The organism is Xanthomonas euroxanthea (genome assembly GCF_903989455.1).
Taxonomy (GTDB): domain Bacteria; phylum Pseudomonadota; class Gammaproteobacteria; order Xanthomonadales; family Xanthomonadaceae; genus Xanthomonas; species Xanthomonas euroxanthea.
Map to the genome: position 1 here is coordinate 2,472,906 of NZ_LR861803.1, position 230,686 is coordinate 2,703,591.

Here is a 230,686-nt window from a genome sequence, read left to right on the forward strand (position 1 = left end):
GACGGAGCGAGAGTACGCATGGCGATCGACGATCTGCTGGACGAACACGAACAAGGCGAACGCGTTCGTTCCTGGTTGAGAAAGAATGGCGCAGGGCTGATTGGCGGCGTCGTACTGGGCCTGGCCCTGATCCTGGGCTGGCAGTGGTGGCAGAAGCACACCGCCACTCAATCGGTGGAAGCCAACACCCGTTACGAGGCGGTGGTGAAGTCCATCCAGGGCAAGGACCTGGACAAGGCGGCCAAGGACATCGTGGCGCTCGATGACGGCAAGGGTGGAATCTACGCCGAGCTGGCTGCATTGCGTCTGGCCAAGGCCCAGGTGGATGCCGGCAAGCATGCCGAGGCGATCAAGACCTTGCGCGACGTGCCCGCCGAAGGCGAGCTCAAGCAGATCGTGCAGCAGCGCCTGGCGCGCGTGCTGACCGAAAGCGGCAAGCCGGACGAAGCGATCAAGCTGCTGGCCGATGCGCAGGATCACACCAGCCTGGAGATCCGCGCCGATGCGCTGGTGGTGCAGGGCAAGCCGGATCAAGCGCGTGCGCTCTACGCCAAGGCCCTGACCACGGTGGACGTGGCCTCGCCGCAGCGCCGTTTGCTGGAAACCAAGCTGATGGATGTGGGCGGCAAGGTGCCCGATCCGGCGGAGCCGATTTGATGAAGCAGGTTGATATGTACAAGCGCATTGCATTGATCGCCCTGATGGGCGTGTCGCTGGCCGGTTGCAGCACCGTCAAGGGCTGGTTTGCCGGGAAGGACGCTGCCGCCAAGAAGGCGCAGGAACCTGCCGAGCTGGTCAAGTTCGAGCCGTCGGTCAAGGTCGACAAGATCTGGTCCACCGGCGTGGGCAAGGGCGAAGGCCATATCGGCGTGCGTCAGCGTCCGGCGGTGGCCGATGGCAAGGTGTACGCCTCGGCGATCACCGGCGGCGTGCAGGCACTGGACCTGCAGACCGGCAAGCGCGTGTGGGAATACAAGCCCAAGAAGGAAGAGCGCAACGATCGCAAGTTCAAGCAGCGCCTGTCCGGTGGCCCCGGCGTCGGCGACGGCCTGGTGGTGATCGGCACGCTGTCTGGCGACGTGATTGCGTTGAACCAGGCCGATGGCACCGAAAAGTGGCGGGCCAAGGTGCCGAACGAAGTCATCGCTGCACCGGCCATTGCACAGAACCTGGTGTTGGTACGCAGCAACGATGGTCGCGTCACTGCCTTCGACGCAGCCAACGGCGAGCGTCGCTGGTTCCATGCCGAAGAAGGTCCGACCCTGTCGGTGCGCGGCAATGCACCGATCGTGACCGGCCCGGGTGTGCTGTTCGTCGGCAACGATAGCGGCACCTTGAGCGCGCTGGCGTTGCAGGACGGCCGCCCGTTGTGGGAACAGGCAATTGGTGTGCCGGAAGGCCGCACCGAGCTGGAGCGCATGTCCGATGTGGACGGCGCGCCGGTGCTCGACGGCACCACGCTGTATGCGACCAGCTTCAAGAACGAGACTCTCGCACTGGAAGGCCCGAGCGGTCGTCCGCTGTGGACGCGCGATCACGGCGGCGCCGGTGGCGTCGGTGTGTCGTCCGCGATGGTGGTCGTGTCCGACAACGCCGGCTCGGTGTGGGGCCTGGACAAGAGCAGCGGTGCGGCGATGTGGTCGCAGGCCGCGCTGGCACGTCGCTCCCTGACCGGTGTGGCCATCCAGGGCGATTACGCCGTGGTCGGCGATTACAAAGGCTATCTGCACTGGCTGAAGCTCAGCGATGGTGCACTGGCCGCGCGCGCTCGCGCTGGACGCGACACGCTGCTGGCGCAGCCGATCGTCGTGGATGGCATTCTGTTGGTACAAAACACCGATGGCGATATCACCGCCTTCCGGTTGGCACAATAAGGACTTCGCGATGCTGCCCCTGGTCGCCCTGGTCGGACGGCCCAATGTCGGCAAGTCCACCATCTTCAATGCGCTGACGCGCACCCGTGACGCGCTGGTCCACGACCAGCCCGGCGTCACCCGCGACCGTAACTACGGGGTCTGTCGTCTCGACGAGGAGCGCCCGTTCATCGTCGTCGATACTGGCGGTATCGCCGGCGACGAGGAAGGCCTGGCCGGCGCCACCGCACGCCAGGCACGTGCCGCGGCCGGTGAAGCCGACCTGGTGCTGTTCGTGGTCGACGGCCGCGAAGGTGCGTCCTCGCTGGATGACGAGATCCTGGCCTGGCTGCGCAAGCTGGCGCGGCCGACCGTGCTGGTCATCAACAAGATCGACGGCACCGACGAGGAGACCGTGCGCTCGGAATTCGCGCGCTACGGCTTCTCCGACGTGGTGGCGCTGTCTGCCGCGCATCGGCAGGGCATCGACGAGCTGCTCGAGGAAGTCGGCGCACGCCTGCCCGAGGAAGGTGCCGGCGAGTTGCTGGATACCGACCCGGCACGTGTACGCATCGCCTTTGTCGGCCGCCCGAACGTGGGCAAGTCGACGCTGGTCAATCGCCTGCTCGGCGAAGAACGCATGATTGCCTCGGAAGTGCCAGGCACCACACGCGATTCGATCGCCGTGGACATGGACCGCGACGGGCGCCAGTACCGCTTGATCGACACGGCCGGCCTGCGTCGCCGTGGCAAGGTCGAGGAGGCAGTGGAGAAATTCAGCGCGTTCAAGACGCTGCAGGCGATCGAGCAATGCCAGGTCGCGGTGCTGATGCTCGATGCCGGCGAAGGCGTCACCGACCAGGACGCGACCATCCTGGGGGCGATCCTTGATGCCGGTCGTGCCCTGGTGGTGGCGATCAACAAGTGGGACGGGCAGAGCGACTACCAGCGTGCGCAGGCCGAAGACCTGCTGTCGCGCAAGCTGGGCTTCGTCAGCTGGGCCGAGGCGGTGCGGATTTCCGCGCTGCACGGCTCGGGCATGCGCGAGTTGTTCCAGGCGATCCATCGCGCACACGCGTCGGCCACGCACGAGTTCAGCACCAGCGAAGTCAACCAGGCGCTGGAAATCGCCTACGAGACCAATCCGCCGCCGAGCATCCGTGGCCACGTCTCCAAGCTGCGTTACGTGCATCCGGGGGGCGCAAATCCGCCGACCTTCATCGTGCATGGCACGCGCCTGAAGGTGCTGCCGGAGTCCTACAAGCGCTATCTGGAAAACTTCTTCCGCAAGCGCTTCAAGCTGGTCGGCACGCCGGTGCGTTTCATCTTCCGCGAAGGTGCCAATCCGTACGAGGGCAAGAAGAACACGCTCACCGAACGGCAGGTGGCACGCAAGCGGCGCTTGATGAAGCACGTCAAGGGCAAGTAGGCAGTGCTGCCGCGCCGGGCGCGGCGCGCCATCGTCGAAGGCCTGGCATGTGTCGCATGCCAGCTGCAGCGCGGGTTGGGTAACGCGCCAGGACGCTGCGGTGTTCGCGCGATGTCTGCTGACCTGAGTGCCGGCCATGGCCGCTGAGAAGCAGGCGATCGTGCTGGTCGCCGTTCTGTGTCGGCGCTACCCGCTGGTATCCTGCGCGCCATGACCGACTATCCCTCCCGCATTCCCTACGCGCAGGCGTTGCAGATCCTGCAGGCCGTTGCGGCCAATAGCCGTCCGCCTGACGAAAACATCGCCACCTCGCGTGCCGATGGGCGCATCTGCGCTGCCGATCTGATCGCGCCGCTTGCATTGCCGCCCTTCGCCAACAGCGCGATGGATGGCTTTGCGTTGCGGCATGCCGATGCTGCTGCTGGCGATGCGTCATTGCAACTGGTCGGTGAACAATTCGCCGGCGAGCGCTGGACCGGCACGCTGAGCGCGGGCCAGTGCCTGCGCATCACCACCGGTGCGCCGCTGCCCGATGGCGCCGATACCGTGATCCCGAAGGAAGATGCGCAGGAGCGCGATGGCGTGGTGCGCTTCCGCACGGCGCCTGCGTTGGGTGCGGCGGTACGCCAGGCCGGTAGCGACGTGCGCGCGGGCGACCTGGTGATACAGAGCGGGCAGGTGTTGACGCCTGCCCGGATCGGACTGGCGGCTGCGCTGGGCCTGTCGCGGCTTGCAGTGGCGCCGCGGCCGACCATTGCGGTGCTGGCCACCGGCGATGAGCTGGTGGAGCCGGGCATGCCGTTGGGGCAGGGACAGATCTACAATAGCAACCGCGACATGCTGATGGCGCAGCTGCGGGCACTGGGCTATGCGCCGACCGCCTGGCCGACCCTGCCCGACGATCCACAGCGTATCCGCACGATGCTGGAAGATGCGGCTGCGGCCTTCGACGTGGTGATCACCTGCGGCGGCGTCTCGGCGGGAGAGAAGGATTATCTGCCGCAACTGATCGGCGAACTGGGCCGCATCCACTTCTGGCGCGTGCGCATGCGCCCGGGCATGCCGGCGGTGCTGGGCCAGATCGGCCGCTGCCTGGTGCTGGGCCTGCCGGGCAACCCCGTCTCGGTGCTGGCGACGTTGATCGCCTACGGCGTGCCGTTGCTGGATGGCCTGCAGGGACGTAGCGAGCCGCGTCCGTCCTGGCATGCGGCGCTGGCAAGCCCGTGGGAAAAACGCCACGAGCGCCTGGAGTTCCTGCGCGGGCGCCTGGAGTGCGGCGAAGACGGACGTCTGAGCGCGTTGCCGCACCGCGGCGATGCATCGCATCTGTTGCGTGGCGCGGCCGACAGCAATGCCCTGATCGTGCTGCCAGAACAGGCGCGGCGCTTCGAGGCGGGCGAGATCGTGCGGGTGATTCCCTACGCGCTGTGATCCCTTGGTGAACCAGGCGCCGCCAGCAGGAAATACCGTGCCTGACGCCAGCGGGCGCGGCCGCTGCACGATGCGGCAGGTGCCCCGGTTTCTGGTCCATGCCGTTGCTTCCGTGCCGTTCGCACGCATCCGCCAACGGTGCGTTACATGGTGTCGGCGACACTGAGGGAGCGACGACACGCAGCGGAAGACATCGCCTGTCCATGCAGCAAGCCGGCGCGCGGGGGATCGGCGGCAACCACGCCGCCGATGTCCGTTCGGTCGCCGCCCTCAGCCGATTGCGCTGCCGCAGAACGCGGCGTAATCGGCATAACCGGCGAATGCGACGCCAGGTGCGCAGACCGGGCACTGCGGATCGGGCGGCAGGCGGATCTCGCGGAACCGCATCGCCAGCGCATCGAAGCTGAGCAAGCGTCCGGTGAGTGTGTCGCCGATACCGAGCAGCAGCTTGATCGCCTCGGTGGCCTGCAGCAGGCCGATCACGCCGGGCAGCACGCCCAGCACGCCGGCTTCGGCGCAGCTGGGCGCGAATTCGGCTGGCGGTGGCTCGGGAAACAGGCAGCGATAGCACGGTGCCTGGCCGCGCTTGCGGCCGGCATCGAACACGCTCAGTTGCCCTTCGAACTGCTGTACCGCACCGTAGACCAGCGGCTTGCCGAGTTTGACGCAGGCGTCGTTGAGCAAATAACGCGCAGGAAAATTATCGGCTCCGTCGACCACGACATCCACGTCCTCGAGCAAGGCGTCGACATTGTCGGCAGTCACGCGCGCCTGCCGCGCTTGGACCTGCACGCGTGGATTGAGCGCGGCAATGCGCTGCGCGGCCGAGCTGACCTTGGCAATGCCGACGCTGTCCTCGACATGCAGGATCTGGCGCTGCAGATTGCTGCGGTCCACGACATCGTCATCGACTATCCGCAGCTGGCCGACGCCGGCGGCGGCGAGATAGAACGCCGCAGGCGAGCCGAGCCCGCCTGCACCGACGAGCAACACGCGCGAACGCGCCAGGCGCTGCTGTCCTTCAAGACCGACCTGCGGCAGGCGCAGATGGCGCGAATACCGCTCGAGAAAATCCTGCTCGTCGGGCGGCAGGTTCGGGCGCACCAGGGGGAGGCCGGCGCTCGTCCATGCAGCGGTGCCACCGAGCACCGAAGACACCTGCGTATAGCCCTGCGCGCGCAGGATCTCCGCCGTGTGTGCCGAGCGCTTGCCACTCTGGCAGATCAGCACGATCTCGCGCGCCTGCTCCGACAGGTGCTGTGCGGGTGCAGTTTCCAGATCGCGTTGCGCAATGGCCAACGCGCCTTCGGCCTGGCCGCCGGCACGCTCGTGCAGCTGCCGGATATCGACCAGCAAGGCGCCTTGCAGGGCGCGCAGGCGGGCGTTTGCAGGGGAGATGTCGTGGCTGCTCATGGCGCCATTGTCGCGCAAACGCAGGGCATGCGATGCGCGGGATTGCCATGTTGGCATCAGGCTCACCAGCACGGCGGTAGCGTGGTCGTACAAGGAGACCCTCAATGACACCTGATATCGACGCGCAACTGAAACAACTTGCCGATGCATTGCCTGATATGCGTCGCCAGCATCCGGACGACTTCTGGGATGTCTTCCACGCACGTGCAGAGAAGATCACCGCTGCCGCGGGCTCGCAGGAGCAGGCGGCGCAAATCGTCAAGCGGATCGACGAGATCCTGGCGGCCAATCAGCTTGGACCTGCGGATCCCGGCGCCTGAGCCCGCGGTCCTCGATGCGTGGGCGCTGCGGTGAGCTAGGTTGGCCTACGCCCGATCCGCGCATCTCCAGCATCGACCGGCAGCAAGCCGGCGCGGCATAGTTGTAGCGCCGGCTTGCCCGCAGCGGTGCCTGCACCGGTTCAGCCTGGCGCCGCAGTGTCGACATGCAATTGCTGCCAGCACAGCGTCAGGCCGCCACGCGGAACCGATGGAGGCTCGAGCCTGCGGCGCGTGTGCGTCCTGCGCTCGATCGCAACGCGGGTGTCGGGCCGCCGAGGATTGCACGCAGTCCGATGATCCGAGCCATACGCGATCGCCACGGAATTCATTGGCGCACCGCACTGCAGCCGACGACGCCGTAGAAGAACTTCGTGACCTTCACTTGACGTGAAGTGCGGTGCGGTGCAGCAAGGTTTTTTCTCCGATCGTCGACACCGGTTCGACGATCGGGTCACGCGAGAAGGTCCAGCATGGAGGCACATCCTCTAGCGTGGAGATTCTCATGAAAGCACGTCACCCGATGTTTGCAGCGCTGGCCCTGTATTTGGGCGTCACCGTCGCTGCGCACGCGCAGACTGCAACGCAGGCCGACATGCCGGCCGCCCCCCGGCAACAGGCGGCCAACAGCATGCCGAGCGCGAAGGAGCGCGAGGCGCTGGGCACCTTGAGCGCCATCAATACCAGCGAAATCAACGCGGCCAATCTCGCGTTGCAGAAGCAGGTGCAAGGCGGCGTGCGCGACTATGCGATGCAGATGGTCAAGGAGCACACCGAGAACAATCAGAAGCTGGCCAAATGGTCGCCGGATGTTTCTGCTGCCAGTGCCAAGGCGCAGATGAGCAAGGGCAAGACCGAACTGGCGACGCTGCAGAAGCTCGACGCCAAGGCATTCGAGGCCGCCTACGTCACGGCGATGGTCAAGGACCACACCGATGCATTGTCAGCGCTGGACAAGCAGCTGATTCCCGCTGCCAAGACGCCGCAGGTGCTGACGCATCTGCAGACCACGCGTAGCCATGTCGCCGACCATCTGGCTGCAGCCAAGGCCCTGCAGGCCGGCACGAAGGGTACTGGACGCTGAGGCCTGTGCGCATGACCGGCAAGTGACTGACCGCCCGGTTGCCGTTGCAACGGGCGGTCGAGATTTCGAGGGTGTCGGTCAAGACCGGCGGCACAGGCTGATCGTCTGCAAGGCGTGGGCACCGATGCCAGCACGCGACGGAGTTCACTTCGCTTGAGCATCCGCTTAATGCCAGGCCGGCGATGCTGTTCCATTACGCTCATCTGGCCGTTCGCCCATGCCCGCCACCACCCGCAAGATTGCGACCTTCAATGTCAATGGCATCACTAGTCGGCTGCCGCACTTGCTGGAATGGTTGCAGCGCGAGCAACCGGACATCGTCGGCTTGCAGGAACTGAAAGCCACGCAGGACGCATTTCCGGAACAGGCGATCCGCGACGCCGGCTATGGCGTGATCTGGCAGGGCGAGAAGTCGTGGAACGGCGTGGCATTGCTGGCGCGCGGCACTGATCCGGTGGAAATCCGCCGGGGGTTGCCATGGGACCCTGGCGATACGCAGAGCCGTTATCTCGAAGCGGCAATTCACGGGGTCGTGGTGGCCTGCCTGTATCTACCCAACGGCAATCCGCAGCCCGGGCCGAAGTTCGACTACAAGCTGGCATGGTTTCAACGCCTGATCCGGCATGCCAGGACGCTGGTGGACCTGCCACACCCGGTCGCACTGATCGGCGACTTCAACGTGGTGCCGACCGATGCCGACATCTATGATCCCAAAGGCTGGCGCAAGGATGCATTGCTGCAGCCGGAGAGCCGCCAGGCGTACCGGGCCCTGCTCGACCAGGGCTGGACCGACAGCCTGCTTGCCGTCCACGGCCAGACGCCGATCTATACCTTCTGGGACTATTTTCGCCAGCATTTTGCGCGTGATCGCGGCTTGCGCATCGATCACTTGCTGCTCAATCGCACCCTGGCGCCCGGACTGCAGGACGCCGGCGTGGACAAGTGGGTCCGTGCACTGGAAAAAGCCAGCGATCACGCGCCGACATGGATCAGCGTGCGTGTGCCGGACGTGGTAGCCGGGCCGGCACCGCAGGCCAAGGCTGTGTCCAAGCCGCGTAGACGGCCCGTCGCAAAGGCAGCTGCGGTGCGCAAGCCGACGGCGAAGACGGCGCCCAAGACCGGGACGAAGAAGACGCCAACGCCGCCCGCCACCAGCACGTCAACCGCACCCGCCAAGCCGCGCAAGCGGGCGAAGAAACGCGCTGAATAATGCGGCAGGCTTAGCCGGTCCCGCTTGCATGGCGACGCTCCATCCGACGCTGCTTGATCCGGTGCAGCACATGCCCGGTGAGGGCGGTCAGCAGGATCAGTACGTTGCTGACGATAAACACTGCATTGCCGACCAGGTAGCTGTAGAGGATGAACAGCACCGAGGCGCTGATCTGGCCGATGAACAGCCAGCGCGACACGCCGTGCGCTGCGTCCGAGCGCCATTGCTTGTAGATCTGGCGGATCAAGGTGGCAATCAGGATGGTACTGGCGAGCCAGCCCACAAGGTCGACGGGTTGCATGCGGAACGGCTACCGTGGGGAACGGCGTGCAATAGTGCGAGGTGCCATGTGGGCATGGCGTTCTAGCGGCTTCAAGCGACGCGCGCCATCGGCCAGACAGGCATGTGCGTGCAGCAGGACGCAGCGATGCCGCAACCGCCATACCTGTACCGGCCGCGCTGGGGGCCGGTATCCTAGCCAGGTCATCCATCGCTCGACCGTGCCTTGCTCATGATCAGCTACGCCGACGCACTTGCGATTGTCCACCAGCAGATCGCCGTGCTTGCCGGCGAGTGGGTGGACAGTGCCGATGCCGAGGGACGGGTGCTTGCGCAGGCCTTGTCGAGTCCGGCCGAGCTGCCGGTGTTCGACAACAGTGCGATGGATGGATTTGCGTTGCCCACTGCCGGCCGCGGTGCAACCGCCGGCAGCGAACACGTCATCGGCGGCAGCGTTGCCGCAGGTGAAGATGCCGGTGGCATCGCGGCTGGCCACGCTTGGGAAATCATGACCGGTGCCGGCTTGCCTGCGGGTGCCGATGCAGTGGTGCCGATCGAGCAGGTGGACGTGCTGGCGCATGATGGCCCACGGCCCAGCCGCATCCGTCTGCGCACCGATCTTCGCGCCGGCCAGCACATTCGGCGACGCGGAGAAGATGTGGCCTTGCACGATCGCGTGATCGCAGCCGGCACCGTGCTGCGCGCCGCCCACCTGATGCTGTTGGCCGCGCTCGGGTGTGCGCGTGTGCAGGTGGTGCGGCGTCCGCGTGTGGCCCTGATTGCGACCGGCCGCGAGCTGGTCGGCGATCCGGCGCAGCTGCTGCAGCCTGGTCAGATCCGCGATGGCACCAGCAGCTATCTGCTCAGCCAGCTGCGTGCAGCCGGTGCCGAAGTCGTGTGGCATGGACAGGTGGGCGATGACGCTGCCGGCTTCGATCCGGCGCTTGCGCAGGCGCGCAATGCGGGTGCCGATGTGATTCTGAGCACGGGCGCGGTGTCGCGCGGTCGCTACGATTTCGTGCCGGATGCCTTGGCACGGCATGGCGCGGCGGTGCTGTTCCACAAGGTTGCAGTGCGGCCGGGCAAGCCGGTGTTGCTGGCGCGCTTCGAGGACGGCGTGCTGTATGTCGGCCTGCCGGGCAATCCAATGGCCAGCGCCGCCGGGCTGCGTTTTTTTGTCGAGCCGGCGTTGCGCGGCTTGCTTGGCATGCCGGTCGAGCGCGGCTTGCAGGTTGCGCTGGAGACGCCGATGCAGGCACGGCCACTCTGGCGGCAGCACCTGCGCGCACGCTTGAGCTGCAGCGCCGCCGGCGTGCTCTGCGTGCAGATCCTGCCACAGCAGGAGTCGTTCCGCGTGGCGCCGTTGCTGCAGGCCAATGTGTGGGCAGTGCTGGAACCGCAGGACGCTGGCGCCGCGCCCGCGACGACGGGGCAGGTGTTCGGGCTGGGCCATCTGCAGCCGGCCGCACCGGCGCTTGTGCCATGAGCGTGCGCCGGCACGTGGCGCGATGTGGTGCCGGCGGGCGGGCGGCATGAGTGCCACGTCTGCCTGGACGGGTGTGGTGCTGGCCGGTGGCCGGTCCTCGCGGATGGGGCAGGACAAGGCGCTGCTGCAGTGGCACGGCCGTCCATTGCTGGAGCACATGCAGGCCTTGCTGCGTGATGCCGGCGCGCGCGATGTGGTGATCAGCGGCGATCGCCCGGGCTATGCCGGGATTGCCGACGTGCAGCCGGACCTGGGGCCGCTTGGCGGCCTGGCCAGCGTCATCGATCGGCTGGCCGATGCAGTGACGCTGGTGGTGGTCCCGGTCGACATGCCACTGCTGTCCGGGGCATTGCTGGAGCGGCTGCTGGCCCCGCCACATCGGCGCTGCGTTGCCTTCGAAGACCAGATGTTGCCGATGCGGCTGTACGTGGATGGTGCTGTGCGTGAGGCGCTCGCTGCGCTGATGGCCGGCGCCGGGCCGTCACGCTCATTGCGCGCCCTGCAGGCCGCATTGCACTGCCATCGCGTGGCTGTCACCGCCAGCCAACGCGCCGCGTTCGTCAATTGCAATACGCCCGAGCAGTGGAGTCAGCTCACGCATGAAAATCCAGATTGAAGGTCAGCAGCTGCGCTTTCGCATCGACGAAGCCGAACTGGCCGCGTTGCTTGCCGGGCGCACGGTCGAGAACCTGAGCCGCTTGCCGAGCGGGCAGGGCGCGCGCCTGGTGCGCCACAGCGTGAGCCTGACCGGCGGTCATGCAGCCTGCAACTGCGCCACCGACCATTGGCAGTTGTCGGTGCCGCGCGATGCGCTGGAAGACCATGCACGGCAATTGCCCAGCCGCGAGGGACTGCGCTTCAGCTTCGACGCCGGTGCTGGCCACGCCGAACAGACGGCGTTGCAAGTGACCTTCGATATCGATGTGCGCGACAGTGCGCGCAAGCGCTTCCCGAAAACCTGAGGTGGGCGCACACCGCTCATGCGTCGGCTTCAAGCCGCGCAGCAATGCCGGGCACACGCTCGCATGCCAGGCCACGCGCCTGCAGCGCGGCATCGATTGCGGCAGCATCGGCATCGCTGTAGCCGGCGCCGCTACGCAACGCGACCACGTGCAGGCCTTCGGTGGCCAGTTCCAGCAATAGATCGTGTTGTGTAGCGGCATCGTGCGGCAAGCCGCGGCGTGAGGCATCGCGCCTTGCCAGTTCCAGCACTGCCTCGGGGATGTCGTCGCCGATCAGCAGGACGTCGGCCAGATTCATCGCACGCAGCGCCTTGAGGGTGAGCAGGCCGGGATCGCCCGGGCCGGTGCCGACCAGTTGCACGCTGCCACGTGCCGGCACCGCGCCGGCATCGTCCAGCGCAGCGATGAAGGCGCTTTCGGCCGCGTCGTCGTTGCCGGCCTGCAGCAGCAGCGGCACGTTGCCGTCGATGACGCGGTCGAACCAGCGCCGGCGCCGATTCATGTCGGGAAACTGGCTGCGGATACGCTCGCGGTGACGCGCAAACAGGCCGGCGAAGCGGCCAACCGAGACATCCAGTTCACGTTCCAGCCGTTCGCGCAGGCGGCGTGCCAGCATCGGTGCGGCGCCGGCGGAGGAAATGGCGATGACCAGCGGATCGCGGTCCACGATGGCCGGCACCTGATAGGTCGACAGCTCCGCATCGTCCACCACGTTGACCAGGCGCTGACGCGCACCGGCGGCAGCGGCGACATGTTGATTCAACGCGCCGTCGTCGGTGGCGGCGACCACCAGCCACACGTCATCGATCCAGGCCGGATCGAACTGGCCGCCCAATTGTTCGAAACGGCCGGCCTGCATCAGCTCTGCCAGTTCGGGCGAGAGCGCATGCGCGTACAGGCGGATGTGCGCACCGGCCTTGAGCAGCGCCAGCACCTTGCGCGTGGCGACTTCGCCACCGCCGATGACCAGCACGGCGCGCGCCTGCAGGTTTGCGAACAACGGGAACAACGGCATCAGACGTACTCCGAAAGGATGGCTCGCATCGACGGCATGTTGCATGGCACCATCAGGCCACGTCCACGCCTCGCTGCCGCCAATGCGTGTCCTGCTGGTCAACGATACCGAAAAGCCGATCGGCGAACTGCGTCAGGCATTGACGCGCGCCGGCTACACGGTGCTCGACGATGTGGCATCGGTCGGTGCCTTGCTGCATGCGGTACAGAGTCAGCAGCCGGACGTGGTGGTGATCGATGTCGACTCGCCCTCGCGCGACACCCTGGAGCAACTGTCGATGCTGCATGCCCACGCGCCGCGCCCGGTGGTGATGTTTTCCGGCGATGGCGACGATGCCTTGATCCATGCGGCCGTCGGCGCTGGTGTCACTGCCTATGTGGTCGATGGCCTGGCGCCGGCGCGGTTGGCGCCGATCGTGCAGGTGGCGCTTGCGCGGTTTGCGCAGGAAAGCAGCATGCGCAAGCGCCTGGACGATGTGCAGCAGGCGCTGCAGGACCGCAAGCTGATCGATCGCGCCAAGGGCCTGTTGATGGAAAAACGCGGCCTGAGCGAGGCCGACGCCTACGCGGCGCTGCGCCAGCAGGCGATGAAGCAGGGCGTCAAACTGGCCGAAGTGGCGCGACGCATCGTGGCCATGGCCGAGTTGCTGGGATGACCACATGAGCCAAGCCGACCTCCCCGTACTGCGCGTGGCCTACATGCCGCTGATCGATTGCGCGCCCCTGGTCGCGGCGCAACGACTGGGCCTGGATCACGTGCATGGGCTGCAGTTGCACTTGCAACGGCAGGCGTCCTGGGCCGGCGTACGCGACCGTCTGCTGGCGGGCGAGGTCGATGCAGCGCACACCCTGGCCAGCCTGGTCTATGCGATCGACCTGGGCATTGCCGGGCCGCAGTGCCCGATGGCGCTGTTGCTGACGCTCAACCACAACGGCCAGGCGATCACGTTGGCACCTGCGCTCGCACAGGCCTTGGCCGATGGGCAGACCTTGCCACAGGCGCTGGCCAGCCTGGGTCGCCGCGCCGTGTTCGCGCAGACCTTCCCCACCGGCACGCATGCGTTATGGCTGTACTACTGGCTGGCCGCACGCGGCGTGGAACCGATGCGCGAAGTGGAGGTGCTCAGCATCCCGCCGCCGCAGATGCCGGACGCCTTGGCCAGTGGCCTGGTCGATGGCTATTGCTCCGGTGAGCCATGGGCGGCGGTTGCGCAGGCGCAGGGCAGCGGTCGACGCGTGATCCGCAGTGGCGAGCTGTGGGCCGGCCATCCGGAAAAAGTGCTGGCCTGCCGGCGCGAATTCGCCGCGCTGCAACCCGAGTTGACCGAACGCTTGACCGCCTGCGTGCTGGAGGCCTGCCGTTGGCTGGATGCGGACCCGGCCAATCGCGCGCAATGTGCGCAGTGGCTGGCCGAGCCGCAGCATATCGGTGTGTCGGCTGCGCATCTGGCGGCCTGCCTCGATGCCGATGCCGATGCTGATGCGAAGGCATCTGCGAACGATGGGACGGCGCTGGCCTTTCACCGCGATGGCGCGGTCAACATGCCTTGGCTATCGGACGGCGAGTGGTTCCTGACCCAGTTTCAACGCTGGGGTTGGCATGACATCCAGGAAGACGACATCGCGCGGCTGCGCGACATCCATCGACTGGACAATTATCGGCGCGCGGCCGCACGCATCGGCGTGGCCGTGCCGGAGGGCGATCACCGCAGCAATCGGTTGTTCGATTCGCGCTGAGCGTGGCCGACAAGAGGGTCGTGCGGCCAGCCAGCCGGAGTGCATTGGCTGGATGCATTGGATCGGGCAGGAGCGGAAGCAGCGGCAAAAATTACAACGGCAACGGCAACGGCAACCGCAACCGCAACAGCAACGGCGCGAGGCATGTGGTCTGCCGCTTGGTTGCAGGGCCCTTGCCCGCCCACCATCGCAGGACACGCCGCAAGTACGTCCCTGTAGGCTCTGGCGCGGCATCCATGCCGCTCAAGGTCCCGCGACGGTGAGCGGGCAAGGACCTGTGGAGATGGTCGGTGTGTGGTTGCAAGCAGGGCATGAGGTGCGTTGTTCGGATCCCGGTGCGTTAGATCGACTTCCCAGCGCAGGCCGGGCGGCAGACAGATCTTCGATACGCTCCCCACAAACTTCTCATCTGCCCGGCGCAAGTTGAATAAAGACTCTAAGAAAGGGCAGCCGATCAACTTCCTGGTGCGGTGCCCTCGCCGGTTGCGGGACCGTGTGGCGGCATGGAGGCCGCCACCGAGCGTCCACGGATGGATTCACGGCATGTCCCGCAAGCGGTGAGGGCATCGCGCCCTCGACTAGCCAAGCTTTGACCTAACCATTTGACTGCATCCAATAAGGACACCGCGCCCTTGTAGTGCACCAGATGTATTCGGCGCTCTTAGCCGTGCGATGGGGCAGGGCGCGCACCAACCGACGCACGCTATTGGTGCATCGGCGCACGAAAGCCGGGAACGGCACGCTGCATCCGTTCTTCGACAGATCGTTGGCGAACTTCAGGCATTGCAAGAAAGCCACCATTTTCCAGTGACTTGCAGCGGCATGATGCCCGGGTGCGCAAGTTGGCACGTTGATTGCTTGGCACTCACGTGCAGGTGCAACGGCGTACCTGCAACAACACACACACGATGCAGCGGATCAACGGCGATCCGCACGCATCCAGGACAACGGCGTCCTTCCGGTTTTACCGGAGGGGCGCCGTTTTTTTTTGGCCATCGCATTCGAAGAGGTCTCTATGCAGCGCTCGTTCTGGCGATCCGGGCACACGCCCACCTTGTTCGCATCCTTCCTGTATTTCGACCTGAGCTTCATGGTGTGGTATCTGCTCGGTCCGCTACAGGTGCCGATTGCGCAATCGCTGGGACTGGATACGCAGCAGCGCGCCCTGATGGTGGCGGTGCCGATCCTGTGCGGCGCCGTGCTGCGGCTGGCGCTGGGCATGCTGGCCGATCGTATCGGTGCCAAGCGTGCCGGCGTTGCCGCACAGCTTGCGGTGATCGCGTCGTTGTTTGGTGCCTGGCAGTTCGGCGTGCACAGCATGGGGCAGGTGTTGCTGCTGGGCGTGTTGCTCGGCATTGCCGGTGCCTCGTTCGCGGTTGCGCTGCCGCTGGCCTCGCGCTGGTATCCGCCCGAGCATCAGGGCACGGCGATGGGCATTGCCGGTGCGGGCAATTCCGGCACGGTGCTGGCGGCGTTGTTCGCACCGATGCTGGCGTTGGCGTTCGGTTACCAGAATGTATTCGGACTGGCATGCATCCCGTTGCTGCTGACGCTGATCGTCTTTGTCTTGATTGCGAAGGAGGCGCCTGCACCGGTCGCACGCAAGCGCTGGTCCGACTACGGCCGCGTGCTGGTGGGCAACCGCGATGCCTGGCGTTTCATGTTTTTCTATTCGGTGACCTTTGGCGGTTTCTCCGGGTTTGCCAGCGCGTTGCCGGGCTACTTCCACGACCAGTTCGGCTTCGATGCGCGCACTGCGGGCTGGGCGACCGCTGCCTGCGTGCTGGCGGGGTCGGTGATGCGCCCGTTGGGCGGCGTGATTGCAGACCGCGTTGGCGGCACGCGTGCCTTGCTCACCGTCTATCTCCTGGTGGCTGCGCTGGTGGGCATCGCAGGTGTCGGTGCGGGCGGTGCGATGGTGACGCTGGCCTTGTTCGTGCTGACCTTGTTGTGCCTGGGCGCCGGCAATGGCGCGGTGTTTCAGCTGGTGCCGCAGCGGTTTGCGCAGGACATCGGCGTGATGACCGGCTTGATCGGCATGGCCGGCGGCATCGGCGGGTTTGCGCTGGCTGCGGGCCTGGGCGTGCTCAAGCAGCACACCGGCAGCTACGCGATCGGCATGTGGGTGTTCGCTGCGTTCGCACTCGGTGGTTGGGCGCTGCTGGCCGGGGTCAAGACACAGTGGCGTAGCGAATGGTCCAGCGCCGGCGCGGCGCGGGTCTGACATGTCGACAGGAATCCAGGCAATGAAGCAACCCAGACTCGTCGTCATCGGCAATGGCATGGCCGGCATCCGCACCGTGGAGGAACTGCTCAAGCTGATGCCGGGCATGTACCAGATCACCGTGTTCGGGGCCGAGCCGCATCCCAACTACAACCGCATCCTGCTGTCGCCGGTGCTGGCCGGCGAGCAGGAGTTCGACGACATCGTGCTCAATCCATTGCAGTGGTATCGGGACAATGGCATCCAGTTGCATTTGAACAAGGAAGTCACGCGCATCGATCGGGTGCGTCGCCGCGTGATCGCCGCCGATGGCACCGAGGCCGACTACGATCGCTTGTTGATCGCCACCGGTTCGGTGCCGTTCGTGTTGCCGATCCCCGGCAACGATTTGAACGGTGTGATCGGCTACCGCGATATCCAGGACACGCGCACGATGATCGAGACCGCGCGCAGCAAGCAGCATGCGGTGGTGATCGGTGGCGGCCTGCTCGGCCTGGAAGCGGCCAATGGCCTGAAGCTGCGCGGGATGGACGTGACCGTGGTGCATCTGGCCGGGTGGTTGCTGGAGCGCCAGCTCGACCCGGTGGCCGGCAGTCTGCTGCAGCAGGCACTGCGCGCGCGCGGGCTGGAGTTCAAGCTGAGTACCGCGACCAGTGCATTGCTGGGCAATGCGCAGGGCGACGTGGTTGGCGTGAAGTTCGCCGATGGCAGCGAGATCCCGGCCGATCTGGTGGTGATGGCAGCGGGCATCCGCCCGAATACCCGCCTGGCCGAAGACGCCGGCATCCATTGCTCGCGCGGCATCGTGGTCAATGACAGTCTGCAGAGCTTCGATCCGCGCGTGTACGCAGTGGGCGAGTGCGCAAACCACCGCGGCATCGCGTATGGCCTGGTGGCACCGTTGTTCGAGCAGGCCAAGGTGTGCGCGAATCACCTGGCGCAGTTCGGCATCGGCATCTACCGCGGTTCGGTGGCCTCGACCAAGCTCAAGGTCACCGGGATCGACCTGTTTTCGGCCGGCGATTTCATGGGCGGCGATGGCTGCGAGGAGATCGTGCTGTCCGATCCGGCCGGCGGGGTCTACAAGAAGCTGGTGATCCGCGACGATGTGCTGGTCGGCGCCTGCCTGTACGGCGACACCAGCGATGGCGGCTGGTACTTCAAGCTGCTCAAGGACGGCACGCCGATCCAGGCGCAGCGCGACCAGTTGATCTTCGGCGAGAGCGCACTCGGCGATGCCGGCACCGGCGGACAGGACCGCGCCAGTGCGATGGCCGACAGCGACGAGGTCTGCGGCTGCAACGGCGTGTGCAAGGGCACGATTGTCAAAGCCATCAGCGAGCAGGGGCTGTTCACCGTCGATGAGGTGAAGAAGCACACCAAGGCGGCCAGTTCCTGCGGCTCGTGCACGGGGCTGGTCGAGCAGATCCTGATGAACTGCCTGGGCTCCAACTTCCAGGAAACGCCGAAAACCAAGGCCGTCTGCGCCTGCACCGATCTGAGCCATGGCGAGGTGCGTCGCGCCATTCGCGAGCACAGGTTGCTGACCCATGCACAAGCCTACGCCTTCATGGAATGGCGCACGCCCAATGGTTGCGCGACCTGCCGGCCGGCGATCAACTACTACATGTTGTCGAGCTGGCCGCACGAGGCCATCGACGATCCGCAGTCGCGCTTCATCAACGAGCGTGCGCACGCCAACATCCAGAAGGACGGCACCTTCTCGGTGATTCCGCAGATGAAGGGCGGGGTGACCAATGCCGGCGAGCTGCGCCGCATTGCCGATGTCGCCGACAAGTACGCCGTGCCGATGGTCAAGGTGACCGGTGGCCAGCGCATCGATCTGCTCGGGGTCCGGAAGGAAGACCTGGTGGATGTGTGGCGCGATCTGGGCATGCCTTCCGGCCACGCCTACGGCAAGTCGATCCGCACCGTGAAGACCTGCGTGGGCAGCGAATTCTGCCGTTTCGGCACCCAGAACAGCACGCAGATGGGCATCGACCTGGAAACCATGCTGGCCAATATGTGGAGCCCGCACAAGGTGAAGCTGGCGGTATCCGGCTGCCCGCGCAACTGCGCCGAATCCGGCATCAAGGATGTCGGCATCATCGCGGTGGACTCGGGGTGGGAGCTGCATGTCGGTGGCAATGGCGGCATCAAGACCGAGGTGGCCCGCTTCCTGGTCAAGGTGAGCACCGCCGAGGACGTGCGCGAATACACCGGTGCGTTCTTGCAGTTGTATCGCGAGCAGGCGTATTACCTGGATCGCACCGTGCACTACATCGCACGGGTGGGGCTGGATTACATCCGCGCACAGGTGGTGGACGACGCGGCCAACCGGCGTGCCTTGTACGAGCGCCTGCTGTATTCGCTGGAAGGCCTGGTCGACCCGTGGAAGGCGCGTATCGCCGGCGAACGTCGGCAGGAGTACCAACCGCTGCGCATCGCCGCGCCGGTCGCGACGGTGGAGGAATGAACATGCAGCAGACCCCGTGGATCCGCGTGTGCGCGCTGCAGGACCTGCCTGCATCGGGCGCGCGCGTGCTTGAAGTCGACGGCATTGCACCGATCGCCCTGTTCCGCACCGCCAGCGACCAGGTGTTTGCGTTGCGCGACCGCTGCCCGCACAAGGGCGGGCCGTTGTCGCAGGGCATCGTGGCCGGCGAAACGGTGACCTGCCCGTTGCACGGCTGGGCGATCGCCTTGCAGAGCGGCCAGGCCTGTGCACCGGATGTGGGCTGCGCGCCGCGCTACCCGGTCAAGGTGGAGGCCGATGCGGTGTGGATCGTGTTGCAGCCGGTATCGCTGCCGGATGCCGTCGCCGAGCCGGCCGCATGAGCGACGGCCTGCAGCTCCCGTCGATCGGCGCGGCGGCGGCGCCGCAGCCATCCTCGCCGATGCATCGCATCACGCGTTCGACCTGCTGCTACTGCGGCGTGGGCTGCGGGGTGCTGATCCACAGCGAGCACGATGCCACTGGCGAACGCATCGTCGGGATCGAAGGCGACCCGCTGCATCCGGCCAATCATGGCCGCTTGTGCAGCAAGGGCCTGGCCTTGCCGCAGACCGTCGCCAGCACCCAGGGGCGGGTACTCGCGCCCGAACTGCGTCGTCATCGGCAGGCGCCGCGGGCGGCGGTGAGCTGGGATCAGGCGCTCGACCACGTCACCGGCAAGCTGGCGGCGATCATCGAGCAGCATGGCCCGGATGCGGTGGCGTTCTATCTCTCGGGCCAGTTGTTGACCGAGGACTACTACGTCTTCAACAAGCTCGCCAAGGGCCTGCTCGGCACCAACAACATCGACACCAATTCGCGGCTGTGCATGTCCAGTGCGGTCACCGCCTACAAGCTCGCGCTGGGGGCCGACGGCCCGCCGACCTGCTACGAGGATCTGGAGCTGGCGCAGACCGTGCTGTTTGCCGGCAGCAACATGGCGTATGCGCATCCGGTGCTGTTTCGCCGCCTGGAAGATGCGCGCGCGCGCAATCCCGGGATTCGCTGGATCGTGATCGACCCGCGTCGCACCGACACCGCGGCCATGGCCGACCTGCACCTGGCAATCGAGCCCGGAACCGACGTTGCGCTGTTCAACGGCATGCTGCATCACCTGATCTGGGAGGGTCTGGTGGATGCGCGTTTCGTTGCGGCCCATACCGAGGACTTCGACGCACTCAAGCACCTGCTGCGCGAATACACCCCGCGCATGAGCGCCGAGATCTGCGGTATCTCGCATGAGGACCTGGTGCAGGCGGCCGAGTGGTTCGGGCGCAGCCCGGCGGCCTTGTCGCTGTACTGCATGGGCCTGAATCAGTCCGCGCAGGGCACCGACAAGAACCTGGCGCTGATCAACCTGCATCTGGCGACCGGGCAGATCGGCAAGCCGGGTGCAGGCCCGTTTTCGCTGACCGGCCAGCCCAATGCGATGGGCGGGCGCGAGGTCGGCGGCATGGCGACGATGCTGGCGGCGCATCGCGAGATCGGCAATGCCGAGGACCGTGCGGAACTGGAACGCCTGTGGCATCTGCCGGCCGGCCGGCTGAGTGCCACGGCCGGCACACCGGCCGTGCAGTTGTTCGAGCGCCTGCGTGCCGGCAGCCTGAAGGCGGTGTGGATCGTGTGTACCAACCCCGTGCACTCGATGCCTGAGGTGGATGGCATTCGCGCCGCACTGGAACAGGCCGAGCTGGTGATCGTGCAGGACGCGTTCTCCGGCACCGACACCGTGCCATATGCGGACGTGCTGTTGCCGGCCACCAGCTGGGGCGAGAAGGACGGCAGCGTGACCAACTCCGAGCGTCGCATCACCCGCGTGCGCAAGGCGGTGGACGCGCCGGGGCAGGCGCGCGCGGACTGGTGGATCGCCAGTGAAGTGGCGCGCCGGCTCGAGGCGCGTCTTGCACCAGCGAGCGGCACAGGCCTGTTCGGGTTCGACAGCGCCGCGCAGATCTTCGACGAGCATCGCGCGTTGACGGTGGGCCGTGACCTGGATATCGGCGGGCTGGACTACCCGATGCTGGATGGCGGGCCGCAGCAGTGGCCATTCCCTGCCGGCGCCGCACACGGGCAGGCACGGCGCTATACCGACGGCGTGTTCGCCACCGGCAACGGGCGCGCGCGCTTCCACGCCACGCCGTATCGCAAGGTGGCCGAGCCGACCTCGGCACGATTCCCGATGCGGCTGCTGACCGGGCGGCTACGCGATCAATGGCATGGCATGTCGCGCAGCGGACGCGTGCCGGCAGCGTTTGCGCATAGCCCCGAACCGGCCTTGCGCATGCATCCGGACGATGCGACGCGACGCGGCCTGGTCGCTGGCGAGCTGGTGCAGATCGCCAGCAAGCGCGGTGCGCTGGTGCTGCCGCTGGAACTGTCCGACGAGCTGCGCTCGGGCACCGTGTTCGCCGCGATGCATTGGAGCGGGCAGCACCTGTCCAGCGGCGGCATCAACGAAGTCAGCAGCCCAGCGGTGGACGCGCGCTCGCAGCAGCCCGAGCTCAAGCATGCGGCGGTGCGGGTGGAGAAGGCGGTGTTCGGCTGGCATCTGCTGGCGGCGCGGCGCGGCGATGCGCTGGCTCTGCAACAGGCGCTGCAGCCGCTGTTGCGCGATTGCGGCTATGCATCGCTGCGGCTGCATGCCGAGCCGCTGGCCGGGGCCGGCGGGCACTGGGCGGTTTTGCATGCGGCCTGCGAGCGCGCCCCGGATGCCGGCTGGCTCGATCGTCTGGTTGCGGCACTGCAGCTGCCGGCCGGCGCCGACGTGCTGGAGTACCGCGACCTGCGCCGCGGGCTGATGCGTCGCGTGGGCTGGCGCATGCAGGATGGCCACAGCCATATCGACGGCCTGCTGCTCACCGCAGCGCAGCCCAGCGAGGCCAACCAGGCATTACTGCGCACCGCATTGGCAGGCTTGCCGTGGCGTGGTCCGCGGCTGGCGGTGTTTGCGCAGACGCAGGGCGCGCCCAGCGACCCGATCGTCTGCAGCTGCATGCAGGTCTCGACTGCTGCGATCCATGCCGCCATCGACGACGGTGCCGATCTGCCCCAGCTCAAGCAACGCCTTGGCTGCGGCACGGTCTGCGGCTCCTGTGTCCCGCAACTCACCCGGCTGTGCCGGCAACCACGGCACGCCTGAGCGGCCTTCCTGACCTCCACATCCTGCGAGACCTTCTCATGTCAGTCCTTCCTTCCTGCGTACGTGATGTGGTGTTGTTGTCCGCCGGCCCCGGCGATCTGGACCTGCTCACCGTCAAGGCGGTCAAGGCGCTGGCGGCCGCGCAAGTGGTGCTGCTGGACGATCTGGCCAACCCGCAGATCGTCGACCTCGCGCCACAGGCGCGGGTGATCCGGGTCGGCAAGCGTGGCGGTTGCCGCTCGACGCCGCAGGATTTCATCTGCCGGCTGATGCGACGCTACGCCTTGCAGGGCTTGCGCGTGGTGCGCGTCAAAGGCGGCGATGCGCTGCTGTTCGGGCGCGCCGGCGAGGAGATCAGCTTCCTGCGCCGCGCCGGTGTGGGCGTGCAGATCATCAACGGCGTCAGTGCCGCATTCGCCGCGGCATCCGCGCTGGAGGTGTCCTTGACCCATCGCAGCCATTGCCATGGCATCACCTTCGTCACCGCGCATACGCACGATCACGGCGAACCGAACTGGGGCGCACTGGCCGCCAGCGGCACGACGCTGGGCATCTACATGGGCCTGCGGCGTGCCGAGGCCTTGGCCAGCGCCTTGCTGGCGCATCTGCCGGCCAGCACGCCGGCGGCCATCGTGCAGGCCGCCACCCGGCCCGAGCAGCAACGCCGGCTCACCACGCTGGGCGAGCTGGGGATTACCGCTGCGGCAATGCTGCCCGGTTTGCCGACCCTGCTGCTGGTGGGCGCTGCCTTATCCGAGGCGGCAGCGCAGTGCGACGATCGCGTCGGCAAGGTGCTGGAGCAGGCAGTGGGCTGAGCGCGACCTGCAGACCGCCGCGCGCGCCAATCCACGCGCGGCGGCATCGTGACGTTTCAACGCAGAACGCGGCGCGCATGCCGCAACGCGATGCGCTCGTAGCACAGGTGATAGAGCACGCCGAGCAGCAGTGCGGCGCCCACGCTGAGCAGCAGGTTCACCGGCCAGGTGGCCAGCGGCCCCATCCGCCGCGTGGTGCGTGCCACCAGCGACATCAGCGGCATGTGCACCAGGTAGATCGCATACGACGCATTGCCGAGCAACAGCAGCACCGGGCCGATACGTAGCCAGCCACGCCACTCCGCGCGCACCAGGCCGACCACTGCGCCGGCGAGCGCCAGGCCGAACAGCGGCGAATGCACGCGTTGCATGCCATCGAGCACGAAGCACGCGGACGCGACCACCGCAACTGCATGGCTGACCCACACCATCCACGGTGCAGCGCTCAAGACCGCGCGTGCCGCCAGCATGCCGAACACGAATTCCAGCGTGATGGGATGCAGCAGCAACGCCCGCCAGGACAGCTCCACCGGCTGCGCGAACGGCGCGCCAACGGCGGCATGCAGCAGCGTCAGGCCCGCCCAGAGCAGCGCGCAGCGCAGCGGATGCCCGCTGCGGAAGAACAGCCACGCCAGTGCGTAGAACACCAGCTCGTAGCCCAGCGTCCACGCCACGCCCAATGCAGACTGCCCGCCGACCGGCAGCAGGGTCAGCGTGGCAAGCCATGACCAGCCGGTGTCGCCATCATCCAGGCTGGGCCGCAGCGTATAGGCCAGCGCCAGCGCGATCCCCACCGGCCAGTACGGCAGATAGATGCGGCTGAGACGGCTGCCGGCGTAATCGCGGCTCCAGCCCGGCGTGTCCGCACCGGCATGGTTGACGTAGTAGATGATGAAACCCGACAGCACGAAGAAGAAATCCACGCCCAGGTAGCCGTGCGCCAGCGCCGCGGCCAGCCATGCCGGTAACGGCTGCACCAGGTGCGTGGTGGGCAGCACGCTGTGGCTGAGCACCACCATCGTGGCGGCCAGCGCACGCCCGGCCTGCAGCACGCCGATGGTGGGACGGGCAGGCAGCACGGCCATCGGCTGCGGCATCGGCACGCGGCCGCAGGCCGCTGTCTGCGCGCTCAGGCAGCCAGTTCCGCAGCGTCGGCGAAGACGCTGGCCTGCTCGGCACGCAGGCGATCGATCAGGCGATTGGCCGGCAACTGCACGTCGTCGTAGGTCAGCACCTGGTCCTTGGGCACCGCATGGCGGAGCACACAGCCTTCGGCCACGCCCATCGGCAGCAGCCTTGCGTTTGCGGTGACGTCGGCGCGCTCGCACTGGCCGTAGCTCATGTAGCCGCCGAGCCCGTCGATGGTTTCGCCGATGGCCAGGTCGCGCTTGGCGGTGGCAATCACTTCCACCAGCGGCGCGCCCAGGGGTTGCAGCACTGCATCGCCCAGCAGCACCACCCGCGCCACCGACAGCGGCACCTCGAAGTGGCACAGGTGGTACGGCGTGTAGAAGCTGTACAGCGGGCCTTCGCCGAGCTTGTAGAGATTGAGGTAATGCTGCTGCCTGGCATCGTCGTGGCTGGCCAGCACGAACACGCCGGGCGAGGGCAGGGCGCCGACCACGTAATCCACCGCCCCGCCGACCGCACGCAGGGCCTCGATGTCGTAGCGCCGGGTCAGTTCGTCGACATGTGCGCGATGCTCATGGCCGGTCATGCCGCGCTGCAGGATCGACATGCCGGTGCCATTGGCCACGATCGCCTGCTCGAAGCTGATCTTGGTGCCGTCGGCAAAACTGGTGACCATATGCGGGTCCTGGCCCCACTTCGCGGCGAAACCGGCCTGTGTCGCCGGTGTGCGATACGGGTCCTGCAGGCCCTTGATGTTGCCGCACAGCAGCGGCGTCAGACCGATCGAGCGTACGAACCGGTACAGGTTCATCTGCACGCCGGGCTGGTCGCCATCGCAGGCACTGAAGATCACCCCGGCCGCGTCGGCCTTGCGTTTGAGCAGCGGGCCGACGGTGCCGTCGAGTTCGGCATTCATCGTGACCATGTGGCGACCATGGGCGATGGCGCCCAGGCTGATGCGCGCGCCGTAGTCGATGGCCCCGGTGGCGTCGATCAGGCAATCCAGCCCATCGCATTCGTACAACAGTGCGGGGTCGTCGGTCACCGCAGGAATGCCGGCAGCGATCTGGCGCTTCAACTCGCCGGCGCCATCCACCACGCGCGCGTGCTGGCCGGCCTGGCGGTAGGCCTCCAGTGCCTTGTCCACGCTGCGGTTGCAGATCGCCGACACCTGCATGCCCGGCACCGAGTGCGCGATCTGGTTGACGATGCCGCGTGCCATGAAGCCGGCGCCGTACAGGCCGACACGCAATGGGCGGCCTTCGACAGCACGGGCCTGCAATAGACGATCGATGTTCATGCGCGCTCCCGCTGGGTGAGTCCGGCAAGGGTGGGGATGCCGTGTTGGTGTTCGTTGAAGTCCGGCCAGGCGGCATCCTTTTCGGACACCAGCTGTGGTTCGAGCGGCCACTGCACGCCCAGGCGCGGATCGTTCCAGCGCAAGCCGCGCTCGGCCTGCGGCGTGTACATCGCACTGGCGAAGTAGAACGCCTCGGTCTGCGGCTGCAGGGTGATGAAGCCATGCGCAAAGCCGCGCGGCACGTAGAGGGCCAGGCGATTGTCGGCAGTCAATTCAATGCCGTACCACTGCAGATACGTGCGTGAATCCGGGCGCAGGTCCACGATCGCATCCCATAGTGCACCACGGATGCAGCGCACGATCTTGACCTCGGCGGCGGGCGGCAGTTGGTAATGCATGCCGCGCAGGGTGCCGGCCTGCGCATTGAACGAGTTGTTGACCTGCACGAACTGATCGACCAGGCCGGCCTGCGCCATCTCCTGGGTGCAGAACACGCGTGCGAACCAGCCGCGTTCATCGCCACGCTGCTGCGGCTCGATCACGAACGCACCTGCCAGCGGGGTGGAGTGGAAGATCATGCCGCCACCCTCAGATCCGGTGCCAGGGCGCCTGTGTCGACCAGCTGCTGCAGGATGCGCAGACGAATGAAGTCCGAACGCTGGCGGAAGTCGCCATCGTTGAACCCGGCACGCTGCAGGTCGTCGCGCAGCTCGGTGATGGTCGAACGCAGGGTTTCCTGCGGCTGATGTTCCGGCGCCAGGCGTTCGAACAGGGAGAAGTCCACGCGATAGGAGCGGTTGTCGGTCGGCGCGCTGGTAGAGATTGCAACGTGCGCACTGGGAATCGCCACGCCGACTGCATGGGCCAGATCGCGGATCTGCACGTTCCATCGCTCCGACCCGGCATTGACGAACAGGAACTGCCCGCCGGCCGCGGGCGTACGGCTCACTGCCCAGTCGATGGCGCGCGCCATGTCGCGCACATGGATCAACGGCCGCCAGGGCGAGCCGTCGGACAACACCTCCACGGTGCCGTTGGCCACCGCGCTGGCGACGAAATCGTTGAGCACCAGATCCAGCCGCAGACGCGGCGAGGCACCGCAGGCGGTGGCAAAGCGCAGGCAGGTGATCACCATGTCGGTGTCCAGCTGTGCGAGCGCGCGCTCGGTATCGATCTTGGAATGCGCATACGCCGTCAGCGGTGCGATGGCGCTGGTTTCCGACCGTGGCGTGCCATCGGCGGCGGCGCCATACACGCTGCAGCTGGAGGCAAACACGAAGTGCCCCACGCCGGCCTGCGCGGCCGCCTGCGCCACCGCCACGCTGGCGCGGCAGTTGATCGCATCGGTGACCAGCTCGAAACGCTTGCCCATCGCATCGTTGGAGATCGCCGCCAGGTGCACCACCGCGTCGAAGCCCTGCAGCTGCTGCGCAGTGAGATCGCGCACGTCGCCGAACCATTGCTGGTCCAGCACCACTTCCGGCAGGCGGCGTGGGTCGGACAGGCAGTGCGCGAACCAGCCGCGATCCAGCCCGACCAACCAGGCCTGCGGATAGCGCTGACGCAAATGCGCGGCCACGACCGGGCCGATGTAGCCCATGTTGCCGGTGATCAGAATACGCATGTTGTTACTCCCACACGCGCCAGGGCGCGCGATTGGACGACCAGAGGGTTTCGAGATGATTGCGGTCGCGTAGCGTGTCCATCGGTTGCCAGAAGCCGTCGTGGCGATACACGCTCAGCTCGTCGCGATCGACCAGCGTTTCCAGCGGGCTGTTCTCCCACACGGTGGCATCGCCCTCGATCACATCGATCACGCGCGGATCGAGCACGAAGAAGCCGCCGTTGATCAGGCCATCGCCATCCAGCGGCTTCTCGCGGAATCCGGTGACCTGCTCGCCTTCCACCCGCAGGGCGCCAAAGCGGCCGGGCGGTTGCACGGCGGTGACCGTGGCCATGCGGCCTTCGCGCTGGTGCAGCGCGATGGCGGCAGTGATGTCCACATCGGCCACGCCATCGCCATAGGTCATGCAGAACGCGGCCTCCTCGCGCAGATGTTCGCGCACGCGGCGCAACCGGCCGCCGGTCATGGTCTGTGCGCCGGTATCGACCAGCGTCACGCGCCAGGGCTCGGCGCGGGTGTTGTGCAAGGTGGTGGTGTTGCTGCCGAGGTCGCAGGTGACGTCGGATTCGCGCATGTGGTAATTCATGAAGAAATCCTTGATCACCTCACCGCGGTAGCCCAGGCAGACGATGAAATCCTGGATGCCGTGGTGCGCGTAGATCTTCATGATGTGCCAGAGGATCGGCTTGCCGCCGATCTCCACCATCGGCTTGGGGCGGATGGCGGTTTCCTCGGAAATGCGCGTTCCCAGGCCGCCTGCCAGAATGACTGCTTTCATTGCTGATCCTTGAACTGAGGCGCCGCTGGTCGCGGCGCAGTGCGATAAGGCGCTAGGCGGTCATGCTCAGCGCGATCGCCGGGGGGCAGGCGGCCTGTTCGGCCATCGTGGCCAGGTTGTCGAGCATGGCAAGGCGCTCGGCCATCAGCGGCGGGGGCGGCAACTGCAGCGTCTGCAGGATCTGCGCCCACCGGTGTGCCCAGTCGTGCCGTCGCAGGCACTGCATGGCGTTGTGCAGACGGGCACGCTCCAGGCGCTCGGTCTGCTGCTCCAGATCGCGCAGGAACGGGCCGATCTCCGCGCCATCGGCCGGCAGCTCGATCACGGCGTCTTCCCAATCGAAGTACTGGGCAAATTCCGGACATGCCTGCGCGGAGCCGAGGATCACCGCGCCGCCGGCGGCACCTTCGAAATAGCGTGTTGCCAGCGCCTGTTTTTTCACACCCTTGAAGACTCCCTGGGTGTCGACCACGAAGTCGTGCGCCATGAAGAACTTGGCGCGCTTGATCATGGCGGCCGACTGCAGCCGATGTGCCGCCCAGTCCTGCACCGCGCCACCGCGCAGCACATCGTGCAGATAGAAGAAATCGGGGTTGGCCTGTGCATGTGCCAGCAAGTGCGCATGCACCTGCGGCATGCGCCGGCCGATGCTGACCACATCGATGCAGCGCTGTGGCGGCCGCGGCAGTGGCGTCGCCAGCAGTGTGTCGCAGGCGCTGGCCAGAAACGACACCGGGGTGCTGGTGTAGCGGCGCAGCGCATCGACGCAACTGGCGTTGAGCACGAAGACATGGTCGAACTGGTCCAGCAGTTTCAGCTCGGCCTTCTGCGAGTCCAGCAATTCCGGCCAGGTTTCCAGCAGATACACCACGCGGGTACGGCAGCGCTCGCGCCATCCCTTGATGCGGGCCAGCGTGCCCAATTCCCTGGGGAACTGGCACACATAGAAGAACAGGTCATGGTCCTGTTCGACCACCCGGGGCTGTGCGTTGGACAGCGCAGGCCGCCCGCTCAGCCGTTGCAGCGCAGACACGCCACGGTGTGTGAGTTCGTTGAGCAGATACGACACGCCGGGATTGACGCCGCGTCCGCGGGTGTACTCGGCCGCGGGTGGACACAGCAACTGCGCGTGTTCCAGGCTGCGGACCACGTTGAGCAACGCATACGCCTGCCCATTGAAGGCCTCTGGCCATGCCTCGTAATTGGAGGCAAGCAGGACCGAACGCGTTGCGTCCATTCAAACTCCTTCGGTGATTGCAACTTCGAACCGGACGCGACAGCGCGCGCTCGGGTGGGGGAAGAATGCACACCGCAAATGCGGGAAAAGTCTGTAGCGTCGAGTAACGTGATTTACGTCATGTGTCGGGCCGAATATAGGGTTGGTTTGTGAGAAAAAAGTGATGGCGATCACAACAACTCTGTGCGTTCCAGTAGGCGGATAGACTGATCGACCCTCGTGTGAGAACGGCCATGCAAGACGTCGAGTGCATCGTGATAGGTGCCTTAGTGGTGGGGCTGGCAATTGCGCGCGAGCTGGCGATGCGGGGGCACGAGGTGTTGGTGCTGGAATCCGAAGCCGCCATCGGCACCGGGACCAGCGCACGCAATAGCGAGGTGATCCATGCCGGGCTCTACTATCCGGCCGGTTCGTTGAAGGCGCAGTTATGCATCAGCGGCAATGCACTGTTGTACGCGTACTGCCAGCAGCGCCACGTGCCGCATCGGCGCTGCGGCAAATTGATCATCGCCTGCGACCACGGCCAGCGCGAGCAGCTTGATCGGCTGCACCGTAGCGCCATTGCCGGCGGCGCGCACGGGTTGCTGCCGCTCGACGCGGCACACATGCAGGCGCGCGAGCCGGCCCTGCGCTGCGTCGCGGCGCTGGAGTCCACCACCACCGGCATCATCGACAGCCATGCGCTGATGCTGGCGTTGCAGGGCGATGCCGAAGCGCATGGCGCCACCGTGGCGCTGCGTGCGCACGTCGACCAGGTCGAGCCGCTTGCGCAAGGGCTGCGCGTGACCGTCGCAGGTCAGCCATCGGCACGGCTGACCTGTGCCTGGCTGGTGAACGCGGCAGGTCATGGTGCACCGCCGCTGGCCGCGCGGATCGATGGCCTGCCAGCGCATGCACAGGTGCGCGGCTATTTCGCCAAGGGCAGTTACTTCACGCTGGCAGGGCGCTCGCCATTCCAGCAGTTGATCTACCCCATGCCCGAACCCGGTGGCCTGGGTGTGCATCTCACGCTGGATCTGCACGGGCGTGCGCGCTTCGGCCCCGACGTGGAGTGGGTCGCGCAGCCCGACTATCACTGCGCGCCAGGCCATGCCGCGCGGTTTGCCGCAGCGATCCGGCGTTACTGGCCTGGCCTGCCGGACGGCGCGTTGCAGCCCGGCTATTGCGGCGTCCGCCCGAAGATCAGCGCACCAGGCGAGGCGGCGGTCGACTTCCGTATCGATGGTCCGTCCATGCACGGCATCGCCGGTCTGGTGAACCTGTTCGGCATCGAGTCGCCAGGCCTGACCTGTTGCCTGAGCATCGCGCGGCATGTGGCCGCATTGCTGGCTGCCGGGCGCACCGTTCCCGCGCTGCCGGCCTGACGTCGCCGCGCCCTGGCGTTGATTCCGGCTCGCTGGTTCCTTGGGCGAGCGAGGACATCGATGCTCCGACGATGCTGCATGCCCAGATGGTGCCGGGCAGCATCGGCGCGATCAGGCGCACGCGCCGGCGCACTGGTAGCGCTATCCACATCTGGCCTGCGACGCGTCGGCCAGCCATCACCGGGAGTGCAAGATTTGCACAGCGAGCGCAGCTGTTTTTTCCTGCAACGTGCGGCCGTGCACCGTCTCGCCTGGCTTTGCGTGTTGGCACGATAGTTGCGTTACCCCCCCCTACCAGTGGCGTGATCGACGCATCGAGAGGAGGCACAGTGGAAGACGGACAAAGCAGTACGCGTAGCCGGCGCGGTTTTGCCGCATTGGATCCTGAAAAGCGCCGCGTATTGGCGAGCAGTGGCGGCAAGGCAGCGCATGCCAGTGGCAATGCGCACGAATTCACCAGCGACGAAGCACGCGAAGCGGGCCGCAAGGGCGGCCAGGCCGTGAGCCGCGATCGCGATCACATGTCGCGGATCGGCAGCAAGGGGGGGCGTTCCAAGCAGGCCAAACCTCAGGAAGAGGCCGTCTAGGCAAGAGTGCGGCGCGCATCCGGCGCGCCGTTCTTGCTGCAGCGGGACCGCAGGCCCTGCACGCGACGTGCGGGGCCTGCGTCGTTTTGCGGACGTGGCCGCCAGGCCACCAGAAAGGCGTGAACAATCGATTGCAGCTGCGCGGGATCTTCGACGACTTTCGCCTTGCTTGAGTTGTTCCAGACGTGACGCAGATGTTGATGTGCAATGCATCACCGGGGTGTCGGAAGTTTTTTCACTGATTGCCGTGCGCACGCTATCGATTGCAGGGAAATATTTCGCAATTGCCTGCTGTGTTTTCCCAAGCGAATGCAGGATTTGCATCGGCTGCAGAATTTTCAGCAGCGCCGGCCTGCAACCGGACTCGGCCTTGCGGGCCATGGGCGTCGCGCCAGCCGCCGAATGGACCACCCAGCGTGAAGCGCTTACCCTGGCCGTCTTTTCATTGGATGGCACCTGGAATGACAGAGCGCATGGCGTATCCGATCGGCACTGCAGGGCAACCCTGGGGCGATGCAGAGCGCGCCGCATGGCGGGCACGCCAGCGGCGTCAGCGCAGTCATGCGACGGATGTGGTGCAGGTGATCGATGCGCTGGATGCCAGCCTCGAGCGCGTGCCTTACGGAACGATCCAGGCGGCGTCCGAGCACTATCCGCTGATTGCGCTGCGCAGCGCCGGCTGGGACGCCGCGTTGCCGTGGGCGCTGGTGACCGGTGGCGTGCATGGCTACGAAACCAGCGGCGTGCAAGGTGCGCTGCAATTCCTGCAGCACCGTGCCGCAGCCTACGCAGGCAAGCTCAATCTGCTGGTGGCGCCCTGTGTCAATCCGTGGGGCTACGAGCGGGTCCAGCGCTGGAATGCCGATGCCATCGACCCCAATCGTGCGTTTCGCCCGGACAGCCCGGCCGCCGAGTCGGCGGCATTGATGCAGCTGGTCGCCGCAGTGGCCGGGCAGGCGCTGGTGCATATCGACCTGCACGAAACCACCGACAGCGACGAAAGCGAATTTCGCCCGGCCCTGGCCGCACGTGACGGCGTCGACTTCGTGCCTGGCAGCATTCCCGATGGCTTCTACCTGGTGGGCGACAGCGAAGATCCGCAACCGCAGTTTCAGCAGGCAATCATTGCCGCCGTCGCCGAGGTCACCCATATCGCACCTGCCGATGCAAACGGCCAGATCATCGGCGCAGCGGTGGTCGCGCATGGCGTCATCAATTACCCGGTGCGGCGTCTGGGTTTGTGCGCAGGCGTCACCGGCGCACGGTATCGCACCACCACCGAGGTGTATCCGGACAGCCCACGCGCGACACCTGCGCAGTGCAATGCCGCGCAGGTGGCGGCCATCTGCGCGGCGTTGGACTACGCGCTCGCACATCACTGACACACGGGCCGGCAACGCGCATCGGAGCTGCCGCCACGGCAACGTCAGCATCTGCACTGCTGCGCAAGCGCATGCGCGTTGACCCACTGCGCGGCTAGACTATGCAGTTCGTCAAATGCATGGAAGACACTGGATGACCCACGATGCAATAGACAGTGCACGCAGACGCCTGCTGGGCGGCGCGATGGGAATGGCCATCAGCGGTGGCGTGCTTGCCAGGCAACCCAACACGGAGAACACGATGGCACAGCACACGCAGTGGCAGGATGGCAGCTGGCTCAATCGGCCACGTACCGTCGCGATCGACGGCGGCACACTGGATGTGGTCACCGACAAGGCCACCGATTTCTGGCGCAAGACGCATTACGGGTTTACCCGCGATAGCGGGCATTTTCTCGGCCTCACCGCCGCGGCGCGCTTCACTGCACAGCTGCGGGTGCGCGCGCAATACGAGTCGCTCTACGATCAGGCCGGCATCATGGTGCGCGTGGACGAGCAGCATTGGGTCAAGGCGGGCATCGAACTCAGCGATGGCCGTGCGATGCTCAGCAGCGTGTTGACCAACCCGGTCTCCGATTGGGCGACCGGCCCCTACGAAGGCGACCCCAAGGATTTCTGGATCCGCGCCACCGTTGCCGACGGCGTCCTGCGTCTGCAGGTATCGGCCGACGGAAAGACCTGGCCGCTGGTGAGGCTTTGCCCGTTTCCCGTTGCCGAGGCATATCAGGTCGGGCCGATGTGCTGCACGCCGGAGCGTGCCGGGCTGAGGGTGCGTTTTTCCGACTGGACGCTTGGTCCGCCGCTGGGCAAGGACCTGCACGATCTGAGTTGATCGCCGCGTGGCAACGCAGCATGCGCCGCTGCGTTGCCACGTGTCTCACTGCAGGAGGCGAGGGCGGTACTGCGCGCATCGATCACTGCAGATGCGCGCGCATGGCGCGCCCCGGACACATCGCATCACGGCAAGCGCTGCTCGGCCACCGCGTTTGCCACATACGCGGCGACCAGCTCCGCCTCCATCGGCCGGGCCAGCAGATACCCCTGTGCTTCGTCGCATCCCCAACTGCGCAGCAGTGCAATTTCGTCGGCGTGTTCGATGCCTTCTGCCACGGTGCGATATCCCAGCGCACTGGCCAGGCGTACCACCGCCTCGGCGCGCATCTGCATGCCGGTCTTGGTGGCGATGCCGGTCACCAACGAGCGATCGAGCTTGAGGACGTTGACCGGCAGCTCGGTGAGGTAACCGAAGTTGCTGTAGCCGGTGCCGAAATCGTCGATGGCCACACTGACGCCGGCGTCGCGCAGGGTGCGCAGTCGCGGCACCGCCTCCACATTGCTGCGCAGCCAGCGGCCCTCGGTGATTTCCAGCTCGATCCGCTGGGTGGGAATGGCCAGTTCCCGGCAGCGGTGGATGAGGTCTGCGGCAAGATTGAGGTTGCCGAAATCGCGCGAGGACAGATTGATCGACATGGAAAAATCCAGCCCCTGCGCGCGCCAGCTGGCCAATTGCACCAACGCGTGCTCGATCACCCAGTTGGTGACGGTGCACATCAGGGCGGTCTTTTCGAACAACGGGATGAATTCGTCCGGGCCGATCGGGCCCAGGCTGGCATGCCGCCACCGCAGCAGTGCTTCGAAGCCGGTCACCGACAGGTCCTCGAGATTGATCCGGGGCTGGAAGACCAGGCGGAAATCACCCGCTTCCAGGGCCTTCTCGGCGTCCAGCGCCAGCCGGTACGAGCGTTGGATCGCATCGTCGTGGGAGGCGCTGTACCAGCACACGATGGCGTGGTTGCTGATTGCATCGCCCAGCGCCACCAGCCCCTTGCGCATGACATCGTTGGTGTCCGGCTGCTGCGGTGCAAAGCGCACCACGCCGGCATGAAAGGTCAACGACATCGGGATGCCGGCCGCATCCATCGGTGCATGCAACATGTCGCGCAGATCGAGCAACAGGTCCTCCATCTCGTCGGGCGCGGAATTCAACAGGAAGAACGCAAAACGCATCGGCGCCACGTGATAGACGGTGGCCTTGCCGCGCAATGCGCGCGTCAGCACATAGCTGGCGTGGCGCACCAGTTCCTCCAGTGGCTGCATGCCGAGCGCCTGACGCGCTTCATTGGCCGCCTGGGTGTCATAGACCTCGATGAAGGCGGCAATGGTGGGCACGCAGTGGCTGCCGAAGGCGAGGGCATCCAGATCCGACTGCAGCTGGCGTGCATTGAGCAAGCCGCTATGCGGTTCGCGCCGCCCGGCACCGAACTGCAGCTCCAGCTGCGCCGCTGCCACGTTGGCGAACATCAACAGCTGCTGGTGTTCCTGGCTGGCCAGGAGACGCTCGCGCGTGTCGATCACGCACAAGGTGCCGGACACGCCGGTCTGCGGCGCACCCACCGGGACGCACGCGATAAACCGTGCCGGCAGGCCCGGAAAGGCAGCGTCGCCCAACTGGATCGGCGCAAGTGCGGCAGGTTCGATCAGTTCCCTCACCCCGTTGGCCGCGGCAGACGCATGCCGGCACAGTTCGATGGCTTGCTCGACATGCTCGATACTGATGCCGCGCGCCGCCAGCACGCGCACGCGACCGCCTTCGACGATGGTCAATGCAGCCGCGGGCGCAACCAGTGCATGGCAGAGCAGGCGCGCGATCTGATCGAGCGGCTCCATGCCGCCCAGGTCGATCGGCACGCCTGACCAGTCGAAGTGCTGTTCCTGCCGTTTGGGGTCCAAAGCAAGCGTCATGTCGTCAGATTCCGTGTTGAACATCACACACCGCATGGCTACTAGAAACAAACCGAGGTCATCGACAGGTGACGATCATCCGGTGTCACGCCGTTGAAGTAATCCGGCCCGCTTCAATAAACTCCGTCCGCACTATCGAACACGACCATAAACCGGACCGGCGGAACGCCTGCACACAAATACCGTAATCGCTGATCGGCGTCGACGGTTGGCGGTGGTATTAATGATGAAAGCGGACTCATTCATCGGCAGAGTGTGATAGCCGATGCCGGAAAGTGTTCCTGCAGCGCAGCATCAAGTGCGCGATCTTCAATCAAATGGTCCGGTTCGCCAGCAGTTGGGTGGCCGCATCAAATCACCGTCAGGTATTCGGACTCTTCCAGGCATGGTTTGCTCCTTATGCGAGAAAATGCCTGTTTTTTAGCGAGATGCAACCAGCTAGACGTGCGGTGACCGTCGCATGAGGCGGCTGGAGAGCGTTGGCGGGCACGAGCAAACCAATCGACAATTTCGACGTGCGTCGTGGGCAGTGTTGTGGTTAGTGATATTCAGCACAGTTTCAAGCATGGCGATTTTCTTATTAATCTCCCACTATTGCTCGCAGGGAGTGGTATTAAACGCACTCATCCGCAAGACGATAAAAGCGGGCGCAGCTTTAATTGCTTTAAACCGACTCGACAGTAAATCAACTTTCTGCTGTTGGAGAGCGCGTGTGTGTGCGTGAGTCTCTGCACGGCGATACAGGGGGAATAAAATGAATCGTGCATTTGCGCTGGTCTGGAACGCAGCAATTGGCAATTGGGTCGTGACGCACGAACTAGTGCGGCGGCGGCGCAAGTCCGGGGCAACCCGCCGCAGTGTGTCGAGCCTTGTCGTCCTGGCGGTGGGAGTGGCCGCACCGATGCTGGCCTGGGGAGCATGCACGCCTGCGGTTCCTGCAGCGGGCGCAACCGTCACCTGCACCGGGCTGCCAATCACCAGCAATAGCTTCACAAGCGGCACCAACAACCTGACTGTCAACGTGGCGGCAGGCACGCAAATGACCGCCGGCTTGCTTGGCGGCACCGCCGTTGCGCTCAGCGGCGCCAATTCCACCCTCAACAACAGCGGGACGATCGATCCATCCGTGCTTGGCCTGTTGTCGGTGCTGAGCACCGGCGTCACCATGGGCAATGCCAGTTCCACCGCGGTGACCGCCAACAATCTCGCCGGCGGCGCGATCTACGGCACCGGCGGCGTGCTTGGGGCCAACCTGCTCAATCTCGACGGTATGGCGCTCGGCATTACCTCGGCCAGCAATGGCGTCGTGCAGATCAACAACGCCGGCCTGATCGATAGCCGTGCGTTGTTGAACCTGTCGGTCCTGAGTGCGGATACGCCGGTGATTGCGGTCAGCGGCGGCGGTACCGTCAATGCGGTCAACACCGGCACCATCAACGGGCGCGTGGGCTTCCAGAGCTCGGCCACCGGTAACAGCTTCGTCAATTCCGGCACCATCAACGGCAGCGTGTCGTTGGGGGCAGGCAGCACCAATACCTTCACTGCGGTGACCGGCGGCAGCGTCAACAGCGGCGGCGGGCTGGCGCTCGAATTGCTTGGACCAGGCGGCTTGCTGAGCTTTGCGCAGACCGGTGTGGTGGATGGCGGTGCAGGCGGTACCAATACGCTGATCCTGCAGAATTCGGCCAGCGGAACCGGCAGCGGCAGCACCGGCGTAGGAACGCTCAGCACGGCGCAGTACATCAATTTCGGCAGCCTGCGCGTCAACAGCGGCACCTGGTCGGTGGGAGGCGCAAGCAACTTCGGCAGCAGCGCGCTCAATGGCGGCGTATTGCAGTTCGCCAATCCCGCGCAGCTGGGGACTGCCATCAGCGCCAACGGCGGTGCGCTGGAGGCAACAGCCGCCGGCCTGAGCCTGTCGCCGGCCGCCGGCATCACGTTGGGCACCGGTGGCCTGACCTTGCAGGGCACCAATGCGTTGACCGTGGCCAGCCCCATCAACGGCACCGGTGCGCTGACCAAGACCGGTACCGGTGCGCTGGGCCTGACCGGCACCAATACCTTCAGCGGCGGCGTCAACCTGCTCGGCGGGTCACTGACCGTGGGCACCAACAGCGCGTTGGGAACAGGCACCGTCAACGCATCTGCCGGCAGCGTACTTGCGAGTGCGGCCGTCAACCTGCCGAACGCATTCGTGCTCAACAACGTCATCGGCATCGGCGGTGCCAGCAACCTGCGGCTCGGCGGCGGCATCAGTGGCGCCGGAGCGCTGAACAAGATCGGCACCGGCACGCTCACCCTTGGCGGCAACAACACCTACGCCGGGGGCACGACGCTGGGTGCCGGGACGCTGCTGATCGAAACCAATACCGCGCTCGGAGCGGGCACGGTGACCGCCGCCGGCGGACAGCTGGAGACCAGCACTCCGCTGATCCTGGCCAACAATTTTGCACTGACCAACACACTGGGCGTGGGCGCCAGCGGCAACGCACTCACGCTGACCGGCACGCTTGCCGGTGCCGGTGGCATCAACAAGACCGGCACCGGCACACTCGCGCTCGGCGGTACCAACACCTTCACTGGTGGCACCACGCTGGCATCGGGCACCTTGCAACTGGGTACTGCTTCGGCACTGGGCACCGGTGCCTTGAATGTCACCGGCGCGTCCAACCTCAGCAGCAGTGCGCCATTGACGGTGGCCAACGGCATCAGCCTGGGCGGGCCGTTGAACTGGACCGGCGCGCAGGCGCTGACCTTGAGCGGTGCCGTCAACGGTGGCGGCAGCCTGATCAAGAGCGGCGCGGGCGACCTCACGCTGAGCGGCAACAACGCCTACACCGGCGGCACCACCCTGGGTACCGGGCGCCTGGTGGTGGGCGCGAACGCGGCACTGGGCACCGGTACATTGACCGCAAGCGGCGGCGAGCTGGATGCCACCGCAGCGGCAACCCTGGGCAACACGATCGCACTCACCGGCACCTTGGGCGTGGGCAGCAGCGGCAATGCCGTGAACCTGACCGGCGCCATCGGCGGCACCGGTGCGTTGACCAAGCTTGGCACCGGCACCCTGACCCTGGGCGGCCTGAACACCTATACCGGCGGCACCAACCTCAATGCCGGCACCTTGCAGGTGGCCAGCGGCACCGCACTGGGCACGGGTGCCTTGAACGTCACCGGCAATGCGGCCCTGCAAAACACGGCGGCCACCTCGCTGAGCAACGCGATCGCGTTGACCCCGGGTGCGTTGACACTCAGCGGGGCGCAGGCACTGACGCTGAGCGGCGCGGTCAGCGGGACCGGAAGCCTGGTCAAATCCGGCAGCGGCGATCTCACGCTGAGCGGCAACAATCTGTACAGCGGCGGCACCACGCTCAGCGCGGGCAAACTGACGGTGGGCAGCGACACCGCGCTCGGTGTCGGCGCGCTCAACGCAGCGGCTGGCACCACCCTGGACACTGCAACCGTCAGCACGCTGGCCAATGCCATTGCATTGGCGGGCCTGGTCGATGTGGGGGGCAGCAACGCGCTCACACTCAGTGGCGCCATCACCGGTGTGGGCAGCCTGGACAAGCTGGGTCCCGCCGGCCTGACCCTGGCCGGCAACAACAGCTATACCGGGGGGACGCGGCTGAGTGCAGGCAGCCTGGTCCTGGGCAGTGACACGGCCCTGGGGTTTGGCACCCTGACCGTCGGCGGCGGGCTGCTCGACAGCACCGCCGCACGCGTGCTCGCCAATAACGTCGCGCTGGAAGCGGATCTGCAACTCGGCGGCAGCCAGGATCTCGCCCTCACCGGCGCGGTCAGCGGCGTGGGTGGCGTCATCAAGGACGGCGCCGCTGCACTGACGCTGGCTGGACCCAACAGCTTTGCCGGTGGCGTGGATCTCAATGCAGGTGCCTTGTTGCTCGGCAACGGCGCAGCACTGGGCACCGGTGTGCTGACCGCTGCCGATGGCACGCAGCTGCAGGCTACCGTCGCGACCACGATCGGCAACGACGTCGCCCTGAACGGTGCGCTCTCGCTCACCGGCAATACCGATCTTGGCGTCACCGGCATCGTCAGTGGCGCGGGCAGCCTGATCAAGCAGGGTTCCGGTGCGCTGACGCTCACCGGCAACAATCTCTACACCGGCGGTACCCTGGTCGACACCGGCACCCTGGTGGTCGGCAGCGATACTGCACTGGGCACCGGCGCGCTCACGGCTGCCGATGGCACGCAGCTCACTGCCAGCACTGCAGTGACCTTGCAGAACGCGGTCAACCTCACCGGTCAAGTCGGTATCGATGGCCAGGACCTCACGCTCGATGGCGTGGTCGACGGCGCCGGCAGCCTGATCAAGAACGGCGCGCAAACGCTCACCCTCAATGGCAGCAATACCTGGGCCGGCGGCCTGCAGCTGCAGGGCGGCGCAGTGGTGGTCGGCAGCGACACCGCGCTGGGGGTGGGCACGCTCAGCGCCGCAGACGGCGCCACGCTGGATGCCGGCACGGCGGTGACACTGGGCAATGCGCTTGCCTTGAATGGCGCCCTCACGCTGCCAGGCACGCAGGACATCACGCTCAACGGCGTCGTCAGCGGGATCGGCAGCCTCGACAAGCAAGGCGCTGCCACGCTGACCCTGGCCAATGCCAATACCTTCAGCGGCGGTGTTGCGCTCGATGCCGGGCGTCTGGTGCTCGGCAACGACACTGCCTTGGGCGTGGGTGCGCTGCTGGTCGGCGGTGCTGCCGAACTGGATGCCACTGCCGCATTGACGCTGGGCAATACGCTGCAGTTGAACGATCAGCTCACGCTGGTCGGCAGCAACGACCTGGGCTTGAACGGTGCCATCACCGGCACCGGCAGCCTGATCAAGAATGGCGCCACCACGGTGTCGCTCAACGCCGGCAACAGCTATAGCGGTGGCACCACGTTGACGGCCGGCACCATCGCGGTCGGCGCCAACGACGCACTCGGCACCGGCAGCCTGTCGGTCGTCGGCAATGCGGCGCTGAGCAATGCGATTGCAGTGGCATTGGGCAACGACATCGCGCTTGGCGCAGCACTCACCGTGGACAACGGTGCGGACATGCTGGTCAGCGGCGCCCTCAGCGGGACCGGCGAGTTGATCAAGACCGGCGCCGGCACCCTGACCTTGAACGGCAGCAACAGCTACACCGGCCCGCTGGCGATCCAGGCCGGCACGCTGGTGGCCAGCACGGCCGCGTCGCTCGGCAACGCCAGCAATGTCGATGTCGCTGCAGGGGCGGTGCTGAATCTCGGCACCGGTGGCCTGATCAGCGCGCTCAGCGGTGCCGGCAGCGTCACTACCGATGCCGGCGGCACGCTGCAGTTGGGGAGCGGCGATTTTGCCGGCAGCCTGGGCGGTGGCGGCAGTCTGGACAAGGTTGGCGCGGGCACGGTGCGCCTGCTCGGCAGCAGCGCGATTGGTGGTGCCACCCAGGTCAGCGGCGGCACCCTGGATGTGATCGGCAGCCTGGATACCAGCGCGTTGAACGTGGCGCTGGGCGGCACGCTGACCGGCACCGGCACCACCGGCAGCGTGGCCAGCAACGTGACCATCGCCGACGGCGGCCGGCTGGCAGTGAGCAGTGGCTCCTCGCTCAGCGTGGGTGGCCTGACCCTGGCACCGGGGGCGTTTTTGGACGTCGCACTGGCAGCGCCGAGCACTACGCGGCTGCTCGCGGTCAACGGCGACCTCACCCTGGACGGCACGCTCAACATCACCGACCTCGGTGGCTTCGGCACGGGCGTGTACCGCCTGATCGACTACACCGGCCTGCTCACCAACAACGGCCTGGCGATCGGCCTGTTTCCGGGCAGCGTGGATCTCAGCCAGCTCGCGCTGCAGACCGCCATCGGCCAGCAACTGAACCTGGTGGTGACGGCGCCGGGCAGCATCGTGCAGTTCTGGGATGGGGTGCAGACCACGGCCAACGGCACTGTCGATGGCGGTGCAGCCACGTGGGGGGCGGCGACCAACTGGACCACCCAGGACGGTACTGCCAACAGCACCTGGCAAGGCGATTTCGCGGTCTTTGCCGGCAGCGCCGGCACGGTGGGCGTGGCGGGCACGCAGGACATCGGCGGCCTGCAGTTCGTCACCGACGGCTATCAGTTGACCGACGCCGGCGCGGGTGGGCTGGCGGTGACGGCCCCGTTGACCGCGATTCGGGTGGATCCAGGTGCAACCGCCACCATCGATGTGGCGATCTCCGGCAGCGGTGGCGTGGAAAAACTCGACACCGGCACGCTGGTGCTCGATGCGGCCAACAGCTACACCGGCGGCACCGCACTCAGCGGAGGCACCCTGGTGCTGGGCGACGCGCAGGCACTTGGCAGCGGCACGTTGACCGCCGCAACCGGCACCAGCCTCGATAGCGACCAGGCATTGGCGCTCGGCAATGCGGTGGCGCTCACGGGTGCGCTCACCCTGGTCGGCAGCAACGACCTGAGCCTGTCCGGCCCGATCAGCGGTGCGGGCAGCCTGATCAAGAACGGCACTTCCACGCTCACGCTCGATGGTGCCAACAGCTACGTCGGCGGCAGCGTGTTGAACGCAGGCACCCTGGCGGTGGGCAGCAACACCGCGCTGGGCGTCGGCAGCCTGTCGGTGCTGGGCAATGCCACCTTGAGCAATGCGATTGCGCTGGCATTGGGCAATAACGTCAACCTGGGCGCGGATCTGACCATTGCCAGCGCGGACGATCTGGCCTTGACCGGGGTGCTGAGTGGCGCGGGTGCCGTGACCAAGACGGGCCTGGGCACCTTGACCTTGTCCGGCGGCAACACGTTCACCGGCCCGGTGTCGGTGCAGGCCGGCGTGCTCGCCACCGCCGCCCCCGGCGCGTTGGGCAACACCAGCGCCGTGGACGTTGCCGCAGGTGCCGGGCTCTCGCTCGGCAGCAATGCGGCCCTGGGTGCAGTGACCGGGCAGGGCAATGTCGCCGTGCTGGGCGGCAACACGCTGCAGCTTGGCGCCAACAACGTCGGCAGTACTTTTGCCGGCAGCCTGAGCGATGCAGGCAATCTGGACAAGGTCGGCACCGGCACCTTGCAGCTCACCGGCACCAGCGCGCTCGGCGGCACCACCCAGGTCACCGCCGGCACGCTGGACGTGGATGGCACGCTGGCCAGTGCAGGCGGCCTGACCGTGGGCAGCGGTGCCAGCTTGAGCGGCAGCGGCGGGGTCGATGCGGCGGTCACGGTGAACGACGGTGGCCGCCTGGTGGTGACCAGTGGCGCAGTGTTGACCACCGGCAGCCTGAGCCTGGCTCCCACTGCCACGCTGGACGCGTTCCTGGGCATCCCCAGCCAGACCGGCGTGTTGGCGGTCAATGGCGATCTCACCCTGGACGGCACGCTCAACATCACCGACATCGGCGGCTTCGGCACCGGTGTGTATCGCCTGATCGACTACACCGGTGGCTTGACCGACAACGGCCTGGGCATCGGCACGTTGCCCGGTGCGATCGATCCCACCCAGTTGACGCTGCAGACCGCGCTGGCCCAGCAGGTCAACGTGGTGCTGCTGGCGCCCGGCAGCAACGTGCAGTTCTGGGATGGTGCGCAGACGGTTGCCAATGGCAGCATCGATGGCGGCGCAGGCGTGTGGGCCGCAGGCCCCACCAACTGGACCTCGATCGATGGGCTGAGCAACAGCGACTGGCAGAACAGTTTTGCCGTGTTCGCCGGCACCGCCGGCAATGTAGGCGTGCAGGGCACGCAAGGCATCACCGGCATGCAGTTCGCCAGCGACGGGTATGTGCTGAGCGATGCCGGCGCCGGTGCAGTGAGCGCCAATGCGGCCACCACCATCATCCGGGTCGACCCTGGCGTCACCGGCACCATCGATGTGGGCATCGGCGGCACCGGCACGCTGCAGAAACTCGATACCGGCACGCTGGTGCTGAGCGCTGCCAACACCTACACCGGCGGCACCGCGCTCGGCGGCGGCACGCTGGTGCTGGGCGATGCGCAGGCACTGGGAACCGGCACCTTGACCGCGGCAGCCGGCACCAGCCTCGAGACCGACCAGGCATTGGCCGTGGGCAATGCGGTGGTGCTCGACGGTGCGGTGACGCTGCTAGGCAGCAACGATCTCGCCCTGACTGGCGCCATCAGCGGTGCCGGCAGCGTGATCAAGACCGGTGCATCCACGCTCACGCTCAGTGGCAACAACAGCTATGCCGGCGGGACCGCGCTGAGCGATGGCACCTTGTCGATCGGCAGCAACGCCGCGTTGGGCACCGGCACCTTGGCGGTGGTCGGCGATGCGGTGCTGACCAACCCTGTTGCCGCAGCGGTGGGCAATGCGCTCACCCTGGGCGCTGCGCTGCGCGTCGACAACCCGGCAGACCTCACGCTTGCCGGCGATATCAGTGGCAGCGGCGCGCTGATCAAGACCAATACCGGCACGCTGACACTGGACGGCCGCAATGGCTACAGCGGTGGCACCACGGTCAATGCCGGCACCCTGGTCGGCGACAGCGCCAGCCTGCAGGGGGCCATCGTCGATAACGCGACGCTGGCATTCAACCAACTGGCTGACGGCGTGTTCACCGGGTCGATCACCGGCACCGGCAGCGTGATCAAGGATGGCGTCGGCGCGTTGTTGCTCAACGGTGCAAACGGGTACACCGGCGGCACCACGATCACGGCCGGCACATTGATCGGCGACACCACCAGCCTGCAGGGCGATATCGCCAACAACGCGGCACTGGTGTTCAACCAGGACACCGGCGGCGTCTATGCCGGCACGCTCAGCGGCACCGGCTCATTGCAGAAGGCCGGCACCGGCGCGCTGCAACTGCTCGGGCCCAACACCTACACCGGCGGCACCGTGATCAGCGCCGGCAGCCTGATCGGCACCACCACCAGCCTGCAGGGCAACATCGTCGACAACGCCACGCTGGTGTTCGACCAGGCCAGCGATGGTGTCTTCGCCGGTGCAGTCAGTGGCACGGGAAGCGTGGTCAAGCAGGGGGCAGGGGCGTTGACGTTGGTGGCACCCAATACCTATAGCGGTGGCACCACCATCGCCAGCGGCAGCCTGATCGGCACCACCACCAGCCTGCAGGGCAACATCGTCGACAACGCGACACTGGTGTTCGACCAGGCCGGCGATGGCACGTTCGCCGGCAACATCACCGGTAGCGGTACGGTGATCAAGAACGGTGCGGGTGCGTTGACGCTGGATGGTGTCAACGCCTATCTCGGTGGCACCACGATCAACGCCGGTACAGTGATCGGCGATACCGACAGCCTGCAGGGCAACATTGCCAACAACAGCGCGCTGGTGTTCCAGCAAGCCAGCAATGGCACCTACGCGGGAATCTTGTCGGGCAGCGGCAGCCTGCTCAAGGATGGCGTGGGCACCTTGCTGGTCACTGCAAACAGCGGCGGCTTCACCGGGCCGATCACAGTTGCTGCGGGCACCCTGAGCGTGGGCAACCCGGCCAATCCGGGTGCCGCGTTGGGCGGGCCGGTCACGGTGGGCCCGGGCGGCACACTCACCGGCAGCGGCAGCGTCGGCGGCCTGAGCTCGGGCGGTACCGTGGCGATCGGTGGCGGCGGGGGCACCATCAGCGTCGGCGGCAATGCCACGCTCGGCAGCGGGTCCACCTTGCAGGTCACGCCGGGCGCAGGCGGTGCGGTCACACCCATCAGTGTGGGCGGTGCGGCCACGCTGGCGCCGGGCAGCACCCTGCAACTGGTGCGTGCGACGGATCTGCCGTTGTTTACCGAGATTCCGGTCATCAACGCCGCTGGCGGGCTCACCGGGCAGTTCGGCAGTGTCGTCTCCGACTATGCCTTCGTTTCACCGAATGTCAGCGCCAGCGCCACCGCGCTGTCGGTGTCGTTCGGCCGCAACACCGAGGCCATGGTCGATGCGGTCACCGCGCCGAACCAGCAGGCTGCCGCAGCGGCCGTGGATGGCTTGCCAACTACCAGCCCGGTCTACCAGGCGGTGGTGCGTCTGCCCGACGACCCGCAGGCGATCAGCACGGCGTTTGCCTCGTTGTCGGGCGAAAGCCATGCCAGCACGGCGACCGCCTTGCTGGATAGCCGCTTCCTGCAGAGCGGGGTCGGCAATCACCTGCGTGGCGACACTCAGGATGCGCGCGTGGGTGACACCACGGTCTGGATCACCGGCCGTAGCCTGCCCAACCGTGTCGATGGCGATGCCAACGCCGCCTCGGTGCGACGTGAGGACAACGGCATCATGGCTGGTGCGGAGCGGCGCATCGGCGAGCGCAGTGTGGTCGGTATCGCGGTCGGTAACCAGGACATCGAAACCCGCTCGCGCGAGTCCCTCGATCGTTCCGATATCGATGGCACCCATGCCGGCATCTACGGCCAGGCCGATTGGTCCGCGTTCGCTCTGCAGGCGTCGGTCGACTACGCGGACTACAGCGTGGACAGCAGCCGCCGGGTGATGCTGCCCGATGTGCTCGAAGAGCGGCTGACCAGCGATTACGACGCGAAGGCCATCACCGTGTCGATGGAAGCGGCATGGAACCTGCGCACCGGCAATGCGGTGTACAGCCCCTTCGTCGCGGCGGACTACACGCATCTGAAGACCGATGGTTTCAACGAGCGTGGCGGGGTTGCCGGGCTGTTGGTCGACAGTGCCAAGGACGAGTACACCACCAGCACGGTGGGTCTGCGCGGGCGCTGGCAGTTGGGTCCGGCCGCCGGGGTGTATGCCTCGGTCGGGTGGCGCCATGCGTTCGGCGACCGCGCCGTGCAGCGGTCGGCCGGTTTCATCGGCACCGGTTCGCAGTTCTCGGTGCAGAGCGTCACGCTGGCGAAGAACGCGGTGGTCGGCGAACTGGGCGTGAGCCTGATCACCTCGCCCAACAGCCGCATGGCGCTGTCGTTGCAAGGACTCAACGGCGATGGCCAGACCGCATACGGCGGCCAGGTCACCTGGGGCTGGAACTTCTGATGCACCGCAAACCAGAAAGCCCCGGCACTGCCGGGGCTTTTTTTCGACACCAGCGCAGGCACGTCCATTGCAACGACTGCGCCGCCAGGTGCGGGCCGGCTGCGCCGGCAACCGCGACCCGGCGTAGCGCGTACCGATTTTTGCACGCCAGCCACGCGGCCTTGCCGCCGCACCGCCGGTTGCGGCCGGCGCTTAGAACTGCCAGCGCAGACCGACATTGGCATTGATGCTGTTGGCATCCGAACGACCGCGCTCGGCGCCCACGTTGCCGTAGATGGAGAAGGCATCGTTGAGCTGGTAACGCACGCCGACCGAGGCACGCGCCGACTGCTTGGACACCGGCTCGCCGGCCACGTTGAAGCGCGCTTCCGGCAGACCGGTGAACCAGGCGGTGAAGTCCGAGTTCGGATTGCCGAGCAGCGAACGGTAGGCGATCAAGCCATCGAAGCCCCACTTACCGCGCACCAGATGACCGCGCACACCCACCTCGCCGTAGCCAGCACGCAACGTGTCGCTGTTGGCGCTCAACCCCAGCCCGGTGGCCGAGGCTTCGCTGAAGGCATCCTGGGTCTGGCTGACCACGCCTGCGGCAATGAACGGCGACAGCCCTGCCTGCGGCATCAGGCCGACTTCGGCACGCAGCGACCAGTTGGTGTCGTGGCGGCGATCCTGCAGGCGCTCGCCGATGCTGCCGGCCTGCACCGTGCGTTCGGTGTCCACATTGCTCATGCCGTAGGAACCGATCCCGGACACATACGCCTGGCCGATCGGCTGATACAGATACGCGGTCATCGCGTAACGGTCCGAGCGCAGGCGGCTGGCCGACGCATCGATGTGCGCACGGTCCTGCCCCGAACTCAGCGCCGCACCCACGACGGTGCCGGCGCTGCCCATCGGCAGATCCACACCGACGGTGGTGGCCTGCTGGGTGTAATCGGCCGAGTCGAACCCCTTGCCGCCCAGTTCGCCGTCCAGATAGCTGCCCTGCATCCAGGTGGTCAGCGTGGTGGTGTCGGCCAGGTAGGGCAGGCGATCGGCCGCCACGCGTGCATCGTTGAGTGCCGACTGGAAGCCCAGCGTGCGCTCGATGCCGTGTACCTGGCCGGCCAGGGTCGGCAGCGATGCGGCTACCTGCGCATCATTGGCCGCCAGCAGCGCGCCGGTGGCGCTGATCAGGCCACCCAGGTTATCGGTATCGCCGGCGGCCACACGCGTGTCCAGCACCTTGACCAGCGTATCGGCCTGGGTGGCACCGTTGACCACCGACTGCGGCGCACCGGCCGCCTGCGCGCTGGCAGCGGAGGCATTGCGGGTCAGCGTGGCGGTGACGGTGGTGGGGTCGTAGGCGAGCGAGGCGGTCCAGAAGAAGTTGTTGGCGTACTGCACGCGGTCGAAGCTGCCTTGCAGCGCGCCGGCCTTGACGATCCTTTCGCTGCTGCCGACGCTGTAGCCAGCCGCTTCCGGCAGCAACAGCAGGTTGCCCTTCAGGCTGGCCTGGCCGGTGACGGTCAGCCCCTTGCCCAATTCGATGGCGGTGGTGCCGGTGGTGTTGGCCAGGCTGTAGCCACCGTTGATGACCCCGCCGCGCGATTCGAACGTGGCCGAGTTGAGCACGATGACGTCCGAGCGCAGGCTGCCGGACAGGGCGAGCACGCCGTCGCTGACGCTGGTGCCGCCGGTGTAGCTGTTGTTGCCGCTGAGCGTGAGCTTGCCGGCGCCGTTCTTGGTCAGGTTGCCGGCGCCGGAGATGTCGTTGCTGAAGGTGCTGTCGTAGCCGGACGTCACGTTGGCCGACCAGTTGTTGATGAACTGCGCCGGGCCCTTGATCGCCTTGGCCGCATTGACCAGGCCGAAGCCGTACAAGGCGTCCACGCCGGGGTCGCCCAGGTCGGTGGCGGTGGTCAGCAAGGTCTGCTGCAGGTTGGAGGCGCTCATCCACGGATACACACCGAGCACCTGGGCCGCGATGCCACTCACTGCGGCAGTGGAGAACGAGGTGCCGGCGATCTGGCCCTGCAGTTCGGTACCGGCCAGCGCCGGTGCGAAGTAGCTGCCCGGCGCCACCAGGCACCACTGCGCCGCGGCGCCGCAATGGTTGGAATAGCTGGTCAGGCCGGCGGCATTGCCGGCGCTGTCGATGTTGACCGCGCCCACGGCCAGCCAGTTGTTGCGCAGGCTGGCTTCCTGCACCGGCGTCGCGGCCGGGTAGGAGGCTTCTGCCGCGCCGTCGTTGCCGGTGGCGGCCACGATCAACGCATCGGCCTGCACCAGCGGGGTCAGCGCGTACTTCCAGGCCAGGGCCGCATTCGCGCTGCTGGCCGCATCCGCATAGGAGGCACCGATCGACAGGTTGGCGATGCGCACGCCGGCAGCGGCCAGGTCCACCGCGGCGCTGCGGGTCTGCTGGGTGCCGCAGGAATTTTCGGCGCAGATACGCGCATAGAGCAGGTCCGCATCCGGGGCGATGCCGCCGGCGAAGCCGTCCTGCGCATTGCCCAGCACCAATGCCGAGATGACGGTGCCGTGGCCGCGCAGCGCGTTCGACGCCGATTCCGGTGTGCCGGGGCTGGCGGTGTAATCGGTGAACGCATCGACCTTGCCGCTGACCGGCGCGTAGCTGCCGTAGAGATTGTCGTCCAGCACGGCCAGCTTGACGCCCTGACCCTTGGCACCGGCCTGCTGCGCCAGATCTGCGTTGGTCGGCACCAGCAGGTTGCTGCCCAGGCCCTGGTAGCGGGCGGGCGCAGGTGCAGGCGCAGGTGCAGGCGCCGGGGCGGCCTTGGGCAGCGGATCGGCTGTAGGCGTTTCCGACGGCGTCGGGGTCGTGGGGGGCGTTGGCGCGGTCGGCGTCGTCGGCGTGGTGGGTGCAGGCGTCGACGGGGTCGGAGCGACCACCGTGGTCTGCGGCGGATCACTGCGGACATTGCCGCCACCGCCACCGCCGCCACAGGCGGTCAGGACAAGGCAGGAGGCGATGGTGGTTGCGAGTAGCGAGCGATTCATGGGTTGGTCGATTCCGGTAGTGGCGCGCCGCAACTGCAAAAAACCTAAAATTTGGCGCAGACGATTCCAGCACCGGCGATGGCCGGCGTGGCATATTGGTTTCACGCGTTATTCACTTTATCCGCCGCGAATCTGTCCCCTCAGATAAGCGCTCCGGATAACACGGTAATGCGCCAATGCATTCGACCGTGTGCTTGCGAGATTGTTTAACGGCGCTAGCGATAAACTCTAAAACCTGAACGGACAGTTGCTATTCAGAGAAAAACGCGACGCATAGGATTCAACGATCTAATCCATAGCTAAATTGGATTAAAATCCCGCTATCAAGCCCAACCGCAACGGAATGTCGGAGCGAACACAACAATAAGTGGTCACGAATCTCCGGGGGCGGCAATCCTAGATGCGATGCATATCGCAGGTAATCAGGAAATCCGTCGAAGATGTCGGTGAATGACCCACACGTTGTAGCGGATTCGACTGTAAGTTAGCAATTCTGGCAGACTCTTCCGTAATGCGTTCGCAGGATTTTGGCCTATCGAAAATCGCCTCGGCGTTATATTCACTTCTTGCCGAAGAATCATTATATCCGCTCGATTTATACTGACCGAAAGCGAGCGGCCCCGGCCATTGTGCTTGATTCCGCGCATATTCCGCGAAAAAACGCGGGGGCCGCAATCGATGAAGCAATGGATATGCGGCGTTCCTCCGGCGCTGGTACGTGTCGTCTGAAACCGTCAAGCTGAATGCAGGGGGAATATTCAAGCCGGTATTTCGGGGTTCGTACGCGAAATTCTGCATTCCCCTACACCAGGTTTTCAGCGGTCTTCAGCTCGTCGAGAGGGGGCGCATCCACGAGTGGGGCGTGGCTACAGTGCCATCCCGGCACGGGCTGGCCGGTCTGGGCGCATGCCCACGTTGGCAGTAAGCCGCTGTCGCAGCGCTAGCGTCTGCATAAATGGTTCAAGTTCCGCCGCCACCGAATTTGGGCATGGCAGCTATGCTCGAGTCCGATGAGCACCCACAGCACCGAAAGCATGTCAGCCGAAGGCACCGACCAGGGCCTGCCGTACCGCGTGGTCGCTCGGCAGCTCGGGCACCGGCGCATCGTCCTGGAGACCTTGCAGGTCTGTGGACATCCGGTGCCGCTGCCGACCGCGCCCACATTCGGCTCGCTGCAGACCGCGCTGGAGATTGGCACCAGGCTGGCCGAGCAGTACATCGGCCAGTTGATCGTCAAGCAGGCCGGCGCAAGGTCTGCGCTGGCGGCGGGCCCGGCGCCGCGTTAGCAGCGTGCGACCGGGTCGACCCGGCGCCGCCATCGGCAGCTGCGTGCGCAGCGGCAGCAGGCGCTGCGGTCATCGCAGCGTGCCGCAGGCTCACTGCGCCCTGGCTTTGGCCAGTGCCGCCTTGGCGCGCGTGCCCGCGGCCGCACCTACGCGCTTGTCCAGCACCTGGGCCAGCGCGTGCAGCTGCGCCTCGGTCACACCGATGTTCAAGCCGATCTTCAGGTGCGACTGCAGTTGCGCCTCCACGCCTTCCAGGGCGGCGAGCACGCTGATCGTGGCCAGTTCACGGCTCACCCAGTCCAGGTTGTCGCGGGCAAAGATGTCGCCGAACAGATGCGTCTTGAGGTATTGGTCGATTGCCGGCGCAAACACGAACAATGGCCCGGTCACCGGCGCGCCGGTCAGACGGGTCTGGTTGGCGGTGCCCAGTGCGAGCAGCGCATCGCCGCTCGGTACCGGGCCAGGGTCGTGTCCCGGCGCATCGGCGATGCCGCGCAGCTTGCGTGCATCGGTGACCTGCATCAAAGCGGCCAGTGCATTGAGGCTGCGTGGAAAGCCGGCGTAGGCATACAGCTGGACCAAGAGTTCCTTGCAGTCGCCGATGCTCATGCCTGCATCAAGGCCCGCCTCCAATGCAGTGTTCAAGCGCTCGATGTCGCCAGTGGCCGCAAACGCGGCAATCGGTGCAATGGCCTGCTGCCTTGGCGACAAGGTGGCGTGGGTCGTCATGGACGTGATCTCCGAAGGATGTGCTGCCGTGGGGGAGGGGCAACAGAGAACTAAGGCAGCTGCGCTCCACACCAGCGCAGCCGTGGACAGGAGAGAGCGAGGCAGCGCGCTCGCACATGGCATCGCATCCCTCCACCGATCTAGGGGCAAGGCAGCGCGAATCCAAGCATCCGACGCCAAGCCGTCCCGCGTAGAGAGCGCCTTGGCGATGCACACATCACGCCGAATCGAACGCATCACGGTTGCGCGTTTCATCGCTGTTGCCTTGCCATGGATGCCGGCAGCCAGCATGAGGCAGATGCAACGCCGCGCCATCCATCCAGCTTGCATGGTCCTATGAGCGGTGCTCATCACTGCAGACCCGCATCGGACTTCAAGCCATCCTGAAAGCCTGCTGCCGATACTGCATGTAGGCGGCATAGGGCTGGCCGGATGCGCGCTCGATCGGGTGGGTCAGCACGCTTTAGTTGGAATCGTTGTAGCGAAACTGCGTGCCCGGATCGACTCCCGGTGGCAGATCCTTGAAGTCGTTTGTCAGGCTCAGCGCGTCGGTGTCTTCCCCTCGTGCCGCGCGAGGCCGCGCGGCATCCGGCTGCATCGCCTCCCGATTCCCGACATCGGTCATTGCGTAGGTCTGGCGCACTACGACCTTGTTCCCGCGGGTGACCAGCACGACATCGCCGGGCCGATTGCCGTCGAAGAAGGTGACGGCCTCACGCGCCAGTGCGGCGACCGTACGCGTCGTGGCCGCGGTGTCGGTCGCGCTGGCCGTGCCGGCCATGGTCAACGCGGTTGCCAGCAACATCATTGCGACTGCTTTCCTCTGCCTGCTCCTCCAGTGGATGGAGCCCAGCGTAGGGAGCGGCCTGGAGCACACATAGGGTTCCATGACCTACGTTCTATGACCTACGGTCGCGCCGGCGATCCAGCAGTTGCTCGGCGGGATGAGTGGTTTGGGCTTCCGACTTTTGTCTAAGTAGTCCATCGCACAGAAAAGACCCAGCATCACCGCGCTCATCACGTGGCAGCTGGCAGCATCGGGGCACGTTTCACCAACGCTCCCAATGAGTCCGCCATGAATTCCACTGCCATGCCCGCCCGATCCTGGGCCATCCATCCGTTCCACGCAGCCGTGCTCGGCGGTGTGTGGCCGCTGTTTCTCGGTACCTTGCTGAGCGACTACGCGTACTGGAGCAGCCATCAGATCCAGTGGGCCAATTTCGCCGCATGGCTGCTGATCGGTGCGATGGTGTTGACGACCATCGCGCTCCTGTGTGCGATCGTCGGCTTCGTTCGCGGAAGCCGCAACGTGATCTATGTGATCGCGCTCGGCGCCGCATGGATCGTCGGCTTCTTCGACGCCTTGCATCATGCGCGCGACGCCTGGGCGATCATGCCGGCGGCGTTGGCGTTTTCGTTGATCGCGACCGCGTTCGCGCTGGTTGCAACCTGGTCAGGGCTGTCCAGCCTGCGCGTGGGAGGTGCTCGATGAAGCGTCATACCCTGACCATCCTGTCGGTTTCCGTTCTCGCTGCCGCGCTTGCATCCTGCGGCAAGGCCCCAGAGCTCGCGCAACATGGCGCCAGCCCCGAACTGCCAGCACCGGATCGTGGCCTGTTGCCCGACATGACCATCGCCGAGCCGACCGCCTGGGGCGATCGCAAGCCCACCGTGCCTGCGGGTTACCGCATCGCTGCGATCGCCACCGGGCTGGGCATTCCACGCCAGACGCTGGTGTTGCCCAACGGCGACATCCTGGTTGCCGAAGGCCGCGGCGGCAGCGCACCCAACCTCAAGCCCAAGGACGTGATTGCCGGAGCGATCAAGGCCAAGGGCAACACCTCGGTCAAGAGCGGCAACCGCCTGACCTTGCTGCGCGATGCCGATGGTGACGGCACGTATGAACTGAAGACCGTCTTTGCCGACAAGCTCAATGCACCCTATGGGCTGGCACTGATCGGCAACGCACTTTATGTGGCAAATCAGGACGCACTGGTACGTTTCGACTATCAGCAGGGGCAGACCAAGGCCAGCGCTGCGCCCAGCAAGGTCACCGACTTGCCGTCGGCCATCAACCACCACTGGACCAAGGCCCTGACCGCCAGTGCGGATGGACGCTATCTGTATGTTGCGATCGGCTCCAACAGCAACATCACCGAGCGCGGCATGATTGCCGAGGTCGACCGCGCCCAGGTCTGGCAGGTGGATCCGGCAACCGGCGCCCACAAGAGTTATGCGACCGGCTTGCGCAATCCCACTGCATTGGCGATACAGCCCAGCAGCGGCGCACTGTGGGCCGTGGTCAACGAGCGTGACGAGATCGGTCCGAATCTGGTGCCCGACTACCTCACCTCGGTGCGCGAAGGCGGTTTCTACGGCTGGCCCTACAGCTACTGGGGCAAGAATGTGGACACGCGGGTCATGCCGCAGGATCCGCAGAAGGTTGCGTCGGCCATCGTGCCCGATTACGCGCTGGGCTCGCATGTCGCCGCACTCGGTGTGGCGTTCTCGTCGACCGCGATGGGGACGCAGTTTGCCGACGGCGTGTTCGTCGGCGAACACGGCAGCTGGAATCGCGACCCGCCAGTGGGCTACAAGGTGGTGTTCGTACCATTCCGCGATGGCCGCCCCGCGGGCAACCCGATCGACTTCGTCTCCGGCTTCCATGGCGACGATGGTCTGACCCGCGGCCGTCCGGTCGGCGTGACGCTCGACCCGCGGGGTGCATTGATCGTTGCGGACGACCTGGCCAATACGATCTGGCGCGTGACGCCGGATGCGGCTCCTGTGTCGCCACAACCGGCAGCGCAATAAGTCTGCCTGCATGCCCGGTTCCGCAAGGGACCGGGCGGCGCGTGGTGCTTGCGCGCGCCAACGGCGCACTGGGGCAGGGATGACCTGTCTCTCGGCAATGGCGAAACAACCGTCCAGAGATACACATCTACAAGGAATGACACCTTGTCCGTTACCTCGGGCACACCGCGTGTGCCCGGCCTTGAATGCGGCGGTCTGAACGTGATTCGATGAACGCCCCATGCCATGGCCTTCTCGCAGGCCGCGGCAAGGGATAGGCAGCGCCTTCCCGTTGGCATACAGTGCCGCCCCGCGTCGCTTGGTCGATGCGGGCACCAGCGCGATGGAAGCTGGTGAGCCAATCGGCTAGACGCTGTCACCCAGGCAAGAACAGACGGACCACGCTCTGCCGATCACCCGAGGCTTGTTGTTGATGTTGTCCAGATGTTCGGTGGTTGTTGTCGTTGCGCTGTTCGCCTCACCCGTTATCGCAGCAGAGCTGGTTGGCCGGGCAACCGTCACCGATGGTGACACCATCACGCTCGCGCAGAAGCGTATCCGCCTGTGGGGCGTCGATGCCCCCGAAAGCGCGCAGCAATGCACCAGCGATACCGGCAGCGCGTGGCCTTGCGGCCGGCGTTCCGCCGCTGCCCTGGATGGCTATCTGCGTGACAAGACGGTTCGCTGCCAACCCAAGGATACCGATCGCTACGGACGAGTCGTTGCCGAGTGCTACGTGCAGGGACAATCGGTCAACCGCTGGATGGTGCAGTCCGGTTGGGCGGTGGCCTACCGCGAGTACGCCACCGCGTTTGTCGCCGACGAACGCACCGCGCAGCAACAGCGGCGCAACCTCTGGGCCGGCACCTTCCAGATGCCAGCCGACTACCGTCGCGGCAAACGCAACCAATCGGCATGGCGGGCTCAGGCGGCAGCACAGACGCAGCTGCCTTCGCACTGCGCCATCAAGGGCAATATCTCGAGCAAGGGCAGCAAGATCTTCCACATGCCCGGGCAACGCGACTACCAGCGGACCAGCATCTCACCTGCGAAGGGCGAGCGCTTTTTCTGCACCAGCCAGGAAGCGATCAATGCAGGCTGGCGACGTGCGGCAAGATGATGCCGGGCAGCGATCGGGGACCGATCGTGATGCACGGATTCCACGACGACGGCGATGGTTTCACCGGCTTGTCGCGAATCGATCGATCCGGCCTGCGCAATGCCCCTGCCTTGAAACCTGCGCATGCTCGATCGGACGAGGGTAGGGTTGCCTCGCCGCGGGCCACGCTAATGGCCGACGAATGCCTCGATATTCTGGACCAGGCTGCGGCGATTGTAAGGCTTGCTTAAAAACATCGTCCGGCTGGGCAATCCCTTGGGAGAATGCCCTAACCCCGATGTCAGAATTGCCGGCAGATTGTTGCCGTCGGCACGCAGATACGAAATCAGGCCGTATCCATCCAGGAGCCCCGGCATCTGAAGGTCGGTGAACACGAGCGCTATCGCAGGACAATGATCGATTTGCTCCAGCGCGCCTTGGGCATCGCTGGCAGTCACGACCGCATAGCCACTTTCGGTCAGCAACAAGGTGGCGATCTCGAGGGTATCGGCATCGTCCTCGACAATCAGGATCAGTTTTTCGTTGTGAGAGCCCATAACGCAGTTTTCCGAAAATACATGCACCACACTACGTTTCCCACGCGAAAAACGCGTGATCGATTCGGCCACACTGAACAGCGCGCAGGATTTTCCCGTCCATCGCTCTGGGCGAGTCGTCGAGCCGTTGCTGGATTCCACCAGGGAAGTGCCCTGGATGGACGCGTCAGCGACGTCAACGTGCATGCATTGGCATATCTGGCGCGTGTCGATGGCGCATGCAGTGGGGCGGCTCCGGGCAGCATGATGGCAAAAACGGTTCAGGCGACACGTGCGGCAAGCAGTCGCTGCCGCCGAGCGCGGCGCGTTGTCTGACCAAGCGAACGTCGCAGCACGGCGAGGCGGTTGCTCAACCGTTGGACGGTGTCGTCCATACCCTGAAACAATGTGCTGGCTGGCAGCGGCGTTACCTGGTTGCCGACATCAGACATGCCCGAAACAGCTAGACACTCTCGAGAATGCCCAGCGGCGTCACCGTGCATCGGTCCATCCATTGTCTGGCGTAATGGTGCGCGGCAAGCTGCGTGTCGAATCGCACTGCATGTCGTTGGCCGTACAAGGTGATTCCATCATCGAACGACACCAGGATCTCCGGGGAGAAAACGCCGTCCACCGGAAACGTATGTGCAGTCAATCGGTAACGACCGATTTGCCGAAACATCGTGGGGGCCATCATAACCTCGGTAGCGGCAGTGGCCGCCTTGCCGGTTGCAGTCAGTCAATACGCAGTTGCACCTTGATCGCTATTTTTTCAATATGCAAGCGATATGGAGAATAATCTGCAGGCGGCAATGGAATCAAAAGAACGCGACCGCAACAGTATATGCACAGCCCGCTTATACAGATAAACATAGGGTCTCTTGGAGCGGCAGCTGGCGGTGATCGAACTAGCGAGCAGCGGGATAAACTGATTTATCTACGCTGCCTGCAAACGCGATCGCTTCCAACGTGGGCAAGCGATCGATACGGGCTGGCGGTTCGGCTGCTTGCTGTCGAATGACGCGGTAAGGCGCTCAGCGACGACATCAACTACCCAGCACCGGCTCGCCTGCCAGCACGGCCATCTCCAGGCGCGCCAGATGATCGCTGAATCCGCCGGTCGCGCGGGCGATACGGCGTGCGCTGGTATTGACGACCGGCTTGACCAGGCGGGCAATCTGCATGCCCGCACGCTCCAATGCCGACACCAGCGCCACGTCTTCGCTGCACTTCAGCGCAGAGAAGCCACCGGCTGCCACATAAGCGGCCACACTCATGCCCAGATTGGCGCCATGCACATGCGGGTGACCGTCGCGACGAATTTCCTTGGCCAGGAAGGCTTGCCGTGTTTCGGGGCGGAAATCGTGCCAATCGGTCACTTCCACCACGCCACAGAACACATCGGCGGCGCAATCGAGCTGCGCCGAGAGCCAATCCGGCGGCACGCAGGTGTCGGCATCGGTAAACGCAAGCCAGCGCGCCCCGCGCGCGATCGCGGCCGAGGCCGCCGCTGCACGCGCAATGCCGACGCCCCCGCAGGTAGTAACGGTTCTTGCGCCATGCGCGCGGGCGATCGCGCCGGTGCCGTCGGTGCAGCGATCAAGCGCGACGTGGATTTCCACGCGCTCTCCACACAGGTGCGGGTGCGCGGCTGCCACCAGAATGGACTGCAGGCAGTCGCCGATCAGATCCGCTTCGTTATGCGCCGGGATGGTGACCGCGATCATCGCAGCTGCTCCTGTTGCGCAATCGATGGGCCCGACATCCAGGCCTGCAACACGAAGTCCGCGTCCTGATAAACGCACAACGTGTCCATTGCCAATGCATGGTTCAGCGCGCCGTGGACCTGCTCGGCGCTGCGCAGCGCACCCTCGAAGGCATGCCGCCAGTGACACGCCACAAGACAGCCCCGGGCGGTGAGCGAGCGGGCGAACAGCGCGACGGTTTTTTCGAACGCCGGATCTGCGAGGTAATAGCCCACCTCACTGAAGACAATCAGGTCGAACAGACCCTCCGGCCAGTCCGACGGGTGCGCCGCCTGTTGCAGCGTGACCGCAGGCAGCCCCTGCACGCGCGCGCTCGCCAGCTCGACCGCCTGCTGCGACAGATCCGTGGCCAGCAGCGTGTCGCAGCGCGGTGCCAATTGCGCGGTCAGCTCGCCGTTGGAACATCCAAATTCCCAGCCACGCGCGAACCTTGCGTAGGGCAGGGCACCGAGCAGGATGTCGCGCTTGCGCTGCTCGTACCAGCGCGAGCGATAGCCGAAGGGGTCTTCATCGGCATACATCTGCTCGAAGTGCTCAACGCTCAGCACCGTCATCGGATGAATACCTCAAACGGCCGCGCAAAGCGCTCCAGCACCGACGGCGGCAGAATCGGGTCTGCAACCGCCGGCGTGCAATGGCCCAACTGGGTGGCAAAGCAGGCGATGGCATCCTGCTTGGCACGCAGCACTGCAGGCGCCAGATCCAGGCGCACCGCAGAGCCATCGCCAAATACGGCGTCTTCCGGACGCGACCAATGCCACGCCCAGACCGGGTATTGCAGACGCCGGGCAGACTGCGCCTTGCACGCGGCACGGGTCGCACGCGACGCCGCCTCATGATCGGGATGGCCATCGCGCTCCCAGGTCACCAGCACCGTGTCCTGCGCAGTGATCAGACTGCCGATGGTTTCTGCCATGCGCGCTTCGGACGCCGCCAGCGCACCATCGCCCAATGCGAGGTGGATCAGTGCGCTCGGCAATACGCCCAGCTGCTGCGCCGCTGCATCCAGTTCCAGGCGCCGCGCCGGGCCCAGCACCTGCGGACGCCAACCGGGTTCATCCGGATAGGCCTGCTCACCGTCGGTCAACGCGATGATCAACACCGGCATGCCGGCGGCACGCGCGGCAGCAATCAATCCGCCACAGCCGAGCACTTCATCGTCCGGATGTGGCGCAACCACCACCAGGCGCTGGCTGCCTTGCAGCAGCTGCGGCAGGGTGACGCGTGGCAGCGCACTCAGACACGGCGCGGCGCGCCATGCCGCTTCCGGCGTGCCTGCGCCTTCGATGGGCCGCCCGGCTAGATCTTCCATGGCGATGCCTCCTGCTGGCACAGCTCGCCCAGGGCCTGCAGGTCGCGTTCGGCATGATGTTGCCGAATGAATACCGACACGTCGGCGCAGCGCTGCGCATGTGCGCGGTTATTGCACAACGGCCCTGGCCCCAATGCGCGAGCGACCCGGTCCAGCGTATCGCGTGCGACCGCTTCGACCACGCTGCGGACCTGCAGGACGCCACGCAGATGTGCCTGCTGCGGCTGCGCATCGATGCGCAAGGCAAGCTGACGCAACAACGCAGCGGCAGATGCCAGGCCTGCATCGATGGCGCCCAGATGCGCGGCCGCGTGCGGGTCCTTGCTCAGGCGTGCAGAGGCGCGCAGCACATCGGCAACTGCGGCGGTGGCGCCGAACCAGCACGCAGCGATGCCGGCGCCTCCATGCCAGAAGCCAGGTCGGGTCAGGTACGCGTCGGCCGCGCCGATCTGCCGCGCCGGCGCATCGGAGAAGCGGACATTGGCCGTCTCGATGCCTTGCATCCCCACTGCCTGCCACGCACTGCCGTCGATCTGTATACCGGGCTGATCCAGTGCCACCGCAAACAGGCAGCTGCTGCCTGCATGGGACGTGGTCACCAGCGCATGCGTCACCTGCGCGGCGCCGGAACACCACGCCTTGGTGCCGCTGAGCGTCTGCCCGGAAAAACGCATATCGGACCCCGGTGGCTCGGCCGCCCACACCGCCCAGCGCTGTGTCGGCGTCATGATATCCACGTCCAGGTCGGCGCAGATGGCCTGAGCGTCGTAATGGGCTTCCAGCAACTTGGCCACGCACAGGTCTTCTGCCGCGATATCGGCCAGCGTCTGCCAGCGCTCCAGGGTGTGGCCGCGCCCGGGAAGCGGCAACGTGGGATGTGTGCGGAGCCACCTGTCCGCAATCGAATGCTTGAGCCCGTCATTGACGGCTGAATCCGTGCTCGCCGTGAAGGCAAGGGTGTTCGATGAAATACGTGCGCTCATTCAAACAAGCTAAGCAGCACACGGTGCAAGGGGTGTGACGCGTGAGGCGGGTTCTGGACCAGCGAAGCGAGCAGAAGTGCAGGCAGATCGTCACACCTCGCCGGGCGGATCGATACGCTGGAGACCGTTTCATTGTGGCCGAACGTGGCGCCGCTGACGCGTCTGTATGCATGACCAGCCAGGCTCAGCAGCGCTGTCCAGTGCAGTGTTTGCCCATCTGAGTCGCGTCGCAGGCCATAGGGCGACACGGTGACGCACGTGCCTGCCTGCGTGCTCGACACCAGCACCCTGCAATGTCGCTCGGGTTCGGGATGCAGGAAGCGTCCACGTGTGCAGAACAGCCGCAGCAACCGGCGGCGGACTCGATTCGATAATTGACAGCATACTGTCAAATGAGCAGCATGCTGCGGATGAGCACCCAAAACGATTTACTGGCTGTCCGCAACCTGGTCATCAAGATCTTCGAAACCAACGGCCGCCTGGTCGAGACCGGTAATGCACTGGTGCGTTCGGCCGGGCTGACAACCGCGTGGTGGCAGGTGCTGGGCGCCCTGGGCTATTCGCCGATGCCGCTGCCGGTGGCGCATATCGCGCGCAACATGGGCATCACGCGGCAGGCGGTGCAGCGCGTCGTCGATCTATTGCTGGAGCAGGGATTCGTCGCGCTCCAACCCAACCCTCATCACCAGCGCGCAAAGCTGGTGGTGCTCACGCGCACAGGCCGCGCTGCACTGGACGCAGCCGAAGCCGCCGCCGCTCCGCTCGACCAGCGGATGCTGGATCGCATCGGAGCCAGGCGCGTGGCAACCGCGCTCGCGGTGCTTGGCGAAATGAACCAGGTGATGGCGCAGGACCTCGCTGCGCCGACCGCGCCCGCCGAGGCACCACGCGTTTCCCGAAGAAAGGGCAAGCCATGAACACTGCCGTGCACCGCGATGTCGACACCCACGTCATCATCGTCGGCGGTGGCCCGATCGGCCTGACCACCGCCTGCGCGCTCGCCCATCACGGCGTCGACTTCCGTATCGTCGAACAACGCGTGCATGCCAGGCCGCATTCGCGCGCCAACAATCTCTGGGCGCGGCCGCAGGAGCTGCTTCACAGCATTGGCATCCGCGATGCGCTGGCGGAAAAGTCGTATCGGATCACCAAGGTCAGCACCTTGCTCAATGGGCAGGCCGTCGACCCGGTCGACATTGCCGATGTCCCCAGCCCGTACGCGCAGGTGCTCTACAGCGGCCAGGACGTCATCGAAACCGTCCTGGCCGAGCAGCTCGCGGCGAAAGGTAGCAGCGTCGAGCGCGGCCGCAGGATGGTCGGCTTCGAACAGGATGCTGACGGTGTCACCGTCACGCTGGCAACATGCAGCAACGATCACGTCGATGGCCCGACCGAGCAACTACGCTGCCGTTACCTGATCGGCGCCGATGGCGGCGACAGTGTCGTACGCAAACAGCTCGGGCTGGATTTCGAGCCCCAAAAGTTGCCCAACCGCATGAACCGGCAAGTGGATGCCAAGCTGCGCTGGCGGCGCTCCACCGATTTCGATCAACTCTGGTTTTTCTATTACCCCAAGGGTTTTTGTGGTGTCTTGCCGGTCTGGGGCGGCTACCACCGCCTGTTTTTCCTGGCCGATGACGCCGGCATCGCGGAACGCGACCCGACGCTGGAGGAAATGCAGGCCATCGCGCGCGCGGTGACCGAAGACCCGACACTGACGTTGAGCGATCCGATCTGGCTGACGCACAGCCGCTTCCAGCATGGCACTGCAGCGCAGTACGCCAAGGGGCGCGTGCTGCTGGTCGGCGACGCCGGCCATCGCACCTTGCCGATCGGCGGGCAGGGCATGAATGCAGGCCTGCACGATGCGATCGGCCTGGCATGGCGGCTGGCGATGACCTTGCAAGGCAAGGCCGCGCCGGTGGTGCTCGACTCCTACGATGGGGAGCGCGGCGGCGAACACCGTGCGCTCGACGCGCGACAAGCGCGTGGCTTCCACACCAGCGTCTACCGCGGCCCGGTTACCGATGCAGCCATGGGCATCGCCGCCAAGCTCATTCCCACCATCGGCACGCTGATTCAGGGCTCGGACGATCTGCAGCAGTTGTCGGTGGCCTATCCGCAAAGCCCGCTCAACGACGATCATCTCGGCGGCCTGCGCGAACTGCTTCAGCGCCGCGTCCCGCACTGCGGCGACCGCGCACCCGATGCGGCCATCGTCGCTGCCGATGGCAGCTCGACAACGCTGTTCGCACATCTCTACAACCCGGATGGATGGAGCTGGGGATGGTCGCTGCTTGCCTTCGACGGGCGGCAGCCCGATGCCATGCCACGGCTGCGCCTGGCGCTTGCCGAGCTGGACGCATGGCCGTGGGTGCGGCCCAGGCTCATCCTGGCCGCAGCCGTACCACAGCCCGACGATGCCACCGCATTGTCGGACCTGGATGGTGCCGCGCATGCCGCCTACGGCATCGCAGACACCAGCGCGCTGATCCTGGTGCGGCCGGATGGCCACATCGCCTTCCGCGGCCGTGCCGATGCGCCGGAACTGCTGCGCGCCTACTGCGAACGCGTCTTTGTCCCGGCGGTGCAAGGCACTGCAGGCTGAGCCTGCCGCGTCCCGTCCAAACCGGCCAATGCCGCTGCAAGCTGGCACCACCTGGAACGCTGGTCCCGCTTTGTTAGGATGCGCACCTGCGACCCAGGAGCCAAGCGCATGCCGCCAACCGTGTTTCCCGAGCCCGAGCTGTTCCTGCCGGAGCGCGGCGAGCCGTCGTTGCGATGGGGTGTGCTGGGACCTGGATCGATCGCCTCCGCGTTCGTGAGCGCGCTGCGCAGCCATACCGGGCAACAGCCATTCGCGGTGGCCTCGCGTACGCGTGCGCGTGCCGAGGCCTTTGCAAGAACGTGGGCGATGCAGCGCGCCTATGACAGCTACGCGGCGCTGGTCGAGGACCGCGATGTCGATATCGTCTATATCGCCACCCCGCACAGCGAACATCTGCAACATGGCTTGCTGGCGCTGCGCGCGGGCAAACATGTGTTGATCGAAAAGCCCATCACCACGCGCGCCAACGATGCGCGCGTGCTGGTGCAGGAGGCGCGGCAGCGCGGTCTGTTCCTGATGGAAGCCATGTGGAGCCGCTACCTGCCGCACACCGCGGTGCTGCGACAACTGCTGGCCGATGGAGCGCTGGGCGAGCTTCGGCATGTGTTTGCCGACCTGAGCCAGCGCGGCCCCGGCGATGCCGCGCATCGACAGCGCAATCCCGCGCTCGGCGGCGGCGCGCTGCTGGACCTGGGCGTGTATGCGGTGCAGCTCTCCTCGATGATCCTGGGCGCACCGACCACGATCGCGACGACCGGCGCGCTGACCGACACCGGCGTGGATGCCTTTTCGACCATGGTGCTGTCGCATGGCGGCACCGCGCAATCCACCCTGATCAGTTCCATCGTGGCCCGCAGCAGCTCCAGCGCCTATGTCACCGGCGGCCGAGGCCGCATCGATCTTGCCGGCGAGTTCCATAACCCGACTTCGCTGAGCCTGGTCGGCAACGACCACGCCAGCACGCCGGCGGTGTGGAGGGACCCAACCGGCGTCACCGGCTACGCAGGCCTGTCGTGGCAAGCGACAGCCGCCGCGCGTTACATCGGGGAAGGGCGCACGGAATCGCCGCTCCATCCACTGGACGAAGTGATCCAGATCATGACCACCCTGGATGCGGCGCGCGCGCAGCTGGGATGACAGGCAGCGTTCTGCCTGGGCACATCCTCACGTCTGGATTGCATCGCCTGGCGCGTTGGCCGCAGGTTCGATCCCCCAAACGCAAACGGCCCGGACGAGCCGGGCCGTTTGCAACGTGCGCGATCAGAACTCCTGCCAGTCGTTTGCATCGTGCGCAGCGCCTGCGGCCACCGGCCGGTTGACTGCAGGTGCCTGGCGTAGCGGATTTTTGACAGCAACGGCGGGGCGGCCAGCAATCACGCGGGGCGGTGTCGCAACCGGCGTTGCCGGACGCGTGGTGCGTGTACCGTCGTCGCTGATCTTGAACACCGACACTGCCTGGGTCAGCTGCACGGCCTGTTCTTCCATCGAGCGTGCCGCCGCGGTGGCTTCTTCCACCAGCGCGGCGTTCTGCTGCGTGGTTTCGTCCATTTGCGTCACGGTGGTGTTGACCTGTTCGATGCCGGCCGACTGCTCCTGCGATGCCGCGGAGATCTCGCCCATGATGTCGGTCACACGCTGCACGCTGGCCACGATCTCGGCCATCGTGGAGCCCGCCGTATGCACCAGCGTCGAGCCTTCGGCGACCCGCTCGACCGAATCGTCGATCAGGCTCTTGATCTCCTTCGCCGCCGCGGTGGAGCGCTGGGCCAGCGTCCGCACTTCCGATGCCACCACGGCAAAGCCGCGGCCTTGCTCGCCGGCACGTGCTGCTTCCACCGCCGCATTCAGGGCCAGGATGTTGGTCTGGAACGAGATGCCGTCGATGACGGAGATGATGTCGGCAATCTTCCTGGACGAGGCCTCGATACCGGCCATGGTCCCCACGACCTTGCTCACGATCTCGCCGCCTTGCGACGCCACGCCCGCCGCACCGATCGCCAGCTGATTGGCCTGGCGGGCGTGTTCGGCATTCTGGCGCACGTTGGAGGTCAGCTCTTCCATCGAGGCGGCGGTTTCTTCCAGGTTTGCGGCCTGCTGCTCGGTCCGCTGCGACAGGTCCTGATTGCCGGCGGCGATTTCGCTGGCGGCGGCATTGATCGACACGGCAGAGTGCTGGATGCGGCCGACAATCTCCGCCAGCTGCGCGGCAGTGGCGTTGGCGTCGTCACGCATCTGCGCGAACACGCCCTTGAAGTCACCGGTCATCCGTGCGGTGAGATCGCCTGCGGCGATGGATTGCAGCAGCGACGACAGCGATTGCAGGTTGCCGTCGGCAGTGGCCATGAGCTGGTTGAGGCTATCGACCATCACATGGAAATCGTATTGAAAACGCTCGGCATCGCCACGTGCGCTGAAGTCGCCATTGGCCGCAGATTGCGCCAGCTGCTTGATCTCGTGGTTCATCGCAGACAGGTTGGCCTTCACCTCGTCCATGGTCTGCGTCAGCACGGCTTTTTCGCCGGGCAGGCGCTCCATGCTCTCGCTGAGGTCGCCGATCGCATAGCGCCCCATGATGCGTGCCAGGTTCGCCTGCACCGCCAGGTGCGAAGCCACCAGCGTATTGGTGTCACCGGCCATGCGGCCGTAGTCGCCAGGAAACGCCGTGGCATCGATGCGGAAACTGGTCTGGCCATCATCGTGGCGCCTGGCCATGTCGCTCTGCGCGCTGAGCAAGGATTGCAGCTGCGTCTGCATGCCACGCATGGCGCGCAGCAGCCGGCCGGCTTCATCCCTGGCATCACTGTCCACGTCATTGTCCAACTGGCCGTTGGCAATTGCCTCTGCGGCCCGGGTTGCGCGTGCCAGCGGCTGGGTCAGGCTGCGGGTGATGAGCCAGGCGAGCAGGCTGCTGATCACCACCACGGCAATGCCACCGCAGATGATCAGCAGCTTGCCGCGATTCATCGACGCCACGGCGTCTGCGTAGGCTTGCTGGCTCTGGCTTTCCTGTCGCGTCACCAGCTCGCGGATCTTGTCCTGCCATGCCATCGTCGCCGGGCGCGCTTTTTCGCTCAGCAAGGCCTGCGCGGGCGCATTGTCGTTTTGCGCGGCCAGCGCCATGACCTGATCGTTGATCTTGCCCGAGATCGCGCGTCGTTCGTCCATCTCGGTGCGAATCTTGCGACCTTCCTCGGAGCTGGGCAGCGTATCGAGCTTGGCCCGCAACTCGTTGTAGCGCTGGCGCTGCGCCTTGATGGTGGTGAGCGCTTCGTTGTTGAGTTCATCGCTGGTGGCCATGGCATAGGTGCCAAGCGCAATCAGGATCGATGAGTTGGCATCCAGCATGCCGTTGCCGATCTGGATCTTGGCCATGCGGTCGAGCACGATGAAATCGAATTGCTGCCTTGCGTTGGCCAGGGTGACCAGGCCGGTTGCCACCAGCAGGCTCGACAGCAGGATCAGGGCACCGAAGGCGATGCCGAGACGGCGGCCGACGTTATAGCGTTGCAAATAAGCAGTCATGCGGGTCGTCCTGATGTCCAGTGGGTGGCACCGGCCGGCACCGCGTGATGTTCGCGTGAATGCCTCGGCAACGTGATAACGACGCGACAAAGGCAAACTTAAACCCTCCGCTCCAGCCCGCATTTAGCTGATATTTTCGTTCAAGCAGGTCAGGGAAAAACCGACTGGCGGCGCCGCGAATATCCAGATGACAATGCTGACGTTGCTTGCCTCGATACCGCGCTCTGTCTTCTGTGTAGTCTTATCAGACGACTACCACGGCAGACAGCCCTGTGCGGGAGATCGCGTCGTCTGCTTCAAAGCGCTTTGTACCGCGTGCAGAGCGAGCCACGTTGCAGTACCGATACGCCGCGAATCGTGCCGCCTCATCGCCTGGCTCGCTTGCGCGGCTTGCCTGTGTCGTTGGGGAACACGCGGGCACTGAGAAAGTCGACAAACGCGCGTACCTTCGGCGATGGATGCTTGCTTGCGGGCCACAGCACGTTGAATACGCCGGTCCGCTCGACGTGATCCGCCAGCACTGGCAGCAGGCGTCCGTCTGCAAGCAGATCGCCGATAGCAAAGTCCGGCAGGCAGGCGATCCCCAGCCCCAGTGCTGCGAAATGCACGCGCGTTTCGATGTTGTTGCAGATCATCGCAGTGGGCAGCACCAGCTCGGTGTCATGCCGTCGCAGGCGCAGCGGCCAGGTTTCCAGCTTTCCCGAGTTCGGGGAGCGGTAGTGCAGGCAGGCATGCTGCAGCAGATCGCCTGGCAGACGTGGCATCCCGCGCTGTGCGAGATAATCGGGTGAGGCGACCAACATCATCTGGAAGCGGCCAAGGCGCCTGGCCGACAGACGCGAATCACTCGGCTCGCCGGTGCGCACCACCGCATCGAAGCCGTCTTCGATCACGTCCACCATCCGTTCGCTGAAATCCAGGTCCAGTTCGATCTCGGGATACTGCCGCATGAATTCAGCGAGCACCGGCAGCATCAGCGAACTGACCAGCGGCAGGCTGACGCGCAGGCGCCCGCGCGGTGTCGCGACCGCCTGCGACAGTTCCAGCTCCGCAGCCTCGATCTCGGCAAGGATGCGGCGGCTGCGCTCCAGAAACAGCGCGCCTTCGGCGGTCAGCGTGACGCTGCGCGTGCTGCGATGGAACAGACGTACGCCGAGCTTGTCCTCCAGCCGCACCACGCGCTTGCCGACCGCCGAGGCGGAGACGCCCAATAGCCGGCCCGCCGCCACGAAGCTACGCGTTTCGGCGACCTGCACGAACACCACGAATCCGCTGAGACTTTCCACTGCATTCCTGATTACGGACATCCACGTCCGTACACTCAGGAACTCTACCCCAGTTTTTCTGCAATCAAGGGCTGTCTAACCTGCACGCACCCGTCACTGACAACCCGTTTCCTCATGACCACTCCCCCCATCTCCACGGTATCCGGACCTCGGCGCTGCCGTGTCATCCATTCGCATCGAAGCTGTCGTGCAACAGGCACTGGACGCTCAGCGCCTGGTCGGAGCGGTGAGATGGCACGCGATCAGACAGATGGCGCTGCACTGCCGGATCTACCAGGCGTTGGCTTTGGACTGGGCTTCTCGGTCTTGCGTGACCCTGTGCTTGCCGCGTCGCCCGAGTCCGCAGGTAGCTGGCGGTGTGAAGGAGCATTTGGTCATTCCTGGTGCGTGGACCGGGCGGCAGGATTGAGCGTGGTCGCCTTCACCAATCTCTACGAAGGCATGTCGGGCCGCTTCGTCACCGATCTGAGTGATGCGGTATATGCGGCAGTGGGAGCAGGGCAGTGAGGTCGTCTCGCAACGACCGCCTGCCGCTGGCATCGCTGCTGGCACTGGCCATGGCGGCGTTCATCACCATCCTCACCGAAGCGCTACCCGCAGGCTTGCTGCCGCAGATGGCAAACGGCTTGCAGGTCTCCGAAGCCTGGGTGGGGCAGACCGTGACGATCTATGCGATCGGCTCGTTGATGGCGGCGATTCCCTTGACCATCGCCACGCAGGGGATTGCTCGCCGTTCGCTGCTGTTGGCTGCCATCGCCGGCTTCGCCATCGCCAATACGGTCACGACCGTGTCCACCATCTATGCACTGACGATGCTGGCGCGCTTTCTGGCCGGCGTCTCGGCCGGGCTGCTGTGGGCGCTGCTGGCGGGCTATGCCGCGCGCCTGGTGCCTGCCCATCAGAAAGGCCGTGCCATTGCGGTGGCGATGGTCGGCACGCCATTGGCACTGTCGCTGGGCGTGCCGGCTGGCGCGTTTCTCGGCACCTTGGTGAGCTGGCGTGTCTGCTTCGGCATCATGAGTGTGCTGGCCTTGCTATTGATGGTCTGGGTGCGCCTGCAGCTGGCGGATTTTGCAGGGCAGGCCAGGGACAGGCAGCAACGGCTCGGGAACGTGCTGATGCTGCCCGGCATTCGGTCGGTGCTGCTGGTGGTGCTGGCCTTCGTGCTGGCGCACAACATCCTCTACACCTATATCGCTGCGTTTCTGGCGCAGGCCGGCATGGCCGAGCGCATCGACCTGGTGCTGCTGGTGTTCGGCGGCGCGTCCGTAGTCGGCATCTGGATCGTGGGCGTTCTGATCGACCGCCATCTGCGCGTGCTGACGCTGATCAGCATCGGGCTGTTCGGCGCTGCGGCATTGGCGTTGGGCCTGGCTGGCGACATGCCGGCCACCGTCTACGCGGCAGTCGGGGCGTGGGGCCTTGCCTTCGGCGGCAGCGCGACCCTGTTTCAGACGGCGCTGGCCACCTCGGCGGGCGCCGATGCCGATGTCGCCCAGTCGATGCTGGTCACCGCCTGGAATACCGCCATCGCCGGCGGCGGTCTGGTCGGCGGCGTCCTGCTCGACCAGTTCGGCGTACGCGCGTTTTCGCCCGTGCTGTTGGTGCTGCTTGGCGCCACGCTGGCGGTGGCATGGGCCGCCAGGCGGCAGGGCTTTGCCGCGCCGCACGCCCGTGCATCGGTGCGGCCTGCGGTCGGCAGGCAAGCCTGAGCAAGCGGCCGCGTGGATGGTGCTGATGTGGTTGAGGTGGTTGAAGCGGCCACAGGCTCCTGACCCGTAGCGGCGCACGGCAGGCTTCCACGCGATGGCGCTGCGGCCGCTGAACCGCTACCGGGCCACCGGGCCAATGCTGGAATGCAGGCGCCGACACCACGCGGGCCGCTCCGGGTGTCGGCTCGCGCGCCATCACCGACTCACTCCGCCACGACGCCCCAAGGCTGATCATGCTCGCCATGAACAGCAGTACTCAGATCACCGCCCGAACGATCACGGTCACCCCGGCAGGCACAGCATCGGCTGGCAGCGAGGTCGTGGTGCAGTTGTCGGCCAGCCCGGACCCGCGCTGGCAGGCATGTTTCAATTTCGTCGTGCAAGGCCGCGATGGTTTCTTCCTGCAGGGCAGGCCGGTATTCGACAACGCGAGCTTTCACGGTGTCTTGCAGGCCGGGCGAGCCGAGGCCTTTCGCCAGGAGTTGCCGGATCTGCTGGTATCAACCGCTGCGCTCGCGCGTGCCCAGGTGAACAAGGACGCGGCGCGGTAACCGGGCTGGGTTGCCCGGAAGAACTACTTAAAAGCCGTACTCGCTGGATCAATTAGTGACCAGCCTGAAAAAGCGGCACGACGGCGAATCTACGTGTCTACACGCCGCTCAAGCTTCCCTGAGCGGTAAACAATCTGGTGGCGGTGCAGACCGGACGCCACTTGTAGACCTTGCACAGGACTGCAGGTCGAGTGTCATGTCCCACCGCTCCAGTCCGGGCGCATAGCCATCTACTGTCACCTGATGCACGACGAAGCCGAAGCGGGCATAGAACTGCTGGGTATGTTGACTCGTATCCAGTACCACGCGCCGAACGTGCGGCATCTGGCGCAATGCATCGAGTCGGGCCAGGAGTAACTGCGTTCCCACGCCGCGGCGGTGCAGGCTCGGATGGACCATGCCCCAGCACAAGCTCGCCGTGATGCCATCGGCATTGATCGCATAACCGGCGCAGCCAGCAATCTCGTTGCCACGCTCCAGCAGTTGGTAATGCCACGCCGCAGCGTGCTGGATCAGGAAGCCAGCGAAGTCGACGCGTTCCCCGGCACTGAAGAACGCCGGCACATTCGCGTCGAACAGGGCCATGCACACATCGAAGTCCTGGGAGTGGTACGGCCGAATCGTGTCCATGTGCGTAGTCTGCCCCAGACGCGCAGGCGATGTAGCGGCATGGCATCGCGTGCCGTCTGAACACAGCTCGCCAAGGAGCGACAGCCTCAGGTCCATCTGTCACCCTGGCCACGCGGCAGCAGGGCGAGGGCGCGGCGCACCTGCTTCCAGGCTGTCGCCAATGCCTTGATCGCAGCGACGCATGCGTTCGACACGGCAGCGGCTTCGGCGTGCTGCTGATCGCTGTGGAGCCAACCGGGCGGATCACGCGCATTGACGCGCAGTTCGAGTGCCCGGCGGCATCGGCCTGGATGAGACGGGCCACGGCTGCATGACCTGCAAACCAGGCCTCCTGCGGTGCGCAACAAGCCGGGACACCCCGCGCTTGTTGCGTCGCCTGGGCTCAGGCCCGGTCCGTCGCCTCGCGCACGAAGTCTGCATAGCTGCGCAGCGGTCGCTCCAGGATGGCCTGCAGTTGTTCCACCGTGCCATCGGCCGCCTGCATGCCGTGGATCTGGATGCCGGCCATCATCAGGCGCATGTCGTAGGCCAGCCACGATGGGCCATAGGCAGCCAGCTGCGCTTCGAAGGCGGCCACGTCATCGCCCGCGTAGGCGATCTCGCGGCCAAGCGCCGTACTCCAGACCTTCGCCGCGGACGCGCCCGTCACTGCATGTGGTCCGACCAGGTCGAGCGTGATGCGCGCAAGCGCGGCGGGTGCGCGGTCGCGTCGCAGCAATTCGACCAACGCGATGTCTGCGATATCGCGCGCATCGATCATGGCCACACCGGCCGCGCCGATCGGCATCGGGTAGATGCCGTACTGCTGGATCGTCTGCTGGATCACCGCTTCGTTCTGCATGAAATACGCAGGACGCAGAATCGTCGCAGGAATGTCGAGGCTTTCGATCATGCGCTCGACGGTGTGCTTGCCGGTGAAGTGCGGCACGTTGGTGAACTTGTCGGCATGGATGACCGACAGGTACACGATGCGTTCGATCCCTGCGTCCTTTGCCAGGTTCAGGGCGATCAATGCCTGCGTCACTTCGTCGGGAGTGACTGCATTCAACAGGAACAGCGTGCGCACCGACGACAATGCGGCACGCATCGACGCGACGTCGGTGAGATCTGCGATCACTTCGGTGACACCTGTCGGAAAGGCGCGCTTGCCAGGCTGGCGAACCAAGGCCCTGACCTCTGCGCCTGCGTCGGCAAGGCCCTGGGTCACGAGTGAACCGATGGTGCCGGTGGCACCGGTAACGAGAATGCTCATGTGAATCTCCTGCTGTGGATGGAAGGGTGCATCAGCGCGACATCTGCGCAACGACTGGCGTTGCGGTGACGAGACGATAGGCCGTTGCATCGCCAATACGAAGACGCCAGGATGTAGATGCCCGGTTTCAAAAATGGAACACCATGGATCTCAATGCGTTGATCGATTTCGCGCTGGTCGCAGCCAACCAGGGCCTGGGAAAGGCCAGCCGTGCCAGTGGCAGATCCAAGGCGACCTTGTCGCGCCGCATCGCCGAGCTGGAGGAGCAACTGGGCGTGCGGCTGGTCGAGCGCAGCGCACGTGGCCTCATGCTCACCGAGGCCGGGCAGCTGCTGATGGACCGCACCGAAGTGCCGTTGAGCGAGGTGGCCGAGGCCATGGCAGCCGCACGCGAAGGGCTCTCGACCCCGCGCGGGAGCTTGCGGGTGGCATCGCCGGTGCTGTTCTCGCAACTGGCGATGGGACGCATTGGCGCGGAGTTCTGTGCGGCCTATCCGGAGATCACGCTCGAGGTGGTGGCAGAGGACCGCACGGTCGATCTGGTGGAGGAGCAGTTCGATGTGGCCATCCGGATCAATCCGAGCCCGGACAGCAGCTTGGTCGGGCGCTGCTTCGCCAGGGATCGGCTGGTGGTCGTGGCCGCACCCGGCATCGCCATGCCCACCGGCGGCGCGGTTACGCCGATTCCCGCCGTGGTGATGTCCAGCTTCCAGCCGACCACATGGACGCTCGATGACGGGCATCTGGTCCTTGAACCCGTGCCAAGGCTGCGGTTTTCCTCGTTCCTGATGGTCCGCGACGCAGCGATGGCCGGCGGCGGCGTGGCGCTCATTCCACAGTCGATCGCATGGAACCAGCTCGCGCGTGGCGAACTGCTGCAATGGGGCACCATCGCCGGCGTGGAGCCGGCGCTGTGGGTGTTGCACACGTCCAGGCGCCTGGCTGCCCCGAAGGTGCGCGCCTTCGTGGACTTCATGTGCGACAGGTATCCGGATGCGTCGCTTGTGTTGAAGGGGTAGGGCGCTGGACCTCGCTTGTGCTGGCCAGGCGCTCGCCCAGCCCTCACACGCGCAGCAGCCGCCTTGCCAGGCTACGGCCGGGCGCTGTGCCTGCCTGGTCGGCATTGCTGCCCAGGATGGGGCGACGCAGATGCGGCGGCGGCAGGCAGATCAGCACGCACGGCGTTTTCGCCAGTGCGGACTGCAGCGAGGAGCGCCAGACGCCGCGGCGGACGACGGCGTCGTGTTCGACCACCAGCACATCGGCGCAGGCGCGTTTGAGCAGGCCGGCGATCTCGCGCCGCGGGTTGCCGACGGCCACGTGGATGCGCACGCGCAGGTCCTCGTCGGGCAGTTGCTGGACCAGGTCGCCGAGCCAGCTGGCGGCCGCGTCTTCGCCCAATGGCTTGTCGTGGAACAGGCTGTCCACCAGCAGGCCTTCGCTGATCTCCGGCACCACGTGCAGCAGGTGCAGGTCGGCGCCGCGGCGGCGTGCCAGGGCGGCGGCATCGCCCAGCGATTCCAGGCTGGTTTCGCGGCCGGTGATCCAGCAGGCCACATGGCCGCCGACCGCCCCGTCGCGCGGGATCGCATCGGCATACGGCAGGGTCAACATGGGCGTGGCCACGCGCTGCAGCACGCGCGCGCGCAGCGAGACGTGCAGCGGGCGCGGCAGGCCGGTGCGTTCGGATGGCGGCATGATCAGCAGCGCATCCTCGCGGCTGCGGCAGAACGAGACGATGCCGGCGGCGGCAGGGCCACCGGCGAGTGCGCGCTCGCAGCCCGGGTAGTTGGAGGCCTCGGCAAAGAAGGAATCCAGCGACTGCTGGGCCTGCGCGCGCTTGCCCTTGGCGTGCACGTGCAGGATGGTCAGGCGCGCGCGCAGGCGGTCCACCAGTTGCGCCACGGTCGGGATGGCGGCATGGCAGGTCTCGGAAAAATTGGTGGCGAAGATCAGCTGGGTGGGGGTGGTCTGCATGGCGGGCTCCGTGGTCAGTAGATGAAACCGTCGATGGCGCGCACCTCGCGCAGTGGCACGCGCTGGCCCAGCATCTCGCGCAGGGTCAGTTCGATGCCGCGCGACAAGGCGGTCATCGGGGTGTCGTGCACGGTGTTCTCGAACGGGTCTTCGATGGCGCTGCTGGCGCTGTCGATGGCGATCAGGGTGAAGCTGATCAGCACCGAGGCGATCGGCATGGCCAGGCCCATGCCGGCGATCAGGCCCAGCGGCACCAGCCAGCAATACATGTTCACCAGCGTGCGCGGCAGCGAGGAGAACTGCCGTGGCAGCGGGGTGTTCTTGATGCGTTCGCAGGCGCCCTGGATATTGGCCAGCGTGGTGAGGTTGGCGTCCAGCGACGACCAGCGCAGGCTGTCGAGCATGCCCCAGTCGCGCGCCTGCTGCAGTTGCTGGCCCAGCCGCAGGGTCAGCGCGTTGGGGATGTTGGCGTAGCCGCGCAGCTCGTCGGCGCGTGCCTGGCCGAGCAGCCCGGCCAGCTCGGGAAACGGATTCTGTCGGCGCAAATGGCAGCGCAGGGCGTGCACGAAGGCGACCTGGTGCACCACGATGTCGTCGCGCAGCGTGGCCTGGCGCGGGTCGGCAGCATCCACATCCAGCGCGGTCAGGGCCTGGCGTGCGATGGCGCGCGAGGTGTTCACCAGCGTGCCCCAGAGCTGGCGCGCTTCCCACCAGCGGCCATAGGCCGCATTGGCGCGGAACGCCAGGAAGATGGTGAGCGCCGAGCCAAGCTGGGCCAGCGGCAGGGCTTCGATCGACAGCCACTGCCAGCCGAAGAAGGTGTAGAGCACGGCCACCGCGCAGTCGAACGCCAGCAGTACCAGCAGGCGCTTGTAGGTCTTGGGCCAGATGCGTCGCAACGGAAACGTATCGCGGGTGATCATGGGAAGGGCAACATGGACGTGGGGTAGGGCCATTACACCCAGCCTCCACGGTCGTGTCTGCCATCCTTGCGCCAGCGTTGGACAGTGCACGCACCGTCCGAACGATGCGGGCGGGCTATCTTTCGATAGGGTGAAATCCGCAGGCCTGGCCACGATGCTGTGGCATCAACCACAGCGAGAGAGGAGCGGCATTGCAGCGCAGGTGCATGGGGTGGCAATGGACAGACTGAGACTGCCATTCAAGTGGCGCGGACAGGTGGTCAAGCTCAATCGCGGCCCGACGCTATGGGCGTCGCTGGCGATGCTGGCCTCGCTGGTGTGGGCGGAGTGGTACTCGCACCTGGGCGTATCGCTGGGGCTGCTGTACATCCTGCCGGTGGTGCTGGCGGCCACGGTGCTATCGCGGCGCGACATCGTCATTGCGGCGATTGCCTGCGCGGTGCTGCGCGGCCTGTTCGTCACCGACGAAACCCCGGTCGAACAGGCACTGCGCTTTTTCATGGCGACGGTTGCCTATGCCGGCTGCGGGCTGCTCGTGGCCGAAATCAGCCGCACCCGCCGGGTGATCCTGGCCCATTACGTGCAGCTGCGTGCCGAACAGCGGCTGCGCCGGCGGCTGGAGCGGCAATTGCGGCTGCTTGCCGAGAGCAGCCCGGCGGCGTTGCTGACCGTGGCCGGCGACGGCCGCATCGTGGCGGCCAACCGCGCCGCGCACGAGATCCTGGACATGGCCGAGGAGGGCGGGCTGGAAGGCCGCGCGGTGCGCGAGTTCCTGCCGCTGCTGGACGATGCGCTGAGCATGAGCGCCAACCTGGATGGCATGCGCACCTCCGCCAGCACCTGGGGCTGCCGCAGCGACGGCACCCGCTTCCCGGCCACCACCTGGTTCTCGGTCTACGAAGACAGCGCCGAGCGTCACCTGGCCGCGATCCTAGTCGACACCAGCGAGGAAGTGCGGGCGCGCGAATCGGCGCACTTCGACGATGTGCTGAAGAACAATCGCCTGCTGGCCGGCGCGGTGTCGCACGAGATCCGCAACCTGTGTTCGGCGGCGGGCGTGGTCACCTCCAACCTGGCGCGGCATCCGGCCATTGGCGCTGATCCGGATCTGGCCGCGTTGCGCAGCCTGGTGGCGGCACTGATGGAGCTGGCGTCCTTCAACCTGCGTCGGCAGCTGCCCGACGACGCGCATGAAACGCGGCTGCAGACGCTGTGCAGCGAGCTGGATGTGATCATCCGTTCGGACTGGGAGGATGTCGAGGGCCAACTGGTGATCCAGATCGCGGCCGACTTCCCCTCGGTGCACGGCGACCGCCACGCGCTGTTGCAGGTGTTGCTCAATCTGGCGCGCAATTCGCTGCGCGCGGTGCAGGCGCTGCCACCGCAACGCCGCCAGTTGATCGTCAGTGCGCGCCTGGAGCAGGAGCGCGCGGTGCTGAGCGTGCGCGACACCGGGCCCGGCATCGCCGAGCCGGGCCGCCTGTTCCAGCCGTTCCGCAGCGACAGCGATGGCTCCGGGCTGGGGCTGTACATCTCGCGTGCGCTGATGGCCAACCAGGGCGGTCTGCTGCGTTACGCGCCCGGCGGCGAAGGCGCCTGTTTCGAGCTGCATCTGCCGCTGGCGCATGCACCGTATGCGGAGGCGCTGGATGGATGAGTCGCGGCGCGAACCGGTGCGCCTCTACCTGCTGGACGACCACACGCTGTTCCGCGAGGGCCTGCTGCGCCTGCTCGGTGCCGACGCCCGCTTCGAGGTGGTGGGGCAGTCCGGCACCTTGGCGCAGGCCATCGTCCAGATCGCGTCGCTGACGCCGGACGTGGTCATCCTCGACTACGACATGGGCGAGTACAACGCGCTGGACTACATGCGGCGCCAGGCCGAGCAGGCGCGCCGCCCGGCCACGCTGGTCGTCACCGCCGGCCTGCCCGAGCGCGACGCACTTGCCTTGATCCGGCTCGGCGTGTCCGGCATCTGCCGCAAGGATGTCTCCACCGACGAACTGATCGACAGCATCCATGCGGTGGCGATGGGCCGGGTGCTGATCGACCAGCGCTACCTGCAGTCGCTGGTTGCCCAGGGCACCCAGGAAAGCCGGCCCAGCTTCACCGACCGTGAGCGCGAAGTGCTGCGTGGCTTGTTGCGTGGGCAGTCCAACAAGTTGATCGCACGCCAATTGGGCAGTTCGGAGAGCGCCATCAAGGCGACGTTCCAGCAGCTGTTCAACAAGCTCGACGTGCGCTCGCGCAGCCAGTTGGTGATGGTGATCCTGCAGGATTATCGCGACCTGGTGTGAGGCGTCGTGTCGCTTTGAGCAATGCCGCGCGAGCGATGCAGATGCAGATGCTTAGCGATTGACGCCAATGCAGTCGCAGTGGCACGGGAACGTATTGGCCCGTGCAACAGGGCAGCAGATGTGACGCAGGGCTACCACCCGGCAAGCACGCCAACCAGAATGCGACGGGTGGTGTTGACCGCCAGCCGCAGGGCCTGGAACCATCACACCGTGTCGGACTCATCTGCACGAGGCGTGGACGAAGCGCCGGTCATCATGCGCGCCTGATGGATTGAGGTGTTACATGGCGAAGCCGACGCTGTTCTTCCTGCATGCCCTCGGGTCCAGCAGCAACGAGTGGTCTGGGGTCATCCAGCAACTGGAGGCGCGTTTCGACTGTGTGGCACTGGATATTCCCGGTTTCGGGGACGCGCCGCCGCTGACGCATCTCGACACCGCCGCACTGGTTGCATGGTTCGTCGACGAGGTGATTCGGCGACAACCGACGTGCTGGCTCGTGATCGGACACAGCATGGGCGGAAAGATCGCCAGCCTGGCAGCAGCGCAGGCACGCGAGGGGGTGGCGGGGCTTGCCGGCCTGGCCGGGGTGATCCTGGTCGCCGCATCGCCGCCGGCGCCCGAGCCGATGGACGAGTCGCGCCGAAACACGATGCTGGCCTGGTTCGAGAAGGGCCACCCCTCGCGGCAGGAAGCGGAGCAATTCATCGACGACAACTGTGCGGCGACGTTGCCAGCGCCGGTCAGGACTGCCGCTGTCGAGGATGTGCTGCGAACCAACGCCAACGCGTGGATCGCCTGGCTCGCGCACGCAAGTCGTGAGGATTGCAGCGCACAGGCCGGCTGCATGCACGTGCCTGCGTTGATCATCGCCGGCAGTGACGACGGCGACCTCGGCGAAGCGGCGCAAACAGCATTGAACGCGCCGCACTATCACGATGCGCGCATCGCCGTGGTGGCCGATGCCGCGCACCTGATCCCGTACGAACAACCGCAAAATCTCGCGCAGCTGATCGCAGCGCACGCGGATCGCTGCGTGGACAGGCGCCTGCCCGAGGACTTCATCACGCTGCTCAACGCAGACAGGGTTTCCCCACGCATGCGCAAGCTGCTGCTTAGTCGGCATGCGGGCCCGCCCGCCAGTGCGCAGGGCGTGCTGAGCCAGCATCAGCTAAAGCTCCTCGGCGAAGTGGTCGCGCGTGTCCTGGATGGGGCCGGCGATGCGCGCGCGATTGCACGGCGCATCGATGTCCAGCTTGCCGAAGGCGCCGGCGATGGTTGGCGCCATGCGGCGTTGCCACCGGACCGGCTTGCGGTGCCGCTGGGGCTCGACGCGCTCGACGCGCTGAGCAATGGCTTCGCTGGGTTACCTGCCGAGATCCAGGACCGCTGGCTGCGCGCGGTATCGCTCGCGACGGCCGGTGATCCCTCGGCACACGGGCTGGATGCAGCGCAGCTGGCGCACTGGTTCGAGGACATCCGCGCCGAAGCCGCGCGGACCTGGGTCAGTCTTCCCGCCACGATGGCGGCAATGGGATACGACGGCTTCGCGGTTGGCGGCGCTGGTATCGACAGCCCGGGCTATCAGCAGACCGCAGCCGACCGGCAGGAAGCCTGGCAGCTTCCTGCCAAGGGTCTTCGATGAGTCCCGACGCTTCGGTCGATGCCGTGGTGGTGGGGAGCGGGGCAGGGGGCGGCCCATTGGCTGCACGGCTCGCGCAACGAGGTCTTTCGGTGGTGGTGCTGGAGGCGGGTGCGGCCTTCAGCCCTGCGTCCCATCTGCCCGATGAGCTGACGACCGGCATCTACTGGATGGAAGAGCGCCTGAGCGGCGGGCAGACGCCCACCGCATTTGGTGCCAACAATTCCGGGTCGGGCCTGGGCGGTTCGACCCTGCATTGGGGCGCCTTCTGCCCGCGTCCGGACAAGCGCGACCTGAGCCTGGCAACGCAGACCGGGCAGCGCGGCATGGACTGGCCAATCGCGCATGAAGAGCTGCTGTCCTACATCCGCCGCGTCGAGGAGTTCATCGGCGTGTCCGGGCCGGCGCACTATCCCTGGGATACGGAGCGCAAATACGCGTATCCGCCGGCGCAGCGCAATGCGTCGGCCGGCGCGATGGCACGCGGTTGCCGCACGCTGGGCATCACAGCTACCGATGCGCCTGCCGCATTGGTGACCAGGGCGCACGAGCAGCCGCACCACGGCAGGCGCGCGGCCTGCAACAACTGCGGCGCATGCCATCAGGGTTGCAGCAACGGCGCCAAGGTGAGTGTTGATACCACCTGGCTGCCACTGGCGCGCGCGCACGGCGCGCAATTGCGACCCGATTGCCGGGTCATTGATATCGAGCGCGACGCCCGTGGCATGGTCAGCGCGGTGGTCTACCAACAGGACGGGCGCGAACTGCGCCAGCGGTGCGCGAGCCTGTTCCTGTGCGCAGGCGGCGTGGAGACACCGCGCCTGCTGCTCAACCTGGGCCTGGCCAACTCCAGCGGCCAGGTGGGGCGCAATTTCATGGCGCATGTCGCCACCCAGGTGTGGGGGGAGTTCGATGCCGACATGCGCATGAACCGTGGCTACCCCTCGTCGCTGATCACCGAGGACATGCTGCGCCCGGCCAATGCCGATTTCGTCGGCGGCTATCTGGTGCAGAGCCTGGGCGTGCAGCCGATCACCCTGGCCAACACGCTGGCGCGTGGCGCGGGCCTGTGGGGGAGGGAACTCGTATCGACCATGGCACGCTACAACCGCCTGGCCGGCATCGGCATCAATGGCGAATGCCTGCCGCAGGAGGGCAACCGGCTGAGCCTGTCCGACGAGCACGATGCCTTCGGCCAGCGCAAGGCGCGTGTCGACTTCAGCTACGGGCCCAACGAACGCGCACTCGATGCGCACGCCCGCGCATCGCTGCACGCAATCTGGGAGGCGGCAGGTGCCCAACGCATCTTCGCCGCCGCCCGCTCCGCGCACACGTTGGGCACCTGCCGGATGGGCACGGATCCGGAGCAGGCGGTAGTGAACCCGGACGGCCGCGCTTTCGATATCGCCAACCTCTACATCTGCGACAACTCGATTTTTCCAAGCGCACTGGCAGCCAATCCCGCGCTGACGCAGATGGCACTTGGCCTGCGCACGGCGGAGCGCTTTCTCGCCCGCTAGTGACGCGCATACCACCACCAATCCCTACCACCAGGAGTTCAGCATGGATCTCGGAATCAACAATCGGATCGCCCTCATCAGTGGCGGCGACTCGGGAATGGGCAAGGAAACCGCGCGGCAGCTGCTCGAAGCCGGCGTGCGCGTGGCAATCACCGATCTGCCGGACGGCACGCTCGACCAGGCCGTGGCGGAGCTGTCGGGCCTGGGGCAGATCATCGCCATTGAGGGCGACGTCACCCGCGAGCAGGACGTCACCGCCATCTGGACGCAGGTGCGCGAACAACTGGGTGACCCCGACATCTACATCAACGCAGCGGGCGTGACCGGCGCAACCGGCGATTTCCTGGAGGTCAGCGATGCGGGCTGGCTCGAAACGCTGGACATCAACCTGATGGGCGCGGTGCGCATGTGTCGCCAGGCCATTCCCGCGATGCGCCGCAAGCAATGGGGTCGGATCGTGCTGTTCGCATCGGAAGACGCCGTGCAGCCCTACGTGGACGAACTGGCCTATTGCGCATCGAAGGCAGGCATCCTGAGCCTGGCCAAGGGCCTGTCCAAGGCCTATGGCCCGGACAATGTTCTAGTCAATACGGTGTCGCCCGCATTCATCGCCACCCCGATGACCGACAAGATGATGCAAAAGCGCGCAAGCGAAAACGGAACCACGTTCGAGCAGGCGATCGAATCGTTTTTGGACGAAGAGCGTCCCGGCATGGTGCTGAAGCGACGCGGCCGCGCAGAGGAAGTGGCCTCGGCGGTTGCCTTCCTGTGCTCCGAGCGCGCCAGCTTCATCAACGGCGCCGGGATCCGGGTGGATTCGGGGTCTGTCTTCACCATCGCGGGTTGAGCGATTGCCGAGGCGCCTTCCTTTGCTGGATATTGCAAAGGGAGGCGCAAAAGCGGCATCCGATGCGCCTGTATCAGATCAAGAGAGTGTGCCCATCAGGCCCAGCAGTCACGCCTGCCATATTGCATATCACTAACCGCATAGAATTCTGTCATTGAATTGGTGCAGGTTGCTGCTGATAGAGCTCTGAAAACGAGGCGATTTGTCAGAGGCCTATCGACATTGGGGCATTTTCTGGCTGCCAGTGGGCTACTCAGTAACCGGGCTTGGCAAAGCTGTGACCGCGCCCCCATCTCCTCACGCCTTAGAAAACAATCACTTATTGATTTCCGAGAGTTTGGTTTGGATCCAAAATCGCTGTAACAACGATACAGGTAAAGCTGTGACTATTCTGAGGTGAACGTCAAAGCTGTGACTTTTCCGATCCCCTGAATTTCTAGGTAAATCGATCAACAATTTTTCCAAGTCATGCTTGGAGAAGGGCCTTGAGCGATGAAAAATTTGAGCAGTACATACCCTGGGTGCGCAGCGCCTTGCTCCCGGGTGAGTCAACATATGCATTTCTCAACAAATTGGGCTGGTTCGCAGCAAAGGGCCCACTTCAGTTGATCCGTGACCTTCAGGGCAGCGAGAAAAATCAGAAAACCCGTAAACCAGACCGAATCGACTATGCCCATGTAGTGTGTGAATGGCGCAGCGAGGCGCACGAGTATTGGTGGCCACTTCAGCAAGGGCGGCTAGGCGAGTACTTCATTGAGGCGAATTTCTTGACTCTGAAGGACTACTCAGATTGGGCATGGGAAAACAAGCGCCTTCGCTTCTGCGCAGAATGCGTCGCGCTTGGAATGCACTTCACAGTCGGCCAGCTGAATTTTATTGAGTTCTGTCCTTACCACGAACGACGACTGATCTCGGACTGCCCGATCTGCGGGAGGTGGATGAAGTACAGCACATCCTTGCCCCGTCCAGCATTTAGCTGCAGTGTCTGCAGCCGCTCCCTTTTGGCCGCCGATATGACCGATATATGCGCGAATCGGCGCATCCGGTGGCGGATTTCACGAACTTATCAAGAGCTTTTTGTGGCAATGAAAGCTTGCGCGCCGATTCACTCCATGATGACGGGATCGTTTTTCAGGCAAGGGCGGCTCCCGGGCATCAAGGAAGCTACAACAGCGATGTTAGAGCCCGATAGACAATTTTCCGAGACGCTCCCTCTTGTACCGAGCTTTGCCGCTATCAAAGTCGCTCTTAATGAGCGGGGAAAACCCTCCATCCATAGTGTTACGAAAACCACCCGTGCCGCAGAAACTTACTCGATCGAGAAGGAAGGTCGTACCGTCATCCATCAAAGTGCCCAGTTGCGTGCGGGTGCCTGGCTGCTTCGACGGTATTCCGATCACGTTACGTGTATTGCCACTTCTCGGGAGATGTTCAGAACAAAATTGCAGGCGCAGCTTCTTGCTCGGACCTTACATAAGCTTTGTTGCATTGGAAACGGGTTTGTGGCATGGGAAATGTGCCGCATTGACCGCGCACAAGAGAAGCTCCGCTACGAACTCTGGGACGCGTGGGGCCTTAGGAGCACCGCCGAGCGATCCTTCGGATCCTACGTCCTTGAAAAGGCAAGTCTTACAAGTTCCATTGTGACCTTCTTGAGAAGCGATCCGGATGAGCTATTAGAGTGGCTAGCACATAAGTTGCCCACGAGCTTTCGGAGTTGGGAAGCGTCCAGGACAAATGGGGAAACACCGGCGATACTTTGGCAGAACATCAGTGACGTCGATTTTTCCGAAGTCTGTGAAGTTTCACGCCTTACCGAGGAGGCGAAATGGCAGTTGATTTCGGCTCACTGCACGGAAAGTGATGACGCATTGCAAGAGCCGGGACTAGCTAAGATGCGTGCGAAGCATGCGGCTAAGAATCTGGAGCGTGAATACGGGTCGCGCGGGCGTGCGGCGATCTCTATGCCGATTGTGCACGCGAGGATAAACGAGGCGAACGGGTGTTCCTACTAGTCCGTGCATCGCCGGACAACCTTTCATATGCGACGTGGTTAGTGCCTGCTGTGATCAAAAGCGACTGGTTGTATTCGAGGGAGATATCCCCGTGCGTTTTGAGCAATTCCAATCGCAGCGCAATGAGCGCCGCTTCGATGCTCGCATGGGCGGGTGTATATGAGGTCAAGCCCTCAGTTGTCACCTCCAGGGCGCCATCCCGGTAGCGCTCAGGCAAGGGATGATCGATTCGTTCGTACCATGCTTCACCGGCCGCATGTAGGCAAGCGCAGGCATCGAGCATGTCCTGGTTCTTCCTCACCAGGAAAGGCAGTACCCAAAGGTCTCCTAGTGCCCGAGGGAGCTTTGAAGGCGCGGATCGCTCACCCCATACCGAGACATTGGCCACGACGTCTTGCAAGTAAGGTCGAAGCTGTTCGCCCAGTCGATGGCCGTCTTCGAAGGCGCGTTCGTGCATTGAGGCGGAGAATGCGGTAACCGCGTTGTCAGCTAATTCCCTTGCCGCTTGTGTCCCCCGGTGCCTGCGCCAGGTGACCTCATGCAGAAAGGCGATGACAAAGAGCAGTGTGCTGGGGGTAGCCGCTTTAATCAGCGCGCTGGTGCATCGGTGCTCAAGATCGGCGTATAGCGCCGGATCCAGGTGCTTCACGGCGGCCATGACGCGCCCAGGTACGAGCAGAAGACCTCGCGAGTTGGTGTAGACCAGCAACTGCTCGCGTGAGTCCAATAATGAGGGTGGATCAAGCTGCATGTAGCGGTTGAAATCGCGCAGCAACCAAGCACGTGACGCAGGCACACGTTCACATACCCGTTCGAGCAGGTTGAACTTCTTAGTCTTGTCCTTGATCTCTTTCCAATAGGCGCCGTCTGGGTTCTTGCCCGCGTTGTGGATCTCTTCGAAGACCCGAGGTGTCAGCCCCTCATAGATCGCTCCGGTGAAGCCTTCGCAGGGCAGAAGCAGGGTTCGATTCAACCATTCGACGTCGCATTCCAGCGACTTCAACAGGTATCGGGCCCATACCCATGCGCCTATCTGACGAAAACCGCTAGCACAGTCCAGCACCATGATCGGGGCTCTTCGGGCGAGGATTGAAAATCAAACCACGGCAGGAGATTGGATCTGACAACCTTCCATGCAGGTAGTCTGTACGCCAGCACTACTGGAATTAAAAACTAGTTCACAAAAAAGAGCCCGCCACGCCAATGGTCGGACTCTTGAGGCCAGGTCGTTTGGAGGACCTGTTGATGCCGACGAGACTATACACCCCTTCCCGCTACGCGGGTCAAGGTCGCACCCGCTTGCCTGCCATCGCTCGTCTGCGCGGGCAACCCAATGGGTAAGACCCCGGCGCAAAAAAAGCGCAACCAGTACCTGGCCTCCGTGCGTGCCAGAGGAGCCAGCGGCCACAACCTGTGGTTTGTCAGACCCCCGCAGGACACGCAGGCGCTCCCGCTGACGCTGAGTTCGGACATCGAATTGGAGGCCTTCTTCTACCTGGAAGGTTCACCGGATGTGGCGTTCGTCGACTATTCCCCCCTGCGCCACGGGCGAGCGAACCCGCACCCGGGGCGGCGGCACTTCGCTACCGTGACCACGCTGGAGGGTACCGAGCTCGACGTCGACCTGGCCCTTGAGGCCAACAAGGCATCGGTGGCGGGCCGGCGATTGGTCAGCCTGGCGGTGCTCAACGCAGCCAAGGTACGCGTCCAGAGCTGGCGGGCGATCGTTCCCACGATCAACCGGTGCCGACCGCGTTCCTTGGGCCCGCTGATCATTCGCTGCCGGCATCTGCTGGAAGAGCATGGCGACTTAGCTGTTCGGGATCTGTGCCAGCAGCTAACCACCGAAAGTACCGCGCTGATCACAGGCGCAGTGGCCACGCTGCTGCGCTCGCGCGAAATTGAAAGCGATGTAGATACCCACCTGTGGGGTCCTGGTACCGTGCTGCGGACACCTCGTCATGGGTAGCCGCCTGACTCTGAAGACGACGCCTCCCGAGCGTTTGGTTCTCGCCAGCTGGGCCATGCCATCACTAGAAGGCCTGGATGCGGCAGAGACGAAGCGGTTCTACTCGCTCAAGGAGGCCATTACCGACTACGTGCACGGCGCACGGATCACGCAACTGTTGCAGGCCAAATCGATCTGGAGAGAGGTGTTCTATCGAGCCTACGACAAATGTGTCGCGCTTGACGGGCGAGGCATGCCGATCGGCTGGGTAGGGCTGCTGCCCTATTTGGAGATCCAGCCGCGGCAGCGACGGAAGCCCTTGCCGAAGCATCAAAGCAAAGGGCTAGCGGGGGCGCTTGCGCAGTTCCTACGCCAGAACAGCGACATTGCCGCAGCATTGGAGTCGTACTTGCTGCTCAACGCCAAACGAAAGCCCGGTGGAGAGGCGGGCGTGCGACACAAGTCCGTCCACATGGAATTCTTGCGTCTATGCGAAGCCAAGGATCCCGACATGCAGTCCTGGCCTTTTACCTCGCGTCGGCGTGGAGCGGGGGCCGTGCGGGAGTTCACCAAGGCCTTTCTGATCCAGCACTACGACGCGATCGTAGTTACCCAGTATGGGTACAAGGCCGCGACCAAAGCCAAGACCGGCAATGGCCATGGCTCTCGCCTCGTGGCCTGTATGCCAATGGATATCGTCGAGATGGACGAGCATGCCATGGGTTGCATCGGCACCGTCAGGATCGAGACGACTGAGGGTTTCCGGTTTCTGGATGCAGGCCGAATGACGCTCTTGCTGCTGGTTGATCGCCACAAGGGCTGGATCATGGCCTTCAAGGTGATCTTCCGTGAGGCGGCCAACGCCGGCGATGCAATGGACGTGCTTCACGCGGGCGTACTCGGTGAACCGGACTGGGCCCACCGCAAGGACGGTCAGCTGGCCACGCGCCCTTTGGCCGACCTGGACGACCGCTTCGGCTGGTGTGGATTCAACTGTCTGTTGCTGGACAATGCGCTCATCCATCTAGCTGACGAACTGGTCTCACGTGTGATGTCGCTGAGCGGATGCGCGGTGAACTTTGGCCCAATGAAGACTCCAGCCAGGCGCCAGTTAGTGGAGCGCATTTTCAACGAACTGGAACGCGCAGGCTTTAAACGGCTTCCTCAAACCACCGGCGCTGGACCGCAAGATCCTAGGCGGCAGAAGGCGGAAGAGGCTGCCCGCGCGTGCATCCTGTCAGAGCGCGAGATTGTGACCCTGGTGTCGAATCTGTTGCGCAACTTCAACGAGAAAATGGGCAAAGCCAACTTGGCGGCCAGCGCGGCCCAGCGCATGCACGCGCTCATTTGCGGACCCGAACGCGATCAGTACCAGTTTCCATTTCTACCTCCGCTGCGGGAAGGCGAGGCAGATCTATCCAAGTCGATCATCACTGTGCCAATTCGGGGCAACAAGGGCACTGGTCGTCGCCCTTACTTTTCTTTTCTGGAGGTCGACTACACGAACCAGGCCATGGCGAAGGATTGGACTCTGCTGGATGAGCAGGTCGAGCTACAACTGCATGTCGCGCGGACCAATATTCGATTCATTGAGGCTTTCTGCCGTCAGCGCCCCTTGGGTATCTGCCAGGCCGGTGGCCGCTGGCGTTGGAGCGATCACTCGATCGATCTGCGGCGTCAAATCAATCAACTCCTGCGCGAGGGCTACATCGAGAACGACAGGAACGACGATGTCGTGGCCGCGTTCTTGAAAAAGGTGGCGGACGAATATGTCAGGGCCAAGAGTAAATCCAAGCCGGCCAAGGCGGCCATGCGACATGTAGGCGATCACAACGCCCGTCGCGATGTGCCCGATGACGTCCCCAACACCGCCGATCAGATGAAGCAGGTCGGAGTCGCGGTGACGGACCTCCTGGATCGGGCCAGCGAATCAACAACGTCCAACTACATGCAGTGGGATGACATAGGTGCCTTCAACGGAGATCGTCATGACGATTGATGAGATTCTACGCTTGCGTAACCAGGTATGGGATGAGCATCCGCTAATCATTGAGCGAGCGGTGCTGCCAACGCTTGCTGCCAAGGACGTTCTGGCCCGTGTTTGGGCACTTGGCCGCAAGGGCAGGGGATCCATTGCCTTCTTCGCCCAGCCCCTGTCGGGCAAGAGTTCATGTGCCGAGTTGCTATTGGTGGAAATGAAGCGAAAAAAGCCTGGCTGCGGCGTGCTGATATTCGAAGTGGTCGAAGACACCAATCCGGCCGAAGGGCGCTTACTTTCGGAAATCCTCAACCAGATCGACTATGCGCCCAAGATCGCCAGAGATTTGGCCGGCAAGCGTACCCAAGTGCACCGCGCCTTGCTGGCCCTATCAGGGGAGTCCCGGCACCTTTTTCTGATCTTCGATGAAGCGCAGGAGCTGAGCTGTGACGAGTTTGCCTGGCTTAAGTCGGTCATCAATCGCCTAGTGCGAGACCGCGTGAAGGTCACGGTCGTCTTGTTCGGGCAGATCGAGCTCAAAGAGAAACGGCAACAGTTGAAGGCCGCACGCTCAGATCTGGAAAAGCGCTTCATGTCCACGTTGAACGAATTCAGGGGGATTCAGAACGCAGCAGAACTGGAACCGCTGCTGGCGGCAATTGACGCCGGTTCTGAGTTTCCTGTGGGTTCGGGCATGAGTTACCTGCAACTGCTACTGCCCAGGTTTTATGAGGGCGGGGGGCGGCTTGCCAGCAGTAGTGCGCTGTTCTGGCGCGAACTTAAACAGCAACGCTTGCCTGGCGTCGGAACCGTCGTGGCCATGTCCAGTGTTGCAGGGTTCTTGGCATCGTTCTTCATTCACCTTCGTGGTGCTGACAGTACGGAGCTGAAGATCACATCGGAACTGCTTCAGAAGATTGATGTCATCTGAGGCCTCGGCGCCGGTGAGTTTTGTCGCCCATCTTCCAGAGCACTGGGAGAACAATTCCCTTTTTGGAGCATACGCGGCGATCGGCCGATTCAACCTGTGCCGTGCATACGATATTGCCAAACTCATCGAGCGGCCCTTACGTATATTCCAGCCGTGTCGTCCGCCTTCGCCCACCCACCTGTTCGAATTCATGAACTGGGTAGCGCAACTGAAGGTGGCGAGCGACGAAATCACGCATCAGCTACTTCGTCGCGTGATCGCCAAGGCGCGGCAGGACCTCACTGAAGCCCCCTTGGAATGGTATCGAGCCACGGTGTTCTGGTGCCCGCAGTGCATGAAGCAGAGTCATCATAAGGCAATCCATCAGCATCGCTCACTCTGGTTTTGCCGTGAGCATCAAGTCCGCCTCGAACAGTTCTGCAACTACTGTGGCCAGCACATTGGCTATCGTGTCTTCTTTGATAGGGAGCCGCTGCAATGCGGCGGATGCGGAAGTCGTTTGGATGGCCTGGATGACGGCGCTACATCGCAGACCGCAGCACCTAAAGCCTCCTCGGTCGAGGATCAACTGACGTGCCAGATAGCTGAGCAGGTCCAGGTTGCCGGTCTGCCATGGTTATCCGGATCGCCTCGTCCGTTGGGTATTTCGCCCCAAGATGTGCGCATTCATGCGGCAGAGAGGATGCGCGCAGCAGCACCTTGCCCGCAAAGCCGGGTGCTTAGTCAGTACTTCCGCTTCATCCCGCCTAGGCAGGTAACCAAGACGCTTGTTAATAGCCACGCAGAAGCCATTTCTCGCATTGCCGCCCAGGCGCGCACCTTGGCGCGAAAGTCTGGCCATGCGTGCATGCAAGGCATAGGTGGTGGATCAGGCAAACATAAGCTTCAGTGCCCCTGCAGCATCGGCTTCTCCCTGTGGTGCTTGCGCAGCCAGCTCGAGCAAGCCAACACTGCGGCCTGGTCAGACAATGTCAACCTGTTAGCGTATGAAGGGTCGCATCTGGGCTTGTGTTTGTCGGTGAGCTGGCTAGCGCATGTGCAGGCACCGCTTATGGGGAAGACCTCCGCCAGCGAGATGTTGCTCGCGTTTTGGGATATTCCTTCAACGATACGATCACCCCGCACACGTAGCGAGCACACCTACGATACAAGTGCCTTTGTTTCCCACACCTTTCAATGGTCTGCCGTTCACTGCAGTCATGTCGGCAATCAGGTGATGAGCCTAGGGCAGAGCTTGTCGACTTCGGGCCGCCGATCACTGAGTCATGTCCAAAGCGATGTAATTGCAGATGCGCGCTGGATCATGGATCAGTTAGGTGTCTCCGCAAGGCGCTGATACTGCTTACGCGGTGTGACACATGGGCGCATGTGGCACATCTGCGCCGCTTAGTCCGAGGGCTCACCTGCTCGACGATGCAGCAGTCAAAGCCGAACGAGCAGGGGCAATGTCTAGGACAGTGCCATTTCCACTAGCCAAAAACTGGCCCAGGTGGGATTGCTGACAAGGTCGCGTTAACGACCTTCAAGGAGCTGCGCCAAGCGAGGGCAGAACTTGGCCAGTATGCCAAGTCGCACTGGCTGACATTGGGTGAAGCCTTGGTGGCAGCGTCTGGCCGCAGCAAGGAGCTCGGGGCGGACCGGTGCAAGAAAGGCGCGCCTGGCCAGTCCTGTCTGACAACCCATGCGGTTGACTATTAGACCCATGCCCGCATATCTGACCGAATCCTAAACGCGGGCAAGACGTACTGACGCGAGCGCAGATCCGTAGGTGCTATATCAGCTCAAGGGTGGGGGGCGACATCCAGTATCGATCGCCCAGTCGCGTGGCGACGGTGGAGAACGCAGATGTTAGCGCACAGTCTGGGAGCGAATGGGACGGGGAAAAGCAGAGCTTTCCTTCCAAGCTGCCCTGGGTGAGCCTGAGTCGCCGCGGCAGTTCACTGCTCAGCGTGAACTTCAAAATCTCAACGTTGCCTGGGTATTGTAGGGAGATGGATGCCATGCTGCGAACCGCTGCCCAGCACGCATAGCGCCAATGGCCAAGGCTGTATCGGGGCTCGTACGGCATGAGTAGCCGGGCCAGTTCAACAAGGAAAAAGTCGGGAAACTGGTGAATGCGCAACTGATGCCGAAGGTAAGCGGTCACCTCCAGCGGAACCAGCTCCTGCCAGACCCTTAACCACATCTCTGCATAAGGGGGCTCTTGAGCTTCACTTTGCAGGTAGTCCTTAAGCCGCGATCCCAGTTCTCCGAAGGGGACGTGTGGCCACGTGTAGGACCAGGCAATCTTGTCACCAGCGATCGCGTGGATATCCGGGCCGGTCTCCGACTCGATTCGGATGACTCCCAGCGCATCCAATACCGAAAGAACACTATGAGTCCCCTCCAGCGTGGGCGCCAAGCGTGTTCGCGCGTGAAGAGCTTGCACCAGAGCCAGAAGATAGAGGGCGCCACGACCGCCTAGATGACGGACGTCGCTGATGGTTGGGGCGTCAAGACGCCCAAGACCCTGAGGCTGCGGTTTTGAGTTGTTCATTTCTTTGATGAAGGGGCACTGAGCAGTCAATCCAGGGCCCGAGCTGCTTGCTGGCCGTTGCCATAGCATCTAAGAATATCTTAGTATCCAAGCGCCGGTCACTTCCGCCATCCTTAACCCTCTCTTGAGGGGGTAAAAGTGAACGGGCGGACGGCAGAACATCCGGTTTTTGCGCTGCGGCTAGCACAGGCGCGCGAACGAGCCGGGCTATCTCAGAAGCAGCTCGGCATCCTTGCCGGCTTGGATCCCGCCGTGGCCTCTCCACGTATCAACCAGTACGAACGCGGCAAGCACGAACCCCAGATCAAGACAGCCAAACAGTTGGCGGAGGTGCTTGGCATACCCGCGGCATTTCTCTACACCGAAGACGAACTGTTGGCCCAACTCCTTCTGCAGTGGAATGACCTATCCGTTCGCCAGAAGAAGGATCTGCTCAAAAGCCTTGAGAAAACTCCGGCGAAGAGGGAGCCGCGCAAAGGTCGATGACGCAACGGCCCGTGCGCTAGAGGTCATGCAACCGAGCCGCTGGGTTGCTTGACGCGTCACCGGCCTGAACGTATCCGATCGCCTGCGCGACGGAGCGATGCTCAGTCAGCGCCATTAGGCCGAGCAGGGCGATGCCCGGGCGGCCGCCCTCGGTGACAAGCCCGAGCGCAGGCTGTGGCCGCCAAAGTCCCCGTTTAACCCCGCCTGCAAAGCCCCCGCTGCACGATCGTTGCAACCGCCTTCGGCGACAAGGCAGGGCCCACGCGCTCACCCCACAGGCGGCGAAAGAGGGGCCTTCAGTGATGTGCAGCGCTCAGCTCGCAGCAAGGGGGACCCCGTGCGGCCCAGCACCGGTTTGTCGGGTGTGGCAGTGACGCTAGGACCAGCCTGCTGTGTTTGCTGTGCTCAAGCCGGTGGATGAATGCGTCTTCGCCGATGCGGCGCAGATCCTGCCAGTCAGCTGCCGCGATCTCGCTGCGCCGGCGCCCGCCACTAGCAAAACCAAACAGCGATACCTTAGCTAGAGTCTCCTCCAAGGAGTCGTCACGGAGGGAACAGCTTTCTGCTTGAGACCGGGCGGCGACATGTCGTACGGCTGCCCTGGAGTGATACCGATATGAACATGACACGCTTGACCAGCACGAATGTCCGCGTACCGCCGAAAGCGAACACCGCGCAGGGCGGAGCAGAGGATTAGAGATCGTTATCAAGGGTAGGGCGGATGTCCGCTTCTGGCCGAAAGCGGACCCGCAGTCCAGATGATTTCCGATATAGGTGCAACCATCCGCCTGCGAGAGAGTACGGACACGATAAGTCGGACAACTGACGTAAGCCAGTGACGCCAGAATTCGAATCTACACACCTACGTTAAGCACGAAGAACCATTTCAGGTGATAACTTCGGCTCAGGGGGGCTTGAGGATCTTGGAGATGCATCCTGCACGCTCCATTGATTATGCTAGTTTGATTGGCTGAGCCACACGATTGCTCTTCACGGGATGAGATGCCGGGTGGCGCTGATAGCAATTTTCGAACGCAGCAACAGGAATTTACGCTGGAACGAATCGCAGAAGTCCTGCGCATCCCAATAGCTAGAGGCCAGTCATGAGTTCGACCGTCGAGTTCTTTGTTGAGACGATCGCCAAAGATCGCACTGGGCAGTCGGTGTACGTAGGTTTTGTTGTCACGGGCGGCCCGATATGCGTCGGAGACAAGTTTGTCTCGATGTATGAGGTTCCGAGGACACTGGAAGACATCCAGCTGGGACGCCGGCGCACCTCTCCAGAAAACGTCCGTGACATCTCTATTGGTGTGGATGCAATAGATGCAAACAGGCGGCGAGTACAGGCGCTACCTGATGGTGTGACCGGTGCACTTTATCTAACGGGTGAGGACACGGGGTTTATTGGGCCTCGCACATACTTGCTAACGTCGGGTTGATCTAAGTGATCCTCAGTCATTGCCAGCGCAACGATGCTCGGCGGCGATTGCCCGATAGAGATCCGGCTCTTGCGCACCCATGATTTGCCAATCAAGGAAGGCGAGATAAATTTCATGAAAGGACAGGCTGTGAAAGCTGTGCTTGGAACGGGGACTGCACGCCATATTCTCAACGCGAGCGTCCTCAAGTGCGATCTCCCGATACCACGAGCTCACACTGTCAGGAGTGATGGATGAAGGTCGTCTACAGCTTGCGCAATGATCTTGAGAAAGATCTGTCCAGGATTCGAGATACGCAGTCCCTGACGTTGAACGACGCGAAGCCGTTGCTTGGATTAAAAGGCAATAAGGGTCTATTCGGTAGCGAGGAGTGGTGGTCCAATATCGAGTCCGGAGTCATTGAGGGTGAGTGCGTCACGGGTGTAATTACGAGCCTGTACGTTGCGGGGCAGGAGCGCCTCAATCACCCAAACGAATTCGAGTTCACCCTAAATGATGGGAGTTCAAGGTCGGAAGCAATCTTGACGGATGATCCAAATTGCATTTCTGCATACGCCATCGGACGGCAAGTTCAAATCCACTACGCGTACGATGAGCTTAAGTGTTCATTGAGAAATGGGCTTCCTCAGTATCTGGACTTCGTTGTGAGAATAGAGATCGAAGAGTGATAGCGTTAGTTGGCTTCGGTGCGGCACGCAATGAAAGTGCGGTTCTGCTTGCTTTTCATGCCCGGTTTCTGGCGCGAAGACTCGGTTTGTGAATTCGCGCCCGTGGTGAACGTCCGCTTCTGGCCGGCAGCGGAAATAGAGCATGACCGACATGCCGATGCGTTACCGGAGTACATCCCACCATTGGGCCGAATGCTGTGAAGCAGCTCTTTGGTTGGCAGGCGTTCTATGAAATTAAGAATCAGGACGGCGTGATGGTGCTTTTCAGATCATAAGGGATAGGCCCCGATATGAAGCACGACTTGCAGCAGGCTGAGGACTACTGGGATGTCCGGGAGAGCAAGAATAGGCTGGATATGATTGTCTACTAGGATGCTACGATTGTTGCGGGCTCCATACTCATATGCATTTCTCATTGCGAGCAACCTGGAGATGTGGGCTGAGTTCGACGCAGGTTGGCGTCGCTTCGGCGGTTCGGTTCTTATTGCAATATTTATGGTCCTTCAGACGATCTTCATGATCATGCTGCTGAGATACTTAGGAGCTGACTTCCTAGAGGGTCGGAGCATTCCGCCATTCTGGATCATGCTTGTCTCGGCGTTTACGCTGGCTTGGCTCATCTCCGGATCAATCGCTAAGAATGGCGAATCTCTGGCTGTCGGACACGACGGAAAGTGGGCAACTATTCTTGCGATCTACCTGATCCCGGGTGTGGGCTTTGGGCTGACTCTTCTCTGGAAACAGTACATACCGTTTGCAGTCGTGCACGCCGCCATTATCGGATTCCTCTATTTTTCGTATGGAAAGTACGTTGTACGACGACTCGATTGATGGTCGTCCTGCGCGAAATCGGGAGTTCGCCAGTTCACCACTGGGGGCTTGCCTTAGCAGCTTCTTGAACGTGTAAGCATGCCGGTAGAAGAATTGCTGCATGTGCGCCTCCATCTCGGTTGAGTTGGATTCAACGACATCCTGCACTTGCTAGGAACAAGAGCGGCCATTAAAAGTCATTCCAATATCCTCGCACGAGGAAAAGCTGAAGGCAGATTTCAAGATCATTTTCCCGGAGCTCAAGGTATTGAAGCTCACGTATGCGGATCATGGAAAAGCTGGCCACCGATACGCACCCAGTGGCATGGCGCGCGGCGCTGTGGAAATTGGTGAGCGACAGTGCTGATGTCACTAAGATAGAGCGCTTCATCTCCGCTGCAGATAGCGACAGCCCGAGATCCAAAGCGAGCGCCACTTTGGCGATCATGGCCACCATTGCTCCGCAGCAGCCAACGGCGCAGCCGGAACGGATCGAGCAGAGTGGGGCGGTCATCAATGGGAACGCCATTGCGCGCGGGGATCGGGCGCTCGGTAGCTTCCCGGAGACGCCCTCGTTCCAGAGCAGCAGCCACATGACCACGCCGGCGATCCCCACAAGACTGTGACTCCGCCCGTACTCGCCAACCCGAAGGCGAAGGGGGTAAGCTTCGGCCCAGCTACAGGGGGAAGTCATGGTCACAAGGATTGCGACAGCAGTGCTGCTGTGTGTGATGGCTGCGCCATTAGGCGCCCAGCAGATTTACAAGTGCGTCACCAAGGGCGGCGTCGAGTACCAGTCAATGCCATGTGCCAACGGTGAAGCTGCCAAGACGTGGAATGTAGAGGTCGCGCCACGTTCCGCGGAATCCGTAGTCAATGAGCGGCGCTTGGACATGATCCGGCAGCAAAATTCGGCTTCCATTGCGCCTCAGCCAGCGCGGCGCCCAGCACCTGTTTACAGAAACGGCGGAGGTGGCGGGCAGTTGCACCATATCTCCCAGTACAGGGATGCCAACGCCTGCGAGGCCGCACGTGCGGAGCGTGAGCGCGTTTTCAGGGCCTACGGCACCAACCGCCCGTTTGATGTTGGCAGGCGTATGGACGATATGGTCTGGCGGGCTTGCAAGTGATTACCGTGACGCATCACGCCGGGTGTAGGGGCAGCGCCCCTACGGAAGCAACTCACACGCGCTGGCGAGGTCTCGGCCCAAGTATAGGCAGGACCGCTGCTGCCGGCTCGGCGTCGGGCCCAGCCATCGCCCTGGGCGAACGCTGTTGGTTCTTGGCGAGAACGTCCCGATCGCCGGCACTCCACGGGTTTCCATCGGCCGCCGCCATTCCTGCGCTTGTGCAGCAGTGAGTGATAGCCATGCCAGGTCCTGCGGCTTCAGCTCGCGGCGCTAACGAAAAACCGGCCCAGGGGCCGGTTAGATTCCGATCACGCACGATCAGACTCCATGCCAGAGTAGAATTAAGGAGTACGTGAAACACGATCGCAGTCTCGACGATATCGAATCTATGACCTTCGAGTAGGCTTTATCATGCTACGTGCCCAATAGGTGGTACATGTAGCGGAGACTCCTGGGACCCTCCACTGCCTAAGCGGGTGGACCGACCAAACTTCCGTAGACACTTATGAGCCGGTTTGCGCGTAGCGCCGTACAAACTCTACAGGTGCCAGGTCGCCAGCGGAACCATGCCGGCGAACTGGGTTGTAAAACATCTCGATGTAGTTGAATACGTCAAAGTGCGCTTCGTCCCGGGTGGGGTAGATCCGTCGCTTGATCCGCTCCTTCTTCAGCGCACTGAAGAAGCTCTCAGCTACTGCATTGTCGTGGCAGTTTCCTCGCCGGCTCATGCTCGGAGCTGTGCCGTGTTGCTTCAGCAGTGATAACCAATCGCTGCTCGTGAACTGGCTGCCTTGGTCAGAGTGAATGATCAGGCCGGCAGCTGGCTTCCGCTTCCACACCGCAGCGACGAGCGCCTGCAACACAAGATCAGTGGTCATCTGGGGCTGCGTCGCCCAGCCAACCACTTGTCGCGAATAAAGGTCGACGATCACCGCCAGGAACAGCCAGCCTTCATAGGTGCGGATGTAGGTGATGTCGGTGACCCATACTCTGTTGGGGGACGGAGGGCGAAAAGTCTCGATTGACGACGTTTTCAACCACCCCAGCCGGTCCACCTCGATAACGAGGCTTCGTCCCGTAGCCAATCTCAGCCCGCATGCCCTCTGACTTCATCAGGCGTCGCACACGATGGCGGCTGCAGCGCTCGCCGGCCTAGCGAAGCTCTAGAGTGATCTTGCGGCGGCAGTAGACCGTGCCACTCGCTAGCCAGGCATGCTTGATCAGGCCACGCAGACGATCATCCTCTCGGCGACGCGGTCTACTTGGTTTGCCCGCCCAAGCGTAGTAGCCACTACGGTTTACCCCAAGCATTCGACACATGACGCTCAGCTTGAACTGGCCCAAATGCTCACGCATCAAGGCGTACTTCGCCGTTACCCCTTGGCGAAGTACGCCGTGGCTTTTATTAGGATGTCGCGCTCCTCGGTCAGGGCCTGACCTCAGCCTTCAAGCGCCGCATCTCGGCCGAATCCTTGGGCGATGGCAACATCGCCCCTTCGGACGCGCCCGCCAGCGCTGCGCTTTTGGCCTCGCGCAGCCATTGATAGAGGCTATGAGATGAAACTCCCAGCCGCATAGCAACCTCCGCAACCGCGAAGCCCCTCTCGGTCACTTGCTTGACCGCCTCGGCCTTGAACTCATCCGTGTACTGCTTGCTCGTCATGGACACCTCTCTCGTTACCATCGATTATGGCTCTGAGTTGTCTACGAAATCCTGGCCGGTCCAGAGCCACCTTAGCCTATGCATGGACCGAGCCGGGTCTGCGTAGCCACCAAACGCGTCGGCATGTGCAGCCTGAGGAGGTCCTCAACTGTGCGTACTCCGCCCATCTTCAGGTCGAGAATGCCAGGTTCTAAGTTAGATCCCAGCAGAACACCGACCGCAATTGCATGCAGGCTGCGAGCCGCTGCAGCGATATCGACGTCCTCGCCGAGCTGACCCAGCGCCCGTGCGCGTTGGCACACCAGCCCCAGCATGTGGATCTCCGGCATCGCGCATGCTTCAAGCACGTCACTGATGCCGCCGAGCCTAATCGATGTGCCAGAGCGAAGGGGGAGCTCAACTGTTAGACGAAGTTGTGGCGTACGACGCGTATGATCGAAGACCCTGAGCAGGTCGTCGAGCCGGAGCTGGAACGGGTGATCGCAGTGGCGTATGGAGGCTTCCCGGAGCCCCTCAAAATCACATGGGCGCCCCTGCGCGGGTCACCGACCGTGCATCATTTCGATACGGTGCGCGTGTCCGCAACCAACCTTATCTGCGCGCTACCATCTGCCAGATTCACCACACCAATCTTGCCCGGCCTGAACACCACCAGGGCCGGCCAGGAATGACGGAATCCGGGCGGCTCACGTTGGTGAGCTCACGGTCTGCCAGGTCGCGCCGCGATCTTCGCTGGCGCTGATCTCACTGGCACACGAGGTCACGAGCATTGTGCCGTCGCGGGCATCCATGACATGCGGACCGCAGCGATCAGCGACGCGCTTCCAGCGGCGCGCCCTTCTGGTCCGCAACGTGCGGCCGTTCTCTGAAATTCTGTACGTCACCGGGCACTGCGGATCATCGCCACAGGTTTCCAGTGCCTTGATGTAGATCCCGCCAAGGCGATCATGTCGCGCGCCACCACCCGGGTTGGAGCGCCATCGTTCCAGGCCTTGCCGCCGTCGTGGCGTGTGTCACCGCAATGGTGTCTTGCATCCGAATGCGTGATGAAATCCTCATTTGCCCATCCAATTTCGCGTTTCTGACGACTGAAGAATCAATGTTGTGATCACGCAGTGCACCATTTTTGTACCACGTGTGCATGATTGACATTGCTAACGACGAGAACAATACTCTCAGCCTGCTTAGGCAAGCACAGATGTTTAGTGCGGTAGTTCGATGTGGAAATCCTGCCCTCTAGGGACTGGAGTTGGCCGCTGAGAAATTCTCGGGCTGAGTCAGAATTTCCGGGTGTGATTTCCATTCAGGATTTTCACTGGATCTGGCGGAGCGTTGATTGGTATGGATACCGCGGGCTTGGGCGTTACCGCCACGTTGTTGGATGTACTGTGTCATCGTGCCGCTGATGCTTCCTGCACCCGGGACAAGGTTGCGTTTACATTTCTCGGGAGCGACGGAGAAACTCCGCGATCGCTGACGTTCTTCCAGCTGGATCGCGCCGCCAGGGGGTTGGCTGTACACATCCGGGCGCATGCCGTTCCCGGCGATCGTGTCATGCTGGTATATCCGCCCGGCTTGGACTACATCATCGCGTTCTTTGCGTGTGTTTACGCAGGCGTCGTGTCCGTCCCGGCACTTCCGCCGACCCACGCACGGTCCGTGCCGCGTCTGCAGGCAATGATGGATGATTGTGCGCCCCGTCTTGCGTTGGCACCCGATGCGACCCTCCGCCAGCTCGACGGCATGCATGGCGTGAGCATCCAATCCGGTGGGATGACATGGCTTGCCACTGACCGTCTGCCTTGTCCCGACGCAGAATGGGAGAGGCCCGCTCTCACTGCGAAAGACCTGGTCTTCCTGCAATACACGTCCGGATCGACCGGAACCCCCAAAGGGGTAATGGTTTCCCATCGCAACAGCCTGGCGAACGTCCATCTTGCCGCATCGGTCTACGACATCACGGAGTCGGACTCGTTCATGACATGGCTGCCCCCGCACCATGACTTCGGTCTTATCGGGGGAATCATCTTTCCGGTGGTGGTGGGCTGCAGCAGCGTACAGTTCGCTCCGGCGGCATTTCTGCGCAGACCGGGGCGCTGGTTGCAGACGATGTCGGAGTATCGCGCTACGGTTACGGGGGGGCCCAATTTTGCTTACGCGTTGTGCAATGATCGGGTGCCGGACGCGCTGATACCGTCGCTGGACCTGAGTTGCGTGCGGGTCATGGTGAACGGTGCCGAACGCATTCGCTACGACACCTTGTCGCGCTTCGCCTCGCGTTTCGCGGCGTGCGGTCTCCGTGCGGGCGTGTTGACGCCGTCGTATGGGTTGGCGGAGTCAACCTTGCTGGTTTCCGCCAGCGCCCCGCGTGAGCGCGGCGTTTCCCAGCTTGTCACTGCGCGGCGCTTTGAGCAGGACCCAGTCGCGCTCGAGACAGGTAACGGTGGACGCGATGCCGTCGGTGCGCTGGAGCTGCCTTCGGTGGGCTGCGTGAATGCTGGCCAGCACCGGGTGGTGGTCGTAGACCCGTCGTCCGGATGCGAGGTGCGTTCCGGAGAGATCGGCGAGATATGGGTCACGGGGCCGTCCGTCGCGTGCGGTTACTGGAACCAAGCTGCGCAGAGCCAGGCCGTGTTCCACGCGCAGCTGCCAGGCGACAACGCTCTCTACCTACGTACCGGCGACTTGGGTTTCGTCGTGGGCGAACAGCTGTACGTGGCCGGACGCATCAAGGAACTGATGGTGTTCAATGGCCGCAACATCCATCCCCAGGATGTTGAGGCGATCATCGAGGGTACCAGTGACGACTTCAGAGCCGATGCTTGCGTGGCGTTCTCGGAGGGCGAAGGTCACGCAGCCGAACTGATCGTCGTACAGGAAGTGGAGTCGCACCGGCAGCTGCAGCCGGAGTTGCTGGCGACGGCAATACGCACCGCGCTCGCGGAGCAGCTGGAGCTGTATACTCCGACCACGGTGATCCTGGTTAAGGCCGGCACGCTGCCCAGGACGACCAGCGGCAAGTTGCAGCGCGTCCACTGTCGCGAGCTCCATCGGTCGGGCACACTGCCTTCCATCTGGTCGTCGGCGCAAACAACGCGCCTGGATGCGGACGGAGCCCTGGAACGCTCGGGGACCGTCGCTTTGTCCAGTAAGCCGTTTGTCCAGCGCCTGGGCGAGACATGGATGAGCGTGCTGGGTCTGGAGCAGGTGGACGAGGACTCGAACTTCTGGGATGCAGGTGGGCATTCCGTGCTTGCCATGCAGTTGTTGACCCTTGTCGAGACGGAGTTCGGCTGCGCACTGACCGTGCGGGATCTGTTCGAACACCCCACTGTGGGCCAGCTCGCGGGCCGGCTGCAGCAGTTGAGGCCTACCGAGGTCGGCTGCGAGACGGCTGGCGCGATCACCCACGTCGAGCGCGCAGCATCGTACCCGCTGGCTTCGGCACAGCAGCGGCTGTGGTTCCTGGATCGCCTTGATGCCGCGGCGGGCGTCGCCTACAACATTCCTTCGGCATTGCGCCTGCGGGGTCGGCTGGACGTGACTGCCCTGCAGGCCGCACTGGACTGTATCGTGGCGCGCCACGACAGCCTGCGCACGCGCTTCGTCGCCTCTGCGGAGGGGGCGACCCAGCAGGTCGCGGCAGAGGGCATGGGCTTGTCCTTGGCGCGACACGATCTTGGCCGGCTCCAGCCCTACGAACAGTCCAGCGAGGTCGAGCGGTTGCGTGCCGAGGAGGCAGTCAGGCCGTTCGACCTGTCCGTCGCGCCGCTGATCCGGGGCGCACTCCTGCATCTTTCCCCACGCGAGCACGTCCTGTTGTTGACGCAGCATCACGTGATTTCCGATGGGTGGTCCATAGGCGTGCTGACCCGCGAATTGAGGGAGCTGTACACGGCATTCTGCCAGGGCCAGGCCGATCCGTTACCGCCGTTGCAGGTTCAGTATGTCGACGCCGCCGCATGGCAGGAGCGTCGGCTACGCGGATCGACACTGGACACCCAGCTTTCTTACTGGCGGAAGCATCTCCTGAATGCGCCTCCACTGCTCGAGCTCCCGCTTGATCGACCGCGTCCTGCCGTGCAGAGCTACGCAGGCGGCAGCATGATGTTTACTCTGCCCGATGCATTGGTCAACCGGTTGCAGACGTTGTCGCGGTCCCACGGGACTACGCTGTTCATGACAATGCTTTCGGCGTGGACGATCCTTCTGTCTCGTTTGAGTACACAGGAAGAAGTGGTGATCGGCACGCCGGTAGCGAACCGACCGCATCCCGGGATGGCCGGACTGATCGGTCTGTTCGTCAACACGCTGGCGCTGCGCGTACGCGTTCCGGCCGGCTTGACGATTGCCGCCTTGCTGGAACAGGTACGGGATACGGCATTGTCGGCCTACGCGCATCAGGATGTGCCGTTCGAGCAGGTCGTGGAGGCGGTGCGGCCGGCACGCAGCCTTGGCTACAACCCGGTGTTCCAGACCTTATTGATGTTGGACGCCTCGCCCGAACAGCGTGAGCTGACGCTGCCCGGGCTTGAGGTCGAGCCGCTGCCGGCCACCCAGGGAACGACTCTGGTGGACCTCTCGCTCTGGTTGACCTTGCGGGGCAACGCGCTGTCCGGTCGACTGGAGTACGCAACCGCATTGTTCGACGCTGCAACCATCGAGCGTTGGGTGGGGCACCTGCAGACGCTGCTTTGGGGAATGGTCGACACGCCGTCCCTTGCTGTGGACCGCCTTCCCCTGCACCTACGCGAAGAGCGCATGCGGCTGGTACGTCAGTTCAATCCCGCCGAGCGTGAGGTGGCGATCGAGCCGACCCTGGCCGAGGTGTTCGAGGCGCAGGTGCAGCGCACCCCGGACGCGATCGCTCTCTGCGCCGGAGAGGAAAGGATCAGCTACTCGGAGCTAAACCGGCGTGCCAACCGGGTCGCGCGGCAGTTGTTGGCGTTGGGGGTGTGTGCCGACGACCGGGTGGGCCTGCATGTCGAGCGCGGATCGGCGCTGGTTGTGGGCGCGCTGGCGATCCTCAAGGCAGGCGGGGCCTATGTGCCCTTGGATCCTTCCTACCCGGCCGAGCGACTCGCGCACATGTTGGCCGACAGCGCGCCAAAGGCGTTGCTGACGACCGGAACAGGGCCGCTTGCGTGGGCCGCAGGGGTGGAACGGCTGCGGGCGGACGAGGGCGCGCAGTCAGAGGCGTGGCCGCTGCATGACCCGGTGCTGGAGCGCGGTGCCCTGCAACCCGCGCAGCTGGCCTACGTCATCTATACGTCGGGTTCGACCGGGGTGCCCAAGGGGGTGATGGTCGAACATCGGAACGCAGTGAATTTCGTGGCGTGGGCGCGTTCCGTGTTCCATGCGGACCAGCTGGCGCAGACGCTTTTCTCGACCTCCATGAACTTCGACCTGGCGCTGTTCGAGGTGTTTGTTCCATTAAGCGTGGGTGCATGCGTACGCATCGTGCCGGACTTGATCTCCCATGTGTCGACGTCGGCCGGGTGCAGCCTTGTCAACTCAGTGCCTTCGGTGATGGATGCCGCGCTTGACGTCGGCGAGCTGCCTGCTTCAGTAGGGACGGTCAATCTCGCGGGCGAGCCATTGAAGCGCGGCCTGGCCGAGAAGCTGTTCGGGCTGACCGGCATTGAACAGCTGTTCAATCTGTACGGGCCCACCGAGACGACGACCTATTCGACGTGGGTCAGGATGGACCGCTCCACGGGATTCGTGCCACATCTGGGCCAGCCTGTCTTCAATACCCAGGTGCACGTGCTGGATGCGCATGGGGAGCCGACCCCGTTGGGTGTCTGTGGCGAGATTCACATCGGTGGTGCGGGTGTGGCGCGCGGCTACCTAAATCGTCCTGATTTGACAGCCGAGCGGTTCGTCGCCGATCCGTTCCGGGCCGATCCACTGGCACGGTTGTATCGCACGGGCGATATCGGTCGGCGCATGCCGGATGGCAGCCTGGAGTACGTAGGCCGTAGCGACTTCCAGGTGAAGGTGCGTGGGTTCCGGGTCGAACTCGGTGAGATTGAAGCACGGCTGGCGACATGCGAGGGTGTGCGCGAGGCGGTGGTGCTGATGAGCGAGGACCACCAGGGCGACAAGGTTCTGGTCGCGTATGTGCTTGCGCAGGCTGGTACGGCAGCGCAGCCGGCTGCGCTGCGCGCGGCCCTGGCCCAGACGTTGCCGGCCTACATGGTGCCGGCTGCTTTCGTCCCGGTGACGGCGTGGCCTTTGACGCCCAATGGCAAGCTGGATCGGAAGGCGCTGGGTGACATGAGCGCGGCGGCTGTTCCAACCTGCCGCGATGAACCGCATGGCGAAACAGAGTTGGCCGTTGCAGCACTCTGGCGTGAAGTCTTCGGGCTTGAAAGCATCGGGCGTGAAGACGACTTCTTCGATCTGGGTGGGCATTCGATGACAGCGGTCAAGCTCGCTTCGCGCATGAGCCAGGCGTTTTCGTTGGAGATACCGATGGTCACGCTGTTCCAGCACCGGACCATCGCATCGATGTCGAAGGCCGTGCTTGGCGCCCGCCTTGCCGCGTTCTCCACCAGCGATGTGGCGCGATTGAGCGCGCAGCTGGACGCACTTTCGGACGATGACCTCAAGCAGCTGCTGATGTCGGATGACAGCAGTGCCGAGCTCACGTTGTTGGCCGGACCTCTCCCCGAACTTGGAATCCAGACCCGTGAGTGAACGTGAGACTGCGAAGCTTGAGTTGCTGCTGCGTTTGCTGAACGGCTCCAGCGCTGTTTCACCGAAGACGCTGTCGGGTGGTCACATTCCGGTGGCGGAACGCACGCTGCCGGTGCCGTTGTCCTCCGCACAGCAGCGGCTGTGGTTCCTGGACCAGCTCGACCCGGCTGCGGGCCTGGCGTATCACATTCCGGCTGCGCTGCGCCTGCAGGGCACGCTGGACGTGGCCGCGCTGCAGGCCACGCTGGACCGGATCGTGGCGCGGCATGAGAGCCTGCGCACGTGTTTCGTGCAGGGCGAGGACGGCCCGGTGCAGCAGTTCGCGCCGGAAACGATCGGGTTTGCATTGGAGCAGGTGGATCTGTCCGCACTGCCGCACGATGCGCAGCAGGCAGTGGTGGAACAGCGCAGCGCGCAGGAAGCGTTGACCCCGTTTGACCTCGCCGTTGGCCCGTTGATCCGTGGCCAGCTGCTGCGCTTGTCCGCACAGGAGCACGTGCTGCTGGTGACGCAGCACCACATCGTGTCCGACGGTTGGTCGATCGGGGTGATGATCGGCGAAGTCACCGCCTTGTACGCGGCCTTCAGTGAGGGCCAGCCGGACCCGCTGCCACCATTGGCGATCCAGTATGCCGACTATGCGCTCTGGCAGCGGCAATGGTTGCAGGGCGAGGCGCTGCAGCAGCAGCTCGGGTTCTGGCGCGAGCACCTGAGCGGTGCGCCGGCGCTGCTCGAGCTGCCCACCGACCGGCCGCGCCCAGCGGTGCAGAGTTATGCCGGCGGACGTGTCGAAGTGGTTCTGCAACCGGAGCTTGTGAAGCGGTTGCGGTCCTTCTCCCAACACCACGGCACCACCGTGTTCATGACCCTGCTCAGCGGTTGGGCGCTGTTGATGTCGCGCCTGAGCGGGCAGGGCGAGGTGGTGATCGGGACACCGGTGGCGAACCGGCAGCGCGCCGAGATCGAGCCGCTGATCGGCTTCTTCGTCAACACCCTGGCCCTGCGGGTGAACGTGCAGGCCGCGTCGGACGTGGCCGGGCTGCTGGCCCAGGTCAAGGCGACCGCGCTGGCCGGCTACGCCCACCAGGACGTGCCGTTCGAGCAGGTGGTCGAGCTGCTGCGTCCGTCCCGCAGTCTGGGCCACAGTCCGCTCTACCAGGTGTCCTTCAGCCTCAACAACACACCCGATCGCGGGCCGTTGGAAGCCAGTGGTCTGCACTTCGCGCTTTGCCCGCCACGCCTGGAAACCACCCAGTTCGATCTGTCCCTGTCGTTGCAGGAGACCGACGCTGGCCTGATCGGCAATCTGACGTACGCCCATGACCTGTTCGACGCGTCAAGCGTCGAGCAGCTGGTGGGTGCGTATGCGACCTTGCTCGCCGCATTGGCGGAAGAGCGGGAATCGGATCTGGCGCGGTTGCCGCTGCTCACCTCCGCCCAGCGCGACCAGCTGGTGCATGGTTTCAATGCCACGCAGGCCGAGTATCCGCGCGAGGGCCTGATCGGTGCCTGCTTCACGGCACAGGCGCAGGCGCGGCCAGGTGCGGTGGCGGTCGTTGAGGGCGACGAGCGGCTCAGCTACGCGGAACTGGAGTGTGCGGCCAACCAGCTGGCGCATCGTCTGGTGGGCATGGGGGCAGGTCCGGGCCAGCGGGTGGCGCTGTGCATGGAGCGCGGCATCGCGCTGGTGGTGTCGATGCTGGCGGTGGTAAAGGCCGGGGGCGCATATGTGCCCCTGGAGCCGACGGCACCGGCGGCACGCCTGGCGTGGCAGCTGGAGGATTGCGCGCCGGTGGCGCTGCTGACCCAGGATGCGCTGGTGGATGATCTGCCGGCACAGAGCCTGCTGCCGGTGGTGGTTGTGGACGATCCGCAGGAGGTGCGGCAGACGGCGGCGCAGCCGCGCCATGCGCCGGTGGTGGAGGGGCTGGGCGCACGCGACCTGGCGTATGTGATCTATACCTCTGGATCGACCGGTCAACCCAAGGGGGTGATGGTCGAGCACCGCAACGTGCTGCGGCTGGTGATCAACAGCGGCTTTGCGCCGTTGGGCGTGGACGACTGCGTGGCGCATTGCGCCAGCCCGGCGTTCGACGCGGCGACGTGGGAGATCTGGGGCGCGCTGTTGAACGGGGCGCGGTTGCAGATCGTGTCGGCCGCGCAGGTACGCGATCCGGCGCAGCTGGGCACGGCGCTGCAGGCCGGCGGGGTAACCGCATTGTGGTTGACCGCCGGGCTGTTCAACGAGGTGGTCGACGCCCTGGAAGATGCGTTGGGCGGGCTGCGCTATCTGCTGATCGGGGGCGAGGCGCTGGATGCGGTGGCGGTGGGCAGGCTGGTGAACCGCCCCGTCCGTCCGCAGCAGGTGCTCAATGGTTATGGCCCGACGGAAAGCACGACCTTTGCCACGACCTACCTGATTCCTCCGGTGGCACCGGGGCAGCGCTCGATCCCGATCGGGCGACCGATCGGCAACACCCGGATCCATGTGCTGGACACAGCCGGGCAGGTGGTGCCGGTGGGGGTGGTGGGCCAGCTGCACATCGGTGGCGACGGGGTGGCGCGGGGCTACCTCAACCGGCCCGAGCTTACGGCCGAGCGTTTCATCGCCGACCCGTTCAGCGCCGACCCGCAGGCGCGCCTGTACCGCACCGGCGACCTGGCGCGCTGGCGTGCCGACGGTACGCTGGACTATGTGGGCCGCAATGATTTCCAGGTCAAGATCCGCGGCTTCCGCATCGAGCTGGGGGAGATCGAGGCACAGTTGCTGGCGTGCGCGGACGTACGCGAGGCCGTGGTGCTGGCGCGCGAGGACAGCCCGGGCGACAAGCGCCTGGTGGCCTATGTGCTGGCCGAGGAAGGGACGTCACCGGAAGCGGCCACGCTGCGCGCGGCGCTGGCGCGCAAGCTGCCGGAGTACATGGTGCCGGTGGCCTTCGTGCGGGTGTCGGGCTGGCCGCTGACGGTGAACGGCAAGCTGGACCGGCGTGCGTTGCCGCCCCCGGACGGTGAATCGGTGGCCGCACAGGCCTATGAGGCACCGGCCAACGAGCGCGAAGCGCAGGTGGCAGGTCTTTGGGCCGACCTGCTGGGGGTGGCCCAGGTCGGACGCCACGATCATTTCTTCGAGCTGGGTGGGCATTCGTTGCTGGCCATCCAGCTGGTTTCGGCGCTGCGCCGCACGCTGGGCCGGGAGGTGCCGCTGGGACGGTTGTTCGAGCATCCGACCCTGGCTGGTTTCGCGGCGACGCTGGACGACAGCACGCACAGCACGCTGGGCAGCGTAGTGCCGGCCGACCGGTCGGCGGCGTTGCCGTTGTCGTGGGCACAGCAGCGGCTGTGGTTCCTGGACCAGCTCGACCCGGCTGCGGGCCTGGCGTATCACATTCCGGCTGCGCTGCGCCTGCAGGGCACGCTGGACGTGGCCGCGCTGCAGGCCACGCTGGATCGAATCGTGGCGCGGCATGAGAGCCTGCGCACGTGTTTCGTGCAGGGCGAGGACGGCCCGGTGCAGCAGTTCGCGCCGGAAACGATCGGGTTTGCATTGGAGCAGGTGGATCTGTCCGCACTGTCGCACGATGCGCAGCAGGCAGTGGTGGAACAGCGCAGCGCGCAGGAAGCGCTGGCCCCGTTTGACCTCGCCGTTGGCCCGTTGATCCGTGGCCAGCTGCTGCGCTTGTCCGCGCAGGAGCACGTGCTGCTGGTGACGCAGCACCACATCGTGTCCGACGGTTGGTCGATCGGGGTGATGATCGGCGAAGTCACCGCCTTGTACGAGGCCTTTAGTCAGGGCCAGCCGGACCCGCTGCCACCATTGGCGATCCAGTATGCCGACTACGCGCTCTGGCAGCGGCAGTGGTTGCAGGGCGAGGCGCTGCAGCAGCAGCTCGGGTTCTGGCGCGAGCACCTGAGCGGTGCGCCGGCGCTGCTCGAGCTGCCCACCGACCGGCCGCGTCCAGCGGTACAGAGCTATGCCGGTGGCAATGTGGCATTCACCTTGCCGGCACCGCTGGTGGAACGACTGCACGCGTTGTCGCAGCGACATGGCACCACGCTGTTCATGACCCTGCTCAGCGGTTGGGCGCTGTTGATGTCGCGCCTGAGCGGGCAGGGCGAGGTGGTGATCGGGACACCGGTGGCGAACCGGCAGCGCGCCGAGATCGAGCCGCTGATCGGCTTCTTCGTCAACACCCTGGCCCTGCGGGTGAACGTGCAGGCCGCGTCGGACGTGGCCGGGCTGCTGGCCCAGGTCAAGGCGACCGCGCTGGCCGGCTACGCCCACCAGGACGTGCCGTTCGAGCAGGTGGTCGAGCTGCTGCGTCCGTCCCGCAGTCTGGGCCACAGTCCGCTCTACCAGGTGTCCTTCAGCCTCAACAACACACCCGATCGCGGGCCGTTGGAAGCCAGTGGTCTGCACTTCGCGCTTTGCCCGCCACGCCTGGAAACCACCCAGTTCGATCTGTCCCTGTCGTTGCAGGAGACCGACGCTGGCCTGATCGGCAATCTGACGTACGCCCATGACCTGTTCGACGCGTCAAGCGTCGAGCAGCTGGTGGGTGCGTATGCGACCTTGCTCGCCGCATTGGCGGAAGAGCGGGAATCGGATCTGGCGCGGTTGCCGCTGCTCACCTCCGCCCAGCGCGACCAGCTGGTGCATGGTTTCAATGCCACGCAGGCCGAGTATCCGCGCGAGGGCCTGATCGGTGCCTGCTTCACGGCACAGGCGCAGGCGCGGCCAGGTGCGGTGGCGGTCGTTGAGGGCGACGAGCGGCTCAGCTACGCGGAACTGGAGTGTGCGGCCAACCAGCTGGCGCATCGTCTGGTGGGCATGGGGGCAGGTCCGGGCCAGCGGGTGGCGCTGTGCATGGAGCGCGGCATCGCGCTGGTGGTGTCGATGCTGGCGGTGGTAAAGGCCGGGGGCGCATATGTGCCCCTGGAGCCGACGGCACCGGCGGCACGCCTGGCGTGGCAGCTGGAGGATTGCGCGCCGGTGGCGCTGCTGACCCAGGATGCGCTGGTGGATGATCTGCCGGCACAGAGCCTGCTGCCGGTGGTGGTTGTGGACGATCCGCAGGAGGTGCGGCAGACGGCGGCGCAGCCGCGCCATGCGCCGGTGGTGGAGGGGCTGGGCGCACGCGACCTGGCGTATGTGATCTATACCTCTGGATCGACCGGTCAACCCAAGGGGGTGATGGTCGAGCACCGCAACGTGCTGCGGCTGGTGATCAACAGCGGCTTTGCGCCGTTGGGCGTGGACGACTGCGTGGCGCATTGCGCCAGCCCGGCGTTCGACGCGGCGACGTGGGAGATCTGGGGCGCGCTGTTGAACGGGGCGCGGTTGCAGATCGTGTCGGCCGCGCAGGTACGCGATCCGGCGCAGCTGGGCACGGCGCTGCAGGCCGGCGGGGTAACCGCATTGTGGTTGACCGCCGGGCTGTTCAACGAGGTGGTCGACGCCCTGGAAGATGCGTTGGGCGGGCTGCGCTATCTGCTGATCGGGGGCGAGGCGCTGGATGCGGTGGCGGTGGGCAGGCTGGTGAACCGCCCCGTCCGTCCGCAGCAGGTGCTCAATGGTTATGGCCCGACGGAAAGCACGACCTTTGCCACGACCTACCTGATTCCTCCGGTGGCACCGGGGCAGCGCTCGATCCCGATCGGGCGACCGATCGGCAACACCCGGATCCATGTGCTGGACACAGCCGGGCAGGTGGTGCCGGTGGGGGTGGTGGGCCAGCTGCACATCGGTGGCGACGGGGTGGCGCGGGGCTACCTCAACCGGCCCGAGCTTACGGCCGAGCGTTTCATCGCCGACCCGTTCAGCGCCGACCCGCAGGCGCGCCTGTACCGCACCGGCGACCTGGCGCGCTGGCGTGCCGACGGTACGCTGGACTATGTGGGCCGCAATGATTTCCAGGTCAAGATCCGCGGCTTCCGCATCGAGCTGGGGGAGATCGAGGCACAGTTGCTGGCGTGCGCGGACGTACGCGAGGCCGTGGTGCTGGCGCGCGAGGACAGCCCGGGCGACAAGCGCCTGGTGGCCTATGTGCTGGCCGAGGAAGGGACGTCACCGGAAGCGGCCACGCTGCGCGCGGCGCTGGCGCGCAAGCTGCCGGAGTACATGGTGCCGGTGGCCTTCGTGCGGGTGTCGGGCTGGCCGCTGACGGTGAACGGCAAGCTGGACCGGCGTGCGTTGCCGCCCCCGGACGGTGAATCGGTGGCCGCACAGGCCTATGAGGCACCGGCCAACGAGCGCGAAGCGCAGGTGGCAGGTCTTTGGGCCGACCTGCTGGGGGTGGCCCAGGTCGGACGCCACGATCATTTCTTCGAGCTGGGTGGGCATTCGTTGCTGGCCATCCAGCTGGTTTCGGCGCTGCGCCGCACGCTGGGCCGGGAGGTGCCGCTGGGACGGTTGTTCGAGCATCCGACCCTGGCTGGTTTCGCGGCGACGCTGGACGACAGCACGCACAGCACGCTGGGCAGCGTAGTGCCGGCCGACCGGTCGGCGGCGTTGCCGTTGTCGTGGGCACAGCAGCGGCTGTGGTTCCTGGACCAGCTCGACCCGGCTGCGGGCCTGGCGTATCACATTCCGGCTGCGCTGCGCCTGCAGGGCACGCTGGACGTGGCCGCGCTGCAGGCCACGCTGGATCGAATCGTGGCGCGGCATGAGAGCCTGCGCACGTGTTTCGTGCAGGGCGAGGACGGCCCGGTGCAGCAGTTCGCGCCGGAAACGATCGGGTTTGCATTGGAGCAGGTGGATCTGTCCGCACTGTCGCACGATGCGCAGCAGGCAGTGGTGGAACAGCGCAGCGCGCAGGAAGCGCTGGCCCCGTTTGACCTCGCCGTTGGCCCGTTGATCCGTGGCCAGCTGCTGCGCTTGTCCGCGCAGGAGCACGTGCTGCTGGTGACGCAGCACCACATCGTGTCCGACGGTTGGTCGATCGGGGTGATGATCGGCGAAGTCACCGCCTTGTACGAGGCCTTTAGTCAGGGCCAGCCGGACCCGCTGCCACCATTGGCGATCCAGTATGCCGACTATGCGCTCTGGCAGCGGCAATGGTTGCAGGGCGAGGCGCTGCAGCAGCAGCTCGGGTTCTGGCGCGAGCACCTGAGCGGTGCGCCGGCGCTGCTCGAGCTGCCCACCGACCGGCCGCGCCCAGCGGTGCAGAGTTATGCCGGCGGACGTGTCGAAGTGGTTCTGCAACCGGAGCTTGTGAAGCGGTTGCGGTCCTTCTCCCAACACCACGGCACCACCGTGTTCATGACCCTGCTCAGCGGTTGGGCGCTGTTGATGTCGCGCCTGAGCGGGCAGGGCGAGGTGGTGATCGGGACACCGGTGGCGAACCGGCAGCGCGCCGAGATCGAGCCGCTGATCGGCTTCTTCGTCAACACCCTGGCCCTGCGGGTGAACGTGCAGGCCGCGTCGGACGTGGCCGGGCTGCTGGCCCAGGTCAAGGCGACCGCGCTGGCCGGCTACGCCCATCAGGACGTGCCGTTCGAGCAGGTGGTCGATACCCTGCAACCCTCCCGCAGCTTGAGCCACGGTCCGCTGTTCCAGACCATTTTCGCGCTCAACAACACCCCGTCGTCAGACGCTTCAGTGTTGCCGGGCATCACCTTCGACAGGATTGCCACACCGGAATCGCATGCCGCGGTTGACCTGGGCATGTCGCTGGAGGAAGTGGGCGACGTGATACAGGGTCAGATCACATTCGCCTCGGCGTTGCTGGATGCGCAGACGGTCGAGCGCTGGTTCCAGCACTACGCGACGCTGCTTGAAGGATTCATCGCCGATGACCGCTGTGCACCGGGCCGGGTGCCGCTGTTGACCACACAGCAGCACCTCCTGCTCGACAGCTTCAATCCGATGCCGACCGACTATCCCCGCGAGAGCTTGTTGCACCTTGAATTCGAAAAGCTAGCCGCGACGCAGCCGGACCGCGCCGCCGTGGTCGAGGGCGACACGGTCGTGTCCTACTCCACTGTCAACCAGCGCGCCAATCAGGTGGCACGCCATCTGCTGAGCGTGGGCGTCCAGCCGGGCGATCGCGTCGCCATCAGCCTGCCGCGCGGCATCGACCTGGTCGTGGGCCTGCTGTCGATCCTGAAGGCGGGTGCCGTCTACGTTCCCATCGACCCGTCGTATCCTAGCGAGCGGATCGCGTACATGCTGGCAGATTCTGCCCCGACCGCTCTGGTCACGGCGGACGCGTTGCTCGCGTGCTTCCCGGACACCGGCATGCCCCGGGTTTGCCTGGAGCGCGAAGAGGCGCGCATCGGCGCGTACGACGACAGCAATCTCCATTGCCCACATCCTACGTCTCCGCCGCTGGCCTATGTCATCTATACCTCAGGCTCAACGGGGCAACCCAAAGGCGTGATGCTTCACCATCGCAGCGTGCTGCGCTTGGTCATGGATCGCTCCTATCTCGATATCGGGCCCGAGGATTGCCTGGCCCACTGCGCAAATCCTGCGTTCGACGCGGCTGCCTGGGAGATATGGGTGACCCTGTTGGCCGGGGCCCGATTGCTGGTGGTGCCCCAGTCCACGTTGCTGGATGGCGAGGCCTTCCGCTCCCTGCTTCTGAATCAGGCCGTGACTATCCTGCATCTCACGGTAGGCCTGTTCAACCAGTATGCCCCGACCCTGGCCGACGTCATTCCCCGCCTTCGCTGCCTGCTTTTCGGTGGCGAACAATCGGATGTGGGCGTCGTCTCAAGGGTTATGCGCGATCATCCGCCGGGACGCCTGGTGCATTGCTATGGTCCCACCGAGACCACTACGTTCACCGCAACCCATACAGTATCCGGCGGTCTGGAGGGATCGCCGACCGTGCCCATCGGCCGCCCGCTGGCCAACACCCGGATCTACCTGCTAGATGGCGAAGGACAGCGCGTTCCAGTGGGAGTACGCGGCGAGATCAACATCGCCGGAGAGGGCGTCGCACTGGGCTATCTGAATCGACCGGAATTGACCGCGGAGCGTTTCATTGCAGATCCCTTCGCGGCGGATCGAGGTGCCCGGATGTACCGCAGTGGCGACATGGGGCGCTGGCGGGTCGATGGTACGCTGGAATACCTGGGCCGCAATGACTGCCAGGTCAAGATCCGCGGCTTCCGGATCGAATTGGGCGAGATTGAAATGCAGCTGGCCGCCTGCCCGGGCGTCCGCGAGGCGGTGGTGTTGGCCTATGGCGGTGATGCCGGTGACAAGCGTCTGGTCGCCTACGTGATCGCGCAGGCGGACGCGATGCCCACTCCGGAGACACTGCGCGGCACCCTTTCGCAGTCGCTTCCCGAGTACATGCTACCCAGTGCCTACGTGGCACTGGACGCGTGGCCGCTGACTGAAAACGGAAAGCTTGATCGGCGTGCACTCCCGCCGCCGGACCACGCGGCCATTGCTGGCACTCTGTACGAAGCACCCGTCACGGACGCCGAACAGCAGCTTGCCCGCGTCTGGTCCAGGTTGCTGGGGCGCGAGCGCGTCGGCCGTCAGGACAACTTCTTCGAACTGGGCGGGCATTCGCTGCTGGTGGTACAGATGATCGCCGCGCTCCAGCGGGAAGGCTGGCGGACCGATGTAAAGAGTGCGTTTGCCAACAGGACCCTGGCCGACATGGCCAGGGTGCTCGAGCCGCTGTCGGATGTAGCCGGTCCGGTACCATTCGAGCGCCCGACGGTTCCACCCGGCTGCCATCGCATCAGTCCAGACATGGTGCCGCTGGCGGACATCAGCCAGGTCGAGATCGACCGCATCGTCGCCGCCGCCCCCGGCGGCGTGAACAACATCCAGGACATCTACCCCCTGACGCCGATGCAGGAGGGAATTCTGTTCCACCACCTTCTGGGCGAAGGTGATGACGCCTACCTGCTGCGGTTCGTGCTGGGCTTCGACAGCAGGGAGCGGTTGGAGGGGTTTCTCGCCGCACTGCAGACGCTGGTGCAACGGCACGATATTCTGCGCACCGCCATTCACTGGCAGCGGATCCGTCAGCCCGTGCAGGTGGTGCACCGCCATGCACAACTGCGTCTGGTTGAGGTCGCTGCGGACGGTGCGGATGCCCGGGAAAGGTTGCTGGCGATCAGCGATCCACAGTGCCGCACGTTCGACCTCACGCAGGCACCGTTGCTGGAGGCGTTCACCGCCTTCGATATGGACCGGGGCGAGTACGTGCTGGCGCTGCTTCACCATCACGTCGTATGCGACCACGTGTCCATGCACGCATTGCTGGACGAGATTGGTCTGCTGCTCGATGGCGATGCCGGCGAGCTGGCTCCCCCCACGCCCTACCGCGAGCTGGTGGTGCACTCCCGGGCGACGCCGGGTGAATCGCACGAGCGGTACTTCCGCGGCGTGCTGGGTAAGGTCGACACGCCCACGTTGCCGTTCGATGCGCTCGAGGTAATGGCGAACGGCCAGGGCGTCGTCGAGGTCCGGAACGCGGTGGCGTCCGATGTGTCGCGACGGGTCCGCACGTGCGCCAGCCGGCAGAAGGTTTCGCCTTCGGTGCTGTTCCATGCCGCCTGGGCCATGGTCGCGGCCCGCTGCACTGCACAGGATACGGTCGTGTTTGGAACGGTGCTGTCCGGCCGCATGCAGGGCGCGCGTGGCCATGCGGACATCGTCGGGATGTCGCTCAATACGCTTCCGCTCTGTGTTTCGCTCGGTTCAATGAGCGCCACCGGCCTGCTCGGCGCCGTCCATGAGAGCGTGGTCGTGTTGCTTGAACACGAACATGCGTCGTTGGCACTGGCACAGCGCTGCAGCGGCGTTGCGCCCCCGCTTCCGCTGTTCAACAGCCTGTTCAACTATCGCCACGTGGGGGCGTTCGCCTCCGATGGCGAGGCGTCCGAGTCGCTCATGGCCGGCGTGCGGGTGATTGACGCAAAGGAGCGGACCAACTACCCGATCACCATTTCGGTCAATGATGCCGCCGACGGCAGTTTTGGCCTGGTGGTGCAGGCAGGGGCGGGTATCGACGCAGAGCGGGTTGCCGCCTACCTGCTTACATCGATTGAAGTGCTGGTGAGCGCCGTTGAGGAGGGTAATCGGGAGGAAGTCGCCGAACTCGACATTCTGCCCGCGACCGAACGCGATCGCCTGCTGCGTGGGTTCAACCCGCCGATCACGGAATACCCTCGCACTGCGCTGTTGCACGCAGCCTTCGAGCGAAATGCGCGCGTGCAGCCTGAAGCGGTTGCCGTTGAGGATGCGCGCCAGCGTGTCACCTACGGCTCGCTGAACCGGCGCGCCAACCAGATGGCGCATTACCTGATACAGCTCGGCGTCGGCCCCGGCACGCGGGTAGCCATCTGCCTGGAGCGTGGACCGGACATGGTCGCCGGTGTGCTGGCCATTCTCAAGGCAGGCGGTGCCTATGTCCCACTCGATCCGGACTACCCTCTGGATCGTCTGGTGTACATGCTCGAGGACAGCGCGCCTGCCGTGCTGTTGACGGATGCACTGCTGCAGGCACGGTGGCCCGACCTTTCAATGCCCGTGGTGCGCTGGGACGGCGACGCGGACGCCATCGCCGCCTGCGCGGCGGACGACCCGGATCCAGTCCGAGTCGGGGCGAACGCAGCAGACCTGGCCTACGTCATCTACACCTCCGGTTCGACGGGATTGCCCAAAGGCGTGATGGTGCAGCATCGTCCCGTGGTCAATCTGGTCGATTGGGTGAACCGTACCTTCCTGGTAGGGCCTTCGGACCGGCTGCTGTTCACGACCTCGCTGTGCTTTGATCTTTCGGTGTATGACATCTTCGGCATGCTCGCGGCTGGCGGCGTTGTGCGCATAGCCTCGAAGGATGAGGTGGCCGACCCGCGCCGCCTGCTGGATATCCTGTACGAAGAAGATGTCACATTCTGGGATTCCGCGCCTGCGGTGTTCGGCCAGCTGTCGCACATGCTGGAGACCGGGCGGGCGGGTAACGGCCATCTTCGACTGGCGTTCTTCAGCGGCGACTGGATTCCCCTGGATCTACCCGTTGCATTGCGCCGGGCGTTCCCGGAATGCCAGGTGGTGGCACTGGGCGGGGCCACGGAAGCCACGGTCTGGTCGAACTATCATCAGGTGGTCGATGCAGACCCGGCGTGGTCGAGCGTACCGTATGGTCGCCCCATCCAGAATGCCACCTACCACGTGTTGGACGCACGGCTGCGTCCGTGCCCTGTTGGGGTGGCGGGCGATCTGTACATCGGCGGTGAATGCCTGAGCGCCGGCTACTTCCGCCGTCCCGCTTTGACCGCCGAGCGCTACATCCGCAGTCCCTTTGCCATGGAGCCGGACGCACGCCTCTATCGCACCGGCGACCGGGCGCGATATTGGGCGGACGGCACACTCGAGTTCCTCGGTCGGCTGGACAGTCAGGTCAAGATCCGCGGCTTCCGCATCGAGCTGGGGGAGATCGAGGCACAGTTGCTGGCGTGCGCGGGCATCCGCGAGGCAGTGGTGGTGGCACGGGAGGAGCGGGCAGGCGATCGCCGGCTGGTGGCCTACCTGATTGCCGAGGACGGTGCCGAGCCGGTACCGGCGGTGCTGCGCGACGCACTGGCACGCAAGCTGCCCGAGTACATGCTGCCCAGCGCGTTCGTGGTGCTGGCGGCCTGGCCGCTGACCGCCAACGGCAAGCTGGACCGGGCCGCGTTGCCGGCCGCCGACGCGGCGGCAGTGGCCACGCGCGGTCATGAAGCGCCCGTATCGGAGATCGAAGTACAGGTGGCCGGCATCTGGGCCGAGTTGCTGGGGCTGGAGCGTGTCGGACGGCAGGACAACTTCTTCGCACTGGGCGGACACTCGCTGCTGGCCACCCAGGTGGTCTCGGCCGTGCGCCGGCTGCTGGGGTGGGAAGTGCCGCTGGGTCAGGTGTTCCGTCATCCCACGTTGGCGGCCTTTGCGGCCTGTGTGGAGGAGAGTGCGCCGAGCACGCTGGAGGCGCTGGTTCCCACCGTGCGGCCGGAGGTGCTGCCGTTGTCGTGGGCGCAACAGCGGCTGTGGTTCCTGGATCAGCTCGATCCGGCCGCGAGTGCGGCGTACCACATGCCGGCGGCGTTGCGCCTGCAGGGCGCACTGGACAGGGTGGCGCTGCAGGCTGCGCTGGATCGGGTAGTGGCGCGGCATGAGGGCCTGCGCGCGCGCTTCGTCTCGGGCAAGGACGGCCCGGTGCAGCAGTTCGCGCCAGACTCGATCGGCTTCGCGCTGCAGTACCGGGACTTGGGCGACCTGGCTCCGGCCGCGCAGGCGGAGGCGGTGGCCGAGGCCGATCGCCGGCAGACGCAGAGCCCGTTTGATCTGACGACCGGCCCGTTGATCCGCGGCCAGCTGCTGCGCTTGTCCGCGCAGGAGCACGTGCTGCTGGTGACGCAGCACCACATCGTGTCCGACGGTTGGTCGATCGGGGTGATGATCGGCGAAGTCACCGCCTTGTACGAGGCCTTTAGCCAGGGCCAGCCGGACCCGCTGCCACCATTGGCGATCCAGTATGCCGACTACGCGCTCTGGCAGCGGCAGTGGTTGCAGGGCGAGGCGCTGCAGCAGCAGCTCGGGTTCTGGCGCGAGCACCTGAGCGGTGCGCCGGCGCTGCTCGAGCTGCCCACCGACCGGCCGCGTCCAGCGGTACAGAGCTATGCCGGTGGCAATGTGGCATTCACCTTGCCGGCACCGCTGGTGGAACGACTGCACGCGTTGTCGCAGCGACATGGCACCACGCTGTTCATGACCCTGCTCAGCGGTTGGGCGCTGTTGATGTCGCGCCTGAGCGGGCAGGGCGAGGTGGTGATCGGGACACCGGTGGCGAACCGGCAGCGCGCCGAGATCGAGCCGCTGATCGGCTTCTTCGTCAACACCCTGGCCCTGCGGGTGAACGTGCAGGCCGCGTCGGACGTGGCCGGGCTGCTGGCCCAGGTCAAGGCGACCGCGCTGGCCGGCTACACTCATCAGGAGCTGGCGTTCGAGCAGGTGGTGGAGGCATTGCAGCCGACGCGCAGCCTCGGCCACAGCCCGGTGTTCCAGACGATGGTGTCGTTGAACAACACGCCGGTGCGCGGTGCGACCGAGGTGCCGGGGCTGGTGCTGTCGCCGCTGGAGTCGCAGCAGACCACGACCCAGTTTGACCTGTCGCTCTCGCTGATCGAAGCCGACGAGGTGTTGGAAGGGGGGCTGGAGTATGCCAGCGACCTGTTCGACGCGGCCACCGTGCAGCGTTGGTGCGCGCACCTGGTGAAGGTGCTGGAGGCGATGGTGGCCGATGACCGGCAGGCGGTGGCGGCCGTGCCGCTGCTGGCCGACTTCGCGCGTGACCAGCTGGTACGGGCGTTCAACCAGACGGCCTCAGCACCGGTGGAGGCAGCGACGGTACAGGCCTTGTTCGAACGCCAGGTGCAGCAGGCTCCGTCGGCCGTGGCGGTGATCCATGAAGACCGCGCGGTGAGCTACGCCGAACTGAACCGGCAATCCAATCAGCTGGCCCATCAGCTGATCGGGCTGGGCGTGGGCCCGGAGCATCGCGTGGCGCTGTGCATGGAGCGCGGCGTGGATATGGTGGTGGGGTTGCTGGGCATCCTCAAGGCCGGTGCGGGCTACGTGCCGCTGGATCCGGCCTATCCACGCGAACGCCTGGCCTATATCGTCCAGGACAGCGCGCCGACGGCCGTACTGAGCCACATTGGCTTGCCCGCGGCGGTCCACGACTGGTTGCAGACGGTGGCACCGGCGCAGGTGGTGTTGGGCGATGCGGCGACGATGGAGCGGCTGGGTGCATTGCCGGAGCACGATCCTGCCGTGACCTCGGACGCGCACGATCTGGCGTATGTGATTCACACTTCCGGGTCCACGGGCAGGCCCAAGGGCGTGCTGGTGGAGCACCACAGCATGGTCAACCTGGTGGCCGAACACGTGCGGCGCTGCGGACTGGGCCGTGACGACCGGGTGCTGCAGTTCGCCTCAATGTCCTTCGACGCCTCGGTGGAGGAGATCTTCGCGCCGTTGGCGGCCGGTGCCACCCTGGTGCTGCGACCGTCGCTGCTGCCGCCGGACAGCACCTTCAGCCAGTACCTGCGCGACCAGCGGATCAGCGTTGTCGAACTGCCCACGGCGTTCTGGCATTACTGGGTGGGCGATGCCGGTTTTGAACACGGCCTGGCGCAGACCTGCGCGCGGCTGGTGGTCATCGGTGGGGAGAAGGCCAGCGCGGACAGCGTTGCACGCTGGCATCACGCCTGCGCGCGGCACCCCTGCCAGCTGCTCAATACCTACGGCCCGACCGAAGCCACGGTCTACGCCACGGCGACCCTGCTGGAGCCAGCATGCAGGGCGACCGGCGAGCCGTCGATCGGCCGGCCGATCGCCAACACCCAGGTGCATGTGCTCGATGCGTGGCAGCAGGTGCAGCCGCTGGGAGTGGTGGGGGAGATCCACATCGGTGGCGCAGGCGTGGCCCGGGGGTATCTCAACCAGCCGGCGCTCACCGCCGAGCGCTTCATTGCCGATCCGTTCAGCACCGATCCGCAGGCCCGCCTGTACCGCACCGGCGACCTGGGCCGCTGGCGTGCCGATGGCACGCTGGAGTACGTAGGGCGAAACGATTTCCAGGTCAAGCTCCGCGGTTTCCGCATCGAGCTGGGCGAAATCGAGAGCCGTCTGCGCGCCTGTGCCGGGGTCCGTGAAGCGGTGGTGCTGGCCCGCGAAGACCGCCCGGGTGATCCGCGCCTGGTGGCCTACGTCCAGGCCGACACGGGTGCGATGCCGGCTTCGGCTGCGTTGCGCGAGGCGCTGTCCGGCGCGCTGCCGGACTACATGGTGCCCGGTGCCTACGTGACGGTCGACGCGTGGCCGGTCAATGCCAGCGGCAAGCTCGACCGGCGCGCATTGCCGGCACCGGACGCTGCAGCTGTCTCCAACCGTTTCGTTGCGCCGCATTCCGAGATCGAAATCGTGCTTGCCGCGCTCTGGGCGGAAGTACTGGCGATCTCCCAGGTGGGAGTGCATGACAACTTCTTCGAGCTGGGTGGCAACTCCCTTTTGATTGTCAGGCTGCACCAGCGGGTCCTCCAGCATTATCCCCGCAACTGCACGCTCATGGACATGTTCACCTATCCCACGGTGGCCTCCCTTGCTCGTCACCTGGCGGCGGGAGAGGAGGACATGGCGGGCGAGGCCGATGGTGCGGCCCGCGGTGCCGCGCGGCGTGCGCATGCCCAAAGCCGCAGCAGGGCATCCCGTCCGGCTCCTTCGGGCATCGAGAACTAACGTCTTTCCCTTCCCATGAGGTGTCGCCGATGCCGTCCGGCGCAGCGTGCCCTCGCCCGTGCCAAGCTTTGGTGAGTTCAATGACGAATCAAGATGATCTGGACCCGATGGACGACGCACTGGCCGTAGCCATCATCGGTCTCAGTGGGCGGTTTCCGGGCGCGGCGAACGTCGATGAGCTCTGGTCCAACCTGGGTTCCGACGTACCCGGCATCCGGCAGTTCAGCCGGGAAGAGCTGATAGCCGCCGGCATCGACCACGCCACGCTGATGGACGCCCACTACGTCAAGGCCGCTGCCATGCTGGACGATGCGGATCGGTTCGACGCCGCGTTCTTCGGAGTGACGCCGCGCGAGGCGGAGATCACCGATCCGCAACAGCGCGTCTTTCTCGAACTGTGCTGGCATGCCATGGAAGATGCCGGCTACGGGCCGGGTTCGTTCGGCACTGACCTCGCGGTCGGCGTATATGCAGGCGCATCGCACAACAGCTACTTTCTGCAGAACATGCTGGGTAACGCGGCGCTGGTGCAGTCGGTGGGAACCGCGGCGCTTTCGTTCGCGAACGACGGCGACTTTCTCTGTACCCGCGTGGCGTACCACCTGGATTTGCGGGGGCCTGCCGTCGTCATCCAGAGCGCGTGCTCGACCTCGCTTGTCGCGGTGCACATGGCCTCCCAGGCCCTGATCGGCCAGGAGTGCGACATCGCCTTGGCCGGTGGGGTTTCGATTGGCCAGTTCAGCAAGGCAGGCTACCGCTACGACAAGGATGGGATCGGCTCTCCCGATGGCCATTGCCGCGCGTTCGACGCACAGGCCGCCGGAACCGTTCACGGAAACGGAGCAGGCGTGGTGGTACTCAAGCGGCTGTCGGAGGCGCGTCGCGACGGCGACACCATCCATGCCGTCATCCGCGGCTCGGCGATCAACAACGACGGTGCCAACAAGGTCGGATTTTCGGCTCCCAGCGTCACAGGCCAGGTGGATGTGATCAGCCAGGCGCTCGCTGCAGCGGGCGTCGAGGCGGACTCGATTTCCTATGTGGAAGCGCATGGCACCGGCACCGCGCTGGGTGATCCGATCGAGGTCAAGGCCCTGCAGGCGGTCTTCGGTCGATCCAGTTCGCGTCGCCAGTTCTGCACGCTGGGCTCGATCAAGCCCAGCATCGGTCACCTCGACGCCGCCGCCGGCGTGGCGGGGCTCATCAAGACGGTGATGGCCCTGAAGCATCGGCAGCTGCCCGGTGTGCTGGATTTTGAATCGGCCAACCCTCTGCTGGAGCTGGAAGCGAGTGCCTTCTACATCCAGCGAGGGATGCGCGACTGGCCGGACGGGCCTACGCCGCGACGTGCCGGTGTGAGCTCGCTTGGAATCGGGGGCACCAACGCGCATGTTGTCCTGGAGGAGGCTGTCGCGGCGGCACCCTCGAAAAGCCGTCGCGCCGCTCACCTCATCCTGCTTTCAGCAAGGAACGAGGAAGCACTGCAGCAGGCCCGGGAGGATCTGCGTGACCACCTTGCACGCAACCCCACAGCGGATCTTGCCGATACTGCCTACACCACCCAGGTAGGCCGGGCGGCGTTCAGCCATCGTAGTGCGCTGGTCTGCAACGGAGTGGATCAGGCCCTGGCCCTGTTGTCTTCGCAGCCGGCCAGCTGGAGTACCGCCCGTGCTGAAGCGGACCCCAGGGTGGTTCTGATGTTTCCGGGGCAGGGGGTGCAGTACGCCAACATGGCTCGCGACATCTACGCGGACGAGCCCGTGTTCCGTGCCGTGGTGGATCGGTGCTCGGAATCGTTGCGGGGCGTACTTGGTCGCGACCTGCGCGATCTTCTCTTTCCCACATGTGGCGGGGAGGCTGACGCGGAGGACGCGCTGCAGCGGACCTGTTTCACCCAACCGGCATTGTTCGTCATCGAGTATGCATTGAGCCAGTTGCTGGCCTCATGGGGCGTGCGTCCCGACGCCCTGATGGGGCACAGCCTGGGCGAGTACGTCGCCGCGTGCGTGGCCGGCGTGTTCACCCTCGATGACGCGCTCATGCTGGTGGCCGAACGCGGACGACTGATCGACAGCCTGGCCGGTGGTGCGATGCTGGCCGTCAATGCATCGGAGGCGGAGCTCGTACCGCTGCTCTCAGAAGGTTCATGGCTGGCAGCCGTCAACGGCCCGGCGCGCTGCACGGTATCCGGCGCGCAAGCTAGCATCGCGCGACTGGCGGCACAGCTGACATCGCTGCACATCGCCAGTCAGCCCCTGCACACGCGTCATGCATTCCACTCGGGATTGCTCGACCCGATTCTGCCCGCCTTCTCCACATACCTGCAGCGGGTCCGGTTCTCACCGCCCACGCTTCCGTTCACCTCCAACGTGACCGGTACCTGGATCACGGACGAGCAGGCGATGTCGCCGACCTACTGGCTGGCGCACCTCAGGCAGACCGTCCGCTTTTCCGACAACGTGCGCGCTGTGTCAGAGCAGGGTCCGGCGCTGCTGGTGGAAGCCGGTCCCGGACAGGTATTGACGCAGATCGTACGACAGCATGCGAACAGGGAAGACACGTTCAATGCAGTAGGAGCGCTGCCAGATCGGCGCTCGGCCCGTCCTGCGCAGGAGGTTCTTCTCGAAGCACTTGGCCGGCTGTGGACGAACGGGGTGCGGATCGACTGGAACGCCTACCATCAAGACGAGCGCCGCCGCCGGGTCGGCCTGCCGGGCTATCCCTTCCAGCGCCAAAGGTACTGGGTGGCAGCGGCAGGCACGCGCATCGCCGCAATGGCTGTGACGCGTGGTGCCACGCCCGTGGAGGACTGGTTCTATGGATTGGCGTGGAAGCAGGACCGCGCGCCGGAGCCGCCGCCCCGCGAGTGCGTGCACGATAGCGTGCACGTGGTATTCGAGGATGAGGGTGGCCTGTGCATCCCGTTCATTGAGGCGGAGCTCGCTGCGGGAGCGCGGGTGGTCCGGGTACGCTCGGGCACCGGTTTCCGCGAGCGTTCCGCGGAACAGTTCGTGATCGACGGCTCCGAGCCGGAAGACTATGTCCGGCTCCTCGAGAGAGTGACCGAGCGCGGGACGCCGCCGCCGAGGGTCAGCCATTTCTGGTGCGTGACCGGAGGCGCGAGTGCTCCCGATAACGAGCAGCAGGGGTTCGGTAGTCTGATCTTCCTCGCGCAGGCGCTCGCACGGCAAGCCCAGGCGGGCGCCACGCAGCTGAATGTCTTCGCCACCGGGGTGCACTCGGTGACGGGCAGCGAAGCATTGGCATCGCACCGTTCCACGATGTTGGGACCGTGCCGGGTGATCCCGCTGGAGTATCCCCATCTGTCATGCCGTTTCATCGACATCGAGCTGCGCCCGGAAGGGGACATCGATCCTCGACTGTGGCCCAGGCTGCGCGGTGAAGCCTGGCTCAGCGGCAATGCGACATCCATCGCCTACCGGGGGGTGCGGCGCTGGGTCCATTCGGTCGAGCAGGCGGCACCGCATTCGACCGGCGTCCGCATTGCCGATGGGCAGCACTACCTGATCACCGGAGGGTTGGGAGGCATCGGTCTGGCGTTCGCCGAGTACGTGTGCAGCCGCGCATCATCGCCGCAGCTGACATTGACAGGACGGACGCGCCTGCCAGATCCCGCTGACTGGGCCCGCTGCCTGGAGGAGGGCGACGAGGCGACGCGCACCGCTCTTGGCCGGCTCGCGGCGCTGCAGAAGCGCGGAGCGCAGGTGCATTATGTGACTTCGGATGTGGCATGCCCGCAGGATGTCGAAAGACTCGCCGCGTCAGCGCATGCGCATTTCGGTCCAGTGAACGGCATTTTCCATGCGGCAGGGCTCCCGGGCGACGCGCTCATCCATGACAAGACGCTGGCCGCCGCCCGCCGGGTCATGGCATCGAAACTGGAGGGCACACCGCTGGTGTCCGCTGCGTTCGCCTGCGATCCGCTCGATTTCCACGTGCTCTGCTCATCGTTGAATGCCCTTCAACCTGCACCGGGTCAGGTCGATTATTGTGCGGCAAACGCCTTCCTTGACGCGTGGGCCGCGCAGCAACATGCTCTGGGTAACACCGCCGTCATGGCAGTGAATTGGCCCGCGTGGCGTGATACAGGCATGGCAGCCCGGGCGCGCGAGCAGGGAGTGGCTGGCCTTCGCGCAGTGCAACCGTTTGCCCCGGCCGACGCAATCGCGTTGGCCGACGCCGATGCGGTGTTCGATCAGATGCTCGCCCATGTGGGCACGCCCCAGATACTGGTTTCACCGGCTTCGCTGTTGACCTCGGCCGCAGCGGCAGCGCCGACCACGGTGGCCGAGGTAGCCGCGGCGGGCATCGATGACATGGGCAGGCGCCATCCGCGTCCGGCGCTGGCCAGCACTTTCGTCGCACCGCGCAGCGCCGTCGAAGTCACGTTGGCGGGGCTCTGGGCGGACCTGTTCGGCATCGACCCTGTGGGCATCCAGGACGACTTCCTCGATCTGGGTGGGCACTCCCTGCTGGCGGTTCAACTCGTGTCGCGGCTGCGTCAGGCCTTGAATGTCGAGCTTTCGCTCGACGTCCTGTTCGCGAATCCCACCATCGAACGTCTGGCCGCCTACATCGAACAGCAGCTGCCCACGGACTCGCACGCCATTGCGGCGGTACCACGCGGCGAGCCGCTACCACTTTCCTGGGCGCAGCAGCGGTTGTGGTTCGTCGAACAACTGGGCGTGGCAGCGAGTGCGTCGTACCACATGCCGACCGCGTTGCGTCTGCAGGGCGAGTTGAACACGACCGCGCTTCAGTCCACCCTGGACCGCATCGTGGCACGGCACGAGGGGCTGCGCGCCCGTTTCCTGCAGACCGAAGCGGGTCCGGTTCAGCAGTTTGACAGGGCCGATATCGGGTTCAGCCTCCATCACGTGGACCTTACCGGGTGCGCTGCCGACGCCCGCGCAGCAGCGGTCCAGTCGATCAGTGCCGAGGAAGCACGGGCACCGTTCGATCTGCGCCATGGGCCGCTGATCCGGGGACAGCTGCTGCGGCTGTCACCCCACGAGCACGTATTGCTTGTGACCCAGCACCACATCGTGTCCGACGGCTGGTCCGTGGGTGTGCTGATTAGCGAATTCAGCGCGTTGTATGCGGCTTACTGCAAGCATGCACCCGATCCGCTCCCGCCGTTGCCGGTGCAGTACGCCGACTACGCGGCGTGGCAGCGTCAGCGTCTGCAGGGGGACTTACTGCGCCGACAGATCGACTACTGGTGCGGCCAGCTCGCCGGGGCTCCTCCGTTGCTGGATCTGCCGACCGATCGGCCCCGTCCGGCCGTGCAGTCCTATGCCGGTGACAGCGTGTCCTTCGAACTTCCGTCGGAATTGACCGGTGCGCTGCGGGCCTTGTCCCGCCGCCATGGCACCACCCTTTTCATGACCCTGCTCAGTGGCTGGGCGTTGCTGATGTCGCGGCTCAGCGGTCAGGAGACGGTGGTCGTCGGCACGCCGGTGGCCAATCGCGAGCGGCCGGAGACCGAGGGCCTGATCGGCTGCCTGGTCAATACCCTGGCGTTGCGGTTGGACGTGGCGGAGGCACCGACAATCGCGGCGCTGCTTGCACAGGTCAAGGCCACCGCACTATCGGCATACGCGCACCAGGAAGTTCCTTTCGAGCAGGTCGTCGATGCGGTGCAGCCGCCCCGCAACGTCGGCCATACGCCGCTGTTCCAGGTCATGCTGGTGCTGAACGAAAGCCAGGATTCCGCACCGCGGGGCCTGCCCGGCCTGACCCTCCACCCGGTGGAGGCCACCATCCAGGCTGCCCGCACCGATCTGGTGCTGGTCTTCAGCGACACGGGCGAGAGACTGGCCGGGACGCTCGAGTTCGCCAGCGATCTGTTCGATCGCAGCACCATCCAACGCTGGGCCGCGCATCTGATCACCCTGCTGGAGGCAATGACGACGGTGGAGGACGCCGTACCGGCCGAGCTTCCCATGCTGTCCGCTGACGAGACGCGTGCGCTGCTGGCCGTGTCGTCGGAAGCGATCTATCCGGATGAAGCGCTCATCCACGGCACCTTCGAGGCGCATGCAGCGCGGACCCCCGCTGCGGTGGCCCTGGTCGACGGCGAGCTGTCGATCACCTATGGTGAACTGAACCACCGCGCCAACCAGGTCGCCCATGCACTGCAGGCGCGCGGCGTAGTGGCGGGTACCCTCGTTGCCGTGTGCGCGGAACGCGGCACCGACATGGTGATCGCGATGCTGGGCATTCTGAAAGCCGGCGGTGCCTATCTTCCGCTGGACCCCTCCTCCCCGGCGGAACGGCGTGCGCAGATGCTGCAGGACGCGCAGCCGGCCCTGATCCTGACCCAGGCCGCTCTCCTGCAGCAGGAGGAAGACGGCCCCTCGACGCCGGTGCTGTTGATCGAGGATGAGGCAATGGCCGCGATGGCCACCTGCAACCCGACCGTTGACGGGCTCACGTCCCGCGGGCTGGCTTACGTCATCTATACGTCGGGTTCAACCGGCATGCCCAAGGGCGTGATGGTCGAGCACCGGCATGTCGCCCGCCTGCTCAAGGCCACCGAGGTCAGTTTCGGCTTCCGCGCGGATGACGTGTGGTCGCTGTTCCATTCCATCGCCTTCGATTTCTCCGTGTGGGAACTCTGGGGAGCGCTGGCGTACGGGGGTAGGGTGGTGGTGGTGACGACCGAGTGTGCACGCTCGCCCCATGCGTTCTACGCGTTGCTGTGCCGTCACCGCGTCACCGTGCTGAACCAGACACCGGGTGCCTTCCGTGCGCTGATCCAGGTCCAGGCCGAACACGACATGGAGCACGCACTCCGCGTCGTCATTTTTGGCGGAGATACCCTGCAGAGCACGATGCTGCTGCCGTGGGTGGAGCGCAATCCGCTGCATCGCACGCGACTGGTGAACATGTATGGCATCACCGAGACCACGGTACACACGACCTTCCATGAGTTGACCGCGCAGGACATCGCATCCTCCGCGCGCGTCATCGGGCATCCCCTCGGGGATCTGCGCATCCATGTGCTCGACGGCAACCGCCGTCCTGTTCCTGCGGGCGTTGTGGGCGAGATGTACGTGGGCGGTGCCGGGGTGACACGCGGCTATTTGAATCGACCCGAGCTCACCGCCGAGCGGTTCATCCAGGACCCCTTCTCCCGCGACGCCAGTGCACGCCTCTACCGGACCGGTGACCTGGCCAGGCGACGCGTCGATGGCACGCTGGACTACATGGGCCGCAATGATTCACAGGTAAAGCTCCGCGGCTACCGCATCGAGCTGGGAGAGATCGAGACGCGGCTGGCAGCGTGTGACGGAGTACGCGAGGCCATCGTGCTGCTGTCCGAGGACGCGGCCGGTTTGAAGCAGCTCGTGGCGTACGTCATTCCAGAATCTGACCTGCCGCCTTCGGCGGCCGTGCTCCGCACCCAGCTTTCCTGCGTGCTGGCGGATCACATGGTGCCCGCCGCGTTCGTCGTGGTTACGGCGTGGCCGCTCACCCGGAATGGAAAGCTGGACTTGCGGGCGCTTCCATTGCCGGATCGCGACGCGCTGATGGCTCATGCTTTTGTAGCACCGGAGGGAGACATGGAGCTCGCGCTGTGCCGCATCTGGGAGTCCGTGTTGCATATAGACGCTGTGGGACGTCACGACAATTTCTTCGAGCTCGGCGGCGATTCGATCCGAAGTATCGAGATCATCGCCGCAGCGAAGCGGATTGGTATCGATGTCTCGGTCATCGACCTGTTCAGGCACGCTTCCGTCGCCGCACTTGCCACTGTCGCCCGTAGCGCGGGCCGGCAGCCGGGGGTCGCGCACGAGGCAGTCAATGCCACAGACGCGGCAGATGGCACGTCGTCCAACCCGCTGTCTACGATCGAGGCCGCCACCCGAGTGACGCTGCTGCAGCGCGGCATGGTGTTCCACAACCAGTTCGCGACGGGGGAAGGCATCTACCACGATGTCTTCAGCTATCGACTGCGCATGCCGACGTGGGACGAGCCGACCTTCATCGACGCGCTCCGGGATATTGTCAACAGGCATCCGGTCCTGCGTTCCTCGTTCGAGTACGGTGACGACGGAGAAGCCCTCCAGAAGGTGTATCGCGAGGTCATCGCGCCGCTCCAGGTCTTTGATCTCAGCGGTCGTCCTGCAGCAGAGCAGCAGGCGCGGATTGCCGCGTTCATGGCGGAAGAACGGCTGATCCCCTTCGATCTCGCCACCCCACCGCTGTTTCGCGTCTTCATCCACCGGCTCGATGCACACGACGTCCAGTACACCTTGAGCTTCCATCACGCGCTGATGGATGGTTGGAGCGTGGCGCTGATGCAGACGGAGCTGTTCTCCTTCTATCTTTCCCGCCTCGAAGGCGGGAAAGTGCAGGATGGCCTGCCGGAGGCGAACTTCGCCGCGCTTTCGGCAGCCACCGAGGCCGAGGTGCTTGGCAGCCGCCGGCACCGGGAGTTCTGGCAGCAACAGTTGGACGGGCACGAGCCGTCTGCACTGCCGCGAAATGTCACAGAGCCTGACCGTGACCGCGCCGCGGTCGCCAGGCGTTTCACGGTGGACGCGCAGACCCGCGCAGGCATCGGCGCGCTTGCACGGCGCTTGAAGGTTCCCGTGCGCTCGGTTCTGCTCAGCGTCCACATGAAGGTTCTCGGTCTTTGGATGGGCGCCGCCGATGTGGTCAGCGGTCTGGTCTGCAATGTTCGCCCTGAACAGGAGGGTGCCGAGCAGGCGCTCGGCCTGTTCCTGAACACGCTTCCCTTCCGCCTCGGCCTCGAACGGATGAGCTGGTCGTCGCTGGTTCTCGAAACGCACGCCCGCGAGCTGGATGTGCTCGAACACCGGCACTATCCGTACTTCCAGATCTACATGGATCACGGACGACGGAGGATGTTCGAGGCGGCGTTCAACTACGTCAATTTCCGCCCCTACGAACAATTGGCGGGCACTGGAATCGAGGTACTGGAGGCGTGCAACCTGGAAGCCACGGACTTCCCGCTCACCGTCACCTTCACCGATACCCTCGATGAACTTGCCGTCATCCTTGATGCCGGCCCGGATACGATGACCGCCGCTCAGCTCGTCTGCATGGCCGCGCACTATCAAAACGTCATTCAGGCCCTGGTGCTGTCGCCGGACGCGGACCACTGCGCGGCCACCCTTCTGGGGCCGTCCGAGCATGCGCGGATCGTCACCGGATTCAATGACACCGCCCGGCCTTTCGCGCGCGAATCACTGGTCCACGCAGGCTTCGAGGCCCAGGTGGGGGAACGGCCGCTGGCAACCGCCGTGGAGTTTGCAGGACAGGCCCTCAGCTATGCCGACCTGAACCGGCGCGCGAACCGGATGGCGCACCGTCTGATGGAACACGGCGTTGGTCGTGGCGACCGTGTCGCGCTGTGCCTTGAACGGGGCCTGGACATGGTGGTCGCTGTCCTCGGAGTACTCAAGTCCGGTGCGGCCTATGTTCCTCTTGACCATGCGTATCCGACCGAGCGACTGGTGTACATGCTCGATGACAGCGACCCTTCGGTGCTGGTGACACAGGCGGGTTTCATGGCGGAGTCCGCAACGTCACGGATCACCACGCTGTTCTGTGACAGCGAGGGGTTCTTCACTGGCACTGGTCCGGACCATGATCCGGATCCCGGCCTGACCGGCGCGTGCGCCGATGATCTGGCCTATGTGATCTACACCTCGGGCTCGACCGGGCGCCCGAAAGGCGTGATGGTCCAGCATCGGCCCGTGGTCAATCTGATCGACTGGGTCAATCGCGAGTTCGACGTGGGTCCGGAAGACCGACTCCTGTTCACGACGTCGTTGTGCTTCGATTTGTCGGTGTACGACATTCTGGGTGTGCTTGCCGCGGGCGGAACCATCCGTGTCGCTGCCAAGGATGACGTCGCCGATCCCCGCAGGTTGCTTGACATCCTGCACGATGAGCGCATCACGTTCTGGGATTCCGCCCCGGCAGTGTTCGGGCAGTTGCTGCCCTGGTTGGCAACGGACAGGCCAGGCAACACGTATCTGCGTCTGGCATTCTTCAGCGGCGACTGGATTCCGCTGGAACTACCTGCTGCCGTGCGTGCCGCCTTCCCGGCGTGCCAGGTCGTCGCACTCGGCGGTGCCACCGAGGCCACGGTGTGGTCCAACGCCTACCGTGTCGATGCCGTGGCACCTGGCTGGACCAGCGTTCCTTACGGCAAGCCGATCCAGAATGCCCGCTATCACGTCCTTGATGCGGGGCTACAGCCGTGCCCCGTCGGGGTCGCCGGCGACCTGTACATCGGAGGCGACTGCCTGAGCCTTGGCTATTTCCGGCGTGAGCAGCTGACCGCGGAACGCTATCTGCCAGACCCGTTCTCCGAAGAACCGGGGTCGCGCATCTATAAGACCGGCGACCGGGCGCGGTACTGGGCCGATGGCAACCTCGAATTCCTGGGGCGTCAGGACAGCCAGGTGAAGATCCGTGGCTTCCGGATCGAGTTGGGTGAAGTCGAGGTTCGTCTGGCGACATGCGAAGGCGTCAGCGAAGCGCTGGTGGTCGCGTTTGGCGAAGGCCGGACCGAGAAGCGGCTGGTGGCCTACGTGATCGGTCGTGATGGGGCGCGCATATCGGCGGCCGGGCTGCGCGAGTCCCTGGGCGCGGTGCTGCCGGAGTACATGGTACCCAGTGCCTACATCCAGCTGGAGGTGTGGCCGCTGACTCCGAACGGAAAGATCGACCGCAATGCGTTGCCGCCCCCGGACGGAACCGCCACTGCAATGCGTGCGTATGAAGCGCCCGTGGGTGCGGCGGAGGAGGGACTGGCGCAGATCTGGAGCGCGCTGCTGGATGTTCCCCGGATTGGTCGCCACGACGGCTTTTTTGACCTTGGTGGACATTCCCTGCTGGCCATCCAGCTGTCCGAGCGCGTACGGCAGACTTTTGGGGTAGAACTTCAACTTGCCACGCTCTTCGACGACTCGCGCCTGGAATCGATGGCAGCATCAATCGTCAGGGCCCAGCTTGAGGCCTCCGGCGAAGACGTCCAGCGCATGGAACAGGAACTGGAATCAATGACGGAAGCCGAGCTGCTCGCGATACTGGGCATGGAGAACAGCAATGAAGACGCATGAAGAGACACTCCATCTGCTGCGCCAGGCGGTTCTTGCAAAACGTGCCGGCGAGCGCGTCAAGGAACGGGGGCACTCGGCGCAGGAGGACCTTCCCCTGTGCGCGCTGGATCGGGGAGGCGCGTTCCCATGCTCTTCGGCGCAGCAACGGTTGTGGTTCCTCGATCAGCTTGATCCTGCCGCGAGCGTGGCGTATCACATTCCTGCTGCGTTGAAGCTGCAGGGGAGCCTGGATGTGCGTTCGCTGCAGGCGACATTGGACCGTATCGTCGCCCGGCATGAGAGCCTTCGCACCCGGTTCGTGCAGACCGAGGACGGCTTGACACAGCAGTTCGCGCCGGTGGATGTGGGCATCGCGCTGGAGCACGTCGATCTAGCTGGCATGTCGTCCGGCGCGCAGGCCGCGATCGTGGATGAGCGCAGCCGGAGTGAAGCACTGCGGCGCTTCGATCTGTCGACCGGACCGCTCATCCGCGGCCAGTTGCTGCGTCTGTCGGACGAGGACCATGTGCTGCTGCTGACGCAGCACCACATCGTCTCCGACGGTTGGTCGATCGGTGTGCTCATCAGCGAGATCCGCGCGCTCTACGCAGCCATCACTCAGGGGTTGCCTGATCCGCTGCCGGCCCTGGCAGTACAGTATGCGGACTACACTCAGTGGCAGCGCCAGTGTCTGCAGGGAGTGGCGCTGGAGCGACAGCTGACGTTCTGGCGGGAGCAGTTGAAGGACGCGCCGATGTTGCTTGACCTGCCGCTTGATCTGCCGCGGCCGGCCCGGCAGAGCTACGAGGGCGGAATCGTGTCGTTCGCCCTGCCGGATACGCTCACCAGCGCCTTGCGCGCGGTGTCCCAGCGTCAGGGTGCGACCCTGTTCATGACCCTGCTGGGTGCGTGGGCGGTGCTGATGTCGCGGTTGAGTGGCCAGGAAGAAGTCGTGATCGGCACCCCGGTCGCGAACCGGCAGCGGGCGGAAGTCGAACCGTTGATCGGCTTTTTCGTGAACATGGTGGCACTTCGCATATCGGTGGGCGATGTCGCCGATACGTCTGAATTGCTGCAGCAGGTGAGGGCGCGGACGCTCGATGCGTATGCACACCAGGCCGTGCCGTTTGATCTGGTCGTGGAAAGCGTCAATCCTTCAAGGACGGTCAGCCGCAACCCGATCTTTCAGACGATCGTCAGCATGAACAGCGCGCCGCGGTCGGGTGCGCTGGAGATGCCCGGTATCCGCCTGCAGCCCGTGGAGACCTCCACCGGTGCCGCGCAGTTCGAGCTTGCGCTGACCTTTACCGAGAGCGGGTCCGGCCTGGTCGGCCATCTTGATTACGCGAAGCGGCTGTTCCGCCACGAGACCGCAGAGCGCATGGCGGAATCCATGCAGCAATTGCTGCGTGGCATGGCTGAAGGCGAGGCTACGCCGCTCGCGCGCTTGCAGCTCCAGGGCGAGGCGGGCCGCCGGGCCATGCTCGCCCTGGGCTGTGGGGACCACGTGGAAAGCACCCTCGCGCGTGTCCAGCATGCGTTCGAACAGTGTGCGGCCGCACAGCCCTCAGCGCCTGCGCTCGTGTTTGCTGGACACACCATGGACTATGCCGAGCTCAACCGGCATGCCAATCGCCTGGCTCATCTGCTGATCGAGCAGGGCGTCCGGCCGGGAGGCCGCGTAGCCATCTGCTGCCGACGCGGTCCGGCGATGGTGGTGGCGATGTTGGCAGTGCTCAAAGCGGGCGCTGCCTATGTGCCGTTGAATCACGACTACCCGGAAGCGTTGCTTTCCTTCGTTCTCGAGGACACCGCAGCACCTGTCCTCATAACCGACAAGGCGTCGGAGGAACGGTTGCCTTCGTCGAGTCTGATGCAGACGATTGTTGTCGATGGCGACGATGCGACACGGATCGCCGCATGTCTCGACAGCAATCCGACGCCGTCACCGACACCCACTCCCGCGGCAGACCTGGCGTATGTGATCTATACTTCCGGCTCGACCGGTCAACCCAAGGGGGTGATGGTCGAGCACCGCCAGCTGGAGCATTACCTGCACTGGGCGCAGCACGCCTATGCGGGCGACACGCGGATCGACGCGCTGGTGTCCTCGCCGTTTGCGTTCGATGCGACGATCACCTCCCTGTATTTGCCACTGATTACGGGTGGCAGCGTGCAGCTGGTGCCGGAAGGTACGGAGCTGGCGGCATTGCCACAGCTATTGCTGGACAGCCCGGCCGGCACGCTGTGCAAGATCACGCCTTCGCATCTGGTGGTGTTGTGCGAACAGCTGGCGCAGACCGGCCGGGTCTGCCCGCCGCACCTGTTCGTGGTCGGTGGCGAGGCGCTGCCGTCCAGCACGGCGGCAACGCTGCAGGCGTTGGCACCCGGCGCACGCATCATCAATGAGTATGGCCCGACCGAGACCACGGTCGGCTGCGCGATGCAGGTAGCCGATGGCATGTGCCAGGCCGACGGCGCGGTCCCGATCGGGCGTCCGATCGCCAACACCCGCCTTTATGTGCTGGATAGGGAGGGACAACTGGTGCCGCAGGGCGTGGTGGGCGAGATCCACATTGGCGGGGGCGGCGTTGCACGTGGCTACCTTAACCGCCCCGGGCTGACCGCCGAGCGCTTCATCGCCGATCCCTTCAGTACCGATCCGCAGGCGCGCCTGTATCGCAGCGGGGACCTGGGGCGCTGGCGGGCCGATGGCACGCTGGAATACCTGGGCCGCAACGACCAGCAGGTCAAGATCCGCGGCTTCCGCATCGAACTGGGTGAGATCGAGGCACAGCTGGTGGCCTGCGCGGGCATCCGCGAGGCAGTGGTGGTGGCGGCGATGGAGCCGGGCGGCGATCGCCGGCTGGTGGCCTACCTGATTGCCGAGGACGGTGCCGAGCCGGTACCGGCGGTGCTGCGCGACGCACTGGCACGCAAGCTGCCCGAGTACATGCTGCCCAGCGCGTTCGTGGTGCTGGCGGCCTGGCCGCTGACCGCCAACGGCAAGCTGGACCGGGCCGCGTTGCCGGCCGCCGACGCGGCGGCAGTGGCCACGCGCGGTCATGAAGCGCCCGTATCGGAGATCGAAGTACAGGTGGCCGGCATCTGGGCCGAGCTGCTGGGGCTGGAGCGTGTCGGACGGCAGGACAACTTCTTCGCACTGGGTGGACACTCGCTGCTGGCGATTACGTTGATCGGCCAGCTGCGGCCCCTTGGCTTCAGCGCTGAAGTTCACGACATATTTGCTTCGCCGACATTGGCCTCCTTCTGCGCTGCGTTGCAGCGCGAGCCCGGTGCGGAAGAGGTATCCACGGAATCCGCCGTCGACGGATTGCATGATGCAGTGGCCTTTGAGGAGTTTCGTGTATGAATCTTGCGGATGTGCGCTCCTTGCTGAAGGAACGGAATGTCAATCTGAGCGTGCATGATGATCAGCTGGTGGTCAGGGCACCGCCGGGGGCGGTCGATGGCGAGCTGCTCGATCTGCTGAAGCGGTACAAGGCCGAGCTGCTTGCCGCGCCTTCGCACCCCGATGATGGCGGGGATGCGCCCGACGGTTTTCCGCTCTCTGGCTTGGGAAGCGAAGACATCGCGGCCATCACGGCAACCACGTCCGGCGGTGCCGCCAATCTGCAGGATATCTACCGACTGGTTCCACTCCAGGAGGGGATGCTGTTCCACCACATGGTGGCGACCGATAGCGATCCCTATGTGCAACGAATGGTGTTCGTGTTCAGTGACCGGCGACACCTGGATGCGTTTCTCTCCGCGCTGAACCACGTCATTTCCCGGCACGACATCCTCCGCACCGCGATCCGCTGGGAAGGGCTCGCGCATCCGGTCCAGGTGGTCCACCGCGAGGCACCGTTGGTGGTGGAGTCGCTTCCGCCCGGCGAGGTCGGTACGGCCATGGAACGCCTTCTCTCCGCGAGTGACCCCCGCAGGAAGCGACTTGACCTGCAACAGGCACCGATGCTGCTGGCGATGCTGGCGGCGGAACCTGAAGGCGGGGATCTCGTGCTGGCGTTGATGCATCATCATATCGGCTGCGATCACGTGACCCAGTCGCTGATCATCAAGGAGGTGATGGCAATCCTGTTGGGCCACGCGGACGGGCTGCCGCGTCCGCGTCAGTTCCGCGAGTCCGTCATCAAGGCGTTGGCGACCACGGAAAGCGAGCACCGCGACTATTTCGTCAACCAGCTGGGCGCGTTGAGCGAACCGAGCGCGCCCTTTGGTGTCCTGGATGTGCGCACCGACGGTGCCGATGTGGTCGAACAACGAACCGCGTTGGAGCCGGTATTGGCCACTCAGGTCCGGAGCGCGGCCCGCGAGGCCGGAGTCACCCCGGCGACGCTGTTGCATTCGGCGTGGGGCTTGGTCGTGGCGCGGCTCAGCGGACAGGCTCAGGTTGCGTTCGGTACCGTGCTGTCCGGTCGTTTTCACGATGCACACAGCCAACAGCCGGTGGCGGGCGTGCTGATCAATACGTTGCCGCTGTGTACGGCACCCGGAGATCTATCCGTGGTGGACTACGTGGCAGAGACGCATCGAAGGCTGATGGGATTGCTGGCGCATGAACATGCGCCCCTGGCGCTTGCGTTGCGCTGCAGCGGGCTTCCCGCGTCGCTTCCGCTCTTCACGACGCTGCTCAACTACCGTCAGGCCGCGTCCGAGCATGCGGATGCCGGGCATGAGGGCGCGGGTATGGCGTTGGAGGGCATCCAGCTGATTCATGGCGAGGAGCGTTCGAACTATCCCATCACGCTGCTGGTGGATGATCACGGCTCGCAGGGCTTCACCCTGACGGCGCAGTGCGTTGAAGGCGTGGACGCCGGGCTGGTCCTGGCCTGCCTTGTCACGGCGATCGAGGGGCTGGCGCTGGCGCTGCGGGGCAGTCCGACGCTACGCGCTGATGCGGTGTCCATTCTTCCTGCCGCCCAGCGCGACCAGCTGGTGCATGGTTTCAATGCCACGCAGGCCGAGTATCCGCGCGAGGGCCTGATCGGTGCCTGCTTCACGGCACAGGCGCAGGCGCGGCCAGGTGCGGTGGCGGTCGTTGAGGGCGACGAGCGGCTCAGCTACGCGGAACTGGAGTGTGCGGCCAACCAGCTGGCGCATCGTCTGGTGGGCATGGGGGCAGGTCCGGGCCAGCGGGTGGCGCTGTGCATGGAGCGCGGCATCGCGCTGGTGGTGTCGATGCTGGCGGTGGTAAAGGCCGGGGGCGCATATGTGCCCCTGGAGCCGACGGCACCGGCGGCACGCCTGGCGTGGCAGCTGGAGGATTGCGCGCCGGTGGCGCTGCTGACCCAGGATGCGCTGGTGGATGATCTGCCGGCACAGAGCCTGCTGCCGGTGGTGGTTGTGGACGATCCGCAGGAGGTGCGGCAGACGGCGGCGCAGCCGCGCCATGCGCCGGTGGTGGAGGGGCTGGGCGCACGCGACCTGGCGTATGTGATCTATACCTCTGGATCGACCGGTCAACCCAAGGGGGTGATGGTCGAGCACCGCAACGTGCTGCGGCTGGTGATCAACAGCGGCTTTGCGCCGTTGGGCGTGGACGACTGCGTGGCGCATTGCGCCAGCCCGGCGTTCGACGCGGCGACGTGGGAGATCTGGGGCGCGCTGTTGAACGGGGCGCGGTTGCAGATCGTGTCGGCCGCGCAGGTACGCGATCCGGCGCAGCTGGGCACGGCGCTGCAGGCCGGCGGGGTAACCGCATTGTGGTTGACCGCCGGGCTGTTCAACGAGGTGGTCGACGCCCTGGAAGATGCGTTGGGCGGGCTGCGCTATCTGCTGATCGGGGGCGAGGCGCTGGATGCGGTGGCGGTGGGCAGGCTGGTGAACCGCCCCGTCCGTCCGCAGCAGGTGCTCAATGGTTATGGCCCGACGGAAAGCACGACCTTTGCCACGACCTACCTGATTCCTCCGGTGGCACCGGGGCAGCGCTCGATCCCGATCGGGCGACCGATCGGCAACACCCGGATCCATGTGCTGGACACAGCCGGGCAGGTGGTGCCGGTGGGGGTGGTGGGCCAGCTGCACATCGGTGGCGACGGGGTGGCGCGGGGCTACCTCAACCGGCCCGAGCTTACGGCCGAGCGTTTCATCGCCGACCCGTTCAGCGCCGACCCGCAGGCGCGCCTGTACCGCACCGGCGACCTGGCGCGCTGGCGTGCCGACGGTACGCTGGACTATGTGGGCCGCAATGATTTCCAGGTCAAGATCCGCGGCTTCCGCATCGAGCTGGGGGAGATCGAGGCACAGTTGCTGGCGTGCGCGGACGTACGCGAGGCCGTGGTGCTGGCGCGCGAGGACAGCCCGGGCGACAAGCGCCTGGTGGCCTATGTGCTGGCCGAGGAAGGGACGTCACCGGAAGCGGCCACGCTGCGCGCGGCGCTGGCGCGCAAGCTGCCGGAGTACATGGTGCCGGTGGCCTTCGTGCGGGTGTCGGGCTGGCCGCTGACGGTGAACGGCAAGCTGGACCGGCGTGCGTTGCCGCCCCCGGACGGTGAATCGGTGGCCGCACAGGCCTATGAGGCACCGGCCAACGAGCGCGAAGCGCAGGTGGCAGGTCTTTGGGCCGACCTGCTGGGGGTGGCCCAGGTCGGACGCCACGATCATTTCTTCGAGCTGGGTGGGCATTCGTTGCTGGCCATCCAGCTGGTTTCGGCGCTGCGCCGCACGCTGGGCCGGGAGGTGCCGCTGGGACGGTTGTTCGAGCATCCGACCCTGGCTGGTTTCGCGGCGACGCTGGACGACAGCACGCACAGCACGCTGGGCAGCGTAGTGCCGGCCGACCGGTCGGCGGCGTTGCCGTTGTCGTGGGCACAGCAGCGGCTGTGGTTCCTGGACCAGCTCGACCCGGCTGCGGGCCTGGCGTATCACATTCCGGCTGCGCTGCGCCTGCAGGGCACGCTGGACGTGGCCGCGCTGCAGGCCACGCTGGATCGAATCGTGGCGCGGCATGAGAGCCTGCGCACGTGTTTCGTGCAGGGCGAGGACGGCCCGGTGCAGCAGTTCGCGCCGGAAACGATCGGGTTTGCATTGGAGCAGGTGGATCTGTCCGCACTGTCGCACGATGCGCAGCAGGCAGTGGTGGAACAGCGCAGCGCGCAGGAAGCGCTGGCCCCGTTTGACCTCGCCGTTGGCCCGTTGATCCGTGGCCAGCTGCTGCGCTTGTCCGCGCAGGAGCACGTGCTGCTGGTGACGCAGCACCACATCGTGTCCGACGGTTGGTCGATCGGGGTGATGATCGGCGAAGTCACCGCCTTGTACGAGGCCTTTAGTCAGGGCCAGCCGGACCCGCTGCCACCATTGGCGATCCAGTATGCCGACTACGCGCTCTGGCAGCGGCAGTGGTTGCAGGGCGAGGCGCTGCAGCAGCAGCTCGGGTTCTGGCGCGAGCACCTGAGCGGTGCGCCGGCGCTGCTCGAGCTGCCCACCGACCGGCCGCGTCCAGCGGTACAGAGCTATGCCGGTGGCAATGTGGCATTCACCTTGCCGGCACCGCTGGTGGAACGACTGCACGCGTTGTCGCAGCGACATGGCACCACGCTGTTCATGACCCTGCTCAGCGGTTGGGCGCTGTTGATGTCGCGCCTGAGCGGGCAGGGCGAGGTGGTGATCGGGACACCGGTGGCGAACCGGCAGCGCGCCGAGATCGAGCCGCTGATCGGCTTCTTCGTCAACACCCTGGCCCTGCGGGTGAACGTGCAGGCCGCGTCGGACGTGGCCGGGCTGCTGGCCCAGGTCAAGGCGACCGCGCTGGCCGGCTACGCCCACCAGGACGTGCCGTTCGAGCAGGTGGTGGAGGCATTGCAGCCTGCACGCAGCATGGGCCACACGCCGGTCATCCAGGTGATGCTGGCACTCAACAACACGCCGGACGCGGGCGGTTCTCCCTTGTCTGGACTGGAACTGTCAGCGCTGGAGACGCCACGCACGACGACGCATTTCGATCTGTCCCTGTCGATGACGGAGACCCCGAACGGCTTGGAATGTAGTTTGGAGTACGCGAGTGACCTCTTCGATGCGATCACCGTCCAGCGCTGGGCCAAGCACCTGGCCGTGCTGCTCGGTGCCTTGGCCGACCACGAAGAGATGCCATTGGCGGAAGTTTCGCTGCTCTCCGCTCCTGAGCGCCATCAGTTGCTTCATGAGTTCAACGCGACCCGGGTGGCGTATCCCGAGAATGGGCTGATCGGTGATTGCTTCAGCACGCAGGCACAGGCGCAGCCCGATGCGGTTGCACTGAGCGAGGGGTCTGCGCACATGACCTATGCCGAGCTGGAGAGGCGTGCCAATCAGCTGGCGCACCGCCTGATCGGAATGGGGGTACGTCCGGATGATCGTGTGGCGCTGTGCATGGAGCGGAGTATCGACCTCGTGGTGTCCATGTTGGCGGTGCTGAAGGCCGGTGGTGCCTACGTACCGCTCGAACCCAGTGCTCCTGTGGCGCGCCTTGCGTGGCAGCTCGACGATTGTGCCCCCGTCATTCTGTTGAGCCATCGTGGACTGCACCGCGACCTGGCGGTGCCGCGGCTGTATGTCGACGAACCCGCGCAGACCAGCATTACTGCGGCGGAGTCCGAGCATGCACCGCACATAGCGGGGCTGGTGAGCCGGCACCTGGCTTACGTGATCTACACGTCGGGGTCGACCGGTCAACCCAAGGGGGTGATGGTCGAGCACCGCAACGTACTGCGGCTGGTCATCAACAGTGACTACGCGCCACTGGGCAGTGACGACTGCGTAGCACACTGCGCGAGCCCGGCGTTCGATGCGGCCACGTGGGAGATCTGGGGCGCGCTGTTGAACGGTGCACGCGTGCAGGTGGTCACTTCCGCGGAGATGCGCGATCCGGCCGCATTCTCGGCGGTGCTTTCGTCCGGAGGCGTCACCGCGATGATGCTGACCACCGGGCTGTTCAATCAGCTGGTGGATGAGCTCGAACCGGTGTTGGGTGGCCTGCGCCATCTGCTGACCGGAGGCGAGGCCATGGACCCCGTCATCGCAGGACGTCTCGTGAACCGACAGGTTCGGCCGCAGCGCGTGCTCAACGTCTACGGTCCCACCGAAGCGACCGCCTATGCGACCGCGTACGAGATCGTCTCGGTGGCACCGGGACAGCGTTCGATTCCGATCGGTCGACCCATCAGCAACACCCGCGTGCACGTGCTGGACACAGCGGGACAGCTGGTTCCTCTGGGGGTGTCGGGCGAACTGCATATCGGCGGCGATGGCGTGGCCCGGGGCTACCTCAATCGTCCCGAACTTACCGCGGAGCGCTTCATTGCGGATCCCTTCGCTGGGGATCCGGACGCGCGACTGTACCGTACCGGCGACCTGGTGCGTTGGCGCACCGACGGTACGCTGGAGTATTTGGGCCGCAATGACTTCCAGGTCAAGATCCGCGGCTTCCGTATCGAGCTGGGGGAGATCGAAGCCCGTCTGGGGGCGTGCATGGGGGTACGCGAGGCAGTGGTGCTGGCACGTGAGGAGGCACCTGGCGTCAAGCGGCTGGTGGCGTACGTACTGGCAGATGAAGGGGTGGTCCTGTCCGTTGCAGAACTGCGCCAGCGCCTGGCGTACGCGTTGCCGGAGTACATGGTGCCTAGTGCGTACGTGCTGATGGCGGCATGGCCGCTGAACGTCAACGGCAAGCTGGATCGGCGTGCCCTGCCTGCCCCGGGCGATGACGCAGTCGTGGCGGAAGCGTACACAGCACCGGCCAATGATCTCGAAGCGCGCGTGGCCCGGATCTGGACAGCGCTGCTGGGCGTGTCGCGGGTGGGTCGCCACGATGATTTCTTCGTACTTGGGGGGCATTCCCTGCTAGCTATCCAGCTGGTCTCCGCGCTGCGACGCGACTTGGGCATCGAGGCCGAGCTGGGTGCCTTGTTCCGTCATTCCACCCTGTCCGGCTTCTCCACGTCGCTGGCTGGCAGCGCTGGCAGCAGGTTGGGCGAGCTGCTGCCGGTGGAGCGTACCGGGGCGTTGCCGTTGTCGTGGGCGCAGCAGCGGCTGTGGTTCCTGGACCAGCTGGACCCGGCTGCGGGCCTGGCGTATCACATTCCGGCTGCGCTGCGCCTGCAGGGCACGCTGGACGTGGCCGCGCTGCAGGCCACGCTGGATCGAATCGTGGCGCGGCATGAGAGCCTGCGCACGTGTTTCGTGCAGGGCGAGGACGGCCCGGTGCAGCAGTTCGCGCCGGAAACGATCGGGTTTGCATTGGAGCAGGTGGATCTGTCCGCACTGTCGCACGATGCGCAGCAGGCAGTGGTGGAACAGCGCAGCGCGCAGGAAGCGCTGGCCCCGTTTGACCTCGCCGTTGGCCCGTTGATCCGTGGCCAGCTGCTGCGCTTGTCCGCGCAGGAGCACGTGCTGCTGGTGACGCAGCACCACATCGTGTCCGACGGTTGGTCGATCGGGGTGATGATCGGCGAAGTCACCGCCTTGTACGAGGCCTTTAGCCAGGGCCAGCCGGACCCGCTGCCACCATTGGCGATCCAGTATGCCGACTACGCGCTCTGGCAGCGGCAGTGGTTGCAGGGCGAGGCGCTGCAGCAGCAGCTCGGGTTCTGGCGCGAGCACCTGAGCGGTGCGCCGGCGCTGCTCGAGCTGCCCACCGACCGGCCGCGTCCAGCGGTACAGAGCTATGCCGGTGGCAATGTGGCATTCACCTTGCCGGCACCGCTGGTGGAACGACTGCACGCGTTGTCGCAGCGACATGGCACCACGCTGTTCATGACCCTGCTCAGCGGTTGGGCGCTGTTGATGTCGCGCCTGAGCGGGCAGGGCGAGGTGGTGATCGGGACACCGGTGGCGAACCGGCAGCGCGCCGAGATCGAGCCGCTGATCGGCTTCTTCGTCAACACCCTGGCCCTGCGGGTGAACGTGCAGGCCGCGTCGGACGTGGCCGGGCTGCTGGCCCAGGTCAAGGCGACCGCGCTGGCCGGCTACGCCCACCAGGACGTGCCGTTCGAGCAGGTGGTGGAGGCATTGCAGCCTGCACGCAGCATGGGCCACACGCCGGTCATCCAGGTGATGCTGGCACTCAACAACACGCCGGACGCGGGCGGTTCTCCCTTGTCTGGACTGGAACTGTCAGCGCTGGAGACGCCACGCACGACGACGCATTTCGATCTGTCCCTGTCGATGACGGAGACCCCGAACGGCTTGGAATGTAGTTTGGAGTACGCGAGTGACCTCTTCGATGCGATCACCGTCCAGCGCTGGGCCAAGCACCTGGCCGTGCTGCTCGGTGCCTTGGCCGACCACGAAGAGATGCCATTGGCGGAAGTTTCGCTGCTCTCCGCTCCTGAGCGCCATCAGTTGCTTCATGAGTTCAACGCGACCCGGGTGGCGTATCCCGAGAATGGGCTGATCGGTGATTGCTTCAGCACGCAGGCACAGGCGCAGCCCGATGCGGTTGCACTGAGCGAGGGGTCTGCGCACATGACCTATGCCGAGCTGGAGAGGCGTGCCAATCAGCTGGCGCACCGCCTGATCGGAATGGGGGTACGTCCGGATGATCGTGTGGCGCTGTGCATGGAGCGGAGTATCGACCTCGTGGTGTCCATGTTGGCGGTGCTGAAGGCCGGTGGTGCCTACGTACCGCTCGAACCCAGTGCTCCTGTGGCGCGCCTTGCGTGGCAGCTCGACGATTGTGCCCCCGTCATTCTGTTGAGCCATCGTGGACTGCACCGCGACCTGGCGGTGCCGCGGCTGTATGTCGACGAACCCGCGCAGACCAGCATTACTGCGGCGGAGTCCGAGCATGCACCGCACATAGCGGGGCTGGTGAGCCGGCACCTGGCTTACGTGATCTACACGTCGGGGTCGACCGGTCAACCCAAGGGGGTGATGGTCGAGCACCGCAGCGTGCTGCGGCTGGTGATCAACAGCGGCTTTGCGCCGTTGGGCGTGGACGACTGCGTGGCGCATTGCGCCAGCCCGGCGTTCGACGCGGCGACGTGGGAGATCTGGGGCGCGCTGTTGAACGGGGCGCGGTTGCAGATCGTGTCGGCCGCGCAGGTACGCGATCCGGCGCAGCTGGGCACGGCGCTGCAGGCCGGCGGGGTAACCGCATTGTGGTTGACCGCCGGGCTGTTCAACGAGGTGGTCGACGCCCTGGAAGATGCGTTGGGCGGGCTGCGCTATCTGCTGATCGGGGGCGAGGCGCTGGATGCGGTGGCGGTGGGCAGGCTGGTGAACCGCCCCGTCCGTCCGCAGCAGGTGCTCAATGGTTATGGCCCGACGGAAAGCACGACCTTTGCCACGACCTACCTGATTCCTCCGGTGGCACCGGGGCAGCGCTCGATCCCGATCGGGCGACCGATCGGCAACACCCGGATCCATGTGCTGGACACAGCCGGGCAGGTGGTGCCGGTGGGGGTGGTGGGCCAGCTGCACATCGGTGGCGACGGGGTGGCGCGGGGCTACCTCAACCGGCCCGAGCTTACGGCCGAGCGTTTCATCGCCGACCCGTTCAGCGCCGACCCGCAGGCGCGCCTGTACCGCACCGGCGACCTGGCGCGCTGGCGTGCCGACGGTACGCTGGACTATGTGGGCCGCAATGATTTCCAGGTCAAGATCCGCGGCTTCCGCATCGAGCTGGGGGAGATCGAGGCACAGTTGCTGGCGTGCGCGGGCATCCGCGAGGCAGTGGTGGTGGCACGGGAGGAGCGGGCAGGCGATCGCCGGCTGGTGGCCTACCTGATTGCCGAGGACGGTGCCGAGCCGGTACCGGCGGTGCTGCGCGACGCACTGGCACGCAAGCTGCCCGAGTACATGCTGCCCAGCGCGTTCGTGGTGCTGGCGGCCTGGCCGCTGACCGCCAACGGCAAGCTGGACCGGGCCGCGTTGCCGGCCGCCGACGCGGCGGCAGTGGCCACGCGCGGTCATGAAGCGCCCGTATCGGAGATCGAAGTACAGGTGGCCGGCATCTGGGCCGAGTTGCTGGGGCTGGAGCGTGTCGGACGGCAGGACAACTTCTTCGCACTGGGCGGACACTCGCTGCTGGCCACCCAGGTGGTCTCGGCCGTGCGCCGGCTGCTGGGGTGGGAAGTGCCGCTGGGTCAGGTGTTCCGTCATCCCACGTTGGCGGCCTTTGCGGCCTGTGTGGAGGAGAGTGCGCCGAGCACGCTGGAGGCGCTGGTTCCCACCGTGCGGCCGGAGGTGCTGCCGTTGTCGTGGGCGCAACAGCGGCTGTGGTTCCTGGATCAGCTCGATCCGGCCGCGAGTGCGGCGTACCACATGCCGGCGGCGTTGCGCCTGCAGGGCGCACTGGACAGGGTGGCGCTGCAGGCTGCGCTGGATCGGGTAGTGGCGCGGCATGAGGGCCTGCGCGCGCGCTTCGTCTCGGGCAAGGACGGCCCGGTGCAGCAGTTCGCGCCAGACTCGATCGGCTTCGCGCTGCAGTACCGGGACTTGGGCGACCTGGCTCCGGCCGCGCAGGCGGAGGCGGTGGCCGAGGCCGATCGCCGGCAGACGCAGAGCCCGTTTGATCTGACGACCGGCCCGTTGATCCGCGGCCAGCTGCTGCGCTTGTCCGCGCAGGAGCACGTGCTGCTGGTGACGCAGCACCACATCGTGTCCGACGGTTGGTCGATCGGGGTGATGATCGGCGAAGTCACCGCCTTGTACGAGGCCTTTAGCCAGGGCCAGCCGGACCCGCTGCCACCATTGGCGATCCAGTATGCCGACTACGCGCTCTGGCAGCGGCAGTGGTTGCAGGGCGAGGCGCTGCAGCAGCAGCTCGGGTTCTGGCGCGAGCACCTGAGCGGTGCGCCGGCGCTGCTCGAGCTGCCCACCGACCGGCCGCGTCCAGCGGTACAGAGCTATGCCGGTGGCAATGTGGCATTCACCTTGCCGGCACCGCTGGTGGAACGACTGCACGCGTTGTCGCAGCGACATGGCACCACGCTGTTCATGACCCTGCTCAGCGGTTGGGCGCTGTTGATGTCGCGCCTGAGCGGGCAGGGCGAGGTGGTGATCGGGACACCGGTGGCGAACCGGCAGCGCGCCGAGATCGAGCCGCTGATCGGCTTCTTCGTCAACACCCTGGCCCTGCGGGTGAACGTGCAGGCCGCGTCGGACGTGGCCGGGCTGCTGGCCCAGGTCAAGGCGACCGCGCTGGCCGGCTACACTCATCAGGAGCTGGCGTTCGAGCAGGTGGTGGAGGCATTGCAGCCGACGCGCAGCCTCGGCCACAGCCCGGTGTTCCAGACGATGGTGTCGTTGAACAACACGCCGGTGCGCGGTGCGACCGAGGTGCCGGGGCTGGTGCTGTCGCCGCTGGAGTCGCAGCAGACCACGACCCAGTTTGACCTGTCGCTCTCGCTGATCGAAGCCGACGAGGTGTTGGAAGGGGGGCTGGAGTATGCCAGCGACCTGTTCGACGCGGCCACCGTGCAGCGTTGGTGCGCGCACCTGGTGAAGGTGCTGGAGGCGATGGTGGCCGATGACCGGCAGGCGGTGGCGGCCGTGCCGCTGCTGGCCGACTTCGCGCGTGACCAGCTGGTACGGGCGTTCAACCAGACGGCCTCAGCACCGGTGGAGGCAGCGACGGTACAGGCCTTGTTCGAACGCCAGGTGCAGCAGGCTCCGTCGGCCGTGGCGGTGATCCATGAAGACCGCGCGGTGAGCTACGCCGAACTGAACCGGCAATCCAATCAGCTGGCCCATCAGCTGATCGGGCTGGGCGTGGGCCCGGAGCATCGCGTGGCGCTGTGCATGGAGCGCGGCGTGGATATGGTGGTGGGGTTGCTGGGCATCCTCAAGGCCGGTGCGGGCTACGTGCCGCTGGATCCGGCCTATCCACGCGAACGCCTGGCCTATATCGTCCAGGACAGCGCGCCGACGGCCGTACTGAGCCACATTGGCTTGCCCGCGGCGGTCCACGACTGGTTGCAGACGGTGGCACCGGCGCAGGTGGTGTTGGGCGATGCGGCGACGATGGAGCGGCTGGGTGCATTGCCGGAGCACGATCCTGCCGTGACCTCGGACGCGCACGATCTGGCGTATGTGATTCACACTTCCGGGTCCACGGGCAGGCCCAAGGGCGTGCTGGTGGAGCACCACAGCATGGTCAACCTGGTGGCCGAACACGTGCGGCGCTGCGGACTGGGCCGTGACGACCGGGTGCTGCAGTTCGCCTCAATGTCCTTCGACGCCTCGGTGGAGGAGATCTTCGCGCCGTTGGCGGCCGGTGCCACCCTGGTGCTGCGACCGTCGCTGCTGCCGCCGGACAGCACCTTCAGCCAGTACCTGCGCGACCAGCGGATCAGCGTTGTCGAACTGCCCACGGCGTTCTGGCATTACTGGGTGGGCGATGCCGGTTTTGAACACGGCCTGGCGCAGACCTGCGCGCGGCTGGTGGTCATCGGTGGGGAGAAGGCCAGCGCGGACAGCGTTGCACGCTGGCATCACGCCTGCGCGCGGCACCCCTGCCAGCTGCTCAATACCTACGGCCCGACCGAAGCCACGGTCTACGCCACGGCGACCCTGCTGGAGCCAGCATGCAGGGCGACCGGCGAGCCGTCGATCGGCCGGCCGATCGCCAACACCCAGGTGCATGTGCTCGATGCGTGGCAGCAGGTGCAGCCGCTGGGAGTGGTGGGGGAGATCCACATCGGTGGCGCAGGCGTGGCCCGGGGGTATCTCAACCAGCCGGCGCTCACCGCCGAGCGCTTCATTGCCGATCCGTTCAGCACCGATCCGCAGGCCCGCCTGTACCGCACCGGCGACCTGGGCCGCTGGCGTGCCGATGGCACGCTGGAGTACGTAGGGCGAAACGATTTCCAGGTCAAGCTCCGCGGTTTCCGCATCGAGCTGGGCGAAATCGAGAGCCGTCTGCGCGCCTGTGCCGGGGTCCGTGAAGCGGTGGTGCTGGCCCGCGAAGACCGCCCGGGTGATCCGCGCCTGGTGGCCTACGTCCAGGCCGACACGGGTGCGATGCCGGCTTCGGCTGCGTTGCGCGAGGCGCTGTCCGGCGCGCTGCCGGACTACATGGTGCCCGGTGCCTACGTGACGGTCGACGCGTGGCCGGTCAATGCCAGCGGCAAGCTCGACCGGCGCGCATTGCCGGCACCGGACGCTGCAGCTGTCTCCACACAGGCCTATGAAGCACCTGCGACCGCGACCGAAGCGCGGGTGGCGGAGGTTTGGAGCGCGCTGCTCGGCGTGGCCCGCATCGGACGCCACGACCACTTCTTCGAACTGGGTGGACATTCGCTGCTGGCCACCCAGCTGGTGGCCACGTTGCGTCGCACGATTGGCAGGGAAGTCCCGCTACGTAGAGTGTTCGAGCAGCCGACACTGTCCGGCTTCTGCACGGCGCTGGCTGGCAGTGCTGGCAGCAAGCTGGGCGAGCTGCTGCCGGTGGAGCGTACCGGCGCGCTGCCGTTGTCGTGGGCGCAGCAGCGGCTGTGGTTCCTGGACCAGCTCGACCCGGCGGCGAGCCTGGCCTACCACATGCCCACGGCGCTGCGCCTGGAAGGGCCGTTGGATGGTGCCGCGTTGCAGGCCACGCTGGATCGGATCGTGGCCCGGCACGAGAGCCTGCGCACGTACTTCGTGCAGACCGTGAACGGTCCGGTACAGCAGTTCGCGCCGGATACGGTGGGGTTCGCGCTGACGCACGCGGATCTGTCCGGGTTGACGGTGGACATGCAGCAGGCGATGGTGGTGCAGCGCAGTGCGCAGGAGGCGCGGGCACCGTTCGACCTGGCCCGTGGTCCGTTGATCCGTGGCCAGTTGCTGCGGTTGTCCGCGAACGAACACGTGCTGCTGGTCACCCAGCATCACATCGTCTCCGATGGCTGGTCGATCGGCGTCATGATCGGCGAGGTGAGCCGGCTCTACGCTGCGTTCAGCCAGGGCCAGCCGGACCCACTGGCACTGCTGCCGATCCAGTACGCCGACTATGCGATGTGGCAACGGCAATGGCTGCAGGGTGAAACGCTGCAGCAGCAGATCGGGTTCTGGCGCGAGCATCTGAGCGGTGCGCCGGCCCTGCTGGAACTGCCGACCGACCACCCGCGTCCGGCGGTGCAGAGCTACGCCGGTGGCAGCATTGCATTCGATCTGCCGGCATCGCTGGTGAATGGATTGCGCGCCCTGTCACAGCAGCACGGCACTACGCTGTTCATGACCGTGCTGGCGGCCTGGGCGACCCTGCTATCTCGCCTGAGTGGCCAGGACGAGGTGGTAATCGGGACGCCGGTGGCCAACCGGCAGCGCGCCGAAATCGAACCGCTGATCGGTTTCTTCGTCAACACGCTGGCCCTGCGGGTGAATGTACAGGGGGCAGCGGACGTGGCCGGGCTGCTGGCGCAGGTCAAGGCCACGGCGTTGGCGGCCTATGCCCATCAGGACCTGCCGTTCGAGCAGGTGGTGGAGGCACTGCAACCGACGCGAAGCCTTGGCCATGGTCCGGTGTTCCAGGTGCTGCTGACCTTGAACAACACGCCCGAGGCCGAGGCCGAGGATCTGCCGGGACTGACCCTGTCCTCCCTGCCGGCTCCGCACACGACCACCCAGTTCGACCTGTCGCTGTCGTTGGGCGCGAAGGGCGATGCGCTGACGTGCACGCTGGAATATGCCAGCGACCTGTTCGAGGCGGCGACCGTCCAGCGGTGGACCGAGCACCTGGCCACGCTGCTGGAAGCCATGGTCGCCGAGCCGAAGCTGCCGCTGGTGCAGATGCCGTTGCTGACCACATCGCAACGCGAGCAGCTGCTGCTCGACTTCAACGCGACCGACGCGTGCGTTGCTGACGCAGGCCGCGTGGCCGCCCGGTTCAGCGCGCAGGCACAGGCGCGGCCGGATGCCGTGGCGGTGGTGCACGGCACGGATGTGCTGCGCTTCGGCGAGTTGGAGCGTCGTTCCAACCAGTTGGCCCATCATCTGCTTGCGCTGGGCGTGGCGCCAGATGACCGCGTCGCGGTGTGCCTGGAGCGTGGCATCAACCTAATGGTGGCGCTGCTCGGCGTGCTCAAGGCGGGCGCGGCGTATGTGCCGCTGGACCCGGCCGCACCGGCCGCACGGGTGGCTTGGCAGCTTGAGGATGCCGCGCCCCGGGTGGTCCTGACCCGGCAGGCGCTGGCCCCGGGCCTGCCGATGCCGTGCCTGGCGCTGGACGATCCGGACCAGCAACGTGCGTTGTCCCAGCAGCCTGCGCAGGTGCCGCAGGTGCCGGCGTTGCAACCGCGGCATCTGGCGTATGTGATCTATACTTCCGGCTCGACCGGTCAACCCAAGGGGGTGATGGTCGAGCACCGCCAGCTGGAGCATTACCTGCACTGGGCGCAGCACGCCTATGCGGGCGACACGCGGATCGACGCGCTGGTGTCCTCGCCGTTTGCGTTCGATGCGACGATCACCTCCCTGTATTTGCCACTGATTACGGGTGGCAGCGTGCAGCTGGTGCCGGAAGGTACGGAGCTGGCGGCATTGCCACAGCTATTGCTGGACAGCCCGGCCGGCACGCTGTGCAAGATCACGCCTTCGCATCTGGTGGTGTTGTGCGAACAGCTGGCGCAGACCGGCCGGGTCTGCCCGCCGCACCTGTTCGTGGTCGGTGGCGAGGCGCTGCCGTCCAGCACGGCGGCAACGCTGCAGGCGTTGGCACCCGGCGCACGCATCATCAATGAGTATGGCCCGACCGAGACCACGGTCGGCTGCGCGATGCAGGTAGCCGATGGCATGTGCCAGGCCGACGGCGCGGTCCCGATCGGGCGTCCGATCGCCAACACCCGCCTTTATGTGCTGGATAGGGAGGGACAACTGGTGCCGCAGGGCGTGGTGGGCGAGATCCACATTGGCGGGGGCGGCGTTGCACGTGGCTACCTTAACCGCCCCGGGCTGACCGCCGAGCGCTTCATCGCCGATCCCTTCAGTACCGATCCGCAGGCGCGCCTGTATCGCAGCGGGGACCTGGGGCGCTGGCGGGCCGATGGCACGCTGGAATACCTGGGCCGCAACGACCAGCAGGTCAAGATCCGCGGCTTCCGCATCGAACTGGGTGAGATCGAGGCACAGCTGGTGGCCTGCGCGGGCATCCGCGAGGCAGTGGTGGTGGCGGCGATGGAGCCGGGCGGCGATCGCCGGCTGGTGGCCTACCTGATTGCCGAGGACGGTGCCGAGCCGGTACCGGCGGTGCTGCGCGACGCACTGGCACGCAAGCTGCCCGAGTACATGCTGCCCAGCGCGTTCGTGGTGCTGGCGGCCTGGCCGCTGACCGCCAACGGCAAGCTGGACCGGGCCGCGTTGCCGGCCGCCGACGCGGCGGCAGTGGCCACGCGCGGTCATGAAGCGCCCGTATCGGAGATCGAAGTACAGGTGGCCGGCATCTGGGCCGAGCTGCTAGGGCTGGAGCGTGTCGGACGGCAGGACAACTTCTTCGAAGTCGGTGGACACTCATTGATCGTGGTCATGATGGTAGACCGTCTGCGAGGGCAGGGGCTCAACGTCGAGATCCGAAGCGTATTCCTCACCCCGACGGTCGCCGGTCTCGCCGCAACCATCGCGGGACAAACCGACACCGCATCCAGCAACGCAAGGAGTGAGACCGTGCGCGTGGAAAGTATCGCCATGACACATGACACGACAGACAAGGAGTTGGAATTGACTGAACTTCGCAATGGACAGGCGGCAGCTGTGCCAGCAGGACACACCCTGGCTAACACCGATGCAGAACATCGCTATCAGCCGCTGGTCACGATTCAGGGCGGAGCATCCGGCGCACGCCCCATCTACTGCGTCCCCGGTGCCGGTGCCAGCGTGACGGGCTTCTGCCAGCTGGCCATGGCCCTCGGATCGGAGATTCCGTTGATCGGGCTGCAGCCGCGTGGACTGGACTCGCTCCTCGCGCCTTATCCAGACGTGGAAGCGGCGGCCGAAAGCTACGTCCGCGCCATCATTGCCTCCCAACCGGACGGTCCCTGCGATGTGCTGGGCCACTCCTTTGGTGGATGGGTTGCTCTGGAAGTCGCACGCAAACTCGAGGCGGCCGGGCGCGAGGTCACCTCGCTGTTCATCCTCGACAGCTCGCCTCCCTCAGCGACACCACGCAGTTCGAATCGACTGGAAGCGCTGCTGCACCTAGTGGAGCTGTACGACATGAACCTGGACCTTCCGCTTGGGCTCAGCGCCGACGACTTCAACGTGGTCGATGCCACTGGTCAGCTCGAGCTGCTGTTGTCGCGCCTGATCGCGCGAGGGGTACTGCCGCCGAGGACACCGATTCAGGTACTCACCGGCGTGGTACGCGTCTTCGAAGCCAACGTAAATTCCAGGTATCTGCCGCAACGTCCCCTTACACGCGCCGTGGAACTGGTGGGGGTGGAGGAGGATGCATCCGCGGATGATGCGGAGGCAGGCTTCCCGGCATGGCGATGCCACACACCGCAAGCGCGACTGTGGCGCGCCCCAGGCAATCACATCACCCTGCTGAGCGGAAAGAATGTGACGGAATTGGCGGCGTGGATGCGCGCCCGACGCAACGACACGGGCATCGAAAGCGAGATTCCATCCACGACGAAAGTAAAAAGGGAGTTCTGGACTTGATACAGCCAGTCAAATATAAGAGGATCGATCATCTGGCACTTGCTGTCAGGGATCTGGACGCTGCGGTCAAGCTGTTTGTCGACGTGCTCGGGTTTGAGCTTGTTGCGCAGCGCACCATCACAGGGAAGAGAACGGGAATGATCTCAGCAGAAGTAGTGCACAACGACATTACCTTCGTCCTTTGCCAAGGCACGGGGCCTGATTCCCAGGTTTCCCGTTTGATAGACGGCTACGGTCCCGGTGTGGCGCACATTGCATTGGCGGTCGACGATACTGAAGGCACCATGGCCGAACTCAAGGATAAGGGCGTTCCGTTCGACACCTCGGTGATCAAGGGCCCTGGGCTTACGCAAACCTTCACCAGCCGTGATCCCAATACGGGGATGAGTTTTGAGCTCATCCAGCGCAGCGGCGAAGCCGGATTTCTCGACGACAACATCAACGAACTCTTCTCGCAGCTTGAAGAGTCGGGTTCGTACTAACTGCATTGCAGCATGTCGGGCCCGTCGGCTCTTCAGTTCCAGTAGAGGACGTTGAATGCTCAAGTTGAAAAATCTCAGCAAGTGCTACACCACGGGAGAAGTGCAGACCACCGCCATCGACAATATCTCCCTGGAGGTCAACGAGGGTGAGTTCGTCGCGATAACAGGTCCTTCCGGGTGCGGAAAGTCGACGCTGCTCAACGTGCTTGGCCTGCTCGACCTTCCCGACTCCGGCGATTACGAACTGAATGGAGAAAGCATCGGTCGACCCAACGAGATGCGCTTGAATACCCTTCGCCGCGGGCGCATCGGTTTCATTTTCCAGAGCTTCAACCTGATCGAAGAACTGACCGTTTTCGAAAACGTCGAGCTGGCGCTGGAATACTCTGGCGTGCCGCGCGCGGAGCGACGCACCCGTGTCACCGCGATGCTGGAGCGGCTGGGCCTCGACCACCGCGCCACCCATCGTCCATCGCAGCTGTCGGGTGGCCAGCAGCAGCGCGTCGCCATCGCCCGCGCCCTGGTCTCGCGTCCCTCGGTGCTGCTGGCCGACGAACCGACCGGAAACCTGGACAGCGCGCACGGCGAAGAAGTGATGGCGTTGCTCAAGAAGATCAACCAGGAAGGCACAACGCTGGTCATGGTCACGCACTCACCGCAGCAGGCGCAGCAGGCAGGTCGATGCATTTCCCTGCTCGATGGCAAGGTCATCGGGGACACCGTGCGGCAGCCAACCGCCGAATACGCCTGATCGCCGTTTCCACGGGTGCGATTCGGGCCCCTGTCCGCCTTGCGCTGGCGGCCTGGCGGCCAGATGCGCCGACTGGTCGTTGAACTCGAGAATCCTCAGACATGAAACTTAGCGATTTCCGCATCGGCTTCCGTGTCATGCTGCAGGAGCGGGTCTATTCCGCCGTTGTGGTGGGCGGCCTTGCCACGGGCATGGCTGCCTTCTTCCTGCTGCTCAGCTATGTCCAGTATTCCTTCAGCTACAACAGTCAGGCACCGCAGGCCGAGCGGCTCTATGTGCTGAAGCACAAGATGAATCTGCTCGACAAGCCGCAGTGGACCGAGCTGATGCCGCTTCCATTCGCTGACGCGTTGCAGAAGGCAGGACTGACCGACGGTGTGTCCTCGTTCGTCGAACAGGCCAGCAGCGTCGTTGTCGAGAACCGGGCACAACCGCTTCAGCTGATGGCGGTGGAACCTGCGTTTGCGTCCATGTTCGGCATCGAGGCGGAGCAGGGCGACGTTGCTGAGGCCTTGACGCGGCCAGATGCCGTCGCGCTCACCCGGGAATCCGCGGTCAAGCTGTTCGGCTCGGCCCAGGCCATGGGACGGACACTGAGGGTGAAGGGCGCCACGTTTACCGTGGTAGCACTGTTGCCAGATCCGCCCAGCAATTCCACGGTTCATTATGATGCGCTGCTGGCCATCCGCAACGCGGCCTGGAGCGAAGAGGAACGACAGAGTTCCTACAATGAATGGGGTGGGTTGGGAGGATCGATCTACTTCAAGATCAAGCCCGGTGTGGAACCCGGGCAGGTCACCACCGCCCTGCAGCAGGCGGTCGATGCCTCGCCGCTGCGCTCAAGTCTTCCTGCCGAAATGGTCACCAACCTCGGGGACCAGGCCGTGATGGACGTGCGGGTGGGCCGGATCGACCAGGCCTATTTCGACAAGGACGTGATCCATAGCATGGGCAGCGGAGATCGTGGCGACAAGCGCATGGTTCTGGGTACCCTCGCCATTGCACTGCTGATCCTGCTCCTGGCTGTGGTCAACTACGTGAATCTGGCGACCATCCGGACCGTGCGCCGTCAGCGCGAGATCGCCATCCGCAAAGTACTGGGAGCCAGTGCAGGCCGCATCACCGCACAGTTCCTTGCCGAGTCGCTGATCGTATCGTTGCTTGCGAGCGTCCTGGGCCTGGTGTTGACCTTCCTGCTGATCGACAGCTTCTCCAACCTTGTCAACCGGCCGCTCGGCGACAGCCTGGGCTGGGGAACTGTCGCGGCCGGGCTGCTGGTGGGCGTGATCGTTGGGCTGGTTGCCGGGCTTTACCCGTCCATGATCGCCTTGCGGCAACCGGTTGCCGGCGTGGTTTCCGGGCGAGGTAATTCGGAGACTGCAGGTGGCCTGGCGCTGCGAAGGGCGCTGACGATCCTACAGTTCGGCACGGCCATGGCGCTGATCGGGGTGACGCTGGGCATCGTCTGGCAGACACACTTCGCCACCACGGTCGACCCTGGGTTCGATCCGGCACGGTTCATCGCCATCGACATGGATGAAGACATGAATGCCGCGTCCAGCCGGGCGTTCCGCGACGAAGTCGCCCGATTGCCCGGCGCAGCCAGCGTGACCGAGTCCATGGATGCGCTGGGTCGGGCCAATCCAATGATTGGTTCTGAAGAAGCCGTGTCCACCACGGCAGGCGGCCGTGTCACCGTCCGCACGGTCGATGTCGGCGCGGCGTACTTTGAAGCGCTGCAGGTACAACCGTTGGCTGGTCGCGTGTTCGCAGCGGACACGGACGATGTCGAGAATGCCTCCGGCATTGTGATCAACGACGCCGCCGTGCGTGTCCTTGGCTTCCCCAGCGCGTCCGAGGCCGTGGGAAAGTGGGTCAGCGTTGGCCTGAACCGGGTGGAGCGCCAGATCGTCGGCGTTGTGGGCGACATGCGTCAGCAGACGCTGCGCGAGGCGGCGCAGCCGATGATCTATGGCGTCGGCAAACGTACCGTGGTGCTGATCGTGCGTGGGAGCGGGGACATGCTTGCATTGAAGGACGCGGCCACCCGGCTGTGGATGCAACACTTCCCGGACCAGCTTCCCCGCATCAACCTGGAGCAGACCTATTTCACCCAGCGGTATGCCGAAGATCTCAGGCTGGCGCGGCTGCTCGGCGTTGCCACGCTGATCGCCGTGCTCATCGCCGCATTCGGCGTCTACGTGCTCGCTGCCTACAGCGTGCAGCGGCGTTCGAAAGAGATCGTGCTACGCAAGCTCTATGGCGCCACGTCGCGCGACATCCTGCTGCGGCTGGGGCGCGAGATCGGAGCGTTGATCGCATTCAGTGCGGTGATCGCCTTGCCGATTGCAGGGTTCGCGCTGCAACGCTACCTCTCGGGCTTCGTGGAACGCGCACCCATGGGGGCATGGCCGCTGGTTGCCGCGCTGCTCGGTGCCACGCTGCTGGCCCTGCTTGCCACCGGTCGGCATCTGCTGAACGCCCTGGCCACCTCGCCGGCGCAGGTACTGCGCGGCTGATCTGCTGACAACTCAACCCGAACCACCCCTGCATTCTTCGGAGGATCCATGCTGTCGAACGAAATTCAGCGCGCCGGTGAAGATGTTGCGTACCTCAAGCCCGGCGTCAAGCTGGAGCCTTTGATCTGCCGCTGGTACGCCTGGTCGCATCTCGTGTCTCCGGTCCAGCTGGCGCTGCACGTCGCATTCCGCATGCAGCCGCTGCTGAAGTCATTCATGAACAATCCTTCCGTTCATCTTTCGGCCAGCGCCGACCCCAAGATGTACGGTGGACCGTTCATGGGGCTGGGTGCGGACGACCTGGACGCGGTGCGCGAGCTCAATCTCAAGACCGAGCAGGAGTGTGAAAGCCTCATCGGCCTTGCCAATGACCTTCGCAGGCTTGCAGGATCGTTGCCGGAGAAGGCCAATGGCTATTCGCTCAACGAGATGTATGCGGAGCTGCCGGACTCGTTGAAAGGTCTCGTGGAATTTCAGTACGACACGAACAACCATGCCAGCGTCCGCTTCTTCGAGAGCATGGTGTACGGTGAGTACGACACCGCCCACACCCATGAGATCCTGCTTGAGGAGATCGATGACGCCGAGCGCCCGTTCTTCATGAGCACCCCGCGTCTTCGGACGTCCAATGGCGTATCGCTCCCACTGACCTTCGACGATCCGCGCATCGATACGCTCAGTTCCATGCGGACGTCCGCCGGATCGGTAAGTGAGGTGGCACGCCAGCTCGAGGTCAGCGAACAGGACCTGCCGCGCTTCCGCAGCTTCTTCACTTCCGAAGTGCCGGTGGCCAAACCGCATCGTTCGCTGGAACAAGACGGTGTCCGCATGCGCTTCTTCGGGCATGCGTGCGTGCTGCTGCAGACGCAGGATGTTTCCATTCTGTTCGATCCGTTCGTGGCGCTGGCACCTGGCGACGACGGTCGCCTGACCCTGAATGACCTGCCCGATCATATCGACTACGTCGTGCTGACCCATTCGCACCAGGACCATTTCAGCGCCGAGATGCTGCTCCAGCTTCGGCATCGTATCGGACGCGTGGTGGTCCCTTCCAACAACTGCGGCAGCGTCGCCGACCCTTCCATGAAGCTTGCGTTGCAGCGCCTGGGCTTCGAACGGATCGATGTGCTGTCGCCGCTGGATGTCATTGCGCTGCCCGAAGGCAGCCTGCAGAGCCTGCCGTTCACCGGCGAGCACGCCGACCTCAACATTTACAGCAAGCACGCCATCGCGCTGAAGCTCAAGGGAACGACGAGTCTCTTCCTGATTGACTCCGATGGCCGTGACGTCGCCCTGTACGCACGCATCCTGCGCCTGATCGGCAAGGTCGATGCGTTGTTCATCGGCATGGAATGCCAGGGAGCGCCGCTCAACTGGCTGTACGAACCGCTGCTCAATAAACCGCTGAATCGCCGCAACAACGAATCCCGCCGGCTCTCCGGCGCGGACTGCGAGCGGGCGTGGAGCATCATTTCCACGCTTGCCCCCTCGCGTGTCTTCGTCTACGCCATGGGGCAGGAGCCCTGGATGAAGTACATCATGGGCCTGGAGTACGAGCCCGACAGCGTCCAGCTGGTTGAGTCCAATCGTCTGATCGAACGGTGCCTCGAGCACAGTATTGAATCCGAGCGGCTCGTCAGTGGACGCGAGATGTACTTCTGATGCACGACGACCGACAGCACGGCGATGAACCTCCGGCTATGAGCATGGCGAACAAACCCAGCAGCGGGGCGGGGATGGACCGCCGCATCGTACCCACCCGCAAGCGCCTTTGGCGGCGGGTTGGCATTGCCGTTGGGATACTGGCCTTGCTGTGGCTGGGCTGGGCACTGCTGCCGGGTGGAGTGAGAGTGGCATCGGAGGATATCCAGACTGCGACTGTGACCGACGGCGTATTCCATGATGACGTCGCCGTGCGCGCGCGGGCAGAGCCCCTGAATTCCATCGTACTGGATTCGATGGAGGAAGGCAGGGTCGAGGAGGTAGTGGCCACCGACGGTTCCATCGTCAGCAAGGGCGAGCTGCTGTTCCGCCTCTCCAATCCCATGCGGAACCTGGCGTTGCTGGAACGACAAGCTGAGATCGCGCAGCAGATTTCCAATCGCTCGACCTTACGGGAAACCCAGGAGTCGTTACGCAGTGCCTATGTGCGGCGGATAGCGGATCTCGAGTACGAACTGGACCGCGACGGCAAGCGTCTCGCCCGGTTCGAGGAGCTGGCCAGCCAGAAATACGTATCCGAGTCCGAGCTTGAGACCGCACGCGATTCGCACGCGCAACTGGCACGTCAGATCCGCCTTGAAGGCGAGCGCCACCGGGCCGAGATCGAGGTGTCGCGGCAAGCACTCACCCAGCTCGACGAAGCCATTGGCCGCATGCAGGCTGGGCTGACGCTGGTCAACAACACGCTCGACGGTCTGGCCGTGCGATCCCCCACCGACGGACGGCTGACCGGGATGAAACTGCAGGTGGGTCAGACCGTGACAATGGGCCAGCACATCGGGCGCATCGATGATCCGAACCTGTTCAAGTTGTCGACGCTGGTCGACGAGTATTACCTAAGCCGCATCAGCATAGAACAGCCCGGCGTGGTTCGCATGGAAGGGCGGGAGTACCCGGTGAAGGTCAGTGCGATCTTTCCGCAGGTCAAGGATGGCCGGTTCTCCGTGGAGCTGGTATTCGCGAGCGAGCAGCCGAAGTCGTTGCGGCCGGGGCAGGGCGTGGACCTGCGCATCACCATGGGGCAGCCGAAGAAGGCGCGCACCCTCCCCAACGGTGCGTACATGAACGACACCGGCGGCACCTGGGTGTTCGTCGTCGATGGTGGCCATGCCAGGCGGCGTGACATCCGCATCGGCCAGCGTAGTAACAATCAGGTGGAAGTTCTGGCTGGACTGGAACCAGGGGAGCGCGTGATCACCTCCAGCTATGTTCCTTTTGGTGATGCGAAGAGCCTGGCGATCAACGAATGAACCTGACCATGCGTGACGTCGACAGTGACGGCCTGAAGGTGCTGCCACGCTGTAGCCTGAGCCCGGCGCTCGGCGATCCGCAGGTGGAGGTGATGAACTTCCTGAACGAAGTGGCGCTTCGCTTTCCTTCCGCGATCTCCTTCGCGCCCGGGCGACCGCCAGAGGCCCACTTCGACGTCAAGGCGTCACTGGACTACATCGAGCGCTATCTCCAAAGCCAGGCGGGAGATGCCGAGGCGCTCGCCAGCGGCTACGCCGCGCTTGGCCAGTACGGGCGGACCAATGGCACGCTGGGTGAGCTTATCGCCCGACTGCTGTGGAACGATGAAGGCATCGCACTGACCTGCGAGGACGTCGCCGTCACCGTCGGGTGCCAGGAAGCCATGTGCCTGCTGTTGTTGGGGCTGTGCGGCCATCCCGGCGACGTTGCCCTGGTGCCGGACCCAGCCTACATCGGCATGTCCGGCGCGGCCCGTGTGCTCGGGGTGGAGACCTGCCCGGTTCCCGCACGTGGCGGCGGCCTTGATCTGGATGCGTTGGAGCATGCTGTCGTGCGGCTCTCGGCACAAGGCAAGAGACCACGCTTGATCTACCTGTCCCCGGATTTTGCGAATCCGACCGGGGAGTGCATGACGCTGGAACAACGTCGACGCCTGCTGTCGTTGTCGCGGGGACTGAACCTGCTCATCGTCGAAGATCACGCCTACAACTACTTCCAGTATGACGGCGATCGCCTGCCTGCGTTCAGGAGCCTGCCCGGAAGCGACCATGTCATCTTCGTCGGCAGCTTTTCCAAGAGCGTCTATCCGGGGGTTCGCCTCGGCTTCATTGCCAGTACGCTCCGTATCGACGCAGGTGAGGGGCGAACGACGCGCCTGGTGGACGAGCTTTCGAAGATCAAGAGCCTCCTGACCGTCAACACCTCGCCGCTCTGCCAGGCCATCATCGGCGGTTTGCTGATCACCCATGACTGCTCGCTGATGGCCTACGTGGCGCCTCGCCGCGACGCCCTGATGCGCAACCGCGACGCCATGCTGGCGTCGCTGCAGCGACACTTCCCACGCGATGCGGCGTGGTGCAACGGCATCCACTGGAATCGCCCGGCCGGGGGATTCTTCCTGAGCCTGGAGGTTCCCTTCCTTGTCAGCGACCAGGATCTGATGGTGTCGGCGCGAGACCATGGCGTGCTTTGGACGCCCATGAGTTACTTCCACCACACGATGGAGGCAGGCAATCAGATCCGCCTTTCCTTCAGCTATGCCTCCGTGCCCAGCATCGACGCCGGCATCGGTGCACTCGCGCAGATGGTCCGGTCGCGCGTGCAACACGGTATCTAGAGTGGATTTCCGTCCTGGAGTGAACGCTACACGGAGTTGAACTTGAACAGGTTTCCGCTGCTCTCCCGATTCGCTTTCACCCTGCTGCTGCCGCTCGCGCTGCTGACCATTGGAAGCTGGATCTACCTCCGATCCAGCCTCCCCCCGCAGGACGCCCGCGTTGACGTCGCGGGGCTGTCTGCCCCGGTCGACGTCCGGTTTGACCGGAGCGGCGTTCCGCACATTTCCGCGGCGACCGATCATGACGTCTTCTTTGCAATGGGATACCTGCATGCACGCGATCGGCTCTGGCAGATGGAGGTGCAGCGCCGCTTCGCCAGGGGCACCCTCAGCGAGGTGATGGGCGAAGCGACGCTGCAGCAGGATGTCATGATGCGTACGCTGGACCTCCCCTCGGCGGCCGCCACCGCGTGGCCAGCACTTGGCGGTCCGGCACAAATATCGCTGCAGGCCTACGCGGATGGTGTCAATGCCTGGCTTGCCTCGGAGCCGCGCCTGCCGCCCGAGTTCACGCTGCTGGGCGTGAAGCCCTCGCGCTGGACGGTGATCGATTCACTGGCGTGGCAGAAGGTGTTTTCCCTCCAGCTGTCAGGCAACTTCAGCCGCGAACTCGCCCGCTATGTGGCGTCCCAGTCGTTGACCCAAGCTGAGCTAGCAATTTTCTTCGAGGTCGATGATGAAGTCGAAACGGCCGGGGTGACCGTCGCCATGCCGTCTGCATCCGTGGCCGGGCTTTCCCGGCTGGGGGGGGCAATGGAACGGACACTCGGCACCGGCGGACACTTCGTCGGTAGCAATGCATGGGTCGTTTCCGGTCGCCACAGCGGCGACGGCGGCGCGACCTTGGCCAACGACCCCCACCTGGGACTGCACCTGCCGTCGGTCTGGTACGCCGTGGTGCAGAAAGGAGATCGGCTCGACACCGCGGGCATGAGCCTGGTAGGACTGCCGCTTGTTGTGTTCGGACGCAACCGGGACATCGCATGGGGCGGAACAAGCATGACCGCCGACGTGCAGGACCTGTACTTCGAGCAGACAGACCCTGCGCATCCGGAGCGGTACCGCTTCGGAGAGGAGTGGCATCAGATGCAGACGCGGGTCGAGACCGTCCAGGTGAAGGCGGAATTCCCGGCGGGGCTGCGACCGCCGCGCACGCCGGTCAAGGCGGTGGTCCGGAGCAGCCGGCACGGGCCTGTGATCAGCGACGTTCTGGGTGTCAAAACGCAGCCTACCGCCCTGCGCTGGACGGCCCTGGATCCCGGTGATACCTCCTATGACTCCATCCTGCAACTCAACTACGCCACCAACTGGAATGATTTCCGCCAGGCGCTGAGCCTTTACGTCACGCCCACGCTCAACATGCTGTTCGCGGACCGGCATGGGAACATCGGAATGCAGGGGGTTGGCCGTGTTCCCCTGCGGGCTGTTGGAAAAGGCGCGATACCCACGGCCGGATGGATGCCGGAGACCGAGTGGATGGGTTTCATTGACTTCGACGAGATGCCTCGCGAGTACAACCCGTCCCGTGGCTACATCGTCTCCGCCAACAACCGGAACACAAGAGAGGACTATCCCCACTTCATCTCCGACGACTGGGCACCGCCCGGGCGCGCGGCGCGCATCGAACAGCTGATCAGAACGCAGATCGAAACGCACGGAACGTTCGACGTCGCCGCCAGCCGCGCCATGCAGGCTGACCGGACCAGCCTGCCGGCACGGGCGATCCTGCCTCGCCTTCTCGGCGTGGCATATCCCCAGCCACGCCAGCGCGAGGCAGTTGCGCTGTTGAGGGACTGGAACGGGGAGATGAGCGATGACAGTCAGGCGGCAACCCTTTTCAGTGCGTGGATGGCTCACCTGCGCACCGAGCTGTTCTCGCGCCGGCTGCAGGCAGATTGGTTGCAGCGCGGAGACGCGCAGCACCTTGACGCCCTGATCGGTGGCGTGTCCCAAGAAGCGCTCAACAGCCTGTTGACCGTCCAGGACGGAACGTGGTGCGGCCGGACGGTGCCACCCGGGCAGCGGAGCTGTGACGACGTGCTGGCCACCGCGCTGGAGGCAGCGGTGAAGGAACTTGAGAAGCTTGCCGGCCCCGACCCGGAGGATTGGTCGTGGGGCCGCCTGCACCGGGCATACTACGCCCACACTCCCTTCAGTCAGATCAAGGCAACGCGGCCATTCTTCGAACGCAGCGGGCCAGGCGGCGGCTCGGCCGACACCATCGACGTAGCCGACAGCAGCTTCGACCCCGCAACGGGCTACCGGCAGACATTTGGCGCGACATTCCGGCAGATCATCCACTTCGGCAGCGGCCAGGATACGCATCTTCTGATCAACTCCAGTGGCCAATCCGGGCATCCGCTCAGCCGGCACTATGCGGACATGAACCAGCAGTTCTCGGCCGGGCAGTATCTGTCCGTCCGGGCCGGCACGCCGGTGTCTCCTGCCTCGACAATCACCCTGGTGCCGGTGAATGCGGCACACCCTGACAGTCAGAGTGGCCCATGAATCTGTTGACCGAGTTCAGTCGGAGTGCGCCCAACAAGGCCTATATCGGCATCGTGATGGGAGGCCTGGCGGGCATCTGCTATGCGTTCCTGATTCCGCTGGTGTCGCTGGCGCTTGCAGGTGACGGCGCGGGGTCGTCGGAGCACACCTATGAGTTCCTGTCGTTTGAAATCCTCGAGCCCGGGTTCGCGGCCCTGTTCTTCGCGCTGTGCGCGGTGATCTTCATTTCACGTTTCCTTTCCAGGATGACGCTGCTGTGGGTGTCCATCGACCTCACAGCGAATCTGCGCATCCGCATGTGCAGGCTGGTCCTGCGTGCACCGGTCACGGAACTGGAGTCGATCGGTCCTTCGCGTCTGACCGTCGTGCTCACGGAGGACGTCAATCGCATCGTGAATGGTGCGGAGGTGCTGCCAGGGCTGCTGACCGGCGTGGTGAGCCTGGTCGGGCTGTTCGGATTCCTGCTGTACCTCAATCCACCGGTGTTTCGCCTGGTGATGATGACCATCGTGTTCGGCATCATCACGTACCAGGTCCCGATGTACTTTGGAATGCGGATGTTCGAACGGGCGCGAAACGTGTACGACGACCTGCAGGAGTCGCTGCGCGGTGTCATCCACGGCGCGCGCGACCTCAAGAGCGATGACGTCAAGCGGGCCAATTACTTCAGCCGGGTGCTCGAGCGCCGCCAGTCCGCTCTGGCTCGCACCAACAAGCGGGCCTACGCGATCTGTGTGGGTGCGGAAACCTACGGCGACATGCTCAGCCTCCTGGTGATCGGCGTGGTGGCCTTCGTCATCGCGAACTATTACGCGCTCGCGCGCGAGGATGTCATCAGCATCGTCATGGTGCTGCTGTACGTTTCCGGCCCGATCGGCGCGATCCTGGCCGCATTGCCGCAGATCGTCATGGCGCGCACCTCGTTGAACAATGTAAACCGGCTGTTCGCGCAGATGAACGCAGAGCCGGAGCCGGCAACTCGTCCCGCCATCCTGCCGTGGAACACGCTGCAGCTGTCCGCAGTTGAATTCGGGCATCGCCGAAGCGCGCAGCACGACGGCTTCCTGATCGGTCCTCTCGATATCGTCATCCGCAGAGGAGAGATCACTTTCATTGTTGGCGGAAATGGTTCCGGAAAGTCGACGCTCGCCAAGCTGGTCTCAATGCACTATGGACCATCATCAGGCTCGATCAGCACGGACAGCCAACTGCTGACGGAGGACCTGCGGGCGGCGTTCAGGCAGGAAATCACCGCCATTTTCTCGGACTACTACCTGTTCGACCGACTGCTGGGCCCTGAGGGCAGCGCTTCCGACGAAGAAGCGGTTGGTCACTTGGCGCGGTTGGGGTTGACCGACAAAGTCGCTGTGGTCGACGGCGTATTTTCGACCCTGCGGCTGTCCGATGGTCAGCGTCGACGCATCGCGTTGATGGTCGCGCTGATCGACGACAAGCCGCTTGTCGTCTTCGACGAGTGGGCTGCCGATCAGGATCCGACGTTCAAGAATGTCTTCTATCACGAGGTTCTTCCTGAACTGAAGGCCCGTGGAAAGGCGGTGGTGGTGATCAGCCACGATGATCGCTACTTCGATGCGGCCGACCAGCAGATCACGATGGAGCAGGGAAAAATCCGTGATGTCTGGCAGCGCAGCCATACCCAGGGCACCCCCTCGCTGCGGCGCGTCGAAGACGCACGGACGGCCATAGGCGACCCGACATGCTGATCGACCCAGGCTCATCGCTGGTGCGGGGAGGTGCCAGCGACCGGATGTCCCTTCGCCGGGGGCTGGAGGACGGCGAGGTGCACGTGTGGACGACGGGCACCCACGATCTGGAACGGGGCATCCTGCGCGATCGCGCGTCCGCGCTCCTGTCCACGGAGGAGCAGGCCCGAAGCCACCGTTTTCATTTCGATGCGGACCGCGACCTTTACCTGCTCAGTCGGGCTCTGCTCCGGGGGGCGCTCAGCCTGTACGAAGAAGTGGCACCGGTGGCGTGGTGCTTTTCGTTCGGTGAGTACGGAAAGCCCTTCCTCAAGGCCAACGGCGACAGGACGAAGCCACTCAGCTTCAATCTTTCGCACGCCCACGGCATGGCGGCGCTGGTGGTCGCGCGGGACCGTGACGTCGGCATCGATGTCGAGTTCACTTCGTCCGCTCCGCCGTTCTGCAGCATGGAGGTCTGCTTCGCGCAGGACGAGATCCAGGAATTGGAGCGTCGCGTCGGTCGGTCGCGCGAGGCGCGGTTCTGGGCGCTCTGGACCCTGCGTGAAAGCTACATCAAGGCAACGGGTATGGGGTTCTCTGCACCGATGAAAACATTTTCGATGATCATCCAGGACGACGACAGCGTGGCTTTGATTCACAACGGGCAGGCAGCGCGCTGCGGCTGCTGGGAGTTTGCCCAGTGGACCGCCTCGGACCAGCATTTGTTGGCCGTGTGTGCCCGCCGCCTGGCGGCGGTACCGCTGAGGGTGCGGACGTTTGACGTGCACCCCCTGCTGCTGGACGATGCCGACCTGGGCGGTGCGGCATCCATCACCGGAGCGCCCTGAATGAAGACGGGATCGCATCTGCATGGCTTTGCCGACTTTCGCGAACAGGCCCGGCGGTCGCTACCGGTCCGGGTATTCGATTTCATCGATGGCGGTGCCGGCGATGAGGCGGGAATGGCACGCAATCGCATGTCATACCGTGATCGCACGCTGACACCCCGGGTCGGCGTGGATGTGCGCGATGTCTCCCTCGCCTGCGCATTTCCTTGGGGTCGCGCGGCGGCGCCGTTTGGCATCGCCCCCGTGGGGTTGACCGGCTTGATTCATCCGCAGGCTGACAGGATGCTGGCGACAGCAGCGGCCCGCGCCAACATTCCCTATATTGTGAGCGCCTGCGCGAATACGTCCATTGAGGACATCGCCCATGCCTCGGGAAGAGCCCCCTGGTTCCAGTTCTACATGCCCAGCTCCGGGCGGTGGGAACCCCTGATCCGGCGGGTGCAGGAGGCGGGGTGTCCCACACTTGTACTTACCCTGGATGCAGCTGCGCCGGGGAGGCGGCTACGCGATCTCCGCAATGGACTTTCCCTGCCATTGCGTACCGGCCTGCGCGACCTGCTCCGTAATCCACGTTGGCTGCACGATCAGAAGAGGGGGCCGCCACTTGGGTTTCCCAACCTTCCAGGGGCGGAATCGCTGTCCAGGGGCACATCGTTCAGTGAGCTGATGGCGAGCCAGACCGGAGGGGCGATGAGCTGGGCGGACATCGCGCGGATTCGTGCAGCATGGCCGAATACACTGATGGTGAAGGGCGTCATGGACGTGCGTGACGCCGAGCAGGCGCTGGCCTTGGGGGTCGATGCCATTGTGGTCTCCAATCATGGCGGCCGTCAGCTTGACTGCTCGCCTGCGCCACTGCATGCCGTGGAAGGAATGGTTCAGGCAGGCGTTCGGCCGGAGGCATTGCTGGTGGACTCCGGGGTTCGATCGGGCGAGGACATAGTCAAGGCGCTGCATGCGGGTGCAGGCATGGTCCTGCTTGGCCGTGCGTTTCTGTTCGCGCTCGCCGCCGAAGGCCCGCAGGGCGTGGAGCGCCTGATCCAGCAGTTGCTGGCGGAGACGCGCACCTGCATGCGCCTGGTGGGCACTGCCCGCATTGAAGATATCCACAAGACCTTGGGGAGCTAGAGGCCCATCTCGCCCCGTGGAGACCTTGTTGGTTCAATGCGTTGCGGTGGGGGTGTACGTTCCGAAGCGGATCCGAACGGTGCCGTCCAGGAGATCAACCACGCCGATTTCGCTCGGCCCGCATGTTGCGCCACAGCCCACGTTTGCGCTGAGTTTATTCGCGCACGATGTGATGAACATCGTGCCGTTCTGCGGGCTCATGACACGCGAGCCGCAGTGATGCGATTGCAAATATGCGCCTCGTTCTTCAGGCCAGCTGTAATGCAATGACCTGTCGGTCCATGCTCAGGTCATGCGGTTAGCGGACGACATAGTCCGCATCAGGGGTCATCTTCCTCAGCGCCTGACGCGGGCGTTGTTGGTTGTGGAAGGCGATCCAGTCAGCAACCACCCGTGTGGCATGTACTTGGCTCTCAAAGCGCTGCAGGTGCACACACTGCTCTTCAGTGTTCGAATGACTCGCTCCACCAACTCGTGCTGCTGCGGGCGGTGCGGCGTTCGCCCCAGCGCGCTATAGAGGGTGGTCAGTATCTGCTCCAGCGCGGCAGAGGCAGTGCTCGCTTTACCGGTTCGCAGCAGGTTCCAACCGAGCAGTTGACGCACCCGTACCGCAGCCGATCACCAGCGCCAAGCTCAGCCAGCCACCCCGGCCACCCTAGACCCGACACAGGTCAGTAGCCCAACGCTGAACCGGCCCTTGGCCACGCGAACTCTTTGCCCTGATCCGCGGGCGCTGTTTCAGCGCGCGCTTTCGCAGCCGCCAACCCTTGAGCTGGCAGATTCGCTGGACGGTGTTCTCGTTCATGCCAAGCAGCGCAGCGACCGTGCGGTAGCCAAACGAAAGCTCTGCCCCGATCATCGCCTTGATCGGCTCGGCCAGATCGGGCCCGACCTTGGCTGCATCCTTGGTCGGCTTGTAATACGCCGTGCGCCACGCTGTGCCACACCGAAACATTGGCACAGCTTGGTAATCGGAACTGACGCACCTGCGTCCTTCAGGCTCTGCTGTAGCGAGAGCAACAGCCCTCGTCCTTTCCCCGGCACGGACTCCAGCTTCTTTGTCGCCGTAGCCCTCCTGCAGATCCTTGAGCTGCGCTCGTACTGCTCGCGCACTTCCTCCGGCTTGGCCCGCAGGGCGTTCTCCATGCCACGCTCACCGTCCTCGACCCAGCTTTCGTTTTGACCTCGCTGTGCATGCGGGCAAATTCTCCGCTCCCGACGCCTGCCATAGAATCTCAAGCTGCGGCACTCAACCGGGCGCTTCGAGGCGAGCAAGAGGAGCGGCCTCGCAGTAGACTCGAAAGGCTCCGTGCAGACCAAAGGCAGATAATGTCGTGCCGTGCATTAAACGCAGCCTCGAAGCGGCCGAAAACTAGGCGTCACGCGCGGCTCAGGAACTAGCTGTTGAGAGCGACAAGACAGGCCGACTGAGCCCTGATCGAGGAAGGCGCCAGACACACCATTGCAACAGTGCTAGCATCGAGGCCATGCACGGTGCCATTAGCAGGCTCATAGACGGTGCCTGAGCGCGTGTCCGCTCCAGATCGGGAGCGGACTAAGAAGTAAGCAAGGGGATTAGGAAGCTTTATCGAGGGTAGGGAAGGGCGACTTCCGACCCAAAACTGCCCTTCAATTTCCCAAACTTCGAATTTCAGCTAGTCCGTCGAATGCCGACGCTAAAGGCCGCTCAATTAACAGAAAATTCTGAATTGGCCTCGATCAACAGTCCTGGCGCGCTCTTAACGGCCATGACACCTTTTAAATTTTGCTCCACTGCCGCACGGACACAGTTCATTCCGCCCCGGCTTTTTGGCCTTCAAGGGAGGGATGGTCATCTTTGGCTGGTTAAGATTCACCACCCGGTTGGGGTGATCCATTTGCGCAGCGTCTTCGTAAATGTGGTCGTTTTCTTCCGTTCGCACCGACGGTATGTGGACCGCGAAGTACTGCGCCCGTTGATAGGTTCCATCAGCACTGACCTCTGCCACGACGCCGATGACGTTAGAAGCCTTGACAGCCAACGCAGCTGCGCTGGCCTTGTTGTTCACCCTCGCCCAGTCAACTTGGTGGTCGTGTTGTTGAAGCCAAACGAAGAGCGGCTTGTCCCCCCCGGACAGAATAAAGTAGCGAGCGGGGTGTTTGTTCAGGGTCTGACGAAGATCGGAAAGCATCTTGGCCAGATCATTTCGGCCTTCCTCTCCCAGATCACGAATATGGCTCTCCGCAGAAAGCCATCCTCTTGCTCGGGTGGCGTCGAGCGCCCCAAGCAACTTCAGCACCTCCTCTGGGAAGTGCTGCGTTGGAAACGGCCCGCTTTCCCAGTCCTCACCTTCGAAGCTTTTGTCGATGATATCGCTCATGCCGTCCCAGACGAGCATGTCCACCTTGTCACCCTTCAACTGATCGGCAATGTCTTGATCAAAACGGTTCTTCTTCAGGTACGCTCCCAGGTGATCGAACTCATCGAATAGGTGGGCGCGCCGGATCCCCGCCACTGCCTGCCGCACTTCCATGTAGTGGGCGAACTCGCCGGGGGTGGGCAGGAAACGCTTGAGCACAAGCAGTTCGTCGATGGACAGTGAAACGAACGCATGCTTTCCAAGCAGCGGCTCAACCTGCGTTAGTTCCTTGCAGTATGTGGAAAACGGCGAGAACGACTCTACTGTCAGGCCGATTGGCACCATCACGCGGTAGTCAGCGCGGCGGACACGGCCACACTCTTCGTACTTGCCGTCCACCAGATGGTAGAAGGGCACTTCGTCCGCCGAATCTAGATAGTTGAAGAAGCGCTCACATTGCTTGTATGCCTTGAGTACTAAGTCCTGTACAGACTGAGCGTGCCGGGCGAAATCAAGCGCCGGCGATGCGATGGTGGCGGCTGCACCGGCCTTGGCTTCAACGAGGAAAAGAACGTCATCAACTAGGATGAGGGTGTCGTTTTCGGACCACTGTTTGCTTGCAGGATCCTTGTAGTAGACCTCCTGGAACACTGTGGCGCCGGGAAGCTGGGCCGCGAGAATTTCGGCGAAGGCAGCTTCGCTCATCGTCTTTTGCCGCTCTTCAAAGGTCTTCTTGTAGTCCGGCCTTCGTCGAAGGAGATTGAAAAGAAGCGCACGATATCCCGCATCTCGGGTGAAGCACGGGTCGATGGCGTAGTAGTCCGATCCAAGCTGGATTAGGGGTTTCTTCCGGGCAGGTAGTGTCCGGTAGGGTGTTCCCGCAAAATCGCCCGCCGCGAAGAATTCGGTTTCTTCTCCGCGCCGGTATGCCAAGTCCGTCAATAGCGTCGGCGGTAGCTTGGTGTGACGGCTCACGTTGGCGATGCCGCCCCGAAACATGTCATCCATCGCCCGGCCGGCGGCTTTCGATTGTTCCGCATTTTCCGCCACCCATGCCTCCATAATGTCCTCCAGAGGTTTGTTCTGTGCCGTGGCGAAAGCTTGAGCCGCCTCAAACTGCGCCATCATCTCCATTATTGCGCCGGCTTGCCCGGAACGCGTTGCGTCAGCCATCGCTTGGAAGCCTGCCGCGATATCGGTGGCATCGACGCCGTACGTTTCTTGCAGGACATCATTGTGTGGTGCCAGAACGTAGCTGTAGAACTCGCCCTCCAAGACTTGGTAGCGGTTCCCGCGCAGCATGACCCAAGTGGATTTCGCGCGGAATTCCATGTCGGCCGTATTGGGACCGAAGACACCATCTTTGGTATCGGCGGAAGAGACCATGGCGAAAAACATGGCCTGCTGCCGCAGTTTTCGGCCAAGTTCAAACAGCTCTGCGCACTTGGCTTCGTCGAATGTCACGTCCGCAGGAGCGGCTTCCGCCGCGAGAACTGCGTGCACGTACTCCAGCAGGAACTGATTTTCGTTAATCAGATCATCCGGGCCCTCGGCTTTATGTTGCTCTTGAGTAACGCTTTGGTCTGCTATCGACTTCATCATGTGCTGGGCGTAGATATAGCCGAGCAGATCATGCGGAGGCATGGCGACGATCAGCTCGCGCATGCGGGCGGCGATAGCTTCCATGTCCTTCAACAAGGAAGCGGCAGCGTCTTTTCGTTCTTTTTCGCTCATAACTACCTACGTCTGATATCGCTAAATCCTAATTCATGCAGAATCTCCCCAACTGACGTAGCGACCGCATTAGCTCGGCCGACCCAGAGGCCGCTATCCGATGGGGATCAACTTCCGCTTCTGCCTGAGAGCAGATGTTGGTGAGACAGAGGGTTAGGAAGATTCATCGAGGGTGGGGAAGGGCAAACTTCCGCCTTTGGATTCAACTGATCGACGCAACAGCTTTCTAATACCATTCCGCCGGTGTTTCGTAGCCTAACGTCTTCCAGGTCCTTAGTTGGGTTTCCGTCTTGCCCGATCCGGCCACTGCCGAGACGACCGCATGCCCCTCGCCGTGCTCGATGACCTTGATCTGTTCTGGGGTGTAGGTGAGTTCTGCCATTCGGCACATGAACCTCAATGTTGTGAAGTTGGGCAGTCAGGCCTTGCGAAGTGCATTCCGCTTCTCTCGATGCGGCTTAAGAGTCGTGATATCGAACTCTGAGTTGCGTTTCTTACATCCTTCGAACACTGGCCGAATAGCCTTAAGCTTCGCTACAAGTTCGGACGGATGGGGAATTTCCTGCTGACTGTCTGATGGCGTGTCGTGTGCGGCGATAACGCCACTGCACTCATCATGAAGATCCACAATTGCCTTCCAGTCTTCCAAAGAAAAGCCAACGATGGCGCCGACGTTCTCGATTTTGACCTGATCGGCAAACGGGTGAACCGTGTCAAACAAAACAATCTCACGGATGCCGCGCTCAAGAGCGCCGCGCAGCATTGCGTAAAGACTCCTTACCTGACGGCTTTCCGCATCGTTGAGCTGATCATTGCAGTTCGCCGCCAGATGGGACGATTCCTTCTGAATGCGATCTAGTTGTGAGAAGAACTTGTCGTTCTCCCAAGCAAGGCCGTCAATGACCGCTCCTGGCCTTTGATCCGCCCACTCTACTGTTTTAAGTGTTGGCTCTAGTCCCTGACTGTTTGCGGCCATCCGTAGTTCTGTGAGGAACACGGCGTCATGTGTGAATACGATAACCTGCCGTTCTTTGGCCAGCGCTATCAATCGTCTGGCCATCCTTTTGCGGAAGCGATGATCCAGGGAGGTGGAGGGATCATCAAATACCAATGTGGACTTGTCGGCCCGAAGTTGCACTTCGGCCAAGAACATGGCCAGTCCCATCGCCCTTTGTTCGCCCTCTGACAGAATGGTTCCAGGGGGCGAGTTGACGTTCTCCAGCGTCAGTGTGATCAAGTTTTCGCCATATGATGTTCGAGACTTGATGGATGGCTTCTGTGTTCTGGCCCCGAGTGATCCAAGCTCCATCTGAATGGCTTTAAGCAGCTCATTTGTGATGTGCTGCTGGGACATCCTGGTGATTCGGACCGATAATGCCTTGGTTTGGAGTTGGTCCTCCAGCGATTTCAATTGCTTGGCCTTGCGTGCATCCAGAACATACTGCTCGACCAATGGTAGAACCGTCGCCAAACCTCGCTTCGCCGCCAGGAACGCCTTCTCATTTGCAAGCGTCTGGATCCGTGATTGATCTCTAGCAGCGCGCAACTCAGCGGCCTTGTTTCGGCAGGCAGTCGCTTTCTCGGCCAGGGCAGCAGACAAGGTGGGCTGCGGGGCAGGTGTAGGTCGTGGGCAACTCCAGTTGCCTGTCGCGTATGCCTGCGCGGTCCACTCTTGCCTTGCAGACCACGCCTTCTGATGGACTTTCACGATGCTGGCAGTGGTGGCATCAAGCTCCCTCAGATCGCCAAGGGTTGCTTCATCGACGACATCGGTGCTGCCTTGTGCAACTCTCTGGGCTGCATTGGACAGCGCTGTGTTGGCGGTATTGAGTGCGGTTGCTGCTTCGCTCGCAACATAGGTGCGGAAGCGTTCCAGCCGCTCTCTAGCGCTTTGAGCAAGTGGTTGCTGGCACAGAACACAACGCGCGCCTTCGTCAGTTGAAGGGTGGTGCTCGGCGTGGGGATAGACCTGCGCCGAGAACGCTTCAGCAGCCCTGAAAAGGGTCTTCCAGGTGTCGCTACCCGTGCCCGCAAGCTCCTCGCCATCTTCACCCCGGAGCAGGGCCTGAGCTACCCGATCTGCCTCAACAGCCTCGAGAACCGCAGTATGTAGCTCATGGAGCCTGTCCACGGCCCGGTCAGAGGAAACGTTCTCAATATTCCGGCATTTAGTGGCTGCTTGGTCCAGGCGTGTGGCCAAGCCATCCTTTGCTCTAGCCTGGGGCTCAAGATCTAGGTTAGCTAGCAACTGATCGATTTCAATGATGCGGTCTTCGTGTTCCTGGTTGAACACGCCTAGTTGCCGGATCTGGTCAAGATCAGTGTCGGCAGATAGGGTTTCAATGATCTGACCGACAGGGTGCGCACCCTTGAGGCTTTCGAACGGGGAAGCATTCAAGCGTATTGCTTCCCGCTCCTGCTTGATGCTCGACTGCAGCCGCGTCAATCCCTGGGTAAGCTCCCCCAACTGTGGGAGTCCGTAGGGCTGGTAGTCGCAGGCCCCTTCAGCGGTGATGTAGTCCTCGCTGCAATGGCTGTCGTATACAGCGACCATTGCCAGACGGCGGTCGGCGTCTCGCCCTTCCTGCCACTCATAGAGCCGCGGGTTCCCTTGCTCATCCAGCGCCACGATCGTGGCGCTGGGCGTGCCAGGAGTATCGGCATAAGCGTCGGGCAGGACAGGGGATGAGCGGCGGGCCCGACAGGCACGCTTCAAGACCCGGGAATAGCCAGACTTGCCTGCGCCATTGGTCCCGAACACGATGTTCAGACCGTCGGGATTGAATTGCATTCCGCTGGCTGGGGCGAACCGGTTAACGTGCTGGAGATCTTTCAATTCCAGCAGCACGGTCGTCTGACCATCTCCCAGCGTCGGGATATGGGATGCGTCCAACGGGACCGGACTGGGAGCGCCTTCGGCGTGCTCCAGCATGGCCCTGATCTCGACTAGGTCCCTCTCTCCAAGGGCGCCGACCGCGAAGATTCGTCGCAGGGCGTCGCTTTGCCAAGCCGGCCAACCGGCCGACATGTCCAATAGTTCTTCCAGAAGTCCCATGGCAATCAGTGCATAGGCCCGGAATCGAGCCCCCTCAGGTCAGACTAGCCAGGATCGGCCGGAATTTCATCGTCCTGGCCCGTTTCGCAGCCAATGAGAACGAAACTGCCTACCTTGTCCAATCATGACGCCATCTCTCCTGCATCCCAACGCCTCGATCACCGACCTGCTGGAGGATGAGACCGGCAATCCCTTGATGCCAGAGAAGTGCTGCAGGACAGCATGACCGAGGTCTTGCGCTTGAAGTATCGGCTGCAACGGGCGCTGAAGACTGGCCAAGGGCGCTATCTATGTGAACTGTGCGGGGTTGCGGTTTACCTGGTTGCGATGCCCGACACAGCGAGTTTCGTTTTCCGGCATCTGCATGAGGATGGCAGTTGCCGCCAGATCACCAAGAGCAAGCTCACCACGGCCCAGATCAACGCCTATCGCTACGAAAGGCAACGGGAGAGCGTTCGCCACAAGCGCATCAAGCAACTGGTGGACGAGAGCATTCAGTGCGATCCGAGGTTCACCCAGCCGTGGTCGAGGGTACCTGAAAGGGTCGAGATGGGGAGAGGCGGAGGCCGGATGTCAGGTCCCGCTTCTGCAATGCCTTGGACATCGCCTTTGAGGTCCAGGCCCGCCTCCTTATGACGCCGCAAGTCCTCTTAGTAGGCGCGCTCCAACCATGCTGCAAAGAGTTTGCTATTTCAACAGCCGTGCCGCGGGACTGTCCTCTGCCGCACCTGTTTGAAAGTACCCGATCACACTCGCCACCGAGCGATGCTCAGTCATCGCCATGACAGCGGGCAGCGGCACGCCCTGCTTACCGGCTTCGGTAACAAACCCCGACCGCAAGCTGTGAGCCCCGAAGTCGCCCTCCAACCCTGCCAATCGGGCGCGGCGCTTCACGATCGCGGCCACGGACCCCGGGAGTAGGGCAGGGCCAACCCGCCCCTTCCAGATCCGCCGGAAGATCGCCCCTTCGTCTATTCCAGCGGCTTCGAGCCAAGCCGCCAATGCCTCGGCGCTGCGCCCCAGGATCGGCTTGTCCGGCGTGGAATCCACCGTTACCCCGGCCTGCTGGGTCTTCGAGAACTCCAGCCGGTAGATGTAGCCGTCCTCGCCGACCTTGCGCAGGTCGCGCATATTCGCGGCCGCGATCTCGCTGCGCCGGCGCCCACCGCTGGCGAACCCGAAGCAGAGCAGGGCACGGTCTCGCAGACCTTCCAGCGTGTCGTCGCAGGTCGCCAGCATCGCCTCCAGTTCGGCACGGGTGATGGCGGTCTTCTTGGTCGGGCGCTCGCCGCGCTTCACCGCCGCGCGCCTGGCCCGGCTCAATAACGTACGCACGCTGGGCAGCTCACACGGGTTGGCCAAGCGCTTGAGCTTGTGCGCCGTGGATAGCACCGCCACGCGCTGGACCACGGTCGATAGCTTCAGCGGCCCGGGCTTGGCCTTGAGTCCGGCCGCCACCAGCGCCTGATCTAACGGCGGTGGCAGTTCGCTGACCAGGCCGGTTTTGTTCTTGCGCTGGATATGGTCGACAAGGAACTGGATCACCACGGCCTCGCTGACCGGCAAGGTCAGGTCGACGCCGTAACGGCCTTGGTGCCAGCCGGCCCAGTAGCGCAGGGCGGTGGCGTAGCTGCGGGAGGTGTTGGCGGCGGCCGCTTCGGCGAGCAGCTCGCGCACGGCGTCGGCGGCTTGCTGGGCCAGCTGCTCCGGCAGGACGAGGTGGTGGGCGGCCGTCACGGCGCTCATCGGTAAAGTGTTATTACGTTTCATACTATGTAATGTATGTTATGAAATAGAGCGTGTACTAATGATAATCATCACTTATCGCGAGTACGTCAACTGCAGGGCAGGGTGCCAATCAGGGAGGCACTTTAATGGCCAGAGGCATCACAGAATCAGATGTTCACGGCGCCGCCGACGCGCTTGTCGCGCTTGGCGAACGCCCGACCGTGGAACGCATCCGTGCTCATCTTGGCACTGGCTCGCCAAACACCGTGGTTCGCTGGCTGGAAACCTGGTGGGGAAGATTGGGTGAGCGGCTGATCGCGCAGCAGGTCAAACTTGAGCTACCCAATGCCCCTGAGGAGCTAGCGACCTTGGCCTCACAGTGGTGGGAGCATGCGCTGGCAGCCGCACAGCGCCACGCTGACGCCAACCTGGCTCAACAGCGTGCCGACCTCGTTGCACTACAAGATGACTTAGGCAATCGGGAGGCTTCTTGGCAAGCGCAAATTCATCAGCATTCCGTTGCTGCTAACCAAGCTCGGCAGTCGCTGGTTGTCGCCGAACAGCGGCTGGCCGATCTCCAGCGCTTGTGCGACCAACAGCTTACTCAAATTGCCGACCTGACCACGCAACGCGAGGACTTGCGTGACCGCTGCACCCAGATGGAACAAGAGCTTGGTGCGCTGCAGGGCCGCTACAGCGAGCGTGAGGCAGTGATCACCATCGAGCGCAATCGTCAGGCCGACCACGTGCGTGCAATTGAAGATAGAGCGCACGCAGAAATCGATCGGGCACGGCAGGAAGCTCAGGCACTTCTAAAGCAGCTTACGAGCGCACAACGGGAGCGTCAGACGTTTGAACAGCACGCTCGCCAGCATGAAAAGAGTACCCGTCAGGCGTTGGCTGAGGCGCTACGAGAAGCTGCCGTCGAGCGAGCTCGAGCCGACACCCTGGCAGCGGAGTTACAACGTACCGTCTCAGCGAGGCCCACGTCAAGCCAGAAGTCGGCCGCACCGGCGGCACGCAAGCCGCGCCGCGCAGCACGTTAGACAACAAGCGCATGGTATGCTCAAGCCATGAGTGCCTACGACCGCTACGAGCCCGACTTTCGAATACCGGCGTGATCGCAACGATCACGCCCCTGTAGCTCAATTGGTAGAGCAGCGGATTTATATCCCGTCAGCGCCAGATAAGCGGCAAGTGCCGGTTCGAGCCCGGCCAGGGGCACCACCTGTTCGTGTCGTCGCGGATGACGCGTTGAACTGTGCCTTGCTTCTACACGGGCACTTAATTGATGCGCTTTTTTCTAGATACCGAGTGGGCCGACACTCTAGGCTCTGAACTCGTCAGCATCGCCCTGGTGGCGGAGAACGGCATTGACTACCTCTACGCCGAGCGAGAGATCTTGCCGGCGCGTCCGACTGAATTCGTTCGCAGCGTCGTCTATCCGCTGCTGGATCGGGACAAGTCGGCCCTGACCGATCAAGCCATGACCATGCACGTACGCGGTTTTCTCAACGCCGCAAGTGCTCCAATGATCTTTGCGGACTACGCCAACGATCTCCAGCTTCTCCACTACGTGCTCGCGGGCTTCGATCTACCCGATACCCAAGTCTCTGCGTGCGGCCCGACACCTCGGCCAGTGGATGTGCAGATCATCCACGACAGGCCGACGGCGACATTGGTGGAAGCCTACTTTGAGGCTCATCCTGCAATTAGGTCCAGACGACACCATGCCTTGGTAGATGCAGAGGCACTGCGAGTGGCATGGCATATTTCTACCGGTCGCGTGCCATGCCCCGCATGGGGCGTTGATGCTATGGCACGAGTGAATTCGCACCTCAGCTAACCACCGCAAGCAGTACCGTGTGGAGAGAGAAGCTGCATGAATGACCTCGCAGTCTACCGAGATCCGAAATACCGATCATGGCTGTTGTCTCAGGCCGTGCCTCAAGTATGGACGGCTACGTTTTCCCTCCATCTTGTTGATGGAGGCGAGGGCACAGCAATCGCGGCAGCGGATGCTGCCGCCGGCTTGGTGAAAGGGCTAGAGGACGAACCTGTGCTTTCTATAGAGCGCACACACGCTGCGATCAACGCCGCCGCGAAGCGATAGAAGCTCGCTAATGAAGATCACCATTGAGTGCGTGGGAAACGCATTGGGAGTGCTGCGTAGGAGCATCCAAGAGTGCGCTGTCCACATACAACTCAACACCGGGGCGGTTTTTCCGTCGTTCCATCAAAGCTAGGGCGACTTGTCCGGGGTTCCGCGAAATGTGGGGCGCGTTTCCGCGGCGAATGGGGTGTATGTCTGCGGGAACGGGGGCATTTCCTCCGCGGCAATCATCTTGATCCAAAGCCAGATCCAGCGCAGCCGAGCCCGCACCGCCCCAAGAACCGATTTCGCATAATGTATATTATGTCAGGTCAAGCCTAGCAACTAGCTACCTAACAGCCCCATTGTCTTCCTGCAGCTCTCGCTTGAACGGCACATCCGGCGGCGGTCTTGCAGTTGCCGGTTGATCGTTGAGATTCGGGTCGCTCAGGCCGCAGCCGCCGCCGAATTGCAGCAACGACACCACGCAGCTGATCTTGGTGGTCGTTCCCGGGATCGGGATCTCGATCTTCTTCAGGCCGCGGCGCACCCATTCCTGCAGCAGCGACTGGTTTGGCATCCAGTATTTGTCCAGCGAGGTTGGCGTGTAGCCGTATGGCGGACGTTTGAGCCAGGTGCCGCCCTGGGCGATCTGGTCGCGAGTCCAGGTATCGGTTTCGCTGCCTGGCGGCCCGCGGTCGCCAGCACCGTTGCCGGCATCGCCGGTTCCGGCGGCGACGTGGACGCTGCCGTCTGCGTTGAACATGCCATTGCGCGTTCCGTTGGCACCTGTTGCTTCGCCGCTGCGACGACGGTCGGATTTGCTCCAGTCGTCCGCATTGGCCGCGGTATCCCAGCCGCCGCTACGGTCTGCCGGGGCTGGACCGGCATTGCTGGACGCCGGCCTAGTTGCGGATGCGGCCGCCGCTGCGGTGTTGCTGGATTGTGCGCCTCGCGCCGGATTCGCCTGCGCCTGGCTGGGCTGCGTGGAAGCTGCCGATGGCTGCGTCGCTGCAGTCGCCGACGCAGATGCTGCCGGCGACGGGGTCACCGGCATCTGTCGGGCTGGTGCCGCCGGTGCCGGCTGGGGCGCCGGGTCCGGCACGCTTGGCAGTTCGGCCGTTCGAATGGCGACATCGGGCATGCGAACTGTCGGCGTGATCTCGCGGCTACGCACGGACGGCGCAACGACCTGTGGCCGGTCCGGCACGACGATTTCCCGCTCGCGCACCGTTGGCGCATTGGCAGTGCGCACCGCCACCGTGGCTGCAGGACCCTGCAATTCGCGCAGTTGCGGCTGTTCGGTGACGGTCTGGATATCGCGCTGGCGCACCTCGATCTGCGGCGCGGCCGGGGCAGCCGGACGCGGAGCCACCGTGATCGTGGGCGGCGGCGGCACGACGAAGTCGTTCGTGGCCACCGGTGTTTCGGTGACCTGCAGCGGCGATTCAATCGTCACCGGCGGAACCTGCACGCTCACACGTGGCACCTCAGGCGCCACCGGTTCGCTGGCAGCGGCAGCCTCCGGTTCCGGCGCGATGTCCTGCGCCTGGGCAGTACTTGAAGGATCGACTGGTGGCTCGGCGGGCGCAGGCTCCGACGGTGCTGCACTTGCTTTGCTCGGCCTGCCGGTTGCAACGGACGCAGCGGATTGCGGCGCTGAAGCCGCATCGCCCGAGGCGGCCTGCGCCGCGTCAGCGGGCTGCCTTTGCCCACCGCCCTGCTCCGCCGCTCCGTTGCCAATGAAGGTCATCCGCACCCGCGATTCGTCGCCGGTCTTGGTGTCGTCCGGCGCCCAGCGCACCGTAACGACCCACATCAGCAGTGCGATGAAACCGAGATGGATCAACAGGCTAGCGAGCAGCGCCAGCCAGTGTTGCGGCCGTTGGTCCTTCGGCCGCGGCTCCCAGTGCTGCCACCACAGGCTGCGAAATGCCTGGAACGGCGACAACAGCAACGCCATGCCAGCACCTGCAGGCGACGCTGGCCGTGCCAGCAGCACGCCCATCACCTGGTCATCGTCGAACGCAGCCGCCGGCCCGATGCGATTGCTCATCCAGGTTGCCCAGCCGTAAGGCAGGCCGGTGCGCCGATCCAGGATGAGCTTGCCCGGCATGCGCGCACGCAGTGCCTGCAGCAGATCGGCGGCCGTGGTCACCGGTGGCGCGGAATCAGGCCGCGCTGTCGCGCGGAATATACGGCGCGTCGCCAGTGGCGTGATCGGTCGCGTCGCGCACCGCAATCACGCCGGGCACGCGCCCCATCAAGGTCTTCTCGATGCCCTGCTTCAAGGTCACATCGGCCATGCCGCAGCCGTGGCAACCGCCGCCGAAGCGCAGCAGCACGACACCCTCTGCCGAGACCTCCTGCACCGCAACACGGCCACCATGCGATGCCAGCTGCGGGTTGATCTCGTTTTCCACCACCCAGCGCACGCGCTCCACCATCGATGCAGAGTCGGCCGGCGCTTCGCCCTTGATCTTGGGCGCCTTGATGGTGAGCTGCTGGTTGCCGGTGGACTGGGTGACGTAGTCGATTTCGGCGCCATCCACCCAGGGCACGCTGGCGGCGACGATATACAAGGTGAAGCCGTCGCAGTCGATCGCCCATTCGTCACCGCTCAGGTCCGCCGGTTCGGCGAACTCGAGCCGGGCGTCGGCGCGCGGGGTGCCGGCGTCCACTGCGCTCAGGCGCACGCCCATGCCGGGCACGCCCTCGCGTTCGATGAGCTTGCGGAAATAGGTTTGGGCTTTGTCGGATATCTGGATCATGGGGTTATTCTACCGCTCAATGCGCCTGCGCTCATGGAACACCGTGATCCTGAGTGAACGCGCTGTCCGCCACCCCTGCGAGACTGTCATGACCGATCTGATTCCCCTGGAACAGGCCCACTGCCTGCCGCGCAAGGGCAGCGACCACAAGCTCGGCGAAGCGCGCCTGGCCGAATTGCTGCCGCAGGTGCCAGGCTGGGAGCTGGCCGAACTGGGCACGGCGATCACCCGCACGTTCCGCTTTGCCGACTATTACCGCACGCTGGCCTTCGTCAACGCGCTGGCGTGGATCGCCCACCGCGAAGACCACCACCCCGACCTGGGCGTGCATTACGACCGCGTGGTAGTGCGCTATTCCACCCACGACGTCGGCGGATTGAGCGAAAACGATTTCATCTGCGCGGCCAAGGCCGCCCAGCTCTACGATCAAGGAGCCACCCCATGACCCCGTCTCGCACCGCCCTCGCCGGCCTGTTCATTGCCGTCGGCATCAGCGGCTGTGGCAAGTCGTCGCAGCCGCCGGCCGCCCCGGCGGTGGCTCCAACCGAACTGGCCGCCTTGAAGACGCCGCCGCCGGAATACTCACCGCAACTGGCCTGTGCCGGCATCGGCGGCACTGCCGTGCTCCGGGTGGTGGTCGGTGTCGAAGGCACCCCGACCGACGTATCGGTCGCGCAAAGCAGCGGTCAGCCGGTGCTGGACGAAGCCGCGCAAAAACGCGTGCGCGAGTGGAAATTCCGGGCCGCCACGCGCAATGGCCAGGCGGTGCCGCAGACGATCCAGGTGCCGGTCGCCTTCAAGCCGCCGGTGCCGCGCCCGGACGAATGCTTTGCCATCGAAGAGCGGGCGCGTCGAGGCGCCTGAGCCGCTGTTGATACGTTGCGCGAACAGACGCGGCGGCGGTAACCCGCTGGCGCGCCGCCCCCAACGCCGAGCACCGCGCAGGCCTCCAGCAGCGCCAGCCACCGCAGTGTTCGCCAGCTGTCAGCGTGCACGCGCCAGGCCTGCCGCGTCAGACACCACGTGTTCGTCATCCAGGCATGGCCATCCTGCAGGCGCAGCGTGGCCATGCGCAAAGTGCGCAGCAGCAGTCGCCACGCTCCCCGCAGGTCGGTTCCATTCCACGAGGTCGTGCGTCACATGCTCGAAGTGTCATCCCACAATGTCTGGACCGCATTTGCGGTCACGCTGGCGGCTGGCCTGGCGACCGGACTCGGCAGCCTGATGGTCGTGTTCTCCAAGAAGCCCAATCCGCGCCTGCTGGCGTTCGGGCTGGCATTCGCCGGCGGCGCGATGGTGTACGTATCGCTGTCGGAGATTCTCAACAAATCGATCGCTTCGTTCTCCAACGCCTACAACGACAAGCTCGGCTTCACCTTCGGCACGCTGGCGTTTCTGGGGGGCATGCTGTTGATCATGGTGATCGACCGCCTGGTGCCCAACCCGCACCAGAGCCTGTCCAGCGACGATCCGCTGTTCCGCGACGACAACCGGGCCTATATCCGCCGGGTCGGCCTGATGACGGCCATCGCCATCACCGCGCACAATTTTCCCGAAGGCCTGGCAACCTTCTTCGCCACGCTGGAAAGCCCCGCGGTCGGCATGCCGCTCGCGTTCGCCATCGCCATCCACAACATTCCCGAGGGCATCGCCATTGCGGTGCCGGTGTACTTCGCCACCCGCAACAAGCTCTACGCCTTTGGCGCCAGCCTGCTCAGCGGACTGGCCGAACCGATCGGCGCCGGCATCGGCTATCTGGCCTTGTCCAGCGTGCTGTCCGAAGCGGTGTTCGGCACCGTCTTCGGCCTGATTTCCGGGGTGATGGTGTTCCTGGCACTGGACGAATTGCTGCCGGCCGCCAAGCGCTACGCGCAGGGCCACGAGACGGTCTACGGCCTGGTCGCCGGCATGGGCACGCTGGCGATCAGCCTGGTGTTGTTCCGCTTCGCCACGCCCTAGCGCGGCCTGCGACGACCACGCGACGTGGCAGCGAGACGCGATTGCCTTGTGCGATCGGTGGCGTTCGGATGCCAGGTTTGGATCGCCATTCCCCTGACGAGCGCGGGTTCCGCTCTACCGGCAGGATCGTGACCCGCACAGCCGCACATGGCGCGGGTGCGGCCCCAGCATCCGCGCCGATGTAGCCTCCCTGCCCGCCCTGGCTGCGTCAGCGCCCCAGCCGGTCCAGTGCCTCGGCCAGCTCCGGCGCCAGCGGCGCGCTCAAGACGTAGGGCGTCTTGCCGCCGTCCAGCGTGAATTCCAGCGACGCGGCATGCAGGAACAAACGCTTCAGGCCGAGCTGGTCTCGCAGGCGCTTGTTGACCTCCGCCTCGCCGTACTTGTCGTCACCGGCCACCGGATGCCCCAGGTGCTGGGCGTGCACGCGGATCTGGTGGGTGCGGCCGGTTTCGATGCGGACTTCGCAATACGAGTGCCCGCCACGCCGCTCCAGCAGCGTGAAGTGGCTCAGCGACGGCTTGCCGATCGCATTGACCTGCACATGCCGCTCGCCGCCCTGGCGCAGCCCGATGTGCAGTGGCGCATCGACCGTCATCACCCCGTCCGGCATGCGACCGACCAGCAAGGTCAGATAGCGCTTGGTGATGCCGCGGCCCTCGACGCGGTCGTCCTCCCGCATCAAGGCCTGCATCTCGGTCAGCGCGGAGCGCTTTTTCGCCACGATCAACAGCCCGGAGGTATCGCGGTCGAGCCGGTGCACCAGTTCCAGGGTCTGGTTCGGCCGCAGCGCCCGCAGGGTCTCGATGGCGCCGAAGCTGATCCCGCTGCCGCCATGGCTGGCGACCCCGGATGGCTTGTTGAGCGCCAGCAGGCGTGCGTCCTCGAACACGATCGCCGCTTCCAGCCGCGCCAGGAACGACGACGGTGGCGCGGCCTTGTCGCCCTCTTCGGCAACGCGCACCGGCGGAATCCGCACTTCTTCGCCGCCTTCGAGCTTGCGCTCGGCCTTGGCCCGCCCGCCGTTCACGCGTACCTGGCCGCTGCGCACCAGCTTGTAGATCAGGCTGCGTGGCGCGCCCTTGAGCTGGCCGAGCAGGAAATTGTCCAGCCGCTGCCCAGCACGGTCTTGCGGAACTTTGAGAATACGCACGCCCACACGGTCGGCAGGCGGCTTGGGGGGCTGGGGGTCGGTCATCCGGCTCTTTATTCTGTTACACTCGGCGAGCGAGATAAGGGTTTGATTTCGTTGGAAGTTGATTGGCCAGAAGCCTGCCTTCCGATGATTCCGGCACAGTGCGCGACCACCGCCCCCGGGGCGGCCATGTTAGCGGCTCACCGGCCTGCCCGGCCATCGCCAGCGGTTTTTGACCGTTGCGCTGAACATGTCCCGTGCGCTGCCCCGGTTCTTCCGGACGCGGCTGCCGGCCCTGAAACACCTATAAAACTTAAGACAAGCGCTCCCGCGGCCTGCCGTGGTGTTGCAGCGCTGGAAACCCTGGTCAGGCCTGTCCGCGCGTTGCGCGAAGGGCCGACAAGCTGTTCCAGAGGCGAAACGTCACGGCGTTCCGCGCGGTAGAGCGCGAGAGGAACGCAATAATGAAGCGAATGCTGATCAACGCAACGCAGGCCGAAGAGCTGCGCGTGGCGATTGTGGACGGCCAGACCCTGTACGACATCGACATCGAACAGCCGTCCAAGGAACAGAAGAAGTCCAACATCTACAAGGGCCGTATCACCCGGCTCGAGCCCTCCCTGGAGGCGGCGTTCGTGGACTATGGCGCCGAGCGCCATGGCTTCCTGCCGCTGAAGGAAATCTCCCGCGATTATTTCCAGGCTGGCGTCGACCACAACAAGTCGACCATCCGCGAGTTGCTGCGCGAAGGCCAGGAAATCGTGGTGCAGGTCGACAAGGAAGAGCGTGGCAACAAGGGCGCCGCCCTGACCACGTTCATCTCGCTGGCCGGCCGCTACATGGTGCTGATGCCCAATTCGCCGAGCGCCGGTGGCGTCTCGCGCCGGATCGAAGGCGAAGACCGTGCCGCGCTGAAGGAAGCGCTGGACAAGCTCGACATCCCCGACGACATGGGCGTGATCATCCGCACCGCCGGTGTCGGCCGTGACGCCGAAGAGCTGCAGTGGGACCTGGACTACCTGCTGCAGACCTGGAAGGCGATCGCCGAGGCGGCGCTGAGCAAGCCGGCCGCGTTCCTGATCTACCAGGAATCGCGCCTGATCATCCGCGCCCTGCGCGACTACCTGCGCGCCGACATCGGCGAGATCCTGGTCGATACGCCGGAGCTGTACGCCGACGCCCAGGAGTTCATGCAGCAGGTGATGCCGCAGAGCCTGCGCAAGCTCAAGCACTACACCGACGACATTCCGCTGTTCAACCGCTTCCAGATCGAATCGCAGATCGAAGGCGCCTACGAGCGCAACGTGCGGCTGCCCTCGGGTGGGTCGATCGTGGTCGATCAGACCGAAGCGCTGACCGCCGTCGACGTGAACTCCTCGCGCGCCACCAAGGGCAGCGACATCGAGGAGACCGCCTTCCAGACCAATCTGGAAGCGGCCGAGGAAGTCGCGCGCCAGCTGCGCCTGCGCGACCTGGGCGGCCTGGTGGTGATCGACTTCATCGACATGGCCTCGACCAAGCACCAGCGCGAAGTCGAAAACAAGCTGCAGAACGCGCTCAAGTACGACCGCGCACGCGTGCAGCTGGGCCGCATCTCGCGCTTTGGCCTGATGGAAATGAGCCGCCAGCGCCTGCGTCCGAGCCTGGGCGAATCCAGCCAGATCGTGTGCCCGCGTTGCGACGGCCATGGCCGCATGCGCAGCGTCGAGTCGCTGTCGCTGTCGATCATCCGCGTGGCCGAAGAGCACGCCATGAAGGAAAACACCGGACAGGTGCTGGTGCAGGCCCCGGTGGAGATCGCCAACTACCTGCTCAACGAAAAGCGCAGCGCGCTGCGTGAGATCGAGCAGCGTCACGAATCGCCGATCATCATCGTCGCCGACGAACAGCTGCATACCCCGCACTACGAAGTCACCCGCCTGCGCGAGAACGAGCTGGGCGAAGACAGCGGCAAGCCGAGCTACCAGCGCGGCACCCCGCGCAAGTTGCCGGTACATGCGCTGACCAAGGCACAGTTGAATATCCCGGCTGCGCCGGCAGTGACCTCGATCAAGCCGAGCCAGCCGGCGCCGCTGCGTGAAGAGGCCCCTGCCCCGGTTGCCGCCGCACCTGCACCGGCTCCGGTTCCGGTCGCGGCACTGCCGCTGCCCGCGCCGGTGACCGGTGTGGTCGGCTGGCTGAAGCGCATCTTCGGTGGCGTCGAGCCAGTCGCGCCTGCGCCCGAGTCGACCCAGCGTCCGCGTCAGAACGATGCCGGCCGCAGCAGCCGTAACGAGCGTAGCGACCGTGGCGGTCAGCGTCGCGACGGCCGTGATGCCCGCAATGGTGGCAACGGTGGCAGTCAGCACCGCGGCAATGGCAACGGCAATGGCGCCAACAAGGAGCGTCGTGACGAGCGTCGTCAGCCGGCCAATGGCCAGGCTGCGCAGAACGGCGGGCAGGCGCAGCAGGTGCAGGTGCCCAAGCCGCCACGCGGCGAGGCACAGCAACCCAAGCAGCCGCAGCAGGCACAGCAGCAGAAGCAGAAGCCGCAGAACCAGGCACCGCGCCCGCCGCGTGCAGCTGTACAGCAGCAGGACGGCGCGCCGTCCGAGCGGCAGCAGCGGCCTGCGCGTCAGGACGAAGGCACTGCCTCGGCGCAGACGCTGACCTCCACGGCCGCAACCGCCACGACTGCGACCGTGGTCGCGGCGATTGCCGAAACCGCGGCACCGGCAACGCAGGCCTCGGCACATGAGGCTGCACCGGCACACCCGGTCGAGGTCATCGTGACCGAAGCGCATGCCGATCGCGGCACCGACGCGAATGCGGACGGCCAGGCACCGGAGGCGGCAGGCGATGATGCGGCCAATGGCGAAGGCGGCAGCCGTCGTCGTCGCGGTCGTCGCGGTGGCCGTCGTCGCCGTCGCGGCGCTGGTGCAAACGGTGAAGGCGGTAGCGGCGTCGATGGTCTGGAAACGGACGATCTGGACGGCGATGCCGAGGGCGATCTCGATGGCGACACCGAGAGCGACGATGCCGGTGCGCAGGTCCACACCTCTGCTGCCCCGCGCGCCGGACAGCCGGAGTTCGACTTCGACGATGACGCGACCACGCCCGCGGTAGCGGCACGCACCAAGCCGGAGTCCAGCACTCCGGCAGCAGTGAAGCCGCGCCCGGTACCGAAGGAACGTGCGGAAGCGCCGCTGGCGGCCGACACGACGTCGACCACGGCGCCGGTTTCCAATGCCACGCCGTCGTTCGAACAGCAAGCTGCGAGCCCTGCAGTGACCGCAGCCGAACAGGCACGTGGCGATGCACCGGCGGCCTCTGTGGCACCGGTTGCAACGGCCCCGGCTGGCAATGCAGCGCCAGCTGCAGCGCAACCGGCTGTGCAGGCGTCGGCCAATGCACCGCGTCCGCAAGCGCCTCAGGCTCCGGTCGTTGCGCAGGAATCGGCGAATCCGCAGGCTCAGGCTCCGGTTGCCGCTGCGACTCCGTCCGCTGCGTCGAGCCCGGTTGCCGCTTCGGCTCCGGTTGCGACGTCGGCGGCGGCTCCTGCTGCAGCTTCGCCTGTCGAGAGTGCCGCTTCCTCGCCTGTCGAGAGTGCCGCTTCCTCGGCAGAGCCTTCGTCCGAGCCGTCGATGCGGTCAACACCGGCGTCGGTATCGGCCGACGCTGCAGCGCCGGCCGTTGCTCGGCAGGAAGTTGCCCGGCAGGAACAGGCAGCACCGGTGGCCGCCGCGGCAGCAACGCAAGCGGAGCCGGCGAAGACCGACGCAACGCCGGCAGCGGGCAGCGTTCCCAAGCCGGTCGCTGCTACGCCGTCGAGCGCCCAGGCGAACGTGGTGACATCCAAGCCGCCGCATGCCGAGCCGTCAACGGTGGAAAGCCCGGCAACCGATGTTGCCGCGACGTCCACCACCACGGTGCCGCAGACCTCCCCGTCTGTCGACGCTGCGCCGGCACGCAAGCCGTACGCTCCGGTGCAGACCACGCTGCTGGACGCCTTGGCTCCGGCCGATGCAACCGCGGCGACACCGCCACAGGCCGAAACGCCGGTGCCCTACAAGGCGCCCGAGCGGCCGGCATCGGTCGCGCCCGTGGTGCCTGCAGACGCCACCGAGCCGACTGCAGACAAGCCGAAGGCGACCGTCGTCGTGTCCGAGGCGGCGAAGCCGGCAGATGCATCGCCTAACGGCGATGACGCCCAGGCGCAGCAAGACGACACCAACAAGCCGCGCGGCGATCACTGATCGTCTCCCGGCCGGTTGAACCTGCCTGGGTAAATCCAGGCAGGTGGCGTCAGACAAGGCGGCCTTCGGGCCGCCTTGTTTTTGCGTGCAGCAGTGTCATGCCGGCATTCCGGCTCCCCGCAACAGCACCTTATGCGGCAGCATCCGACCGCCGCATCTGCAAGATCGAATCCGAGGAACTTGGCTTACAGGGTGCGCGCCGGGTCGGTCAGGCCGTACTGATTGGCCAGACGCGCCAGGGCGATGTTGTCCTGGATGCCGACCTTTTCGAACAGGCGCGCCTTGTGCGTGTTGATGGTCTTGGCGCTGAGGTTCAGGCGCTTGGCGATGTCTTCCTGGCGCAGGCCCTGGGTCAGCAACAGGGCGACCTCCAGTTCGCGCGGCGATAGCGCATCGAACGGCGAGCTGCCCCCTTCCAGATTGGACAGGGCCAGATTCTGCGCAATGGTATTGCCGAGATAGCGCCGGCCCAGTGCGACTTCGCGCACCGCACGCAGCAGTTCCTGCGCATCGCCGCCCTTGCCGACATAGCCAGATGCGCCAGCTTCAAGCAGACGCTTGGGCAACGGGCCGTCTTCCAGCACCGACACGATGATGACGCGGGTGCCGTAATCGCCCTTGACGATGCGCTCGGTGATTTCCAGGCCGCTGACACCGGGCAGATGCAGGTCGCAGAGCACGATCTCGGGTTTGAGCTGGCGAATTTGCGGCAAGGCCGCCTCCCCGCTCTCCGCTTCTCCCACCACATCGATGTCCACTTCCTTGGACAGGATCATCTTCATGCCGGTACGCACGAGTGCATGATCGTCGATCAGAAAAACTCTGATGGTCATCCTTGTTGTCCTCGCTGTGCGGCTGGCTGATGCAGCCTATCTCCGTGAATAATTCAGGGCAAGCTCGATGCGACGTATTACATTTGAGTAAGAATGCGACGCACTCTGCCGCCGCGTGTCATGGCAGGCATTGAATGCACGATCGCGGCGTGATCGGATGATGCGAGCGCCCCCAATGCGCGAACATCGGGCAATTCACTCGCCCCCGGTCAGATTTTTCCTGCTTCGGTGCTGCACTCGGCGTCCACCAAGGGGCGCAGTTGCGCATCGAGTGCAACGCGCTCGTCGAACACGAAGCAGCGGCCGTCGTAGCCTTCGCCACCGACCTCTTCGAAGTAGCCGAGGATGCCGCCTTCAAGCTGCAGCACGTTGTCCATGCCGTCGGCCTGCATCCACAGCGCAGCTTTCTCGCAACGGATGCCGCCGGTGCAGAAGCTGACCACGGTGGCATCGGCCAATGCAGCGCGATGCGGTTCCAGCGCAGCCGGCAAGTCGGTGAACTTGTCGATCGGCAGCGTCAACGCTCCCTGGAACGTGCCGTACGCGACTTCCTGGGCATTGCGCGTGTCCAGCAGCACCAACGGGCGGCCGCGATCGTCGCGCCCTTCCTGCATCCACGCGCGCAGCGTGGCGGGCGTCACTGCCGGCGCACGGCCCTGCAGCGGCGAGGCATCGTCGCGGCGGAAGCTGATGATCTCCGGCTTGACCTTCACCTTGAGCCGCGCAAACGGCTGCGACGCGCTCAGGCTGTACTTGATGCGCATCTGTGCAAAGCGCGGATCGGCCTGCAGCCATGCGTAGAACGTACCGACCTGTTCGGCTTCGCCGGCCAGAAACAGGTTGATCCCCTCTTCGGCCACCAGCACCGATCCTTTCAAGGCCTGCTGCCCGGCCTGCGCGAGGACGCTGTCGGCGAGCGACTGCGGATCCTGGATGGTGACGAACTGGTAGGCAGCGGTATTGGTGATCATGCGGCCATTTTAAGCCGATGCGGCCAAAGGTGCGATCAGCCGCGCAGCAGCAGGAACGGCAGCAGCACCAGCGAGGCGACAACCAGCATGCCGATCAACGTGGCAATCACGAACAGCGGGCGCTTGCGCAGCAGCGCGCCGAAGGTTTCGGCGGTGCCGGCAGCGAGCGCATCCTGGCGTTGTGCGCGCGCGAGGGCACCCCGCTGCGCCTGGTACGCATCCATCGCCGCCTTGGCGCGCGGGTAATCGGCATCGTCGCTGAGCCAGATGCCGCCGGCGGAAATGCCCCAGTTACTGGGCCGGGTTTCGTAGATCGGTACGAGATGCTCGCGCATCAGCGCCCGTACCTCGTCGGCCTCGTCATCGGGAACATTGCGCAGATTGAGCAGCAGCTTGGCCATGGGCGCGATGATACCGGGAGCCGGATGCGATAATGGCGCACTTCCCTTGCCGGACCCTCCCATGCGCCTTCTGTTGACGCTTTGTGCTGCCCTGCTGCTCGCAGCCTGCACGCCCGCCCTGCCGCCCTCCGGCGGCACCATCGCCGCGTTCGAGCGGATCGACCGCAACGTCGGTACCGGTGCCGAAGCCACGCCGGGCGCGATGGTCACCGTGCACTACACCGGCTGGCTGTACGACGAAAAAGCCGCCGACAAGCACGGCAAGAAGTTCGACAGCTCGCTTGATCGCGCCGAGCCATTCCAGTTCGCGCTGGGCGGCCGTCAGGTGATCCGCGGCTGGGACGAGGGCGTGGCCGGCATGCGCGTGGGCGGCAAGCGTACCCTGATGATTCCGCCCGAGTACGGCTATGGCGACAACGGCGCAGGCGGGGTGATTCCGCCCGGCGCGTCGCTGGTGTTCGATGTGGAATTGCTTGGCGTGCAGCCGCGCTGAAGGCCTGAGCAATGACGGATGCGAGCAAGCGGCGGCTGGCGGTGATCGGTGGTGGGCCGGCCGGTCTGATGGCTGCAGAAGCGGCGTGTGCGGCGGGCCTGGCGGTCGACCTGTACGAAGCCAAGGGGTCGGTGGGGCGCAAGTTCCTGATTGCCGGCAAGGGCGGGCTGAACCTCACCCACTCCGATCCGATGCCGGTGTTTGCGCAGCGCTATCGCGAGCGCACCGAGGCGGTCGCCTCGTGGCTGCAGGCGTTCGATGCAGACGCGCTGCGTGGCTGGGCGCGCGACCTCGGTGTGGAAACCTACGTCGGCAGTTCCGGACGCGTGTTCCCGATGGATCGCAAGGCCGCGCCGTTGTTGCGCGGCTGGGTGCGCCGACTCAAGGAACAGGGTGTGGCATTTCATGTGCAGCATCGCTGGCTTGGCTGGAGCGATGACGGCGCGTTGCGCTTCCATGCGCCCACCGGCGACGTCGAACGCACTGCAGATGCCGTGGTGCTGGCGCTCGGTGGTGGCAGCTGGCCGCAGCTCGGTTCCGATGGTCGTTGGCAACCGGTGCTGCAGGAACGCGGCATTGCGGTGGCACCGCTGGTACCGGCCAACTGCGGCTTCGACATCGCCTGGAGTGCGCATTTCGTGCAGCGACATGCCGGTGCGCCACTCAAACCCGTGGTTGCGCACTGGCAGGACCGCCACAGCACACCGCATCAGTTGCAGGGCGAGTGCGTGGCGACGTCCACCGGCATCGAGGGCAGCCTGATCTATGCGTTGGCTGCGGATCTTCGCGCGCAGATCGATGCGGATGGCGTGGCGGAGCTGGTGCTGGACCTGCTGCCGGGGCGCACGCTGGAACGCGTCAACGCCGAGCTGGAAAAACCGCGCAAGGGACGCAGTTTCAGCGAGCATCTGCGCCGTCAGCTCGGCATCGATGGCGTCAAGGCCGCCTTGCTCTACGAACATCTGGGCAAGCAGGCGGGCGACGATCCTGCGCTGGCAGCGCGCACGCTCAAGCGATTGCCGCTACGTCTGCTGCGACCGCGCCCGCTTGCCGAGGCAATCAGCTCGGCCGGTGGTGTGCAGCTGGAGGCGCTGGATGCGCGACTGATGGCGCGCGCGCACCCCGGAGTGTTCTGTGCCGGCGAAATGCTCGACTGGGAAGCACCGACCGGTGGCTATCTGCTGACTGCCTGCTTTGCCAGCGGATTACGTGCCGCGCATGGCGCGGTGCAGTGGCTGCGGCGACCGGGCGACCGCGCTACAGCCGATCGCTGACCGCATCGCGCGGCCATACCGATTTGACGTCATAGATCACCGCACCGGGTTTGCCTAGCGCTGCGATGCGCTGCGCGTCGTAGTCGCGGTATTGCGCGTGCGCCACTGCCAGCACCACGGCGTCGTAGGCACCCTCGTCCGCAAGCTCGCACAACTGCACGCCGGCATGATGCAGCGCTTCTGCAGGGTCGGCCCACGGGTCGCAGGTATCGACCTGCACGCCCGCAGCTTGCAGCAGCTGCACCAGTTCCAGCGCCCGGCTGTTGCGCAGGTCCGGGCAGTTCTCCTTGAAGGTGGCGCCCAGCACCAGCACCCTCGCCTGCGCAAGCACCACGCCACGCGTGGCCAGCATGCCGCAGACACGCTCGGCCACGTGCCGGCCGACGCGGTTGTTGACCTGGCGCGCGGTGTGGATCAGGTCCGGGTGATAGCCCACGCTTTCGGACTTGTGCATCAGGTAATACGGATCCACCCCGATGCAGTGGCCACCGACCAGGCCGGGCCGGAACGGCAGGAAATTCCATTTGGTTCCGGCCGCCTCCAGCACATCCAATGTGTCGATGCCCAGCTTGTCGAAGATCAACGCCAACTCGTTGACCAGCGCAATGTTTACGTCGCGCTGGATGTTTTCGACCACCTTGGCGGCCTCGGCCACGCGCATCGACGGTGCCCGCCAGGTGCCGGCGGTGATGATGCCGGCATACAAGGCGTCGACCGCATCGGCGGCTTCGGCGGTGGAGCCGGAAGTGATCTTGCGGATATCGCGCAGGCGCCGCTGGCGGTCACCTGGATTGACGCGCTCGGGGCTGTAGCCACAGAAGAAGTCGTCGTTGAAGCGCAAACCCGAGGCAGCTTCGAGCAAGGGCACGCAGACTTCTTCGGTGGTGCCCGGGTAGACGGTGGATTCGTAGATCACCAGGTCGCCGGGTTTGAGCGCGGCGGCGATCAGCGTGGTGGCACTGCGCAGCGGTTCCAGGTCGGGCTGCTCGAAGCTGTCGATCGGCGTCGGCACGGTGACGATGAAGATGCTGCACGCGGCCAGGTCCGCAGCGTTGGCGGTGTAGCGCAGGCGGGTGGCGGCGGCCAGCTCGGTGTCGTCCAGCTCCAGCGTGGCGTCATGGCCATCGCGCAATTGCCCGACCCGTTGCGCATCGATGTCGAAGCCTAAGGTGTCGCGCTGTTCGCCGAAGGCGACGGCCAGCGGCAGGCCGACATAGCCCAGCCCGATCACGGCGATGCGGGCCTGCTGCGGAGCGAGTAACGTGGTGCTGGACATGCGGTTCCTTCAATCGTGCGCAGCCGGTTGCTGCGCGCCTGCGCGGTGGCAGCATAGCGCAGCCGACCATCGGGCCATCAGTGCGGCGCGCCTGCGACGCGGCGATTCACAATCGGCGCGCAATCAGGCACGCTATCGCAATGCCCGGGTGGCGAAACTGGTAGACGCAAGGGACTTAAAATCCCTCAGCTGCAAGGCTATGCGGGTTCGATTCCCGCCCCGGGCACACGCTTATCGCGTTGCGAATCGCGCAACGCCATGCACGCACCGACTGGTCTCCGCAGTTGCGTTGTCGCTGGCATAGCGCATGGCGATCGGTCACACCTCTGCGTCGTGCTTGGGCAATGTATTGCGCGCCCTCAGGCAGCTCCCTGCCCCCGAAAATGATCGCAGGCGTCAATGCATATGCATCCCGGCCCGACGTGGAAGATCGTGAGCAGACCATGGATCGACGCCACGGCCCACTTCGACAGTGATGCGAAACTGCGTTGAACGAGATGGAGCTGCGCGCTTCTGCGTACCAGACGATCAACCAATAAAAAGCCCCGGATATCGCTTGATATCCGGGGCCTGAATTTGGAGCGGGAAACGAGACTCGAACTCGCGACCTCAACCTTGGCAAGGTTGCGCTCTACCAACTGAGCTATTCCCGCGTGGAGCAAAATTGTACAGCTTGTTACTTCGTTGCGCCAGTCCTGTCGTCGTTGCCGACGCATGAAAAACGCATGCAATGTGGAGGCCTGGGCCGGAATTGAACCGGCGTACGCGGATTTGCAGTCCGCTGCATAACCACTCTACCACCAGGCCGAAACATCAAACCCAAGGCATCCTGCCTTGAAACAACGAGACCTCGGGCAAGGGGCCTTGTCTACATCTGGAGCGGGAAACGAGACTCGAACTCGCGACCTCAACCTTGGCAAGGTTGCGCTCTACCAACTGAGCTATTCCCGCTTGGGAGGCGAAATTCTACAGCGAACAGCATCGCTGTCAACTATTGCTTTCGACTTTTTTCGGTTTGCTGGTGATCGCGGCTTTTTCGTCGGCACGCAGGCTCGGCCAGGCGGCCTGCAGGTACTGGAATCCCGACCACAGCGTCAGCAGCGCGGCGATCGCCAGCGTCCAGTAACCGGCACGGAAGATCAGGTTGCCGAACCAGATTTCGTGCGTGGGCATCTGCCCCGGCGTGACCGAATACAGCAGGCAGAGCAGCGCGACCATCTGCGCGGTGGTCTTGACCTTGCCGATCACCGCCACCCGCACCTTGGCGCGCTGGCCGATCTCGGCCATCCATTCCCGCAACGCCGACACCGCGATTTCACGTCCGACGATGACCGCCGCCCAGAACGCCATCCACGGCGTGGGGTGGCCCTGCACGATCAGGAACAATGCCACCGCGACCATCAACTTGTCGGCCACCGGGTCCAGGAATGCGCCGAAGGCCGAATACTGGTGATAACGCCGCGCGACCCAGCCATCCAGCCAGTCGGTGATGGCGGCCAGCGCGAACACGCCGGCGGACGCGAAATTGGTCCAGGTGTACGGCAGGTAGAACACCACGACCAACACCGGGATCATCACGATCCTCAGCAGTGTCAGCCACGTGGGGATGGTCAACTTCATTACGGACTCGACTCGCCTGCCGCATCGGGAAGCGCCAGCCCGTGCAGGTTAGCGTAGATTCGCGCGGCAAGTGCGGCATTGACGCCCTCCACCCGCGCAATCTCGGCCTCGCCGGCGGCCTTGAGCCCGACCAGGCCGCCGAAATGCTTGAGCAGGCTCGCGCGCCGGCGCGGACCGATGCCGGGGATATCCTCGAGCTTGCTGGTCATGCGCGCCTTCTGGCGACGGCCACGGTGACCGGTGATCGCAAAACGGTGCGCTTCGTCGCGCACCTGCTGGATGAACTGCAGTGCCGGCGATGCCGCGCCCGGCCGCAGCTCGCGGCCATCGGCCATGATCAGCGCTTCATGCCCTGCCCTGCGTTCCTCGCCCTTGGCCACGCCGACCAACAGCACGTTCTCGATGCCCAGATCGGCCAGCGCGCCCTTGGCCTGCGCCAGCTGACCGGCGCCGCCATCGATCAGCAGCACGTCGGGCAGTACGCCGTTTTCTTCCACCGCACGTCGAAAACGCCGCTCGATGGCCTGACGCATCGCGGCGTAGTCGTCACCTGGCGTGATCCCGGAGATATTGAAGCGCCGGTATTGGCCGCGCACCGGCCCGTTGGCATCGAACACCACGCAGGAGGCCACCGTCGCCTCGCCCATGGTGTGACTGATATCGAAGCACTCCACCCGCTTGACCTGCTCGGCCAGCCCCAGCATCTCGCGCAGTGCCTCGCTGCGTGCGTGCTGCGCGCTCTGGCTGGTGAGTTCGGTGACCAGGGTCAGCTGCGCATTGCGGGTGGCCAGCAGCAGGTAGCCGGCACGTTCGCCGCGCACGTTCCACTTCAACGTGACCTTGTGCTCGGCGGCGCTGCCGAGTGCGGCCTCGATCAGTTCGGCATCGGGAATTTCGCGATCGAGCAGGATCTCGCGCGGCGGCGAATGCTCTGCGTAGTACTGCGAGACGAATGCAGCCAGGATTTCGTCCGCGCTGTCTTCGCCATTGGTCTTGGGAAAGAACGAGCGCGTGCCCAGGTTGCGGCCATCGCGAAAACTCAGCAGCAGCACGCAGGCCTGGCTGGCTTGCGTGGCGCAGGCCAGCACATCCAGATCCGCCGCGCGGCCGTCCACGTACTGGCGATTCTGCATGCTGCGCAGCGAGGACAGCAGGTCGCGCAGACGCGCGGCGCGCTCGAACTCGAGCGCTTCGCTGGCCTGCTGCATCGAGTGCATGATCTCTTCGCCGAGCTGGTCGCTCTTGCCTTCCAGAAACATGGTGGCGCGGCGCACCGATTCGGCGTAGTCGGAAGCGGCGACCAGCTCCACGCAGGGCGCGCTGCAGCGACCGATCTGATATTGCAGGCAGGGCCGAGAGCGATTGCGGAACACGCTGTCCTCGCAACTGCGCAACTTGAACAGCTTGTGCATCAGGCTCAGCGTTTCGCGCACGCCGGTGACGCCGGTATAGGGGCCGAAATAGCGCCCCTGCACGGCGCGCGGGCCACGGTGCAGGGCGATGCGCGGCCACTGCTCGCGTGTCAGCAGCACGTAGGGATAACTCTTGTCGTCGCGCAATGACACGTTGTAGCGCGGCGACAGCGACTTGATCAGCTGGTTTTCCAGCAGCAACGCTTCGGCCTCGCTGCGGGTCACGGTGACGTCCATCCGCGCGACCTGCGACAGCATCGAGGTCAGCCGCGCATTCTTCGGCGTGCCGTTGAAATAGCTGCCCACCCGCTTGCGCAGCGCACCGGCCTTGCCGACGTACAGCAAGGTGTCGTCGCTCGCGTACATGCGGTAGACGCCGGGCGCAGTGCTCAGTTGGGCAGCAAACGCCTTTCCATCGAAATCGGCTTGGGGCCTTGCGTTCATTCTTCTATCGAAACATCGCGCAGTTCGCCGCTCGCCAGGTCGTAGCGCAACACGGCATGGGCATCGGTCTCGGCAATCCATACCGCGCCGGCGGCAACTGCCAGCCCGGCCGGGCCATGCAGGCGGCGTGGCAGCAAGACGGTGGTCAGTTCGCCGCCGCCCAGACGCAGGCAACGCAGGCGGCCGTTGCCGGTGTCGGCAATCCAGAGCATCGGCGAATCGGTAGCCAGGGCGATGGCTTGCGGAAACTGCAGGCGCGCCCTGCCGCGCGGGCCGTCCTCGTCGCCGAACTGCCAGGTGCCCTGCCCGCCGACCAGGGTCTGCACCAGATCGCCGCGCAATTGCATGGTGCGGATCGACGAGCCCAGGCCGTCGCAGACGTAGGCCACCTGCTGCACCGCGGCCAACCCGGCCGGCTGTGCGAACGCGGCCAGATGCCCGCTGCCATCGCGAATCTCGAGCGCGCCGGTACCGGCGCGTGCACTCAATGCGGCGCGACCCAGGTCATAGCTCCAGATGCGGTTGTCGCCCGCCATGGCAATCAATACCTGATTGTCGGCAACCGCCAGCCCTTGCGGGTAATGCAGCGCTGAGGCACCGGCGAACGCCAGCGGCCCCTCGACCGGCTCGCCGGAGCGCCCGGTGCCGCACAAGGTATCGACCTGCCCGCTGCGCAGGTTGATGCGACGCAAGGCGTGATTGCCGGTGTCGGCGACATACAGCTCGTCGCGTTCCAGCGCCAGGCCCTGCGGACGCCGGAACGCCGCTTCACCGACGCCACCATCGATGAAGTCCGCATTGCCATGACCGAACTGGCGCAGCACGCGGCCACCATGCGTGCATTCGAGCACGCGGTGATGACCGGTGTCGGCGATGTACAGGCGGTCCTCGGTGGCGGCAAGACCGGTTGGAAACCGCAGTTCCAGGCGCGGCTCGGGGTCGCGCTCGGCCACCCCATGCAGATCGGCATCCGATGGCAGCTGCTGGCCCTCGCACAGGGCGACCAGTGCCTTGTCGAGATCGCCAGTCACGCCGACCAGGCGCTGACGCTCGCGGCCGTAGGCATCGAGCAGCACCAGCGTGGGCCAGGATTCGATGCCGAAACGGCGCCAGGTCTCCCAGTCCCTGTCGAGCAAAATGGGGGCGCTGACACCATGACCGCGCAGCTGCTTGAGTGCGCGTTGCGGCTCGCGTTCGCTGTCAAAGCGCGGCACCTGCACCACGATCACCTGCAGCCGGCCGGGGCTGCGGGCCTGCCAGTGCGCCAGCTCGGCCAGGCGCTCGGCGCACCACACCGAGCTGGCATTGACGAATGCCAGCACCAGTGCACGCCCACGATGCTCCTGCAGCGTGGATGGCCTGGCGTTGAGCCAGGTAGGAAATTCCGGCAGTTCCTGGGTGAGCTGGGCAGTCATATCGTAATTATGCCCAAGCCCGATTAGCGGCGGGTGAGCCTGGCCACGGTCTGGCGCGCAGCGGTATCGACCAGCTGCCAGACACGCTCAAAATCGTCCATGCCACCGGTGTAGGGGTCGGGGATTTCGTCTCGCTCTTCCACGCCCGCCCAGGGCAGCCACAAGGCCAGCTTGTCGCGCAGCGGCGCCGGGGCGAGGCGTTGCAGATCACGCAGATTGCTGCCATCGGCGCACAGCAGCCAGTCGAAGTGCCCGAAGTCTGCCGTACGCACCTGGCGCGCGCGCAATCCGGAGATGTCCACGCCATGGCCGCGTGCACAGCGAATCGCGCGCGGATCGGGTGGGTCGCCGGCATGCCAGTCGCCGGTACCGGCCGAGTCGACCTCGATCCGCGACGACAAGCGCGCCTCCTCCAGCCGCGCAAGCAGGGCGCCCTCGCCCATTGGCGAGCGGCAGATGTTGCCCAGGCACACGATCAGCACCCTCATGCCGACGCCAGGCGGGTTTGCGCGCGCGCCAGATCGTCCGGGGTATCGATGCCCGGCGGAAACTGCTCGGGCGTCACTGCCACCGCGATGCGGTAGCCGGCCTCCATCACGCGCAGTTGTTCCAGTGACTCGATGCGCTCCAGCATGCCGGGCGGCATTGCGGCAAAGCGCTGCAGAAACCCCGCACGGTAGGCATAGATCCCGATGTGGCGCAGCCACTGCCCGTCACCAGGCAAGGTGTCGGGCTGACTGGCAAAGCTGTCGCGATGCCAGGGAATCGGCGCGCGGCTGAAATACAAGGCGTCGCCGCCAGCACTACGCACCAGCTTGACCACATTGGGATCGAACAGCTCGTGCGCGTCGTCGACCTGCGCGGCCAGCGTGGCCATCTCGGCACCGGAGTGCAGCAGCAACTGGGCCACCGCACGGATGCCGGCCGCCGGCGCGAACGGCTCGTCGCCCTGCAGGTTCACCACGCAGGTGTCGGCCTCCCAGCCGGCGATCCGCGCGCACTCGGCAAGCCGGTCGGTTCCCGATACGTGCGCATTGCCAGTCATCGCCACATGCACGCCGGGCAGGCCGTCGATCACCTCGGCAACGCGCGCATCGTCGGTGGCCACCCAGACCTCGCGCGCCCCGGCCAGCAGTGCCCGCTCGGCCACATGCTGGATCATCGGGCGATCGCCGATCAATTGCAGCGGTTTGCCCGGCAAGCGCGTGGACGCGTAGCGCGCGGGAATGGCGACGACGAAATCTGCAGGCGTTGAGTTAGTCATACGTGCGCGCTCTGGAAAACTGGAATGTGTGAGGAAACGAGATGACCACATCGCATCATGCACCCGCGTGATGCTTGAAGTTTTTACGCATAAAGCATCCACGACTTCGAACCATTGCATCACGGAAACGCGGTTCGATGCTTAAGCAAAAGCTTAAGTGAATCGAGGGCGCGGTGTCCTCACCGCACCAGAGAGTTGGTCGCTGGCCACGTGAAAAGCTGGTTGTCGCTTGATCTGCACCGGACGTCGAGAAAGCGTATCAGTGTCGGACAACGCACCTCTCGCACTGCTTTTTAAACTGTGCGCACCGACCATCCCGACTGGTCCTTGCCCGCCCACCGTCGCGGGACCTTGAGCGGCATGGATGCCGCGCCAGAGCCTACACGGACGTACTTGCGGCGTGTCCTGCGATGGTGGGTGGGCAAGGACCCTGCAGCCAAGCCAGGCATCAAAGCCGATTGTCGCACCCAGCACTTCAGGACAGCTCGGAAAGTGCCCAGCGCTTTAGATCGCTGAAGGGTCCATCCACGGCGCCATTGCTGGCGCCGCGCTTACACGCCTTGCCGACTCGCCAACTTGTCCAGGCGATCCAGCAGACTCACCCAGAACGCCGCCGGCAACTCTGCTTTGAGCGGTACGCTGTACAGCCACTCGTCGGCGAAGGGCCGGCATTTGACCGCGTCTTTTTCGGTCATCAGCACCGGCAGGCGGCTGCCGAAACTGAAGTCGGCGGCGCGATAGACGTGGTGATCGGGAAAGGCATGCGGCACCACGCCGATGCCGCGCGCGCGCAGCATCGCGAAGAAGCGTTCCGGATGCGCAATCCCGGCCACTGCATGCACGCGCTGGCCGGCCAGCCTGCTCAATGGCTGAGCGCGCTTGCCATCCATCGGTTGCACGCTGTCGATGCTCAGGCGCATCTGCCATTCGCCGAATCCGGCGTCATCGGGCGCGGGCACGGGTGTCGTCGTCGCTGCGCTGGCCTGGCCCAGATTGACCACGCGGAAATCGCAGTCGCGCGCACGCGCCGCCGGTTCGCGCAATGGCCCGGCCGGCAACAGGCGCCCGTTGCCGTAACGGCGCTGGCCATCGACCACTTCGATCTCCACATCGCGGGCGAGCCGGTAGTGCTGCAGCCCGTCGTCGCAGACGACGATGTCGCAGCCCGCTTCGACCAGGGCGCGCGCCGCGGCCAGGCGATCGCGGTCCACGCGCACGCGTGCGCCGGTTTTCCAGGCGATCAGTACCGGCTCGTCGCCGCCGAGCGCCACCGGCGTGTCCGCCTCGACCCAGCGTGCAGTATCCGACGCCTCGCGGCCATAACCGCGACTGGCGACGCCGGGCGTCCAGCCGGCTTCCTGCAACTTGGCGACCAGGGCAATCGTCAACGGGGTCTTGCCGGTGCCGCCGGCGGTGACGTTGCCCACCACGATCACCGGCACCGGCACGCCGTGGCGCTTGCGCCAGCCGCGGCGATACAGCGCGCGTCGCAGCGCGATGGCTGCACCGTAGACCGGCGCCAGCAGCCGCGCCGACAGCGGAATCGGCGCATTGTCGTACCAGTAGCCCGGCGTGCGGGCGCCGCGCTTGCTCATGCCTGACGTTCGCGAAACTGCATGCCGTGCAGATGCGAGTACAAGCCACCCTGCTCCAGCAATTGGCGATGGGTGCCGCGCTCGACGATGCGACCCTGGTCCATCACCAGCACCTGGTCGGCATGCTCGATCGTGGACAGGCGGTGCGCGATCACCAGGGTGGTACGGTCCGGCATCAATTTATGCAGGGCGTCCTGCACCAGGCGTTCGGATTCGTTGTCCAGCGCCGCAGTGGCTTCGTCCAGGATCAGGATCGGCGCGTCCTTGAGCATCGCGCGCGCGATCGCCAGACGCTGGCGCTGGCCACCGGACAGGCGCCCGCCCTTGGTGCCCACGTGCGACTGCAGGCCTTCGGGCAGCTGCGCGACGAACTCCATCGCATTGGCGCCCAGGATCGCGCGTTCCAGCTGGCCGGCGTCGGCACTGCGCATTTCGCCATAGGCGACGTTGTCGGCGATGCTGCCGTCGAACAGCATCACCTGCTGGCCGACCAGGGCGATCTGCCGACGCAGATCGGCCAATGCGTACGCCTGCACCGGGTGCCCGTCGAGCAGGATCTGCCCGGACTCTGCCTCGTAGAAGCGCGGAATCAACTTGATCAGGCTGGACTTGCCGCTGCCGGAACGCCCGACGATCGCCGTCACCGTGCCCGGCTGCGCCACGAAACTGACCTCGGCCAGGGCCGGATTCACCTGCCCCGGATAACGCGCAGTGACGTTGCGGAACTCGATCAAGCCCTTGGCGCGCATCAGCGGCACCGTGCCCTGATCCGGCTCGTCGGCACTGTCGAGCACCGAGAACAGGCGCTCGGCCGAGGCCAGGCCGCGCTGCACCATGTTCTGCACATTGGTGAGCTGCTTGAGCCCGGGAATGATCGTCAGCATCGAGGTCATCAGCACTACGAAATCACCTGCGGTCAGCCGCCCGGCCAATGCCTGCGCACCAGCCACGAACAGCAGCGCCGACAGACCGATCGCGCCGATCATCTGCACCGTGGCGGTGGAAATGCCGCGCGTGGATTCGACCTTCATCGCCAGCCGCAGATTGCGGTCGGCCAGCGCGCCATAGCGCTCCATTTCGGTCTGCTGGGCGCCGTAGATCTTGACCTCCTGGTGGCTGGACAAGGTCTGGTCGGCCGCCTGCAACAGATGCGCGCCGCTTTCCTGGATGCTGTGGCTGATGCGGCGATAGCGCCGCGCCACCTTGTCCATCACCCAGGCCAGTACCGGCGCCAGCACCAGGATGGTCAGCGTGACCTGCCAGCTATGCCACAGCATCAGCGCCAACGCGCCGATCACCTGCAGCGACTGCTGGATCATCACCTTGACCGCATCCACCGCCGCCTGCGCCACCTGGTCCGAGTCCGAGCCCAGGCGGATCAACATCGACGGGACCGGCTCGGAATCGAAGCGCGACCCCGGCAGACGCAGGTATTTGGACATCACCTTGACGCGCAGATCGCGCGCGATGCTGCGTGCGGATTTGCCCATCGCCATATCGGTGATGTAGCCGGCGACCCCGCGCACTACGAACAACAGGATGATCTGCACCGGCAGCCAGCGGCTGACCTCGGCATTCTTGTAGATGAAGGTTTCGTCGGTGATCGGCTTCATCAACGCCAGAAAGCCGGTCGTACCTGCCGCCTCGATCAGCGCGGCAATCAGCGCGGCAACCAGCAACAGGCGATACGGCTTGGCGAAGGCCAGCAGGCGACGGTACGTGCGCCAGGACGAAACTGGCGCCGGGCGGTCGTTGGAGGTGGTCACTGGCGGGTTCCGTTAGTGCGGGTCTGGCCGGTCGTGGATGTCGCCCCGGCTTGAGGCGCTGTGGCGATCGCGATGCGGCGGAAGCCGAGTTGCCCCAACGCATCCTGCGCGGTCACCACCGCTTGATACGGCGTGCGTGCATCGGCACGCAACAACACCGTCTGCTCGCGGTCGTCGCCGGCGAGCTGGGCGATGGTCTGCTTGAGCGAGTCCACGTCCGAACGCAGCACTTCCTGATCGTTGATGAAATAACGCCCATCGGCATTGACCAGCACGCTCAGCGAACGTGGCGGTGTGCTGCTGTGCTGGTCGCTGGCGGTCGGCAGCTGCAATTGCAGCGTGGAGCGTGCGTCGAAGGTCGTGGTCACCACGAAAAAGATGATGAGGACAAGGATGACGTCAATCAATGGCACCAGATCGATATGCGGCTCGTCCTGGCTTCGGTCACTGCCGATGCGCATTCGTCAGCCCTTTGCCATGACAGGTTTGCCAGCTGCCGCGACCGGCGCCGCGGCGCCTGGCACCACGCGGCCGTCCATCGTGTCCAGCAACAAGGTGGCTTCCTGCTCCATCTCGATGATGTAACCGGCGATGCGGCCCTTGAAGAAGCGATGCGCCATCAATGCCGGTACCGCGATGATCATGCCGGTGGCCGTGCACACCAGCGCCTTGCCGATGCCGCCGGCCAGCTGGTTCACATCGCCCACGCCGTGATCGAGGATGCCCAGGAACATCTGGATCATGCCGACCACCGTGCCCAGCAGTCCCAGCAGCGGCCCGGCCGAAGCGATCGTGCCCAAGGCATTCAGATAGCGCTCCATGCGGTGCACCACATGCCGGCCGGTGTCCTCGATGCGCTCGCGAATCAACTCACGCGGACGACCGCGCACGTCCAGCGCTGCGGCCAGCAAAGCGCCCAGCGGCGAATTGCGCCGCAGCGACTCGATGTGGCTGGGATCCAGTTTGCCGCGCGCGGCCCAGTTGCGGACCTCCTCGCCCAGACCTGGCGGGGTCACCTCGTTGCGGCGCAGGCTCCACAGACGCTCCAGCACGATCGCCAGCGCGATCACGCCCAGCAACAGCAACGGCACCATCGGCCAACCGCCTGCCTTGACCAGCTCCAACACGATTCGATTCCTCCGGCAACGCGGCCGCCTATTCGCTGGTCGATAGGATAGCAGCCGACCGCCGCCGTTCCGCAGCATCCCAGAGCCGTGGCTGCCAGCGCCGCCGCTCGCGTACCTGCAGGCCGTCGGCGCCCAGCCAGACCCGGATTGCCCCGGCCTGGGCCGTGTCGAGCAGCTCGGCGCCACTGCCCTGCCAGCGCTGCACCACCTCGGCACGCGGGTGGCCGAAGCGATTGCCGTGTCCGTAAGACACCAGCGCCAGCCGCGCGCCGGTGGCGGCGATGAAGCCGGCATGCGAGCCGTCGGCGCTGCCATGGTGGGGCACCACCACCAGATCGGCACGCAACTCCGGGGCATGCTGCCGCAGCAGGCGCCGCTCGACGATCTCGCCGATATCGCCCGGCAACAGCGCGCTTGCATGGCGCGTCTCGACACGCAGCACGCAACTGGATTGATTGCGCAGATACGGAAAACCGGCGCTGGGATGCAGGAAGCGAAAGCGCACACCGTCCCATGACCACTGTTGGCCAGCACGGCAGCGCGTGCTGACGTCCAGCGGCGCCTGTGGCGGCGCCGCCGTCATTGCAACGGGCAATCCCGCACGTACTGCCGCATAGCCGCCAGCGTGGTCGGCGTCGGCATGACTGAGCACGATGGCATCCAGGCGGCGCAAGCCGAGCGCGCGCAGTGCCGGCAGCACTACCCGCTCACCGGCATCGAAACCATCGCGCACCGCCGGCCCGGTGTCGAATAGCAGCGCATGCCGTTGCGTGCGCACCAGCACCGCCAGGCCCTGCCCCACGTCCAGCACCTGCACGTCGGCCTCGCCCGCCGCAGGCAGTTCGCGGTCCGGCCACAGCAGCGGCAGCCATAGCAGCACCGCCAGCGATTTGCCGGGCGTGCCGCGCGGCAGCAACAACCAGAACGCGCCGAGCAGGGCCACGACCAAGGCGGTCGCATCGGACTCGGGCACCCACCACAACGCCACCGACGTCTGCCCGAGCCAGACCAGGCCCGGCCAGGACAGCTCGAAGCACCAGCCCGCCAATCGCCATGCCCACACGCCCAGGCCCGGATGAAGTGCCTCCAGCGCAGTCCCCAGCAAGGCAAGTGGCACCACCACGAAGGTCCACCAGGGAATGGCGACCAGATTGGCCAATGGCCCCACCAACGATGCCTGCCCGAACAGGCTGACGGTCAACGGCAGCAGGCCGACGGTGGCCACCGTCTGGGCGGACAGGAAGCCCCGCACGATCGCGCGATCGTCCGCTGGCAGACACCACACCAGCCAGGCCACCCCGGCAAAGCTGAGCCAGAAGCCGGCCACCAGCACGCTCAGCGGATCCCACAGCAGCACTGCCAACATCGCCAGCGCGAGGATCTGCGCGGTGGTGGCACGGCGCCGTACCACCCGCGTCAACGCGACCACGGCAATCATCAGCACGGTGCGCACCGTGGGCAGCGCCAGACCCGCCAGCACCGCATAACCCCCTGCACCGAACAAGGCGGCGACTGCCGCCGCGTGGACACGCGGGATCCGGGTTCCAAGCGCTAGCCAGCAACGCCAGAGCCCGGCGACCAGCACGGCGACGAATGCAGCGACCAGCCCCACATGAAACCCCGAGATCGCAATCAGATGGCTGAGCCCGGTCGCCCGCAGCGTGGCCCAGGCCGCGTCGTCCAGCCCGCGCGTGTCGCCCAACGCGAGCGCGCGCAGGTAAGGCGTCGACGGCCCGGGCACGCGCTCGGCAATGCGCTGCGACATTCCTTCGCGCCAGGCATCCACCCCACGCGGTGCCGCAACCTGCTGCGCAGCGGCCGGCACCCGTACATAGCCGGTCGCGGCAATGCGCTGTGCCAGCGCCTGCCGCTCGGCATCGAACCCGCCAGGATTGCGCAAGCCACGCGGCGCCCGCAGCTTGAGCCGCAGCTGCCAGCTTGCGCCTGCGCGCAGCGCACCACGAGGCCCCATCCGCTCGGCACCGAAATCGTCATACCAGGCCAGCTGCAGCAGTTTGTCGCGCAGTGCGGCAGGCTGCGCGGGATCGTCATCCACACGCAGTTGAAAGCGCGTGCGTCGTGGCTCGGCGACCGGCAATTCGACGATCTGACCGCGCACCGTCAGTTCTTGCGCTTCATCCTGCGGACGCAGTTGTGCCTGCAGGACACCGGCGACCTGCCAGCCCATCAGCCCGAAACCGAAAACGGCGGTGGCCAGCGCCCACACCAGCACCCTTGGCCGCAAACGCAGCCATGTGCTGACACCGATGCCCAGCGCCGCTGCACCAAGGCAGGCCGCATAGACCGCACGCGACAGCAGCGCAGGCGACCATGCGCACACCACGATGCCCAGCAACAATGCCGCTGCGATCGTTATCGTCGATACGCGCCGCGGCGAAGGCGATGCCTGTGCTGACGCATGCATGCTGTCGGTCGCCATCCTGGCCGTGGTCCATCCACCGACCCAGGTTAGGCCAGCGCCCGTGTCGGGCACAGCAGCGATCGGTGCTGTGCCTGGTAGGAAAAAGGCGGCGCCTGCCGTGGTACATCCGGCCGGGGAAACGTCCCCCGACAGACGCGCAACACGCTGGGCAGGACAGTGTGTACGGGCCGCACATCGACCGTATCGGCCTGCATTCGCCTCGATTTCATGGCCGCCGCGCTATGTTCGCCACTGTTTTCGAGGAGCTTCCCCCATGCGTAAAGGCACTGCACTGATTGTCGGCGTCACCGGCATTTCCGGTTACAACCTCGCCAATGTCCTGGTGGCCGACGGCTGGACCGTCTACGGCCTGGCACGGCGCCCGCTGCCTCAGGATGGCGTGATCCCGCTTGCGGCCGATCTGCTGGATGCCGAGAGCACCAGCAAGGCGCTGCGTGGCCTGCCGATCACCCACGTATTCTTCTGCACCTGGACCCGGCGCGACACCGAGCGCGAAAACGTCGAAGCCAACGGCGCGATGATGCGGCATCTGTGCGAAGCGCTGAGCGATGCGCCGCTGCAGCACATGGCGCTGGTCACCGGCACCAAGCACTACCTGGGCGCGTTCGAGAACTACGGTAGCGGCAAGGCCGAAACCCCGTTCCGCGAAAGCGAACCACGCCAGCCCGGCGAGAATTTCTATTACACGCTGGAAGACCTGCTGTTCGCGCATGCCGAGCAGCATGGCTTCGGCTGGAGCGTGCATCGCTCGCACACCATGATCGGCATGGCCAACGGCAGCAATGCGATGAACATGGGCGTGACGCTGGCGGTGTACGCGTCGCTGTGCAAGCACACCGGCCAGCCGTTCGTGTTTCCCGGATCGCAGGCGCAGTGGAACAGCCTCACCGACCTGACCGACGCCGGCCTGCTCGGCAAGCAGCTGGCCTGGGCCGGCCTGAGCCCGGCCGCGCGCAATCAGGCCTTCAACACCGTCAATGGCGATGTGTTCCGCTGGCGCTGGATGTGGAGCCAGATTGCCGACTTCTTCGGGCTCGAAGCTGCGCCCTGCCCCGAGACCCCGATGCCGCTGGAGGCACGCCTGAGCGAGACCGCCCCGGCGGTGTGGAGCGAAATCGCCAAGCAGCATGGCCTGGTGGAAGCCGACGTCAACCGGCTGGCATCCTGGTGGCACACCGATGCCGACCTGGGCCGCGAGATCGAGTGCGTCAACGACATGACCAAGAGCCGCGAGCTGGGCTTCCTGGAGTTCTACGACAGCCGTGCATCGTTCCTGGAATTGTTCACGCGCCTGCGCGCGCAGCGCATCATTCCCTGATGCACCCGGTCGTCGTCACCCACGTGGCGGCGACCGTTTCCTGTCAAAGCGCGCATCGACGCGACGATGCTCGCGGGCGCTGCATGCAGCGCGAGCAGGATGTCGCACCATCCGGTCGCCCATCACACAAATGCATCGGTAACCGGATACGGGATTTCGATCGGAAACCCGCAGTTCACCACCCTCTAGCCGTCAGGGATTGGCCCGACGGCCAGGCAGTGCGTCCTACACCGCAGACGGCGCCAGCTCGCGCAGCTTGCCCTGATGCAGCTCGAGTACGCGGTCCAGACGCCGCGCCAGACTGCGGTCGTGGGTCACCAGGACCAGGCTGGTGCGCTGTGCACGATTGAGTTCCAGCATCAGCTCGAACACGGTCTCGGCGGTCTTGTCGTCCAGGTTGCCGGTTGGCTCATCGCCCAGCACGCAGCCCGGCTTGTTCACCAGCGCACGCGCCACGGCCGCACGCTGGCGCTCGCCACCGGACAACTCGCTGGGCTTGTGTTCGATGCGATGTCCGAGCCCGACCGATTCCAGCAGCTGCAAGGCCTGCGCCCGGGCAAGCGCGACCTCTTTTCCGGACAACAGCACCGGCATCATCACGTTTTCCAGCGCGGTGAATTCCGGCAACAGGTGATGGAACTGGTACACGAAGCCCAGGGCCTGATTGCGCAACTTGCCGCGCTCGCCATCGGACAACGCCGACATGCGCCGGCCTGCCACATACACCTCGCCCGAGGTCGGAACATCCAGCCCGCCGAGCAGATGCAGCAGCGTGCTCTTTCCCGCACCGGAGGCACCGACAATGGCCACGGTCTCGCCGGTCGCCACGGTCAGATCCAATCGATCGAACACCGGTGTGCGCATCTTGCCTTCGGCATAGGTCTTGCCCAGACCCTCGGCGCGGATCACTGCTTCTGCGTGGCTTGACGTCTGCACGGCCGATTCCCGATTCCCGAATCCCGATTCCCTGATCTCATTCATAACGCAGCGCCTCCGCCGGTTGGGTCCGCGACGCGCGCCATGCCGGATACAGGGTCGCCAGGAAGCTCATCACCAGCGCAACGACGGTGATCACCACCACGTCCTGGGTCTGCATGTCGGTCGGCAACCCGGTGATGTAATACACGTCCTCGGGCAGCAGCTTGACGCTGAAGATCGTCTCGATCACGCCCAGGATGCGTTCCAGATTGAGCGTCAGCACGATGCCGCCGATCACGCCCATGATCGTGCCCATGAAGCCGATCAACGAACCCTGCACCATGAACACCTGCATCACGCCCGCAGGCGACAGGCCCAGGGTGCGCAGGATGGCGATATCGGCCTGCTTGTCGGTGACCAGCATCACCTGCGAGGACACCAGGTTGAACGCACCCATCGCCACGATCAGCGACAGCAGGATGCCCATCACGGTCTTTTCCATCTTCAACGAGTGGTAGAGGTTGGCGTTCTCCTGGGTCCAGTCGCTGACCCGGTACGGACCATGCAACTTCACCGCCAGATCGCGCGCAACCGGCCAGGCCTGGTCCATGTCGTGCAGGCGCAGCCGCACGCCGGTGACACCGTCCATGCGCAGCACGCGCGCCAGGTCCTGCATGTTGACCACGGCCAGGCCGCGGTCGATCTCGTTGTAGCCCGCCTCGAAGATTCCGCTGACAGTGAAGCGTTTGAGCCGCGGCATCGCACCCAGCGGCGTGGCCTGGGTATCGCTGAGCAGCACGACGATGCTGTCGCCCACGTCCACGCCCAGCCAGATCGCCAGCTCCTTGCCGATGACGATGTTGTAGGAGCCCGGGGTCAGGCTGTCGACCGACCCCTGCTGCATCTTCTTGGCCAGTACCGACACCTTGCCTTCTTCGGCAGGAACGATGCCGCGCACGATTGCCGGCTGCTTGCGCGGGCCCTGCAACAGCGATTCGGTTTCGATATACGGCGCGGCACCGGCGATGCGCGGATCGGCCATGGCGACCTCGACCGCATGCTGCCAGTCGTGCATCGGCGCGCCGTCCGCGCTGACGGTGGCATGCGCGGCCATCTGCAGCAGACGGTCGCGGATCTCCTTCTGGAAACCGCTCATCACCGCCAGCGTGGTGATCAGCACGGTCACGCCCAGGGCGATGCCCAGGATCGATGCCATCGAGATAAACGAGATGAAGCCATTGCGCCGCTTGGCACGCAGGTAGCGCAAGCCGATGGCAACCGGGATAGGTTTGAACATGCGGTTCAACCAGGAAAGGGACGCTATGGTGCCACTTGCAGCTGCCCGGACGAAATGGCGTGTGCCTGAGCGGCCAGACGCAGTTCACGTCGCTGCGCCACCGGCAAGGTATCCGGCCAGAAATGCAGGCGCCGGCGACGTGCATCCGGGCCAGTCCACGACACCACCGCGATCGGGCCGCGCCATGCCACCTGCAGGCCTTGCACCTGCTTGCCGTCAACGCTGGCGGGCGTTTGGCCCCACGGCACGATCACCTCGCATGCTGGCGAACGCAACAGCACGCGTAACGATCGGCCGCCCGCCACCACTGCATAGACCGCCAACAACACTGCCAACCACGGCGGCACCCCGCTACGCCAGAGCGCCCACAACGCGAGCGCACTCAGCACGCCCAGTGCGCAGACCAACCCGCGCGAGGGGCGCCATTCAAGCCGGCATGGCGCGAATATCGGCGATGAGCGCGGCGTTGGCGGCATCGGGGCAGGTCTCGTATCCCATGAACCAGCGCCACAACTTATCGTCTTCGCAATCCAGCAGCTGTAGGAAAACCGCGCGCTCGGACTCAGAAGCCTGCGCCCAGCGTTGATCCAGATAGCGCCCGAACAATTGATCGAGCTCGCGCATGCCGCGCCGGCAACGCCAGCGCAGTTTCTTCAGCAGGACTTGTTCATCCATCTCACTCTCCTCGCCTGACGCGGCGCCGAAAACGACAGCGGCACCAGACCAAGGGCCGGTGCCGCTGTGAACCCTCTCCCCCGCCAAGGCGGGACTTCATACCTGCGATCAGGCGCGACGCGCCATCATCAGCTTCTTGATCTCGGCAATGGCCAGCGCCGGATTCAGGCCCTTCGGGCAGGTCCGCGCGCAGTTCATGATGGTGTGGCAGCGATACAGCTTGAACGGATCTTCCAGGTCGTCCAGGCGCGCACCGGTGTCTTCGTCGCGCGAGTCGATGATCCAGCGATACGCCTGCAGCAGGATCGCCGGGCCCAGATAACGCTCGCCATTCCACCAGTAGCTCGGGCAGCTGGTCGAGCAGCAGGCGCACAGGATGCACTCGTACAGACCATCGAGCTTGCGGCGGTCTTCCGGCGACTGCAGGCGCTCGCGGTCCGGCGGCGGCGGGGTCTGGGTGCGGATCCACGGCTTGATCGATGCGTACTGCGCGTAGAAATGCGTCAGATCCGGCACCAGGTCCTTGATCACGCTCATGTGCGGCAGCGGATAGATCGGCACCTCGGCCTTGCCGCAGGCGGCAATCGCCTTGGTGCAGGCCAGCGTGTTGGTGCCGTCGATGTTCATCGCGCACGAGCCGCAGATGCCTTCACGGCAGGAGCGACGGAACGCCAGCGTCGGGTCGATCTCGTTCTTGATCTTGATCAGCGCGTCCAACACCATCGGGCCGCACTTGTCGAGATCGATCTCGTAGCTGTCGGTACGCGGGTTGGCCTCGCCATCCGGATCCCAGCGGTAGACCTTGAAGGTGCGCGTGTTCTTGGCGCCCTGCGCAGGGTAATGCTTGCCCTTGCCGATCTTTGAATTCTTGGGGAGGGTGAACTCTGCCATAGCTGCTCTCGTTGGCTCAGGCGATGCGCGGTGCGGAAGACGACCGCACCGTGCGCATGAAGGTAAAGATGACGGACGCCACTGCCGAAGCGGTGGCGCAACGGCCGGCGGCGTGCCGGCGTTGCCGCTGCGTCAGGACACGATCCGCCTGCAACGGTGCGCCGCTGCCATGTCCGGACAGGCCGGCCGGCGGAGGCAACGCACAAGCGGATCGGTCCATGCGCATCGATCAGTAAACGCGCGGCTTCGGCGGGACCACGTCCACGTCCTTGCTCAGCGTGTACATGTGCACCGGGCGATATTCGAACTCGCACTTGCCCTTGTCGTCGACGGTGACCAGCGTGTGCTTCTGCCAGTTGACGTCGTCGCGGTCCGGGAAGTCTTCGTGCGAGTGCGCGCCGCGGCTTTCGTGGCGCTGCTCGGCCGAGTTGATCGTGGCCACCGCGTTGAGCAGCAGGTTGTTCAACTCGTAGGTTTCGATCAGGTCCGAGTTCCACACCAGCGAGCGGTCCGAGACCTTGACGTCCTCGAAGCTGGCAAAGATCTCGGCCATCTTGTCGACGCCTTCCTTCAGCGTCTTGCTGGTACGGAACACGGCCGCGTCCGACTGCATAGTGCGCTGCATGTTGTCGCGGATCACCGAGGTCGGCGTGGAGCCGTTGGCGTAGCGCAACTTGTCCAGCAGGCCCAGCGCCTTGTCACAGACATCGGACGGCAGCGTCTTGTGCGGCTGGTTGGGCTTGACCGTCTCGGCGCAACGGTTGGCCACCGCACGGCCGAACACCACCAGATCCAGCAGCGAATTGGAACCCAGGCGGTTGGCGCCGTGCACCGACACGCAGGCGGCTTCGCCGATTGCATACAGGCCCGGCACGACCGCATCCGGGTTGTCGCCCTGCTTGCGCACGACTTCGCCGTAGAAGTTGGTTGGAATGCCGCCCATGTTGTAGTGCACGGTCGGCAGCACCGGAATCGGCTGCTTGGTCACGTCCACACCGGCAAAGATGTGCGCGCTCTCGGCGATGCCGGGCAGCTTTTCGTTGATGACTTCCGGACCGAGGTGGGTCAGGTCGAGCAGGATGTGGTCCTTGTGCTCGCCCACGCCGCGGCCTTCGCGGATCTCCACGGTCATCGAGCGCGAGACAACGTCGCGCGAGGCCAGATCCTTGTAATGCGGTGCATAGCGCTCCATGAAGCGCTCGCCGTTGCTGTTGCGCAGGATGCCGCCTTCGCCACGCACGCCCTCGGTGATCAGGCAGCCCGCGCCGTAGATGCCGGTGGGATGGAACTGCACGAACTCCATGTCCTGCACCGGCAGGCCAGCACGCATCACCAGGCCGCCGCCGTCACCGGTACAGGTGTGCGCGGAGGTGGCACTGAAGTAGGCGCGGCCATAGCCGCCGGTTGCCAGCACCACGCCATGGGCGCGGAACAGATGCAGGCTGCCATCGGCCATGTCCAGCGCCAGTACGCCGCGGCAGACGCCCTCTTCGTCGAAGATCAGGTCGAGCGCGAAGTACTCGATCATGAAGCGCGCGTTGTGCGCCAAGGACTGCTGATACAGCGTATGCAGCATCGCGTGACCGGTCCGGTCGGCCGCCGCGCAGGTGCGCTGCGCGGACGGGCCCTCACCGTACTTGGTGGTCATGCCACCGAACGGGCGCTGGTAGATCTTGCCATCTTCGGTACGCGAGAACGGCACGCCGTAGTGCTCGAGCTCGATGATGGCCGGGATCGCCTCGCGGCACATGTACTCGATTGCGTCCTGGTCACCCAGCCAATCGGAGCCTTTGATGGTGTCGTAGAAGTGATAGCGCCAGTCGTCTTCGCCCATGTTGCCGAGCGCGGCCGAAATACCACCCTGTGCCGCCACGGTGTGCGAACGGGTCGGGAAGACCTTGGTCAGGCAGACGGTCTGCAAGCCCTTCTGGGCCAGGCCGAAGGTGGCGCGCAGGCCGGCACCGCCGGCGCCCACCACGACCATGTCGTACTTGTGTTCTGTGATCTTGTAAGCGGACATCGAATTATGGATTCCTGTTTGGTCGCGGACGGCTCAGCTGATGCCAAGCGCAATACGCGCCACGGCAAACACGCTGACAATGGCGCCCAGCACGGCGACGAAGCGCACGATCGTCTGCGCCGCAAGCGCCAGCAGCGAGTTGTGCACGTAATCTTCCAGCACCACCTGCATGCCCAGCTGCGCATGCCAGAACGAGGCGATCAGGAAGCCGACCAACAGAATCGCGTTCCACGGCTTGGCCACGGCGGCACTGGCTGCGGCGTGGTCGGCACCGATCAGGCTCAGCACGAAGATCAGGAACCAGATCGACAGCGGCACCAGGGCGGTGGCGGTCAGGCGCTGCACCACGAAGTGTTCGGTACCGGTCTTGGCGGCACCCAGGCCACGCACGTTCTTCAACGGGGTACGGTAGCGGTTCATACGGCACCTCCGGCCAGCAGCACATATGCCCAGATGGCAGCGGTGAGCACGAAGCTCAGGATCAGCGACAGCCAGCCGAGGCTGACGAACGAGCGCACTGCATAGCCCTGCCCGAAGTCCTGCAGGATGTGGCGCAGGCCGCCAAACAGATGGAACGCAAAGCACCAAGTCCAGCCGAACAGGAACACTTGCCCGTACCAGGCGCCGGCGTGCGCGCGGAAACAATTCCAGTGGTCGGGGCCGAGCATCAACGTCAGCAGGGCGGCGGCAATCGCCAGAGCGCCGATGGACAGTACGATGCCGGTGGCTCGATTGAGAATCGAGGTCACCATCTGTATCTGCCAGCGGTACACCTGGAGATGCGGGGAAAGAGGACGTTCGCGGATCGCCATTCGCTGGGCTCGTATCTCGGCTGGGCGGCACTAGGCCGCTGTGGCTAAAAGCTGCTCAAAAATCGATGCAGCGTCCATTTTTTTCCCAGTCGCCGTAGCGCGTTGGCTCAGGGCCGTCGCGTCCACCAATTTCCTTGGGCAGTGGCTGCTTCTCGGGAATATGCTCCTGAGGAGAAGGCTGCGTCTCGGAATCCTGCGCTGGGGTGGGGGTTGGATGGCCTATCATAGTGGTCTCACAACATTGCGATTTTAGTCCTCCCCTTCCGTGGCTGACAACCTGAATCTTATTCCGCAGGGTTTTGGCTCCCTGCACGACATGCAATACGTCCGCTTGACCGGGACGGATGCAGTGGCGTTCGCGCATGCGCAATTTGCCAACGACGTACAGGCGCTGGCGACCGGGCAGTGGCAATGGAATGCGTGGTTGACAGCGAAGGGGCGCGTGATCGCCATCTTCGCACTCCTGCGTGAGGACGACACGCACCTGTTGCTGCTGCTGCCCGACGGCGATGCGGCCGGGATCGCGGCGCAACTCGGCCGTTTTGTGTTCCGACGCAAGCTCAAGATCAGCGTGGCGGCGCTTTCGGCCTATGGCGGCTTCGCCACACCGGCGCGCGCGCAAGGCGCGAAGGCCGATATCGGAACGCAGCGTATCGAATTGGACATGGGCAGCCCTGCCCTGCCGCGCACCCTGGTCGTGCTGTCAGACCAGCAGGCATTGGCCGCGCCTATCGAATCTGCCCGCATGGACGCCGATTGGCGCCGTGCGGACCTGCAACTGGGGCTGGCGCGCCTGCCCGACGCGCAGCGCGAGCAATGGACGCCGCAACAGCTGGCGCTGGATCGCCTGCACGCCTTCAGCGTCAAAAAGGGGTGCTATCCGGGCCAGGAAATCGTTGCGCGGACGCATTTCCTGGGCAAGGCCAAGCGTGCGCTGCAACTACTGCAGGTCGGGGCGGCCGTCGGTGATGCCGCCGCCGAACCGGGCCAGGCCGTGCTGCTGGGCGAGACCACCGTCGGCACGCTGGTCAGCGTGGCGGGCGATCTCGCGCTGGCGGTGTTGCCGCTGGAGCTGACCTTGGAGGCCGACGCCGTGCTGCAGGCGGGCGCGCATGCGGCCCGCCCGCTTGCGTTCGTGCAGGGTCTGGCGCGTTAGGCCGGCGCCAGCCGTTCGCCGCTGGCCGGGTCGAAGAAGTGCAGCGCCTCGCTGCGCAGCGCCAGGCGCAGCGGCTCGCCTACCGCCGGCAAGGCCTGCGGTGCGACACGGATCACCAGCGGCTGGCCGCCACGGTCGAGGTTGAGGAAGATCTCGTTGCCGACCGGCTCGATCACATCGATACGCGCATCGAAGCCCAGTGCGGCATCGCTTGACGGTTGCAGGTGCTCCGGGCGTACGCCGACGATCACGTCGCGACCGAACCAGCTGCGATCGATGCGGGCCGCACCCAGTGGCACGCGCCAGCCATCGGCCATGACCAGATGCAGGCCGTCCTGCTCATCCAGGCGCCCCTGCAGCACGTTCATCGCCGGGCTGCCCAGGAATCCGGCCACGAACAGATTGGCCGGGCGGTCGTACAGCGCCATCGGGCTGTCGATCTGCTGGATCACCCCGTCCTTGAGCACCACGATGCGCTGACCCAGCGTCATCGCCTCGACCTGATCGTGGGTGACGTAGATCATCGTGGTGCCCAGCTTGCGATGCAGCTGCGCGATCTCGGTGCGCACGCTGTGGCGCAGCTTGGCATCCAGATTGGACAGCGGCTCGTCGAGCAGGAACACCGACGACTCGCGCACCATCGCCCGTCCCAGCGCCACGCGCTGACGCTGGCCGCCGGACATCGCCTTGGGCAGCTTGTCGAGCATCGGGGTCAGCCCCAGCAGCTCGGCGGCGTTGTTGACCCGTTCGGCGATGACCTGCTTGGGGTGGCCGCGCAACTTGAGCCCGAAGGCCAGGTTCTCGGCCACGGTCATGTGCGGGTAGAGCGCATAGCTCTGGAACACCATGGCGATGTCGCGGTCCTTCGGAGCCACGTCGTTGACCACACGCTCGCCGATCTTCAACGTGCCGGCACTGATGTCCTCGAGCCCGGCGATCATGCGCAACAGGGTCGACTTGCCGCAGCCGGACGGACCGACCAGCACCATCAACTCGCCATCGGCGACCTCGAAACTCGCACCCTGCACCGCGACCTGGCCGTTCTCGTAGACCTTGCGGACACCTTCCAACTGCACTTTCGCCATCTTCGGCCTCAACGTAAGTTGTGCGCCCTGCCCTCGGCCCTCCCGACGGCGGTGACGCCACATGCGCCTGCAAGGAAATCTCCTGCAAACGAATGCATTGGTTTATTCTGACATGTAATCGTTTTCACATGGCAACATCGATCTCGGGAGGGACCATGCCGCCACCAACCCAAGCCGCTGTTTCAAGCGGTGCAGCCTACCGTGCAAGGGCCGGCATCCGGCCACGCATGGGCAGGTCTACCGCCGCGGCGCTAACCGCTGACGGCCACTTGCTGCAACAATCGGGGACTGGGCGCGCGCGTCCATCCCCCGCTGCGCGCACGCCAGTGACGCTCAGGAACAGACATACCGACCGCCGGCTGTCCGGCGCCTTTCCGACCAGCTGCTGATCACGATGTCTCCAGAATCTGAAATTCGGTCCATGCATAACACCCTGATCCTGTTCGGCGCCACCGGCGATCTCGCCCAGCGCTATCTCTTCCCGTCCCTGCTGCGACTGTTCGTCGACGGCCTGCTGCCGGAGGATTTCCGTATCCGTGCGCTGGCGTTGTCGCCGCACGACACCGAGGCCTTCCGCGAGGTCCTGCGCCCGCGCCTGGCCGCCGCGCTGCCGATCGCCACGCCCGAGCAGATCCAGACGCTGCTGCAGCGGGTCGACTACCGCTCGGTGGATCTGCGCGATGCCGAGTCGGTGGCCAATGCCGTGCGCGAGCTGGCCAACCGCCAGTGTGTGAGCTATCTGGCGATTCCGCCGGGCCTGTACATCAGCACCTGCCAGGGCCTGGCGCTGGGCGGCGCGCTGGCCGCACCGCACCGGCTGATGCTGGAAAAGCCGATCGGCCACGATTCGGACAGCGCCCGCGAGATCCTGCAGTCGATCGGCGCGCTGATCGACGAAGACCGCGTGTTCCGCCTGGACCATTACCTGGGCAAGGCGGCGGTGCAGAACCTGATCGCGCTGCGCTTCGGCAATACGCTGCTGGAGGCGGTGTGGAACCGCACCTACATCGAGTCGGTACAGATCCTGGTGGCCGAAAGCGAAGGCGTGGACGGGCGCGATGCCTATTACGCCCGCTCCGGCGCGCTGCGCGACATGGTGCAGAGTCACATCCTGCAGCTGTTGTGCCTGGTGGCAATGGAGCCGCCGGCCTCGCTGGAAGCCGACCGCATCCGCGACGAGAAGGTCAAGGTGCTGCGCGCCCTGCGCCCGATGACCGCCGAGCATGCCGCCCATGACAGCGTGCGCGGCCGCTACACCGCCGGCAGCATCAATGGCCAGCCGGCGCAGGCCTATCACCCGCCGGAAGGCAGCGATGTGGAAACCTTCGTCGCGGTGACCGCGCATATCGACAACTGGCGCTGGGCCGGGGTGCCGTTCCATCTGTGCACCGGCAAGCGTCTGGCCGAGCGCTCTACCCGCATCGTGGTCACGCTCAAGCCGGTGACGCATTGGCTGTTCGAGCGCCCGGACCGGCAGAACGCGGTGCCCAACCGGCTGACCTTCCAGCTGCAGCCGCAGGAAAACATCGAGCTCGGCCTGATGAGCAGCCTGGCCGGCCCGGAATGGGGGGCGATCGAGCTGCAGCCGCTGGAACTGGAACTGTCGGTGCCAACCGGCCTGCACCGGCGCATCGCCTACGAGCGCCTGTTCGTGGATGCCTTCAACGGCAACCCGGCGCTGTTCGTGCGCGACGACGAGGTCAAGGCCGCCTGGTCGTGGATCGACAGCGTCAGCGATGCCTGGAAAGACGCGCAGTTGCCACTGCAGCCCTACCCGGCCGGCAGTTGGGGCCCCGATGCCGCGGCCCCCTTCCTGCCCCCCGCCACCGACGCACAGGGACACACCGCATGACCGCTCCTTCCAAGCCGGTGCTGGTTGCCGATATCGGCGGAACCAATGCGCGCTTCGCGCTGGCCGACGTCGACGCCTCGGTACCGCTGCTGGATGACACCTCGCGCGAATTTGCGGTGGTCGATTTCGGCTCGCTCGGCGAAGCCGCGCGTTACTACCTCGACCAGATCGGCGTGCAGGCCACCCAGGGCGTGTTTGCCGTGGCCGGCCGCGTGGATGGCGACGAGGCACGCATCACCAACCATCCGTGGGTGATCTCGCGCTCGCGCACCGCGGCGATGCTGGGCTTCAGCACCCTGCACCTGATCAACGACTTCGCCGCGCAGGCTATGGCGATCAGCCTGCTGCGCCCGCAGGACGTGGTGCAGGTTGGCGGCGCCAGCTGGCGGCCGGCGCCGATCGATCAGGCGCGCAACTACGGCGTGATCGGCCCGGGCACCGGGCTGGGCGTGGGCGGGCTGATCATCCGCAACGGACGCTGTTTCCCGCTGGAAACCGAAGGCGGCCACGTCAGCTTCCCGCCCGGAACGCCAGAGGAGATCCGCATCCTGGAGATCCTGTCCGAGCAGTTCGGCCGGGTCTCCAACGAGCGTCTGATCTGCGGCCCCGGCCTGGTCAACATCCACCGCGCGCTCAGCGAGATCGCCGGGGTCGACCCGGGTCCGTTGCAGCCCAAGGACATCACCGCACGTGCGGCGGCGGGCGACCCACGCTCGTCGCGCACCATCGATCTGTTCTGCGCCATCTTCGGCGCGATCGCCGGCGACATGGTGCTGATGCAGGGCGCCTGGGACGGCGTGTTCCTCACTGGCGGGCTGGTGCCCAAGGTGCTGGATTCGCTGCAGCATTCCGGCTTCCGCCAGCGCTTCGAACACAAGGGACGCTTCTCCGCGATCATGTCGCGGGTGCCGTCGCTGGCGGTCATGCATCCGCATGCCGGCCTGCTCGGTGCCGCCGCCTATGCGGTGGATGCGCAGCGTCAGCATCCAGGGGAGCAGCGATGAACCTGCAGGACAATCCGCGCATCACACTGGTGCGCTACGAAGACCCGGCCGAATGGACCGAGGCGGTCGCCAGCGAGATGGCCGACCTGCTGGAACAGGAGATTTCGCGCCGCGGCCAGGCGCGCATGCTGCTGTCCGGCGGCACCACACCGGCGCCGGTGTACGAATCCCTCGCCCACCGTCCGCTGGACTGGTCGCGGGTGGAAGTGGGCCTGGTCGATGAACGCTGGCTCTCGCCGCAGGATCAGGACAGCAACGCCTGGCTGGTCAATCACAGCTTCTTGACCCATGCACCGGCGGCGACCTTCATTCCGCTGGTGCGCCCGGGCAAGCAGTTGCCCGAGTGCGTGCACACCGCGAACCTGCAGGCCAGGCATGCCGAACCCGCATGCCTGGCAGTGCTGGGCATGGGCGGCGACGGCCACACCGCCTCGTTGTTTCCGGGCTCGACCGACTTGAGCAAGGCGCTGTCCAGCCCGCAGCCCTATGCCTCGCTGGATGCCACCGGCTGCCCCGGTTCGAATCAGTGGCCGCTGCGGATCACGCTGACACCGGCCGGGCTGGCCACCATCCCGACCCGCTTGCTGCTGCTGCGCGGCAAGCAGAAGCTTGACGTGTTGCAGGCTGCGCTGGCGGGCGATGATGTCAGCGAGTATCCGATCCGGGTGGCGCTGCAGCAGCCGGGCCCGAAGTTGCGGGTTCACTGGTGTGCTTGAGTGCGAGTCCCTCGCAACAGCCCGCACTTCCATGTGCGGGGATTCAAATGTGCGAATCCCTCGCAACAGCCCGCACATCCATGTGCGGGTATCTAACAAGCGTGATTACTTTCTTCCCCCGTTTCTCATAGCCGGTAGCCAATGAGCCTGCATCCGAACATCCAAGCTGTCACCGACCGTATCCGCAAGCGCAGCGCGCCGTCGCGCGCGGCGTATCTGGCCGGTCTCGATGCCGCCCTGCGCGAGGGTCCGTTCCGTAGCCGTCTGAGCTGCGGCAATCTTGCGCATGGTTTCGCTGCGTCCGAGCCGACCGACAAGTCGCGCCTGCGCGGTGCGGCCACGCCCAACCTGGGCATCATCACCGCCTACAACGACATGCTCTCGGCACACCAGCCGTTCGAGCATTACCCGCAGCTGATCCGTGAGACCGCGCGTACGCTCGGCGCCACCGCGCAGGTTGCCGGCGGCGTGCCGGCGATGTGCGACGGGGTGACCCAGGGCCGCGCGGGCATGGAGCTGTCGCTGTTCTCGCGCGACAACATTGCCCAGGCCACGGCGATCGGCCTGAGCCACGACATGTTCGACAGCGTGGTGTACCTGGGCGTGTGCGACAAGATCGTGCCGGGCCTTTTGATCGGCGCGCTGGCGTTCGGGCACCTGCCGGCGTTGTTCATGCCGGCCGGCCCGATGACGCCAGGCATTCCGAACAAGCAGAAGGCCGAAGTGCGCGAGCGCTACGCCGCTGGCGAAGCCACCCGCGCCGAATTGCTGGAAGCCGAATCGTCCTCGTATCACTCGCCCGGCACCTGCACCTTCTACGGCACCGCCAACTCCAACCAGGTGTTGCTCGAAGCGATGGGCGTGCAGCTGCCCGGCGCCTCGTTCGTCAACCCCGAACTGCAGTTGCGCGATGCGCTGACCCGCGAGGGCACCGCGCGTGCGCTGGCAATCTCCGCGCTGGGCCAGGACTTCCGTCCGTTCGGTCGCCTGATCGACGAGCGCGCCATCGTCAACGCCGTGGTCGCGCTGATGGCCACCGGCGGCTCGACCAATCACACCATCCACTGGATTGCGGTGGCGCGCGCGGCCGGCATCGTGCTGACCTGGGACGACATGGACCTGATCTCGCAGACCGTGCCGTTGCTGACCCGCATCTACCCCAACGGCGAAGCCGACGTGAACCGCTTCCAGGCCGCGGGCGGCACCGCGTTCGTGTTCCGCGAGCTGATGGACGCCGGGATGATGCACGACGACCTGCCCACCGTGGTCGAGGGCGGCATGCGCGCCTACGCCAACGAGCCGCGCCTGCAGGACGGCAAGATCGTGTATGTGCCCGGCACCGCGACCACCGCCGACGACAGCGTGGCGCGCCCGGTCAGCGCCGCGTTCGAGTCGCAGGGCGGCCTGCGCCTGCTGCGCGGCAACCTGGGCCGTTCGCTGATCAAGCTGTCGGCGGTCAAGCCGCAGCACCGCACGATCGAGGCGCCGGCGGTGGTGATCGATACGCCGCAGGTGCTCAACAAGCTGCATGCCGCCGGCGTGCTGCCGCACGATTTCGTGGTGGTGCTGCGCTACCAGGGTCCGCGTGCCAATGGCATGCCGGAACTGCACTCGATGGCGCCGCTGCTGGGCCTGTTGCAGAACCAGGGCCGGCGCGTGGCGCTGGTCACCGACGGCCGTCTGTCCGGCGCCTCGGGCAAGTTCCCGGCGGCGATCCACATGACCCCGGAAGCCGCACGCGGCGGTCCGATCGGGCGTGTGCGCGAAGGCGACATCGTGCGCCTGGACGGCGAAGCCGGCACGCTGGAAGTGCTGGTGTCGGCCGAAGAGTGGGCATCGCGCGAGGTCGCGCCGAACACCTCGGTGGCCGGCAACGACCTGGGACGCAACCTGTTCGCGATCAACCGCCAGGTGGTTGGCCCCGCCGACCAGGGCGCCATCTCGATTTCCTGCGGCCCGACCCGTCCGGACGGCGCACTGTGGAGCTACGACGCCGAGTACGAACTCGGTGCCGATGCCGAGGCCGCCGCCGCACCGCACGAGTCCAAGGACGCCTGATTCCCCTTCCCTCTGCGCGACCGCCCTGCGGTCGCCGTCTACCGGAGTTGCAATGACGATTGCCCAGACCCAGAACACCGCCGAACAGCTGCTGCGCGACGCCGGCATCCTGCCGGTGGTCACCGTGGACACGCTGGACCAGGCCCGCCGCGTCGCCGATGCGCTGCTCGAAGGCGGCCTGCCCGCGATCGAGCTGACCCTGCGCACTCCGGTCGCGATCGACGCACTGGCCATGCTCAAGCGCGAGCTGCCCGACATCGTGATCGGCGCCGGCACCGTGCTGAGCGAGCTGCAACTGCGTCAGTCGGTGGATGCCGGTGCGGACTTCCTGGTCACCCCCGGCACGCCGGCGCCGCTGGCGCGCCTGCTGGCCGACGCGCCGATTCCCGCAGTGCCTGGCGCGGCCACGCCGACCGAGCTGCTGACCCTGATGGGCCTGGGCTTCCGCGTCTGCAAGCTGTTCCCGGCCACCGCCGTGGGGGGATTGCAGATGCTCAAGGGCCTGGCCGGTCCGCTGTCCGAGCTCAAGCTCTGCCCCACCGGCGGCATCAGCGAAGCCAACGCGGCCGAGTTCCTGTCGCAGCCGAACGTGCTGTGCATCGGCGGCTCGTGGATGGTGCCCAAGGACTGGCTGGCCCAGGGCCAGTGGGACAATGTCAAGGAAAGCTCGGCCAAGGCTGCGGCGATCGTGCGGCAGGTGCGGGCTGGCTGATTTGTGGGCCGCATCCCGCGCTGGATAGCCGGGTGGAAGCTGGTTGGCTGAGGAACGCTGATCAGCTGGCGTCCTGGTGTTGATTGAGGAAAGCCCGGGTTGCTGGCGGTTTGGTTTTGGTCGAGGAGAGCCCGATTGGCTGGCGCCTTGATTCCATGCGTGGGAGCGGCCCGCGGGCGCCGGGGCAGGACACGCCGTGAACCCATCCATGGGGCTCTTACACGCGCCATGTCGTGTAAGGTCCTGCCCCGACGCCCGCGGACCACTCTCGAGTGTTCCTGCGTTGGCGGAACGGAGAGCAGATTGGCACGCATCAAAATCGAGCACTGAACCGGCTGCCGTTTTTCGTCGCCCAACGTCGCGGAAACGACTCGCCGAAGCGACAGCGTGGCCGGGGATTGGCGGAGAGCGGCACATGGATGTGCCGCGGCGGCGAGTCAGACAGGATGTCTGACCGAGCCCGAGGAGCCAGTCCGCGGACGCGCTGCCGCCCTCACCGAAGCCAGCGACTGACAGCCGCTTGATTGGCAGTGCCCAGGGCACTCGTACACCTCTCCCCCGGCGGGATAGCAGCTCCAGGCGGCTCGTGATGTTCAAGACTCAAGCGCTACGTGGCGCTGGCGTGTTCGGCGCACCGTGACACGCCAGCAGATCCCTGCTCTGCTTGCTGGTGTTAGCGAGAATCGCGCGGGCTCTGACAACAAGACGGGCAATTCGCTTGCCTTGACTAGGTCATGGCAACGACTCGCCGAAGCGGCAGCGTGGCCGGGGATTGGCGGAGAGCGGCACAGGGATGTGCCGCGGCGGCGAGTCAGACAGGATGTCTGACCGAGCCGAGGAGCCAGTCCCCGGACGCGCTGCCGCCCTCACCGAAGCCAGCGACTGACAGCCGCTTGATTGGCAGTGCCCGGGGCACCCGTACCCTCACCCCACCCCCTCTCCCGACAGGAGAGGGGCTCAGGCGGCGTGTGAGGTTCAAGACTCAAGCGCAACGCTCGCCGGCGGCATCTTCGGCACACCGCGCGCACGTCGTACCAGCGCTGCTGCGCCATTGCTCATGTCATCGAGAATCGCGTAGATCGTCGGCAGGAACAGCAGGCTCACCACCGTCGAAAATGCCAGCCCGCCGGCAATGGCGCGGGCCATCGGGAAGTACGGCGGGCCGTCGCTGAACATCGTGGTGCTGGTCAGCGAGATCGGCACCATCGCCAGGATGGCGGTGCCCATCGTCATCATGATCGGCCGCAGGCGCTCGCGTGAGCCTTCGATCAGCGCCTGGGTGCGGCCCATGCCGCGGCGGCGCAGGTTGTTGATGTGCTCGATCATCACGATGCCGTTGTTCACCACCACGCCCATCAACACCAGGATGCCGATGAAGGACATGATCCCGAACGAAGTGCCGGTGATCCAGAACAGCCAGAACACCCCGAAGATCGAAAACACCACGCCGCTCATGATCGCCGCAGGAAACAGCAGCGACTCGAACACCGCCGCCATCACCACGTAGATCATCACCAGCGCGATCACCAGGTTGAACACCATCTGGCCCATCGCTTCGCCGTCGTCCTGGTAATCGCCGCCGTCGAAGGTGTAGCTGTAACCGGCCGGGAAGCTCATTGCCTTGAGCGGCTTTTCCATTGCCGCGCGTGCTTCCGGTACGGTGACCTTGCTGGCCAGGTTGGCCTTGATGGTCAGCGTGGTCTGCCGATTGGTACGGCCGATCTGCGTGGCGGCCGGGCGAATCTGCACATCGACCAGGCTGAGCAACGGCACGCTGCGGCCATCCTTGGTGCGCACCGTGAAGCTGGCCAGGTCTTCCGGCTTGCTCTGTTCGGCGCCGGCAAAGCGCACCCACACCGGCACCTCGTTGTCGCCGCGGCGGAACTCGCGCAATGGCGTGCCACGCAAGGCCAGGCCCACGAAGCTTGCCACCTGCTCGGCACTGAAGCCGAAGGCCGCCGCACGCTCGCGGTCCACCCGGATCGCCAACTCACTGGTGCGATCGCCGGTATCCACGTGCACATCGCGCAATTCCTTGCGCTGCGCCAGCAATGGGATCACCTCGTCGGCCAAGGCCTGCAGGGCCTGGGTCGAGTCGCCGACCAGCTGCACCTGCACCCCTTGATTGCCGCTGCCGCCATCGCCCTGGTTGCCGATGCTGTAGTCCGCACGCGCCGAGCGCGGCAATGCCTTGCGCATCTGTTCCAGCAGCGGTGGCAGGTCCTTGACCTTGCCCGCGTCGAAGGTCACGGTGGTGCTGCTGCCTTCGGCCTCGCTGAACCACGAATAGATCTGGGTGATGTGGTACTTGTCGCGATGGGCTTGCAGGTAGTGCTCGACCCGCCCGACCTCCTCGCCCATCTGCTCATGCGTGTACGAGCCTTTCCACTGGTACTGGATGAAGGCCTCGTTGCCGCCGTCGCCGCCGAACATGTCGACCTTGGTCAACTTCATCGGCACCAGGCTGATCGCACTGACCAGCACGATGCCGGCCACGCTCCAGCCGCGATGCGCCAGCGTCCACGCCAGCACCCTGGCGTAACGGCGCTGCAGCCGTGCGATCACGCCGCGCTCGGAGCTCACCATCGGCGGTGTCTTCATGCGCGCCGACAACATCGGAATCAGGCTGATGGCTACCAACCATGAAGCCAGCAGCGACACCGAAATGGTGATCGCGATCTGTGCCATGAAGATGCTGATGTTGTTGGTCTCACCGAACAGGTTCGGCACGAACACGATGCAATGGCACAAGGTGCCGGCGCTGAGCGCGATCGCCACACTGCGCGTGCCGAGCAAGGCCGCCAGCTGCGGCTGGCCGGGCATGCGCTCGCGCTCCTGGTAGATGCTTTCCACCACCACCACCGCGTTGTCGACCAGCATGCCGACCGCCAGCAACAGGCCCATCATGGTCAGGATGTTGAGCGTGACGCCGACGAAATACATGAAGCCCAGCGTGATCGCAAAGCAGATCGGAATCGCCAGCGTCACCATCAGCGTCGATGGCCAGTGGCGCAGGAAGAAGAACAGCACCGTGATCGACAACAGCAAGCCCACCGCGCCGGCTTCTGCCAGCTCCGCCAGCGACGAGGTCACCGCCTTGCCCTGGTTGTCGATCACCTTGATCTGCACATCGCGCATCGCAGGTTCGGCGCGAATGTCCTCGACCTCCTTCAACGCCGCCCTGGACACATCCACCAGGTTGGCGCTGCGCTCCTTGTAGATATCCAGCCCGATCGCCGGCCGTCCATCCAGGCGGCGTCCGTAATTCATCCGCGTGGGCTTCAACCGCACCTGCGCAATATCGCCAAGACGCAGCCCTTTTGCGTTGAGCACCAGCTCGCGCAGCTCCTGCAGGTCGCGCAATTCGCCGATCGGCTGGACCCGAATGCGCTGGCCGTTGTCATCGATCTGGCCGGCAGAAACCGAGAAGTTGAGCTTGCCAAGGCGCTCGCTCAACTCATTGAGGCTGAGGTCGTGCGCAGTGAGCCGGTCTGGCGCGATCGCGATCTCCACCTCGTTCGGCGGGGCGCCGGAGATCTCCACCTTGGCCACGCCGGGAATCCGTTCGATGCGCCGCTTGAATTCGCGGTCGAGCATGTCGTACGCGCCGGTCAGGTCGGTCTGGCTGGCCAGGCGCACCTTGAGCACCGGCTCGTCGCTGCTGGACCATTTGTAGATGTGGAAGCGCTGCAGATCTTCCGGAAAATCGTCACGGATGGCATCCAGCCGCTCGCGCGCATCCGACGCGGCGATGGCGATGTCGCGATCCCAGTCGGAGAACTCGATGAAGATGTTGGCGCCATCGGCGGTGGCGGTCGAGCGCATGCGCTTGATGCCGGTCATCGTCGCCAGCGCCTCTTCGGCCGGCCGCACCAGGTTGCGTTCCACCTCGTCCGGGGTGGAGCCGGTGTACGGCAGTTGCACGAACAGGAACGGTGCGGAAATGTCCGGCAGCGCCTCCAGTGGCAGCCGGAATGCGGCAATCAGCCCCACCACCACCAGCGAGACGAAGCACATGATGGTGGTGACCGGGCGACGGATGCTGAAGGCGGCAACGCTCATAGCGCCTCCAGCCCGTCGGAGTTCCCGGGTGCCTGCGCACGCTGCCCGGCCATGCGTCGGCCACGCTCCAGGTAGTACGCATCGGCGCGTCGATCCAGCAGGTCGTACACCACCGGGATCACCAGCAGGGTCAGCAGCGTGGACACCAGCAACCCGCCGATCACGGTGATCGCCATCGGCGCGCGCACCTCGGCACCCTCACCCATTGCCACCGCCAGCGGCAGGAAACCGAACAAGGTGCACAGCGTGGTCATCACGATCGGCCGCAAGCGCGAACGCGCGCCTTCGATCAAGGCCTCGCGCTTGGGCACGCCGTCCTCGCGCAACTGGTTGACCTTGTCGATCAGGATGATCGCGTTCTTGGTCACCAGCCCCACCAGCAGGATCAAGCCGATGAACACCACCACCGACACCGGCTTGCCGGTCATCAGCAAGGCCAGCACCGCGCCGACCATCGCCAGCGGGATGGTGAACAGGATGACGAACGGATGCAGCAGCGATTCGAACTGCGAGGCCATCACCAGGTAGACCAGGAAGATCGCCAGGCCGAACGCGAACAGCAGCGACTTCACCGATTGCGCCAGCTCCTCGCCCTGCCCGCCGATATGCATGCCCACGCCAGCGGCCAGCGGATCGTTGCGCACCATCGACTCGACCTCACGCACCGCACCGCCCAGATCCATGTCATGCAGGCTGGCCGAGACGATCGCCACGCGGGTCTGGTCGGCGCGATGGATCTCGCTCGGCCCGGTCGTCGCCACCACCTCGGCCACCGCCGCCAGACGCACCGGCCGGCTACTGCCGGGGTTGACGATCAGCTGCCGGATCGCGTCCACGCTGGCGCGGTCGCTGTGCTGCGCGCGCACCAGCACGTCGATCTTGCGATCGCGAAAGCTGTAACGCGTGGCCACGTCCCCGCGCACCTTCTTGACGATGACATCGGCGATCTGGCGCGTGGTCAAGCCCAGCGCACCGGCGCGCTCCTGGTCGAAACGGATCTGGATTTCCGGGAAGCCCTCCTCCACCGTCGACTTGACGTCGGCATAGTGGCCATTGGCCCGCAGCATCGCCGCCAGCTTCTGCCCGGCACGTTCCAGCTCGCCCAGGTCCTGCCCACGCAGCTCCACTTCCAGCGGCGTGGAGAAACTGAACAACGCCGGCCGTGCAAAATCCACCTGCGCCCCCGGGTGCCCGGCCATGCTGTTGCGCAGCCGCGTGGTGGCCGCCGCTTCCACTGCCGGGCTGCCGCCACCGGCCATCACCACGGTGAGCTTGCCGATGTTCTCGCCGCTTTCGGTGGGATTGGCGTCCAGCCGCGTGCCGCTGCCGCTGACGCCATACAACGAGGCGATGCCCGGGTCCTTGTCGTGCGCCAGCTGCAACTCGCGCACCAGCGCGTCGGTCTGCGCCAACGGCGTACCGGAAGGCAGCTTCACGGTCATTTCGAAGCGGTCCTGCGCCAGCTGCGGAATCAGGTCCGCCCCCAGCATCGGCACCAGCAACACGGTGCCGACAAACGCGGCAGCCGCCAGTCCCAGCACCAACCCGGGCCGCCGTAACGCCGCCGGCAGCATCGCCAGATAGCCACGCTCGGCGCGGCCATACGGCGCCATCGCCAGATCGCTGGCCTTGCGCATCACCGGCGACACCACCCGCGCGATGCCGCGCCACAGCCGGACCACCGCCCACGCCACAGCGAAGAACGCATAGCGCACGCTCGCCCCGGCTCCGCGCCGGCCGGCGGCCACCGGCTTGAGCCAGCGCTGCTGCGGCTGCCACTGCGGGTGGCTCGGCTCGTCCGGGAACGCCATCGGTGGCGCGCCCTTGAGCGAACTCAGCATCGGGATCAGCGTCATCGACACCACCAGCGAGATCGCGATCGCGATCGCCACGGTCATCGCCTGGTCGCGGAACAGCTGCCCGGCGATGCCTTCGACGAACACCAGCGGCAGGAACACCGCGATCGTGGTCAGCGTGGACGCCATCACCGCCATGCTCACTTCACGGGTGCCGGCAATTGCGGCATCCAGCACGCTCAGGCCGCGCTCGCGCGCCTTGGCGATGCTTTCCAGCACCACGATCGAATCGTCCACCACCAGGCCGGTGGCCAGCGCCAGACCGCCCAGCGACATCACGTTGAGGCTCAGGCCCAGCTGGCCCATGAAGAAGAACGTGGTGATGATCGACACCGGCAGCGACAGGCTGATCACGAAGGTGCTCCAGCCATCGCGCAGGAACAGGAAGATGATCAGGATCGCCAGCACGCCGCCGATCACCGCATCCTTCTTGACGTCGCTGATCGCGTGCTCGATGAAGTGCGACTGGTCCTCGATGGTGGTGATTTCGACATCGCCGGGCACGGTCGCCTTCAACTGCTCCAGCCGCTTGCGCAGCGCTGCGGCGGTGGACACGGTGTTGGCGTCGCCTTCCTTGTAGATCGCCAGCTCCACCGCTTCCTTGCCGCCCAGGCGGATGATCGCCTCGCGCTCCTTGTAGCCCTGGCGCACCTCGGCCACATCCTTCAATCGCACCGGCATGCCGCCGGCAATGCTGCTGGTCGACGACGAGGACGTGCTCTGCACCTCGGCCGCCGCCGCCAGCGCCGCCTGCGAGCCGGTGGACGCGGCGATCGCATACATCTGCTGCATCGCCGCTTCCGCGGCGCTGCCGCTGCTGCTCTGCGTGGTCACCAGCATGTTGCGGATCTCGTCCAGATCCACGAACTGGTTGACCGTGCGCACCAGATACCGCTGCGAGCCTTCTTCCAGCCGGCCGCCGGAGATGTTGACGTTCTCCTCCTTGAGCCGGGTGATCACGTTGTCGATCGGCAGGTTGAGCTGGGCCAGCTTCTGCTGATCGATATCGACCTGAATCTCGTCCTCCAGCCCGCCGCCGACCTTGACCGCGGCCACGCCGGCCACCGGTTCGAGCTTCTTTTTCAGATCCTCGTCGGCATAGCGACGCAAGCCGGTGAGCTGGCGGATCGCATCGCTGTCGGAGGACGGTGCCTGCTTCGGCGACAACGCCAGCCGCATGATCGGCTCGGTCGATGGATTGAAGCGCAGCAACACCGGCGGCTTGGTTTCCAGCGGCAGCGACAAGGCTTCCATCTTGTCGCGCACCTCCAGGCTGGCCTGGTCCATGTTGGTGCCCCAGGCGAATTCCAGCACCACATCGCTCTGCCCGGTGCGCGAGATCGACTTGAGCTTGCGCAGGTTCTTGACCACGCCGACCGCTTCTTCCACCGGTTCGGTCACCAGCGTTTCGATTTCCGCCGGCGCCGCGCCGGTGTATTCGGTGCGCACGGTCAGCGTGGGATAGCTCAGATCCGGCAGCAGATTGACCTTGAGGCTGCGCAAGGCGATCAGGCCGAACAGCAGCATGGTCACGGTGATCATCGCGATGGTCACCCGCCGCCGCGTGGCGAAGGCCACCAGACCGCCACCGCCGGACAAGGACGCATGCGGGTCGTGCACGGGTCCGTGCGGGTTGCCGTGATCGCTCATGAGCGCTTCCCGTCGCTGCCGGTTGCCGGCGCCGCAGCCGCAACCGGCTTGCGATCGGGCTGGCCGATCACCTGGACCGCAGTGCCATCGCGCAGCGCCACCTTGCCGGCGGTCACCACCTGGTCGCCTTCCTTCAGGCCTTGCCGCACTTCCAGCCATGGGCCTTCGGCATAGCCGAGTTTCACCGGCACCCGGCTGGCCTTGCCGTTGCGCACCACGAATACCGCCGGCTCGCCATCGTCCAGCAATGCCAGGCGCGGAATCACCAAAGCATCCTTGCGCTGGTCGTAGTCGATGCGGATGCGCCCGAACATGCCCGGCTGCAGCGCTTCGGCGCCCTGGCCAAACGCACAGATCACCCGGAAGGTGCCGCTGCCCGAATCCACCACCGGCGCAATGCGATCGACCTTGCCGATGAACTGCTGGCCGGGCAAGGCATCGGCCAGCAAGGTCACCGGCTGGCCGGATTTGAGCGTGGCCAGTTCGCGCTCGGGCACGTTGAGCGTGGCCTCCAGCTGCGAGTCGTCGACGATGCGGAAGATCGGCGTATTGATCTGCACGAAGTTGCCGGTCTTGATCGAGCGCGAGGCGATCACCCCGGAAATCGGCGCCTGCACCGTGGTGTAGGACAGTTCCAGCGATGCCAGGCGGTGCTGCGCGCGGCTGTTTTCGACATCGAACTTGAGCTGGTCGACATCGGCGGCACTGACCAGTTGCTGCCCCACCAACTGGGTGGCGCGGCGGTAGCTGTTCTCGAGCTTGCGCAGCTGCGCCTCGCTTTGCGCCACCGCCAGATGCGCGCGGTCCGGATCCAGGCGGACCAGCGCCTGGCCCGCGGACACCTTCTGCCCCTCTTCCACCATCACCGCCAGCGCCACGCCGGAGGTCTTTGCCACCACCTGTGCTTCGGCGCGCGGCTCCAGTGCGGCGGTGCCGGTATAGCTGGCCGCCACCGCACGGCGTGCGGCCTTGGCAATTTCCACCGGCACCGCGTCGACGCTCTTTTTTTCCTCGGCCGCCTTGGCCGCGCCATCTCCGGCCTTGCAACCGCCCAGCAACAGGCTCGTGGTGATCAACAATGCGGCGGCGCAGGTTCCGCTGCGGCCGGGCAAGAAAGAGCGTGGCGACATCGTCGTGTCCTAGTGGATGCGTGAACAGGTGTTGTAGGCAAGTAGACCACCAGAACGATGATGTCGCCAATGCGCCAAAGGTCATGGTCTGTTCAAGTTCGCCTATTCACCCCGTTTGCGCGGGGCCAAATCGCAGGCATACTCGGACCGGTTCCGTCATGCCCCCACGTGCGGACGTTCAATCAGTCTTCCGGATACGAAACCATGCGCCCGCAGCCGCTCGCCGCTTGTCTCGCTCTGGTCGTCTTCCTGCCGTTTGGGGGCGCATCAGCGACACCATCAGTCCCGCCAGCCGCACCCGCCACGCCTGCGCCCACTGCGGCGGCGGCCACCCCCGCAGCGCCCACCGGCAACCCGTCCAACGGCCGCTTGCTGGCCTATACCTGTCAGGGGTGCCACGGCGTCACCGGGTACAAGAACGCCTATCCGAGTTATCGCGTGCCCAAGATCGGCGGCCAGTCCAGTCAGTATCTGACCCAGGCGCTGACCGAGTACCGCCAGGGCAAACGCAAGCATCCCACCATGCAAGCGCAGGCGCAGAGCTTTTCCGAGCAGGACATCGCCGATATCTCCGCCTACCTGTCCACCCTCAAATAAGCGCCCACATGCCGAACGCCCTGCACGCTCCGCGTCTAGCCATCGTCCTGGTCGCTGCCCTGATGGTGGCGGCCTGCTCCCAATCCCAGGTGGAGTCCACCGATCATTCCGCCGGCGATGCCGGCCACGCCAGCGGCGAACATGGCTCCGGTTCGTCCGCCGGGCTGCCGACCGGGCGCGCCGAGGCCGGCGACAAGCTGGCGCATGCGAAGGGCAAGGCCACCGGCCAGAGCTGCATCGATTGCCATGGCGCCGACGGCAATGCTCCCATCGACCCCAGCTATCCCAAGCTCGGCGGCCAGTACGGCGACTACCTTGCGCACGCCTTGCAGGCCTACCGCAGCGGCGATCGCCAGCACCCGCTGATGACCGCACAGGCCACCGCGCTGAGCGATCAGGACATTGCCGATCTGGCCGCCTACTTTGGTGCGCGGCAGACGCAGCTGCGCGATCTGCACGGCGTCAACTGAGTTGCAGACGCGTCGGGTGCCACCGCGCACGTTGCGTCTCATTCGAGATGAAAAAGCACTTGCGCGAACATTAACAGGCCGCTATCATTTCGTTCTCAGTTTCGTGGGGCCATAGCTCAGCTGGGAGAGCGCCTGCATGGCATGCAGGAGGTCGGCGGTTCGATCCCGCCTGGCTCCACCAATCCTGGCTTAGGCCGCCAGGTAGACAAACTCAGGTTTTGATATGCGTCCCCATCGTCTAGAGGCCTAGGACACCACCCTTTCACGGTGGACACCGGGGTTCGAATCC

Annotated in this window: 144 protein-coding genes, 7 tRNA genes and 5 pseudogenes (1 of these 156 running past the window's edge); 89 read left to right on the plus strand and 67 right to left on the minus strand. The window is 65.0% G+C overall.

Features of this window, described 5'->3' with window-relative positions; genetic code table 11:
• Positions 1 to 18 precede the first annotated feature (18 nt).
• The 4 genes from H7A86_RS10490 (at position 19) to H7A86_RS10505 (ending at position 4,713) form a co-directional block, all read left to right on the plus strand.
• On the plus strand, positions 19 to 657 hold the full coding sequence (locus tag H7A86_RS10490) for a YfgM family protein (protein WP_104648722.1): 639 nt from the start codon (positions 19 to 21) through the stop codon (positions 655 to 657).
• Positions 657 to 1,874 carry an outer membrane protein assembly factor BamB gene (bamB, locus tag H7A86_RS10495; RefSeq protein ID WP_166762003.1) on the plus strand — a complete coding sequence of 406 codons (1,218 nt, stop codon included), beginning with the start codon at positions 657 to 659 and terminating at the stop codon, positions 1,872 to 1,874. The genes H7A86_RS10490 and bamB overlap by 1 nt, the downstream gene beginning before the upstream one ends.
• A 10-nt stretch (positions 1,875 to 1,884) precedes the next feature.
• On the plus strand, positions 1,885 to 3,282 hold the full coding sequence (gene der, locus H7A86_RS10500; RefSeq protein WP_016904421.1) for a ribosome biogenesis GTPase Der: 1,398 nt from the start codon (positions 1,885 to 1,887) through the stop codon (positions 3,280 to 3,282).
• A gap of 210 nt (positions 3,283 to 3,492) precedes the next feature.
• Positions 3,493 to 4,713, plus strand: a complete 1,221-nt coding sequence (locus H7A86_RS10505) for a molybdopterin molybdotransferase MoeA (RefSeq protein WP_119131991.1) — start codon at positions 3,493 to 3,495, stop codon at positions 4,711 to 4,713.
• Positions 4,714 to 4,983: 270 nt separating this feature from the next.
• Here H7A86_RS10505 and moeB read toward each other — a convergent pair whose 3' ends face one another.
• Positions 4,984 to 6,126: a molybdopterin-synthase adenylyltransferase MoeB gene (gene moeB / locus H7A86_RS10510; RefSeq protein ID WP_119132102.1), complete on the minus strand. Its 1,143-nt coding sequence runs from the start codon at positions 6,124 to 6,126 to the stop codon at positions 4,984 to 4,986.
• Between the two features lie 104 nt (positions 6,127 to 6,230).
• Between moeB and H7A86_RS10515 the strand changes: the two genes are divergently transcribed.
• From H7A86_RS10515 to xth, 3 genes are all read left to right on the plus strand, one after another.
• Positions 6,231 to 6,446 (plus strand): hypothetical protein, encoded by a 216-nt coding sequence (locus H7A86_RS10515; protein ID WP_104648725.1) that lies wholly within the window; start codon positions 6,231 to 6,233, stop codon positions 6,444 to 6,446.
• A gap of 502 nt (positions 6,447 to 6,948) precedes the next feature.
• Positions 6,949 to 7,527: a DUF4142 domain-containing protein gene (locus tag H7A86_RS10520; RefSeq protein ID WP_119131990.1), complete on the plus strand. Its 579-nt coding sequence runs from the start codon at positions 6,949 to 6,951 to the stop codon at positions 7,525 to 7,527.
• Positions 7,528 to 7,744: 217 nt separating this feature from the next.
• On the plus strand, positions 7,745 to 8,737 hold the full coding sequence (gene xth, locus H7A86_RS10525) for an exodeoxyribonuclease III (protein WP_119131989.1): 993 nt from the start codon (positions 7,745 to 7,747) through the stop codon (positions 8,735 to 8,737).
• A 10-nt stretch (positions 8,738 to 8,747) separates the two neighbouring features.
• Here the strand turns inward: xth and H7A86_RS10530 are convergent, their stop codons facing one another.
• Positions 8,748 to 9,038 carry a PQ-loop repeat-containing protein gene (locus H7A86_RS10530; RefSeq protein ID WP_115677146.1) on the minus strand — a complete coding sequence of 97 codons (291 nt, stop codon included), beginning with the start codon at positions 9,036 to 9,038 and terminating at the stop codon, positions 8,748 to 8,750.
• A 210-nt stretch (positions 9,039 to 9,248) separates the two neighbouring features.
• Between H7A86_RS10530 and H7A86_RS10535 the strand changes: the two genes are divergently transcribed.
• The 3 genes from H7A86_RS10535 to H7A86_RS10545 are packed head-to-tail and all read left to right on the plus strand — an operon-like array spanning position 9,249 to position 11,464.
• Complete coding sequence (locus tag H7A86_RS10535; protein ID WP_119131988.1) at positions 9,249 to 10,502, plus strand: molybdopterin molybdotransferase MoeA; 1,254 nt, start codon at positions 9,249 to 9,251, stop codon at positions 10,500 to 10,502.
• A gap of 46 nt (positions 10,503 to 10,548) precedes the next feature.
• Positions 10,549 to 11,118 carry a molybdenum cofactor guanylyltransferase gene (locus H7A86_RS10540; RefSeq protein ID WP_119131987.1) on the plus strand — a complete coding sequence of 190 codons (570 nt, stop codon included), beginning with the start codon at positions 10,549 to 10,551 and terminating at the stop codon, positions 11,116 to 11,118.
• Entirely contained in the window at positions 11,102 to 11,464 is a 363-nt protein-coding gene (locus H7A86_RS10545; protein ID WP_119131986.1) for a hypothetical protein, read from the plus strand. The genes H7A86_RS10540 and H7A86_RS10545 overlap by 17 nt, the downstream gene beginning before the upstream one ends.
• A gap of 16 nt (positions 11,465 to 11,480) precedes the next feature.
• On the opposite strand, the gene H7A86_RS10550 is transcribed toward H7A86_RS10545, so the two are convergent.
• Entirely contained in the window at positions 11,481 to 12,479 is a 999-nt protein-coding gene (locus H7A86_RS10550; RefSeq protein ID WP_119131985.1) for an NAD(P)-dependent oxidoreductase, read from the minus strand.
• 82 nt (positions 12,480 to 12,561) lie between these two features.
• On the opposite strand from H7A86_RS10550, the gene H7A86_RS10555 reads away from it, so the two are divergent.
• From H7A86_RS10555 to cobA, 7 genes are all read left to right on the plus strand, one after another.
• A complete protein-coding gene (locus tag H7A86_RS10555; protein ID WP_024940396.1) occupies positions 12,562 to 13,134 on the plus strand; it encodes an ANTAR domain-containing response regulator in 573 nt (190 codons plus the stop codon).
• Between the two features lie 4 nt (positions 13,135 to 13,138).
• Positions 13,139 to 14,215 carry a CmpA/NrtA family ABC transporter substrate-binding protein gene (locus H7A86_RS10560; protein WP_119131984.1) on the plus strand — a complete coding sequence of 359 codons (1,077 nt, stop codon included), beginning with the start codon at positions 13,139 to 13,141 and terminating at the stop codon, positions 14,213 to 14,215.
• Positions 14,216 to 15,269: 1,054 nt separating this feature from the next.
• Positions 15,270 to 16,439: a nitrate/nitrite transporter gene (locus H7A86_RS10565; RefSeq protein WP_180497010.1), complete on the plus strand. Its 1,170-nt coding sequence runs from the start codon at positions 15,270 to 15,272 to the stop codon at positions 16,437 to 16,439.
• Between the two features lie 58 nt (positions 16,440 to 16,497).
• Positions 16,498 to 18,915, plus strand: coding sequence for a nitrite reductase large subunit NirB (gene nirB / locus H7A86_RS10570; protein WP_232099333.1), 2,418 nt, complete (start codon positions 16,498 to 16,500; stop codon positions 18,913 to 18,915).
• Between the two features lie 2 nt (positions 18,916 to 18,917).
• On the plus strand, positions 18,918 to 19,277 hold the full coding sequence (nirD, locus tag H7A86_RS10575; protein WP_119132101.1) for a nitrite reductase small subunit NirD: 360 nt from the start codon (positions 18,918 to 18,920) through the stop codon (positions 19,275 to 19,277).
• Positions 19,274 to 22,072: a nitrate reductase gene (locus H7A86_RS10580; RefSeq protein ID WP_180707850.1), complete on the plus strand. Its 2,799-nt coding sequence runs from the start codon at positions 19,274 to 19,276 to the stop codon at positions 22,070 to 22,072. Before nirD ends, H7A86_RS10580 begins: the two co-directional genes overlap by 4 nt.
• Before the next feature lie 68 nt (positions 22,073 to 22,140).
• Positions 22,141 to 22,887, plus strand: coding sequence for a uroporphyrinogen-III C-methyltransferase (cobA, locus tag H7A86_RS10585; protein WP_180708144.1), 747 nt, complete (start codon positions 22,141 to 22,143; stop codon positions 22,885 to 22,887).
• A gap of 56 nt (positions 22,888 to 22,943) precedes the next feature.
• Here cobA and H7A86_RS10590 read toward each other — a convergent pair whose 3' ends face one another.
• The 6 genes from H7A86_RS10590 to H7A86_RS10615 are packed head-to-tail and all read right to left on the minus strand — an operon-like array spanning position 22,944 to position 28,957.
• Complete coding sequence (locus H7A86_RS10590) at positions 22,944 to 23,972, minus strand: acyltransferase family protein (protein WP_119131979.1); 1,029 nt, start codon at positions 23,970 to 23,972, stop codon at positions 22,944 to 22,946.
• A gap of 44 nt (positions 23,973 to 24,016) precedes the next feature.
• Positions 24,017 to 25,318, minus strand: a complete 1,302-nt coding sequence (locus tag H7A86_RS10595; RefSeq protein ID WP_115677137.1) for an NAD(P)H-dependent oxidoreductase — start codon at positions 25,316 to 25,318, stop codon at positions 24,017 to 24,019.
• Entirely contained in the window at positions 25,315 to 25,896 is a 582-nt protein-coding gene (gene rfbC, locus H7A86_RS10600; RefSeq protein ID WP_119131978.1) for a dTDP-4-dehydrorhamnose 3,5-epimerase, read from the minus strand. The genes H7A86_RS10595 and rfbC overlap by 4 nt, the downstream gene beginning before the upstream one ends.
• Positions 25,893 to 26,942, minus strand: a complete 1,050-nt coding sequence (locus tag H7A86_RS10605; protein ID WP_119131977.1) for an NAD-dependent epimerase/dehydratase family protein — start codon at positions 26,940 to 26,942, stop codon at positions 25,893 to 25,895. Before H7A86_RS10605 ends, rfbC begins: the two co-directional genes overlap by 4 nt.
• A 4-nt stretch (positions 26,943 to 26,946) precedes the next feature.
• Positions 26,947 to 27,720, minus strand: a complete 774-nt coding sequence (rfbF, locus tag H7A86_RS10610; RefSeq protein ID WP_047125361.1) for a glucose-1-phosphate cytidylyltransferase — start codon at positions 27,718 to 27,720, stop codon at positions 26,947 to 26,949.
• Positions 27,721 to 27,772: 52 nt separating this feature from the next.
• The gene (locus H7A86_RS10615) at positions 27,773 to 28,957 is read right to left on the minus strand and encodes a glycosyltransferase family protein (protein WP_119131976.1); all 1,185 of its coding nucleotides are present in this window, start codon (positions 28,955 to 28,957) and stop codon (positions 27,773 to 27,775) included.
• A gap of 233 nt (positions 28,958 to 29,190) precedes the next feature.
• Here H7A86_RS10615 and H7A86_RS10620 point away from each other — a divergent pair, with 233 nt between their 5' ends.
• The 4 genes from H7A86_RS10620 to H7A86_RS10635 all read left to right on the plus strand — a co-directional run bounded on the left by H7A86_RS10620 (position 29,191) and on the right by H7A86_RS10635 (position 33,122).
• On the plus strand, positions 29,191 to 30,321 hold the full coding sequence (locus H7A86_RS10620) for an NAD(P)/FAD-dependent oxidoreductase (protein ID WP_119131975.1): 1,131 nt from the start codon (positions 29,191 to 29,193) through the stop codon (positions 30,319 to 30,321).
• Positions 30,322 to 30,650: 329 nt separating this feature from the next.
• Positions 30,651 to 30,908 (plus strand): KGG domain-containing protein, encoded by a 258-nt coding sequence (locus tag H7A86_RS10625; RefSeq protein ID WP_024940389.1) that lies wholly within the window; start codon positions 30,651 to 30,653, stop codon positions 30,906 to 30,908.
• 461 nt (positions 30,909 to 31,369) lie between these two features.
• Positions 31,370 to 32,290 carry a M14 family metallopeptidase gene (locus H7A86_RS10630; protein WP_119131974.1) on the plus strand — a complete coding sequence of 307 codons (921 nt, stop codon included), beginning with the start codon at positions 31,370 to 31,372 and terminating at the stop codon, positions 32,288 to 32,290.
• Between the two features lie 133 nt (positions 32,291 to 32,423).
• Positions 32,424 to 33,122, plus strand: coding sequence for a DUF1349 domain-containing protein (locus tag H7A86_RS10635; RefSeq protein WP_119131973.1), 699 nt, complete (start codon positions 32,424 to 32,426; stop codon positions 33,120 to 33,122).
• A gap of 125 nt (positions 33,123 to 33,247) precedes the next feature.
• On the opposite strand, the gene H7A86_RS10640 is transcribed toward H7A86_RS10635, so the two are convergent.
• Positions 33,248 to 35,059, minus strand: coding sequence for an EAL domain-containing protein (locus tag H7A86_RS10640; RefSeq protein ID WP_119132099.1), 1,812 nt, complete (start codon positions 35,057 to 35,059; stop codon positions 33,248 to 33,250).
• A gap of 727 nt (positions 35,060 to 35,786) precedes the next feature.
• On the opposite strand from H7A86_RS10640, the gene H7A86_RS10645 reads away from it, so the two are divergent.
• A complete protein-coding gene (locus tag H7A86_RS10645; RefSeq protein WP_119131972.1) occupies positions 35,787 to 45,983 on the plus strand; it encodes an autotransporter-associated beta strand repeat-containing protein in 10,197 nt (3,398 codons plus the stop codon).
• A gap of 192 nt (positions 45,984 to 46,175) precedes the next feature.
• On the opposite strand, the gene H7A86_RS10650 is transcribed toward H7A86_RS10645, so the two are convergent.
• Complete coding sequence (locus tag H7A86_RS10650) at positions 46,176 to 48,986, minus strand: S8 family serine peptidase (RefSeq protein ID WP_119131971.1); 2,811 nt, start codon at positions 48,984 to 48,986, stop codon at positions 46,176 to 46,178.
• A 1,010-nt stretch (positions 48,987 to 49,996) separates the two neighbouring features.
• Here H7A86_RS10650 and H7A86_RS10655 point away from each other — a divergent pair.
• Complete coding sequence (locus H7A86_RS10655) at positions 49,997 to 50,272, plus strand: hypothetical protein (protein WP_104648747.1); 276 nt, start codon at positions 49,997 to 49,999, stop codon at positions 50,270 to 50,272.
• 90 nt (positions 50,273 to 50,362) lie between these two features.
• Here H7A86_RS10655 and H7A86_RS10660 read toward each other — a convergent pair whose 3' ends face one another.
• Entirely contained in the window at positions 50,363 to 51,001 is a 639-nt protein-coding gene (locus H7A86_RS10660) for a carboxymuconolactone decarboxylase family protein (protein WP_119128756.1), read from the minus strand.
• 463 nt (positions 51,002 to 51,464) lie between these two features.
• On the minus strand, positions 51,465 to 51,806 hold the full coding sequence (locus tag H7A86_RS10665) for a hypothetical protein (protein WP_147421342.1): 342 nt from the start codon (positions 51,804 to 51,806) through the stop codon (positions 51,465 to 51,467).
• A gap of 270 nt (positions 51,807 to 52,076) precedes the next feature.
• Here H7A86_RS10665 and H7A86_RS10670 point away from each other — a divergent pair, with 270 nt between their 5' ends.
• From H7A86_RS10670 to H7A86_RS10680, 3 genes are all read left to right on the plus strand, one after another.
• A complete protein-coding gene (locus tag H7A86_RS10670) occupies positions 52,077 to 52,493 on the plus strand; it encodes a hypothetical protein (RefSeq protein WP_104582623.1) in 417 nt (138 codons plus the stop codon).
• On the plus strand, positions 52,490 to 53,815 hold the full coding sequence (locus H7A86_RS10675) for a PQQ-dependent sugar dehydrogenase (protein ID WP_119131969.1): 1,326 nt from the start codon (positions 52,490 to 52,492) through the stop codon (positions 53,813 to 53,815). Before H7A86_RS10670 ends, H7A86_RS10675 begins: the two co-directional genes overlap by 4 nt.
• A 412-nt stretch (positions 53,816 to 54,227) precedes the next feature.
• Positions 54,228 to 54,914, plus strand: coding sequence for a thermonuclease family protein (locus H7A86_RS10680; protein ID WP_119131968.1), 687 nt, complete (start codon positions 54,228 to 54,230; stop codon positions 54,912 to 54,914).
• A gap of 167 nt (positions 54,915 to 55,081) precedes the next feature.
• On the opposite strand, the gene H7A86_RS10685 is transcribed toward H7A86_RS10680, so the two are convergent.
• From H7A86_RS10685 to H7A86_RS10705, 5 genes are all read right to left on the minus strand, one after another.
• Positions 55,082 to 55,450: a response regulator gene (locus H7A86_RS10685; protein WP_104582620.1), complete on the minus strand. Its 369-nt coding sequence runs from the start codon at positions 55,448 to 55,450 to the stop codon at positions 55,082 to 55,084.
• 1,025 nt (positions 55,451 to 56,475) lie between these two features.
• Positions 56,476 to 57,156: a glycosyltransferase family 2 protein gene (locus H7A86_RS10690; RefSeq protein ID WP_119131967.1), complete on the minus strand. Its 681-nt coding sequence runs from the start codon at positions 57,154 to 57,156 to the stop codon at positions 56,476 to 56,478.
• A complete protein-coding gene (locus H7A86_RS10695) occupies positions 57,153 to 57,749 on the minus strand; it encodes a class I SAM-dependent DNA methyltransferase (RefSeq protein WP_119131966.1) in 597 nt (198 codons plus the stop codon). Before H7A86_RS10695 ends, H7A86_RS10690 begins: the two co-directional genes overlap by 4 nt.
• Complete coding sequence (locus tag H7A86_RS10700) at positions 57,746 to 58,507, minus strand: PIG-L deacetylase family protein (protein ID WP_119131965.1); 762 nt, start codon at positions 58,505 to 58,507, stop codon at positions 57,746 to 57,748. Before H7A86_RS10700 ends, H7A86_RS10695 begins: the two co-directional genes overlap by 4 nt.
• A complete protein-coding gene (locus tag H7A86_RS10705; protein ID WP_180707851.1) occupies positions 58,495 to 59,490 on the minus strand; it encodes an acyl-CoA dehydrogenase middle domain-containing protein in 996 nt (331 codons plus the stop codon). Before H7A86_RS10705 ends, H7A86_RS10700 begins: the two co-directional genes overlap by 13 nt.
• A gap of 392 nt (positions 59,491 to 59,882) precedes the next feature.
• Here H7A86_RS10705 and H7A86_RS10710 point away from each other — a divergent pair, with 392 nt between their 5' ends.
• From H7A86_RS10710 to H7A86_RS10720, 3 genes are all read left to right on the plus strand, one after another.
• Positions 59,883 to 60,407 carry a MarR family winged helix-turn-helix transcriptional regulator gene (locus H7A86_RS10710; protein WP_232099060.1) on the plus strand — a complete coding sequence of 175 codons (525 nt, stop codon included), beginning with the start codon at positions 59,883 to 59,885 and terminating at the stop codon, positions 60,405 to 60,407.
• Positions 60,404 to 62,098, plus strand: coding sequence for an FAD-dependent monooxygenase (locus tag H7A86_RS10715; protein WP_119131964.1), 1,695 nt, complete (start codon positions 60,404 to 60,406; stop codon positions 62,096 to 62,098). Before H7A86_RS10710 ends, H7A86_RS10715 begins: the two co-directional genes overlap by 4 nt.
• Positions 62,099 to 62,206: 108 nt before the next feature.
• On the plus strand, positions 62,207 to 63,235 hold the full coding sequence (locus H7A86_RS10720) for a Gfo/Idh/MocA family protein (RefSeq protein WP_119131963.1): 1,029 nt from the start codon (positions 62,207 to 62,209) through the stop codon (positions 63,233 to 63,235).
• A 123-nt stretch (positions 63,236 to 63,358) separates the two neighbouring features.
• Here the strand turns inward: H7A86_RS10720 and H7A86_RS10725 are convergent, their stop codons facing one another.
• Together H7A86_RS10725 and H7A86_RS10730 are read right to left on the minus strand one after the other, a co-directional pair.
• Positions 63,359 to 65,620, minus strand: a complete 2,262-nt coding sequence (locus H7A86_RS10725; protein WP_119131962.1) for a methyl-accepting chemotaxis protein — start codon at positions 65,618 to 65,620, stop codon at positions 63,359 to 63,361.
• Positions 65,621 to 65,985: 365 nt separating this feature from the next.
• Positions 65,986 to 66,927 (minus strand): LysR family transcriptional regulator, encoded by a 942-nt coding sequence (locus H7A86_RS10730; RefSeq protein WP_197944219.1) that lies wholly within the window; start codon positions 66,925 to 66,927, stop codon positions 65,986 to 65,988.
• A gap of 210 nt (positions 66,928 to 67,137) precedes the next feature.
• Here H7A86_RS10730 and H7A86_RS10735 point away from each other — a divergent pair, with 210 nt between their 5' ends.
• The 3 genes from H7A86_RS10735 to H7A86_RS10745 all read left to right on the plus strand — a co-directional run bounded on the left by H7A86_RS10735 (position 67,138) and on the right by H7A86_RS10745 (position 69,169).
• Positions 67,138 to 67,413 (plus strand): hypothetical protein, encoded by a 276-nt coding sequence (locus H7A86_RS10735; protein ID WP_197944221.1) that lies wholly within the window; start codon positions 67,138 to 67,140, stop codon positions 67,411 to 67,413.
• Positions 67,414 to 67,463: 50 nt separating this feature from the next.
• The gene (locus tag H7A86_RS10740) at positions 67,464 to 68,618 is read left to right on the plus strand and encodes an MFS transporter (RefSeq protein ID WP_197944269.1); all 1,155 of its coding nucleotides are present in this window, start codon (positions 67,464 to 67,466) and stop codon (positions 68,616 to 68,618) included.
• Between the two features lie 242 nt (positions 68,619 to 68,860).
• Positions 68,861 to 69,169, plus strand: coding sequence for a hypothetical protein (locus tag H7A86_RS10745; protein ID WP_119128871.1), 309 nt, complete (start codon positions 68,861 to 68,863; stop codon positions 69,167 to 69,169).
• A gap of 108 nt (positions 69,170 to 69,277) precedes the next feature.
• Here the strand turns inward: H7A86_RS10745 and H7A86_RS10750 are convergent, their stop codons facing one another.
• Both H7A86_RS10750 and H7A86_RS10755 read right to left on the minus strand, forming a co-directional pair.
• Positions 69,278 to 69,754: a GNAT family N-acetyltransferase gene (locus tag H7A86_RS10750; RefSeq protein WP_119132097.1), complete on the minus strand. Its 477-nt coding sequence runs from the start codon at positions 69,752 to 69,754 to the stop codon at positions 69,278 to 69,280.
• 427 nt (positions 69,755 to 70,181) lie between these two features.
• Positions 70,182 to 71,051, minus strand: a complete 870-nt coding sequence (locus H7A86_RS10755; RefSeq protein WP_119131959.1) for an NmrA/HSCARG family protein — start codon at positions 71,049 to 71,051, stop codon at positions 70,182 to 70,184.
• 143 nt (positions 71,052 to 71,194) lie between these two features.
• On the opposite strand from H7A86_RS10755, the gene H7A86_RS10760 reads away from it, so the two are divergent.
• Complete coding sequence (locus H7A86_RS10760) at positions 71,195 to 72,070, plus strand: LysR family transcriptional regulator (protein ID WP_119131958.1); 876 nt, start codon at positions 71,195 to 71,197, stop codon at positions 72,068 to 72,070.
• 43 nt (positions 72,071 to 72,113) lie between these two features.
• Here the strand turns inward: H7A86_RS10760 and H7A86_RS10765 are convergent, their stop codons facing one another.
• Positions 72,114 to 73,028 (minus strand): universal stress protein, encoded by a 915-nt coding sequence (locus tag H7A86_RS10765; RefSeq protein ID WP_119131957.1) that lies wholly within the window; start codon positions 73,026 to 73,028, stop codon positions 72,114 to 72,116.
• Positions 73,029 to 73,042: 14 nt separating this feature from the next.
• Positions 73,043 to 73,951: a bestrophin family protein gene (locus tag H7A86_RS10770; RefSeq protein ID WP_104582611.1), complete on the minus strand. Its 909-nt coding sequence runs from the start codon at positions 73,949 to 73,951 to the stop codon at positions 73,043 to 73,045.
• 217 nt (positions 73,952 to 74,168) lie between these two features.
• Here H7A86_RS10770 and H7A86_RS10775 point away from each other — a divergent pair, with 217 nt between their 5' ends.
• The 6 genes from H7A86_RS10775 to H7A86_RS10800 all read left to right on the plus strand — a co-directional run bounded on the left by H7A86_RS10775 (position 74,169) and on the right by H7A86_RS10800 (position 82,266).
• Complete coding sequence (locus tag H7A86_RS10775; protein WP_054592704.1) at positions 74,169 to 75,608, plus strand: ATP-binding protein; 1,440 nt, start codon at positions 74,169 to 74,171, stop codon at positions 75,606 to 75,608.
• A complete protein-coding gene (locus H7A86_RS10780) occupies positions 75,601 to 76,245 on the plus strand; it encodes a LuxR C-terminal-related transcriptional regulator (RefSeq protein ID WP_104582609.1) in 645 nt (214 codons plus the stop codon). The genes H7A86_RS10775 and H7A86_RS10780 overlap by 8 nt, the downstream gene beginning before the upstream one ends.
• A 283-nt stretch (positions 76,246 to 76,528) precedes the next feature.
• Positions 76,529 to 77,887 carry an alpha/beta hydrolase gene (locus H7A86_RS10785; RefSeq protein ID WP_119131956.1) on the plus strand — a complete coding sequence of 453 codons (1,359 nt, stop codon included), beginning with the start codon at positions 76,529 to 76,531 and terminating at the stop codon, positions 77,885 to 77,887.
• Positions 77,884 to 79,404: a GMC family oxidoreductase gene (locus H7A86_RS10790; RefSeq protein ID WP_119131955.1), complete on the plus strand. Its 1,521-nt coding sequence runs from the start codon at positions 77,884 to 77,886 to the stop codon at positions 79,402 to 79,404. The genes H7A86_RS10785 and H7A86_RS10790 overlap by 4 nt, the downstream gene beginning before the upstream one ends.
• Before the next feature lie 43 nt (positions 79,405 to 79,447).
• Positions 79,448 to 80,251: an SDR family NAD(P)-dependent oxidoreductase gene (locus H7A86_RS10795; RefSeq protein ID WP_119131954.1), complete on the plus strand. Its 804-nt coding sequence runs from the start codon at positions 79,448 to 79,450 to the stop codon at positions 80,249 to 80,251.
• Between the two features lie 485 nt (positions 80,252 to 80,736).
• Positions 80,737 to 82,266: a hypothetical protein gene (locus H7A86_RS10800; RefSeq protein WP_147421341.1), complete on the plus strand. Its 1,530-nt coding sequence runs from the start codon at positions 80,737 to 80,739 to the stop codon at positions 82,264 to 82,266.
• Here H7A86_RS10800 and H7A86_RS10805 read toward each other — a convergent pair.
• On the minus strand, positions 82,214 to 83,269 hold the full coding sequence (locus H7A86_RS10805; protein WP_147421340.1) for a hypothetical protein: 1,056 nt from the start codon (positions 83,267 to 83,269) through the stop codon (positions 82,214 to 82,216). The two genes, H7A86_RS10800 and H7A86_RS10805, sit on opposite strands and share 53 nt — an antisense overlap.
• Before the next feature lie 330 nt (positions 83,270 to 83,599).
• On the opposite strand from H7A86_RS10805, the gene H7A86_RS10810 reads away from it, so the two are divergent.
• From H7A86_RS10810 to H7A86_RS10825, 4 genes are read left to right on the plus strand one after another with little or no spacing between them, the layout of a single operon-like run.
• A complete protein-coding gene (locus H7A86_RS10810) occupies positions 83,600 to 84,235 on the plus strand; it encodes a hypothetical protein (RefSeq protein WP_119131952.1) in 636 nt (211 codons plus the stop codon).
• A complete protein-coding gene (locus tag H7A86_RS10815) occupies positions 84,228 to 86,213 on the plus strand; it encodes a hypothetical protein (RefSeq protein WP_147421339.1) in 1,986 nt (661 codons plus the stop codon). The genes H7A86_RS10810 and H7A86_RS10815 overlap by 8 nt, the downstream gene beginning before the upstream one ends.
• Positions 86,203 to 87,123: an ATP-binding protein gene (locus tag H7A86_RS10820; RefSeq protein ID WP_119131950.1), complete on the plus strand. Its 921-nt coding sequence runs from the start codon at positions 86,203 to 86,205 to the stop codon at positions 87,121 to 87,123. The genes H7A86_RS10815 and H7A86_RS10820 overlap by 11 nt, the downstream gene beginning before the upstream one ends.
• Entirely contained in the window at positions 87,113 to 88,459 is a 1,347-nt protein-coding gene (locus H7A86_RS10825) for a hypothetical protein (RefSeq protein WP_147421338.1), read from the plus strand. The genes H7A86_RS10820 and H7A86_RS10825 overlap by 11 nt, the downstream gene beginning before the upstream one ends.
• 435 nt (positions 88,460 to 88,894) lie before the next feature.
• Here the strand turns inward: H7A86_RS10825 and H7A86_RS10830 are convergent, their stop codons facing one another.
• Positions 88,895 to 89,659, minus strand: coding sequence for a hypothetical protein (locus tag H7A86_RS10830; RefSeq protein ID WP_232099062.1), 765 nt, complete (start codon positions 89,657 to 89,659; stop codon positions 88,895 to 88,897).
• 138 nt (positions 89,660 to 89,797) lie between these two features.
• Between H7A86_RS10830 and H7A86_RS10835 the strand changes: the two genes are divergently transcribed.
• The 6 genes from H7A86_RS10835 (at position 89,798) to H7A86_RS21265 (ending at position 94,192) form a co-directional block, all read left to right on the plus strand.
• Entirely contained in the window at positions 89,798 to 90,145 is a 348-nt protein-coding gene (locus H7A86_RS10835; RefSeq protein ID WP_119131948.1) for a helix-turn-helix domain-containing protein, read from the plus strand.
• A gap of 1,103 nt (positions 90,146 to 91,248) precedes the next feature.
• The gene (locus H7A86_RS10840) at positions 91,249 to 91,584 is read left to right on the plus strand and encodes a hypothetical protein (protein WP_147421337.1); all 336 of its coding nucleotides are present in this window, start codon (positions 91,249 to 91,251) and stop codon (positions 91,582 to 91,584) included.
• Positions 91,585 to 91,817: 233 nt separating this feature from the next.
• Positions 91,818 to 92,252, plus strand: a complete 435-nt coding sequence (locus H7A86_RS10845) for a hypothetical protein (RefSeq protein WP_119131947.1) — start codon at positions 91,818 to 91,820, stop codon at positions 92,250 to 92,252.
• A gap of 432 nt (positions 92,253 to 92,684) precedes the next feature.
• A complete protein-coding gene (locus H7A86_RS10850; RefSeq protein WP_119131946.1) occupies positions 92,685 to 93,083 on the plus strand; it encodes a hypothetical protein in 399 nt (132 codons plus the stop codon).
• 269 nt (positions 93,084 to 93,352) lie between these two features.
• On the plus strand, positions 93,353 to 93,688 hold the full coding sequence (locus H7A86_RS10855) for a hypothetical protein (protein ID WP_147421336.1): 336 nt from the start codon (positions 93,353 to 93,355) through the stop codon (positions 93,686 to 93,688).
• Positions 93,689 to 93,793: 105 nt separating this feature from the next.
• Positions 93,794 to 94,192, plus strand: a complete 399-nt coding sequence (locus H7A86_RS21265; protein ID WP_074898923.1) for a DUF4124 domain-containing protein — start codon at positions 93,794 to 93,796, stop codon at positions 94,190 to 94,192.
• Positions 94,193 to 94,695: 503 nt separating this feature from the next.
• On the opposite strand, the pseudogene H7A86_RS10865 reads toward H7A86_RS21265, so the two are convergent.
• A pseudogene (locus H7A86_RS10865) lies at positions 94,696 to 95,855 on the minus strand (IS3 family transposase).
• 431 nt (positions 95,856 to 96,286) lie between these two features.
• Here H7A86_RS10865 and H7A86_RS10870 point away from each other — a divergent pair.
• From H7A86_RS10870 to H7A86_RS10945, 18 genes and pseudogenes are all read left to right on the plus strand, one after another.
• A complete protein-coding gene (locus H7A86_RS10870) occupies positions 96,287 to 96,526 on the plus strand; it encodes a hypothetical protein (RefSeq protein WP_119131943.1) in 240 nt (79 codons plus the stop codon).
• Positions 96,527 to 97,196: 670 nt separating this feature from the next.
• Positions 97,197 to 102,557 carry a non-ribosomal peptide synthetase gene (locus tag H7A86_RS10875; RefSeq protein WP_147421335.1) on the plus strand — a complete coding sequence of 1,787 codons (5,361 nt, stop codon included), beginning with the start codon at positions 97,197 to 97,199 and terminating at the stop codon, positions 102,555 to 102,557.
• Positions 102,487 to 104,112: pseudogene (locus H7A86_RS21270) on the plus strand (condensation domain-containing protein); the annotation flags it as partial. The gene H7A86_RS10875 and the pseudogene H7A86_RS21270, both read left to right, overlap by 71 nt.
• Positions 104,104 to 113,634 (plus strand): annotated as a pseudogene (locus H7A86_RS21275) (amino acid adenylation domain-containing protein); the annotation flags it as partial. The pseudogenes H7A86_RS21270 and H7A86_RS21275, both read left to right, overlap by 9 nt.
• Positions 113,635 to 113,754: 120 nt before the next feature.
• Positions 113,755 to 118,806 (plus strand): annotated as a pseudogene (locus H7A86_RS21280) (amino acid adenylation domain-containing protein); the annotation flags it as partial.
• 80 nt (positions 118,807 to 118,886) lie between these two features.
• Positions 118,887 to 129,932, plus strand: coding sequence for a non-ribosomal peptide synthetase/type I polyketide synthase (locus H7A86_RS10885; protein WP_180707854.1), 11,046 nt, complete (start codon positions 118,887 to 118,889; stop codon positions 129,930 to 129,932).
• Positions 129,919 to 133,284 (plus strand): non-ribosomal peptide synthetase, encoded by a 3,366-nt coding sequence (locus tag H7A86_RS10890; RefSeq protein WP_180707855.1) that lies wholly within the window; start codon positions 129,919 to 129,921, stop codon positions 133,282 to 133,284. The genes H7A86_RS10885 and H7A86_RS10890 overlap by 14 nt, the downstream gene beginning before the upstream one ends.
• Complete coding sequence (locus H7A86_RS10895; protein ID WP_232099064.1) at positions 133,281 to 150,488, plus strand: non-ribosomal peptide synthase/polyketide synthase; 17,208 nt, start codon at positions 133,281 to 133,283, stop codon at positions 150,486 to 150,488. The genes H7A86_RS10890 and H7A86_RS10895 overlap by 4 nt, the downstream gene beginning before the upstream one ends.
• The gene (locus H7A86_RS10900) at positions 150,485 to 150,970 is read left to right on the plus strand and encodes a VOC family protein (RefSeq protein WP_180707846.1); all 486 of its coding nucleotides are present in this window, start codon (positions 150,485 to 150,487) and stop codon (positions 150,968 to 150,970) included. Before H7A86_RS10895 ends, H7A86_RS10900 begins: the two co-directional genes overlap by 4 nt.
• Positions 150,971 to 151,025: 55 nt before the next feature.
• Complete coding sequence (locus H7A86_RS10905; protein ID WP_119131935.1) at positions 151,026 to 151,721, plus strand: ABC transporter ATP-binding protein; 696 nt, start codon at positions 151,026 to 151,028, stop codon at positions 151,719 to 151,721.
• A 101-nt stretch (positions 151,722 to 151,822) separates the two neighbouring features.
• Positions 151,823 to 154,240, plus strand: coding sequence for an ABC transporter permease (locus H7A86_RS10910; RefSeq protein ID WP_119131934.1), 2,418 nt, complete (start codon positions 151,823 to 151,825; stop codon positions 154,238 to 154,240).
• Between the two features lie 48 nt (positions 154,241 to 154,288).
• Positions 154,289 to 155,902 carry an MBL fold metallo-hydrolase gene (locus H7A86_RS10915; RefSeq protein ID WP_119131933.1) on the plus strand — a complete coding sequence of 538 codons (1,614 nt, stop codon included), beginning with the start codon at positions 154,289 to 154,291 and terminating at the stop codon, positions 155,900 to 155,902.
• A 44-nt stretch (positions 155,903 to 155,946) separates the two neighbouring features.
• Positions 155,947 to 157,212: an efflux RND transporter periplasmic adaptor subunit gene (locus H7A86_RS10920; RefSeq protein WP_119131941.1), complete on the plus strand. Its 1,266-nt coding sequence runs from the start codon at positions 155,947 to 155,949 to the stop codon at positions 157,210 to 157,212.
• Positions 157,209 to 158,549, plus strand: a complete 1,341-nt coding sequence (locus H7A86_RS10925; protein ID WP_119131932.1) for an aminotransferase-like domain-containing protein — start codon at positions 157,209 to 157,211, stop codon at positions 158,547 to 158,549. The genes H7A86_RS10920 and H7A86_RS10925 overlap by 4 nt, the downstream gene beginning before the upstream one ends.
• Positions 158,550 to 158,591: 42 nt before the next feature.
• Positions 158,592 to 161,057, plus strand: coding sequence for a penicillin acylase family protein (locus H7A86_RS10930; protein ID WP_180707857.1), 2,466 nt, complete (start codon positions 158,592 to 158,594; stop codon positions 161,055 to 161,057).
• Positions 161,054 to 162,781, plus strand: a complete 1,728-nt coding sequence (locus tag H7A86_RS10935) for a cyclic peptide export ABC transporter (RefSeq protein WP_119131930.1) — start codon at positions 161,054 to 161,056, stop codon at positions 162,779 to 162,781. The genes H7A86_RS10930 and H7A86_RS10935 overlap by 4 nt, the downstream gene beginning before the upstream one ends.
• Positions 162,775 to 163,611, plus strand: coding sequence for a 4'-phosphopantetheinyl transferase family protein (locus tag H7A86_RS10940; protein ID WP_119131929.1), 837 nt, complete (start codon positions 162,775 to 162,777; stop codon positions 163,609 to 163,611). Before H7A86_RS10935 ends, H7A86_RS10940 begins: the two co-directional genes overlap by 7 nt.
• On the plus strand, positions 163,612 to 164,739 hold the full coding sequence (locus H7A86_RS10945) for an alpha-hydroxy acid oxidase (RefSeq protein ID WP_119131928.1): 1,128 nt from the start codon (positions 163,612 to 163,614) through the stop codon (positions 164,737 to 164,739).
• Positions 164,740 to 165,037: 298 nt separating this feature from the next.
• On the opposite strand, the gene H7A86_RS21025 is transcribed toward H7A86_RS10945, so the two are convergent.
• The 5 genes from H7A86_RS21025 to H7A86_RS10965 form a co-directional block, all read right to left on the minus strand.
• Positions 165,038 to 165,172: an integrase core domain-containing protein gene (locus H7A86_RS21025; RefSeq protein ID WP_338063640.1), complete on the minus strand. Its 135-nt coding sequence runs from the start codon at positions 165,170 to 165,172 to the stop codon at positions 165,038 to 165,040.
• 222 nt (positions 165,173 to 165,394) lie between these two features.
• Positions 165,395 to 165,700, minus strand: a complete 306-nt coding sequence (locus H7A86_RS21030; RefSeq protein WP_232099071.1) for a hypothetical protein — start codon at positions 165,698 to 165,700, stop codon at positions 165,395 to 165,397.
• Between the two features lie 778 nt (positions 165,701 to 166,478).
• A complete protein-coding gene (locus H7A86_RS10955; protein ID WP_119131927.1) occupies positions 166,479 to 168,812 on the minus strand; it encodes a YecA family protein in 2,334 nt (777 codons plus the stop codon).
• A gap of 226 nt (positions 168,813 to 169,038) precedes the next feature.
• Positions 169,039 to 169,194 (minus strand): hypothetical protein, encoded by a 156-nt coding sequence (locus H7A86_RS10960; protein ID WP_180707858.1) that lies wholly within the window; start codon positions 169,192 to 169,194, stop codon positions 169,039 to 169,041.
• A gap of 36 nt (positions 169,195 to 169,230) precedes the next feature.
• Positions 169,231 to 171,867, minus strand: coding sequence for an AAA family ATPase (locus H7A86_RS10965; protein WP_119131926.1), 2,637 nt, complete (start codon positions 171,865 to 171,867; stop codon positions 169,231 to 169,233).
• Between the two features lie 222 nt (positions 171,868 to 172,089).
• Here H7A86_RS10965 and H7A86_RS10970 point away from each other — a divergent pair, with 222 nt between their 5' ends.
• Entirely contained in the window at positions 172,090 to 172,503 is a 414-nt protein-coding gene (locus H7A86_RS10970; protein ID WP_147421332.1) for a DUF7830 domain-containing protein, read from the plus strand.
• Positions 172,504 to 172,554: 51 nt separating this feature from the next.
• Here the strand turns inward: H7A86_RS10970 and H7A86_RS10975 are convergent, their stop codons facing one another.
• On the minus strand, positions 172,555 to 173,613 hold the full coding sequence (locus tag H7A86_RS10975; RefSeq protein WP_425509719.1) for a site-specific integrase: 1,059 nt from the start codon (positions 173,611 to 173,613) through the stop codon (positions 172,555 to 172,557).
• A gap of 128 nt (positions 173,614 to 173,741) precedes the next feature.
• On the opposite strand from H7A86_RS10975, the gene H7A86_RS10980 reads away from it, so the two are divergent.
• From H7A86_RS10980 to H7A86_RS10990, 3 genes are all read left to right on the plus strand, one after another.
• Complete coding sequence (locus H7A86_RS10980) at positions 173,742 to 174,641, plus strand: DNA-binding protein (RefSeq protein ID WP_119131923.1); 900 nt, start codon at positions 173,742 to 173,744, stop codon at positions 174,639 to 174,641.
• 88 nt (positions 174,642 to 174,729) lie between these two features.
• Positions 174,730 to 174,822: transfer RNA gene (locus tag H7A86_RS10985), tRNA-Ile, on the plus strand.
• 64 nt (positions 174,823 to 174,886) lie between these two features.
• On the plus strand, positions 174,887 to 175,441 hold the full coding sequence (locus H7A86_RS10990) for a 3'-5' exoribonuclease (protein ID WP_119131922.1): 555 nt from the start codon (positions 174,887 to 174,889) through the stop codon (positions 175,439 to 175,441).
• 595 nt (positions 175,442 to 176,036) lie between these two features.
• Here H7A86_RS10990 and H7A86_RS10995 read toward each other — a convergent pair.
• The gene (locus tag H7A86_RS10995) at positions 176,037 to 177,845 is read right to left on the minus strand and encodes a transmembrane repetitive protein (protein ID WP_119131921.1); all 1,809 of its coding nucleotides are present in this window, start codon (positions 177,843 to 177,845) and stop codon (positions 176,037 to 176,039) included.
• Between the two features lie 13 nt (positions 177,846 to 177,858).
• A complete protein-coding gene (locus H7A86_RS11000) occupies positions 177,859 to 178,458 on the minus strand; it encodes an NfuA family Fe-S biogenesis protein (protein WP_039815233.1) in 600 nt (199 codons plus the stop codon).
• Between the two features lie 88 nt (positions 178,459 to 178,546).
• Here H7A86_RS11000 and H7A86_RS11005 point away from each other — a divergent pair, with 88 nt between their 5' ends.
• The 3 genes from H7A86_RS11005 to zupT all read left to right on the plus strand — a co-directional run bounded on the left by H7A86_RS11005 (position 178,547) and on the right by zupT (position 180,417).
• Positions 178,547 to 178,903, plus strand: coding sequence for a 4a-hydroxytetrahydrobiopterin dehydratase (locus tag H7A86_RS11005; RefSeq protein WP_046342783.1), 357 nt, complete (start codon positions 178,547 to 178,549; stop codon positions 178,901 to 178,903).
• Positions 178,900 to 179,322: an energy transducer TonB gene (locus H7A86_RS11010; protein ID WP_119131920.1), complete on the plus strand. Its 423-nt coding sequence runs from the start codon at positions 178,900 to 178,902 to the stop codon at positions 179,320 to 179,322. Before H7A86_RS11005 ends, H7A86_RS11010 begins: the two co-directional genes overlap by 4 nt.
• A gap of 276 nt (positions 179,323 to 179,598) precedes the next feature.
• Positions 179,599 to 180,417, plus strand: coding sequence for a zinc transporter ZupT (gene zupT / locus H7A86_RS11015; RefSeq protein WP_104650463.1), 819 nt, complete (start codon positions 179,599 to 179,601; stop codon positions 180,415 to 180,417).
• 208 nt (positions 180,418 to 180,625) lie between these two features.
• Here the strand turns inward: zupT and H7A86_RS11020 are convergent, their stop codons facing one another.
• Positions 180,626 to 181,612, minus strand: coding sequence for an RluA family pseudouridine synthase (locus H7A86_RS11020; protein WP_104582583.1), 987 nt, complete (start codon positions 181,610 to 181,612; stop codon positions 180,626 to 180,628).
• 410 nt (positions 181,613 to 182,022) lie between these two features.
• Here H7A86_RS11020 and H7A86_RS11025 point away from each other — a divergent pair, with 410 nt between their 5' ends.
• A complete protein-coding gene (locus H7A86_RS11025; RefSeq protein ID WP_180708146.1) occupies positions 182,023 to 185,784 on the plus strand; it encodes an Rne/Rng family ribonuclease in 3,762 nt (1,253 codons plus the stop codon).
• A gap of 185 nt (positions 185,785 to 185,969) precedes the next feature.
• Here the strand turns inward: H7A86_RS11025 and H7A86_RS11030 are convergent, their stop codons facing one another.
• From H7A86_RS11030 to H7A86_RS11040, 3 genes are all read right to left on the minus strand, one after another.
• Positions 185,970 to 186,617, minus strand: a complete 648-nt coding sequence (locus H7A86_RS11030; RefSeq protein WP_016904564.1) for a response regulator — start codon at positions 186,615 to 186,617, stop codon at positions 185,970 to 185,972.
• Between the two features lie 209 nt (positions 186,618 to 186,826).
• Positions 186,827 to 187,588, minus strand: coding sequence for a sulfurtransferase (locus tag H7A86_RS11035; protein WP_119131918.1), 762 nt, complete (start codon positions 187,586 to 187,588; stop codon positions 186,827 to 186,829).
• 35 nt (positions 187,589 to 187,623) lie between these two features.
• Entirely contained in the window at positions 187,624 to 187,989 is a 366-nt protein-coding gene (locus H7A86_RS11040; RefSeq protein WP_104650459.1) for a DUF6164 family protein, read from the minus strand.
• A 61-nt stretch (positions 187,990 to 188,050) separates the two neighbouring features.
• Between H7A86_RS11040 and H7A86_RS11045 the strand changes: the two genes are divergently transcribed.
• Positions 188,051 to 188,482, plus strand: a complete 432-nt coding sequence (locus tag H7A86_RS11045) for an FKBP-type peptidyl-prolyl cis-trans isomerase (RefSeq protein WP_164739046.1) — start codon at positions 188,051 to 188,053, stop codon at positions 188,480 to 188,482.
• Positions 188,483 to 188,493: 11 nt separating this feature from the next.
• On the plus strand, positions 188,494 to 189,756 hold the full coding sequence (locus H7A86_RS11050; protein ID WP_119131917.1) for a TIGR03862 family flavoprotein: 1,263 nt from the start codon (positions 188,494 to 188,496) through the stop codon (positions 189,754 to 189,756).
• On the opposite strand, the gene H7A86_RS11055 is transcribed toward H7A86_RS11050, so the two are convergent.
• Positions 189,740 to 191,032 (minus strand): nucleotide sugar dehydrogenase, encoded by a 1,293-nt coding sequence (locus H7A86_RS11055; RefSeq protein WP_119131916.1) that lies wholly within the window; start codon positions 191,030 to 191,032, stop codon positions 189,740 to 189,742. The genes H7A86_RS11050 and H7A86_RS11055 overlap by 17 nt on opposite strands.
• Before the next feature lie 142 nt (positions 191,033 to 191,174).
• Between H7A86_RS11055 and H7A86_RS11060 the strand changes: the two genes are divergently transcribed.
• Positions 191,175 to 191,258 (plus strand) — tRNA-Leu (locus H7A86_RS11060).
• Positions 191,259 to 191,609: 351 nt separating this feature from the next.
• Here the strand turns inward: H7A86_RS11060 and H7A86_RS11065 are convergent.
• From H7A86_RS11065 to H7A86_RS11125, 13 genes and pseudogenes are all read right to left on the minus strand, one after another.
• A tRNA-Gly gene (locus H7A86_RS11065) sits at positions 191,610 to 191,685 on the minus strand.
• A gap of 80 nt (positions 191,686 to 191,765) precedes the next feature.
• Positions 191,766 to 191,839, minus strand: a tRNA-Cys gene (locus H7A86_RS11070).
• Positions 191,840 to 191,907: 68 nt separating this feature from the next.
• Positions 191,908 to 191,983 (minus strand) — tRNA-Gly (locus H7A86_RS11075).
• 36 nt (positions 191,984 to 192,019) lie between these two features.
• Positions 192,020 to 192,652, minus strand: a complete 633-nt coding sequence (gene pgsA / locus H7A86_RS11080; RefSeq protein WP_016902574.1) for a CDP-diacylglycerol--glycerol-3-phosphate 3-phosphatidyltransferase — start codon at positions 192,650 to 192,652, stop codon at positions 192,020 to 192,022.
• Entirely contained in the window at positions 192,652 to 194,508 is a 1,857-nt protein-coding gene (gene uvrC / locus H7A86_RS11085; RefSeq protein ID WP_119128735.1) for an excinuclease ABC subunit UvrC, read from the minus strand. Before uvrC ends, pgsA begins: the two co-directional genes overlap by 1 nt.
• Positions 194,505 to 195,923, minus strand: a complete 1,419-nt coding sequence (locus H7A86_RS11090; RefSeq protein WP_180707860.1) for a hypothetical protein — start codon at positions 195,921 to 195,923, stop codon at positions 194,505 to 194,507. The genes uvrC and H7A86_RS11090 overlap by 4 nt, the downstream gene beginning before the upstream one ends.
• Positions 195,924 to 195,946: 23 nt before the next feature.
• Positions 195,947 to 196,411: a low molecular weight protein-tyrosine-phosphatase gene (locus tag H7A86_RS11095; protein WP_119131914.1), complete on the minus strand. Its 465-nt coding sequence runs from the start codon at positions 196,409 to 196,411 to the stop codon at positions 195,947 to 195,949.
• Positions 196,408 to 197,187, minus strand: a complete 780-nt coding sequence (gene kdsB, locus H7A86_RS11100) for a 3-deoxy-manno-octulosonate cytidylyltransferase (RefSeq protein WP_119131913.1) — start codon at positions 197,185 to 197,187, stop codon at positions 196,408 to 196,410. The genes H7A86_RS11095 and kdsB overlap by 4 nt, the downstream gene beginning before the upstream one ends.
• Positions 197,188 to 197,738: 551 nt before the next feature.
• Positions 197,739 to 198,782 (minus strand): tetraacyldisaccharide 4'-kinase, encoded by a 1,044-nt coding sequence (lpxK, locus tag H7A86_RS11105; protein WP_119131912.1) that lies wholly within the window; start codon positions 198,780 to 198,782, stop codon positions 197,739 to 197,741.
• Positions 198,779 to 200,548 (minus strand): lipid A export permease/ATP-binding protein MsbA, encoded by a 1,770-nt coding sequence (msbA, locus tag H7A86_RS11110; protein ID WP_119131911.1) that lies wholly within the window; start codon positions 200,546 to 200,548, stop codon positions 198,779 to 198,781. The genes lpxK and msbA overlap by 4 nt, the downstream gene beginning before the upstream one ends.
• Positions 200,545 to 201,009: an ExbD/TolR family protein gene (locus H7A86_RS11115; protein ID WP_102254224.1), complete on the minus strand. Its 465-nt coding sequence runs from the start codon at positions 201,007 to 201,009 to the stop codon at positions 200,545 to 200,547. Before H7A86_RS11115 ends, msbA begins: the two co-directional genes overlap by 4 nt.
• A 3-nt stretch (positions 201,010 to 201,012) precedes the next feature.
• A complete protein-coding gene (locus H7A86_RS11120; protein WP_102581628.1) occupies positions 201,013 to 201,675 on the minus strand; it encodes a MotA/TolQ/ExbB proton channel family protein in 663 nt (220 codons plus the stop codon).
• Positions 201,569 to 204,115, minus strand: a pseudogene (locus tag H7A86_RS11125) (DNA internalization-related competence protein ComEC/Rec2); the annotation flags it as partial. The gene H7A86_RS11120 and the pseudogene H7A86_RS11125, both read right to left, overlap by 107 nt.
• 256 nt (positions 204,116 to 204,371) lie before the next feature.
• Between H7A86_RS11125 and H7A86_RS11130 the strand changes: the two are divergent.
• On the plus strand, positions 204,372 to 205,436 hold the full coding sequence (locus H7A86_RS11130) for an SDR family oxidoreductase (RefSeq protein ID WP_104650449.1): 1,065 nt from the start codon (positions 204,372 to 204,374) through the stop codon (positions 205,434 to 205,436).
• Positions 205,437 to 205,661: 225 nt separating this feature from the next.
• Here the strand turns inward: H7A86_RS11130 and lolD are convergent, their stop codons facing one another.
• The 10 genes from lolD to H7A86_RS21185 all read right to left on the minus strand — a co-directional run bounded on the left by lolD (position 205,662) and on the right by H7A86_RS21185 (position 212,413).
• Positions 205,662 to 206,300 (minus strand): lipoprotein-releasing ABC transporter ATP-binding protein LolD, encoded by a 639-nt coding sequence (gene lolD, locus H7A86_RS11135; protein WP_484607054.1) that lies wholly within the window; start codon positions 206,298 to 206,300, stop codon positions 205,662 to 205,664.
• A 109-nt stretch (positions 206,301 to 206,409) separates the two neighbouring features.
• Positions 206,410 to 207,651, minus strand: coding sequence for a lipoprotein-releasing ABC transporter permease subunit (locus H7A86_RS11140; RefSeq protein ID WP_104596009.1), 1,242 nt, complete (start codon positions 207,649 to 207,651; stop codon positions 206,410 to 206,412).
• 23 nt (positions 207,652 to 207,674) lie between these two features.
• Positions 207,675 to 208,127 (minus strand): YgfX family protein, encoded by a 453-nt coding sequence (locus tag H7A86_RS11145; RefSeq protein WP_119131909.1) that lies wholly within the window; start codon positions 208,125 to 208,127, stop codon positions 207,675 to 207,677.
• Positions 208,078 to 208,326, minus strand: a complete 249-nt coding sequence (locus H7A86_RS11150) for an FAD assembly factor SdhE (protein ID WP_104582563.1) — start codon at positions 208,324 to 208,326, stop codon at positions 208,078 to 208,080. Before H7A86_RS11150 ends, H7A86_RS11145 begins: the two co-directional genes overlap by 50 nt.
• A 108-nt stretch (positions 208,327 to 208,434) precedes the next feature.
• The gene (locus H7A86_RS11155) at positions 208,435 to 209,217 is read right to left on the minus strand and encodes a succinate dehydrogenase iron-sulfur subunit (protein WP_024938686.1); all 783 of its coding nucleotides are present in this window, start codon (positions 209,215 to 209,217) and stop codon (positions 208,435 to 208,437) included.
• A 16-nt stretch (positions 209,218 to 209,233) separates the two neighbouring features.
• Positions 209,234 to 209,437, minus strand: a complete 204-nt coding sequence (locus H7A86_RS11160; RefSeq protein ID WP_425509720.1) for a hypothetical protein — start codon at positions 209,435 to 209,437, stop codon at positions 209,234 to 209,236.
• A gap of 9 nt (positions 209,438 to 209,446) precedes the next feature.
• Positions 209,447 to 211,237 carry a succinate dehydrogenase flavoprotein subunit gene (gene sdhA, locus H7A86_RS11165; protein ID WP_104650447.1) on the minus strand — a complete coding sequence of 597 codons (1,791 nt, stop codon included), beginning with the start codon at positions 211,235 to 211,237 and terminating at the stop codon, positions 209,447 to 209,449.
• A gap of 33 nt (positions 211,238 to 211,270) precedes the next feature.
• On the minus strand, positions 211,271 to 211,657 hold the full coding sequence (gene sdhD, locus H7A86_RS11170) for a succinate dehydrogenase, hydrophobic membrane anchor protein (RefSeq protein WP_016902592.1): 387 nt from the start codon (positions 211,655 to 211,657) through the stop codon (positions 211,271 to 211,273).
• The gene (sdhC, locus tag H7A86_RS11175) at positions 211,654 to 212,049 is read right to left on the minus strand and encodes a succinate dehydrogenase, cytochrome b556 subunit (protein ID WP_104582560.1); all 396 of its coding nucleotides are present in this window, start codon (positions 212,047 to 212,049) and stop codon (positions 211,654 to 211,656) included. Before sdhC ends, sdhD begins: the two co-directional genes overlap by 4 nt.
• Before the next feature lie 55 nt (positions 212,050 to 212,104).
• Positions 212,105 to 212,413, minus strand: coding sequence for a DUF1674 domain-containing protein (locus tag H7A86_RS21185; protein WP_326519755.1), 309 nt, complete (start codon positions 212,411 to 212,413; stop codon positions 212,105 to 212,107).
• On the opposite strand from H7A86_RS21185, the gene ygfZ reads away from it, so the two are divergent.
• On the plus strand, positions 212,315 to 213,205 hold the full coding sequence (gene ygfZ, locus H7A86_RS11185; RefSeq protein ID WP_119131907.1) for a CAF17-like 4Fe-4S cluster assembly/insertion protein YgfZ: 891 nt from the start codon (positions 212,315 to 212,317) through the stop codon (positions 213,203 to 213,205). The genes H7A86_RS21185 and ygfZ overlap by 99 nt on opposite strands.
• Here ygfZ and H7A86_RS11190 read toward each other — a convergent pair.
• Positions 213,202 to 214,290, minus strand: a complete 1,089-nt coding sequence (locus H7A86_RS11190) for an ABC transporter ATP-binding protein (RefSeq protein ID WP_115676952.1) — start codon at positions 214,288 to 214,290, stop codon at positions 213,202 to 213,204. The two genes, ygfZ and H7A86_RS11190, sit on opposite strands and share 4 nt — an antisense overlap.
• Positions 214,291 to 214,711: 421 nt before the next feature.
• On the opposite strand from H7A86_RS11190, the gene zwf reads away from it, so the two are divergent.
• The 5 genes from zwf to H7A86_RS11215 all read left to right on the plus strand — a co-directional run bounded on the left by zwf (position 214,712) and on the right by H7A86_RS11215 (position 220,632).
• The gene (gene zwf, locus H7A86_RS11195) at positions 214,712 to 216,142 is read left to right on the plus strand and encodes a glucose-6-phosphate dehydrogenase (RefSeq protein WP_115676951.1); all 1,431 of its coding nucleotides are present in this window, start codon (positions 214,712 to 214,714) and stop codon (positions 216,140 to 216,142) included.
• On the plus strand, positions 216,139 to 217,146 hold the full coding sequence (gene glk, locus H7A86_RS11200) for a glucokinase (RefSeq protein WP_104533472.1): 1,008 nt from the start codon (positions 216,139 to 216,141) through the stop codon (positions 217,144 to 217,146). The genes zwf and glk overlap by 4 nt, the downstream gene beginning before the upstream one ends.
• Positions 217,143 to 217,862, plus strand: a complete 720-nt coding sequence (gene pgl, locus H7A86_RS11205; protein ID WP_104582556.1) for a 6-phosphogluconolactonase — start codon at positions 217,143 to 217,145, stop codon at positions 217,860 to 217,862. The genes glk and pgl overlap by 4 nt, the downstream gene beginning before the upstream one ends.
• Before the next feature lie 141 nt (positions 217,863 to 218,003).
• Positions 218,004 to 219,920: a phosphogluconate dehydratase gene (gene edd, locus H7A86_RS11210; protein ID WP_104650444.1), complete on the plus strand. Its 1,917-nt coding sequence runs from the start codon at positions 218,004 to 218,006 to the stop codon at positions 219,918 to 219,920.
• A gap of 52 nt (positions 219,921 to 219,972) precedes the next feature.
• The gene (locus tag H7A86_RS11215) at positions 219,973 to 220,632 is read left to right on the plus strand and encodes a bifunctional 4-hydroxy-2-oxoglutarate aldolase/2-dehydro-3-deoxy-phosphogluconate aldolase (protein WP_119131906.1); all 660 of its coding nucleotides are present in this window, start codon (positions 219,973 to 219,975) and stop codon (positions 220,630 to 220,632) included.
• Between the two features lie 975 nt (positions 220,633 to 221,607).
• Here H7A86_RS11215 and H7A86_RS11220 read toward each other — a convergent pair.
• The 3 genes from H7A86_RS11220 to H7A86_RS11230 are packed head-to-tail and all read right to left on the minus strand — an operon-like array spanning position 221,608 to position 229,330.
• Positions 221,608 to 224,694, minus strand: coding sequence for an efflux RND transporter permease subunit (locus H7A86_RS11220; protein ID WP_119131905.1), 3,087 nt, complete (start codon positions 224,692 to 224,694; stop codon positions 221,608 to 221,610).
• A complete protein-coding gene (locus H7A86_RS11225) occupies positions 224,691 to 228,200 on the minus strand; it encodes an efflux RND transporter permease subunit (protein ID WP_104582551.1) in 3,510 nt (1,169 codons plus the stop codon). Before H7A86_RS11225 ends, H7A86_RS11220 begins: the two co-directional genes overlap by 4 nt.
• The gene (locus tag H7A86_RS11230; protein WP_164739042.1) at positions 228,197 to 229,330 is read right to left on the minus strand and encodes an efflux RND transporter periplasmic adaptor subunit; all 1,134 of its coding nucleotides are present in this window, start codon (positions 229,328 to 229,330) and stop codon (positions 228,197 to 228,199) included. The genes H7A86_RS11225 and H7A86_RS11230 overlap by 4 nt, the downstream gene beginning before the upstream one ends.
• Before the next feature lie 204 nt (positions 229,331 to 229,534).
• Here H7A86_RS11230 and H7A86_RS11235 point away from each other — a divergent pair, with 204 nt between their 5' ends.
• From H7A86_RS11235 to H7A86_RS11250, 4 genes are all read left to right on the plus strand, one after another.
• Positions 229,535 to 229,927 carry a c-type cytochrome gene (locus tag H7A86_RS11235; RefSeq protein WP_115676948.1) on the plus strand — a complete coding sequence of 131 codons (393 nt, stop codon included), beginning with the start codon at positions 229,535 to 229,537 and terminating at the stop codon, positions 229,925 to 229,927.
• 8 nt (positions 229,928 to 229,935) lie between these two features.
• A complete protein-coding gene (locus H7A86_RS11240) occupies positions 229,936 to 230,397 on the plus strand; it encodes a c-type cytochrome (RefSeq protein WP_164739041.1) in 462 nt (153 codons plus the stop codon).
• Positions 230,398 to 230,502: 105 nt separating this feature from the next.
• A tRNA-Ala gene (locus H7A86_RS11245) sits at positions 230,503 to 230,578 on the plus strand.
• Between the two features lie 46 nt (positions 230,579 to 230,624).
• Positions 230,625 to 230,686, plus strand: a tRNA-Glu gene (locus H7A86_RS11250); it runs 14 nt beyond the window's last position.

Bases quoted from the DNA above. Each gene is read 5' to 3' on its own strand.
- H7A86_RS11150 (WP_104582563.1), bottom strand. From the start codon at position 208,326: ATGGATGAACAAGTCCTGCTGAAGAAACTGCGCTGGCGTTGCCGGCGC.
- H7A86_RS11225 (WP_104582551.1), bottom strand. From the start codon at position 228,200: ATGAGCGATCACGGCAACCCGCACGGACCCGTGCACGACCCGCATGCG.
- H7A86_RS11045 (WP_164739046.1), top strand. From the start codon at position 188,051: ATGCGCCTTCTGTTGACGCTTTGTGCTGCCCTGCTGCTCGCAGCCTGC.
- H7A86_RS10790 (WP_119131955.1), top strand. From the start codon at position 77,884: ATGAGTCCCGACGCTTCGGTCGATGCCGTGGTGGTGGGGAGCGGGGCA.
- H7A86_RS10750 (WP_119132097.1), bottom strand. From the start codon at position 69,754: ATGGCCCTGTTCGACGCGAATGTGCCGGCGTTCTTCAGTGCCGGGGAA.
- H7A86_RS10650 (WP_119131971.1), bottom strand. From the start codon at position 48,986: ATGAATCGCTCGCTACTCGCAACCACCATCGCCTCCTGCCTTGTCCTG.
- H7A86_RS11240 (WP_164739041.1), top strand. From the start codon at position 229,936: ATGCCGAACGCCCTGCACGCTCCGCGTCTAGCCATCGTCCTGGTCGCT.
- H7A86_RS10580 (WP_180707850.1), top strand. From the start codon at position 19,274: ATGAGCGACGGCCTGCAGCTCCCGTCGATCGGCGCGGCGGCGGCGCCG.
- H7A86_RS10965 (WP_119131926.1), bottom strand. From the start codon at position 171,867: ATGGGACTTCTGGAAGAACTATTGGACATGTCGGCCGGTTGGCCGGCT.
- H7A86_RS10665 (WP_147421342.1), bottom strand. From the start codon at position 51,806: ATGTTGCTGGCAACCGCGTTGACCATGGCCGGCACGGCCAGCGCGACC.
- H7A86_RS10645 (WP_119131972.1), top strand. From the start codon at position 35,787: ATGAATCGTGCATTTGCGCTGGTCTGGAACGCAGCAATTGGCAATTGG.
- H7A86_RS10635 (WP_119131973.1), top strand. From the start codon at position 32,424: ATGACCCACGATGCAATAGACAGTGCACGCAGACGCCTGCTGGGCGGC.
- H7A86_RS11035 (WP_119131918.1), bottom strand. From the start codon at position 187,588: ATGATCACCAATACCGCTGCCTACCAGTTCGTCACCATCCAGGATCCG.
- H7A86_RS10685 (WP_104582620.1), bottom strand. From the start codon at position 55,450: ATGGGCTCTCACAACGAAAAACTGATCCTGATTGTCGAGGACGATGCC.
- der (WP_016904421.1), top strand. From the start codon at position 1,885: ATGCTGCCCCTGGTCGCCCTGGTCGGACGGCCCAATGTCGGCAAGTCC.
- H7A86_RS10840 (WP_147421337.1), top strand. From the start codon at position 91,249: ATGAGTTCGACCGTCGAGTTCTTTGTTGAGACGATCGCCAAAGATCGC.
- H7A86_RS10915 (WP_119131933.1), top strand. From the start codon at position 154,289: ATGCTGTCGAACGAAATTCAGCGCGCCGGTGAAGATGTTGCGTACCTC.
- edd (WP_104650444.1), top strand. From the start codon at position 218,004: ATGAGCCTGCATCCGAACATCCAAGCTGTCACCGACCGTATCCGCAAG.
- H7A86_RS10775 (WP_054592704.1), top strand. From the start codon at position 74,169: ATGGACAGACTGAGACTGCCATTCAAGTGGCGCGGACAGGTGGTCAAG.
- H7A86_RS10720 (WP_119131963.1), top strand. From the start codon at position 62,207: ATGCCGCCAACCGTGTTTCCCGAGCCCGAGCTGTTCCTGCCGGAGCGC.
- H7A86_RS10855 (WP_147421336.1), top strand. From the start codon at position 93,353: ATGGAAAAGCTGGCCACCGATACGCACCCAGTGGCATGGCGCGCGGCG.
- zupT (WP_104650463.1), top strand. From the start codon at position 179,599: ATGCTCGAAGTGTCATCCCACAATGTCTGGACCGCATTTGCGGTCACG.
- H7A86_RS10765 (WP_119131957.1), bottom strand. From the start codon at position 73,028: ATGCAGACCACCCCCACCCAGCTGATCTTCGCCACCAATTTTTCCGAG.
- H7A86_RS10815 (WP_147421339.1), top strand. From the start codon at position 84,228: ATGGGTAGCCGCCTGACTCTGAAGACGACGCCTCCCGAGCGTTTGGTT.
- H7A86_RS10660 (WP_119128756.1), bottom strand. From the start codon at position 51,001: ATGACGACCCACGCCACCTTGTCGCCAAGGCAGCAGGCCATTGCACCG.
- H7A86_RS10520 (WP_119131990.1), top strand. From the start codon at position 6,949: ATGAAAGCACGTCACCCGATGTTTGCAGCGCTGGCCCTGTATTTGGGC.
- H7A86_RS10990 (WP_119131922.1), top strand. From the start codon at position 174,887: ATGCGCTTTTTTCTAGATACCGAGTGGGCCGACACTCTAGGCTCTGAA.
- H7A86_RS10970 (WP_147421332.1), top strand. From the start codon at position 172,090: ATGACCGAGGTCTTGCGCTTGAAGTATCGGCTGCAACGGGCGCTGAAG.
- H7A86_RS10725 (WP_119131962.1), bottom strand. From the start codon at position 65,620: ATGACTGCTTATTTGCAACGCTATAACGTCGGCCGCCGTCTCGGCATC.
- H7A86_RS10505 (WP_119131991.1), top strand. From the start codon at position 3,493: ATGACCGACTATCCCTCCCGCATTCCCTACGCGCAGGCGTTGCAGATC.
- H7A86_RS10760 (WP_119131958.1), top strand. From the start codon at position 71,195: ATGGATCTCAATGCGTTGATCGATTTCGCGCTGGTCGCAGCCAACCAG.
- H7A86_RS11000 (WP_039815233.1), bottom strand. From the start codon at position 178,458: ATGATCCAGATATCCGACAAAGCCCAAACCTATTTCCGCAAGCTCATC.
- H7A86_RS11050 (WP_119131917.1), top strand. From the start codon at position 188,494: ATGACGGATGCGAGCAAGCGGCGGCTGGCGGTGATCGGTGGTGGGCCG.
- bamB (WP_166762003.1), top strand. From the start codon at position 657: ATGAAGCAGGTTGATATGTACAAGCGCATTGCATTGATCGCCCTGATG.
- H7A86_RS10710 (WP_232099060.1), top strand. From the start codon at position 59,883: ATGAGCAGCATGCTGCGGATGAGCACCCAAAACGATTTACTGGCTGTC.
- rfbF (WP_047125361.1), bottom strand. From the start codon at position 27,720: ATGAAAGCAGTCATTCTGGCAGGCGGCCTGGGAACGCGCATTTCCGAG.
- H7A86_RS10905 (WP_119131935.1), top strand. From the start codon at position 151,026: ATGCTCAAGTTGAAAAATCTCAGCAAGTGCTACACCACGGGAGAAGTG.
- H7A86_RS10730 (WP_197944219.1), bottom strand. From the start codon at position 66,927: ATGTCCGTAATCAGGAATGCAGTGGAAAGTCTCAGCGGATTCGTGGTG.
- H7A86_RS10680 (WP_119131968.1), top strand. From the start codon at position 54,228: ATGTTGTCCAGATGTTCGGTGGTTGTTGTCGTTGCGCTGTTCGCCTCA.
- sdhD (WP_016902592.1), bottom strand. From the start codon at position 211,657: ATGAACCGCTACCGTACCCCGTTGAAGAACGTGCGTGGCCTGGGTGCC.
- H7A86_RS10615 (WP_119131976.1), bottom strand. From the start codon at position 28,957: ATGGACGCAACGCGTTCGGTCCTGCTTGCCTCCAATTACGAGGCATGG.
- H7A86_RS10550 (WP_119131985.1), bottom strand. From the start codon at position 12,479: ATGCCGTTGTTCCCGTTGTTCGCAAACCTGCAGGCGCGCGCCGTGCTG.
- H7A86_RS11020 (WP_104582583.1), bottom strand. From the start codon at position 181,612: ATGACCGACCCCCAGCCCCCCAAGCCGCCTGCCGACCGTGTGGGCGTG.
- H7A86_RS10870 (WP_119131943.1), top strand. From the start codon at position 96,287: ATGATCGAAGACCCTGAGCAGGTCGTCGAGCCGGAGCTGGAACGGGTG.
- H7A86_RS11160 (WP_425509720.1), bottom strand. From the start codon at position 209,437: ATGGACCGATCCGCTTGTGCGTTGCCTCCGCCGGCCGGCCTGTCCGGA.
- H7A86_RS10745 (WP_119128871.1), top strand. From the start codon at position 68,861: ATGAACAGCAGTACTCAGATCACCGCCCGAACGATCACGGTCACCCCG.
- H7A86_RS10655 (WP_104648747.1), top strand. From the start codon at position 49,997: ATGAGCACCCACAGCACCGAAAGCATGTCAGCCGAAGGCACCGACCAG.
- H7A86_RS11235 (WP_115676948.1), top strand. From the start codon at position 229,535: ATGCGCCCGCAGCCGCTCGCCGCTTGTCTCGCTCTGGTCGTCTTCCTG.
- H7A86_RS10820 (WP_119131950.1), top strand. From the start codon at position 86,203: ATGACGATTGATGAGATTCTACGCTTGCGTAACCAGGTATGGGATGAG.
- H7A86_RS10980 (WP_119131923.1), top strand. From the start codon at position 173,742: ATGGCCAGAGGCATCACAGAATCAGATGTTCACGGCGCCGCCGACGCG.
- H7A86_RS10770 (WP_104582611.1), bottom strand. From the start codon at position 73,951: ATGATCACCCGCGATACGTTTCCGTTGCGACGCATCTGGCCCAAGACC.
- H7A86_RS10605 (WP_119131977.1), bottom strand. From the start codon at position 26,942: ATGCGTATTCTGATCACCGGCAACATGGGCTACATCGGCCCGGTCGTG.
- H7A86_RS11190 (WP_115676952.1), bottom strand. From the start codon at position 214,290: ATGGCGAAAGTGCAGTTGGAAGGTGTCCGCAAGGTCTACGAGAACGGC.
- moeB (WP_119132102.1), bottom strand. From the start codon at position 6,126: ATGAGCAGCCACGACATCTCCCCTGCAAACGCCCGCCTGCGCGCCCTG.
- H7A86_RS11010 (WP_119131920.1), top strand. From the start codon at position 178,900: ATGACCCCGTCTCGCACCGCCCTCGCCGGCCTGTTCATTGCCGTCGGC.
- H7A86_RS11095 (WP_119131914.1), bottom strand. From the start codon at position 196,411: ATGAGGGTGCTGATCGTGTGCCTGGGCAACATCTGCCGCTCGCCAATG.
- H7A86_RS10975 (WP_425509719.1), bottom strand. From the start codon at position 173,613: ATGAGCGCCGTGACGGCCGCCCACCACCTCGTCCTGCCGGAGCAGCTG.
- H7A86_RS10940 (WP_119131929.1), top strand. From the start codon at position 162,775: ATGCTGATCGACCCAGGCTCATCGCTGGTGCGGGGAGGTGCCAGCGAC.
- rfbC (WP_119131978.1), bottom strand. From the start codon at position 25,896: ATGATCTTCCACTCCACCCCGCTGGCAGGTGCGTTCGTGATCGAGCCG.
- H7A86_RS10555 (WP_024940396.1), top strand. From the start codon at position 12,562: ATGCGTGTCCTGCTGGTCAACGATACCGAAAAGCCGATCGGCGAACTG.
- H7A86_RS11230 (WP_164739042.1), bottom strand. From the start codon at position 229,330: ATGTCGCCACGCTCTTTCTTGCCCGGCCGCAGCGGAACCTGCGCCGCC.
- H7A86_RS10670 (WP_104582623.1), top strand. From the start codon at position 52,077: ATGAATTCCACTGCCATGCCCGCCCGATCCTGGGCCATCCATCCGTTC.
- H7A86_RS11040 (WP_104650459.1), bottom strand. From the start codon at position 187,989: ATGGCCAAGCTGCTGCTCAATCTGCGCAATGTTCCCGATGACGAGGCC.
- H7A86_RS21265 (WP_074898923.1), top strand. From the start codon at position 93,794: ATGGCTGCGCCATTAGGCGCCCAGCAGATTTACAAGTGCGTCACCAAG.
- H7A86_RS10795 (WP_119131954.1), top strand. From the start codon at position 79,448: ATGGATCTCGGAATCAACAATCGGATCGCCCTCATCAGTGGCGGCGAC.
- H7A86_RS10515 (WP_104648725.1), top strand. From the start codon at position 6,231: ATGACACCTGATATCGACGCGCAACTGAAACAACTTGCCGATGCATTG.
- lpxK (WP_119131912.1), bottom strand. From the start codon at position 198,782: ATGAGCAAGCGCGGCGCCCGCACGCCGGGCTACTGGTACGACAATGCG.
- H7A86_RS10785 (WP_119131956.1), top strand. From the start codon at position 76,529: ATGGCGAAGCCGACGCTGTTCTTCCTGCATGCCCTCGGGTCCAGCAGC.
- H7A86_RS11090 (WP_180707860.1), bottom strand. From the start codon at position 195,923: ATGACTGCCCAGCTCACCCAGGAACTGCCGGAATTTCCTACCTGGCTC.
- H7A86_RS10690 (WP_119131967.1), bottom strand. From the start codon at position 57,156: ATGATCGCGGTCACCATCCCGGCGCATAACGAAGCGGATCTGATCGGC.
- H7A86_RS10590 (WP_119131979.1), bottom strand. From the start codon at position 23,972: ATGGCCGTGCTGCCTGCCCGTCCCACCATCGGCGTGCTGCAGGCCGGG.
- H7A86_RS10560 (WP_119131984.1), top strand. From the start codon at position 13,139: ATGAGCCAAGCCGACCTCCCCGTACTGCGCGTGGCCTACATGCCGCTG.
- H7A86_RS10540 (WP_119131987.1), top strand. From the start codon at position 10,549: ATGAGTGCCACGTCTGCCTGGACGGGTGTGGTGCTGGCCGGTGGCCGG.
- H7A86_RS10830 (WP_232099062.1), bottom strand. From the start codon at position 89,659: ATGAACAACTCAAAACCGCAGCCTCAGGGTCTTGGGCGTCTTGACGCC.
- H7A86_RS10845 (WP_119131947.1), top strand. From the start codon at position 91,818: ATGAAGGTCGTCTACAGCTTGCGCAATGATCTTGAGAAAGATCTGTCC.
- kdsB (WP_119131913.1), bottom strand. From the start codon at position 197,187: ATGACTAACTCAACGCCTGCAGATTTCGTCGTCGCCATTCCCGCGCGC.
- H7A86_RS11145 (WP_119131909.1), bottom strand. From the start codon at position 208,127: ATGCCGCCAACGCCGCGCTCATCGCCGATATTCGCGCCATGCCGGCTT.
- H7A86_RS10630 (WP_119131974.1), top strand. From the start codon at position 31,370: ATGACAGAGCGCATGGCGTATCCGATCGGCACTGCAGGGCAACCCTGG.
- H7A86_RS10810 (WP_119131952.1), top strand. From the start codon at position 83,600: ATGGGTAAGACCCCGGCGCAAAAAAAGCGCAACCAGTACCTGGCCTCC.
- H7A86_RS10740 (WP_197944269.1), top strand. From the start codon at position 67,464: ATGGCGGCGTTCATCACCATCCTCACCGAAGCGCTACCCGCAGGCTTG.
- sdhC (WP_104582560.1), bottom strand. From the start codon at position 212,049: ATGGCGATCCGCGAACGTCCTCTTTCCCCGCATCTCCAGGTGTACCGC.
- pgl (WP_104582556.1), top strand. From the start codon at position 217,143: ATGAACCTGCAGGACAATCCGCGCATCACACTGGTGCGCTACGAAGAC.
- H7A86_RS10595 (WP_115677137.1), bottom strand. From the start codon at position 25,318: ATGAACATCGATCGTCTATTGCAGGCCCGTGCTGTCGAAGGCCGCCCA.
- xth (WP_119131989.1), top strand. From the start codon at position 7,745: ATGCCCGCCACCACCCGCAAGATTGCGACCTTCAATGTCAATGGCATC.
- H7A86_RS10530 (WP_115677146.1), bottom strand. From the start codon at position 9,038: ATGCAACCCGTCGACCTTGTGGGCTGGCTCGCCAGTACCATCCTGATT.
- H7A86_RS11140 (WP_104596009.1), bottom strand. From the start codon at position 207,651: ATGTTCAAACCTATCCCGGTTGCCATCGGCTTGCGCTACCTGCGTGCC.
- H7A86_RS10925 (WP_119131932.1), top strand. From the start codon at position 157,209: ATGAACCTGACCATGCGTGACGTCGACAGTGACGGCCTGAAGGTGCTG.
- H7A86_RS10825 (WP_147421338.1), top strand. From the start codon at position 87,113: ATGTCATCTGAGGCCTCGGCGCCGGTGAGTTTTGTCGCCCATCTTCCA.
- uvrC (WP_119128735.1), bottom strand. From the start codon at position 194,508: ATGAACGCAAGGCCCCAAGCCGATTTCGATGGAAAGGCGTTTGCTGCC.
- H7A86_RS10850 (WP_119131946.1), top strand. From the start codon at position 92,685: ATGTGGGCTGAGTTCGACGCAGGTTGGCGTCGCTTCGGCGGTTCGGTT.
- nirB (WP_232099333.1), top strand. From the start codon at position 16,498: ATGGCCGGCATCCGCACCGTGGAGGAACTGCTCAAGCTGATGCCGGGC.
- glk (WP_104533472.1), top strand. From the start codon at position 216,139: ATGACCGCTCCTTCCAAGCCGGTGCTGGTTGCCGATATCGGCGGAACC.
- H7A86_RS11030 (WP_016904564.1), bottom strand. From the start codon at position 186,617: ATGACCATCAGAGTTTTTCTGATCGACGATCATGCACTCGTGCGTACC.
- nirD (WP_119132101.1), top strand. From the start codon at position 18,918: ATGCAGCAGACCCCGTGGATCCGCGTGTGCGCGCTGCAGGACCTGCCT.
- H7A86_RS10875 (WP_147421335.1), top strand. From the start codon at position 97,197: ATGGATACCGCGGGCTTGGGCGTTACCGCCACGTTGTTGGATGTACTG.
- H7A86_RS11130 (WP_104650449.1), top strand. From the start codon at position 204,372: ATGCGTAAAGGCACTGCACTGATTGTCGGCGTCACCGGCATTTCCGGT.
- H7A86_RS11215 (WP_119131906.1), top strand. From the start codon at position 219,973: ATGACGATTGCCCAGACCCAGAACACCGCCGAACAGCTGCTGCGCGAC.
- H7A86_RS11025 (WP_180708146.1), top strand. From the start codon at position 182,023: ATGCTGATCAACGCAACGCAGGCCGAAGAGCTGCGCGTGGCGATTGTG.
- H7A86_RS10955 (WP_119131927.1), bottom strand. From the start codon at position 168,812: ATGAGCGAAAAAGAACGAAAAGACGCTGCCGCTTCCTTGTTGAAGGAC.
- H7A86_RS10960 (WP_180707858.1), bottom strand. From the start codon at position 169,194: ATGGCAGAACTCACCTACACCCCAGAACAGATCAAGGTCATCGAGCAC.
- H7A86_RS11115 (WP_102254224.1), bottom strand. From the start codon at position 201,009: ATGCGCATCGGCAGTGACCGAAGCCAGGACGAGCCGCATATCGATCTG.
- H7A86_RS10545 (WP_119131986.1), top strand. From the start codon at position 11,102: ATGAAAATCCAGATTGAAGGTCAGCAGCTGCGCTTTCGCATCGACGAA.
- H7A86_RS10715 (WP_119131964.1), top strand. From the start codon at position 60,404: ATGAACACTGCCGTGCACCGCGATGTCGACACCCACGTCATCATCGTC.
- H7A86_RS10620 (WP_119131975.1), top strand. From the start codon at position 29,191: ATGCAAGACGTCGAGTGCATCGTGATAGGTGCCTTAGTGGTGGGGCTG.
- H7A86_RS11220 (WP_119131905.1), bottom strand. From the start codon at position 224,694: ATGAGCGTTGCCGCCTTCAGCATCCGTCGCCCGGTCACCACCATCATG.
- pgsA (WP_016902574.1), bottom strand. From the start codon at position 192,652: ATGAAGTTGACCATCCCCACGTGGCTGACACTGCTGAGGATCGTGATG.
- H7A86_RS10675 (WP_119131969.1), top strand. From the start codon at position 52,490: ATGAAGCGTCATACCCTGACCATCCTGTCGGTTTCCGTTCTCGCTGCC.
- H7A86_RS10895 (WP_232099064.1), top strand. From the start codon at position 133,281: ATGAATCTTGCGGATGTGCGCTCCTTGCTGAAGGAACGGAATGTCAAT.
- zwf (WP_115676951.1), top strand. From the start codon at position 214,712: ATGCATAACACCCTGATCCTGTTCGGCGCCACCGGCGATCTCGCCCAG.
- H7A86_RS10780 (WP_104582609.1), top strand. From the start codon at position 75,601: ATGGATGAGTCGCGGCGCGAACCGGTGCGCCTCTACCTGCTGGACGAC.
- H7A86_RS11005 (WP_046342783.1), top strand. From the start codon at position 178,547: ATGACCGATCTGATTCCCCTGGAACAGGCCCACTGCCTGCCGCGCAAG.
- H7A86_RS10695 (WP_119131966.1), bottom strand. From the start codon at position 57,749: ATGACGGTGCTGAGCGTTGAGCACTTCGAGCAGATGTATGCCGATGAA.
- H7A86_RS10535 (WP_119131988.1), top strand. From the start codon at position 9,249: ATGATCAGCTACGCCGACGCACTTGCGATTGTCCACCAGCAGATCGCC.
- H7A86_RS10935 (WP_119131930.1), top strand. From the start codon at position 161,054: ATGAATCTGTTGACCGAGTTCAGTCGGAGTGCGCCCAACAAGGCCTAT.
- H7A86_RS10890 (WP_180707855.1), top strand. From the start codon at position 129,919: ATGAAGACGCATGAAGAGACACTCCATCTGCTGCGCCAGGCGGTTCTT.
- H7A86_RS10735 (WP_197944221.1), top strand. From the start codon at position 67,138: ATGGCACGCGATCAGACAGATGGCGCTGCACTGCCGGATCTACCAGGC.
- H7A86_RS11055 (WP_119131916.1), bottom strand. From the start codon at position 191,032: ATGTCCAGCACCACGTTACTCGCTCCGCAGCAGGCCCGCATCGCCGTG.
- sdhA (WP_104650447.1), bottom strand. From the start codon at position 211,237: ATGTCCGCTTACAAGATCACAGAACACAAGTACGACATGGTCGTGGTG.
- H7A86_RS10700 (WP_119131965.1), bottom strand. From the start codon at position 58,507: ATGGAAGATCTAGCCGGGCGGCCCATCGAAGGCGCAGGCACGCCGGAA.
- H7A86_RS21185 (WP_326519755.1), bottom strand. From the start codon at position 212,413: ATGCGCGAACGCCACTGCATCCGTCCCGGTCAAGCGGACGTATTGCAT.
- lolD (WP_484607054.1), bottom strand. From the start codon at position 206,300: ATGCGCACACCGGTGTTCGATCGATTGGATCTGACCGTGGCGACCGGC.
- H7A86_RS10705 (WP_180707851.1), bottom strand. From the start codon at position 59,490: ATGAGCGCACGTATTTCATCGAACACCCTTGCCTTCACGGCGAGCACG.
- H7A86_RS10920 (WP_119131941.1), top strand. From the start codon at position 155,947: ATGGCGAACAAACCCAGCAGCGGGGCGGGGATGGACCGCCGCATCGTA.
- H7A86_RS10490 (WP_104648722.1), top strand. From the start codon at position 19: ATGGCGATCGACGATCTGCTGGACGAACACGAACAAGGCGAACGCGTT.
- H7A86_RS10910 (WP_119131934.1), top strand. From the start codon at position 151,823: ATGAAACTTAGCGATTTCCGCATCGGCTTCCGTGTCATGCTGCAGGAG.
- H7A86_RS10885 (WP_180707854.1), top strand. From the start codon at position 118,887: ATGACGAATCAAGATGATCTGGACCCGATGGACGACGCACTGGCCGTA.
- H7A86_RS11155 (WP_024938686.1), bottom strand. From the start codon at position 209,217: ATGGCAGAGTTCACCCTCCCCAAGAATTCAAAGATCGGCAAGGGCAAG.
- H7A86_RS10945 (WP_119131928.1), top strand. From the start codon at position 163,612: ATGAAGACGGGATCGCATCTGCATGGCTTTGCCGACTTTCGCGAACAG.
- H7A86_RS10755 (WP_119131959.1), bottom strand. From the start codon at position 71,051: ATGAGCATTCTCGTTACCGGTGCCACCGGCACCATCGGTTCACTCGTG.